The 174561-nt window shown below is 64.8% G+C and carries 122 protein-coding genes, 1 other RNA gene and 17 pseudogenes; 73 read left to right on the top strand and 67 right to left on the bottom strand.

Features of this window, described 5'->3' with window-relative positions; all coding sequences use genetic code 11:
- The 3 genes from XBLMG947_RS08420 to XBLMG947_RS08410 all read right to left on the bottom strand — a co-directional run.
- Positions 1-247, bottom strand: a 247-nt coding sequence (locus tag XBLMG947_RS08420; protein WP_139074380.1) for a transposase, incomplete at its 3' end; no start/stop codon positions are given.
- Positions 248-372: 125 nt separating this feature from the next.
- The gene (locus XBLMG947_RS08415) at positions 373-4218 is read right to left on the bottom strand and encodes a LamG-like jellyroll fold domain-containing protein (RefSeq protein WP_065467670.1); all 3846 of its coding nucleotides are present in this window, start codon (positions 4216-4218) and stop codon (positions 373-375) included.
- A 366-nt stretch (positions 4219-4584) separates the two neighbouring features.
- Complete coding sequence (locus XBLMG947_RS08410; protein ID WP_065467662.1) at positions 4585-7365, bottom strand: TonB-dependent receptor; 2781 nt, start codon at positions 7363-7365, stop codon at positions 4585-4587.
- Between the two features lie 287 nt (positions 7366-7652).
- On the opposite strand from XBLMG947_RS08410, the gene XBLMG947_RS08405 reads away from it, so the two are divergent.
- Positions 7653-8675: a sugar kinase gene (locus XBLMG947_RS08405; RefSeq protein ID WP_065467660.1), complete on the top strand. Its 1023-nt coding sequence runs from the start codon at positions 7653-7655 to the stop codon at positions 8673-8675.
- Between the two features lie 250 nt (positions 8676-8925).
- On the opposite strand, the pseudogene XBLMG947_RS08400 reads toward XBLMG947_RS08405, so the two are convergent.
- The 3 genes and pseudogenes from XBLMG947_RS08400 to XBLMG947_RS23355 form a co-directional block, all read right to left on the bottom strand.
- Positions 8926-9212 (bottom strand): annotated as a pseudogene (locus XBLMG947_RS08400) (hypothetical protein).
- Positions 9213-9767: 555 nt separating this feature from the next.
- The gene (fabV, locus tag XBLMG947_RS08395) at positions 9768-10976 is read right to left on the bottom strand and encodes an enoyl-ACP reductase FabV (RefSeq protein ID WP_065467658.1); all 1209 of its coding nucleotides are present in this window, start codon (positions 10974-10976) and stop codon (positions 9768-9770) included.
- 332 nt (positions 10977-11308) lie between these two features.
- Positions 11309-12058 (bottom strand): hypothetical protein, encoded by a 750-nt coding sequence (locus XBLMG947_RS23355; RefSeq protein WP_209437470.1) that lies wholly within the window; start codon positions 12056-12058, stop codon positions 11309-11311.
- A 534-nt stretch (positions 12059-12592) separates the two neighbouring features.
- On the opposite strand from XBLMG947_RS23355, the pseudogene XBLMG947_RS24130 reads away from it, so the two are divergent.
- The 5 genes and pseudogenes from XBLMG947_RS24130 to lldD all read left to right on the top strand — a co-directional run.
- Positions 12593-13941, top strand: a pseudogene (locus XBLMG947_RS24130) (nSTAND1 domain-containing NTPase); the annotation flags it as partial.
- Positions 13938-14393, top strand: a pseudogene (locus XBLMG947_RS08385) (methyltransferase family protein); the annotation flags it as partial. The pseudogenes XBLMG947_RS24130 and XBLMG947_RS08385, both read left to right, overlap by 4 nt.
- A gap of 214 nt (positions 14394-14607) precedes the next feature.
- Positions 14608-15030: a DUF2141 domain-containing protein gene (locus XBLMG947_RS08380; RefSeq protein WP_065467656.1), complete on the top strand. Its 423-nt coding sequence runs from the start codon at positions 14608-14610 to the stop codon at positions 15028-15030.
- Between the two features lie 25 nt (positions 15031-15055).
- Complete coding sequence (locus tag XBLMG947_RS08375; protein WP_065467655.1) at positions 15056-16573, top strand: carotenoid oxygenase family protein; 1518 nt, start codon at positions 15056-15058, stop codon at positions 16571-16573.
- Positions 16574-17160: 587 nt separating this feature from the next.
- A complete protein-coding gene (lldD, locus tag XBLMG947_RS08370; RefSeq protein WP_065467653.1) occupies positions 17161-18327 on the top strand; it encodes an FMN-dependent L-lactate dehydrogenase LldD in 1167 nt (388 codons plus the stop codon).
- Between the two features lie 200 nt (positions 18328-18527).
- On the opposite strand, the gene ku is transcribed toward lldD, so the two are convergent.
- Both ku and XBLMG947_RS08360 read right to left on the bottom strand, forming a co-directional pair.
- Positions 18528-19487, bottom strand: coding sequence for a non-homologous end joining protein Ku (gene ku / locus XBLMG947_RS08365; RefSeq protein ID WP_065467651.1), 960 nt, complete (start codon positions 19485-19487; stop codon positions 18528-18530).
- Positions 19487-19885 carry a hypothetical protein gene (locus tag XBLMG947_RS08360; protein WP_065467649.1) on the bottom strand — a complete coding sequence of 133 codons (399 nt, stop codon included), beginning with the start codon at positions 19883-19885 and terminating at the stop codon, positions 19487-19489. The genes ku and XBLMG947_RS08360 overlap by 1 nt, the downstream gene beginning before the upstream one ends.
- A gap of 151 nt (positions 19886-20036) precedes the next feature.
- On the opposite strand from XBLMG947_RS08360, the gene XBLMG947_RS08355 reads away from it, so the two are divergent.
- Positions 20037-20216 carry a hypothetical protein gene (locus tag XBLMG947_RS08355; RefSeq protein WP_065467647.1) on the top strand — a complete coding sequence of 60 codons (180 nt, stop codon included), beginning with the start codon at positions 20037-20039 and terminating at the stop codon, positions 20214-20216.
- Between the two features lie 91 nt (positions 20217-20307).
- Here the strand turns inward: XBLMG947_RS08355 and XBLMG947_RS08350 are convergent, their stop codons facing one another.
- Together XBLMG947_RS08350 and XBLMG947_RS08345 are read right to left on the bottom strand one after the other, a co-directional pair.
- Entirely contained in the window at positions 20308-20643 is a 336-nt protein-coding gene (locus tag XBLMG947_RS08350) for a DUF779 domain-containing protein (RefSeq protein WP_065467645.1), read from the bottom strand.
- Between the two features lie 239 nt (positions 20644-20882).
- Positions 20883-22318, bottom strand: a pseudogene (locus XBLMG947_RS08345) (aldehyde dehydrogenase family protein).
- On the opposite strand from XBLMG947_RS08345, the pseudogene XBLMG947_RS24025 reads away from it, so the two are divergent.
- Positions 22290-22763, top strand: a pseudogene (locus XBLMG947_RS24025) (hypothetical protein); the annotation flags it as partial. The pseudogenes XBLMG947_RS08345 and XBLMG947_RS24025 sit on opposite strands and share 29 nt — an antisense overlap.
- Positions 22764-22962: 199 nt before the next feature.
- Here the strand turns inward: XBLMG947_RS24025 and xopAP are convergent.
- Together xopAP and XBLMG947_RS08335 are read right to left on the bottom strand one after the other, a co-directional pair.
- Positions 22963-24249, bottom strand: a pseudogene (gene xopAP / locus XBLMG947_RS08340) (XopAP family type III secretion system effector).
- Between the two features lie 133 nt (positions 24250-24382).
- Positions 24383-26521, bottom strand: coding sequence for a TonB-dependent receptor family protein (locus tag XBLMG947_RS08335; protein ID WP_065467643.1), 2139 nt, complete (start codon positions 26519-26521; stop codon positions 24383-24385).
- Between the two features lie 157 nt (positions 26522-26678).
- Here XBLMG947_RS08335 and XBLMG947_RS08330 point away from each other — a divergent pair, with 157 nt between their 5' ends.
- Positions 26679-27881 carry an amino acid aminotransferase gene (locus XBLMG947_RS08330; RefSeq protein ID WP_065467640.1) on the top strand — a complete coding sequence of 401 codons (1203 nt, stop codon included), beginning with the start codon at positions 26679-26681 and terminating at the stop codon, positions 27879-27881.
- Between the two features lie 424 nt (positions 27882-28305).
- On the top strand, positions 28306-29322 hold the full coding sequence (locus XBLMG947_RS08325) for a class 1 fructose-bisphosphatase (protein ID WP_065467638.1): 1017 nt from the start codon (positions 28306-28308) through the stop codon (positions 29320-29322).
- 311 nt (positions 29323-29633) lie between these two features.
- Here the strand turns inward: XBLMG947_RS08325 and XBLMG947_RS08320 are convergent.
- Positions 29634-30392, bottom strand: a pseudogene (locus XBLMG947_RS08320) (IS5 family transposase).
- A gap of 67 nt (positions 30393-30459) precedes the next feature.
- Between XBLMG947_RS08320 and XBLMG947_RS08310 the strand changes: the two are divergent.
- A protein-coding gene (locus XBLMG947_RS08310; RefSeq protein ID WP_181093145.1) for an IS3 family transposase occupies positions 30460-31558 on the top strand; the annotation gives its coding sequence in 2 pieces (ribosomal slippage) (positions 30460-30710 and positions 30709-31558; 1101 coding nt in all).
- A 62-nt stretch (positions 31559-31620) separates the two neighbouring features.
- Here the strand turns inward: XBLMG947_RS08310 and XBLMG947_RS08305 are convergent.
- Genes XBLMG947_RS08305 through XBLMG947_RS08300 form a run of 3 tightly spaced genes read right to left on the bottom strand, consistent with a single transcriptional unit; the run spans position 31621 to position 33246 of the window.
- Positions 31621-32271, bottom strand: a complete 651-nt coding sequence (locus XBLMG947_RS08305; protein WP_065467633.1) for a DUF938 domain-containing protein — start codon at positions 32269-32271, stop codon at positions 31621-31623.
- A 24-nt stretch (positions 32272-32295) separates the two neighbouring features.
- The gene (locus tag XBLMG947_RS23930; RefSeq protein WP_258077736.1) at positions 32296-32424 is read right to left on the bottom strand and encodes a hypothetical protein; all 129 of its coding nucleotides are present in this window, start codon (positions 32422-32424) and stop codon (positions 32296-32298) included.
- A 27-nt stretch (positions 32425-32451) separates the two neighbouring features.
- Positions 32452-33246 carry an EcsC family protein gene (locus XBLMG947_RS08300; protein WP_065467698.1) on the bottom strand — a complete coding sequence of 265 codons (795 nt, stop codon included), beginning with the start codon at positions 33244-33246 and terminating at the stop codon, positions 32452-32454.
- Positions 33247-33414: 168 nt separating this feature from the next.
- Here XBLMG947_RS08300 and XBLMG947_RS08295 point away from each other — a divergent pair, with 168 nt between their 5' ends.
- On the top strand, positions 33415-33888 hold the full coding sequence (locus XBLMG947_RS08295; RefSeq protein ID WP_065467696.1) for an SRPBCC family protein: 474 nt from the start codon (positions 33415-33417) through the stop codon (positions 33886-33888).
- 260 nt (positions 33889-34148) lie between these two features.
- Here the strand turns inward: XBLMG947_RS08295 and proP are convergent, their stop codons facing one another.
- The 6 genes and pseudogenes from proP to XBLMG947_RS08270 all read right to left on the bottom strand — a co-directional run bounded on the left by proP (position 34149) and on the right by XBLMG947_RS08270 (position 38272).
- Complete coding sequence (gene proP / locus XBLMG947_RS08290; protein ID WP_065467631.1) at positions 34149-35639, bottom strand: glycine betaine/L-proline transporter ProP; 1491 nt, start codon at positions 35637-35639, stop codon at positions 34149-34151.
- A gap of 510 nt (positions 35640-36149) precedes the next feature.
- Positions 36150-36479 carry a thioredoxin family protein gene (locus XBLMG947_RS08285; RefSeq protein ID WP_065467629.1) on the bottom strand — a complete coding sequence of 110 codons (330 nt, stop codon included), beginning with the start codon at positions 36477-36479 and terminating at the stop codon, positions 36150-36152.
- A gap of 20 nt (positions 36480-36499) precedes the next feature.
- Positions 36500-36898, bottom strand: a complete 399-nt coding sequence (locus tag XBLMG947_RS08280; RefSeq protein WP_065467627.1) for a host attachment family protein — start codon at positions 36896-36898, stop codon at positions 36500-36502.
- 103 nt (positions 36899-37001) lie between these two features.
- A pseudogene (locus XBLMG947_RS08275) lies at positions 37002-37250 on the bottom strand (alpha/beta hydrolase); the annotation flags it as partial.
- Positions 37251-37365: 115 nt separating this feature from the next.
- Positions 37366-37740 (bottom strand): annotated as a pseudogene (locus XBLMG947_RS24125) (hypothetical protein); the annotation flags it as partial.
- A 61-nt stretch (positions 37741-37801) separates the two neighbouring features.
- A complete protein-coding gene (locus XBLMG947_RS08270; protein ID WP_065467625.1) occupies positions 37802-38272 on the bottom strand; it encodes an NUDIX domain-containing protein in 471 nt (156 codons plus the stop codon).
- 236 nt (positions 38273-38508) lie between these two features.
- On the opposite strand from XBLMG947_RS08270, the gene XBLMG947_RS08265 reads away from it, so the two are divergent.
- The 8 genes and pseudogenes from XBLMG947_RS08265 to XBLMG947_RS08230 all read left to right on the top strand — a co-directional run bounded on the left by XBLMG947_RS08265 (position 38509) and on the right by XBLMG947_RS08230 (position 46024).
- Positions 38509-39165: an SDR family oxidoreductase gene (locus XBLMG947_RS08265; RefSeq protein WP_065467692.1), complete on the top strand. Its 657-nt coding sequence runs from the start codon at positions 38509-38511 to the stop codon at positions 39163-39165.
- Positions 39166-39277: 112 nt separating this feature from the next.
- A pseudogene (locus XBLMG947_RS08260) lies at positions 39278-39715 on the top strand (M4 family metallopeptidase); the annotation flags it as partial.
- A complete protein-coding gene (locus XBLMG947_RS08255; protein ID WP_065467624.1) occupies positions 39712-40023 on the top strand; it encodes a protealysin inhibitor emfourin in 312 nt (103 codons plus the stop codon). The pseudogene XBLMG947_RS08260 and the gene XBLMG947_RS08255, both read left to right, overlap by 4 nt.
- A 405-nt stretch (positions 40024-40428) precedes the next feature.
- Positions 40429-41589: an HDOD domain-containing protein gene (locus XBLMG947_RS08250; RefSeq protein ID WP_065467622.1), complete on the top strand. Its 1161-nt coding sequence runs from the start codon at positions 40429-40431 to the stop codon at positions 41587-41589.
- 660 nt (positions 41590-42249) lie between these two features.
- Positions 42250-43980 carry a S10 family serine carboxypeptidase-like protein gene (locus tag XBLMG947_RS08245; RefSeq protein WP_065467620.1) on the top strand — a complete coding sequence of 577 codons (1731 nt, stop codon included), beginning with the start codon at positions 42250-42252 and terminating at the stop codon, positions 43978-43980.
- A 35-nt stretch (positions 43981-44015) separates the two neighbouring features.
- The gene (locus XBLMG947_RS08240; protein WP_065467690.1) at positions 44016-44420 is read left to right on the top strand and encodes a hypothetical protein; all 405 of its coding nucleotides are present in this window, start codon (positions 44016-44018) and stop codon (positions 44418-44420) included.
- Between the two features lie 431 nt (positions 44421-44851).
- Positions 44852-45040 carry a CsbD family protein gene (locus XBLMG947_RS08235; protein ID WP_065467618.1) on the top strand — a complete coding sequence of 63 codons (189 nt, stop codon included), beginning with the start codon at positions 44852-44854 and terminating at the stop codon, positions 45038-45040.
- Between the two features lie 366 nt (positions 45041-45406).
- A complete protein-coding gene (locus XBLMG947_RS08230; protein ID WP_065467616.1) occupies positions 45407-46024 on the top strand; it encodes an NAD(P)H-dependent oxidoreductase in 618 nt (205 codons plus the stop codon).
- 180 nt (positions 46025-46204) lie between these two features.
- On the opposite strand, the gene XBLMG947_RS08225 is transcribed toward XBLMG947_RS08230, so the two are convergent.
- Both XBLMG947_RS08225 and trhA read right to left on the bottom strand, forming a co-directional pair.
- Positions 46205-46918: a hypothetical protein gene (locus tag XBLMG947_RS08225; RefSeq protein WP_065467614.1), complete on the bottom strand. Its 714-nt coding sequence runs from the start codon at positions 46916-46918 to the stop codon at positions 46205-46207.
- Between the two features lie 139 nt (positions 46919-47057).
- Positions 47058-47720: a PAQR family membrane homeostasis protein TrhA gene (gene trhA, locus XBLMG947_RS08220; protein WP_065467612.1), complete on the bottom strand. Its 663-nt coding sequence runs from the start codon at positions 47718-47720 to the stop codon at positions 47058-47060.
- A gap of 178 nt (positions 47721-47898) precedes the next feature.
- Between trhA and XBLMG947_RS08215 the strand changes: the two genes are divergently transcribed.
- Positions 47899-50394: a DEAD/DEAH box helicase gene (locus tag XBLMG947_RS08215; RefSeq protein ID WP_065467610.1), complete on the top strand. Its 2496-nt coding sequence runs from the start codon at positions 47899-47901 to the stop codon at positions 50392-50394.
- A complete protein-coding gene (locus XBLMG947_RS08210) occupies positions 50391-52223 on the top strand; it encodes a ribonuclease H-like domain-containing protein (protein ID WP_065467608.1) in 1833 nt (610 codons plus the stop codon). Before XBLMG947_RS08215 ends, XBLMG947_RS08210 begins: the two co-directional genes overlap by 4 nt.
- A gap of 351 nt (positions 52224-52574) precedes the next feature.
- Here the strand turns inward: XBLMG947_RS08210 and avrBs2 are convergent, their stop codons facing one another.
- Positions 52575-54773 carry a type III secretion system effector avirulence protein AvrBs2 gene (avrBs2, locus tag XBLMG947_RS08205; protein WP_065467688.1) on the bottom strand — a complete coding sequence of 733 codons (2199 nt, stop codon included), beginning with the start codon at positions 54771-54773 and terminating at the stop codon, positions 52575-52577.
- 98 nt (positions 54774-54871) lie between these two features.
- Positions 54872-56047, bottom strand: coding sequence for an ROK family protein (locus tag XBLMG947_RS08200; protein WP_065467606.1), 1176 nt, complete (start codon positions 56045-56047; stop codon positions 54872-54874).
- A 74-nt stretch (positions 56048-56121) separates the two neighbouring features.
- Between XBLMG947_RS08200 and XBLMG947_RS08195 the strand changes: the two genes are divergently transcribed.
- Together XBLMG947_RS08195 and XBLMG947_RS08190 are read left to right on the top strand one after the other, a co-directional pair.
- Entirely contained in the window at positions 56122-58794 is a 2673-nt protein-coding gene (locus XBLMG947_RS08195; RefSeq protein ID WP_245228134.1) for a TonB-dependent receptor, read from the top strand.
- A 10-nt stretch (positions 58795-58804) separates the two neighbouring features.
- Entirely contained in the window at positions 58805-59590 is a 786-nt protein-coding gene (locus tag XBLMG947_RS08190; RefSeq protein WP_065467602.1) for a DUF1868 domain-containing protein, read from the top strand.
- A gap of 61 nt (positions 59591-59651) precedes the next feature.
- Here the strand turns inward: XBLMG947_RS08190 and XBLMG947_RS08185 are convergent.
- Together XBLMG947_RS08185 and XBLMG947_RS08180 are read right to left on the bottom strand one after the other, a co-directional pair.
- Positions 59652-60732, bottom strand: a pseudogene (locus XBLMG947_RS08185) (saccharopine dehydrogenase family protein).
- Positions 60733-61002: 270 nt separating this feature from the next.
- A pseudogene (locus XBLMG947_RS08180) lies at positions 61003-61267 on the bottom strand (transposase); the annotation flags it as partial.
- Between the two features lie 31 nt (positions 61268-61298).
- Here XBLMG947_RS08180 and XBLMG947_RS08175 point away from each other — a divergent pair.
- Together XBLMG947_RS08175 and XBLMG947_RS08170 are read left to right on the top strand one after the other, a co-directional pair.
- The gene (locus tag XBLMG947_RS08175) at positions 61299-61643 is read left to right on the top strand and encodes a hypothetical protein (RefSeq protein ID WP_065467600.1); all 345 of its coding nucleotides are present in this window, start codon (positions 61299-61301) and stop codon (positions 61641-61643) included.
- Between the two features lie 1091 nt (positions 61644-62734).
- Complete coding sequence (locus tag XBLMG947_RS08170; protein ID WP_065467598.1) at positions 62735-63313, top strand: class I SAM-dependent methyltransferase; 579 nt, start codon at positions 62735-62737, stop codon at positions 63311-63313.
- Positions 63314-63568: 255 nt separating this feature from the next.
- Here XBLMG947_RS08170 and XBLMG947_RS08165 read toward each other — a convergent pair whose 3' ends face one another.
- Positions 63569-64861 carry a DNA topoisomerase IB gene (locus tag XBLMG947_RS08165; RefSeq protein ID WP_139074378.1) on the bottom strand — a complete coding sequence of 431 codons (1293 nt, stop codon included), beginning with the start codon at positions 64859-64861 and terminating at the stop codon, positions 63569-63571.
- A gap of 55 nt (positions 64862-64916) precedes the next feature.
- Here XBLMG947_RS08165 and XBLMG947_RS08160 point away from each other — a divergent pair, with 55 nt between their 5' ends.
- The 5 genes from XBLMG947_RS08160 to XBLMG947_RS21355 all read left to right on the top strand — a co-directional run bounded on the left by XBLMG947_RS08160 (position 64917) and on the right by XBLMG947_RS21355 (position 72872).
- On the top strand, positions 64917-65297 hold the full coding sequence (locus XBLMG947_RS08160) for an I78 family peptidase inhibitor (RefSeq protein ID WP_065467594.1): 381 nt from the start codon (positions 64917-64919) through the stop codon (positions 65295-65297).
- Positions 65298-65498: 201 nt separating this feature from the next.
- The gene (gene gltB / locus XBLMG947_RS08155; RefSeq protein WP_065467592.1) at positions 65499-69971 is read left to right on the top strand and encodes a glutamate synthase large subunit; all 4473 of its coding nucleotides are present in this window, start codon (positions 65499-65501) and stop codon (positions 69969-69971) included.
- 129 nt (positions 69972-70100) lie between these two features.
- Entirely contained in the window at positions 70101-71582 is a 1482-nt protein-coding gene (locus XBLMG947_RS08150; RefSeq protein WP_065467590.1) for an FAD-dependent oxidoreductase, read from the top strand.
- Between the two features lie 16 nt (positions 71583-71598).
- Positions 71599-72141, top strand: coding sequence for a hypothetical protein (locus XBLMG947_RS21360; RefSeq protein WP_245228133.1), 543 nt, complete (start codon positions 71599-71601; stop codon positions 72139-72141).
- Positions 72142-72170: 29 nt separating this feature from the next.
- On the top strand, positions 72171-72872 hold the full coding sequence (locus XBLMG947_RS21355) for a S1 family peptidase (RefSeq protein ID WP_083992961.1): 702 nt from the start codon (positions 72171-72173) through the stop codon (positions 72870-72872).
- 186 nt (positions 72873-73058) lie between these two features.
- On the opposite strand, the gene XBLMG947_RS08145 is transcribed toward XBLMG947_RS21355, so the two are convergent.
- Entirely contained in the window at positions 73059-74117 is a 1059-nt protein-coding gene (locus XBLMG947_RS08145) for an NAD(P)-dependent alcohol dehydrogenase (RefSeq protein ID WP_065467588.1), read from the bottom strand.
- A gap of 308 nt (positions 74118-74425) precedes the next feature.
- Between XBLMG947_RS08145 and XBLMG947_RS08140 the strand changes: the two genes are divergently transcribed.
- The 4 genes from XBLMG947_RS08140 to XBLMG947_RS08125 all read left to right on the top strand — a co-directional run bounded on the left by XBLMG947_RS08140 (position 74426) and on the right by XBLMG947_RS08125 (position 79825).
- Positions 74426-75499 (top strand): glycoside hydrolase family 5 protein, encoded by a 1074-nt coding sequence (locus tag XBLMG947_RS08140; protein ID WP_065467586.1) that lies wholly within the window; start codon positions 74426-74428, stop codon positions 75497-75499.
- Between the two features lie 791 nt (positions 75500-76290).
- Positions 76291-77343: a glycoside hydrolase family 5 protein gene (locus tag XBLMG947_RS08135; protein WP_065467584.1), complete on the top strand. Its 1053-nt coding sequence runs from the start codon at positions 76291-76293 to the stop codon at positions 77341-77343.
- 631 nt (positions 77344-77974) lie between these two features.
- Positions 77975-79075, top strand: coding sequence for a glycoside hydrolase family 5 protein (locus XBLMG947_RS08130; RefSeq protein WP_065467686.1), 1101 nt, complete (start codon positions 77975-77977; stop codon positions 79073-79075).
- Between the two features lie 303 nt (positions 79076-79378).
- Positions 79379-79825, top strand: a complete 447-nt coding sequence (locus tag XBLMG947_RS08125; RefSeq protein WP_065467582.1) for a PepSY domain-containing protein — start codon at positions 79379-79381, stop codon at positions 79823-79825.
- A gap of 309 nt (positions 79826-80134) precedes the next feature.
- Here the strand turns inward: XBLMG947_RS08125 and XBLMG947_RS08120 are convergent, their stop codons facing one another.
- Together XBLMG947_RS08120 and XBLMG947_RS08115 are read right to left on the bottom strand one after the other, a co-directional pair.
- Positions 80135-81931, bottom strand: a complete 1797-nt coding sequence (locus XBLMG947_RS08120; RefSeq protein ID WP_065467580.1) for a M28 family metallopeptidase — start codon at positions 81929-81931, stop codon at positions 80135-80137.
- 176 nt (positions 81932-82107) lie between these two features.
- On the bottom strand, positions 82108-82707 hold the full coding sequence (locus XBLMG947_RS08115) for a DUF4097 family beta strand repeat-containing protein (RefSeq protein WP_065467578.1): 600 nt from the start codon (positions 82705-82707) through the stop codon (positions 82108-82110).
- 97 nt (positions 82708-82804) lie between these two features.
- Between XBLMG947_RS08115 and XBLMG947_RS08110 the strand changes: the two genes are divergently transcribed.
- On the top strand, positions 82805-84103 hold the full coding sequence (locus XBLMG947_RS08110; RefSeq protein ID WP_181093142.1) for a murein hydrolase activator EnvC family protein: 1299 nt from the start codon (positions 82805-82807) through the stop codon (positions 84101-84103).
- 104 nt (positions 84104-84207) lie between these two features.
- Positions 84208-85764, top strand: a complete 1557-nt coding sequence (locus tag XBLMG947_RS08105) for a S41 family peptidase (RefSeq protein WP_065467574.1) — start codon at positions 84208-84210, stop codon at positions 85762-85764.
- A gap of 586 nt (positions 85765-86350) precedes the next feature.
- Here the strand turns inward: XBLMG947_RS08105 and XBLMG947_RS08100 are convergent.
- From XBLMG947_RS08100 to XBLMG947_RS08090, 3 genes are all read right to left on the bottom strand, one after another.
- The gene (locus XBLMG947_RS08100) at positions 86351-87337 is read right to left on the bottom strand and encodes a D-2-hydroxyacid dehydrogenase family protein (protein ID WP_065467572.1); all 987 of its coding nucleotides are present in this window, start codon (positions 87335-87337) and stop codon (positions 86351-86353) included.
- Complete coding sequence (locus XBLMG947_RS08095; RefSeq protein ID WP_065467570.1) at positions 87337-87657, bottom strand: DUF1820 family protein; 321 nt, start codon at positions 87655-87657, stop codon at positions 87337-87339. Before XBLMG947_RS08095 ends, XBLMG947_RS08100 begins: the two co-directional genes overlap by 1 nt.
- Before the next feature lie 115 nt (positions 87658-87772).
- Positions 87773-88465, bottom strand: coding sequence for a rhomboid family intramembrane serine protease (locus XBLMG947_RS08090; RefSeq protein ID WP_065467569.1), 693 nt, complete (start codon positions 88463-88465; stop codon positions 87773-87775).
- A 217-nt stretch (positions 88466-88682) separates the two neighbouring features.
- Here XBLMG947_RS08090 and XBLMG947_RS08085 point away from each other — a divergent pair, with 217 nt between their 5' ends.
- The 6 genes and pseudogenes from XBLMG947_RS08085 to XBLMG947_RS08060 all read left to right on the top strand — a co-directional run bounded on the left by XBLMG947_RS08085 (position 88683) and on the right by XBLMG947_RS08060 (position 95240).
- Complete coding sequence (locus XBLMG947_RS08085) at positions 88683-90023, top strand: outer membrane protein transport protein (protein ID WP_065467566.1); 1341 nt, start codon at positions 88683-88685, stop codon at positions 90021-90023.
- Positions 90024-90287: 264 nt separating this feature from the next.
- A pseudogene (locus tag XBLMG947_RS08080) lies at positions 90288-90970 on the top strand (2OG-Fe(II) oxygenase).
- Between the two features lie 166 nt (positions 90971-91136).
- Positions 91137-92264 carry a PA0069 family radical SAM protein gene (locus XBLMG947_RS08075; RefSeq protein WP_083992959.1) on the top strand — a complete coding sequence of 376 codons (1128 nt, stop codon included), beginning with the start codon at positions 91137-91139 and terminating at the stop codon, positions 92262-92264.
- Between the two features lie 393 nt (positions 92265-92657).
- Complete coding sequence (gene cls / locus XBLMG947_RS08070) at positions 92658-94118, top strand: cardiolipin synthase (RefSeq protein WP_065467562.1); 1461 nt, start codon at positions 92658-92660, stop codon at positions 94116-94118.
- 74 nt (positions 94119-94192) lie between these two features.
- Positions 94193-94462 carry a hypothetical protein gene (locus XBLMG947_RS08065; RefSeq protein ID WP_065467684.1) on the top strand — a complete coding sequence of 90 codons (270 nt, stop codon included), beginning with the start codon at positions 94193-94195 and terminating at the stop codon, positions 94460-94462.
- Positions 94463-94472: 10 nt separating this feature from the next.
- The gene (locus tag XBLMG947_RS08060) at positions 94473-95240 is read left to right on the top strand and encodes a pyridoxine 5'-phosphate synthase (protein ID WP_065467560.1); all 768 of its coding nucleotides are present in this window, start codon (positions 94473-94475) and stop codon (positions 95238-95240) included.
- Positions 95241-95502: 262 nt separating this feature from the next.
- Here XBLMG947_RS08060 and XBLMG947_RS08055 read toward each other — a convergent pair whose 3' ends face one another.
- From XBLMG947_RS08055 to dnaA, 12 genes are all read right to left on the bottom strand, one after another.
- Positions 95503-95859: an ExbD/TolR family protein gene (locus XBLMG947_RS08055; protein ID WP_065467558.1), complete on the bottom strand. Its 357-nt coding sequence runs from the start codon at positions 95857-95859 to the stop codon at positions 95503-95505.
- 591 nt (positions 95860-96450) lie between these two features.
- Positions 96451-96864: an ExbD/TolR family protein gene (locus XBLMG947_RS08050; protein WP_065467556.1), complete on the bottom strand. Its 414-nt coding sequence runs from the start codon at positions 96862-96864 to the stop codon at positions 96451-96453.
- Positions 96865-96867: 3 nt separating this feature from the next.
- On the bottom strand, positions 96868-97290 hold the full coding sequence (locus XBLMG947_RS08045) for an ExbD/TolR family protein (protein ID WP_010364790.1): 423 nt from the start codon (positions 97288-97290) through the stop codon (positions 96868-96870).
- 46 nt (positions 97291-97336) lie between these two features.
- Positions 97337-98098, bottom strand: a complete 762-nt coding sequence (gene exbB / locus XBLMG947_RS08040) for a TonB-system energizer ExbB (protein ID WP_065467554.1) — start codon at positions 98096-98098, stop codon at positions 97337-97339.
- An 84-nt stretch (positions 98099-98182) separates the two neighbouring features.
- Positions 98183-98854, bottom strand: coding sequence for an energy transducer TonB (locus tag XBLMG947_RS08035; protein WP_065467552.1), 672 nt, complete (start codon positions 98852-98854; stop codon positions 98183-98185).
- A gap of 152 nt (positions 98855-99006) precedes the next feature.
- Complete coding sequence (locus tag XBLMG947_RS08030) at positions 99007-100200, bottom strand: tetratricopeptide repeat protein (RefSeq protein ID WP_065467549.1); 1194 nt, start codon at positions 100198-100200, stop codon at positions 99007-99009.
- Positions 100201-100477: 277 nt separating this feature from the next.
- Positions 100478-101284 carry a M48 family metallopeptidase gene (locus tag XBLMG947_RS08025; RefSeq protein ID WP_065467547.1) on the bottom strand — a complete coding sequence of 269 codons (807 nt, stop codon included), beginning with the start codon at positions 101282-101284 and terminating at the stop codon, positions 100478-100480.
- A gap of 188 nt (positions 101285-101472) precedes the next feature.
- Entirely contained in the window at positions 101473-102309 is an 837-nt protein-coding gene (locus XBLMG947_RS08020; RefSeq protein ID WP_065467545.1) for a CPBP family intramembrane glutamic endopeptidase, read from the bottom strand.
- A 67-nt stretch (positions 102310-102376) separates the two neighbouring features.
- Entirely contained in the window at positions 102377-104821 is a 2445-nt protein-coding gene (gene gyrB / locus XBLMG947_RS08015) for a DNA topoisomerase (ATP-hydrolyzing) subunit B (RefSeq protein WP_065467543.1), read from the bottom strand.
- 113 nt (positions 104822-104934) lie between these two features.
- The gene (recF, locus tag XBLMG947_RS08010; protein WP_065467541.1) at positions 104935-106041 is read right to left on the bottom strand and encodes a DNA replication/repair protein RecF; all 1107 of its coding nucleotides are present in this window, start codon (positions 106039-106041) and stop codon (positions 104935-104937) included.
- A 1083-nt stretch (positions 106042-107124) separates the two neighbouring features.
- Positions 107125-108225: a DNA polymerase III subunit beta gene (dnaN, locus tag XBLMG947_RS08005; protein WP_065467539.1), complete on the bottom strand. Its 1101-nt coding sequence runs from the start codon at positions 108223-108225 to the stop codon at positions 107125-107127.
- Between the two features lie 277 nt (positions 108226-108502).
- A complete protein-coding gene (gene dnaA, locus XBLMG947_RS08000) occupies positions 108503-109831 on the bottom strand; it encodes a chromosomal replication initiator protein DnaA (RefSeq protein ID WP_065467537.1) in 1329 nt (442 codons plus the stop codon).
- Between the two features lie 242 nt (positions 109832-110073).
- Here dnaA and rpmH point away from each other — a divergent pair, with 242 nt between their 5' ends.
- From rpmH to yidC, 3 genes are read left to right on the top strand one after another with little or no spacing between them, the layout of a single operon-like run.
- Complete coding sequence (rpmH, locus tag XBLMG947_RS07995) at positions 110074-110214, top strand: 50S ribosomal protein L34 (protein ID WP_002805908.1); 141 nt, start codon at positions 110074-110076, stop codon at positions 110212-110214.
- Positions 110215-110252: 38 nt separating this feature from the next.
- A complete protein-coding gene (gene rnpA, locus XBLMG947_RS07990) occupies positions 110253-110690 on the top strand; it encodes a ribonuclease P protein component (RefSeq protein ID WP_083992957.1) in 438 nt (145 codons plus the stop codon).
- Between the two features lie 25 nt (positions 110691-110715).
- A complete protein-coding gene (gene yidC, locus XBLMG947_RS07985) occupies positions 110716-112443 on the top strand; it encodes a membrane protein insertase YidC (protein ID WP_065467532.1) in 1728 nt (575 codons plus the stop codon).
- Here yidC and XBLMG947_RS23585 read toward each other — a convergent pair.
- A pseudogene (locus XBLMG947_RS23585) lies at positions 112421-113041 on the bottom strand (hypothetical protein). The gene yidC and the pseudogene XBLMG947_RS23585 overlap by 23 nt on opposite strands.
- Before the next feature lie 132 nt (positions 113042-113173).
- Between XBLMG947_RS23585 and XBLMG947_RS07980 the strand changes: the two are divergent.
- Positions 113174-114496 (top strand): annotated as a pseudogene (locus tag XBLMG947_RS07980) (caspase family protein); the annotation flags it as partial.
- Positions 114497-114658: 162 nt separating this feature from the next.
- Positions 114659-115999 carry a tRNA uridine-5-carboxymethylaminomethyl(34) synthesis GTPase MnmE gene (gene mnmE / locus XBLMG947_RS07975; RefSeq protein ID WP_065467526.1) on the top strand — a complete coding sequence of 447 codons (1341 nt, stop codon included), beginning with the start codon at positions 114659-114661 and terminating at the stop codon, positions 115997-115999.
- 163 nt (positions 116000-116162) lie between these two features.
- Here mnmE and XBLMG947_RS07970 read toward each other — a convergent pair whose 3' ends face one another.
- On the bottom strand, positions 116163-117020 hold the full coding sequence (locus XBLMG947_RS07970; RefSeq protein ID WP_065467524.1) for an acid phosphatase: 858 nt from the start codon (positions 117018-117020) through the stop codon (positions 116163-116165).
- A 194-nt stretch (positions 117021-117214) separates the two neighbouring features.
- Between XBLMG947_RS07970 and XBLMG947_RS07965 the strand changes: the two genes are divergently transcribed.
- Entirely contained in the window at positions 117215-119515 is a 2301-nt protein-coding gene (locus XBLMG947_RS07965) for a TonB-dependent receptor (protein ID WP_065467682.1), read from the top strand.
- A gap of 233 nt (positions 119516-119748) precedes the next feature.
- Positions 119749-120849: a glycerophosphodiester phosphodiesterase gene (locus XBLMG947_RS07960; RefSeq protein WP_065467522.1), complete on the top strand. Its 1101-nt coding sequence runs from the start codon at positions 119749-119751 to the stop codon at positions 120847-120849.
- Positions 120850-120935: 86 nt separating this feature from the next.
- On the opposite strand, the gene XBLMG947_RS07955 is transcribed toward XBLMG947_RS07960, so the two are convergent.
- Together XBLMG947_RS07955 and XBLMG947_RS07950 are read right to left on the bottom strand one after the other, a co-directional pair.
- Positions 120936-121721 carry a rhomboid family intramembrane serine protease gene (locus tag XBLMG947_RS07955; protein WP_065467520.1) on the bottom strand — a complete coding sequence of 262 codons (786 nt, stop codon included), beginning with the start codon at positions 121719-121721 and terminating at the stop codon, positions 120936-120938.
- A gap of 377 nt (positions 121722-122098) precedes the next feature.
- Positions 122099-123055, bottom strand: a complete 957-nt coding sequence (locus tag XBLMG947_RS07950; protein ID WP_065467518.1) for a TerC family protein — start codon at positions 123053-123055, stop codon at positions 122099-122101.
- A 264-nt stretch (positions 123056-123319) separates the two neighbouring features.
- Between XBLMG947_RS07950 and XBLMG947_RS07945 the strand changes: the two genes are divergently transcribed.
- The 9 genes and pseudogenes from XBLMG947_RS07945 (at position 123320) to xopAH (ending at position 134997) form a co-directional block, all read left to right on the top strand.
- A complete protein-coding gene (locus XBLMG947_RS07945) occupies positions 123320-124486 on the top strand; it encodes a class I SAM-dependent rRNA methyltransferase (RefSeq protein ID WP_065467516.1) in 1167 nt (388 codons plus the stop codon).
- A gap of 118 nt (positions 124487-124604) precedes the next feature.
- A complete protein-coding gene (locus XBLMG947_RS07940; protein ID WP_065467514.1) occupies positions 124605-124925 on the top strand; it encodes a hypothetical protein in 321 nt (106 codons plus the stop codon).
- A gap of 283 nt (positions 124926-125208) precedes the next feature.
- Positions 125209-126470 (top strand): annotated as a pseudogene (locus XBLMG947_RS07935) (dipeptidase).
- A gap of 420 nt (positions 126471-126890) precedes the next feature.
- A complete protein-coding gene (locus XBLMG947_RS07930) occupies positions 126891-128201 on the top strand; it encodes an MFS transporter (protein ID WP_065467680.1) in 1311 nt (436 codons plus the stop codon).
- A gap of 25 nt (positions 128202-128226) precedes the next feature.
- On the top strand, positions 128227-129396 hold the full coding sequence (locus XBLMG947_RS07925) for a glycerate kinase (protein WP_065467512.1): 1170 nt from the start codon (positions 128227-128229) through the stop codon (positions 129394-129396).
- A 240-nt stretch (positions 129397-129636) separates the two neighbouring features.
- Positions 129637-130827 carry a sugar diacid recognition domain-containing protein gene (locus tag XBLMG947_RS07920; protein ID WP_065467678.1) on the top strand — a complete coding sequence of 397 codons (1191 nt, stop codon included), beginning with the start codon at positions 129637-129639 and terminating at the stop codon, positions 130825-130827.
- 123 nt (positions 130828-130950) lie between these two features.
- The gene (locus XBLMG947_RS07915; protein ID WP_065467510.1) at positions 130951-132699 is read left to right on the top strand and encodes a sensor domain-containing diguanylate cyclase; all 1749 of its coding nucleotides are present in this window, start codon (positions 130951-130953) and stop codon (positions 132697-132699) included.
- 140 nt (positions 132700-132839) lie between these two features.
- Positions 132840-133232, top strand: a complete 393-nt coding sequence (locus XBLMG947_RS07910) for a DUF2628 domain-containing protein (RefSeq protein ID WP_065467508.1) — start codon at positions 132840-132842, stop codon at positions 133230-133232.
- Positions 133233-133482: 250 nt separating this feature from the next.
- Positions 133483-134997, top strand: a complete 1515-nt coding sequence (xopAH, locus tag XBLMG947_RS07905; RefSeq protein ID WP_083992955.1) for a XopAH/AvrB family type III secretion system effector — start codon at positions 133483-133485, stop codon at positions 134995-134997.
- Between the two features lie 112 nt (positions 134998-135109).
- Here xopAH and XBLMG947_RS07900 read toward each other — a convergent pair.
- Positions 135110-135185, bottom strand: a non-coding RNA gene (locus XBLMG947_RS07900) — sX9 sRNA.
- A 320-nt stretch (positions 135186-135505) separates the two neighbouring features.
- Here XBLMG947_RS07900 and XBLMG947_RS07895 point away from each other — a divergent pair.
- A complete protein-coding gene (locus tag XBLMG947_RS07895) occupies positions 135506-137968 on the top strand; it encodes a GH92 family glycosyl hydrolase (RefSeq protein ID WP_065467504.1) in 2463 nt (820 codons plus the stop codon).
- A gap of 346 nt (positions 137969-138314) precedes the next feature.
- On the opposite strand, the gene XBLMG947_RS07890 is transcribed toward XBLMG947_RS07895, so the two are convergent.
- From XBLMG947_RS07890 to XBLMG947_RS07875, 4 genes and pseudogenes are all read right to left on the bottom strand, one after another.
- Positions 138315-139730 carry an amino acid permease gene (locus tag XBLMG947_RS07890; protein ID WP_065467502.1) on the bottom strand — a complete coding sequence of 472 codons (1416 nt, stop codon included), beginning with the start codon at positions 139728-139730 and terminating at the stop codon, positions 138315-138317.
- A gap of 487 nt (positions 139731-140217) precedes the next feature.
- On the bottom strand, positions 140218-140838 hold the full coding sequence (locus XBLMG947_RS07885; protein ID WP_065467500.1) for a glutathione S-transferase family protein: 621 nt from the start codon (positions 140836-140838) through the stop codon (positions 140218-140220).
- Positions 140839-141062: 224 nt separating this feature from the next.
- The gene (locus tag XBLMG947_RS07880) at positions 141063-141293 is read right to left on the bottom strand and encodes a hypothetical protein (protein ID WP_065467498.1); all 231 of its coding nucleotides are present in this window, start codon (positions 141291-141293) and stop codon (positions 141063-141065) included.
- Positions 141294-141613: 320 nt separating this feature from the next.
- A pseudogene (locus XBLMG947_RS07875) lies at positions 141614-142521 on the bottom strand (LysR family transcriptional regulator).
- Between the two features lie 96 nt (positions 142522-142617).
- Between XBLMG947_RS07875 and XBLMG947_RS07870 the strand changes: the two are divergent.
- From XBLMG947_RS07870 to XBLMG947_RS21335, 5 genes are all read left to right on the top strand, one after another.
- The gene (locus XBLMG947_RS07870) at positions 142618-143679 is read left to right on the top strand and encodes a zinc-binding alcohol dehydrogenase family protein (RefSeq protein ID WP_065467496.1); all 1062 of its coding nucleotides are present in this window, start codon (positions 142618-142620) and stop codon (positions 143677-143679) included.
- A gap of 229 nt (positions 143680-143908) precedes the next feature.
- Positions 143909-145438 carry a DNA recombination protein RmuC gene (locus XBLMG947_RS07865; protein ID WP_181093148.1) on the top strand — a complete coding sequence of 510 codons (1530 nt, stop codon included), beginning with the start codon at positions 143909-143911 and terminating at the stop codon, positions 145436-145438.
- 327 nt (positions 145439-145765) lie between these two features.
- Positions 145766-146143 (top strand): hypothetical protein, encoded by a 378-nt coding sequence (locus XBLMG947_RS07860; RefSeq protein ID WP_065467492.1) that lies wholly within the window; start codon positions 145766-145768, stop codon positions 146141-146143.
- Positions 146144-146523: 380 nt separating this feature from the next.
- Complete coding sequence (locus XBLMG947_RS07855) at positions 146524-147069, top strand: glutathione peroxidase (RefSeq protein ID WP_065467677.1); 546 nt, start codon at positions 146524-146526, stop codon at positions 147067-147069.
- Positions 147070-147096: 27 nt separating this feature from the next.
- Complete coding sequence (locus XBLMG947_RS21335; protein ID WP_181093140.1) at positions 147097-147900, top strand: FRG domain-containing protein; 804 nt, start codon at positions 147097-147099, stop codon at positions 147898-147900.
- A gap of 73 nt (positions 147901-147973) precedes the next feature.
- Here the strand turns inward: XBLMG947_RS21335 and XBLMG947_RS07850 are convergent, their stop codons facing one another.
- From XBLMG947_RS07850 to XBLMG947_RS07805, 10 genes are all read right to left on the bottom strand, one after another.
- A complete protein-coding gene (locus tag XBLMG947_RS07850) occupies positions 147974-149035 on the bottom strand; it encodes an MlaA family lipoprotein (RefSeq protein ID WP_065467490.1) in 1062 nt (353 codons plus the stop codon).
- Positions 149036-149045: 10 nt separating this feature from the next.
- On the bottom strand, positions 149046-149336 hold the full coding sequence (locus XBLMG947_RS07845; protein ID WP_065467489.1) for an STAS domain-containing protein: 291 nt from the start codon (positions 149334-149336) through the stop codon (positions 149046-149048).
- A complete protein-coding gene (locus XBLMG947_RS07840; RefSeq protein ID WP_065467488.1) occupies positions 149326-149988 on the bottom strand; it encodes an MlaC/ttg2D family ABC transporter substrate-binding protein in 663 nt (220 codons plus the stop codon). Before XBLMG947_RS07840 ends, XBLMG947_RS07845 begins: the two co-directional genes overlap by 11 nt.
- A complete protein-coding gene (gene mlaD, locus XBLMG947_RS07835) occupies positions 149985-150530 on the bottom strand; it encodes an outer membrane lipid asymmetry maintenance protein MlaD (RefSeq protein WP_065467487.1) in 546 nt (181 codons plus the stop codon). The genes XBLMG947_RS07840 and mlaD overlap by 4 nt, the downstream gene beginning before the upstream one ends.
- An 11-nt stretch (positions 150531-150541) precedes the next feature.
- Entirely contained in the window at positions 150542-151291 is a 750-nt protein-coding gene (locus tag XBLMG947_RS07830; protein ID WP_065467485.1) for an MlaE family lipid ABC transporter permease subunit, read from the bottom strand.
- Positions 151291-152085, bottom strand: coding sequence for an ABC transporter ATP-binding protein (locus tag XBLMG947_RS07825; protein WP_065467483.1), 795 nt, complete (start codon positions 152083-152085; stop codon positions 151291-151293). Before XBLMG947_RS07825 ends, XBLMG947_RS07830 begins: the two co-directional genes overlap by 1 nt.
- 419 nt (positions 152086-152504) lie before the next feature.
- Positions 152505-153815 (bottom strand): ABC transporter permease, encoded by a 1311-nt coding sequence (locus tag XBLMG947_RS07820; protein ID WP_065467674.1) that lies wholly within the window; start codon positions 153813-153815, stop codon positions 152505-152507.
- A gap of 10 nt (positions 153816-153825) precedes the next feature.
- Positions 153826-154983, bottom strand: coding sequence for an ABC transporter permease (locus XBLMG947_RS07815; RefSeq protein ID WP_065467481.1), 1158 nt, complete (start codon positions 154981-154983; stop codon positions 153826-153828).
- A 12-nt stretch (positions 154984-154995) separates the two neighbouring features.
- Positions 154996-155685: an ABC transporter ATP-binding protein gene (locus tag XBLMG947_RS07810; RefSeq protein WP_065467479.1), complete on the bottom strand. Its 690-nt coding sequence runs from the start codon at positions 155683-155685 to the stop codon at positions 154996-154998.
- 362 nt (positions 155686-156047) lie between these two features.
- A complete protein-coding gene (locus XBLMG947_RS07805) occupies positions 156048-157301 on the bottom strand; it encodes an efflux RND transporter periplasmic adaptor subunit (protein ID WP_065467477.1) in 1254 nt (417 codons plus the stop codon).
- A gap of 194 nt (positions 157302-157495) precedes the next feature.
- On the opposite strand from XBLMG947_RS07805, the gene XBLMG947_RS21330 reads away from it, so the two are divergent.
- The 8 genes from XBLMG947_RS21330 to xopQ all read left to right on the top strand — a co-directional run bounded on the left by XBLMG947_RS21330 (position 157496) and on the right by xopQ (position 173661).
- Positions 157496-158323 carry a HEAT repeat domain-containing protein gene (locus XBLMG947_RS21330; RefSeq protein ID WP_167352016.1) on the top strand — a complete coding sequence of 276 codons (828 nt, stop codon included), beginning with the start codon at positions 157496-157498 and terminating at the stop codon, positions 158321-158323.
- A 3-nt stretch (positions 158324-158326) separates the two neighbouring features.
- Positions 158327-159232, top strand: a complete 906-nt coding sequence (locus tag XBLMG947_RS22550; RefSeq protein ID WP_139074377.1) for a HEAT repeat domain-containing protein — start codon at positions 158327-158329, stop codon at positions 159230-159232.
- 249 nt (positions 159233-159481) lie between these two features.
- Positions 159482-160618 carry a hypothetical protein gene (locus tag XBLMG947_RS07800; protein WP_065467672.1) on the top strand — a complete coding sequence of 379 codons (1137 nt, stop codon included), beginning with the start codon at positions 159482-159484 and terminating at the stop codon, positions 160616-160618.
- Positions 160615-161322, top strand: a complete 708-nt coding sequence (locus tag XBLMG947_RS07795; protein WP_139074376.1) for an ATP-binding cassette domain-containing protein — start codon at positions 160615-160617, stop codon at positions 161320-161322. Before XBLMG947_RS07800 ends, XBLMG947_RS07795 begins: the two co-directional genes overlap by 4 nt.
- Before the next feature lie 337 nt (positions 161323-161659).
- Complete coding sequence (gene recC, locus XBLMG947_RS07790) at positions 161660-165064, top strand: exodeoxyribonuclease V subunit gamma (protein ID WP_065467473.1); 3405 nt, start codon at positions 161660-161662, stop codon at positions 165062-165064.
- Positions 165061-169266 carry an exodeoxyribonuclease V subunit beta gene (gene recB, locus XBLMG947_RS07785; RefSeq protein ID WP_065467471.1) on the top strand — a complete coding sequence of 1402 codons (4206 nt, stop codon included), beginning with the start codon at positions 165061-165063 and terminating at the stop codon, positions 169264-169266. Before recC ends, recB begins: the two co-directional genes overlap by 4 nt.
- Before the next feature lie 178 nt (positions 169267-169444).
- Positions 169445-171736, top strand: coding sequence for an exodeoxyribonuclease V subunit alpha (gene recD, locus XBLMG947_RS07780; RefSeq protein ID WP_065467469.1), 2292 nt, complete (start codon positions 169445-169447; stop codon positions 171734-171736).
- Between the two features lie 530 nt (positions 171737-172266).
- The gene (gene xopQ / locus XBLMG947_RS07775) at positions 172267-173661 is read left to right on the top strand and encodes a type III secretion system effector XopQ (RefSeq protein WP_065467467.1); all 1395 of its coding nucleotides are present in this window, start codon (positions 172267-172269) and stop codon (positions 173659-173661) included.
- 441 nt (positions 173662-174102) lie between these two features.
- On the opposite strand, the gene XBLMG947_RS07770 is transcribed toward xopQ, so the two are convergent.
- Positions 174103-174435: a hypothetical protein gene (locus XBLMG947_RS07770; protein ID WP_065467465.1), complete on the bottom strand. Its 333-nt coding sequence runs from the start codon at positions 174433-174435 to the stop codon at positions 174103-174105.
- Between the last annotated feature and the right edge of the window lie 126 nt (positions 174436-174561).

The following is a 174561-nucleotide window of genomic DNA, read 5'->3' as shown; positions in this document are numbered from 1 at the left end:
AACGATGCCACACCCCGTTGGCTTGCCAATCACGCAGCCGACGCCAGCAGGTCATGCCGCTGCCATAGCCGAGTTCCAAAGGCAGGTCTTCCCACGCAATGCCGGTGCGCAGCACATAGACGATGCCGTTGAGGGCCTGCTGATCACTGAGACGAGGTCGTCCACCTTTGGGGGAAGGCTTGACCTGCGGAATCAGTGGCTCGATGCGCTTCCACAGCGCAATAGGGATCTCTTTGCGACGTGTCATGCCGGCAATGTTGCCGCCGACTCAACAAAATTCAAGGGTTTTGTTAGCCGCTCTTAGTGGCTTTGCCCTCATCCGCCCTTCGGGCATCTTCTCCCGCGTGCGGGAGAAGGGCTTGGTGTGTTGGGTTATTGGCTGTTTTGTGCGGTTGCCGACTTGGCCGGGGTGGGTAGCGCGAGATTATTGTTGAGGTCGGTAATCTCTGGCACGTTGCCTTCGGTCACCACACGCACCTGTGCGGTCTTTAGATTTGCCGCGTTGGTTAGCGGCAGGCGTACCTGGGTGATGATTGGCTGCAGATTGCGTGGTGCCGCGAGTGCCGGAAACCCCACCCGCGCCAGCTCCTTCCCACGCCCATCCTCCAACACCACAAACCCGGCCGGTGCATCGGCGTGGCCGAGGCTGTGCACAGTCACCTCAATGCCGTCTGCGGTCACGCGCACATCGCCGTGGCCGATGCCCAGGTCCGGGCGCAGTTCGACCGGGGTGGTGGCTGCGATGCGTTCAAGCTGCAGGACGGTGGTGCGGCCTGCGGGGAAATCGATGTCGATGGTCACGCCTTTTTCGAAAGCGACCTCTTGCGTCTTGGCGGTGCTGTCGAGCTTGCCGTCATTGGCTTTGCTCACGCCTTGGATGATGCGCCATTGGCCCGGGGCGACGTTCCAGCCGGTCATGCTGGCGCGCTGCGCCTTGTTGGAGGTGTTGTAGGCGATGACGGTGAAACGGTCTTGCCGGGGTGCGGGGATGGCGATGGCCACTTGCGTGGCAGCTTCCGGGTCATTGAAGCGCCAGCTCACGGTGTGGCCGGGGTAGGTTTGATTGCGCTTGAGGGCCACGCCGCCTAGGCGGGCGCGTTGCAGGTTGACCGTGGGGGATTCCACGCGGTCGCTCCACCAGTGGCCTTCGGTGTTCATGTAGAAGTTCTGTAGTTTCTCCCGCGCCTCGCTGCGGTAAATGGCAGCGAGATACTCGAGGTTGCCGGTTTGCTCCCAGGCCACATGGTGCGGGAAGTCCGGAGCGCTGCCGTCGCCCTTGTTGGCGGCGTCGATGAGTTTGCCGCTCCAGTCGCTGCGCTTGCCCATGACATCGAGAAAGTTTTCGTTGAGCAGCGATAATCCATTCGGGCCGCTGTTGGCGACCCGGTAATCGATAGGCTTGAGATAGCGCGCATCGCCGGTGAAGCGGTAGGCGGCCCAGAAGGTGTGCAAGGTGTCGGCACCGCCGCTGCCTTCGAACAGTTCGCCGCCGCGGGTTTTGCCGGTTTGCCAGTTGATCTCGTTGGGCAGGGCCCAGTTGCCCTTGGCGTTGGTGTAGGCGTGGGCGAGATAGCCGTCGGCTAATCCTGTGACGATGCGGCGGCTGTTGGGGTCGGCGTTATAGCCGCCCAGCAGGATGGCCGGGTGCACGATGGGGAAGGAATACGGTTTTTGCCATTGCCAGTTGGGCTCGCGATAGACCTTGCGGCCGCCGAACCAGTTGCTGGCGAATAGCAGGTGGCCTTGCGGGTTGACCTGGATGATGGTGTCGAAGGCCTTGACGGTTTGCATCAGGCGCTCGACGGTGCGCGGATCGCCCCAGTTGAGATATAGCAAGGCACTGTTGAGGTTGATGCCTTCCTCGTAGGAATGCAGCTCGTCGGTTTCGATGGTGGACAGGCCGTTGGTGAACATGCCGTTGCGGTAGTTGGCATCGGACAGCGCCAGCATGGAGGCGTTGAGGATGTCCGGGTCCACGCCCATCAGGGCGACGCCGGGCCATTGCTGCACCAGATCCGAATCGTCGGAAATGCCGCCGCCGAAATCGCCGTAGGCCACCTGGCGCTGCTCGATCCACCAGCGGATGTAGCGGCGGGTGGCGCTGAGGTCTTGCAGCTGCCAGAACGCCCAGGCGGGAATGTCCTTGGGGACGGTTGGCATGTCCACGGGCAACGCGCCCTGGTTGGCGTAGCTGATGTCGTTCCAGTATTCGCGTCCAAGCGCGTTGTCCGGGTCGACGCGCAAGAGATCGGTGATGTCGGCGTCCAGCCGCTTGTAGAGCAGCTGGCGCTTGGAGGTGGTGTGTTCTTCCACCAAAAAACCCCAGTTGTCCTTGACCTGGTTGAAGCGGTCGGCCACGTGTTCCTTGATGGCCTCGGCGCGCGGCTTGAACACCAGCTGCAATTGGGTGCCATCGAGCGCGTTGGCGTCGAAACCTGGGGCGGCAGCAGCGATGCTGAGCATCAGGCTGTCGTTGCTCAAGATTCTGTCGCGCAGATCCAGCCACAGGGTGCGCGCCCGGCCGGGGACGACCGCGACCGAAACGTCGATCATGTCGCGCGCGGGCCAGATGGGGTCCTTGATGCGGATATTGAGCGGGATGCTGCCGTTGTGGGTGGCCGGCAGGTTGAGCGCCGGCAGCGTAATGGCGATGCCATCCAGGCCGTCGTGCATGTTTTCCCAGCCGTAGGACCAGCTGCGCATCAGTGCCTGGTCCGGCGGCGGGTTGCCCAGGCTGGAGGGCACCAGGATGTGCACGATGGGCTGCTGCGCGCGTGCTGCGGCCTTGTCGCTGGGACGCTTGCGTGTCGGCGCCTTGGTGGGCAGCGCGATCACCGTCTGGCGCTCGCTCGCTGGATAGCGGCCAACGATGACAGCGCGCAGCTCAGCGAGGTTGTCGTAGTCGGGCTGGATGTCGCTGCGCACGGTGTAGCTGAGTTGCGCGCTGCCTTCGGGCACCTGGCCGGGCTGCACGTCGTAGGCCCAGATTTCCTGGATGGGAGTTTCCTGCGCGGTGTTGGCAAAGCGCAGCGTGCCGCCGCGGCGCTCGGGGAACTGGTCCACGCTGCGCACCACGCCTTGCTGGCGTGCAAACAAGGGCTGCGGCTGTGCATCAGATGCGGCGTAGGTGGCCTGGCCGTAGGCGGCACCGCGTAGTTCGATGCGGTTGAAGCGCTCGTCCGGCAGGGTGAGGTCGAGTGCCTTGCCGCCTTCGACGTAGGTGTTCCAGTCCGGCAGCTCGAAATAGTCGTCGCGCCCGGGCAGCCGCGAGCGGTTGTAGACGCCCGGCCAGGTGGTTTCGGCGATACCGTCGGTGGCCTTCCACATCCATTGCTTGAGATCGCGCGCGTCGGCGAATTCGACCTTGCGGATGCGGGTGACCGGTGCGCTCAACGTGGGCGGTGCGTGGCCGTTGTCCCAGCCGTAGCGGTGCAGGAAGGCGGCGTATTGGGCGTCCGCCGAGGTGGCTGGTGCGGTGCTGGGTTCCTGCAGGCGCGCGAGTGCGCTGGCACCTGCGCCGTCGAGCATGCGGTCGTAGATGCGGATCTCGTCGAAGTCGCTGCCACGCAGGAAGTTGTAGCGGCTCTGCACCTGGTGCGGCGACATCACGCGGCCGGCCAGGCCGAACTGGTCGAGTGCGGCGTCGAAGTCGAGCGCGCCGCCGTTACTGCAGGCTTGGCCACAGTCCACGCGTGCGGCCTCCTTGCCGTCGACATACAGACGCACGCCGCGGGTTTCGTCCCAGGCAAACGCAATGTGGGTCCACGCGTTGGCAGCGGGGTTCTTGTCGAGCTTGAACGAGACGCGGGTGCGCGCGAGGTTGGCATCGGTGACGAAGGCATCGAAGCCGTGGCCATTCCAGTCGATGCGCAACCAGGACATGTCCCAGCTGGTGTGGTCGGCATAGCCGACGCGGAAGATCACGAACGGCGCCTCGCCGACCGGGTAGCGCGAGCGCCAGAAGAAACTGAGCGTGCCACGCTGGGTGTAGAGGTTGCCGGGCGCATTCCACGACAGCACGCCGTCGTCGGCCCATTCGATGGCATTGCCGCGTTTGCCGGTGGGCACCAGGGTGATCTTGTCGCGGAAGTTGGGCACGCCATCGCCGCGGGCGACATCGGATTGCAGACTGCGATCAGCCGAAACGCGGAACAGCAACTCCGGGGTCTCGGCTGCCGCCGCAGTGACCGGCAGCGCAAGCATTAGCAGGACACCCATCCAACACGTCAACACGCTCACTGCCTTACTCCTCAAAAGCATCGCCGCACGGGGTCAGCGTGCGGCGAATATTCGATACTGCGTGACGTTGGCAGCCCCACGCCGGCAGGGGTCTGCCACCTGTATTGCCCGGCGGAGCGATGGTCTGCATAGACTACGCGGTGCCGGCCTGCCAGTGCATCGCACAGCGATCGCCAACGCATGCACGCTGACGACCAGGACGGCGCGTCGTGCGCGGCGCAGCCGGGTTGCGATGCACACCACTGCATGACGCGTAGCGGTGTGCGGCCAGCGACGCGCCGTACGGATGCATTGAAACGTTGGTATTACGCCCGCGACGCGGTGAGCGCTGCGGGCAGACACCCCTTAGAACTTGTAGCGCAGGCCCAGCAAGTATTGGCGGCCGCTTTCGGTGTACTGCAGCGGCAACTCGCCGGTTTGCGGTGACGACACCCATTCGTCGGACGCTTCGTTGGTGAGGTTGAGGCCCTCCAGGCTCAGCTCCAGCTGCTTGCTGATCTTGTAGCGCAGCGAGGCGTCGATCATGGTGGTGCCGGTCATGCCGTGCACGCCATCCACGTTGAATCCCGCTTCCGTGCCGGGGGCCTGGGTCAGGTAATCGTCGCGATTGGTGGCCGAGATACGGCCGGCGAAGGTCTCGCCCTCGTAGAACAAGGTGGCATTCCACGACGAGCGCGACAGCCCGGTCAGATCGTTCTTCATCACCGGTGCGCCGGTGCTGGACAGATACTGGATCTGCGAATCGACCCAGGTGTAGTTCAGTTGCACGCCCAGGTTTGCCCACTTGCCCGGCAGGAACGTAAATGGCTGGACATAATTGGCTTCCACGCCCTTCAACTCGCCACCGGGTGTGTTCAATGGAATGCTGAAGGTGAAGTCGTCGTTGATGCTGGCGCCGGTGCCATCCAGCAACTCGACCGGCAGGCTACTGCTGGAATACGGGCGGACTTCGCGTGCGGTCTGGATGAAACTTTCGATGTCCTTGTAGAACACACCGACACCCAGCATCGCGCCCTCGTTGAAGTACCACTCCAGGCCAAGATCGACGTTGGTGGCCTTGATCGGTTCCAGATCCGGGTTGCCGCCGGACACCGTGCGTGCACCACCGGCCACGGCCACGGTCACACCGGGCGTCAGACTGCCCAGGCCGGGACGCGACATCACCTTGGCCGCGCCCAGACGCAGCAACAGGTCGGGAGCGAGCTCGGCAACCAGGTTGAATGAGGGCAGCGTGTTGTCGTAGTTGCGGCCAACCGTGGTCAGCGCCGGTGCGTTGTTGATCAACGCATAGCCGGTGGACTCCTGCTCGGTTCGCACGTAACGCACACCGAAATTACCCGACAGCGGGATGGAGCCGAGGTCGGTGGAGAACTCGCCCATCAACCAGACGCCGCGGTCCTTTTCTTCGACACTGCGGGTGTTGTTGACACGCGGCGCCACGGCGAAGGTCCCGGTGTTGCTGTAGACGCCGAGCTGGTCGGCCACCGCATCCAGATGGGGCACGACCCAGTTGGACGGGCTGCCATTGATGCCCTTGAGTCCGGACAGCGCGGTCAGGTCACTCGGCACGATGCGGGAGCCATTGGCAAAGGTCGGCACTGCAACCTCGCTGGCGCGACGCAGTTCGACCGTACTGAACGTGTAGTCCTTGGCCAGCACGCCGCCCTTGAGGCGGAAGCCGGGGCTGATGTTCCAGTTGAAGTCGATCTGCGCCGTATCGAAATCGTTGTCGACTGTCTGCGGACGCAGACGAATCTCGGCCAATTCCCAACCGGCAGGGTCGGTCGGGTCGATGCCGTAGTTCAATACCGGCGCACGGTTGTTGCCACGATAGTCGTAGCTGTACCCGTCGACGTCGTACTTGTCCATGATGATGGTGGTCTGCACCGGGTTCTCGTGCGCCGAGCGCGAGGTACCGATACGACCGGACACGGAGAAGGCATCGCTGAAGCGGTGCTCCAGATCCAGGCTGATCTGCTTGAACTCGGTGTTCCACTCGTCGTGACGGTTTTCCGAGCGGACATCGACGTTGTCGAATTCGCCGTAAACCAGCGCGTTGTTGCGGATTTCGCCGTTGCGCACGATGGTGGCGGGCTTGCCGTCGCGATCGGCACGACGCGGTGTGCCGCTGTCGCGACCGCGGCTGAAGGAGATCGCCTCGAGATAGTGCTCATCGCGCGTGGCGTCGATCTTGGAGGACAGCGCGTCCAGTGAGACGGTGGTGCGGTCGGTGGGCTTCCACTGCAACGAACCGGTGATGCCCAGGCGTTTCTGGTCGTGTTCCATTTGCACATAGCGCGGGAAGCGCGGGTGGTACACGTCCGTCGAGCGCGCAGCGGCGAATGGCGATGCCTCACTGAAGTTACCGTTGCTCGGACCATTGGCCCAGCGGCCGGTGTTGGAGCCTTCCTCTAGGACCTGGCGCTCGGTGTAGGCCACCGACAGCAAGGCGCCAAAGGTGTTGTCGGCCCAGGTATTGGCGATCAACGCGGCCACACGCGGGTTGGCCTTCTCGGCCATGGCGTTGTAGGCGGCCTGGGTGCTGGCGGCGAAGGTGAAGCCGTTGTAGTCGAACGGGCGCGCAGTGCGCAGGTCGACGGTGGCGCCCAGCGAGCCCTCTTCCACATCGGCCGAGGCCGTCTTGCGCGCGATCAGCTGCGAGAACAGGTCCGAGGCGAACACGTTGAAGTCGAAGCCACGGCCGCGGTTGGTGCCGCCACTCTGGTCGCCGGCGCCCACGGTGGTGAGCGCTTCCATGCCATTGATGCGCACGCGGGTGAATTCCGGGCCCAGGCCACGCACCGTGATGGCGCGGCCTTCGCCGGCATCGCGGGTGATCACCACGCCGGGGATGCGCTGCAGCGACTCGGCCAGGTTGAGGTCGGGGAACTTGCCGATGTCCTCGGCGACGATGGCATCCACCACGCCGGCTTCGCCGCGCTTGATGTCCAGGGCCTTCTCAACGCTGGCGCGGTAGCCGGTCACCGTGACAGCGTCCAGGTTCACGGCGGGCTCGGCCGGCGGTTGGGCGGCGTCTTGTGCGGCGGCGTGGCCGCTGAGCGCCAGACAGATCGACAGTGCAAGCAAGGTAACCGGTGTCTTCCGGTTGGTGGTCCGAAATTGCATGTCCTCCCCTCCCAAGGGTCCATGAACAATGTGAAATGGCGGGTTGTGAGCAGCAATGACACCGCTGGTCAAAACGACGTTACCAGCTGAATCGCCCCGTAACATCTTGCAGCGCAGCAGAAAACGCCACCAAACTTCGGAGAAAGGGGGGCTGGCCGTCACTTCAGGTCGCATCATGGCTGTGGCAGCCTGCATTTCACGAAAGCTAGAATGACACCGATGGTCATCACACTGCGTGGTGGTTGCCGCCCTTCCGTCACGCATCACCCAGCCGAGGTAATTGCCCAATGAGCCGTGCCCGTATCCTGTGTTTTGGTGAGTTGTTGCTGCGCCTGGGGGCGCCTGGTCATGAGCTGCTGCTGCAGCAGCCTCGGCTGGACGTGCACTGCGGTGGTGCGGAGGCCAACGTTGGTGTGTCGCTGGCGCATTTCGGTCATGAGGTCGCGGTGGTCAGCACGGTGGCGGACAACCCGTTGGGTGCGGCGGTGCTGGGCGAACTGCGCCGCCATGACGTCGATACCCGCCACGTCCGGCGGGTGGATGGCCGCATGGGCCTGTATTTTTTGACCACGGGTGCCATCCATCGCCCCAGCGAAGTGATCTACGACCGCGCCGATTCGGCGTTTGCACTTGCACCGGCCGATGCGTACGACTGGCCGCGCCTGCTGGAGGGCGTGCAGTGGCTGCATTTGTCCGGGGTCAGCCCGGCGCTGGGTGCGGAGGTGGCGCAGGCCACGTTGGCAGCGGCACGCGCCGCGCGTGCGGCGGGGGTCAAGGTGTCGTTCGACGGCAATTACCGGCCCAAGTTATGGCAGCGCTGGCAGGGCGATGCGCGCGGCATCCTGCATCAGCTGTTTGAATGCGCGGATGTGGTGTTTGCCGATTACCGCGATATCGGCGTGGTGCTGGGCGGCGAGTTTGCACAGGACACGCTGGAAGCACGCGTGGAAGCGGCCGCACAGCAAGCCTTCGCGGCGTTTCCGCAGCTGCAGTTGATGGCCTGCACGCAACGTGTGGCGCATAACGTGGACCATCACAGCCTCGGCGCGATGCTGGTGCCGCGCGAAGGCGCGGTGGCACGTGCACCCAGCGAAGAACTCACCCCCATCATCGACCGCATTGGCGGCGGCGACGCGTTTGCGGCCGGCGTGCTGCATGGCCTGATCGAGGGCTGGTCGCTGGACGACACGGCGCGCTTCGGCCTGGCTGCCGGCTGTTTGAAGCATTCGATTCCGGGCGATTTCAATCCGCTGTCGGTGGCCGATGTGCAGGCGTGCGTTGGCGATGCGCGGTTTGATGTGAAGCGGTGAGGAGCCGGGAATCGGGAATCGGGATTGGGGAATCGTAAAAGCGGTTTTCTGTGCTCTGATTTTTTATATGGTGGTGGGCGCACCTGGAGCGATTTGTTGCGTTGTTGCGCTTGCTTGTGGCTTTTGTTGTGCGGGTACTGCTCGTCTCAGGTTGTGGGGGTGCCGTGGCGTCTTGATTGCGCTGCGGCACTGGGCCGGGCCGGGGTAGTTGCACGGCAGTGCTGCGGTATTGCGCGGGTGAGCAGCCGCTTCAGACCGGACTGCGCGTCCGGCGGCGTCCGGTGATCCACTTGATCGCCGCGCTCAGCGCGACCACGCAAACCGAGGCAGGGATGCTGAAAAACACCGCAATCAGCAGCGCGTCCTGCCAGGGTGGCGCCGAGCCATCCTGCATCACCGCAGCGCACACGACCGCGGTGGTGATCGCAAGATTGGCGATGGCCTTCAGTGCCCATGCACGCGGATAAAGCGCATCAGCACGGCGCAGACAGTGCTGACGAGAAAGGCCAGGACGAGATGGGCGATCAGTGTGTCCATTGGGTGCCGGGATCGGTGAGGTGCCGCTCGGGAGTGGCGCCAGTGTCGCTGAAGTAGCGGCGCGTGTAGTGGGGCAGCGAACAACACGCAAACAGCCCCCTTCTCCCCTCTGGAGAGGGTGCCCGAAGGACGGGTGAGGGCGCGCCCGCCCGCCGCTGCGCAATTCACCACAGTGGCAATAAAGGCATTACCCCGCTCATCGAACAAGAGCGACCAACACATCTACTGCGCAGCCGCCAGACAGGTGCTCGGTGCAAGCATGGACTACATGTGCAATACCGCCATGAATGCGCCGTCCATCCCCACCTGGCGACTACTCGCGACAGTTTTGTTAGCCCCCCTCATTCACCGGGAACCACGGCGCACCACCACTGCAGCGTGCGCTATCAACGCACGTCGATAGCGCGTCGCGCCGCAGAGCCAAGCAACATCACCACCCGCCGCCCCCAATGAAAAACGGCCGGCATCATCCGCCGGCCGTTCTCAAACGCATCGGGTCGGGAACTCAAAGCGCAGAGCAGCCGCTCTTGCGATTTCCCATTCCCGATTCCCGATTTACGCCAACTCGATGCAATCGAAGCTGACGTCCGTGGCCGCATCGGCGTCGTAATCCACATCGGTGCGCTCGAAGCCGAACAGCTTGAGGAATTCGTGCTTGTAGCCGGCGTAGTCGGTAAGGGCGAACAGATTCTCGGTGGTGACCTGCGGCCATAGCGCCTTGCAGGCATCCTGCACGTCGTCGCGCAGTTCCCAATCGTCCAGGCGCAGACGGTTTTCGTCGTCCACCTGCGCCGGCTGGCCGTCTTCGCGGTACAGGCGCTCGCGGAACAGGCGATCCAGCTGCTCGATGGTGCCTTCGTGCAGGCCCTTCTCTTTCATGATCTTGTAGACCATGGAGATGTACAGCGGCATCACCGGAATGGCGGCGCTGGCCTGGGTGACCACCGACTTGAGCACCGCCACATTGGCACCGCCACCAAGCTTGGCCAGGCGCGCGTTCAAGCGCTGCGCGGTGTGGTCCAGATCCACCTTGGCCTTGCCGAGTGCGCCATGCCAGTAGATCGGCCAGGTGATCTCGGTGCCGATATAGCTGAAGGCCACGCTGCGCGCGCCATCGGCGAGCACACCGGCGCCTTCCAGCGCGTCGATCCACAGCTCCCAATCCTGCCCGCCCATCACGGTGATGGTGTCTTCGATCTCCTGCGCGCTGGCCGGCTCGATCGAGGCCTGGATGATGGTGTCCTTGTTGGTGTCGATGGCGGTGGCGGTGTAGGTCTGCCCGATCGGCTTGAGCGCCGAGCGCTTCACTTCGCCGCTGCCCGGCAGCTTGCGCACCGGCGAGGCCAGCGAATACACCACCAGGTCGACCTGGCCGCCCATTTCGGTCTTGATCAGTTCGATCACCTTCGCACGCGCGGCATCGGAAAACGCGTCGCCATTGATCGACTTGCTATACAGCCCGGCGGCCTTGGCCTGGGTGTCGAACGCGGCCGAGTTGTACCAGCCGGCGGTGCCGGCCTTGGTCGCGGTGCCGGGCTTTTCGAAGAACACGCCCAGCGTATCCGCGCCGAACCCGAAGGCGGCGGTGATGCGCGAGGCCAGGCCATAGCCGCTGGACGCGCCGATCACCAGTACTTTCTTGGGGCCGTCAGTGCGGACGCCGCGCGCACGCGTTGCGGAAATTTGCTCGAGCACATTGCGCTCGCAACCAAGCGGATGCGTGGTGGTGCAGATGAAGCCGCGCACTTTGGGATGGATGATCAACGTGGACTCCTGGTCAGCAAGATGCTGGCGGCATCTTAGTGCCTGGGCGCGGCATTGGGGAGACCCTGGTGCTGGCGGACAACAGGCGTGCCGCAGTCGTGGCAGACGCGCATGGGAGCCGTCCACAACAGCGCTCCCCACAGTGCGGCAGGTGTCCCCCTGCCGCACAGCGCCATGCACGGCGCCCCGTTAGCCGCCATCCACCGGCGTGAGGCCCCAGACCCGGCACATGCCATTGCTGACTCAGCCAGCAGGCCGCAGCGCATTGTCGGCTGCGGCGTCTTGCGGTGCCATCCACGCTTGCAGGGACTCGGTGGATGAGTGGCAGGCCATTAGCGCGACACGTGCGCAACAAGTGTTTCGATCAATGCACGGGGATTATCCCTAACCTGATAGGCATTATAGACCGCTGCATGACTCACCGGTTCGTTATTGGCAATATCTTTAAGTAGATTTCCCACCTTCGTCCTCTGCCATTCATTCATTCGTACCGGATTTACCATCGTCTCATAATTGAACAACATACCCATCGCCAGGTTCATCACCTCGCGAGGGATGTGCGCATGGGATCCAGGCAGGGTGCTCTCCCCTGGCGCATAGGATTCTGATGCTGACGCTCGGACAGCCTGATACTGCGTGCTAGTGAAATGTTCGAGTTCTCTCCTGCATTTCTCTAGCATCTCAGCCAACTCATCCCTGGATCTAGTCCTGGTATTACCTGCAAGTCGATCTTGCGCATGCTGCACGCCTTTGGCGGCTCTCCGATACGTGCGCTCGAGTGCGGGATTATTCGCACATTGGTTTCTGACATTAATCAGATTTGGGAGTATCTGATTCTGAATATCACGATTTCCCATATGCTCTTGGTTGGATAGCGCCCGCGGAGGCGACGCGGGGCGGCTGGCAGGCGACGTGGGGCGGCTGGACAATCCCGCAAAGCGCGGATTGACGTCTGAGCCGCGCCGTGACCTGTCAGCATCTCTATCTCTGCGCTGGTCGTTTTCGGCCGCGCGAGAACTTGAAGAAGAACTGCTGGATCCAAACAATCGTCCAATTCGACGCACTTTTTTCTCCTCATTCAAATCATGGGGCGCATATCAAAATACGATTTCGAATCCATGTCCCGGCGAGCAGCGAAAGCATGATGCCTCGACCGAAACGCGTGTCGGCTTGACGAAGAAACGTTCAGCATCGTGACCTTGCAGATGCGGCAACGATCAGCGCGATGAGACTTGGGTATCAGGCGCATGGCGCACGCCGCAGCAGACTGTGGCGCGGCGCCGAACATTCGCTGTGGCCGTTGAACGACCATCGCGGCACCCGTTGGCCACCCGTCTTGCACTCAAGGGCGACCGCCGCCGTCCGTTTCCGATGATCATTTCCGCCGCTTCCGACTCCCGCGCCGCCGCCGAAGCACGCGTGCCGCCCTTCCTGTTCCATTACATCGATGGCGGCGCGCATGCCGAGCACACCTTGCGGCACCGTGACGAACAGCGACCACAATCGCCTTACGCGGCAGCGAGCTGTGCTATTTTTCGGCCCTGCCGTGCCGTGCCTGGTCGCGCCTGTTGGCGATTGTCGAGGCCCCCTCCAGTTGTGCGGCCGGTATCCGAGCGATGTCGCTTCGAAGCGAGCGCGTCACGCAGCTGGGCTCCGTTCCGCGGTTCCGCCTTGGGCCATTGCTGGTCGGGCCGGAGCGGCTGACGCTGATCGACGACGGCCAGACCATCACGCTGGAACCGCACATGATGGAAGTGCCGATCGCGCTGGCCGAGCGCGCCGGCGAGGTCGTCAGCGCCGAGCAGTTGTTGATCGAGGTGTGGCACGGCAGCTTCTATGGCGATAACCCGGTGCACAAGACCATCGCCCAGCTGCGCCGCAAGCTCGGCGACGACAGCCGTCAACCGCGCTTTATCGAAACCATCCGCAAGCGTGGCTACCGGCTGCTACCCAAGGTGGTGTTTCCGGACGATTACCGCGGCGCGGTGATCGGCACGCAGGCGTGGGGGCACGGCAACCCGTACTTGGGGCTGCAGGCATTCGACCCGGCGCATGCGGACGTGTTCTTCGGCCGCAGCCATGCGATTGCGCAGGTCGTGGGCGCGTTGCGCGCGCAGTTGCACAGCCAGCGCGGGCTGGTACTGGTGAGCGGCGCCAGCGGCTGCGGCAAGACCTCGCTGCTGCGCGCCGGCGTGGTGCCGTTGCTGTGCCAGCCCAGTGGACTGGACGGCCTGGAAGCCATCGCGGTGGCGTACTGCAACCTGGCGCAGTGCCGCGGCGGCGACGTACTGGACACGCTCGCACGCGCACTGGGCGAATGGGCACCGGGCGAACGCGCAGTGTTTTCGCCGGCGCAGATGGCACGCCTCACCGAATGGCTGCAGCAGCCTGCCCTGCTGCATGCCGCCATCGACGAGGCCATGCGCCAACGCGCCCAGCGCGCGATAGCACGCAGACCCAACGCCATCTGCTGCTGGTCATCGACCATACCGAAGCGATGGTGGCCACGCCCGGCATCAGCGCCGCCGACCGGGCTGCGCTGGCCGCAGCGTTGCAGGCGCTGTGCGCCAGTGCGCACGTGGCCGTGCTGATGCTGATCCGCAGCGATTTTTATCCGCGCCTGATCGATGCATTGCCGGATATCGTCGAGCTCAAACGCGGCGATGGACATGTGGATCTGCTGCCGCCACGCGATGGCGAGATCGGCCAGATCATCCGCGTGCCGGCGGCGATGGCCGGGCTGCGCTTCGAAGAAGACCGCAGCGGCGCCGGCCGCCTGAACGACGTCCTGCGCGATGCCTTGCCGTTGCTGCAACATCTGCTGCATGCCCTGCATGCGCAACGCCGCGACGACGGCGTGCTGACATTTGCGGCGTATCGCGCCCCGGGTGGGCTGGAGGGCGCGCTGGCGCATCATGCAGACTGGACGTTTCGCGCATTGCCTTCCGATGCGCAGGCCGCGCTAAACGCCTGTGGCGCGCGTTGTTGTCTGCGGCGTTGGCCGTTGCGGTGGCGCTGGCCTACAGCGGCCCGGCGCACTGGCTGCAGGGTTGGGCGGCGTCGCTGCAGTGGGCCGGCTGCGCCGATCAGCAGCGGCCTGGCGTTGCGCGTGTGGGCCATGCAGGTGCTGGCGCGCTGGTTTACGGTGGATGTGGCCATCCAGCCCGATCACCCGTTGGTGCGTCGCGGCCCGTATCGCTGGCTGCGCCATCCGTCGTGCACCGGCGCGCTGCTGACCTTTTACGAGCTGACCTGAGCATGGGCAATACGTTGTCGGTGATGGCGATCGTGGTGCCGGTGACCTGGGCCTTCCTGCACCGCATTCGCATCGAAGAGGCCGCGTTGCAGCGTACCTTCCCGGTGGCTTACCCGGCGTATGCGAAGCAGAGCCGGTACCTGTTGCCGCTGGTGTGGTGATGGCGGAGACAGCAGCGGCGCAGTGCATGCGTGTCAGGTGCTTCGCTTGCTTGCACACAGGCTCGGCACGCACCACGTGCAACCAGGCGTACTGCTGCGCGCTGGTTCAGCTGTGCGCGGGCCGTTCTGCGACGGCCGCCACCGCAGCCGGATGCGCGCGCGGCGTACTATCGGGCCCAGCGCGTGGCTTGCCCACCATTGCCAGGAAAATTGCATGCTTGCCCGTACCTATGTCGTTGTCGCACTCGCAGGCCTGCTCGGCAGCGCCAGCCTACACGCCGCCGATCTGGACGTGGGCGTCAGCGGCTTGCGCTCGCAACAAGGCAAGCTGCGTATCGCGGTGATCGCCTCGGCAGCGCAGTTGGATAGCGCACAGCCGCCAGTGCAGGCGCAAACGCTGCCGATCGCCAGCAACACGCCGCATATCCAGTTCAAGAATCTTCCGCCAGGGCGTTACGCGGTGATGGTCAATCACGACGAAAACGCCAACGGCAAGCTGGACACCAACCTGATCGGGATGCCGGTGGAAGGTTATGGTTTCAGCAACAACCCCACCGGCATGCGCAAGCCCGTGTTCGATGAGATCGTCTTCGACCTGCCTGCAAACGGGAAGCACATCAACGTGCAGATGCGCTGACGCCAACACGCAAAGGAGCAACGCCATGCACCGCCGCCGCTTCCTGCAATCGCTTTTGGCCGCGACCGGCAGCGCCGCGCTTGGCGGCTGGGCGTTGCGCAGCCTGCCTGCGCAGGCCGCAGAAGCGGCATCGTTTCATGCGCAGCTGCAGCGCACGCCCTGGCTGCTGGGCTGGCGCAGCGTGACCAGCCCGACCCTCGGACCGAGCACCGCAACGCTGCAGGGCAAGCTCCCCGCAGGTCTTGTTGGCAGCCTGTATCGCAACGGCCCGGCCTGGACCGAGCGCGCCGGGTTCCGTTACCAACACTGGTTCGATGGCGACGGCATGGTGCATCGCTGGCAACTGGGCGGCACCCAGGTGCGGCATCTCGGGCGCATGGTGGCCACGCATAAATTCACCCAGGAGCAGCAGGCTGGGCGTTTTCTGTATCGCGCCGCCGGCACCTCGGTGCCGGACATGCAGGCGGCGCGCAACAACGACGACGTCAACACCGCCAACACCTCGGTGACGATGCTCAATGGCCGCCTGTTCGCGCTCTGGGAAGCCGGCTCGGCCGTCGAACTGGACCCCGATGCGCTGGACACCATCGGCCCGGTCACCTGGCGCGATGACCTGGCCGCGATGCCGTTTTCCGCGCACCCTCTGATCGACCGCGACGGTAGCGTCTGGAATTTCGGCTCCATCAACGTCGTGGGCTCCACCGGCGTGGTGCTCTGGCATCTGGGCGTGGATGCGACGCTGCGCAACGTGCAGCTGCTGCACACCTCCGCGCCTGCCTACATGCACAGCTTTGCGATGACCGATCGCCATCTGATCCTGGTCATGGCGCCGTATCGGCGGCTGGACGGCGACGGCGCATTCTTCGAGCAACTGCGCTTTACGCCCGAAGCGCCATGCCGGATTGCGGTGGTGCCCAAGGATGCGCTGGACCAGCCACGCTGGTTCGAGGCCGACTTTGCGGTGGCCTACCACGTTGCCGACGCGTATGCGCAGCGCGACCGCATCGTGGTGCGCGCCATCGTGTATGCCGATCCGGACGAAGCACGCTCGCCGATGCGTGCGGCCATGCACGGCGACCCGCACGCCGCACCGTCATCGGTGCAGCTACGCAGCCTGCACCTGAACCTGGCCAGTGGCGGTGCGCACTGGCAGGTACATCCGGTGGACAACCTGGAACTGCCGCTATTCGACGAGCGCACCCCACGCACGCAGGGTGCACGCCTGTACGCGCCGTGCATCGATGGCCCCAACCAATCGCCTTTTCTCAACGCCGTGGCCAGCTACGACCTGGAACGCGACCGCCGCCAGGTGCATCGCTACGGCGCGCACGTGCTGGCCGAAGAACATGTGTTCGTACCCAAGCCCGGCAGCACGCACCCTGACCAGGGCTGGCTGGTGGGAACGGTGCTCGATACCCGGCGCGCACGCACCGGGTTGATGGTACTGGACGCCCAGCACATCGATGCCGGGCCGATTGCGCAGGCATGGCTGCCTTACTCCATTCCGCTGGGGTTTCATGGTCACTTTGTGGCGGCTGCGTAGCGCGGCCGATGAGCTGGCCGCGGTTGCGTCCACGGCAGGCGACAGCGCCGTCCGGCGGGCGACGCATGATGGGTTGCGAACGACAGGGCCATCACCACGCTGACTAACAACGTGGCCGTTTTTTTGCCATCCGCCTTGTGGCCGACCTCCCGGCGCCCCTGTTCGACCCTCTCAAGCATGACCTCCCGTTCGGCCTGGAGCGGCGCGACGGGGCGCTGCGAAACGGCCGGCAGCGATTGCTGCTGCGAGCTTCGCAACGCAGGCCAGCTGCAGGCTCTGTCAGTCGTTGAGGCCAAACACTCGCACGATACGCAGGTGTTTCTGGCTTGCCACTGGCAATTGCTCTCGGGAATCGCGCTTGCGCAAGCAGTCATCAATCGTTTTCTGTCGTGTAGAGCAGCTATGCGACACAGCGCCGCTGCGTGCCTGATGGGCTTAGCGAACCCACCAAGGCAGCACGCGCGGCGGCGCCCGATGCATGCCAAAAGCGACGTCGTGTCACGCCAACCAAAGCACCGCCACTGCCCCCGCGCTACACCGATCGCCTTACACTCGGCGACTCACCCGCCGCCGCCGTCACGTCTTCGATGATCATTTCCGCCGCTTCCGACTACCGCGCCGCTGCCCAAGCACGGTTGCCGCCGTTCCTGTTCCATTACATCGATGGCGGCGCGTATGCCGAGCACACCTTGCGACGCAATGTCTCGGATCTGGCCGATATCGCGCTGCGCCAGCGGGTGTTGCGCAACATGTCGGATCTGAGCCTGAGCACCGAGCTGTTCGGCGAAACACTGGCGATGCCGGTGGCGTTGGCGCCAGTGGGGCTGACCGGTATGTACGCACGCCGCGGCGAAGTGCAGGCCGCGCGTGCGGCAGCGGCGCGCGGTATTCCGTTCACCCTGTCCACGGTGTCGGTGTGCCCGATCGAGGAAGTGGCGCCGGCCATCAGCCGGCCGATGTGGTTCCAGCTCTACGTGCTCAAGGACCGCGGCTTCATGCGCAATGCGCTGGAACGCGCCAAGGCAGCGGGCGTGACCACGCTGGTGTTCACCGTGGACATGCCTACGCCGGGCGCGCGTTACCGCGATGCGCATTCGGGCATGAGTGGGCCCAACGCTTCGCTGCGGCGCATGCTGCAGGCGGTGACGCATCCGCGCTGGGCGTGGGACGTGGGCTTGCTCGGCAAGCCGCACGATCTGGGCAATATCTCGGCCTATCGTGGTAGCCCCACCGGCCTGCAGGATTACATCGGCTGGCTGGGCGCCAACTTCGACCCGTCCATTGCGTGGAAGGACCTGGAGTGGATCCGCGACTTCTGGACCGGGCCGATGGTGATCAAGGGCATCCTGGACCCGGAGGACGCGCGCGATGCAGTGCGCTTCGGCGCCGACGGCATCGTGGTCTCCAACCATGGCGGGCGCCAACTCGACGGCGTGCTGTCCAGCGCGCGCGCCTTGCCGGCGATTGCCGATGCGGTCAAGGGCGATCTGAAGATCCTGGCCGACTCGGGCATCCGCAGCGGGCTGGATGTGGTGCGCATGCTCGCCCTGGGCGCCGATGTGGTGCTGCTGGGCCGCGCTTTCGTCTACGCGTTGGCGGCCGGCGGCCAGGCTGGCGTGGAAAACCTGCTGACCTTGATTGAAAAGGAAATGCGCGTCGCGATGACGCTGACCGGCACGCATTCCATCGCCGAGATCAGCGCCGATGCATTGAGCCGGGTGACGCGTGAGCAGGCCGGGGCGATATCGCCCTAGAGCGTCTAGCGACGACTGCACCCACGCCGGGCGGACACGGCGCGCCTTCGGAAATTGCATGGACACTGTGTGCCCGCCATCTCCGCAGCGCAGGCCACGCCGACCGGATGACTGCTGTCTGTGTGCTGCTTGCCGCCTTTAGCGATAGCGAATCAAGCCGCGGACTGCACATCACAGACAGACCGCTTTTTCGAGATTGCCTACCCCGCCTTGCGCCTCGGCGCAGCAGTCTTGGCGGGGGTCTTCTTGGTCGCCTTGCTCGCGGTTTTCTTGGTGGCTTTCTTCGCAGCCTTCTTGGTTGCCGTCTTTTTCGCAGGTGCGGTTGCCGTTTCGGCCGCGCTGGCCTTCCTGGCCGGCGTGCGCGTATTGGCCTGCAGGCTCTTCTGCAGCAACGACATGAAATCCACCACGTTGGTGGTGGCGTCTTCGTGCTGAGGCGGCTCCACGTCCACCGTGGTGGTACCGCCCTTGTCCTGGATGCGCTTGCGCAGGATCTTTTCCAGCTTGCCGCGGAATTCGTCGTGGTAATCCTCCGGCTGCCAGGTGCCGGACATCGACTCGATCAGTTGCTTGGCCATCTGCTGTTCCTTGGGCGTGATGCGGTAGTCGCCCACCGCGCCGGCTGGCAGCTTGTAGTCCTGCGGGTCCACCACTTCCTGCTGATAGCGCAACAGCAGCAGGATCAACGCATCGCCCTGCGGCATCACCGCCGCCAGATATTCGCGCGTGCGGATGACCACTTTGGCGATGCCCACCTTGCCGGTCTCGCGCAAGGTTTCGCGTAACAAGACATAGCCTTTTTCAGCCTTCTTGCCAGGCACCAGGATGTAGGGCTTTTCGAAATAGCGCGGGTCGATATCGGCCGCATCGACGAAGGTTTCCACCTCCACCGTTTCATGGCTTTCCGGCGAGGCGGAGCGAATGTCCTGTTCTTCGACAATGACGTAGCTGCCCTTGTCGTATTCGAACGCCTTGACGATCTCCTTCCACGGCACCTCGTCGCCGGTGTCGGCATTGACGCGTTCGAAACGGATGGGTTTTTTGTCACGCGAATCGAGCATGCGGAAATGCAGATCCACCTTGCGTTCGCCCGACATCAAGGCCACCGGCACGTTGAGCAAGCCGAAAGAAAGGGTTCCGGTCCAGATCGGTCGTGCCATCAGTGCGCTGCTCCATGGATCGCGGCTTCGGGAATGTGGTCCAACGCCAGCCAGGCGTCCTCGACAATGTCGCGCACATGCGGCCAATCCAGTCGCGATGCGCCACGCATGCTTTCCCATTGCGCGGCCAGTTCTTGCGCGCAATAGACATCGGCGCCCCGCGGCCAATCGGCGGCGTGGGTGATACGCGCAAACGCATCGGCCGGCGACACATCGCGCCTGGTGGGGCCGCCACGCCGACGGCGCTGCTGGTCGTCGGCCAGGCTGTAGCAGCGGAAGTCCTGCGCCACACCAGCTGTGTCCGACACGCGCAATGTCCGGTGCGCGCGCGTGGGTAGCGCGGGCGCGACATGGGCGCTGAACAGGCGACGGTCGGGACGGCGGTCCTGGGGGCGCATGGGCGGCTCCACGGTGCGGCATCGGGGGCTGACATGAGTAACGCCGCTGCTGTGAGCCATGCGTGAGAAATGCGCCTGCAATCCGCGATTTGCGTGCTCTTCACCGCGGGCGCGGTGAACTGCTCTTCCATCTTGCTGCCAGGAGTACGCCATGTCCCGCGACCCATTCCGCGACCAGCCCACCCAACCCGGCGAACAGCACGGCAAGCGCGATGCCGAACATCATGAAGACCGTGGTGCCGGCGATACACCCGAACGCCTGATTCCCGCAGATGAGCACATCCCGGCCAGGACACCCGGAACCGCGCCCTCCACGGCCCCGAACGACTGAGACGCGACGCGCTGACAGCTCCCGCTGAGTGCGTGTTATCGGAGGCCCGACAGGTGCACGCACCCGCCGGCCAGCGCGCCAGGCGCGTCGCTCACGCGCGGCCAGCTTGCTGCAGCCGTGCGAATTGCTCGTCGTCGAACAGCCGCGACCGCGCCAGGAAGCGCACGCCCTCACCATTTTCCAGCGAAAACATGCCGCCGCGACCCGGCACCACATCGATGATCAACTGGGTGTGCTTCCAGTACTCGCATTGCGGCGCGCTGATATAGAACGGCGCGCCGCCAATCTCGCCCAGCAAGTCGTCGCGGTCGCCGACGATGCATTCGCCGACCGCAAAACACATCGGCGACGAGCCATCGCAACAGCCACCGGATTGGTGGAACAGCACATCGCCATGCCGCGCACGCAACGTGTCGATCAACTGCAATGCCGCCGGCGTGGCCGTGACCTGTGCCGGTCATTCAATGCGTGTGCTGCTGTCTTGCGTCGGCAGACTCCCGCGGCCACCTCCGGCTGCCATGTCGAGCACGATACGCTTGCCGTGTGTACCGGCGTGCAGGCGCGCGCAGAGCGCACGCGTGCGCACCTCGATGGTCGAGGTGATCGAGGCGGGCTAGCCTGCGTACGACTACGCACGCCAACCCCTCGATCGACCGCGCAGATGTCTCAGAAAAACCCGAGCGCCTTCGGCGAATAGCTCACCAGCAGGTTCTTGGTCTGCTGGTAATGGTCGAGCATCATCTTGTGGTTCTCGCGCCCGATGCCCGACTGCTTGTAGCCGCCGAACGCCGCATGTGCCGGGTAGGCGTGAGAGCAATCGGTCCACACGCGCCCGGCCTGGATGGCACGGCCCATCCGATACAGGCGCGATGCGTCGCGACTCCAGACGCCGGCACCCAGGCCTTACAGCGTGTCGTTGGCAATCGCCGGCGCGTCGGCTTCGTCCTTGAACGTGGTCACCGACCCCACCGGGCCAAAGATCTCCGCCTGCAACACACGCATCTTGTTGTGGCCCTTGAACACCGTGGGCTTGACGTAAAAGCCTTCCGCCAGTTCGCCTTCGAGCGTATTGCGCTCATTTCCGATCAACACTTCGGCGCCTTCCTGCTTGCCGATATCGAGATACGACAAGATTTCTTCCAACTGCTCGCTGGACGCCTGCGCACCGACCATGGTGTTGGGGTCGAGCGCATTGCCCTGCTTGAGCCCCGTCACGCGCTTGAGCGCCTTTTCCATGAACTTGTCGTAGATCGATTGCTGGATCAGCGCGCGCGACGGGCAGGTGCACACCTCGCCCTGATTGAAGGCGAACAGCACAAAGCCTTGCACCGCCTTGTCGAGAAAATCGTCGTCTTCGGCCATGACATCGGCAAAGAAGACGTGCGGCGATTTACCACCCAGCTCCAGCGTCACCGGAATCAGGTTCTGGCTGGCGTACCGCATGATCAACCGGCTGGTAGTGGTTTCGCCGATGAAGGTGATCTTGGCGATGCGCGGGTTGCTGGCCAGTGGTTTGCCGGCGTCCAGACCAAAACCGTGACCACATTGAGCACGCCGGGCGGTAGCAGACCGCCGATGAGCTCCATCAACACCAGGATGGAAGCCGGCGTCTATTCGGCCGGTTTCATTACCACGCGGTTGCCGGCGGCCAATGCGGGCGCCAGTTTCGAGCACGCCATCAACAGCGGAAAATGCCATGGAATGATTTGCCCCACCACGCCCAAGGGCTCGTGGAAGTGATAGGCGACGGTGTCGCTGTCGATCTCGGAAATGCCGCCTTCCTGCGCGCGGATGGCACCGGCAAAATAGCGGAAGTGGTCTACGCACAGCGGCACATCGGCACATCGGCATTGAGCGTTTCGCGCACAGGCTTGCCGTTGTCCCAGGCTTCGGCATAGGCGAGTAGCTCAAGGTTCTGCTCGTTGCGGTCGGCGATCTTCAGCAGCGCGCTGCTGCGCTCGGTGGCCGAGGTCCTGCGCGTCGGAGCGCGCCACCGAGGTGAACACCTTGCCGGTGATCGGCGTGCTGTTGTCGAAGTAGCGGCCACCCTTGGGTTTTACCCATTGCCCGCCGATGAAATTGCCGTCGCCCGACTTGAAGATGAACTACGGAGCGGTGGCATGCGTCTTGGCGGCGGTGACGGCGTTCATCCGTGTCGCCTGCGGCGGTGGAAGAGGAAGGGAAGCGCCCACCCAGGTCAGCGGTCACCGCAAGAGCGATGGCAGATTTTCGCTGTTGCGTCACGTCATGCCCGTGCGCCGCAGCGGATCCGTCCAGCGGCTGCGCCAGGCCGACGACAGCGTACTTGGCCTGCCCGCACACGCTGAGCGACGCCGGTGCCGTGGTGGATGCCGATGCGCTGCCGGCGTATCTGCCCGGCGCGGCAAGCGGCGTGGCCACGACCGAAGCGACGCGACACCAGAGCAGGGCAGGGCGGATCGCACGGCGAACTGCAAGCGCTGCGCTTGGAGGACCGCCCTGGACAGCCTCGCCCTGGCGGCGATGCGCCAGGCGCTGGAGGCCTGCGGCGGCAACGTCGCCCGCGCCGCGCGCGACGGCGTCAGCCGCAGCACGTTGTACCGTAGCTCGGTCTCGGCATCCGCTGAGCGTCCCCACGCCGACCGCTCAGCGCTGGCAGACGCACGACGTGGGAAGCGTGCCCATCGCGACGCATTTCTTCGCTACGGTCACCGGCCAAGCAAAATCAGGCACGTTGCGCGACGCAGCGGCTACGCACGTCACAGCGTCACTGCGGCCCGGTCTCGATCGGCGACTTACGACGCGGCAGGAACGGAGCGAACAGGTCCCTGCGGGAAAGACGCGAGCCTGCAAATATCGCTGGCTACGCCTGCATGGGAGCGAAGATGCGCTGCAACTCGGCCTGTTGGATCGTGGACAAGAAATAGGGGCGCCACAGCGTCAATTCGTGGTTGTCCGCCAGATTGATCCTGCTCGCCGGTTGGTCGATAGAGGTGACGAACTGCGCGAAGCGATCGCCGCTGGCGCTGCCCGCACGCTCGGCATCGGCATCGGCATCGCTGTCGTGGTCCCAGTGCGGGTGATGCATGAACAAGGGCGTGGACTGGATCGGATCCAGCGCACGGGCGAACTGGCGCAGCGTGAACCGCAATGCGCTGTGCTCCGATTGCAAGGTATCCACATAGAGCCTCTCGATGCCCGCTTGCCCCAGGCGTGGCGGGTTGAAGGCATACACGCTGACATCGCCGCTGACCCCGTCCGCACGCAGGAAGTGGGCGATATCGAAGCCGGCGACCGTGCACGCGGCCGCGCCCAGGCTATGCCCCGTCAATGAGATCGACAGCGCCTTGCCGCTGTCCCGCGCGCGGTCCGCATAGCGTGTCAGCACGTCCTTCATGACGGCTCCGTCGGTGCGCGGCAGCTGCGCTTCGGACTGCCACCATTCCTGCCAGCCGGCTCCCACATTGCCCAGCGTCGGCAAGCGCACGTCCAACATGTTGACGTGCGGCTGGGCGATTTGGCTCTTCATATTGCATAACAGATCGTTTGCATCCAGGCGCGTGCCGGAAAAGCCCAGCACCACGACGATCGCATCGTCCGTCGCGCCCTCCCACAGTTTCAACCGCGGCGTGGACATCGGCGCATCGAGATGGAGCCCACCGATATCGGCTACCGCCGCCAGATCCGCCGTATACGCTTCGCCGGCGCAGGCGCGCATGCATTCGAGCACCACGCGGCAGTGCATCTCCCATTGCGGATCCTGCCCAGGCGACTGCGCCAATGCGCCATATACCTGAGCAATCGCAGCGGCGAGATCGGAGGTTTGCGCATGGATCTGCAGCAGGCGCGCGCTAGATGAAGGTATCGCGCCTGCCGCGACCGGACGTGGCACCGTGCGCACGCGCCTGGCGGGCGCAGCGCCGAGGCCGGCGAATACCGCCGCGCGGTCGCGCTCACGGCAGGTGGAGACGGCAACGCAGACAGGCGCGCTGGCGTCGGCGCCGGGCGACTGTACGGGCGGCAGACTTGGCAAGGACGTCGAAGTCGTTCGCATGGCAGATGCTTCCGAATAGTCCCGCCGGGATCTTAGCCGTGCCCCTGCCTGGCCAGCGGCCCGGAGCGAAATACCGTATCAAAAACGGTAGCCGGCCAGGCGAGGGCGGTTGCGCGTCGCAGGCAGGCTGGGCTCAGTGCGCGAACTCCCATTGCAGTCCGACCGTATAGCCCCGATCAGGCCCCGGCTCGTAATAGCGCCCGTTGCCATCGTTGACGATGACCGAGCCCACGTACTGGCGGTCCAACACATTGTCGATGCGTGCGAAGGTGCGCAGTGTGCCCATCGTGGTGGTCCAGCGCCGGGAGGCTTCCAGGTTGACCAATGCATAGCCCGGCGCACGCTCGGTCGCCAGGTCGTTGACCACCGTGGCGCCGGAGGCCACCGTTTCGGCGGCGAACTGCCACTGCATCGGCTGCCACTGCCAACGCGCGAACAACTGCTGACGCGGCACGCCCGGCAGGCGCGCACCGCTGGCCACCAGTGCGGTGGGCGTGGCGCAGCCGCTGCTGGCACAGGTGAGGTAGCCATCGGGCACGGTGGCGTCGACAAAGGTATAGGCCAGCTGCAACTGCTGCGTCGCGCCGATCGGTTGCTGCCAGCTGAGCTCTGCGCCCTGGCGCCGCGTCGCGCCGATATTGCGGTAGGTGCTGCGCCCATTGGTGTTGCTGGCCACCGCCAGTTCGTCGTCGGTGTCGGCGCGGAATACTGCAACCTCCACCGCCGCACCGCTTTGCGCGCGCCATTTGCTGCCGATCTCATAGCTGCGGCTTGTCGCCGCGCCCAGGTCCAGCGCCAGGCCCGCGCCGCCATCGTTGCGATACCCCAGCTCGTTGAAGGTGGGCGTTTCGAAGCCGCGTCCGACCGAGGCGTAAAACCGCAGATCCTCGCCGGCACGGAACACGATACCGGCCACCGGCGTGGTCGCCGAATAATCGCGCTGGCCGCTGTCGTCGGGATTGCGGCCCACGATGTAGTGGTCGTCCGACGCGAAACGCACGTCGCTATGGCGCATACCCAGCAGCGCCGACCAGCGATCGTTCCACTGCCACCACAGCTGCGCGAACTGGTCTACGTTCTCGACCTGGTCGCGCTGGTTGCGGCGCAGTGCGCCCTTGACGCCCAACGCGTCACCGACGAAGTTTTCGTAGCCGGTGCGGTGCTGGCGCTGGCGATCGACATTTGCGCCGACGGTGAACTGCAACGGCCGGCCCAGCGCCTGCCCCTGCCAGGCCCAGCGCGCATCGGCGCCTTCGTAATTGCTGTCCAGATCGATCACGCCACCTGCGTGCAGCGGGTTGCGCTGCACCACGACCGGCACCGACAGGAACTGCTCCACGCTGCGCTGGCCGCCGTAGGCCATCAAACGCAGCGTCTGATCGTCGAATTGCTGAGTAAAGATGGCGCCGGCCTGCGATTGGCGCACCGACTTGCGGGTATTGAACTGCGTGGCCACGGACGTGGCTTGCGCCGGGTCGGCGTTGAACTGGTCCCGGGTCAGGCCGAGCGGGTCTTGTGCATCGGGCGCGTCGAGATAATTGAGCACCAGATCCAGCCGCCTGCCGGGCGCCAGGTCGAAACCCAGCGTGGCGTTGACCGACTCGCGCTTGGCGCGGCTATGCTCGCGGAAGCCATCGGTTTCGAAATGATTGGCGGCCAGGTTGTAATGCACCGCGCCCTGCTGGCCGAGCAACTGCGCGCCCACATCGACGGTGGCATTACTGCCGTAGGTGGCACGCAGCCGCCACGGGTCGTCCGGCTTGCCGTCGGCGCTCCACAGCTGCAGCACGCCGCCGGAGGAAGTGCCGTACAGCGCAGAGAACGGCCCGCGCAGCACTTCCACCCGCTCGGCGCCCAGCACGTTGAAGTGCGAGAGCTGGCCCTGGCCATCGGGCATGCTGGCCGGAATGCCGTCGACCAGCAGCCGCACGCCGCGCACGCCGAAGGTGGAGCGCGCGCCGAAGCCGCGGATCGACAGCTGGGTGTCCTGCGCATAGTTCTGGCGGTCGCGCGCCACCAGGCCGGGAATGCCGTCCAGCAATTCGGAGACCTGCGCACCGCGGCGGTTGTCGTCGTCGGCCGCCACCACGGTGAACGAGGCCGGCAGATCGAAGTCGTCCACCCTACGCACGCGCGCGGCGTCCACCTGCACGGCGGGCAATCGCTGGATCGTTGAGGATGTGGGCGGCGCCGGATCGGCGGCCAGGACGAGCGGCGCGGCACTCGTCGCGAACAGGCCGCACGCGGCGGCCAACAGGGTGAGTCTGGGCATGGGCCTAGTGTCCCTCATCCGTACTGTGGCCGCATCGTTGCGTACGGAACGAAGCATGCTACGCCCGCCATGGGCTGCTACGATGAACTGGTTTGGCCCTGCAGCGGCCAACGATCCGGAAGTACCCCCACTCTTTCGTCCTTCAGCGAGTCATGCCGTGTCCTTCTTTGCAAACGTAGAACAGGTTCCAGGCGACCCCATCCTGGGCCTGACCGAGGCCTACAACGCCGACAGCCGCCCCAACAAGGTCAACCTGGGCGTGGGCATCTATTACGACGAAAACGGGCGCATCCCGCTGTTGCGCGCTGTGCACAAGATCGAGCAGCAGCTCGCGCAGGAGGCCAAACCGCGCGGCTATCTGCCCATCGATGGTCTGGCTGCCTACGACAAGGCCACCCAGGAGCTGCTGTTCGGTGCCGACTCGGCGCTGGTGGCGGCGGGCCGCGTGGCGACCTCGCAGACCGTCGGCGGCAGCGGTGCGCTGCGCGTGGGCGCGGACCTGCTCAAGAAGCTGCTGCCCACCGCCACCATCGCCATCAGCAACCCCAGTTGGGAAAACCATCGCGCAGTGTTCGGCGCGGCCGGCTTCGAGGTGGTGGATTACACCTACTTCGATGCGATGACCCATGGCCTGAACTTCGACGGCATGCTCGCCGATCTGGCCAAGTTGGAGCCGGGCACCGTGGTGCTGCTGCACGCCTGCTGCCACAACCCCACCGGCGCGGACCTGACCAAGGAGCAGTGGAAGCAGGTGGCCGGGCTATTGAAGGAGCGCAATCTGTTCCCGTTCGTCGACATCGCCTACCAGGGCTTCGACAAGGGCATCGAGGCCGATGCCTATGCGGTGCGCCTGCTGGCTGCCGAAGGCATCGACAGCTACGTGGTTGCCAGTTCGTACTCCAAGTCGTTCTCGCTGTATGGCGAGCGCGTGGGCGCGTTGTCGGTGGTCTCGGCGACTGCCGCCGAAGCCAAGGCCGTGCAGTCGCAGGTCAAGCGCATCATTCGCACCATTTATTCCAGCCCGTCCACGCACGGCGCCGCACTGGTGGCCGGCGTGCTGACCAGCCCGGAACTGCGCGATCTGTGGGAGCAGGAACTGACCGAAATGCGCGAGCGCATCCACGCCCTGCGCGCTGGCCTGGTCGAAAAGCTGGCCACGCTGGGCGCGCCGGAGTTCGAGTTCATCCAGCGCCAGGCCGGCATGTTCTCGTACTCGGGCTTGACCAGGACCCAGGTGGACCGCCTGCGCGACGAGTTCGCGATTTACGCCGTCGGCACCGGCCGCATCTGCGTGGCCGCACTGAGCCAGCGCAACCTGGACTACGTGGCGCAGGCCGTGGCGACTGTCAGCCGGATGTAAGCGCCCGCCGCTGCACGCAGCCGCGGGGATATACCGCAGACCGGGAGCGCGCACGCCTCCCGGTTTCTTTTTGCCCGCCCCACCGCGCGGCTGACGGATCGGTCGCGACACAACGCGCTGTCTCCGCGCCGGGTGGGTGCCAGAAGGCAGGGCATCGGCCGCGCGTCGCTTGCCTGATGTTCTCGCTTGCAAGAGCCCAAGGCCGCAAGCTGCAACGGGCAGCGCCTGCGTACCAGCTCCCTTCCCCCGCCTGCGGGACAAGGTGCCCACAGGGTCGATGAGGATGCACACTGCACTCCTCATCCAAACCGCCCATTCGCACATATTCGATCATCCACGCGGCCAAACGCGCAGCAAGTGATCGAAATCTAACGGCGCAATGGCGACAATGGCGGCCCACTTCCTACACAGACTGCCCGCCCCCATGTCGCGTCCCTCGCTGACCCGCTTCCTGATCGAAGAACAACACGCCGGCCGTATCGATGCGGAATTGCGCCAGCTGATCACCATCGTCTCGCGCGCCTGCAAGCGCATTTCCATCGCGGTGAGTAAGGGCGCACTGGGCGGCGTGCTGGGCGATGCCGGCACCGGCAACGTGCAAGGCGAGGCGCAGAAAAAGCTCGATGTGCTGAGCAACGACATCCTGCTCGAAGCCAACGCCTGGGGCGGCCACCTGGCCGCGTGCGCCTCCGAAGAAATGGATCACAGCCAGCCGGTGCCCGACCAATACCCCAGCGGCGATTTCCTGCTGCTGTTCGACCCGCTCGACGGCAGCTCCAACATCGACGTCAACGTTTCGGTGGGCACCATCTTCTCGGTACTGCGCGCCCCCAAGGGCACCGAAAAGCCGGGCGATGAGCACTTTCTGCAGCCGGGCACCCAACAGGTCGCCGCCGGCTACTGCATCTACGGCCCCAGCACCATGCTGGTACTCACGCTCGGCCACGGCACCCACGCCTTCACCCTGGAGCGCGAGGAAGGCAGCTTCCTGCTGACCCAGGCCAACATGCGCGTGCCCGACGACACCGCCGAATACGCCATCAACATGTCCAACCAGCGCCACTGGGAACCGGCGATGCAGGCCTATGCGGGCGATCTGCTGGCCGGTAAGGACGGCACGCGCGGCAAGGACTTCAACATGCGCTGGATCGCCAGCATGGTGGCCGACGTGCACCGCATCCTCACCCGCGGCGGCATCTTCATCTACCCGTGGGACAAGAAGGATCCGAGCAAGCCCGGCAAGCTGCGCCTGATGTACGAAGCCAACCCGATGAGCATGCTGGTGGAACAAGCCGGCGGCGCCGCCACCACCGGGCGCGAACGCATCCTGGACATCCAACCGACGCAGCTGCACCAGCGCGTGCCGGTGTTTTTGGGCTCGAAGAACGAAGTGCATGAGGCGACGCGGTATCACGTGGAGTTCGACAAGGCGCAGGGCTGAGGCTTGGCCCGTAAGTTCTCTGATACCTGGCACCATGTGCATGACACCCAAATCCCTGGGTGTCATGCCTACAGCAGTGCTGGAGCGAAATAGAAAATCGGTTCACTCGAGGTCATCTCCGCTTCGTCACCGACGATTGACGGATGAAGTATTGCCGGCAGGCAGCGGAATTGGTCCGCAGCCGGGTCGCTTAAGAAGGAGTTGATCCGTGAGTGCGAAAACGTACCGCGTGAACGCAAAAGACTTCGTGGCATTTGCTGGGCAAGATGCGCTCCTGTGGTCAAAACTCTCTGGAGTTGACCTAGGGCCTGTTAACACATCCGAAGTCCATCAACGACAAGAACGAAGCTCAGGAATCCGAGGAACATGACATCCAGCTTGTCGAAGCGCGAGAAAATCCGGCGCTCGCCTTTCAAGCGACGGAACAGCCTCTCCACTTCGTTGCGCCGCTTGTACATTTCGCGGTTGTACTCCCAAGGCTCTACCCGGTTGGCTTTGGGCGGGACCACCGGCACGTAGCCAAGATCGAGCGCCAGTTGGCGTGTCTCGTTGCCCTCGTAAGCACGATCCATCAGCAAATGAATCGGTCGCTCCACAGGCCCCCGATGTTCAAGCAACGTGCGGCCCGCAGGTGCGTCATGCGCATTGCCAGGCGTTAATCCGAACGTGATGGCTGTTCGAGCATCTGCGGCAACCATATGAATCTTGGTGTTCCATCCACCGCGCGACTTACCGATGGCTTGTGGGCCGTTTTTTTTAGGGCGCCAGTCCCATCGGGATGCACCTTGATGCTGGTGGAGTCCAGCGAGACTGCCTCGATTTTGATGCGTACGATCTGGGACTTCTGCAGTTCAGCAAACATCCGGTCCAGCACACCTGCCTTGGCCCAACGGTTCATGCGTGTGTACACCGTATGCCAATTGCCAAAACGCTTGGGCAGGCCGCGCGATTTGCAGCTCGGCAACGTAGAGGATGGCGTTGACCACTTGCAGGTTGGTCATGCCGACATTGCCGCGCTGCGCCGGCAGGCAGTGCTCGATGAGGGAAAATTGTGCTGGTGTGATTTCCACGACGTCCCCCCGAGTTTGAGTAGCACATCTGTTTGGAGTCCAATTCCCTATCCCGAGGAGATTGGACGTGAAGAAGCGTTTTTCCGAAGAGCAGATCATCGGCTTCCTGCGCGAAGCCGAGGCCGGTGTGGCGATCAAGGATCTATGCCGACGGCATGGCTTCAGTGAGGCCTCGTACTACCTGTGGCGCAGCAAGTTCGGCGGCATGAGCGTGCCCGATGCCAAGCGGCTCAAGGACGTGGAGGCCGAGAACACGCGGCTGAAGAAGTTGCTGGCCGAGCAGGTGTTCCAACACGACCTGATCAAGGATGCGCTGCAAAAAAATGGTGAGCGCACCGGCGCGTCGTGCGCTGGTGCGCGAGTGGATCGAAGGTGGCGCCAGCGAGCGCTGCGCCCTGGCGGCGATCGGCATGAGCGCCAGTGCGCTGCGCTATTGTCCGCGCGAGGACCGCAACGTTGCGTTGCGCGAGCGCATCCTTGCGTTGGCGCATCGCCATCGCCGCTATGGCGTGGGGATGATTTATCTCAAGCTGCGGCAGGAAGGTCGTCTCGTGAACTATAAGCGGGTGGAGCGGCTGTATTGCGAGCAGCAGCTGCAGGTCCGCCGCCGCAAGCGTAAAAAGGTGCCGGTAGGCGAGCGTGCGCCGTTGTTGCGGCCTACCAAGGCCGACCAGGTGTGGTTGGACTTCGTGTTCGACCGCACCGCCGAAGGCAGGGCAATCAAGTGTCTGGTGATTGCGGACGACGCCACCCACGAAGTGGTCGCCATCGACGTGGAGCGTGCGATCTCGGGACACGGCGTTGTGCGCGTGCTGGATCGGTTGGCACACAGTCGTGGCCTGCCGCAGATGATCCGCACGGACAACGGCAAGGAGTTCTGTGGCAAGGCCATGGTCGCCTGGGCGCATGCCAATCGTGTGCAGCTACGCCAGATCCAGCCTGGCAAACCGAACCAGAATGCCTACGTCGAATCCTTCAACGGCAGGCTACGCGACGAATGCCTCAACGAACATTGGTTCCCAACGCTGCTGCATGCGCGCACCGACATCGAACGGTGGCGTCGCGAGTACAACCAACACCGTCCCAAGAAAACAATCGGCAGAATGACGCCGGCGGCCTATGCCCAGCAGTTGGCCAATAGCGATATCATCAACCCTGGACTCTAAACCCGACTGCTACTCAGGATGGGGGGACGTCGCGTTGGCAGCAGGAGTGCCGAGCCGGTGATTCAACTCTCAGCCGTTGCCCGCCGCCACACCCGGCAATGATTGTTCGCCGGCAATGCCACATCGTCGATCAACTGTAATCCCACCGATGCCGCCAACGCATCCACCGCTTCGGCATCGCGGATGCCCGCTGCAGGGTCGCGCTCGCGCAACATCGCGTCGAAGGCGCGATTGCTGGCGCTGGTGAACTGCCCGTTGCGGTTGAATGGCCCGTAGATCGCCACCACCGCACCTGCCGCCATCACCGCAGGCAATCCGGCGAACAAGGCGTGCACCTGCGGCCAGCCCATGATGTGCAAGGTGTTGGCGCTGTAGATCGCATCGAAGCCGCGCTGGCCGTCAGCCAGCACCGGCAAGCTGGGCGGCGGTGCAAGCCCGGGCACGGGCGCCAGCACGGCCTGCAATGGAATGGGCGGCGGCGTATTCGGCAGTGCCGCTTCGTCCAGCCATTGCTGCATGCCCGGCAGATGATCGGCGTGGTCGCTGGCCTGCCACTGCAACCACGGCATCGCCGCCGCGAAATGCACTGCGTGCTGCCCGGTGCCCGCGCCGATTTCCAGCACGTGCTGCCGGTCGGCAAAGTGCGTGCGCACTACTTCCAGAATCGGATCGCGGTTGCGTGCGGAGGCTGGCGAAAAAGGTTTGCTCATCATCGTCGTCTGTCGTGGTTGCACCGATTATGGCGCGCGCCAATCCTTCGGCGACACCGGTTCGGCAAACACGATGCCGCTGCCGTTTACCTGCGCCGCATTGCGCACGCCTCGGCCGTCGCCGTGACAGTCGATGCACGATGAGGGCACCGACATGGCGCCGTTCGCCTGCAGTGCTCCGGATCAGCGCGGCGGCGGCAACGCCTCATAGGCGCGCCGCACCGCATCTTCGCCAAAGCGGCGCTCCAGGCGGCGCACGATGAAATGCCCGCGCGCCATCGCCTGGAAGTGACGCATGAATACGGTATTGAGCGTGGCGCCACTGACTGCACCCACCAGCGGCACTGCCTGCACGGCGAGCTTTTCGCCCACATTCACCGAAAACCTCGCCGCCACGCGCGACACCAACGACACCAGTGCCGGTGCACCCTTGCTCGCGAAGCCGTGCGCCGCCACATAACTGGCCGCAGCGCTCAATTGCTGCGCCATCGCCGCACGCACTGCGAAATAGCCCGATTCGGCGCCATCGTCGCTGGCACGGCGTCCTCCATGCGCCAGCACTTCCAGGCAGGCCAGCGCGGTTTCAGGGTCGTGCAGCGATTCGCCTTCGGCACGGGCGATATCGGCGATGGAGCGCAGCATCACTGTGGTGGTCACCGGCAACTCCACCATCAACCCCGGCAGGCCGAAAAACCCGCCTGCGCCGCCAGCAACTGCCACCGCCAATGTGTGCCGCGCGGTGGATGCCGGCTGCTGCGCATTGGTCTTGCCGCGCAGGCTCAACAACGCCGATTTCATCGCCACCTGCAGCGCGCGGCGGGTGATGCCATCGATGCTGCGGGTCACCATCCCGGGGAGCCGCTTGGTGATCAGGCTCTCGATCGGCGCGCCCAGCGCATTGGCCAGTTGCGCTGCCACGCCGGGGTTTTCCAGCAATGCGTGGGCCGTGGCCAGATCGCGCCGCGCGGCAGCGTCCATCATCGGTATCGGAAGCGTTGTCATGCCTGCTCATCATGATTGGGACCTGGCCGATGGTACCCAGCGCGATGTGAGTGCCGCACAAGCGAACCGGAGATGCTGGGCCTGGCATGCAATTGGCTGTTAAAATACGGGATCATCGGCGTCCAAGCAGTGATTGCTCACCAGATGAATCGCGAGATCCGCCACAGTATCGTCATTGCCGCAGCGCCGGAAGTGGTCTCTGCTGCGTTGTCCGAGCCCCGGAAGTTTGCGCATTGGTGGACCCGCGAAGTGAGCCTGGCCGACGATCTGGTGCGCCTGGACTGGAGCCGGCAAGGCTGGCGGGTGGAATTGAGCATCGATGCCGGCGCCGATCATCAGCTGGTGTGCTGGCGCTGCCACGATTCCAACATGCTCGACACCGATGCCTGGAAAGGCACGGTGATGCGCTTCGAACTGCGCTCCACCAGCCAGGGCACGCAGGTGGATTTCGTGCAGTCCGGCTACCGCGACTCGCCGTGCAAAGAGGCCTGCGCGCGCGGCTGGCGTTTCTTCCTGGGCAGCAGCCTCAAACGCTATGTGGAAACCGGCGAGGGCGCGCCCTCGGTCGATATGCGCATGCCCGAATCGCTGGAGCAACACGCGCACGCCCCGCGCTGAAGACCGCAAAGGCAAACGTCAGCGTCGTTCATTGCGCTGCGTAGAACCCTGGCAACAGCGTGCAAGCCTTGCACGCGGCGGGTATTGCCTGCAGCACGTCCGTCACCTGGACGACGCCAGCTTCGATCTGGCTGGCCACCGCTCAATGCGCAAGCCGGTATCAGCGCGCAACGAACGCGATCGCCTGCGTCACGCGCAACCGCATGCGCTGCTGCACTACATGCGCCTGCACCAGAGGCATGCCGTGCAATGCAGCTAGCTCACGCCGTACGCGGCTGGCCCATCGATGACGCCGTATTGACCGGCAACTGCGCATCCACCGTCACCGGGCTGTTGGCCTGCAACAGTGCGCGCGCTTCGGCATCGCTGGCCACCGCCGGCGGCGAGCCGCGTAACGGCAGCCCTGCGGTTTCACGCACGAACAGCATGGTCAGCAAGCCAATCGCCGCCGCCCCCATCAGGTAGTAGGCCGGCACCAGCGGGTCGCCGGTACGCTCTACGAGCCAGGCGGTGACCAACGGCGTGGTGCCGCCGAACAGCGAGACCGAGACGTTGAAGCCGATCGACAACGCGCTGTAGCGCACCGGCGTGTAGAACAGCGCCGGCAAGGTGGACGGCATCGAACTGGTGAAGCACACCAGCGCCAGTCCGAGCAGCATCAGCCCGGCGAAGATCAACCCATCGTGACCGCTGCCGATCAGCAACAGGCACGGGATCGCCAGCGCGAACAGTGCGATGCAGGCACCGATGATCATCGGCCGTCGACCCAGTTTGTCGCTGAACAGGCCACCGACGATGTTGAGCGGCATCATCACCAGCATGACCAGGATGATCAGCAACAAGCCCTTGCTCTCGGCGTAGCCCATGGTGACGCTGAGATAGCTGGGCATATAGGTCAGTAGCATGTAGTCGGTGACGTTGAACACCAGCACCAGCCCCACACACTTGAGCAGTTGCGGCCAATGCAGGCGCAGCAACGTCATCAGGCCTTGCGCAGCGGTCTTTCGTTCGCGCTGTTCGGAGTGTTCGGTGTAGGCGCGAAATGCCGGGGTTTCTTCCAGCTTCATGCGCATGTACAGACCGAGCAGACCGAGCGGGCCGGCGATCAGGAACGGCACGCGCCAACCCCAGTCGAGCATCTGCGCCGGGGTCACGCTCATGTGCAAGGCGGTGACGGTGGCTGCGCCGGCGATGTAACCGCCGAGCGTGCCGAATTCCAGCCAGCTGCCCATCAGGCCGCGATTGCGGTCGGTGGCGTATTCGGCAATGAAGGTGGCCGCGCCACCGTATTCGCCGCCGGTGGAAAACCCCTGCAGCAGACGCGCCAGCAGCAGCAGTGCCGGCGCCCACAGGCCGATGCGCTCGTAGGCCGGAATCAGGCCGATGCTGAAGGTGCCCAAGGCCATCAGGATCATCGTGGCCGCCAGCACTTTCTGGCGCCCGTAACGGTCGCCGAGCGGGCCGAAGACCATGCCGCCGATCGGCCGCACCAGAAAGGCCACGGTGAAGGTGGCAAAGGTGGCGATCAACTGCGCAGTCGGGTTACTGGCCGGGAAGAACACCTGGCCCAGCGTCACCGCGAGATAGCCGTACACGCCGAAGTCGAACCACTCCATCGCATTGCCCAGCGCAGCGGCGCCCACGGCCCTGCGCAGCATGCCGCGGTCCACCACGGTGACATCATCCAGTTGCAGTTGGCGGCGGCGTTTGAACCAGCCGAAGTGCGAACGCATCGCGCGGGCATCGTGCATCTGTGGTCTCCATAAGTCGCGCCTCGGATTTCTCGTCGGACGCAGGCCATCGCTGCCCCCTCGCCCTGGTACTGCACAGGACACGGCACATCACGCAAGCACGACAGCGCATTGCACTGGATGACACCGGAGGCATTCCCGGACGGCCGCATGGAGTCAGCGACGCTGCGGGACAGACGACCAAGGGATGGGCAATGCCCAGGGCTTGATCAGCACGGCATGGTACTACAGCACGCAGAGCGTTGCAGGCGTGACTGCGTAAAGTGCTGAAAATTGCCTGTTTTCAGCGCATGGGTGAAGAGCGAGCGATGTGCAGGACACGCGCGCCACAGGACTCCATGCACAAAATGCTGCGACGGATTCAGGCAAGCCTGGTCTCGAGGCAGCAGCTGCATCAGCAGTAACGCAGCGCGTACCCGCTTCCTACAGTCACCAAGAAAACGACTGCGCAGGCGCCGGGCGACTGCGTGCACTCAAGCGCGCGCCAACGCCGTGCACCGCTGCAGGCGATCAGCCCGCGTCCAGCACCGACAACATGGCGTGCAGATCTTCGCGCGTCTGTGGTCTGACGGCACGCGCCAGTTCTTCGCCATCGCGCAGCAGGATGATCGTGGGCCACAGCGTGACGCGAAAAGAGCGGCCCAACGGCCGCCCTTTTCCATCTTCGATCTTGCGGTAATCGACCGTCTCGTACACACCCAGCAGCTTTTGCAGCAGCGGCTGCGCGGCGATGCAGTGGCCGCACCAGTCGGTGCCGAATTCCAGCACTTGCAGGCCGGTCTGTGCATCCACCGCGCTGCGTTCCGGTGCCTGGGTGGCGTACGCGCGAACGAACCCCATGGTGTGGATGCTCCGCTGCGTTATGACAGGGCGCGCTGGATATCTTCCAGCGGCAGGTTGGTCAGATCCTTGGCCAGGTCGCCCACCAGACGCTGCTGGGTTTCCTTGTGCAGCAACGGGCGCACCCGGCCCAGCGTGGTCGGGTCGGCCACCAGTACCAAATGGGTGTATTCGTGCTTCAGGGCGCCATCGTTCAAGGCGAGCGACAGCTGCTTGGCAAAGGTCATTTCGTCCAGGTCTGCCTCGGTGAGGTCGCGCGGTGCCTTGCCGGCCGGGCCGTCGTCATCGACGTTCTGCACGTCGGTGCGCGCGTGCTGGCGCAGCACGACCTTGGATTCGCTCCCGGTATTGGTAAACCAACGGGCTTCGCCACCGTCGGCCACGACTACCAAGGCGCCCTGAGGAATTTGCAGACTCATCCGATTTCTCCTGGTCGATAGTGACGCTGCAACTGCAGCGCCAGTGCGTCTCAAGCTAGGCGAGAAGACGTAAGCATTGCGCCTAATCGGCGTCAGCATGGCGTTAGTGCGGCGCGTCGAACTGCGGCGGCGGCAGCGCCAGATGCTTGCTGAAACAGCGCGCGATGACGCGTAGCGCCTGCTGGCTTTCCGGCAGCGTGTCGGTCAGGTGGAAGGCATGTCCCAACCCGTCCCAGACATGCAGATCCGATTCGCGGCCCAGGTCCACCAGGCGCGCGTGCGTATACGCCGCCGTGCTCAGCTCGGCAGCGCGCGTGGCGGTGACCAGCAGGATCGGTGGAAACTGGCGCAGCTCGAAGGCAAGCGCAGTCGCCATGAATGCAAGTGCGCGCAGTTCCTTTCGCCAAGCACGTGCCATGTCGTGCCCTCCCAGGCGCGTTGAGCCGGGGAAGATAGCCTGCGTTCTGCAGAAACGCCGCGCCTGCGGCCACCACCCACAACCAGAACGCCTGCTCGCCACCGGAGCTCTGCAGCAAGCCGGCCACCAATCGGTAGGCGGTCCAGCCGAACCACACCAGCAAACCCAGATACACGGCGATGAAGCCGCCCAGCCCGAGCATGGCCAGCCAGGCGTTGCGGCGATAGTTGCTGCTGGGCGCAGTCAGCTGTTCCGGCACCACGGCCGGGCCTTGCGGATAAAGCGATTCCATTCGTTTCCCCTGATGAGTGGCCGGGCACCACGCAGTCGTGCGGCATCCCGGCCGTGCGTTTCGATCCACCGGGCACGCTGTCCCCTCGCTCGGGCGGCGCAGAAAATAGCCGAGCGCGGCGACAACATCCATGTGATGCGCGCGGTGCAGGGCGTGCCCGCAGCGCGATCGCCTCAGCGCCGCTGTAACGCGGTCATTGCCGTGTGGCAGCGCGCTCGGCCTGCACCTGCCGCACCGCCTGCATGGCCGAGCGGGTCAATGGAGTGGGCAAGGCGTCGAGTGCGAACCAACCGAGTTCCAGCAGCACCTGCGGTTCGCACAGCACCGCGTGTTCCGGACCCTGGATGCTGGCCAGATACACCGGCGCCACCCAATGCTGCGGCGGATCCATGTCCGGCTCGAAGTGGCTGACCACGCACAGCACGCGCTGCGGGTGCACCTGCAGGCCGGTTTCTTCGCGCACCTCGCGCACCACGGTGGCTTCCACGGTTTCCATCCAGTCCACCTTGCCGCCGGGCAGCCCCCAATGGCCTTGCTCGGGCGCGCGTCCGCGCAGCACCAGCAGGAGTCGGCCATCGGCCCGCTGGATAAACGCACCACAGCCAACGCGCGGGCGTCGCTCGGAAGACATAGACATCAGCAACACTCGCAGACTCTGGCCCATCAGTGTCCTAGATCTGGCAGCCGCGGGGAATGCTGGCAGGCAGGTTCGCTCGCCACGCGCGTGGGCGTCGCAGGATCGCGATGCATGAGGCACGCGATCTGCGCGGCCTGCAGATGCGGGTGGATGCACACATCGCGTTGTGTCGATGATCCTGCGCGATAACACCGCCTTAGCGCCGCATTGGCGAGCATGACTGCCTTCCGCGCCGGGCTGGCGCGTAGCTGTTGGAATTGGGCATGTCTCGAATTCTCGTCATTGGTGGCCACGGCAAGGTGGCGCGCCTGCTCACGCCGCTGTTGGTGCGCGATGGGCATCAGGTCACCGCGCTGTTCCGCAATCCTGCACACCAAGACGACGTGAGTGCCGATGGCGCCACGCCGATGGTGTTCGATATCGAACACGCCCAGACCGATGCCATTGCCGCGCAACTGGCCGGTCACGATGCCGTGGTGTGGTCGGCCGGTGCGGGCGGCGGCGATGCGGCGCGTACCTATGCGGTGGATCGCGATGCGGCCATCCGCTCGATGCAGGCCGCCGAGCAGGCGCGCGTGCGCCGCTACGTGATGGTGTCGTATCTCGGCGCCGGGCTGGAACACGGCGTCGGGCCGGACGATGCGTTCTTCACCTACGCACAAGCCAAGGGCGCCGCCGATGCGCACCTGCGCAGCACCACGCTGGACTGGACCGTGCTCGGCCCCGGCCGGCTGACGACGGATCCGCCATCGGGCCGAATCGCCCGCGACCCGGGCAGCGATGCCGAAGGCGGCGTCTCGCGCGGCAACGTCGCGCAGGTGATCGCCGCCGTCCTGGCAACGCCGGCCAGCATCGGCAAGACGGTGGGATTTATCGACGGCCAGACACCCATCGAGCAGGCGCTGTCGCCGCTGGAATGAACGCAATACCCCGCGCGACGCGCGCTGCACGCGGTCATCGGCGCCGGCTAACGAATTCCTAAAGCCGGCGCCCGCATAGTCGCCAGCGCAGTCATTGTGAAGATCGTTTATGTACGCATTGCGCGAGAGGGCCGATCGGTCCGACTGGATCGTTGGTGCCGGCTTGCTGATGCCCGGCATCGAGCGCGTGCGGCTGCGCTCGATGCAGGCGCCCGGCAGTGCCTACGACGCCCCCGCCCTGGGCAATGATCAACCGGCCACCGTTACCGGTAATGTCGGCACGCAAGAGGACGATGGCGGCGTGCACGACAACGCCGGCATTCCTGACCACGCGCTCTACCGCGCCGTCGTCGCGATCGGTGGGGCTGCGTGGGAGACAACCGGGCGCATCCGGTATCGCGCGCTCACTGGCAGCGAACCGGCTACCGGCGCGGACTTGCCCACCGTCGCTGCCCTGACCGTCAGCGTGGTCAGCGCCGACGACCGCGCCAACAGTAGCCAAACCACAGCGGTGCATCACGCCTGGCGCGACGCGGGCGTGCGCGGATGAGCCCACAACGGCCGCCGGTGGACACGGGCGTGATCCTGCGGCTGGCGCGCGAAGGCGGCGTGGCGGCGTTTCCTGCCATGCGCCGCGAGCGCCAGCTGGTGATGGATACGCTGGACGCTGCGCAACGGCTGCGGCTTAGCAGCGTGCTGGATCAGTGCATGCAGCACGCGCTGCCCCCACCGCAGGCCGGCGGGCGCGACCGGCGCTATTTCAGCATCGCGTGGGACGGCGCCCGCGAACCGCTGCGCATTCCCGAAGAACATGCGCCGGCTGAAATCGTGCGGTTGTGGAAGCAGGGCACGTTGTAGCGCAGGCGGTGCCGCAACGTCGTCAGGACGCATCGCTTGCGACATCCAGCAGATACCACGCAGCGTATTGACCTCGTCCACAAACGAAGACACCGCGCAGCTGCGCGGTGTCTGTCGGTAAGCGAATGTGGTCCAACTGCGGATGCCTGCACCCTTTAAGCTGCCTAGATGCTCTAGGCCTGCACAGCTGGTGACGCATGATGGTGCCTGCCGTGTTAGTGCCACGTGCAGTACAGCGGTCAGTCTGAAGACAGGCCCTCATCGCTCCCTGCACCACCCGGCGGCGCACTCTGCAGGGCGACCGGCGCATCCGCCGACACATCGCCAGCGCGCGTGGCACGGGCTCACATTGCCGCCGCGACCGGCTTCGCGGATAGTCGCAGCACTGCTCAGACGGTTTTTTCCATGATGCTCGTGACTGTGTTGCTGCTCGCTGCAGGACTGCTGGGTGCCGTTGTGCTCGCTGGGGGCATCTGGTGGTTGCTGGCACGACGCCGCGACGCCAAGGCCAAAGGCATCGCGCGGCCGGTTGCGGTCAGTGCGGCCACCGCACACGCGCCGCCTACGCCGGACCAAGCGCAAGGCGCGCCGCTGCAACCACCCGCCCAGCCGCCGTCTGCACAGCCGTTGCAGATCGACCCGCCGCCGATGCGCCCGCTGTTGCGGCGCATGTATGCGGCGGTGATGGCCACACCCTCGCTGGCCGAGGGCAAGCTGCCGACCGACCCCGCCCAGGCCGAGGTGCTGACCGCTGTCGGCGTTGCGCTCGACCGTGTCGACCTGCGCCCACACTTGCTGCCGCGCCGCCCGCACCTGTTGCCGCAGCTGATGCGTGCGGTGAACGACCCAGATGCTTCCGGCCGTGGCATCGCCGCCATCATCGCGCAGGACCCGGCGCTCGCGGCCAACCTGCTGCGCATCGCCAACAGCGCGCTGTATCGCCCGCAAGGCGGCCCGCTGGAAAGCCTGGAACGCGCGGTGGTGCATATCGGCACCGAAGGCGTGCGCCAGATCGTCGCCGCCGCCGTCATGCAGCCGGTACTGAGCCTGGATGGCGGGCTGTATTCGCGCCTGCCCGCCGTCGTGTGGGATTACGCCCTACGCACCGCCACCGCTGCCGCCGCCTACACGCGCGAACGCGGCGGCGACACCTTGTCCGGGCAACTGTCCGGCCTGCTGCAGGGCCTGGGCGCGGTGGTGATCCTGCGCGTCTTGCGCGACACCTATGCCGAACGCCCGAATGTGCCCTACAACCTCGAGGTGGCCGCTGCCCTGGTCGAACGCCACACCGCCGCAATGGCCAAGACCATTGCCAGCGCCTGGGACCTGCCGCCACAACTCAGCACCGCGCTGGACGAACAGCGCCCCGAACACGACACCACCTTGCTCGCGACCCCGCTCGGCCTGGCCCTGCGCTACGGCCGCCTCGCCGCCGCCCTGGCCATGCTCGCTCGCCACGGCGCCGAGCACGAAGACCACGCGCTCAGCATCCTGGCCACCCTGGAACCCGACAACGCGGCCAACGCCGCACTGTGGCAACGGCTGGTGGCTGCGAGCGTGGAGTGAGTTGCTGAACTACCCTAGCAATTGCTTTGCGGTCGACACCTCGTTTCGGGAGCTGGCCCTCATGGAACAGCGCACGCCTGCCCTACAAGGCCAGCAAGCTGTCACGCAGCAACAGGATGCGCAGGCGAAGGCGGCGCAGCGCGTTTAGCATCGAACGTCCGTTGCGCTGACGCACGCGTTGTCCGTTGTGTCAGCAGTCGCAGGTATTTGGAGTCGATCACTTCAAGCACGCCGTCACGCTGGCAGTCCAGACGCGAAACTACCCAGGTCACGTTCCACAGAGCGAACGAACACGCCGCGTGCTGGCAGCCGCCAGCGCGGAGTGGGCGGCTACTCGCGTCACCGCAATGGCTGAAGCGCCAGGCATGTCGGCGGACCAAATCAAATGGCGAGACAGCCGCGCCATGACGCATCCAGCTGTCGAATCGGTCACAACTCGTTGCAGCGGTGGTGTGCAGTCCACGCGTCGCTTCGCGCGTGCTGCCGCGGTTTCGTGTCTGCGTGGCTGGCGCAGCGGTCCGTTGCACAGAGTCGACGCCGCCGGCCTGAGCCGCGCGCTACGCCACGCTTTCGAGGTGCATGGTGTGCCAGGGCAGGTGTGCCGCAGGCCACGTATCACTGCCCCAGATGCAACAGCCTTACTTCCGACACAGGTGCACCATGTCCCAGCGCAATGCCGGTTCCGCACAACGCACGCTTCTGTTGTTGCTTGGTGTGTTGCTTGGCGTCCCGCCCGGCGCCGGTGCGCAGCAGCGTGTGGCAGCGGTCGCCGGCAACACGACGTACATCGATCGCATTGCATATGCGTCCAAAGCCGATGCCGGGCTGGATGCCGGTGTCGCCAACGAGCGCTCTGCACTCATGCACCACGTCTGGCAGGGCAAAGGCCAGACGCTGCCCTACAGCGTGCGCACAGGCCACCTGATTGCGCGAGACGCCGCTGGGCAACCGCAGGCCACCATGTCGTATGTGGCCTACACCGCAGCTGCGCGTGGTGGCAAGCCGCGACCGCTTACGTTCTTTTACAACGGTGGGCCTGGCGCATCGGCATCGTTGTTGCACCTTGCCTCGTTCGCGCCCAAGCGCCTGGCCACCGCTGCGCCGGCCTTCGGGAATTGGCCCAACTACCCGATGGTCGACAACGCAGAGAGTCTGATCGCCAGCACCGACATGGTGTTTATCGATCCGCCCGGCACCGGCTTGTCGGAGGCGATCTTGCCCAACACCAATGCCAGTTTCTGGAGCAGCGATGCCGACGTGCAGGTGATGCGCGATTTCATCCAACGCTATCTGCAAGCCAATCGACGCAGCGGCGCGCCGTTGTATCTGTACGGCGAGTCGTACGGCACAGCGCGCTCCACCATGCTTGCGCTGGCATTGGAATCGGCCGGCGTGCGGCTCACCGGCATCATCCTGCAATCGTCGATCCTCAACTACTACGCCGACGCGCTGTTTTCCGGTGGACTGTATTACCCGGATTATCCCAAAGGCATGAAATACAGCGGCGACACCATTGGCGGTGAATTCCCCAGCTATGCCGCGGTTGCCGCGTACCACAAGCAAACCGAAGTGACTGCAAGCGATGAGTTCTATGCATTGCAGATGCGCGCCTTCGTCAGTGTGGTGCACGACGAGTTCCAGCGTTACGGGCAGGCCTGGGTACTGAGCCAGTACGGCTTCCCCAACATTCTGGGCAAGCCGGTGGTTCCGGAGGCGCGCGTGCTGACCCGTTGGCGGCCGTTGTCCGGTCTCAGCATGCAGGCGCTGCAAGGCTATTTTTCCTTGCAATCGTTCAACAAGGGCCTGCTGCCCGGTACCACCATCGGCCGCTACGACGGGCGCGTGACCCTGCCCAACGGCGACGCGCGTCTGAAGACCGATAACGACCCTTCCGACATCCTGATCGGCCAACCGTTGAGCAACGCATTGGCGCTGCAGTTTCCACACTATCTGGGCTATAGCGCGCCCAACGCCAGCTACGCCTCATTCAACCAGGACATCGTCAATGTCTGGAATTTCCATCATGCCGGCAGGCTTGCACCGGATACCTTGCCCGACCTGCTCGGCGCACTGCGTCTGAATCCCGCGCTCAAGGTGCTTGCGCTCAGCGGTTATCACGACCTCGCCACACCGTTCTACAGCACCGAAAAACAGCTCGCACGGCTACGCACCATTCGCAACTTCAATCCCGATGTGCTGGTTGCCACCTATGCGGGGGGGCACATGATCTATCTGGATGACGCCTCGCGCGCGAAGATGCAGACCGACCTTACCGGCTATTACGCCAACGGCACGATTCAAGACGCAGTCCCCCTGGCGCTGCTCGACTCGCCCTGGCCAGACCTGCGCAACATCGGCGCAGCGCCCGCCACCACCGCTGCAACACCCTGAGCGTGCGCGCGCCCATCCTTTGCGAGGACCTCCTGATGCGTTTCTTCTCCTTACTTCCGGCTGCCGTGGCCTCGCTCGTGCTGGCGGCCACCGCAGTCGGTGCGCAGTCGCTCCCCATGCAACGCGTCTCCACCGTCAGCAACACTGCACGCCATGCCGGTATCGATGGACCCTTCCTGCCCAAGTCGCAGACCACGACCGAGCCTGAAGCAGCAGCAGACAGTCTTGGCGACACGCTGGAGGACCAGGCCCAGCAGCGCATCAGCAGTACGCTCGGTGCCAACGGCGCGCTGTCGCACCGCAATGCCATCACCAAGCAGCAGGCGCAGGCCCAGGGACTGGGCTTTGTGGCAACGCATTTCGAACAGATCGACCGCAGCCACAGCGGCAGCGTGACATTGGACGATGTGCAGGCGTATGTGAAGCAACAACAGCGCTGAGCTGAGGTGGCGGTCGCGGCGTTGCGGCCGGTCGTCCACATCCAGCGCAGCGTGCAATGCCACGCGTTTCATCCAGCTCGGCCCGACCCTTGGCGGCACGGCGGATCTGTCGACGCAGCAACGCGGGTTGGTGACGCATCGCATGCGCGGCAAAGTGTCCATGGCTCAGATGACGGTGCGCAATCACGGCCATGCTGTCCGCCACGATCGATGTACACCGCCGTGGCCAAGCCATCGTGTGAGCGCACGAACCCGGCTTTGCCGATCGCAGCGCCGAACCGGCCATGCGCGAGGAGTGACAGGATCCGGTGGCGCGAGCGCACCAACGCATCGACTGCATTCGCAACTGGGGCATCCGGCGCCAAACGCACATCATGCTCACACCGGCACGCACAGACTGGCCGACTCACTCACACTACGAGAAACGTCCCATGGATAAGAACCGTATCGAAGGCGCCGCCAAGCAGGTCAAGGGCTCGGTCAAGGAAACCATCGGCCGTGTCACCGGCGACAAGAGCACCGAGCTGGAAGGCGCCGCCGAAAAGAATATCGGCAAGGTGCAGCGCAAGGCCGGCGAAGTCGCCGACGACGTGCGCGACGCTGTCAAATCGACCAAGTAAGTCGACAGCATGACCGGTGGGCGGATACCTGCCGCACTGTAAAACGCTAGCTCACCATGCGTCGCGTGCCATCGCACGCGGGGATGCAATGCGAGCAGCGGATGATCGCCAACGCCCCGGCTTGTTCGGGGCGTTGGCATTTGTGCGAGCTGGAACAGCAGTAAGGCTTGCCGATGTTGTCGCGTTTGCATGCGTACCGACGTTGCCCGACTCACATTCTCCTAGGGCTTACCACGCCAGATGAGGCATTCGGCTAACGCCCAAGCGATACCCACCTTCGCAGCAGCTCAGTCCGCATGACGCGCGTGTACGACAGTCAGCGGGCGCAGGTACGCTATGGCGCTCTTTCGATTGGAGACCCAGGTAATGCATGCCTTGATTGTTGTTGCGCACCCGGAACCGCGCTCGCACACGCACGCAGTGGCCGCGCAGGTACGCGATGCCATCGTGGCGTCGGATTCATCGCATACGGTTGAGGTCGCCGACCTGGCGCAGGAGGGCTTCGACCCGCGCTTCACCCAGGCCGACATTGCGTTGTTCCAGCAGCAGGCTGCACCGCCGCCGGATGTGGCGGCCGAACACGTGCGGCTGGATCGCGCCGATGCGTTGGTGCTGGTGTTTCCGATCTACTGGTGGTCGTTTCCGGCGCTGCTCAAGGGCTGGATCGATCGGGTGTTTACGCTGGGCTGGGCGTTCGGTGAAAGCGCCGACGGCAAGATCGTGAAGCAACTGCAGCACCTGGACATACACATGCTTGCGATTGGCGGTGCGGACGAGCGCACCTACGCGCGGCACGGCTACTTCGGTGCGATGAAGACGCAGATCAACCACGGCATCTTCGACTTCTGCGGCGCACCGGTGCGTACCTCGGAGCTGCTGACGGTGCCGGATGCGGGCTTTCCGCAATCGCACTTCGACGCAGCGCATGCGATCGGTGAGCGGTTGTTCGCAGCAAAAGCATCCGCTGGTAGCGATGCCTCATAGTGTCTGGCAGGCCTGCACTGCTGCGGGCCTGCGCGCCGGAGATGCTTGCATGCTGTGGGTCGCTTGCACGACTGCAGCTCTCGCCCTGGCGTGCTACCGAATCATTTGCTGGTAGCGCATGCGATGTGCGCCGCCCTGCATTTGTGACGAACGCAGGAGTCTCTCACTCACCACCACGCATCATTCAAATGGCCGCGGAGTCGGGAGCGGGGAGTTGGCGAAGGTCTGGTACAGCACGGCAGCACGTTCGTCGGCGGCAAGGTTTTCGGCGTCGCTCAGGCCTCTTTCGGCAATCGCGGCCGATGCCTTGCGATCGCCGAGCAGATAGGCAAGCCGCAGATACGCTGCGCTGTCGGCCAGGTTCTGTTGCGGTGTATCGCCGTTGTAGGCCTCGGACAGTCCGTAGTAGGCGTAGAGGTTTCCGGTGGTGGCGGCTTTGCGCAATATCGCTATGCCACTGTAGAAGCGACCACTGAGCGCGGTCTTGGTGCCATAGAGCACTGTCGCGCTCTGGTTGCCCGCCTGCGATGCGGCCTGCAGCTGCGCCAGATCCATCCTGACCAGGCGCGCGTGCTCGGCAGGCGATGGGTAGCCATGGGCGATCAGCCAGTGCGCTTCTGCCTGCGTGCTAGCCAGCAACGGGCCGCCGGCAACGCAAGCGTCTGCGCCGGGCTGGCAGAGATACGGCGCGATGTCGGCATGCGTCTGCGTTATGCGTGCAACCGGTGGCTGCGGCGCATTGTGAGCTGCGGGGCTGTCGCTGCCGGTACGCGCTTTCGCTGTGGGCACGATGGATGAGGGTGCGTGCTCAGGTGGCGTTGGCGGCGGCACGTTTGTGCAGCGACCGACTACCACTGCAGTGAGTGCGGTCAGCGCGATGCTGGCGAATTTCATAGGGCTGTCCTGTTGGCGTGCAGGATGTGCCGAGACTGCGCATCGCCGCACCTGTGTTGCTCCTTGGAGCCTGCACCTTGCGTGGCGGAGATGGCGCAGTCAAGTCCGCTGCACGGCGCAGCCGCACTTGGCTGCAACCCTACACCTCACCCAACGGCCGCAGGCACAGCCAGATGGCGTACCAATGCGACAACGCGCCGCCCAGCACGTGGGCGTGCCAGATGGCGCGGTTGTACACCAGGGATTTGCGCACGTAGAACGCCACGCCCACAGTGTAGAACGCGCCGCCAGCGGCGATGAGCCAGAGCACCGCGCTGTCCAGCCCGGCGATCATCTGGTTGATCACCACAATGCCCGCCCAGCCAAGCAACAGATAGATCGCCACCCAGAAGCCCTTGGCGATGCCGGGCAGGCACAACTTGGCGAACACGCCGAACAAGGCCACGCACCAGACGCCGACAATCATCGTCCAGCGCCAGGTGCCGTCCAGCGCGACCAGGAAAAACGGTGTGTAGGAGCCGGCGATCATGACGAAGATGCCGGCGTGGTCGAACTTGCGCAGCATCGGTTGGCGCTGCGGCGGGGCGAAGTTGTAGGCGGCCGAACAGGCGAACATCACCAGCAGCCCCAGCGCATAGATGCAGGTGGCCAGCAGCATGGTCTGGTTGGCGTGGGCGCGCCACACCATCCAGGCGCCGCCGACGATGGCCAGGAACAGACCGGCGGCATGTACCGCAATATCGGCGCGGCGAGCGGAGAGGGATTTGTAATGCGGAGCAGTGACGTTGGCAGACACGGGCACGGCGGTTCTTCGATGTGGGGGATCCCACAGCGTGCAAGGCAGCTGTGACGCTGTGGGGGCAGCAAGGATACCCGGCTTGCTGAATCCGCTCAGTGAGGCAGGCTGGGCGCGGGGGCGCCGGTCTCATACCCTGAGACCTCCTTTTCGTTTGATCTCCCTCTTTGGGAGCCCTTGCCGCATGCCTCCGTTTGCCCTCGCTCCCCGCACCGAAACCGCCGAACGCGCACTGGCCACCACCGATGGCCGGCCCAGCCGCGATGGTGCGTTGCTCACCGAACGCCTGGAACGGCGCTACCACGACCGCATCACCGGCAGCTTCACCCTGCCCAGGCGCGAGGGCCGCTACGCGCCGATCCCCGATGATGTGCCCAGCGCGCTGGCCGATGCGCTACATGCGCGCGGCATCAGCCAGCTCTACAGCCACCAGGCACAAGCGTGGGCGGCGACCCAGCGCGGCGAGCATGTGGCGATCGTGACGCCTACCGCGTCGGGCAAATCGCTGTGCTACACGCTGCCGGTGGTGAGCGCGGCGATGACCGCCGGCGCCAAGGCGCTGTACCTGTTCCCCACCAAGGCGCTGGCGCAGGATCAGGTGGCCGAGCTGCTGGAGTTGAACCGCGCCGGCGAGCTGGGGGTGAAGGCCTTCACCTTCGACGGCGACACGCCCGGCGATGCGCGCCAGGCGATCCGCCTGCATGGCGACATCGTGGTGAGCAACCCGGACATGCTGCATCAGGCGATCCTGCCGCATCACACCAAGTGGGCGCAGTTCTTCGAGAACCTGCGCTATGTGGTGATCGACGAGATCCATACCTATCGCGGCGTGTTCGGCAGCCACGTCACCAACGTGCTGCGCCGGCTCAAGCGCATCTGCGCCTTCTACGGCGCCAACCCGCAGTTCATCCTGTGCTCGGCCACCATCGGCAACCCGCATGCGCACGCGCAGGCCTTGATCGAAGAACAGGTGCATGCCATCACCGAATCCGGCGCGCCCACCGGCGACAAGCATGTGCTGTTGTGGAACCCGCCGGTGGTCAATGCCGATCTCGGCCTGCGCGCATCGGCGCGTTCGCAGAGCAACCGCATTGCGCGCATCGCCATCAAGAGCGGGCTGAAGACGCTGGTGTTTGCGCAGACGCGGCTGATGGTGGAGGTGCTGACCAAATACCTCAAAGACATCTTCGACCACGACCCGCGCAAGCCGGCGCGGATTCGTGCCTACCGTGGCGGCTACCTGCCCACCGAGCGGCGCGAGGTAGAGCGCGCGATGCGCGCGGGCACTATCGACGGCATCGTGTCCACCTCTGCGCTGGAACTGGGCGTGGATATCGGCGCGCTGGACGTGGTGATCCTCAATGGCTACCCCGGTAGCGTGGCGGCCACCTGGCAGCGCTTCGGCCGCGCCGGGCGGCGCCAGCAACCGGCGCTGGGCGTGCTGGTGGCCAGTTCGCAGCCGCTGGACCAATACGTGGTGCGGCACCCGGATTTCTTTGCCGATGCCTCGCCCGAGCACGCACGCATTGCGCCCGATCAACCGCTGATCCTGTTCGACCACATCCGCTGCGCGGCGTTCGAATTGCCGTTCATTGCCGACGAATCGTTCGGGCCGATCGACCCGCTGGTGTTTCTGGAGGCATTGGCCGAAAGCGAAGTGATCCATCAGGAAGGCGATCGCTGGGAATGGATCGCCGATAGCTACCCGGCCAATGCGGTGAGCCTGCGCTCGGTGGCCGATGGCAACTTCGTGGTGGTGGACAAGAGCGACGGCAAGCAGCAGATCATCGCCGAGGTGGATTATTCGGCCGCCGCGCTCACCTTGTACGAAGGCGCCATCCACATGGTGCAAAGCACGCCGTATCAAGTGGAGCGACTGGATTGGGAAGGTCGCAAGGCGTACGTGACGCGCACGCATGTGGACTACTACACCGACAGCATCGACTACACCAAGCTGAAAGTGCTGGACCGCTTCGATGGCGGCGTGGCCGGGCGCGGCGACTCGCACCATGGCGAGGTGCATGTGGTGCGGCGTGTCTCCGGCTACAAGAAGATCCGCTACTACACGCATGAAAACATCGGCTACGGGCCGGTGAATCTGCCCGACCAGGAGCTGCACACCACCGCGGTGTGGTGGCAGTTGCCGCAGGCCACCTTGGGCAAGGCGTTCGCGTCCAAGCAGGATGCGCTGGATGGCTTTTTGGGCGCGGCGTATGCGCTCCACGTGGTGGCCACGGTGGCGGTGATGGCCGATGCACGCGACCTGCAAAAAGCGGTCGGCAATGGCGATGGCGCGTGGTTCGCGGTGGCCGACCAGACCGGGCGCGGGCAATTGCGCGGCGTGGAAGAAGGCGAACAAGGCGCGGTGGAATTGCAGCAGGCCTTCGTACCCACGGTGTATCTGTACGACAACTTTCCCGGCGGCGTGGGCTTGAGCGAGCCGCTGTGGCTGCGTCAGGCCGAACTGCTGCAGCGCGCGGACGAGTTGGTGCGGCGTTGCGATTGCAGTGCGGGCTGTCCGGCCTGCGTGGGCCCGGTGCTGGCCGCGCACGAGGAGGGCAAGGGCGAATCGCCGAAGTCATTGGCGCTGACGGTGCTGGCGCTGTTGTTCGATGCCGATGCACCGCTACGCCATGCCACCCAGGTGGACGACGATCTGGCGCTGGACGTACTTGCATGAGTGTGAGTGCGGACCGTCTGCGCTTGCTGCGGCGGCAGGCCGGGCATGCGGATGTGCCTGCGCCCGCAGTGGTTGCTGACAGCGATGCACTGCAAGGTGCAGCAGCGGCGCGTGCGAAAGGTGCCGATCCCGCGCTTGTGCGTGAGATACCGCAAACAGCTGTTGATGCAGCCAGGCCGGGCACATCGTCTTCGCCGATGGCGCCAGCGGCAGCAACGTCTGCTGCGGCCGATGTGCCCGCGTGTGCGCCGGCCTTGCCGTTGTCGAATGAGCCACGTCTGGCGGATGCGGCGCACCGTGTTGAAACCTTGCGCGTCGCTACGCCGACGATCACGCAGAGCGACGTGAACGATGTGGCGCCGGCATGGGCGAGCGCGCGCGCGACCAAGCCGTCTGCGCCACAGACGCAGCCGGCATTGCTCAAGCGAGCAGCCGTTGAGACAACGGCGGTTGGCGCTATCTCAGGCGGTACGCATGCAAGCGGTGCGCACATGGCTACCGACATCGCCCCGCCGGCGGCGACGCCGCCAACGCAGGACCGGGCAACGCCTGCACCTGGAAGCGCCTCCGGCGTCAGCGCGGAACGTCTGCGCCTGCTCCGCCGTCAGGTTGGCGGGTTGACGCCTGCAGCGCGCAAGGACGATGCAGCGCTGCCGACGCGTGCGCAGCGGGCAGCGGTGTCCAGCGCCGTGTCACCTGCTGCACGCGCACCTGCGCGCGCTACAGCGCCTGCACGCGATGGTGGCGTGACCGGCCGCTCGCACGATGTACGCGCACAGGCCGCCGCCCCGACGCTGACGCGCCGCACCTTGCCGTCGCCCTCCGCTGCACCGCCTGCGCGCGACACATCGGTATTTGCGTGGGTAGAGCACGATGTGCGCCACAGACCGGCGGTGCCGTCAGATGTCGATACCGATGCCGATGCAATCGTCGCCGTGGATGCGGAGATCGCAAGCCGTTGGCCAACAGCGCGTAGCACAACGGCACCCTCGGCGGCATCGATGTCGCCGGCACCGGCGGCGCAGCGACGCACCGAGATCGCCGGTTTGCGCAAGATGATCGGCCTGCGCGAGCGCGCGGTGTCGGCGCACGCGCCGCTGCGCGCGCCATCCACCGACCGTTATCTCCCTGGCAACGAGATCGCACCGGGCCTGCAGTTGATCGAAGCGTTCCTGCCGCAGCCGATTCCCGGCGAAGCGCTCTCGCTGGCCTTCGCCAAACGCGAGGATGCGGTCGATCCGCTGGACCTGCTGTTCTTCGACACCGAAACCACCGGCCTTGCCGGCGGTACCGGCACGCGCGCCTTCATGATCGGGGTGGCCGATTGGCACGTCGATGCCGTGCAAGGCAGCGGCCTGCGCGTGCGTCAGTTGATGATGTCCACGATGGCGGCCGAAAGCGCCATGCTCGATCTGTTCCGCAGCTGGCTGTCGCCGCGCACGGTGTTGTCCAGCTACAACGGCCGCTGCTACGACGCGCCACTGTTGAAGACGCGCTACCGGCTGGCGCGCCGCGGCGACCCGATTTCTGCGCTGGACCATGTCGACCTGCTGTTCCCCACACGCCGCCGGTATCGCGGCACCTGGGAGAACTGCAAGCTGTCCACCATCGAACGGCAACTGCTGCGCGTAGTCCGCGAAGACGACCTGCCCGGCTCCGAAGCGCCGGCGGCATGGTTGAGCTATCTGCGCGGCGGCAGCGCGCGCAACCTGCGCCGCGTGGCCGACCACAACCACCAGGATGTGGTGACGCTGTCGCTGCTGATGCAGCGGCTGGTGGCGGTGGAAGCGCAGGACCGAGAGGTAGTTGCGGTGCTGGAAGCGCCGTAGCGCGGCAGGATGCAAAGGGGCAGGCCGGCAGTCGGCGCCGCGGCGAACGCCACGCTCCTCGTGTAAGGGCATGCACATCGGCAGACATGGAGTGCGGCGGCGACTGCCTGAGCGTCTGCGGTCCACTGGACCGCAGACGCACGCGCATCGGCAGTGCGATGCACGTCCGCGCCGGAGCGCTTCGCTGCGGTGCTGGACCCGACAAGAACGAGAATGCGTTACACCGACAGCTGAGCGTTGATGGAGCCGTCTCCGTCGCCACCAGCGCCGCCTTCTCCCTCCGGTTATGCTGCCCAAGCGAAGATCCGGCAACAGGACGGCGCCTGTCAGCAACGAATCATTGCGCCGCCGTCATTCATCCGGCTCGGCGTTCTTGGCCTGCTCGTTGAGGTAATGGCTCACGGGCGCGCCGCGATAGTGTTCGGTGAGTAAGCCGAGCGTTTCAGCACGCTTGTCGATGGCCGCGCGTGCTTCCGGCCTCAGCTGCGCAGCAGCACCGCGATCTAGGCGCGCCCCTTCGCGCACTGCATCGATGCTCGGTTTGTCCAACGACTGCTGCTGCCTCGCGGTGAACTCCTGGCGACGCAAGGTGGCAAGCGCGGCATCGCGCTGCGTGTCGATGACCGTTCCGGGTGGAGTGTTCACCTCCACACCGGTGTGCCCGCGTGGCAGCGTGCGGTTTTCGCGCAGTGCCAGCACCTCTTCGTTAGGCTCATCGGTGAGCACGCTGTCGCCCTGATCGCGAAATGCCCCAGCGGTCCCGCGTTTCGGCTCGAATCCGTCTTCGGCCACCGGATTGATCTCGCCGAATATCCCCCAGGTGAAGTATTGACGCTCTCCATCGGACTTCGCCACCGAAAAGTCCTCGAACCGGTAGGCGGCACTGAACGCGGCGTCCTCATAGCCCGAACCCGGCTGCTGCAGGCGTGCGTTGGTTTCCTGCATGGCCTTGCCGGCTTTGCTATCCGGGTGGGCAACCATGGCCTCTGCGATCACCGGATGCATGCCATTCCAGCTTTGCATCCAGCCGGTTGCGGTATCGGCCAAGCCGCTGACGCTGTCGTCGCCGGGGAAGGCGCTGCGCATCTGCGGGTTTTCAATGTGGGGCTGCGCCAGGATCGGCACGACCTTGATCTTGCTGAGATCGTTCCTGAGCTTGCGACGCCGCGGTTCGTCGCTGGAATGCAGCGGGTTGATCTGCAGGCGCTTGCACAAATTTGAAAACAGTTGATCGAATCCGCCCTTGTAGGCGCTCGAATACACCTTGATGGCCGTGAACGGAAGCATCTGCGGTTGACTCAGCAGCATCAGGGCGACGTCCTCGGGCATGTGCTCCTTGCAGTCCAGCACGATCGACATGCCGGGTTTGGTCCCCATCACATGCCGCAGCACCTGATCGATGCTGACGAGGCGTTGATCGGTCTTGACGAAATTGCCATCCACGGGATTACGAATCACGAGGGGTTGATCGCGCAGTTCGGCGTACGGCATGTCGGCCATCAGGCGGTTATCTGGATGGTCCAGCGTTCGGCCCACGGTGAAGTCGTGGAACAGCATCGGCACGCCGTCCGCGCTCACCCCGACGTCCAGTTCCAGGGTGCGGTAGCCCTGCGCATACGCGTTATCGATTGCAGAGAGCGAATTTTCCGGAATGCCATGGCGAAGGTCGTACAACCCTCGATGGACCATGACGTCCTTGCCGATCGCCTTCGTGCTGTCGGCACGCAGATAGTTCTCGTGCACGATCGTCTTGAGGTGTTCCTGTACTTCCTTGTTCTTGCCTTCAAGCAGACGATGATCGTCGGGCTTGTAAAACCCGGCGCCGCCATCTTGGGTGGGGATCTGATGTCCCCGATACTGCGGGATCTGCACGGTTTTCCGGCGCGCCGCCCGCGACGGCGGCGCGGGCACCAGCCAGTCGGGATTGTTCAGCCCTTGGCCGGGCAGATCCAGCACCTTGCTGAGCGCCGTGAGCGCTGCATCACTGAAGGTGTCGCCAGGCGCAAACGCGCGTTTCAGATCGAAGATGATGCGGCCGTGTTCCGCATCGACCAGCACCGGGCTTGCCGCTGCGCGTGCGCGACCAGGTAGGCCACGCGCCATGGCGGCGAACGCGGCGCTATCCAGGTAGACGGGCTGCAATGTTCCGGCGGCAAAGCGTTCCGCGATGCTATCCCTTTTCCGCGCCGTGCCCGCCTGCGCGAGATGCTTGGAAAGCGTGCTTTGCGCGGCTTGCACGGTGACCTGTCTGGCCTGCACCTCGGCCAGGCGCTGCTCGGAGAATTCTCCGTCGAGCGCCACCAGCGCCTGCTTGCCGGTCATCGCGCTGTCGGGCAACGGCACCAGAGGCGGCAACGTGGCGGCACGGCGACGCGGGCGCGTTCCGGGTGGCTGGTTGCCGCCGGGCAGGTGCGGCACGTTCATCGGCGCGCTTGGAGTGGCGTGCGTGGGCGTTGCCAAGGTGGCGGCGGGCGGGACGGACAGTTGCGAAGGACCAATACGCATGATGCGCTCCGGAGCACTGGTGGCGGCCAGTAGACCCAATGCCATATGACAATTCCCGACCAGGGCGAAATCTGCTACCGCAATGCGAAACGATGCCGCACGTGCAACGCCGGCGGCCTTGCTGGCGTGTGGCATCGCCTGCGCTAGAACAGGGTTTCCTTGAACGGCAGCATGGCTGCGCCCAGCACCGTGGCCTGTGCGTGCACCTGCCCCACCAGCAGGGACGGATATGGCGATGCGACGCCACGCCGCGGCGCCGATTCGAAGGCGATGCGGGCGATCAACCGCTGCGCCAGATCGGCAGGCAGGCGTGCGCCGAAGACGATCGTCGGCGGGTCGATCAACGCGATGATGGCGGCCACCGCCAGGGTCACGGTGGGTTGGACCGCATCCAACCAGGCCTCAATCTGTGGCCATGCCGCATCGTAGTGCCGCAGCATGGCGTGCAGGTCCGGCAATACATGGCCGTCGGCGACCAGCGCCTGACGCAGGCTTTCCAGGGTGGGTCGCGGCATGCCGGTGATGGCGGAAATGCGGCCAAGTTCGCCCGCATTCGCATGCGCGCCGCGGCGCACGCTGCCCGCCGCGATCACGCCTGCGGCAAAGCCGTCGGCGATGTACAGATAGACAAGATCCGGCGATTGCCGGCCCACCCCGTACACCGCTTCGGCCAAGGCGGCGCAGTGGGCATCGTTGTCCATCCAGACCGGCAGCTGCAGGCAGTCGGCGACCAACCGGTCCAACTCGACCTGCATCCATTCCGCTGCCAGCGACAGCGGCGGATTGACCCGGGTGCCGTCGCCGATCCGCGGCCCGGTCATGCTCAGACCGACGCCAAACACGCGCTGCCGGTCCACGCCTGCGCCCTGCAGCACCACCTCTACCAGCGCGGGCAGGTGCGCGCGCACCACCGCCAGGGTCAAAGGGAAAGCGGTGTGCTCGCGTTGGCCACAGACCTGCCCGGCGAAGTCGATCAACACCACGGCAATGCCATCGACCATCAACGACACCCCGATGCTGTAGGCATAACCGGGCACCAGACTCACCTGCGCGCTGGGCTGGCCGCGGCCACGCCGCAGCGACGGCCCTAGCTGCAGCAGGCCATGGGCCACCAGCGGGTCGATGATGCCCTTGGTGCCGGGCACGCTGAGCCCGCTGGCGCGCGGCAGGTCCGCACGTTCGATCTGCCCGGCACGGCGAATCAGATTCAGCAGCAGGCGCTCGCTGGGACCGGCGGCGTGGCCGTCGCTGCGGCGACGGTAGCGCGAACGGATGGCCGCATTTGCGAAGAATAGCGGCGAAAGTTCTGTCGTTGTCATAATCACTTTAATTAACAAGCTTAATTTAATCCGCCTGCGGCCCGCCTCGGAGCCGTCCGACGTCGGATCGTGCCATGCGCCCATTGCGGCCTCATTCCCGCCTCCATTGCAGCCCACCGTCTTGCCCGCAGCCCCGGCATGCGTTGTCGCTGGTCTTGACCGGCTGGCTTCCCGGGCCGGCCAGCGCGGCCGAGACGCCGGTCGATGCTGACGCACCAGCCCCGGACAACGCGCACACCCTGGATGCGGTGCAGGTGCGGACCTCGTTCCAGTCACAGAACACCCGTGCCATCGCCACCAAGCAGGCCGCGCCCACCATCGTGGATTCGGTTGCCTCCGACAGCATCGGGCAGCTGCCGGATTTCAACGTCGGCGATGCGCTGCGCCGCGTCACCGGCGTGAGCACCGTGGAGTACCAGGGCGAACCGCGCTACGTGACCGTGCGCGGCCTCAACGGCAACTACAACTACAACAGCATGCTGATCGACGGCTTTGCATTCGCAAGCAACGACATCGGCAGCCGCCAGGCCTTGATGGATGTGCTACCGGCGAACTTCGTCGACCGCATCGATGTGGTGAAGTCGCTGCTGCCGGAAAACGACGGCGGCGCGATCGGCGGGGTCACCAACCTGGTCACCGCCACCGGCTTCGGTCGCCCGGACGGCCTGCTGACCGCCTCGGCCAAGGGCGGCGCCAACCTGATGGGGAGCCGCTATGGCGGCCGCACGCCGGTGGGCGAAGGCGAGCTCAAATGGGGCAGGCGCTTCGGGCGTGACGGCGAATTTGCATTCCTGGGGGCGGCCAGCTTCTGGCGCCGTGAGATCTCGGTGCCGCAGCAGGAAAACGGCGGCGCCCTGAACTGGTACAACGCCGACGGCGCGCGCGCGCAGGTGCCCTATGGCGGCGTGGGCGACGCGGTGCCCAGCGAACGGCGCTGGTACAACTACGACAATACCCGCGAGCGCCGCGGCCTGACCGCGCGCGTGGATTGGCAGCCGGACGGCCCGCTCAGCGGCCATGTATCCGGATATGCATTCCGCCAGCGCGAAGCCTACGACCGCGATACCCAGGCCGCGCAGGTGCAGAACAGCGCGCGCCTGACCCGCACCGGCCCGGAAAGCGGCACGCTGGACAACCTCAACCAGCTCGTCGAGTTGGGGCAGTTACGCTGGAAGCGCGGCCCGTCCGGCATCAACGGCGAACTGCTGGCCGAGCTGCCGGCACAGTGGCGCGCCGCGCTGCGCGCAAGCGCCTCGCGGGCCACGGTGGACAACCCGCAGACCTGGGATCGCTTCCAGCAAAACCGCTTGGCGTACGGCTTCGACTGGAGCGGCGAACTGGCCGCCTTCACGCCGGTGAATCCGGCCCTGGCCGACGACCCAACCCGGTACGCCAACCTCAACCACCAGCAGGAACGCACGACCCACGCCGAGCGGGTCAGCGACCTGCAACTGGAACTGCGGCGCAACATGGACGAAGACAGCCAGGGACTGGGCTTGGCCTGGGGCCTGCGTCAGGTGCGCACGCACATGCAGACCGCGTTCCAGCGCACCACCTGGAGCGGGTTGCCGTATTCGCTGGCCGATGTACTGGGCAGCCCGACCTGCGCACTGGTGGGCGGCACCACGCCGATGCTGACCATCGCCCCGGCGCTGGCCGATGCCCGCTGGGATGCGGTTGCCGGCCAGGCGCGCGCAGTGGTGGACACCACCGCGCAGAACAGCGGCAGTTACGCCGTCGACGAGCAGGTACGCGCCGGCTTCGCCCAGGCACAGTGGCGCGGCGAAGGCTGGCGCCTGGCCGGTGGCGTGCGCCTGGAACAGACGCGCTTCGGCAGCACCGGTCAGCAGCTGAGCGGTAACGTGTGGACCGCGCTCGGGGCGCAACGGACCTACCGCAACTGGCTGCCGTCGCTATCCGGCCAGTGGCAGACCAGCGCCAACGGCACCTTGCGCGTTGGCGCCTCGCGCTCGATCGGGCGGCCGCGGCTGGACCAGATGGCGCTCAACGGCGGCGTGCTCACGCTGGGCAGCACCCCGCCGACGCTCAACCAGGGCAACCCGGACCTGCAACCACGCCGCTCGCAGAATCTGGACCTTGGCCACGACTGGACCTTCGACGACGGCGGCAGCCTGCTGTCGATCGCCCTGTTCCACAAGACCATCGACAACGAGATCTTCCGCTACGGCCAGCTGCAGGACATCGACGGCCAGCCGGTGCTGGTCACCCAGCCGCGCAACACCGACCGCCCGGTGCGCATGCGCGGCGCCGAACTCGGCGCGATCAAGGAACTCGGCCCGTGGCTGCCCGCGCTTGCCGGGCTGTCGGTCGGGGCCAATGTGACGTTCCTGCACGTGGACTACCCGGTGGTGCTCGGCGATGGCACCCGCACCACGCTGGACGTACTGCCGCAGCAACCCAGGCAGTTGTGGAACCTGACCCTGAATTACGCCCGCGGGCCGCTGCGCAGCACGCTGGCCTGGAGCCGCACCGGCGAGCTGTGGGACGACCGCTACCCCAACTACAGCAGCCAGCAGGAGTTCTATCGCAACCGCGACCAGCAACCGCTGGACCGTCTCGATCTTAAACTGGCCTGGGACGTCTCGCCGGCAATGGCAGTGAGCCTGGATGTGCTCAACCTGGCCGGCCAGGGCTACGAGTACCGCATCGGCCGCCACCAGGAATACGTGCAATCGGCCTGGAAGATGGCCCCCACCGTGATGCTCGGCATCAACGTCAAACTCTGAGGATTTTCCCATGTCGTCGTTTCTGGACACCCGCATCAGCCGCCGCCATCTGATGGCCGCTACCGCCAGCGCCGCGCTGCTGACCAGCGGCCTGCCTGCGTTGGCCAATACACCGCCGCCGGATGTGGGCAGCAAGTTTTTGCGCTCGCGGCGGCCGATGGCATTTGCCGGCAATACCTTCGTTGGTCATCTTGAACAACAGGGCGACGGCTACGACAGCTTCGACCGCGTATTGGACATCTACCGCGAACTGCCCGAGAAGCGCTTCGCGAACAAATTTGCGCTGCTGCCGCCCAGCAGTTATCACGTGACCCTGCTGGGCGGGGTCAACGAGATCGACCGCGCCGGCGGGCCATGGCCAAGCGATCTGACGCGCGATGTGGCGTTGAGCGAGATCAATGCCGATTTTCTTGCGCGGCTGACCCAACGCACTGCGGCGCCGCTGGGTGCGTGCAGCTTTGTGGTGAATCCGGCTGCGGCAAAGACCGGCAACAACGACAATCTGCTCATCCCGCTGCGCCCTGCCGATGCACAGACCGCACAGCGCCTGGAAGCCGCGCGCCAGGGGTTGATGACGCTGACCCGCCTGCAACGCCCGGACTACGTCAATTTCCAGTTTCATATCTCGTTGGCCTACCTGTGCGAAACGCTCGATAGGGCAGAACAGGCCGCCTACCGCGCTGCAGTGGGCGACTGGCTCAAGCGGCTGGCGGCCGCAGGCCCGATCACGATCCCGCGTTTTCATTTTTGCACGTTTGCGGATATGGACGCGTTTCGAACGGTGCGCGAGGTGTGATGCCGGGGATTTGGGAATGGAGATTTGGGAGTGGAGTGAGCTGTGCAACCCGCGGTAGCACTTACGGGCGCGCTTCCACCACTGCTGTCCGCATCTGCCAGGCAGCAAATTCCTGTTCGAACTCGGCCAGGGTCAGCAGCCCCATGCAGGCGTGCGCGCCGCTCGGCATCACCTGCCCTGTCGCAAGTTTGCGCACCAGCAGGATCGCGGCGAAACAGGGGATCTCCGGTCCGTGCAGCATCGCCGCGGTGAGATCCCAGCGCACGGTGAGCGGCTGGCCATCGTGTTCGCCGGCCAACTCCACGCGCATGCCGCCAAGGTCGGTGCCGAAGCGGTCGAACCAGCGCCCGGCGTGCGCAAGGACCGCGGCCAGCCGCGCCATCGGCAGCGGCACGCCGTGCTGGCGCAACCAGGCGATGGCCGCCATGCAACGTTGCAGGAAGGGCACTTCCAGCGCGGCGCGAAACTGCACCGTCCGCACGCCGGGATAACGCTGCGGCAGCAGGTCGTGGTCGGGCACATCGCAGGGCGATGCCAGCCGCGGCGCCAACTGTGCGAACGGCACACGCTGCGGCGCTGCCCAGCCCACCACGGTCTGCCAACGGCCCTCGCTCCAGCACGTAAACGGCGTGCCGCAATACGAGAGCACCGCACGCACGGTGGCCAGCCCCAGCGGCGTGCCCTGCGCAGGCGCGATCACCATGCGGATTTCGTGCAAGGCAGAAAAGCGCGGCAACAGCGCGTCGATCACCGCGCTGGAGAGCGCCGGCAAGGTGCTGGCGCCGCTGATGGCGACGCGCTGTGCCTGACGCGCAGGCGCGGCCATCGGCCAGATCGATGTAATGCATGCCGGCCTGCAGGCAGCTAAGGCCGACCGCATAGGCCTGCCCCTGGAATGGGCCGGCCGTGTGCACCACCGCATTGGCGCCGGTGGCCGCCAGCCGGGTCGTGAAATCGGCGGCATCGCGATCCAGCCGGCACGTCGAAATACGGCCCGGTGCGGCGTCCGGCCAGTGCACGGCGACCTCAGAGGGATGACGGCCGGCCGCAATCACGTGCATCTGCGGGGTGACCGCCAGCGCCCGCACGATGCGCGCACCGAAATGCCCGAAACCGCCCAACACCACAACCCGGTACGTCATCGCCTGCTCGCCGTCTGCCTGCCGCACAGTATCGGCGAGCACGGCGGCATTGGCGCCCTGCAGCGGTGAGTTGGGCTCAGTGCGATTGGCCGACAACCTGCGTGGCCAGCCCGCTCTTCAACGCATCGCGCAGCACCTGCAGCGCCTCGCCTGTCGCGCGCGCCTGCGCGGCGATTTGCTTGCGGGCCAGCGTCGCCTGCCGGTTGGCCAATGCGCGTTGCTGGCCGGCCAATGCCTGCAGCGCCGCCGGTGCCACGCCTGCTGATCCATGCTGCATGCGCTGCGCCCCCGTTTCTCGCGGGCCGCGCCAACCTGATTTTTTTAATGCCCGCTCCAGCAGGCTCACCCCATCGGCGTCCACTTCGCTCCAGATCCGGAAGTACGCATGCACCGTGCGCCATTTGGGGAACGCCTCCGGCAACATCCGCCACTGGCAACCGCTCTTGAGCAACTACAGCACCGCGCAGAACACGTCATAGCGGGTGCAGCGCCCCCGCAGGCGGCCTTCATGCCATACCAACAACGGGTTCTTCACGCTTGCGCCATTCTTCCGCTGGAGATCTCCGATGATCCGCACCCTTGCCCCGCTCGCTGCGGTGTTGTTGCTATCGGCCTGTGCCTCCAACCAAGTGGCGCAGGTGCAACCCATCGATGGCGCGATTTCCGGCCAGTGCCATATCGAAAAGGTCCGCGGCATCGTGGGTCTGGCCGCGGCCGCGCAAACGGTGGAGCGTGCGCGCGTCGATAGCGACAGCCTGCAGGTCAGCGTGCGGCGTGGTGAACGCGCCAGCGGCGGCACTACCGCCAGCGGCCTGGCAGACCCGGCGCAGGGCGCCAGCGAAAGTGGCGGCGATCACCTGAGCATCGAAACTGGCCCGAACAACAACATCACTGCGGTGTATTGCGGCTGACGGCGAGGCGCTTGGCTGTGAAGCGGTTGCTGGCCATCGCAGCCGCCGCGCTTTGCCCATCGCGCGCCAGCGATAGCGTTTAACGGCCACGTGACAGCGGCTGTTGGTGCGCCAATGTCACGCCGCCGCTATGCGCGGATTGCCAGCGCATAGATTCCCGAATACTGGCCGCCGGCCGGTCACTAATCAGCCCACCGTCAGGGGCGGTGATGAAAGCAGCCGGGCCCACGCCACCTCTGGCGTTGCGCGTGAGCAGCCAACGCGATGGCGTTGGCAAGGTCGGCGCCCTGAGCGAGCGACTAGCGCATCTCAAGCGTCAGCGAACGTCGGTTGGGTTGCATCGTTTGAAGCGACCATCAAAGAACTTTTAGTCCGTTGAAGAATTCTTCAAGCGCACTGGGACAGCTGTGCGCTTCGGAACGAACGCCGCCTTCAGGTATCGGGCCGGGCTTGTTAGCACTGCCGTTGGTGGCGTCGGCAAGCTTCGATGGGGGAAGCGCTGCGCAACGCCATCGCTTAGGCATGGGTGAGCGAACCTAGAACGCTTTGCTCGCGTGCCACGTTTGGCTGTCGCTTGCTCTTGCGGAATCCACAGCAGCTGTCGCAGGATTACGGCGGCACGCTGTAGCAGCCGCCCATCCCCCGTAATGCGCTCGAAGAGGCGGTGCTGGGTGACTGTCTCGTGGCCCCGAAGATCGCTCTGCAGCAAGCACGCGCAGCGCATCCCCACGCGTCGCGAGGCAACAGTGTGGCGACACAGGCAGGAACCGGATGCAAGGCTGGCTGGCAAAGTGCTGTATCAATGGCCTGCCTGCTTGGCCGTTGCGCAGTCTATTCCGTCAACGGCAGCCATCGTGGATCGCTTGCGATGTTCGCTTCCGCGCACAGTTGCAAAGTAGATCCGTTATCTTGCTCCCGCGATGGAGTCGATGCTGATGGCGGCTCAACGTTCCATCATGGTCCGGCATTAACGACAGACGGCGGACAGATTGGCATCCTGGCGTCGTGGTGCCGAAGGCGTGTCACCATCTACCGTATGACGATTGCGTCCTGCAGATTGCGCTCAACTCTTTCAACGTTAGTGAGGTCAGATGGCACGTTCGTATATGGCTTCGTTTCTTCGCGAATGGATCGCTGCCCCTTGCTCGGTTGCGGCGATCCTCCCCTCCGGCCGTGCGCTCGCTTCCGTCATCACGTCCGAGCTCTCGGAACGGACCGGGCGTGTGCTTGAACTTGGCCCCGGTACCGGCGCATTTACCCAGGCAATGGTCGACAAGGGTGTGCGCGAAAAGAACCTGATCCTGCTTGAATACAACCACACGTTCTCATCGTTGCTCACGCACCGCTTCCCGCGCGCAACAGTGGTGCAGATGGACGTTTCCGATCTTGAATCGCTCTCCCACTTCGATGGGGCTTGTGTGGATGCGGTCGTGTGCGGCCTTGGCTTCTTGAACATGCCCGCACATCAGGTTGCCGCCATCGTGCGTGGCGCGTTCATGCATCTCAAGCCGGACGGACGCATGTATCTGTTTACCTACGGCTTCCAATGCTCGGTGCCAGCACATATTCTCGATGCGCTGGATCTGGAGGCGGTCAGGATCGGGCGGACATATTGGAACATCCCGCCAGCGACGACCTATCGCCTGCAGCGCCGCACGTACGCGCACTGACTCGCCGATGGCCGCGCACGGATGCTGCCGGATGGATGCGCTGCGACGTGATGCGGTGGACGATTAAGCTTGTTGTGCGATGCCTGGACGCAGCGCTGTCAAAAACAGATTGCAGACGAGTGATCGCTGCCAACACAATGCGTGCGCCGCAACACCAAGCACGCGGTCACGCGCTGGATCTACAGCTAGCCAATCAGCGCCGGCAGCCTGTGGCTGCCGACTATCTCACCCGCGCTATCGGGGCGAAGCACAGCATCACGCCGCACGCTTACGGCCGCCGAGCTTCGGGGTGTCTGCCTTACTGGCCTTGCGTTGCTTGCTACGCGAGGCAGTCAAGAACTTCAACGTGGCCGCTTCCCACTGCCGCTCGCCGCGCACGCCGGTGGCCATTGCCTGCAACTGGCCCGCACGCCAACCTTCGAACACACATGGGTCGATATAGGCCTTGCGACAGACCGAGGGCGTGTTGCCCAAGGCATCGGCAACCTCGCGGATGACATCGTTCTGCAGCTGTTTGAGTGCGCGCTCGCTGCTGCGCTCGGGCAACGGCAGCCGTGCCAGGCGCTGCAACGCGGCCAACGTGCCGCCCCAGGTGCGGAAATCCTTGGCGGTGAAGTCCTCGCCCATCGCCTCGCGCAGATAGTCGTTGACCTGCCCCGAATCCACCGGCTGCAAGGTGCCGTCGTCGTCGCGGTATTGAAACAGCGATTGCCCCGGCAATTGCTGGCATTCGCGAATCAGCTTGACCAGCTGCTTGTCGTCCACTTCGATATCGTGGTCCTGCCCGCTCTTGCCGCGGAATTTCAGCCTGGCGCGGCCGCCCTTGAGAAATTCCATATGCCGGTTGCGCAGCGTGGTGAGTCCATACGAGCGGTTGCTGCGCGCATATTCGGCATTGCCCACGCGCACCAGGGTGTCGGCCAGTAGCGCGACCACAATCGCCAGCACCTTCTCGCGCGGAAAGCCCGGCAAGGCCAGATCGCGTCGCAGACGCCGCCGTAGTTTGGGCAGCGCGGTGCCGAAGGCGATCACGCGTTCGAACTTGCCTTCGCCACGCACCTGCGCCCAATCGATGTGATAGCGATATTGCTTGCGTCGCCGCGCATCTCGACCGGTGGCTTGCAGGTGGCCATTCGGTTTGGCGCAAATCCACACTTCCGTATACGCCGGCGGAATGGCCAGCGAACGGATGCGTTGCAAGGTGTCGGCATCGCCGATGCGTTGCCCATCGGCATCGCGGTAGCTGAAGCTTTTGCCGGCCTTGCGGCGGCTGATACCCGGCTGTTGATCGTTGACATAAGTGAGCCCGGCCGCGCGCGCAGTGGCCTTGGCTTGCGCGACGGCGGCCGCGCTTGCCACAACGGCCGTGGCGACGGCGCCGCCGGTGGTCACCGCGGCGAGCTGGCCGGCGGTGCTGGCAGCGACTACGGCATGACGAGGAACACGTTTGGCTTTCATTGCACACAGATCGAAGGACTGGCCGCGATTGTTCAGCGCCGCAAGACTAGGCCGCGTCAACGTAATGACAACGCCGTGTGCGCAAGCCATGCCCCTCGCACGGCTTTGTGCTTATGCTTGGGCATCCCCTTTGCTGGAGTCATCGATGCGCGCTGTTCTGCCTCTTGCCCGTCTGACTTGCACCCTGGTTGTGCTGATTGCATTGACTGCCTGCAACAAACCGCAACCCGATGAGCAGGAGGCCGTCGCCGCCAAGGCCCAGCATGCGGCCGAACAAGCCACTGCGCCCGCACCGGATGCAGCGCCGGACGCGCCGCCGATCGGCAGCTGCGATGCCACCCAGGTGCAATCGCTGGTGGGCCAGCCGTTGACCGATGCGGTGAGCGAACAGGCACGCAGCGATGCCGGCGCCAAGTCGGTGCGCGTGCTCAAACCCGGCCAGATGACCACGATGGAATTCAACGGCGAACGGCTCAATCTGGAAGTGGACGCCAAGAACGTCGTCACCTCGGTGCGTTGCGGCTGATAGGGCGTTGGCGCCTGTCGCAAGACCGGCGCCAAGCCTGATGGCGCAAGGATTTGCGCAGCTCTCGTTGCAGCTGTAACGGTGTATTGCGGCACCGCATCAACTGTGGTCTAGTCGATCATCCGGTGACCTCTTCGAAACGCTCCACGGATCGAGCGCTGCAACGTCGTCGCCGCTCTCCCAGATCGCTAAGAGGCAGACATGGCCCCCCGCACTCGCCAAGGGCTCAACGACGACGGTCTCTACAACAGCGCGCGCGACGAACGCGACGCCTGTGGTTTTGGCATGGTCGCCCAGCTGGACGACCAGCCTTCCCGTTCGCTGGTCGATACCGCGATTGCGGCGCTCTCGCGCATGACCCACCGCGGCGGCGTGGCTGCCGACGGGCTCACCGGCGATGGCTGCGGCTTATTGATTCGCAAACCCGATGCGTTCCTGCGCGGGCTGGCACGCGATGCCGGCATCACGTTGGGCACGCGCTACGCGGCTGGTGTGGTGTTCCTGCCACTGGACGAGGTCCAAGCGGCGCGCTGTCGCACCGAACTGGAAAGCCAGTTGCTCAGCGCAGGCGTACAGTTTCGCGGCTGGCGCGTGGTGCCCACCGACGACAGCGTGTGCGGCCAGCTGGCGCGCGATACGTTACCCCGCATCGAGCAGGTGTTTGTCGATGCCGGTGCGCAGCAGACCGAAGACGTCTTTACGCTGGCGCTGTTCCTGGCGCGCCGCCGCGCCGAGCAGGCGTTGCGCGAGGTGGCGGAATTCTATGTCACCACGCTCTCTCCCAATGGCATCAGCTACAAGGGCATGGTGCTGCCGGACAAACTGAGCACGTTCTACCCGGACCTGCAGCGCAGCGACCTCTCATCCAGCGCGATTGTCTTCCACCAGCGCTTTTCCACCAACACGCTGCCGCGCTGGCCGCTGGCGCATCCGTTCCGGCTGCTCGCCCACAACGGCGAAATCAACACCATCGAAGGCAACCGCCGCTGGGCGCAGGCGCGCTGCAAGGTGTGGCAGACCCCACGCTTCGATATCGCCGAATTCGATCCAGTGATCTCCATGCACGGCTCCGATTCGCAGAGCCTGGACAACATGCTGGAGCTGCTGATCGCCGGTGGCATGGACCTGCTGCAGGCGTTGCGCATCCTGGTGCCGCCGGCCACCCAATCGCTGGAGTTCAAGGACGCCGATCTGGCCGCGTTCTACGAGTTCTACGGCCTGAACACCGAGCCGTGGGACGGCCCGGCCGGCATCGTGGCCTGCGACAGCCGCTATGCCGCCTGCATGCTCGACCGCAACGGCCTGCGCCCGGCGCGCTGGATGCTGACCTCCGACCGTCATTTCCTGGTGGCCTCCGAGGCTGGCGTGTGGGAACTGCCGGCCGAGCGCATCACCCGTAAGGGCAAGCTGGGCCCGGGCGAGATGATGGCGATCGACCTCAAGCGCGGCGACCTGCTGGACTCGGACGCCATCGACCGCATCAACCGCGCGCGCGCGCCGTACAAGCAATGGCTGCAGCAGGGCGTGACCTATCTGCAGACCGAACTGATCGACCCCTCGCTGGTGGAAGAACCCTTCAGCGAGCAGACCTTGCGCAGCTACCACAAGCTGTTCCAGCTCAGCACCGAGGAAGTGGAGCAGATCCTGCGCCCGCTGGCCGAGACCGAGCAGGAAGCCACCGGCTCGATGGGCGACGACACCCCGATGGCGGTGCTCAGCCGCCAGACCCGGCCGCTGTACGACTACTTCCGCCAGGCGTTCGCGCAGGTCACCAACCCGCCGATCGACCCGCTGCGTGAAGGCATCGCGATGTCGCTCACCACCCAGCTCGGCAAGGAGACCAACATCTTCCATGCCGGTGCGGAGACGGTGAACCACGTCATCCTCAACTCGCCGGTGCTCAGCCAGCGCAAGCTGCGCCAGCTGCTCAAAATGGAGCAGTACGTCGAGCGCAACCGCCTGATCGACCTGTCCTACAGCGTGGAGGAAGGCCTCAAGGCCGGCCTGGAACGCATCTGCCAGGAAGTGGAAGCGGCCGCGCGCGCCGGTGCGGTGATGCTGCTGCTGTCGGACCGTTACCCGGTGCCGGACCGGCCGATGGCGCATGCGCTGCTGGCCACCGGCGCGGTGCATCACCACCTATGCAAGGTGGGCCTGCGCTGCGACGTCAACCTGATCATCGAAACCGGCACCGCGCGCGATGCGCACCACATGGCCTGCCTGCTCGGCTTCGGCGCCACCGCGGTGTATCCGTACCTGGCCTACCAGACCCTGTTCGACCTGGGCCGGCGCGGCATCCTGCAGCTGAGCAAGGGCGGCGAGCAGTCGCAGATCGGCCGCCGCTACCGCAAGGGTATCTACAAGGGCCTGTCCAAGATCATCTCCAAGATGGGCATCTGCACCATCGCCAGCTACCGCGGCGCGCAGTTGTTCGAAATCGTCGGGCTGGACCCGGACGTAGTGGAACTGTGCTTTGCCGACACGCCTGCGCGCATTGGCGGCGTCGGTCTGTCGCGGCTGGATACCGAGGCGCGCGAGCTCACCGCACGCGCCTGGAACGACCAGCTCAAGCCGGAAGTGGGCGGCCTGCTCAAGTACGTGCACGGCGGCGAGTACCACATGTACAACCCGGACGTGGTCATGACGCTGCAGCGCGCCACCCGCACCGGCGATGCGGGCGACTGGCAGAAGTACGTGGATGCGGTGCATGCGCGCCCGGCCTCCACGCTGCGCGATCTGGTGCAGCTCAAGCGTGCCGACATCCCGACCCCGCTGGACGAGGTCGCCCCGGCCAGCGACGTGCTGCGTCGCTTCGATAGCGCTGCGATCAGCCTGGGCGCGTTGTCGCCCGAAGCGCACGAGGCGCTGGCCATCGCAATGAACCGCCTGGGCGGGCGCAGCAACTCCGGCGAAGGCGGCGAAGACCCGGCCCGCTACGGCACCGAGAAGCGCTCCAAGATCAAGCAGGTGGCCTCCGGCCGCTTCGGCGTGACGCCGGAATATCTGGTCAATGCCGAGGTGCTGCAGATCAAGGTCGCCCAGGGCGCCAAGCCCGGCGAAGGCGGCCAGCTACCCGGCCACAAGGTCAACGAGCTGATCGCGCGGCTGCGCTACGCCAAGCCCGGCATCGGCCTGATCTCGCCGCCACCGCATCACGACATCTATTCCATCGAAGACCTCGCCCAGCTGATCTACGACCTCAAGCAGGTCAACCCGACCGCGCTGGTGTCGGTGAAGCTGGTGGCGCATGCCGGTGTCGGCACGATCGCCGCCGGCGTGGTCAAGGCCGGCGCCGACCTGATCACCGTGTCCGGCCATGACGGCGGCACCGGGGCCAGCCCGGTCAGCTCGATCCGCTATGCCGGCGTGCCGTGGGAACTGGGCGTGGCCGAGTCGCACCAGGCCCTGGTGGCCAACGACCTGCGCGCACGCACCATCCTGCAGACCGACGGCGGCCTGAAGACCGGCCTGGACGTGGTCAAGGCCGCGCTGCTCGGTGCCGACAGCTTCGGCTTCGGCACCGCGCCGATGATCGTGCTGGGCTGCAAGTACCTGCGCATCTGCCACCTCAACAACTGCGCCACCGGCGTGGCCACCCAGGACGAGCGCCTGCGTGCCGGCTACTTCACCGGCCTGCCGGAACGCGTGGAGCATTTCTTCCGCCTGCTGGCCGAAGAAGTGCGGCAGTGGCTGTCGTACCTGGGCGTGCGCTCGCTGGACGAGATCGTCGGCCGCACCGACCTGCTGGAGCAGCTGGAAGTCTCGCCGCGTCCGGGCGTCAAGGTCGACCTCTCGCGCCTGCTCACGCATGCGCAGTACGACGGCAGCCATTGCGCCGCCCAGCGCCTGTACGAATCGCCGGACAGCCTGGCGACCCAGATGGATGGCTTGCTGGCCGATGCCATCGCCCACAAGACCGGCGGCGACCATCGCTTCCTGATCCACAACACCGACCGCTCGATCGGTGCGCGCCTGTCCGGTGCCATCGCACGTGCGCATGGCAACCACGGCATGAGCGATGCGCCGTTGAACCTGCGCTTCCGCGGCAGCGCCGGGCAGAGCTTCGGCGCGTTCAATGCCGGCGGCCTGCAACTGGAGCTGGAAGGCGAAGCCAACGACTACGTCGGCAAGGGCATGGCCGGCGGCCGGCTGGTGGTGCGTCCGCCGCGCGGTGCGCGCTTCGAAGCCCGCAGCACGCCGATCGTCGGCAACACCTGCCTGTACGGCGCGACCGGCGGCGAGTTGTTCGCCGCTGGCCGCGCGGGCGAACGCTTTGCGGTGCGCAACTCCGGCGCACTGGCGGTGGTGGAAGGCGCCGGCGATCACTGCTGCGAATACATGACCGACGGCGTGGTGCTGGTGCTGGGCAAGGTCGGCCTGAACTTCGGCGCCGGCTTCACCGGCGGCCTGGCCTACGTGCTGGATATCGAACGCGACTTCGTGGACCGCTACAACCACGAACTGATCGACATCCACCGCGTCTCCGCCGAAGGCTTCGAGAACCATCGCCAGCACCTGCACACCCTGATCAGCCGCCACCGCGAGCTCACCGGCAGCATCTGGGCGCAACAGATCCTGGACGAGTTCCGGGACTACATCGGCAAGTTCTGGCTGGTCAAACCCAAGGCCGCCAGCATCGAGTCGCTCACTGAGTCGCTGCGGCGCGCCGCCTAGTCGTGCTCCCCTCTCCCGCTCGCGGGAGAGGGGTCGGGGGTGAGGACGCTCGCCCGGCTACCCCTCATCCGCCCCTTCGGGGCACCTTCTTCCGCACACGGGAGAAGGGAATCAGCCACGGATTTTCTTATGAGCCGCAAACAAGCCTTCCAATTCCTCGACCTGCCGCGGACCATGCCCACGCGCATTCCGGTGGAACTGCGTACGTCCGGCGACTGGGGCGAGTTGTACGGCAAGTTCGACAAGGCCGATGCGCAGTACCAGTCCGGCCGTTGCCTGGACTGCGGCAATCCGTACTGCAGCTGGAAATGCCCGGTGCACAACGCCATCCCGCAGTGGCTGCAGCTGGTGCAGGAAAACCGCATCGAAGAAGCCGCCGCGCTATGCCATTCCACCAACCCGCTGCCGGAAGTGTGCGGGCGCGTGTGCCCGCAGGACCGCCTGTGCGAAGGCAGCTGCACGCTGGAGGAATTCGGCGCGGTCACCATTGGCGCGGTGGAAAAGTACATCGTCGACACCGCCTTCAAGATGGGCTGGCGCCCGGACCTGGGCAACGTGCAGCCCAGCGGCCACCGCGTGGCGGTGATCGGCGCCGGCCCGGCCGGCTTGTCGTGCGCGGACCGGTTGGCGCGCGCCGGCATCGAAGCGGTGGTCTACGACCGCTACGAGCAGATCGGCGGGCTGCTGCAGTTCGGCATCCCCAGCTTCAAGCTGGACAAGTCGGTGATCGGCAAGCGCCGCGAGATTCTCGAAGGCATGGGCGTGCAGTTCCGCCTGGGCGTGGAGATCGGTAAAGACGTCAGCATCGAGCAGTTGCTGGGCGAATACGACGCGGTGTTCCTGGGCACCGGCGCCTATCGCTACACCGACGGTGGCCTGCCCGGCCAGGACCTGAAGAACGTGCTGCCGGCCCTGCCCTTCCTGGTGCAGAACAGCCGCATCGTCAGTGGCAACGACCCGCACGGCCGGCCGATCGCCGGCTGGGAAGACCAGATGGCCCTGCCCGATCTCAACGGCAAGCGCGTGGTGGTGCTCGGCGGTGGCGACACCGGCATGGACTGCGTGCGCAGCGCGATTCGCCTGGGCGCGGCCAAGGTTACCTGCGCCTACCGCCGCGACGAAGCCAGCATGCCCGGCTCGGCACGCGAGGTCGCCAACGCGCGCGAAGAAGGCGTGCGCTTCTTGTTCAACCGTCAGCCGCTATCGATCGAATCCGGCGCCGACGACGAGGCCATCGGCGTCACCGTGGTGGAAACCAGACTCGGCGAGCCCGACGCCAGCGGCCGCCGCAACGCGGTGCCGGTGGAAGGCAGCGAATCGCTGCTGGAAGCGGACGTGGTGATCATCGCCTTCGGCTTCTCGCCGACGGTGCCGGAGTGGCTGTCATCGCAAGGCGTGGAAGCCGGCAGCAACGGCCGCATCGTCGCCCCGGCAGACGACCATGGCCGCCTGCCCTACCAGACCAGCAATCCCCGCCTGTTCGCCGGCGGCGACTGTGTGCGCGGCGCCGACCTGGTGGTCACTGCCGTGGCTGAAGGCCGCGATGCGGCTGGCAGCATCGTGCAACTGCTGGGTGTGAAAGCGCAGGTCAAGGAGCCGGCTGCGGCGTGAGCTATCAGCCGGGAACATGATTGTCCCTTCAGTGAAGTGCCATGGTGACTCCGGCGCCGAGTCATTTGAGCACTACTACGCTCGTTGGCCGACACGATTAATCAACTTTCCACGGTGTGTCGTCGAAAGTTGGGTACACAGACATTGGCGAGATTTCGAAACCTATTGGTTGGATAGGTCAATCGAGCAGTTCGTCTTTACGCAAGCCAGCCTAAGCAATGCAGAAATCTTGAAGATTGGCCATTTTGACAATTGGCTAGAGACGCTCGATTACTGGGGAGACGAACTATTCAGGGATCAGATGCGTAAAAACACATGGCTAGCAATGCACATGCTCACTAATGGCACATCGCCCAAGCCGATCATAGTGGCTCCTGACTCGTCAGGCTTGAAGCACCCAAAGGGCGCAGCGATGCATCCAAATCAACTGATAGAGGGCCATATGCGTCTCGCCTATCTTCGCGGCATGATTCGGCACAACCATCCAGCCTTGAAAACTTCACATAACGTATGGTTGCTGTCGCTACCTAGCGCTCCATTCAAGCCAAATATTTTTTGAATTTCAAGATAATTCAGGTGTGAGCTTTCATGGTTACTTCCAACATCTTGCTACGCACCTTTTTTATTAAGGCAGAGGCGTACGGCACAGTGTTTACTCTGGAGGTTGACGGAGAAGAATTCTTGGTGACCGCACGCCACCTACTCAACCAAGAAAGTCCAGATTTTAAAATCGCAATTTTTCATGCTGACAAGTGGCAAATCTTAAGTGCTGAGGTCGTTGGACACGGAAGAGGTGAAATCGATATCTCTGTCCTGAAATTGCGTCAGCGACTTAGCTCGGCTGCTTTAACTGTTACTCCAACTATTGCAGGTCTTGTGTGGGGACAAGACGTATACTTCCTAGGTTTTCCGTACAAAATGTGGGGAGACGTTGGAAATTTTATGGGCGGCATGCCTTGCGCGTATGCAAAGAAAGGGACAGTTTCTTCGTTTAAACTCCACGACCCGCAGATTCTCCATATTGATGCAATCAACAATGAAGGGTTTTCTGGAGGTCCATTATTTTTCCATCCTCTCGGCAAGCCTGATGAAGTTTGCGTCGCCGGCGTTGTTTCCAAATTTCGCATTGAGCATGAGTATGTGATCGATGCCGACGGTGAACCTACAAAAATGACAGTACCGTACAACTCTGGGTTCTTAATTGCCTATGGATCCAAATATATTTTGATATCGTCTCAGCATACAGAGAATCTAATAACTCATTCAAGCCAAGTCCGTCGATTTACTTAGCTTGATTTTTATACTAATGGGCGTCAAATAAAATTTACATCGCTTTGAACGAGCGACAAGCAGTGGCCTGATACCCTGAATGTAAATCCAATCGGCGACTCAGCAAATTACATAACTCCTCACATACCACCGCCCGCATCCAAAAAGGATGCAGGCAGTGACATAACACCCTGTCGCAATCCCGACTTAGGCCGCCTTATCCAGCGAGGCCATGTCGATCACGAAGCGGTACTTCACGTCGCTCTTGAGCATGCGCTCGTAGGCGGTGTTGATTTCGTCGGCACGAATGGTTTCGATGTCCGAGACGATGTTGTGCTTGGCGCAGAAATCCAACATTTCCTGAGTCTGACGAATGCCGCCGATCAGCGAACCGGCTAGCGTGCGGCGCTTCATGATCAGATTGAACACGCTCGGCGACGGGTGCGACTCCTCCGGCACGCCGACCAGCACCATCGCGCCATCGCGCTTGAGTGCGTTGAGGAACGGGTCCAGGTTATGCGGGGCGGCCACGGTGTTGAGGATGAAATCCAGCGTGCTGGCCTGCGCCGCCATTTGCGCTTCGTCCTTGGAGATCACCACTTCGCTGGCGCCCAGACGCAACGCGTCGGCGCGCTTGCTTTCGGAGGTGGTGAACAGCACCACGGTAGCGCCCATCGCCTTGGCGATCTTCACTGCCATGTGGCCCAGGCCGCCCAGGCCGACCACGCCCACCTTCTGACCCGGACCCACCTTCCAGTGCGCCAGCGGCGAATAGGTGGTGATGCCGGCGCACAGCAGCGGTGCCACCGCGGCCAGGTTGTCGGTGTGCGAGATGCGCAGCACGTACTTCTGGTCGACCACGATATGGTCGGAGTAGCCGCCATAGGTGTTCTTGCCGCCGCCGAACATCGGCCCGTTGTAGGTACCGGTGAAGCCGGCTTCGCAGTACTGCTCTTCGCCCTCCTGGCAGGAGGCGCAGCTACGGCAGCTGTCGACCATGCAACCGACGCCGGCCAGGTCGCCGACCTTGAAACCGGTCACCGCATTGCCGACGGCGGTCACGCGGCCAACGATTTCGTGGCCCGGGACGGACGGGTATAGCGTGTTGTGCCATTCGTTGCGCGCGGTGTGCAGGTCGGAGTGACAGACACCGCAATAGGCGATATCGATCTGCACATCGTCAGGACCGGGCGCGCGACGTTCGAACACAAACGGGGCAAGTGGTTGATGGGCGGCCTGGGCAGCGTAGGCGTGGGCTGTGCTCATGAGGAAAACTCCGGGGTGATGCGTCATCGGCAAGGTGCGCCAACAACAGACGGAAAGGATCGATAGCTTAAAACGCGCGAAGGTCGCACTCCTGCGACAGTGCGTCTTACCTGGTCTCTTGCGACGCTACCACCGCGGCATGATGCGCCTGGCGCGTGTCCGCAGGCGATCAAATCCGCACGTGGCGCGTGAATGGCGCGCTAACGTGCGAGCTTCTAGGCTCACGCAACAGCTGATCGCCCTGCACCATCTCTACCGGCCGTGCCCTCCCCCTGCGGCCGCCCATGTCGATGCCGAAGGAGACTTCCATGTTCCGCACTCCCCCGCACTTCCCGCGCTTGCGCACCGCCGCGCTCGCGTTGACCTTGCTCGCTGCTAGTCCGTTAATCCAGGCCAAGGAGCCGGCTGGCCCGAAGAAGCAAACCGCCGGCCTGAAATATGTCGGCGTCAATCTATCCGGCGCCGAGTTCAACTCACGCAAAAAGCCTGGCACCTTGTTCAAGGACTACACCTATCCTGCCGCTTCGGATTTCAGCTATTTCGCCGGCAAGGGCATGAATACGGTGCGCCTGCCTTTTTTATGGGAGCGCGTGCAGCCAGAGCTCAACGGCGATCTGGACACGGCCCAGATCGGGCTGATCAAGAAATCGCTGGAGGCGGCGAAGGCCAACAAGCAGTTCCTGATCCTGGATCTGCATAACTACGCCACGTACAACGGCAAGCGCATCGGGACCAATGAAGTCCCCGCCGCCGCACTGGCCGATCTGTGGCGCCGGCTGGCGCTGGAGTTCAAGGACGACAAGGCGGTGATCTTCGGGTTGATGAACGAGCCCAATGGCATCTCCGCACCCGATTGGGCCAATGCCGCGCAGGGAGCGATCAACGCAATCCGCAAGACCGGTGCGAAGAATCTGATCCTGGTGCCGGGCACCGCGTACACAGGCGCACACAGCTGGCGCAGTACCAGCTACGGCGTCTCCAACGCCAAGGCGCTGGCGATCCTCAAGGACCCTGGCAACAATCTGGCCTTCGAAGCGCACCAATACCTGGATAACGACTACAGCGGCACCAAGCCGGTCTGCACCAGCGATTCGGTGGGCCAAGAAAAGCTGCAGGGCTTTACGTCGTGGTTGCGCGAGAACAAGCAGAAGGGCTTCCTGGGCGAATTCGCCACAGCCAACAATCCCGTCTGCGACAAGGCGCTGGAAGGCATGCTGACCTACATGGAGGAGAACAGCGACGTCTGGCTGGGCTGGACCTGGTGGGCGGCTGGTTCCTGGTGGAAGCCGGACTACCCATTCACCGTGCAGCCGGGCAAGGACGGCAGCGACAAGCCGCAGATGGCGATCCTGAGCAAGTACGCACACCGCGCCGGCAAGTAATCTGCGACGCAGGTAGACCGTGGTCGCAACCGGCGTTGCGGCCACTTTTTTTGTGTGCCTCTTGGCGTGTGCCGCATGGCGCAGCCTACTTGGAGGAAAAGCAGAGCGCCGCTGGCTGTATGTGGACAGCGATAGCAGAAGCCGGAGCTGATCGATCGCCAGCCCAACGCTGCGTTTTGCCCACGTGCGCGTTCCGATGATTTGCAACAACCGCCCATTGCGTGTCGGCGATATCTCCGAGGCGCTCGTGCACGTTGCGGTAGAACACTGCCATCTCACATGCGCAGTGGTGTGACACACGCACGCCGATCCGCGTGGACTGCGTGCAAGCGATGTCTCCGTTGCCGCGCCATCGCGTCTGCTGAGCCCGAGATCGTCTACGCACTGTCTCTGCCTGTTGGTATTTGCGCGACACGTGCATTTGCGTTGCCAGTGAAGCAAGGCATCCCGATTGAAGGATGAGCGCTGCGGCGCAGAGGGGTTGCAAAGAGAACGACAGCAATCGCGCGCGATGTGCAACACGCCATCGAGTACATCATGGCGCGCCGCCATTTCGATTGAAGCGTCTGCAAGCAATCGCGTCGCTTTCGGGCCATGCGTGCGCGCTTCGACAGCATAACTGCGCGTCACTGCTCAGCTTGGCGGATTGGTACCTCGTGGCCGTAGTTTGTGCGGGCGGATACGCCTAGTCTGGTGATGGACGCGTTGCTGTTGTACCGAGCGTGCTCACGCCCGCATCAACGCGTCGTCGCTGCACACGTCTCCCGCACACAGAATCTTAGGAGTGCCCCATGCTGTCCCATACCAAGCGTAGGCGCGGGCTGCATTGCCGCGCGCTGTCTTTGCTGTTGCTTGCCGTCATGCCACTTGCGCAGGCGCAAGGCACAGGCGGCCTGAAGTATGCCGGCGTCAATCTCTCCGGCGCCGAAATCAAATCCTCGCAAAAACCGGGCGTGCTCAACATCGACTACCGCTATCCGTCAGCCGATGAGTATGCGTACTTCGCTGGCAAGCATATGAACATCGTGCGCTTGCCGATCCTGTGGGAACGCCTGCAGCCCAAGGCCGGTGGCGAGCTGGATCCTACGCAGCTGGCGTTGATCCGGCAGGCGGTCGCCAATGCCAAGGCGACAAACATGTCCTTGATCGTGGATGTGCATAACTACGCCAAGTACTACGGCCACACCATCGGCAGCACGAACGTGCCGATCAGCACCTTCAACGATCTGTGGCGACGACTGGCAATCGCCTTCAAGAGCGACAACGCGGTGATCTTCGGGCTGATGAATGAGCCTTACGACATCAGCCCGCAGTCGTGGGCAACCGCCGCACAGGCGTCGATCGATACGATTCGCAAAACCGGCGCCAATAATCTGATTCTGGTGCCGGGTGCGTTGTGGACAGGCGCCCACAGCTGGTATTCCACGGTGGCTGGGCAATCCAATGCAGTGGCACTGGCATCCATTCGCGACCCACTTAATCGCTATGCCATCGAGGCGCATCAATACCTGGATACCGATTCCAGCGGCACCAGCGGCGCGTGCGTCAGCGCCACGATAGGGGGCGAGCGGCTGCGCAGCTTCACCGAATGGCTGCGTCTGAACAAAAAACGCGGGTTTCTCGGTGAGTTCGGTACCGGCAAAAGTGTCACCTGCAATCTGGCGCTCAACGGCATGCTGGGCTATCTCGAATCCAACAGCGATGTCTGGCTGGGCTGGTCCTGGTGGGCGGCAGGTGCGTGGTGGGGCGAGGCATATCCGTTCAACGTGCATCCGGATGCGCAAGGTCGCGACAAACCGCAGATGTCGATATTGAGTCCGCGTGCGCGCCGGATTACCAATTAAGCGCGGCCCATCTCACCAGCGAGCAATCGTCGGATGGGCGTGAACGGCGCAGCCACCGGAGCGTACGCGTGATGGCTGCCAGGTCACTGCCGCGACCGGCTGTTGGTTGTAGCGTCGTTTTCAGCCGTGTTACCCGCAACAACACGGCCAGGGACCTCCCAGACCGGCGCTGCGGGGAATCGGCGCAACACCCATCACGGGTATCCCAAGCGCCGAGCGCACGCGTCTTGCCGGACTGACCGTTGCCATGCCGGCCGGCTGTTTCGTCGCATCTGTACGAGAAAGTCGATACAGCCGATCCCGTCTCGTCCTCGGGTTTTTCAACAGCGGCATGGCGTCATGGAGATGACGCCATGCCGCTGACGGCGGACACGTCCATACGACGCAAAATCGACAGCGCCGCGGAGCGCTCGATGCCATTGCGCAAACGCAGCGCGATGGTTTTGTGAGGTCTATCGATCTCAAAAACCCGACTTACAGAGTGTGACTGCGATGCAGTTCGCAGATTGGCGCTCTATTCATCGTGCGCAGCAATTGGGCACAGCAGATGCACCGACTCAAGCGGATGCAACGCATCACGCGACGCGCAAGCACGTACTCGCATCTCCCACCGCCGTCGAAGGAGTTGTTTATGTCTGCCTTGTCTTTCTCGCTGCGCACGCTCGTGCGCTCTACGCTGCTTTTCATCATGTTCGCCAGCCTGCCGCTTGCCCACGCGCAGAAGCGCGCGCTTACCTATGCCGGCGTCAATCTGTCGGGTGCCGAATTCGCATCTTCCAAAAAGCCCGGAGTTCTCAACAAGGACTATATGTACGCGGCGGCCAGCGATTACACCTATTTCGCCGGCGTCGGCATGAACACCATTCGCCTGCCGATCCTGTGGGAACGCCTGCAACCCACCGCGCGCGGCGAGCTGGATCCGGCGCAGCTGGCGCTGGTGCAACAGGCGGTGGCACGTGCCAAGGCAGCCGGCATGTATTTGGTGATCGATCTGCATAACTACGCCAAGTATCAAGGCTACAAGATCGGGAGCCCGCAAGTACCGGTGTCCACGTTTACCGATATATGGCGTCGCCTCGCACTGGCATTCAAAAGCGACAATGCGGTGATGTTCGGGCTGATGAATGAGCCCAACAATATTTCGGCCAGCGAATGGGCCGGCGCAGCGCAGGCCGCCATCGAGGCAATCCGCAGGACCGGCGCCAATAACCTGATTCTGGTACCGGGCGCATTGTGGACCGGCGCGCATAGTTGGTATTCGCCGACCACGGATGGTTACTCCAACGCCACCGCGCTCGCATCCCTCTACGACCCGCTCAATCGCTACGCCTTTGAAGTGCATCAGTATCTGGACGCAGATTCGAGCGGTACCAGTAGCACCTGCGTCAGCAGCACGATTGGTGCCGAGCGTTTGCGCAACTTCACCGGGTGGCTGCGCACCAACCGCAAGCGGGGCTTCCTGGGCGAATTCGGCACCGCCAACAACGCGGTCTGCAACCAGGCGCTGCAAGGCATGCTGGCGTACATGAACACCAACGCCGATGTATGGCTGGGCTGGACCTGGTGGGCGGCCGGTTCATGGTGGAACACCACCTATTCGTACAACGTGCATCCCAACAAGGACGGTACCAACAAGCCGCAAATGGCGATCCTGTCGCCACAGGCTGCCCGAGCGACGCGTGCTCCTGCTGCTGCCGCCGCACGTACCTCTGCTGCACGCACAACACGCTGACCCCAACCACCCAGCCGCCGCAAACAGGCTTTGTTCTTTGGGCGTACGCAGCACGCGTGGAGGGGTGTCATCGGCCACGTGGCGAGCAGGCGTTGCCTGGTCGCCACCCGGCCGTGATGCGCGGTGAAAAGGCGCGCTCGATGGTGATGGCGAATCACAATGTAAATAATCCGTGCAGCGTGGGTGAAGTGGCGCGTTGGCATTTCAGCTAACTGAATTTTTGTTGCGGCTCCCTGCACGTTTTCACCTGATGGCGATTGTGTGCCGTCCAGCATGAGCGCACTTCACTGCAGGAGCAGTCTCATGACACAGCGATTGATGAAGACCGCGCTGATCGGCGCACTTGCCCTGGTCTCGCACGGTGCGTTCGCGCAGGCGGCGGCTGACAAGTCGGCCAAAGCGCTCACCTCCGTTGAGGTCACCAGCATGCTCACCGCAAAGGGCTACACCAAGGTGCATGACGTCAAGTTCAAGCATGGCGTGTGGACCGCAGATGCGCGCAGCGGCGACGGCAAGGATGTGGACGTGCACATCGACCCGGTCACTGGCCGCGTCTACGGCGCCCAGACCACATCCAAGCTCAGCGAAGCCGATGTGCGCGCATCGCTCTCCACTGGCGGCTATGCCGATGTGCACCACCTCAAGTTCAAGGATGGCTTGTGGAAGGCCGATGCCAAGCGCAACGGGCAGAAGGTCGAACTGCATGTGGATCCGGAAGACGGCCACGTGGTGAGCGTGGATAACGATTGAGGCAAGGCGCATCGCGTGCGCGTGCCGAGCCCATAGCGTAGATCCACTCGTTGCAGAGGCGTACACGTCCGCGGCGCGCCGCCCCGCCGCTTTAGATCTTAGGCACGGGTTGGCCTGCAGCAAGCGACCGATAGCGCTGGATCACATCTGAACCCTGGCATCTGGCTTCGCCAGACGCCAGGGACGCAGCAACACAAAGGGCCTCCGCGTGGAGGCCCTTTGTGTGACGGATGGTTGTTCACTGCTGCCGGCGCGAACCATCTGGCTGGTGCATGGCTGCCACCGCGCGGCAGCCATGTCTGCGCAGCCTCAGCGTGGAGATTGGGCCTTCTTCGCCTGCGTCTCCGTGGTGTCAGCGTCGGCCGGCTGCGCCGGCGCGGTGCCCGCACCGGGCTTGTTGGCCCGCATGCGGTCGCGTGCGGCCCTGAACGGGTTGCCGGGGTACCAGTTGGGCCACCGTTCGGTGGCTGCCACTTCCTTGCCTACGCCGTAGACCACCTGCAGGTCTTCGATGGTGCCATCGAGCTTCCAGGTAGCAGCGTCGTATTCGTCGCCAGGTGCGTGGTAGCGGTGGCGCCCGTAGTCCTCGGCCGCGGCACGTCCGGCAGCGGTGCCGCCTTCGCGCAGGTCTTCGCCACCGTCGGCATACAACGCCGGCACGCCGGCCTTGGCGAAATTGAAGTGATCCGAGCGGAAGTACGAGCCATTTTGCGGCGTGGCTTCGGCGTGCAGGGTGCGGCCCTGCATCGCGGCGATCGGCTTGAGGATGTCCTCCAATTCCGAGCTCCCCATGCCCACCACGGTGACATCGCGCGCCCGCCCGGCCACCGACATCGCATCCAGATTGATCACCGCGGCAATCTTGTCCAACGGGAAGCTCGGGTTGGCCACGTAGTACTTGGAACCGAGCAGGCCGGATTCTTCCAGCGTCACTGCCAGGAACACGACCGACCGCGCCGGTTTGGGGTCCTGATGCGCGAACGCATCGGCGATTTCCAGGATGCCGGCCACACCGGTGGCGTTGTCCACCGCGCCGTTGTAGATGTTGTCGCCGCTTTCGCCCGGATGCTTGCCCAGGTGGTCCCAGTGCGCCATGTACAGCACCGCCTCGTCGGCATGGCTGGTGCCCGGCAGCACGCCGACCACGTTGCGCGAGGTCTTCGCCGCGATGGTGCTCTTGAGATCCACCGACCAGCTGGCCTTCAACGGCACCGGCTTGAAGCCGCGCTTGCTGGCGTCCTTGTAGGCCTGTGCCAGGTCCAGCCCGGCATTGGCGAACAACTGCTTGGCGGTCTCGGCGCTGATCCAGCCCTGCACCGGCAGGCGCGGGTCGGGGTCGTCCTTGGCCGGCAGGTCGTATTGCGGGCCGGACCAGGAGTTTTTCACCACGTCCCAGCCGTAGCTGGCACCGGGCGTGTCGTGCACGATCAACGCTGCAGCAGCGCCCTTGCGTGCGGCTTCTTCGAACTTGTAGGTCCAGCGCCCGTAGTAGGTCATGCGTTTGCCGTCGAACAGCTTGGCATCGTCGGTATGGAAGCCCGGGTCGTTGACGAACATCACCACCGTCTTGCCCTTCCAGTCCTGGCCCGCGTAGTCGTTCCACTGCTGCTCGGGCGCATCCACGCCGTAACCGACGAAGACCAGCTCGCTGTTGTCTAGCTTGACCTCGGCCTGGCCGGTGCGCGTGCCGACCACGATGTCGGTGCCGACGACGAGGGCGCGGGTCTTCTCGCCGCTGCGCAGGCTGGGCGCGGTGGCCGGATCGGCAGTGGTTTCCACCATCGGCACCTCCTGGAACCAGCTGTCTCCATTGCCCGGCTGCAGCCCGATGCGCTGCATCTGGTCGCGGATGTAGGTCACGGTCTTTTCTTCACCGGGCGTGCCCGGACCGCGGCCTTCGAAGTCGTCCGACGCCAGCGTCTTGACCAGTTCGGCGAAGTCGCCGGTGGTCAATTCCGGGGAGAAGGCGTGGCGGCTGACCGGCGCGCTGGGTGCGCTATCGGCCGGCGTCTGCGTCGCAGGCGCAGTGGGCGCATCGGCGGGTTCGCGTTTGCAGCCAGCCAGGGCCAGCGTCGCGGCCAGGCACAACAGGATCTTGTGGGGCATCGGAACTCCTCGCGCAGCGGAATTCAGATCTTAGAGCCTGCGACGGATAGTGGGGTGAGCGCGGCTGGGGTGGTGCATCGGTCCCTGCCATACGCATTGTGGCCGGGCGGCCGGGCGGTGCGCCTGCAGCAGACGCCCTCGGTCCGGCACACGCATGCAGGTGCGTGCTGCGTGGGTCAGTCCTTCGGCGCCACGTCGCTATCGAAACTGCGTGCCGTGGCGCCGCTCACCGCGCCGATCTTGGCGCTGCGGTGCACGAACAGATTGACCTCGCGCTCGAAGTGCAGCGGTCCATCGACCACCGCATCCGGGCCGATCACCACACGCGGTTTGCGCGAGGGCTGAAACGAAAAACCGAAGTTCGGCTTGGTCACTTCGATGCCGCCGCGTACATGCGAGCCCACCCCGACGGTGATATCGCCGTTGACCGTCTCGATGCCCTTGCCCAGCTCGGTTCCCACCAGGCCAATGCTGCCGTTCACGGTTTCTGCGCCACCGCTGACCTGGCTGCCGCGCTCGGTGAGGATGCTGCCGTTGACCGTTTCCAGCCCACCGGACACGGTCACTTTCTGGCCCAGCGTGATCGAGCCGTTGACCGTTTCCACGGTCCTGGTTTGCGCACCGACGCCGATCTCGATGGAGCCGTTGACCGTATCCAGGGCGCCATAGGTCTTGCCGGCGTCTGCGCTGATTTTGCCGTTGACCTTGCTGATGTCCTCGGCCCAGGCGCTCGTGCAGACCAGGGACAGTGCCAGGAGAAGAATTCGGAGCTTCATGCTGAACCTCGCACGGCGGCGGTTGTCTGGGGCGTGGCGGCGATCACATCATGCTTGGCTACAATCGCGCACCTGCCTGAAGTCACTGGATCTTTCGTTGCCTCCTTCGCCCGCACCGCTGCCGCGCCTGCCGCTCGCTCCTGCCACCGGACGTGGACGGATGTGGCTGGCAACGTGCGTGCTGGCCTGCACCTTGCTGGGCAGCATGGGCGCAAGCGCGCAGAGCCAACGCGAGACCGAGCGCAAGCTGCAGCAGTTGCGCGACGAGCTCAAGACCATCAGCGCCGATCGGCGCGAACTGGAAGGCAAGCGCGGCACCGCCTCGCAACAATTGCGCCAGGCCGATGAGAAAGTGGCCAAGACCGCACGCGCATTGACCGAGACCGAAGCGGCGATGCGTGCGCAGGAACAACATCTTTCCACCCTGCAGCAGGAGCGCGCGCAGTTGCAGCGTGGCCTGCAGAGCCAGCGCGCGCAGCTGGCGGCCTTGTTGCGCGCCGCCGATCAGGTGGGCCGCAACGCGCCGTTGAAAGTGCTGCTGTCGCAGGACACGGTCGGCGATGCCACGCGCATGCTGGCCGATCACCGCTATGTGCAAAACGCGCGTGCGCAGCGCATCCACGCCTTGACCACGCAGCTGGATGCCCTGGCAAAGGTGGAACAGGACATCGCCACCCGACGCCAGGCGCTGGATGCAGCGCGTGCCCAGCAGAAGGCGCAGGCCGCCACCTTGCAGAAGGATCGTTCGCAACAGGCGGCCACCGTCGCGCAACTGGACGATCGCTACAAACAACGCGCCGACCGCGAAAAGGCGATCGGCCAGGATGCCAAGGCGCTGGAACAGCTGCTCGCCAACCTGCGCGCGGCTGCCGCCAAGGCCGAAGCCGAACGTCGCGCCGCTGCCAAACGCGCCGCCGCCGAAGCCGCCGCACAGGCCAAACGCGGCAAGACCGAGCGCCCCGATCGCCCCGGCAAGACGCCACCGAAGGTGGTCTCCAGCGCACCGGCCCCCAAGGTCGGTGGGCTCAGCTGGCCGGTGTCGGGCAATCTGCTGGCCCGCTTCAATGCCACCTTGCCCGATGGCCACACCAGCAAGGGCGTGCTGATCGGCGCGCCCAAGGGCACCACCGTCACCGCAGTGGCCGATGGCACAGTGGTGTTTTCCGACTGGATGACCGGCTACGGCATGATCCTGATCGTGGATCACGGCAACGGCTACATGAGCCTGTACGCGCACAACGACACCTTGCTGCGCGATGCCGGCGCGGCGATCAAACGCGGCGAGGCGGTGGCCAAGGTCGGCAGTTCGGGCGGGCAGGGCGTGCCGGCGCTGTACTTCGAATTGCGTCGCAACGGACAACCGGTGGATCCATCGAGCTGGCTGCAACGCCGCTGAGCGCGGCGCGGTGCCTGCAATTCAACGCGGATTTACCGCTGCTTCGCGCATAATCCGGTCAGCTCCGCGCTGCGGGGCACCTTATCTCTTTGTCGGAGTGCTTCATGCGCGTAGCCGTCCTGTCCGTTGCCCTGTCGCTGGCCCTGTTCGCGTTGCCCGCTTGGGCGCAAAAGGCCGGCCCCGCCGCCGCCCAGGCCACCGCGGACGATCCGGAAGCCAATGAAGCCGCTGTCTCCAAGGTGCCGCTGGATGAGATCCGCCGCCTCGTGGCGGTGTACAACGCGGTCAAGCAGGCCTACGTCGACCCGGTCGAAGACAAGAAGCTGATGCACGCTGCCGTGCGCGGGCTGCTGTCTGACCTGGACCCGCACAGCACCTATTTCGACAAGGAAGACGCCGAAGCCTTCGACGAACAGGCCACCGGCGCCTACGACGGCATCGGCGTGGAATTGCTGCAACAGCAGGACAACACGCTCAAGGTGATCGCGCCGATCGACGACACGCCGGCGGCACGCGCCGGCCTCCGCGCCGGCGATGTGATCGTGGCCATCGACGGCAAGCCGATCGACGCCAGCAAGGCGATGGAACCGCTGCGCGGCGAATCCGGCAGCAAGGTGGTCCTGACCATCATGCGCGACAAGACGCCCAAGCCGTTCGATGTGACCCTGCAGCGCGAAACCATCCGCGTGGCCAGCGTGCGCAGCAGGATGCTGGAGCCGGGCTACGGCTACATCCGCATCAGCACCTTCCAGGCCGACACCGGCGCCGATTTCCAGAAGAACCTCAAGCAGCTGCAGGCCGGCGGCAAGTTGCGCGGCCTGGTGCTGGATCTGCGCAGCAATCCCGGCGGTTTGCTGACCTCGGCGGTGCAGGTGGCCGACGATCTGCTCGACAAGGGCAACATCGTCAGCACCCGCGGGCGCATCTCCATCAGCGATGCCAAGTTCGACGCCACCCCGGGCGACCTGCTGAGCGGCGCACCGGTGGTGGTACTGGTGGACGCCGGCTCGGCCAGTGCGTCGGAAGTGCTGGCCGGCGCGCTGCGCGACAACAAGCGCGCACGCATCATCGGCAGCCGCACCTTCGGCAAGGGCTCGGTGCAGACCGTGCTGCCGCTGGATAACGGCGATTCGGTCAAGCTCACCACTGCGCGTTATTACACGCCCAGCGGCAAGTCGATCCAGGCCAGCGGCATCGTGCCGGAAGTGCAACTCATGCCCGAACCGCAGCCGGGCGATGCCAATGTGCCGGCCAGCCTGACCGACTACAGCGAAGCCACCTTGCCGGGCCATCTGCGCGGCGACGACGAAGGCGAAGAGGGCTACAGCGCCGGCGACGTGCTGCCCGGCGACGGCCCGATTGCTGCGGCGCTGTCCGAACTCAAGCAGCCCGGCTCGGCCGCCAAGGCGCAGGCGGCGCTCAAGGCAAAAGCCCAGGCCGCGCAGAAGGCGAGGGCAGCCACCAAGGCAGCCACCGAGCCGAAGCCGGCGGCAGCGCGCCCGGCGGCCACCGACAAGGCCAAGCCGGGCGCGCCAAGCGAGAAAACCAAGCCAGCGGCTCCAGCTGAACCCGCCAAGCCGGCAGCACCTGCGGACAAACAGACACCTGCCGAGCCGGCCGCACCGACAGACAAATCGACTCCGGCTGAACCCACTAAGTAAGCGCTACGAACAGATGCGCGTGCGATCAGCTGGCTGCGGATCGCACGCGCGTTAACCGCAGCGTGTGCAGTGCTGCGCGCAGTATGTCCGACCAAGCGGCGTCTGTATTTGCACAACATGCAGTGCGTCCTGCGGTTATCGCGTTGTTGATGCTGCGTGGCTTGCTGACTGCCGTAATGACTGCAGTGCAGCGCACGCGTATTCGGTGTTGCATCCCGGACTGTCCGTCACCGTGGTCCGTGAGTAACAGCACCCGTCGCTTGCAGAACGCCGCCTTTGTGGGACGCGTCATCGCCATCCCGGATGGAATGTCTGTGCACGCTACAGGAGATGTTTGCACGTAAACAGGCGCGTTTGCCTCGTTCAATCGCTCGCTCAGCGTGCATTGATCGCGCGATCATCGCGCGTTACAGATCGACCAGTTGCATGGGTTCCCTGCGGCCTGCAGCACCGTGTCGGACGCCGGTTGAAGTCCTCCCAATCCAACGCGCGTGCAAACCTGTCCATGCGTTTCCGTGCGCATTGCTGCGCCAGCCGCGTGCATGGCTCTTGGCCTCTGCATGTTCGATTCACCACGCAATACGCGCTAGCGCGTTGGTGCCAACACGTCCGGATTGACCAGATTGCGCGGCGTACCGGCTGCGAAGGCCAGCACATTGTCGAAGGCGGCTTCGAAATACAGCGCGTAGCTGTCGCGCTCCACATACCCCAGATGCGGTGTCGCCAGCAGGCGCGGGTGCTGCAGCAGCGCATCGCGCGGGTCCAGTACCGGCTCGCGTTCGAACACATCCACCGCCGCTTGCCCGGGCCGGCCGGCATCCAGCGCGGCCAGCAATGCGCCAGGGGCGAGTAATTCGGCACGGCTGGTGTTGACCAGCAAGGCATCCGGGCGCATGCGGCCCAGATCCTGCGCGGTCACCTGATGGCGCGTCTGCGCAGTGAGCCGGCGATGCAGCGACAGCACATCGCTCCGCTCGAACAGCTCCTGGCGGCTGCCCGCAATTGCGTAGCCATCGCGCGCAGCCTGCGCGCACGACGCGTCGCCGCCCCAGACCAGCACCTGCATGCCGAACGCCCGCCCGAACCCGGCCACGCGTTGGCCGATGCGCCCATAACTCCAGATCCCCAGCGTGCGCCCATGCAGCACGCGGCCCAAGCCCGGATCGCCAAGCGCCTGCCAGCGGCCTTGATGCAGCGCATGCTGATATTCGGTCAGCCGACGGCTGGCCGACAGGATCAGCGCCCAGGTCAGCTCGGCCGGTGCCACCGGCGAACCGACGCCCTCGGCCACCGCCACCCCGAACTCGGTGCACGCTGCCACATCCACATGCGTGCCGACGCGTCCGGTCTGGCTGATCAACTTGAGCCGCGGCAAGCGCCGCAACAGGGCCGCATCCACACGGGTGCGCTCGCGGATCAGCACCAGCGCATCGGCTTCGACCAGGCGCTCGGCCCATTCGTTGGGATCGGTGGCCAACGCGCCGAGCACCTGCACGTCGTGCCCCTCCAGTCGCTGCAGGCAGGGCAGGTGGCGCACCGCCCCCTGGTAGTCGTCGGGCACCAGGATGCGCATCAGCGTGGCTTGATCGGTGAGGGGAACGAGGTGACCACCTTGTCGCCGGTGGTGGCATCGCGGATCACCGACTGGCCTTTCTTTTCCACTTCTTCGATCCGCACGATGCTCTGCATCGGCAGGTGCAAGGTCTTGGTGTTGCCGAATTCTTCGCGCAGGCGCTCTTCGGTGGGGTCCACCACCAGGCCGTCGTGCACGTCGAAGACCAGCTCGCCGATCTGGTTGAAGCCCCACAGATGGCTGCCGGTGACCTCGCGCGCGTAGAGCTCGTAGACCTTGCCGTGATTGAGGAAGGTGACTTTGTACAGAGACTTGGACATGCCGCGATTATAGGCGCGCGCGCCCGGCCGCCGACGTGCGCGCCCTCGCGCGCTGGTGCGCCGGCCGCGCAGCGATCGAAGCCTGCTCAGCTCGCCACCACGCGTGCTGCATGCCTCAGAAGCCGTGGCGCTTGCGCAGCCGCCGCGCGATCGCCGCGCGCACGTACAAGCCGTACACGATGCCGAACACGAAGCCGGCGATATGCGCCGACCACGCCACCATGCCGAAGGCCGGGCCGATGTAGGCGAACACCACCTGCAGCAGTGCCCAGGCACCGATCAGCAGCGGCGCCGGCACACGAATGAATTCCAGAAACACACCCAGTGGCAGCACCACGCCCAGCTTGGCGCCCGGAAACAGCGCCAGATACGTGCCGATCAATGCCGACACCGCGCCCGAAGCGCCGATGATCACCCGGTCCGGCGTGCCGATGGCAAAGATCGCCGCCAGGTTGGAGGCCGCGCCGCCGACCAGAAACAGCAACAACAACCGCCACGGCCCCAGGATGCGCTCGGCCGGCAGCCCGAAGATCAGCAAGAACACCAGGTTGCCCAGAAGATGCGACCAATCGGCGTGCAGAAACAGCGCAGTGAACAGCCGCAGCACGCTGCCGTCGCGCAACGTGGCCAACCAGTCGCCCAGATTGGAGACGCCGCTGGAGAGTGCGCCCCAGTCCAGCCATAGCGTATTGCGCGCCTCGCCCGGCCGGCTGATCGACCACAGATACGCCAGCCACACCGTCGCAAACAGCAGCGGCACCGCCCAGCGGGGCGTGGGTTTCTTGCGGGACGGGAGAGAGACGAACATCGGAGGGGGACAATAGCCGGTCCACGCTGCTGAACCCACCCCTAACCTGACGGCGCGTTCAGCGTGCGATTCGTTATTGTTCGGTTAATCGTCATAGGTATACTGCGTACGGCGTCGTATGTCGGGGGGGGTCTCCGGCGCGGTCCGGGCACTGGGTTGGTGCTGGACGCGGGCGCTGAATCGACCATTGCAGTCCTTATCCGGAGAGCTACAACTTATGTCTACTGCTTCCACTCTCAGCCGCGCCACCCTGTTGGCCGTCGGTATCGCTGGCGTACTGGCCGTTGGTCAGGCGCAGGGCGCCGCATTCCAGCTGAAGGAAAACAGCGCCAAGGGCCTTGGCCGCGCATTCGCAGGTTCGGGCAGCGCCCCGGACGATGCCTCCATCATGGTCAACAACCCGGCCGGCATGCGCCAGTTGGACGGTCGCCTGTTCCAGGCCGACGTCAGCGCCATCAGCTTCTCGGCCAAATTCCAGCCTGAATCGGCCAACTACGCCAACGGCGCCCCGGTCTCCGGCGGCAACGGCGGCGATGCCGGCATGATCGCGCCGGTCCCGGCGATGTACTTCCACGTGCCGTTCGGCGAGAACGACAACATGCACCTGGGCACCTCGCTGACCGTGCCGTTCGGCTTCAAGACCGAATACGACCGCGACTGGGTCGGCCGTTACCACGGCACCAAGACCGAGCTGCAGGCGATCGACTTCAACGTCGCGTTCTCCTATGACGTGAACCCGTACGTGTCCTTCGGTGCCTCGGTGTTCGCCGAGCGTCTGGATATCGACCTGGCCAACGCGGTGGATTTCGGCAGCGTGCTGGCTGCGCGCCGCGTGCCGGGCTTCGCGCCGGGCAGCGCCGATGGCTATTCGCGCATCAAGGGCGACAGCACCGAAGTGGGCTTCACCCTGGGTGGCTTGTTCAGCATCGATGAGAACACCCACATCGGCTTCAGCTACCGCTCGCAGGTGGAACACAAGATCACCGACGGCACCGCCGACTTCACCGTGCCGGGCAGTGCGGCCGCCGTGCTGAACGCGGCCGCACCGGGCACCTTCGTCGACACCAAGGGCCGCGCCACCGTCAAGCTGCCGGCCAGCGCCACCGCCAGCTTCACGCATAACGTGAACGAGCAGTGGTCGATCATGGCCGACGTCACCCGCACCGCCTGGAGCAAGTTCGACCAGGTGACGGTGGACTTCGCCTCCAACCAGCCCGACAGCGTGCTGGACTTCTCCTACCGCGACACCACCTTCGCCTCGATCGGTGCCGACTACCGCATGAGCGACACGCTGACCCTGCGCGGCGGCCTGGCCTACGACCAGACCCCGACCACGGCCGAGCACCGCGACGTGCGCGTGCCGGACGCGAGCCGCAAGTGGGTGTCGCTGGGTATGAGCTGGCGTCCGTCGGCGCAGACCGAATACAACTTCGGTTACACCCACCTATTCACCAGCGACCCGACCAGCGACACCCGCAGCGCCACCGGCGACCGTCTGGCTGGCAGCTACGACGTGAAGGGCGACGTGCTGGCCGCGTCGATCAACTACAAGTTCTGATCGTCGCAGTACGCGTTGTTTGACGAAAAACCCTGCTTCGGCGGGGTTTTTCTTTGCTGCGTTGCATGCCCAACACGCGACACGAGCAACCGGCAACAAACGAAGCGGGCAGGACACCGCCTATCAGCGCCGCGCGTCTCCCATGCGCGGTGTCGCCACGCCGCCAAGCGCGGGTGATGTCGACAACGTCGCGCGCGGATCCAGCCTGTGCGCAGTGCATGGCGAACGCTGCAGCCGGCGCGCCAGATTGCTATGGTCAAGCGCATGAGCCAACCTGATTTCATCCAGATCACCGACGACGCCATCTCGCGCGAAGATTCATGCGCCAGAGCCAGCAGCTGCATCCAGGCCGCATCGGTGGCGGTGTGTTCCCAGACCTCAAACGCAGCCGCGACTTACGCATCAGTGGTATGGCCGAATGGGCGGCAGTGGAAAGCCGCCTGCAACACGCCGTGTTCGACGGCGTGCTCGCTTATCTGCGGCAGTATCCGCAGGCCCTGATCTCACCGTTGATGCTGCAAGTCACCACGGCCGATGGCACCCCGCATCGCCTGGTGGCCGAGGACATCGTGCAGATGAGCGACCAGGCGCTGGGCGATCTGGCGCGTACCTGCCTGCGCCCGGGCGCGATCAATCTGCAGTGGTATATCGCCGACCAGGGCGGCTACCCGTATTGGCATTGCGAGTTGTATCCGCGCGATGCCGGTGCCGACACGCTGCATCGGCATCTGTTGTGGACGCTCTATCTCAATGACGACTTCGAGCAAGGCGAAACCGAATTCCTGTTCCAGCAACGCAAGGCGCGCCCGCGCACCGGCAGCCTGTTGATCGCTCCCACCGCCTTCACCCACACCCACCGCGGCAACCGCCCGGTCGGCGGCGACAAGTTCATCGCCACCAGCTGGATCCTGTTTCAGTCGGCGCAGGCGCTTTACGGCGGGGAATAGGGAATCGGGAATCGCAGCGGCGGCGGTTGCGGTTGCTGATTGCCGATTCCTGCATCTGGACAGCCTCCTTGGCGTGCGCCCTGCGTTGCGCTCTAGCGCTTGTGCTCGCTCGTCACTGCCGTGGGCATTGCTTGCACCACGCATCGTTAGTAAGAATACTAACCGCATGCAAAAGACTTCTTCCCCGAGTACGACCGATGCAGCTGAGCAGGATGTGCGCAGTTCGCGCACGGTCGTCAAGGGGCGCGGCACCAACGCCTACGTGCCTGGTCGCTTCTCGGTCGCCACCGCCGTTGAAATAGACGATGGCTGGGGCACGGTCGATGCCGATGGCGAAACTGCCATTCGCCCCAAGACCGTGGTGGCCGAAGAAGCCGCACGCAGCATCATCAGCCGCAACAACTCGCCCGACATCGGGTTTTCGCAGTCCGTGAATCCTTATCGGGGATGTGAGCACGGGTGCGTGTACTGCTTTGCCAGACCGTCGCACGCGTATCTGGATCTGTCGCCGGGACTGGATTTCGAGACGCGGATCTTCGCCAAGCCGAATGCGGCAGCCCTGCTGCGTGCCGAGATCGCACGCCCTTCCTACCAGTGTTCGCCGATCGCGTTGGGGATCAATACCGACGCTTACCAGCCCGCCGAGCGGCGTTACGGGATTTCCCGGCAATGCCTGGACGTCCTCGCAGAAGCCCGGCACCCTGTCAGCTTCGTGACCAAGGCGGCCTTGATCGAACGCGACATCGATGTGCTTGCCGAGATGGCGCAGCACAACCTGGTGTCGGTGTATTTCTCGGTCACCACGCTCGACAATCGTCTTGCGGCCAAGATGGAGCCACGTGCCGCCGCGCCGCATGCACGGCTACGCGCAATGCAGACGCTGCACGCTGCCGGCGTGCCGGTCGGCGTCCTGGTCGCTCCGGTCATCCCGATGATCAACGACAAGGAACTCGAGCGCATCCTGGAAGCGGCCAAGGCTCATGGCGCGCGCGCGGCCGGGTACGTGCTGCTGCGTTTGCCGCATGAGCTCACCCAGTTATGGCGCGAGTGGCTTGCGCTGCATTATCCCGATCGCGCCAAGCATGTCATGAGCCTGATCCAGCAAATGCGCGGCGGCAAGGACTACGACAGCCGCTTCGGTCAGCGCATGGTCGGCGAAGGCCCGTTTGCTGAGCTGATCGCGCAACGTTTTTCCATCGCGTATCGACGCCTTGGATTCGGGCGATTGCCAAAGCTCGATACCACGCAGTTCCGGCCACCCAAACCGGACACACCGCAACTGGACTTGTTTTGATCGTTCTGCACTGTCTGCTTCGGCGTTGGTTCCCGAGCGGTGCACGACCTCCAGCAAGTGGTTACAACCTGATGGCGTGAAAGGGTTGCAGCACGAGGTCGGCACGTGCCGAACGTCCAACCTCGAACGCACGTTGATACTGCGCAAGCGCATTGCTCAATCCTCGCTGCAGCGCGGTCTAGCGATGGCTGGCGCGTGTCATGCAGGTTGAGATGGGCATGGGCAAGATGCCGACATTGGCAGAGCAGGGGGGACGTCGCGCCGGCTTGATGGGCAGCAGGGCGAGCAAGGCGGCAGTGGCAGCGTTGGAGTAGCACTTCTGAAGTCGCCGCATCGGTCACTCAGGCAGCCTACGGTCATCGCAACACCGCGTGCGCCCCGTAGAATCCGCGCATGCTCGCACTTGCACAGGGCGCGTGGGATTGGCTGGCCAACATTCCCCACCTCGAAGCGCTCCTTCTCGCCGCCTACCTGCTCTATCTGCTGTGGATCGCCAGCTGGATCGTGTTGCAAAAGCGCGAGCCGGTGGCCACGCTGAGCTGGGTACTGTCGCTGGCGGCGCTGCCGTACCTGGGACTGTTGATCTACTACTGGCTGGGCCCGCAAAAAGTGAAGCGGCAGCGGTTGCGGCGCGGACGCTCGCGCTCGGGCATGGAGAGCTACAGCACCGTCTGCCCCCCGGATGCCGACTGCACGGAGCTGGCCAAGATCGCTCAGTCCACCACCGGGCTGGCGCCCAGCAGCGCCACCGAAGTGCATTGGCTGGTGGATGGCGCTGCGACGTACGCCGCCATCATCGACGCGATCGGTCATGCGCGCGACCACATCCATCTGGAGTACTACATCTTCCAGCCCGACCACAGCGGCACCGCGATCTGCGCTGCGCTGATGGAGCGCGCCCGCGCCGGGGTCAAGGTGCGCCTGCTGATGGATGCGGTGGGCTCGTCGGCGATGACCCGGCGCGTGTTGCGCACGCTGCGGCAGGCCGGGGTGGAAACCGCCTGGTTCCACCCATCGCAGCTGCTCAAGCCCTTCAAGCGGCCGTGGCTGAACCTGCGCACCCACCGCAAGGTGATCGTCATCGATGGCCGGATCGGCTTCACCGGCGGCATCAACGTTACCGACGACGAAAACGAGCAGGTGCGCAAGGATGCGTATCGCGATCTGCACGTGCGCCTGCAAGGCCATGTGGTGCGCAGTCTGCAGCTGGTGTTCCTGGAGGATTGGCTCTATGCCACCGGCCAGGGCCGCGCCGCCTTCCACGGCCAGCAGCTGTGGCCGGACGATGTGCCCACCCGCGCGCAGGGCAGCGTAGATGCGCAGGTGCTGGTGTCCGGACCGGATTCGTCGTGGGAAGCGATCCACCGCCTGATGGTTGCAGCCATCCATGAGGCCAAGCACCGGGTGTGGCTGGTCACCCCGTATTTCGTCCCCGGCGAAGCCGCCCGCATGGCGCTGACCTCGGCCGCGCTCGGCGGGCTGGACGTGCGCCTGCTGGTGCCGCGGGTGAGCGATTCGCGCCTGGTCACCTACGCGGCACGGTCGTATTTCGACGAGCTGCTCGAGGCAGGCGTGCGTATCTACGAATACGGCCCGCGCATGCTGCACACCAAGGCGCTACTGACCGACGACGATGTGTGCATCGTCGGCAGCGCCAATTTCGACAGCCGCAGCTTCCGTCTCAATTTCGAACTGTCGATGCTGTTCCGCGATCAGGCGGTCGCGGCGGAGGTGGCCGGGCTGATCGGCACCGACATGGAACAGGCGCAGGAAGTGCGCTTCGTGCCGCATCGGCCGTTATGGCGTTCACGCCTGCCGGAGGCGGGCGCACGGCTGCTGTCGCCGCTGCTCTGACCAGCAACGGCGCGCCCACGTGGAACCGCGCCGTGCCCGGCGCTACACTGCCGCCACTCAACGGGGAGCTTGTCATGCACTGGCTGTTTCTGCTTATGGCACTGGGTGCGCTGGTGCTGGCCTTCAGCACGCCGCATGTGTGGTTGCTGGTGGTCTCGCTGCTGGTGGCGTTGGTGCTGCTGCTGTTGTGGACGCGCGGCTGGTTCGCCTCGCGCATGGGCGACACCCAACGCGATACCAGCAGCATGATCGACCCGGCCGAGTTGCGCCGCCTGCGCGAACTGGCCGACGCGCGCAAGTCGGCCGCCGCTGCCGCAGCACGCGACAGCACGCCGCAGGCCTGACGGCGATCGTATGACCACCCAGCTCAGCGTCAACGTCAACAAGATCGCGGTCCTGCGCAATTCGCGCGGTGGCACCGGCCCGGATGTGGTGCAGGCCGCACGCACCTGCATCGCGGCCGGTGCGCACGGCATCACCGTGCACCCGCGCCCGGACCAGCGCCATATCCGTGCCGACGACGTGTTGGCGCTCAGTGCGCTGACGCGCGAGCACGCTGTCGAATTCAATATCGAAGGCAACCCGTTCGCGCCGCCACGGACAGGCTATCCGGGGCTGCTGGCGTTGTGCCGCGCCACACGCCCCGAACAAATCACGCTGGTGCCGGACGGCGACGGGCAACTGACGTCCGACCACGGGTTCGATTTTGCGCAGGACACCACGCAACTCGCCGAGTTGATCGCCGCGTTCAAGGCGCTGGGCAGCCGTGTCAGCCTGTTCGTCGATGCCGGTAACCCGGACATCGCCAGCGCGGCCCTGCTCGGTGCAGACCGTATCGAGTTGTACACCGGCCCGTATGCGCACGCGCATGCCAGCGGGCAGGCGGATACCGCATTGACGCTGTTCGCCGATGCCGCGCAGCGCGCCCATGCCGCTGGCCTGGGCATCAATGCAGGGCATGATTTATCGCAGGCCAACCTGGGCGATTTTCTCGCCGCTGTCCCGGGCGTGCGCGAAGTGTCCATCGGCCACGCCTTGATCAGCGAAGCCCTGTATCAAGGGTTGGATGCGAGCGTGCGTGCGTATGTCGGCATTCTGCACGGCGGCCACGTCACCGCCTGAGTCCGTGCGGTAACGGCGGCGTCCGATGACCAATCACTGTGTTGGCAATAACGCGTGCGTGTGAGCTGCGTGCTGCGTGCTGCGCAGTCACTTTACGAGGTGGTGTTTGATCCGTCACTTCAACCTGCTGGCGGCAAGTAACCACCTTGATCCCTCACCATTCCGTTGGGCGTACAAAGACGCGATGCGGCGACTGGGCCCCGCATCGCCTGTTGTTGTTTTCATTGCACTTGGCCAAGAGCAAAGCGCTCTTGGAAAACATTTACTGTACGAACGCAATGCGCTGCACCTGTGCATTCTTTGCTGCCGCCAGCACGCTCGCCATCACTGCGTACTCGGCGTCGGCACTTGCGGCGATGCGCTGTTCCGGCTGATTTCCCGCGGTTTCCTGCATCTGCCCGATCAGCATGGACTGGAATTGCTGCAGCTTCATCGGGCTGGCATTCCAGAACAGTTGGCCGTCCGCATCCACACGCAAGGCGATGGGTGCAGGCGGCTCCAGTCGTGTCTCGGCTTGCGAACTGTGCCGCGGCAGAGCCACCGTGATGGTTCGCGTCACCAGCGGCGTGACATTGATCTCCGCCAGCAGTCCCCGATTCCCGATCGTGCTGAAAGCCATGACTGCCTCCTGGGGTGGGATCGTAGGCGCTGCACAGCCGGGCGGCATACACCTGCCACTAACGTCGGCAACGCGACGCATGTGCGTGCGCGCCTGAGCGGAGCGGGGTGCCCTCGCAGAGCAGGGCATCGGCTTGGCGCGCATGCCTGGGCGTTGACACGCGCCCAAGCGCGGAGAGCAACGCGTGCGGGATCCAGGAAGTCGGCAATCGAGCGCCAACAAGCGTTGGCCGCCTTGCGGACAGTCGAGTCAATGTATGACGCGCCTTCTGCGCGTCATACGCGCAAAAGGCAGGCCGCAACGCTCATGACCAGTGCGCACCTGGTGCATAGCCGGGCAGTGGGCGCAACAATCCCATCGACATGTATCACTCCGTTGCGTGCCATCTGGCAGTAAACGAAGGGCGTGACCGGCAACTTTCCTGCAGCAACAACCGCGCAACTGCTTCGGTGCAAAGCGATCGAGATCGCTGCGACACAGGTGTAGTTTTAGATGCCGCGATGCAGACAGCAGACACAAAAAAAAACGCCACCGTTTCCGGTGGCGTCGCAGTCGCGTCATGACTGTTGTGTTGCGGTCTTGCAGAACCGTTTACTGCTGCATGAAGCCGATTTTCTTCATCTGCGAGTTCTTCGCAGCGGCCAGTACCTTGGCCATCACCTCGTACTCCGCATCCGGATTTGCATCGATGCGCAGTTCCGGCTGATTGGTCGGATCGGCCTGCACCACTTCTTCCATCTTCTGTTGCAACGCATCGACCGGGGTCGGGCTGTTGTTCCAGAACACCTGGTTGCTGGCGTCGATGCGCAATTCGATCGGCGGCGGCGGTTCGGTCGTCTGCGGTGGCGGGTTGAGCACCCGCTGCGGCAGATCCACGGCGATCGGGTAGGTCATGATCGGCGCGGTCACGATGAAGATGATCAGCAGCACCAGCATCACGTCCACCAGCGGCGTGACGTTGATGTCGGCCATCGGGCCACGGCCACCACCTGTACTAAATGCCATGGCTTACTGCCCCTTCACTTTGGTTGCAACGAAACCGACGTCCAGCATGCCCTGACCCTGCGCGATCTTGGTGATCTCGTTGATCGTACGCATTTTGGTCGTGCGGTCGCCACGCAGGTTGAGCGGCGGCTGCGGGGTCTGCTGTGCGGCGGTGGACAGGCGCGATTCCAAGGCTTCCTTGGAGATCGGCTCGTCGTTCCAGTACAGCGACCCATCTTCCTTGACCGCCAGAGTGATCGGCGCGGCGCGTTTCTCCGCATCTTCCTTCTGGATCAAGTTGGCCTGTGGCAGCTCCACCTTGACCTTGTGGGACATCAGCGGTGCCGTAATGATGAAGATGATCAGCAGCACCAGCATGACGTCCACCAGGGGCGTCACATTGATGTCGGCCATCGGGCCACCGCTGTTTCCACTACTGAAGGCCATAACGGGCTCCGTCTAAATCGTTGCGAAGGCGTTCTTTACGACCGGATTAGCGGACGCGCGAACCGGTGGCGAAGAAGTCGTGCAGGTCGTGGGCGAAGGTGTCGAACTTGGCGATCACCGAGCTGTTGACCTTGGAGAAGAAGTTGAACGCGAACACGGCCGGGATGGCGACGAACAGACCGATCGCGGTCATGATCAGCGCTTCGCCCACCGGGCCGGCAACGGCGTCGATGGAGGCCGAACCGGTTGCACCGATCTTGATCAGCGCGCCATAGATGCCCCACACGGTACCGAGCAGACCGACGAACGGCGCGGTCGCACCGACGGTCGCCAGCAGGGTCATGCCCGACTGCAGCTTGGTGCTTTCGCGGGTCACGGCCTGACGCAGGGCACGGTCGACGAACTCCGAACGGCTCAGGCTCTCGCCCATGCCACCGGTGCTGCCTTCTGCGCGCTGGTGGTGCGCTGCAGCCTGAGCTGCGTCAAGCGCGATCTTGGAGAACGGCTCGGACGCCGGCTGCGCTTCCATGGCGCGGATGGCGTCCTGTGCATTCGGGGCATCCCAGAACGCGGTGGTGACGCGGTCAGCCGCGCTCTTCAGACGGGTGGCGCGGAAGATATTGATGACAGTCCAGTACCAGGAGGCAGCGGACATGGCGATCAGGGTGATCAACACGACCCAAGACACGGCGAAGTCGCCTGGGCTGGAGGTCATTTCGGTGATCAAGTGCTCGAAGCCCATCTGCGACAGAGCGGCCGACGGATTGGAGCCCCCTGCAGCGGCGGCGATAAAGAATTCCTGCAGCATGACGCTTACCTTTGTTGTGTGTGGTGATGAAGGGTGGAGCGAAAGGAAGACAGGATCCTGGGCCGACCACAGCCGGCCCGTGGATCAGTTCAGAGCAAAGTTGACCGGGACGCGGACGCGTCCGGCGGCTTTCTGCCCGTTGACAGTGGAGGCGTTGAACTTCCACTTGCGTGCTGCGTCCATCGCGGCACGGTCAAGGTCGCGGTTGCGGCTGGACTTTTCGACCGACACGTTGGTCACGTTGCCGCTTGCATCCACATCCACGATCAGGATGACCTCGCCTTGGACGCCGGCACGGAATGCAGCAGGCGGATACTTCGGCGGGTTCATGTTCTTGGACGAGATATCGACGCTGGCGCCAATGTCGCTCGGCTGAGCCGGAGGGCTCGGCGGGCTCGGCGGCGTGACGATATCGCTCGGACGCGGTTCGGGAACGTCGACCACCGGAGCTTCCGGCGGCGGCGGAACCGGTGACGGCTTCGGCGGCGACAGATTCTTGACCGGCGGCGGCGGCTTGTCTTCCGGCGGCGGCGGCGGCGGCGGCGGCGGGGGAGGCGGCGGTGCATCCACCAACGTCACCGTGGTGGTGCGCTCCTTCTCTGCCGGAGCCTTCGGCGCCACTGCAGGGATCAGCAACATCATCAGTGCAGTGAGGTGCAAAGCAATTACAAAAGCAATGCCGATAATGCGGGCCCAGCTCAGGCCCTGGTTCCCGGCATCGTAGTCATGCCTGTGGATAACGAGTTGTTCCGTCATGCGCCAATGGCTCTTTCAGTGGGGGCCCGGATCACTGTGATGATCCCCAGGTTTTCGGACGGCTCTGACACCGCAGGAACTCCCAAGCTTATACCAATCCCGAGTCCTGCAACCACTAAAAACACAGGGATTTCGGGGGTTTATTTTCTTCTTTACTTCAGGTTGATGATCTTCTTGGCGTCTTCGGGTTTTTTAACGCCCTTGGCGATCGCCTGCTGTGCGGCCTGCTTGGCCTCCGGGATGCGACCTTCCGAGTGCAGTGCCTTGGCCAGATTCAAATAGGTCTCGCCGTCCTTGGAAAGCGGTGCGGCCTTCTGCCAGTTTTCGATCGCCTTCGGCACATCGTCGCTGTAGTAATACGACTGCGCCAGCGCAAGGTATGTCTGATAATCAGGCTTGAGGATGCCCTTTTGCATACCTTCATTGATGACAGCGATGACGTCCTTTTCCTTGTTCTCGGTGTTGGCGTAGATGGAATACAACTGCTTGTATTCCTTTTCTTCGGTCAACTGCCCGGAGGCACGCAGCTTGTCCATCACGCCTGCGGCCTTGTCCATCTGGTCGGCCTGCATGTACATGCTGGCCAGGTTGAGCTGGGCTTTCTTGTCGTTCGGCGTCTTGGCAGCAAGCGCCTCGGCAGCAGCGATCGCCTCACCGGTCTGGCCGGCTTCGGCGTATGAGGCCATCAGCAACTGGTTCCAGGTGTCCTTGGGCTCGGGCGACGCAGCAATTGCCTGCTTCAACACCGGAATCGCCTCCTTATAGCGCTCGGCCTGGTACAGCGCCTGGCCCTTGAGGATCAGATCCTCCGGACGCTGCGACTTGCTCTCTTCGAGGTACTTATCAAGCGTGGCCAGACCTTCGGCCTGCTGGTTGTCCTGCATCTGCAACTGCGCCAGCATCAGCATCGACTGGAACTGGCCGTTGTTGTCCAGCGCGTTCAGACCGATCGCCTGCTGCAGATATTTCTTGGCAGCGGCGGCGTCGTTCAGGTTGTAGGCAGCCTGCGCGGCCAGCTGAGCGGCCAGCGCCTTGTCGGCGTCGTTGGCAGCGCTGTTGGCCAGGATCTCATCGGCCTGGGTCCGCACGCCCGGGTAGTCTTCGCCCTTGTTGAAGGTTTCGATCAGCTTCTGCAGCTTGCTGCTCAACTTCGACGACGGCTTGATCGTCGGTGCCTGACGGGGCGACTGCGGGTACAGCTCCTCGGCCTTGCCGCTTTTGGATTTGCGGCTGGCGCGTTCCGAGGAACGATCCGACTGTGCGACCGCATCGGTGACGACAGCCCCACCCAGCGACGCGGCAATGAACAGGGACAACAGGGCTTGCTTGCGGTTGAGCAGTTTCATGTTTGACCTCGGACGATCCGCCGTCGGGCGGTACGAAAAAGCGGAATAGGCGCTGTACGGAAAATCTGAGCCGGCAAACTTAGCAGAAAGTCTCAGTTCCCGAAAACGGTTTCCATGTTGTGGTGCGGCAAGCGGGAACGTGGAACGAAAATCTTAGCGCAGCTAACAGCCACTCACCGGTCGCGGCACCTGCGCCCGCAGTGTAATGCGGCAGTCGTTGAATCCAGGTCAGTGCCCGCATGGATTGGCGGAAGCCAGGCAGATCCTGTTAGTGGTTCTAGCCACACCGCGGCACGCGCCCGGCCTGCTTGGCCTGCTGGTACACCGGCTCGAGCTGACCAACGTCGGCCTGCAGTTCGCGGATGCGGTTGGCAGGGTCGGGGTGGGTCGATAACCACTGCGGTTGGCGATTGCCGCTGGCGGCCATCATGTTCTGCCACAGCGTCACTGCCTGGGCCGGATCGAACCCGGCCTGGGCCATCAGACGTTGGCCGACCACATCGGCTTCGCTTTCCTGGGTGCGCGAACCAGGCAGCAGGAACACTGTTTGGGCGGTCATACCGCCCACCTGATTGACCGCGCTGGCCGCCCCGTCGCCATAGGCGGCGCCGGCGAGCGCGCCGATGATGCCCAGGCCCGTCTGTGCGCCGAGCTGACGGGTGATGCGCTCTTCGTGGTGGCGCGAAATGACATGGCCGATCTCGTGTCCGAGCACGGCGGCGAGCTGGTCCTGGCTTTTGGCGACGGTGAAGATACCGGTGTTCACGCCGACCTTGCCGCCGGGCAGGGCGAACGCATTGGCTTCGTCATCCACGAACAGCGCGGTTTCCCATTGGGTTTCGCGCCATTGCGGCGGCAACTGCCCAACCAGCGCGTTGACCACGCACTGCACGTAGGCGTTCTGCTTGCCGTCGGTACTGACTTTTTCCTTGGCCTTGGTCTGCGCGAAGGACTGCGCACCCAACTGGTCCAATTGCTGTTGCGATACGCCACCTACCACCTGTCGGCGGCCGGTTGGCGAAGTTGTGGTGGCACACGCCGTCAGTGCAAGGACGGCAACAACGATCAACAGCCTGACTTTCATGCGATCTCCCTAGGACTCTGGAGGCATTTTGGCAGGCCCGGCTTAACGTTTCGTCAAACGGCCCCATGCGGCCGACAAAGGGCGGGTATCCGGTGGCGATCGGGCTTTAAAGAGTGCGGATCGATTCGGTCGTCAGGTACCGTCTCGCGCTGCTGCGGCAGGGCAGTCGCGTCTAGCCGCCATTCGGCTCAGCCAAGCCCGAAGAAGTACAACGCCACCAGCGCGGTGGCGTTATTGATGCCATGCGCGGCGATCGGTGCCCAGAGCGTGCCGGTACGCCAATACAGCCACGCGAACGCTGCGCCCATGCTGCCGTACACCAGCCACAGCTGGGCGATAGCCGCTGGGCCATTGCCGCTGATGCCGGGGACCTCGTGCACCAGGGCGAAAATCGCACCGCTCAGCACGATGCCCAGCCATGGGCGACCCGCATTGAGCAGGCGCCCGAACAGCACGCGCCGGAACAGCAGTTCTTCGTAGGCCGGCGCGATGACCACCGCAAACAGCGTCAATGCCAACGGCCATTGCTGGAGCGCTTCTTCCATCAACGGCAGGTTGGTCGGCACCGGTTTGATGCCCAACGCCGAGGCCGCCGCGCTGACCAGATTGCTGAGCAGGAACACGGCGGCGGCAATCAGGGCCGTCCAGCCCCAGGTGGACGCACGGCGCGCGGCAGCCCGCGAGGCGGTCTGTTCGGCAGCGGTGGCGCGGCGACGCCAGTAGTACAACAGCAGCGCCGGTGTGGCCGTGCTGACCAGCGCAGTCAGTAGCTGCACCAGCACGCCGGGTTGGCCGATGGCGGCCATGATCTCGGTCGACGACGGCGTCAGGCCCTGTGCCTTGGCCGCCTGCACCTGGCTGAAGGCACGCACCGCGCCCCACAACGCGAAGCCGGCCACGCTCAAGCTCAGCAACAGGCCGGCGGCGATGAGCACATCGACCCAAAACCCCACGAGTACGGGTAGCAGCGGCGCCTTGCCGGCAACCGTGCGTGGTGCCGGGGGCGGTGGAAGATCTGTGCGCATCGTCGTCCTGCGAACACCGCACGGACCGGCACGCCGCGGTTGCGACGTGCCGGTCGGCGCTGGCGGCTCAGATATCCAGGTTGGACACCTTCAGCGCGTTGTCCTCGATGAAGTCGCGGCGTGGTTCGACCACATCGCCCATCAGGGTGCTGAAGATCTGGTCGGCGGCCACCGCGTCCTCGATCCGCACCTGCAACAGGCGACGGGTGTCGGGGTTGACCGTGGTTTCCCACAGCTGCTCGGCGTTCATTTCGCCCAGGCCCTTGAAACGCTGCACCTGGCGGCCCTTCTTGGCTTCGTCCAGCAACCAGGCGTGCGCCTGCGCGAAGCTGGTGATCGGGTGGCTCTTGTTGCCGCGCACGATCTGCGCGCCTTCGCGCACCAGGTCATGCAGGGCCAGCGACACCTCGCGCAGCGGACGCAGTTCGCCGCTGTCGAACGCGCCCATCGGCAGCACCTGGGTGAACTCTTCGCCCATGTGACGGCGGATGGCCACCAGCGTGGCGGGCACGTTCTCGGTGCCCGGATCGAAGCGCAGCTGGTAGCGCGCGGTCCCCAGGGTGCCGCGATTGAGCACGGCCTGCAGGGCATCCAGGGTCGGGTGCTGGTCGCCTTCGGCCTGCAGTTTTTGCGCGTCCAGCGGCGGCAGGTCGATCAGTGCGGTGAGCAGGGCCGGGTCGTAGCGGTGGGCGTTGCGGGCGATCGCTTCGTTGGCGCTGGTAAACAGCATCAGCAGTTTTTCCAGCGCTTCGCCGGTGATCGGCGGCTCGTCGGTCGCCGGGATCAGCGCCGCGCCTTCGACCGCATTGCTGGCCAGATAGGCGTTGAGCGCCGCATCGTCTTTCAGATACAGCTCGCTCTTGCCCTGCTTGAGCTTGTACAGCGGCGGCAGGCCGATGTAGATGTAGCCGCGCTCGATCAGCTCCGGCATCTGCCGGTAGAAGAACGTCAGCAGCAGGGTGCGGATGTGCGAGCCATCGACGTCGGCGTCGGTCATCAGGATGATGCGGTGGTAGCGCAGCTTGTCCGGGTTGTACTCGTCGCGGCCGATACCGGTGCCCAGCGCGGTGATCAGCGTGCCGACCTGGTCGGACGCCAGCATGCGGTCGAAACGCGCACGCTCGACGTTGAGGATCTTGCCGCGCAACGGCAGCACCGCCTGATTCTTGCGGTTGCGGCCCTGCTTGGCCGAGCCACCTGCCGAGTCACCCTCGACGATAAACAGTTCCGACAGCGCCGGGTCTTTTTCCTGGCAGTCGGCCAGCTTGCCCGGCAGGCCGGCGATGTCCAGCGCGCCCTTGCGGCGGGTCAGATCGCGCGCCTTGCGGGCGGCCTCGCGCGCGCGCGCGGCATCGACGATCTTGCCGGTGATGGCCTTGGCTTCGTTCGGATTCTCCTGCAGGAACTCCTGCAGGCGCGCACCGAAGGCGTTTTCCACCGCCGGGCGCACATCCGAACTGACCAGCTTTTCCTTGGTCTGCGAGGAAAAGCTGGGGTCGGGCACCTTCACCGACAGTACCGCGATCATGCCTTCGCGCATGTCGTCGCCGGTCAGCGCGACCTTGGCCTGCTTGGCGATGCCGTTCTGTTCGATGTAGCTGCTGAGCACACGCGTCAGCGCCGCACGGAAGCCGGCCAGATGCGTGCCGCCATCCTTCTGCGGGATGTTGTTGGTGAAGCAGTACATGGTTTCCTGGTAGGCGTCGGTCCATTGCAGGGCCACGTCCACCACGATGCCGTTGTGTTCGCCGGTCACCGAGATCACGTTCGGGTGCAGCGGCGATTTCAGCTGGGCCAGATGCTCCACGAAGCTGCGGATGCCGCCTTCGTAGTGGAAATCGTCGCGACGGCCTTCGCCGCGCTCGTCGATCAGCGCGATCTTGACCCCGGAATTGAGGAACGACAGCTCGCGCAGGCGCCGCGCCAGGATGTCGTAATGGAACTCGACATCGCTGAAAATGGCCACGGCCGGCTTGAAGCGCAACGTGGTGCCGCGCTTGGTCGAGGCTTCGAGTTGCTTGAGCGGGTACTGCGGCTCGCCCAGCGCGTATTCCTGCTGGTAGTGGAAGCCGTCGCGCCAGATGTCCAGCCACAGGTGCTCGGACAGCGCGTTGACCACCGACACGCCCACGCCGTGCAGGCCGCCGGATACTTTGTAGCTGTTGTCGTCGAACTTGCCGCCGGCATGCAGCACGGTGAGGATCACCTCGGCTGCCGAGACGCCTTCTTCCTTGTGGATGTCGACCGGCACACCGCGCCCGTTGTCGGACACCGCCACCGAGCCATCGACCAGGATTTTCACCACGATGTCGTCGGCATGTCCGGCCAAAGCTTCGTCGACCGAGTTATCGACGACTTCGAACACCATGTGATGCAGGCCGGTGCCGTCGTGGACGTCGCCGATGTACATGCCGGGGCGCTTGCGGACGGCTTCCAGGCCGCGCAGCACGGTGATCTTGCTGGAGTCGTAAGTGCCGTTGGGTGTTGGCGGGGTGTTTTGTTCGTCGGTCATGCGCGTGCCGTTAACTCCACAACACGGGCTTAGGCGGCAGGAGCCGCATCGCACCGTGGGAAAAGGGGGATAGCGCGCAAATTATACCAGTCGGCCCACCCCGGCCGTTGCGCTCAGTCCGAGGAGGCTTGCAGCGCGACCTCGCCGTGTTCCACGTGGAACCGGTGCAATAGCGCCCCGGCGTCTGCGAGTCCAGGTGGGGTTTCGGTTGCGGTGATCAGCACTTGCGCTGGCGCGGAGACAAGCCGCCGCAAGACGCGCGCCTGGTGGTGCCGATCCAGCTCCGACCCCAGATCATCCAACGCGATCACCGGCCATTCGCCGCGCTCAAGCGCAAAGTCTTCGGCCTGCGCAAGTAAGCAGGCGAGGGCCGTAAGCTTGGCCTGGCCGCGAGACAGTGCGTCTTTGCCAGGAAGCACGTCGAAGCTGGGCACCCAGTCCGCGCGGTGCGGGCCTTGTGAGGTGTAGCCATTTTGGCGGTCGCGCTCGCGGGCCAACAAAAGTGCGTCTGCAAGCGAGATCTCGTGGCGCTTCCAGCCTGGGGCGAACGTCAGTGCCGACAAGCCGAGCGATGGCGCGATCGTGTTTGCCACCGGGATCAGCCGATCCTGTAGACGCTCCAGGTAGCGCATGCGCCGGGACGTCAAGGTTTCGCCTGCTTCGGCTAGTTCATGATCCCAGGCATCCAGCATGCGTGGCTGCGCCCCTTGCTTCAATAGCGCATTGCGCTGCTTGAGCGCCCGCGCGTAGCGTCGCCACAGCGCCAGGAAATCGGGTTCCACGTGGAACAGCCCCCAATCCAGGAAGCGCCGGCGCGGCTCGCCACTTCCACTGATCAACACATGGCTGCCGGGCTCGAAGGTCACCACGGCCAGCGCCGCACATAACGTGCCCAGCTGTGCCACGTCCTCGCCGTCCAGACGACCCGTCCATTCCTGCCCGCTATGACGCAAGCCAGCTCGACGTGTCCGTTCGCCTGCAGCACCGCCGCCTTCCTTCCATTCCACGAAGACTTCAAGGTCGTTCGCGCCTTGCTGGATCAGGCCGTCCCTGACCCTGGCACGGAAGCTGCGGCCGTATGCCATCAGGTGCAAGGCCTCAAGCACGCTGGTCTTACCCGCGCCGTTGTCGCCGGTCAGCAGATTCAATGCACGGGCGGGATGCAGCTCCACGGTTTGGAACCGACGAAGCCGATGAATGGACAACCGCACTACATGCATCGATCGGTGTGCTCTGGGATGTAATCCGGCGTGCCGGTCGAATCGAAGGATACGTGATCGGCACGCAACCCGTGCAGGGACGCGCATAGGTGGGCGAGAGATAAGCAGGGGATAACGTGTGGATAAAAGCAAGGTCGTCAGGCCGCTTTGGCCTTATCCACAACTTATAGAGCTGCAAACAGGGTGATAAGCACAGGGTTTCAACCCCATAAAAAGCTTTAAAAACAACGCTTTGATATGGTTTTAAGCGAAATCTGCCCCTACCACCACCACTAAGCTCTTAAATTATTTCTAGATTTAAAAGCAAAGGGCGATGTGCATAAGTCAAAAAAGGGCGTCAATGGGCCATACACTTTGGTCAGGGAACCCAGCGGAACGCAGACAGGAGTGAACCAGCTTGTGCGCTGAACTCGTTCAGACAGGTTAAGTGCACGCTAGTTTTCAAGTCAGTTTGTTTTGCCGGGGGATCGGGCCCCGGATGATTTCGCGCTACGTTGGTATCCTGAGACAAGGCATGCCTTGTTTGATAACGGCGTGAGAGGACTGGAAACTCGAACCGGCCCCGCTGAGATTGACTTGCGTGTTGCGATCTTCTTGTCGGTTCATGCCAGCCCCACGTCACTTGGGACCAGCGCACACCACGGCTGTCGTGTCTCTGCCAGTAGATCGCGTGGATCACGGCGGGCTTCACGACGGCCTCATTGATGACCTTGGCAGGCCCTGAGCACTTTCAGGCAGCCCGACGAAGCCGAGGCTACGTACCTGGACAGCATCGCAGACCACTTTGACAGAGGTTGGGTCCTCTCATCGCTGCTTGTGGAGGCGCTGCGCGAAAGCAAAACCGCCCACAGCGAATGTCAGCATCTGGTCCATGCAACACCGTCGTGCTGAACGTGGCCCTTGCTTCAATGACTGTTTTTTGCCTTGTTTGCTGGAAGTCTTCGCAGCGCTGTAGCCAATCATGCGCGATGGCCGGCACAGGCGGTTGAGTCAACGAAGCCAGGCACAGCAAAGGCGCCCGGACATCCCAGATAAAAAGCCCGGCATTCGCCGGGCTTCTCGTGTTCCACGTGGAACGAAGCGTCAGAGACGCAGCGGCATCACCACGTGACGCGACTTCTCGCTGCTTGCCTCACGCACCAGTGCGGACGAATTCGCATCGCGCAGCTGGATCACCACGTGCTCATCGCGCAACGCCGACAGCGCGTCGAGCAGATAGTTGACGTTGAAGCCGATCGCCAAATCGTCGACCTTGGTGTCCGCCTCGATCTCTTCCTGCGCTTCTTCCTGCTCAGGGTTATGCGCGCTGATCTTCAACTGACCCGGAGATACTTCCACACGCACGCCTCGGTACTTTTCATTGGACAGAATGGCGGCACGCTGCAGCGATGCACGCAGGGCTTCACGATCCACCTTGACCTCACGGTCAGCACCGATCGGAATCACCGCCTCGTAGTCCGGGAAGCGGCCGTCGATCAGCTTCGAGGTAAAGGTCACATCACCGCGCTTGACACGGATATGGCTGCGACCCACTTCCAGCTCCACCTCACGATCAGCCCCCTCCAGCAAGCGTTGCAGCTCAGTCACGCCCTTGCGAGGCACGATGATCTGACGCTTGGCGCCGCCTGCCTTTTCCAATTCCATCTCGCACAGCGCCAAACGGTGACCGTCGGTAGCCACGCAGCGCAGCAAGCCATCGCGCAGGTCGAACAACAGGCCGTTAAGGTAATAACGGACGTCCTGCTGCGCCATCGCAAATGCAGTGCGCTCAATCAGCTCTTTCAGACCGGCTTCGGGCACCGCCACGCGTTCGGTCGCCTCCACTTCGTCCACGGACGGGAAGTCGTTGGCCGGCAGTGTCGCCAACGTGAAGCGGCTACGTCCCGCCTGCACCGTGACCTTGTCCCCAGTCTGCGAAATGGTCACGCGGCTACCGTCGGGGAGGGCACGCAGGATGTCGAACAGCTTGCGGGCAGGAATCGTGGTTTCGCCGTCCTGCGCATCCTCCACCATCGTGCGCGAGATCATTTCAACTTCCAGGTCTGTGCCCGTCAACGACACCTGTCCGTCCTTGACCTGCACCAGCAGATTGGCCAGCACAGGCAGGGTTTGACGGCGTTCGACCACATTGACCACCTGGGCCAACGGTTTGAGGAAGGCTTCGCGCTGCAGTGTAAAACGCATGTGGTTCCGTGCCCCTATGCTTTAAAAGATATGGAATAAATCAAAAGCTTGGTGGTGATGGTAGGGCCGTTTTCAGCGGATAACCACCGTAACTACTTGTTTCCAAAGACAATTCAGCGCCTGAAAGTCGTTGGATTAGCGCGCCTGGCCTTGCGGTAAAACCTGTGGATAGTTTTCTGCTCGAACCACGGCGCAACGTTATCCACAGATTCTCCCGCATTTGACCCCAACGTTTCCATGCATTTCTTCCATGCATGCCGTCAGCAAGGCGGCCGACTCACTCGCTGAGCTTGCGAATCAGCTTTTCCCAGTCCTCGCGCAGCTTGCCGTCGGCTTCCATCAGCGTGCGGATCTGCCGGCAGGCATGCAGCACGGTGGTGTGGTCACGACCGGCAAACGCATCGCCAATCTCGGGCAGGCTGTGTTCGGTCAATTCCTTGGCCAACGCCATCGCGACCTGGCGCGGACGCGCCAGCGACCGGGTGCGGCGCTTGGAGAGCAGATCCTTCATCTGCAGGCCGTAGTAGTCCGCCACGGTCTTCTGGATGTTGGGGATGCCGATCGCCTGCTGCTGGGCGCGCAGCAGGTCGCGCAGCGTCTCCTGGGCGAATTCCACGGTGATCGAGCGCCCGGTGAAGTTGGCGCGAGCCACCAGCGTGTTGAGCGCACCTTCCAGATCGCGCACGTTCGAGCGCATCTTCTTGGCGATTAAAAACGCCACGTCGTCGGGAATGTCGGCGCCGCGCTCGCGCGCCTTGGCCAGCACGATCGCCGCGCGGGTTTCGAAATCCGGCGGGTCGATCGCCACCGACAGGCCCCAGGCCAGGCGCGACTTGAGCCGCGGCTCAAGGCCCTCGACTTCGCGCGGGTAGCGGTCGCAGGTCAGGATGATCTGCTGGCGGCCGTCGAACAGCGCGTTGAAGGTGTGGAAGAACTCTTCCTGCGTGCGGTCCTTGCCGGCGAAAAACTGGATATCGTCGATCAACAGCGCGTCGATCTGCTGGAACTGGCGCTTGAACTGGTCCATCGCCTTGTCCTGCAACGCCCGGATCATCGCGCTGAAGAACTGCTCCGAGCGCAGGTACATGACCTTGGCGGCCGGATTGGCCTGACGCAGCGCGTTACCGGCAGCAAACATCAGGTGAGTCTTGCCCAGGCCGGTGCTGCCGTACAGCAGCAGCGGGTTGTGCGCGCGGTCGCCGGGCTTCTGCGCAGCCTGGATGGCGGCGGCCAGCCCGAGCTGGTTGCTGCGACCTTCGACGAAATTGGCGAAGGTGTAGTGCGAATCCAGGTTGCCGGCGAACGGCACGATCGGCGCGGCGACCGGCGCACTGGGCGCAGCCATCGGTGCCGGAGCAGGTTCCGGTGCACGCGGACGTGACCCCACCGCCAACGCGACCTCGCCATTGGCTGCAAAGTATGTCAGCAGCTCGCGGATGCGTGGCAGGTAACGTTCGCGGACCTGGTCGACGATGAAGGCATTCGGGGCATACAGCACGATGCTGTCGCCGCGGTCTTCGGCTTGCAGGGGTTTCAACCAAGTGTGGACATCTTCGGGCGGGAATTCGGCTTCGAGACGTTCCAGACAGCGGGGCCAAGCATCCATCAAAGTGTGATCATCTGTTGCTGGCTGCGGCGCGCAGCAAGGCGCCGTGCACGCAGCCCGGTAGTGAAAAGAGGATGGACCAGACTAGCACTGGGGGCAGGGTTTTCCCAGAGTTATTCACAGGTCCATCCACAGGCGGCGGTCATCATCACCTGCGGTAAAGCCTGCGGGGTGTTGACCCTGGCTGTCGCGGGCCTATAGAATTGCCGGTTCTATTCGTCTCCATTCATGCAGAGGGCCCCATGGCCACCAAGCGTACTTTCCAACCCAGCAACCTCAAGCGAGCACGCGACCATGGCTTCCGGGCACGTATGGCAACCGCCGACGGTCGCAAGATCCTGGCTCGCCGCCGCGCCAAGGGCCGCAAGCGCCTGAGCGCTTGATTGCCGCGCCGCTCCCTGCGGCCGAGGCAGCCTTTACAGTGAACGCATCGAACCCGTGCAGGCGATTTCCTCGCTCTGCGCGGGTTCGTACGCGTGCGCAATATACAGTCGTTTTCGATAACGCACGTCGCACCTCGGATCCGCTGCTGAGCCTGCACTGGCGCTCTGGCGATACGCCGCCGCGTCTGGGCATGGCGGTGTCGCGCAAGGTCGATCCGCGCGCGGTCGGCCGTAACCGCATCAAGCGTGTGTTGCGCGATGCCATGCGGCATCTATTGCCCGAGTTGGCCGGTGGCGATTACGTCATCGTGGTGCGCTCGGCAGCGGCAAAAGCGACCAATCCACAGATCCGCGACGCCTTCCTGCGTCTGCTGCGCCGTGCCGGCGCATTGCCCCTACCTGCTGCGCCCGGCACAATGCCGCCCGCCAGGACGATGCACCCATCCTCCCTTTCCCCGACAGAGCCGGAACTGTAGTTCCGACTGAGCGAGTTGCTGCCCGATGAACCAGACCCGTGTTTTCCTGATTTTTGCCTGGCTGATGGTCGCGGCGCTGCTGTGGATGGAGTGGGGCAAGGAAAAGGCCGCAGCCAATGCGCCCGTGGCGGCTGCAACGCAGTCGGTCCCGACGGCACGTGATCTGGATGCGGCAACACCGAGCGCCGCCAACGTGCCCGCTGCCCAGGCCGTTCCGCAGGCCGGCGTGCCGGGTGCGGTTCCGGCGACCAGCAGCACCACTGCGACACCGGCAGCGGCCGGTGCCGCGCCGGTGGTCACCCTGACCTCGGACGTGTTGCGCCTGAAGCTGGATGGCCGCAGCGTGCTCGACGCCGAACTGCTGCAGTTCCCGCAGACCAAGGACGGCACGGCGCCGGTCAGCTTGCTGACCGAAGATCCGGTGCACCCGTACAACGCCACCAGCGGCTGGGCCAGCGACAATCATTCGCCAGTACCGGGCGTGGGCGGCTTCCGTGCCGAACAGCCGGGCACCAGCTTCGAACTGGCCAAGGGCCAGAACACCCTGGTGGTGCCGTTTATCTGGAATGGCCCCAACGGCGTGTCGATCCGACGTACCTTCACCCTGGAGCGCGGCCGCTATGCGATCTCGATCAAGGATGAAGTGATCAACAAGAGCGACGCCGCATGGAACGGCTATGTATTCCGCAAGCTGAGCCGGGTGCCGACCATCCTCAGCCGCGGCATGACCAACCCGGATTCCTTCAGCTTCAACGGGGCGACGTGGTACAGCCCGCAGGAAGGCTACGAGCGCCGTGCGTTCAAGGACTATATGGACGACGGTGGCCTGAATCGCCAGATCACCGGTGGTTGGGTGGCGCTGCTGCAGCATCACTTTTTCACCGCGTGGATTCCGCAGAAGGATCAGGCCTCGCTGTATGTGCTGGCCCAGGACGGCCCGCGTGATGTCGTCGAGCTGCGCGGCCCGGCCTTCACGGTGGCGCCGAATCAAAGCGCGACCACCGAAGCGCGCCTGTGGGTGGGCCCGAAGCTGGTCAGCCTGATCGCCAAGGAAGACGTGAAGGGCTTGGACCGTGTGGTCGATTACAGCCGCTTTTCGATCATGGCCATCATCGGCCAGGGCCTGTTTTGGGTGCTGAGCCATCTGCACAGCTTCCTGCACAACTGGGGCTGGGCCATCATCGGCCTGGTGTTGCTGCTGCGCCTGGCGCTGTATCCGCTGTCGGCCGCCCAGTACAAATCCGGTGCCAAGATGCGCCGCTTCCAGCCGCGCCTGGCGCAGCTGAAGGAGCGCTACGGCGACGATCGCGTCAAGTACCAGCAAGCGACGATGGAGCTGTTCAAGAAAGAAAAGATCAACCCGATGGGCGGATGCCTGCCGCTGCTGATCCAGATGCCGATCTTCTTCGCGCTGTACTGGGTGCTGGTGGAGTCGGTGGAACTGCGTCAGGCGCCGTGGCTGGGCTGGATCCAGGATCTGACCGCACGCGACCCGTACTTCATCCTGCCGATTTTGAACATTTCGATCATGTGGGCGACGCAGAAGCTGACCCCGACTCCGGGCATGGATCCGATGCAGGCCAAGATGATGCAATTCATGCCGCTGGTGTTCGGCGTCATGATGGCCTTCATGCCGGCCGGTCTGGTGCTGTACTGGGTCGTCAACGGCGGTCTGGGTTTGTTGATCCAGTGGTGGATGATCCGCCAGCACGGCGAGAAGCCGAGCAAGATCATCCAGGCCAACGCCAAGTAAGTTCAAGAAGGCCCGCCGCAAGGCGGGCTTTCTGCATGTCAGCCCGCAGCTGTTGCCTGTTGTCTTCCTCGCCAAGTACGCCGTCGTGACCGCACCGCCGTTGCACCGCCTTGTTGCTGCGCGCAAGTTGCATGGGAGTGCTGGCGCTGGCCGGTTGCGGCAAGCATGGCGCGGGCGATGTCGCATCTGCTGCGAACCCCTCTGCTGCAACCACTGCAAGCACGCAGACAGACAAGACCGGCGACGCTGCGCGTGCAGTGATCGTGCAACTGCGCGAACAACTGGACCGGCACCGTCGCATCACCGTGCTGCTGGCCGATGAGGACACACAGACCCCACGCGACGCGCTACCTCCAGCAGCGTGGGGCAGCAGCTGTTCCATGAACATCTCGAACAGCGCGAACGCATCGCGGCGTCGTTCGACACGGTCCTGGCGTCCAGGGAGGCAAGCCGATTCGCGACCATTGCCGCAGTGCTGGACGCGGTGGAATCGACGCCGGATCTGTACGATGCCGACCGCCTCGCATTTCGCGAGGTGTTGCGCGATCTGCATCCACGCATCGGCCGCGACTCTGCATTGCCGGCAGTGAACTTGCATCAGCGCATCGGCGAGGATCTGGAGGCGCTGGACGAGATCGAGCGCAGCTGCAACACCGAGCTGACGCAGATCTTCAGCCGCTTCGATCGCAGCCGCGCCATCGTGCCCAAGCGCGAGAAATGGGACGACTACGTGGCGCGCGCCCCCAGCGCTGTGGCCGATGCGACGGTGACGACCGGGTATGCCAAATCATGGGTGATCGTGATCGATATCGACGTTTACGCACATTGGCACAAGCTCGAATATGCGGCCAACGATGCGCAGGCGATTGCCAGTATCTTGACCGGGCCGCTGGGGTTTCCGTCCTCGCAGGTGATCGTGCAGAAGAACGGCGAAGCCACGCGCAATTATAGTCTCGCTACCTTCCATGACCGGCTTGGCGAGGGACGTGCGCAGACCAGCGACCGCGTGTTCGTCTTCTTCGCCGGGCACGGCGCCACGCGTCGACTCGCCTCCGGCCGCGACCTGGGCTACATCATTCCGGTCGATTCGGATCCGGAGCATCTGGCCAGCGATGCCATCGCGATGAGCGACCTGCAGAACATCGCCGAAAGCCTGCAGGCCAAGCACGTGTTGTTCGTGATGGATGCCTGTTACAGCGGCTTGGGAGTGACGCGCGGCGGGCCGACGTCAAGCGCCTATCTGCGCGAAAACGCACGGCGTATCACGCGCCAGGTGCTGAATTACCGGTGGCGCCGATCAACAGGTGGCCGACAGCGGGCCGAACGGGCAGTCGGTGTTCACCTGGGTGCTGTTGCAGGCGCTGACCGGCAAGTACGATCTCAATGGCGATGGCTTGATCACCGGCACCGAGCTGGCCGCGTATGTGGCGCCTGCGGTGTCGGCGCAGACACCGGCGTTCGGCAGCCTGCCGGGGTCGCAAGGTGGCGAATTCGTCTTTACAGATCCCCAGCGGCGAAGAATTTCTCACTGCCGATACCGCACAGTTGTCGGCCGATGCGATTGCGCTCAACGGGCGGGTGGATGCCGCGCGGCCTGCCGCAGCCACGACCGGTGCAGCGGCGGCGGTCACGGTTATGACCTTGCAAGGTGGCGAGGCCACGCTGGTCTTACCCACCGCAGTGAAGAGCAGCGATCGCCAACATGCGCAACTGGCCAACGAGCGTGGTCTGCAGTTGTACAAGGAAAAACGCTACGCCGATGCGGCCGAGCAATTTGCCGACGCACTGAAGCTGCGCCCGGATTTCGCACTGGCGGCCAATAAGCTGGGCTTTGTGTATTACCGTCAGGGGCGCTTGGCCGAATCGGCGCGCTGGCTGGAAAATACCTTGAAGATCGACCCATCGCGCGCAGTGGCTTATCTCAACCTTGGGGATGCGTACGCAAAAGCCGGCGATTCGCGACAAGGCGCGCAAGGCCTATTCGACATCTCTGGAATTGCAGCCACAAGGTAGTGGTGCGGCGCAGGCGCGCGCGCAACTGCAATCGCTGTGAGTCGATGTGGCTGACAACCACGTTGGATGCGGGAGCCGGCACAACGCGATTGTCCGAACGGGTAGGTGATCCCCCCACACCTGCGAACAAGTATGGCCGCGCGGGTGGCTGCGCTGGTTAAAATCCACGTTTTTCTCCTCACTCCACGTTAGAGCAGTGCCTATGTCGTCTTCCAGCTCCACCATCGTTGCCATCGCCAGTGCTGCCGGAATCGGTGGCGTGGGTATCGTGCGCTTGTCCGGGCCGCAGTCGGTGCAGATCGCAGCGCACTTAGGCATCACGCGTCTGCAGCCGCGGCATGCGCACTACGCGCGCTTTCGCGATGCGCAGGGCGCGGTGATCGATGATGGCATTGCGCTCTGGTTCAACGCACCGCACAGCTTTACCGGCGAAGACGTTGTCGAGCTGCAAGGCCATGGCAGCCCGGTGTTGTTGCGGCAACTGGTTGCCCGTTGCATCGAATTGGGTGCGCGTCAGGCACGTGCCGGCGAATTCAGCGAGCGTGCGTTTCTCAACGGCAAACTCGATCTTGCGCAGGCCGAAGCCATCGCCGATTTGATCGCAGCCGGCGATCTGCGTGCTGCACGTGCCGCGCGGCGTGCCTTGGACGGTGTGTTTTCGCGGCGTGTCGATGCGGTGGCCGACAACCTGACCCGCTTGCGTATCCATGTGGAAGCGGCCATCGACTTTGCCGATGAGCCGCTCGATACGCTGGGCGGTACCCAGGTACGCGACGGCCTGACCGAAGCTCGCAAGTTGCTCGCACAGTTGCTGCGCGATGCCGAACGCGGGCGCAAGTTGCGCGACGGCCTGCATGCGGTGTTGATCGGCCCGCCCAACGCCGGCAAGAGTTCGTTGCTCAATGCGCTGGCCGGTAGCGATCGGGCGATCGTCACCGACGTGGCCGGCACCACCCGCGACACCTTGCACGAAGCCATCCAGCTCGACGGCTTCGAGTTGACCCTGGTCGATACCGCCGGCCTGCGCGATGGCGGCGATGCGATCGAACGCGAAGGCATGCGTCGCGCGCGCGCCGAACTGGAGCGCGCCGATCTGGCGCTGGTGGTGCTGGATGCACGCGACCCGCAGGTGGCACGCGAGGCGATCGGTGATGCCATCGATGCCGTGCCGCGTCAGCTGTGGATCCATAACAAGTGCGATTTGCTCACCGACGCCGCGCCACTGGATGCCAATGCGATCGCAGTCTCGGCCGTGACCGGACAAGGACTTGAGGCATTGCATATCCGCCTGCGTGAGCTTGCGCTCGGCGATGGCGTGGAAAGCGTGGATGGCGAATTCTCTGCGCGCACGCGGCACGTCGAGGCGTTGCGTCGCGCCGAACGGCATGTGGATGCCGCCGATCTGGAACTGGGGTTCGAACAACTCGAACTGGCCGCCGAAGAACTGCGCCTGGCACACGAAGCGCTCGGCGAGATCACCGGAAAAATCAGCGCCGATGACTTGCTTGGCAAGATCTTTTCGAGCTTTTGTATCGGGAAGTGATGCGGTGGTACCCAGCGCGATGATGCGCGCTGGGGTCGTTAGAACCAGCCCGTGATCCACGCGCACCCGCTTGGCTCAGCAGCTGCGGGCAGCGATTCGGGTGCGAGCTGGTGCACCGCATCTGGGCACAGTGCGGGCGCACCGGGCGCGCGCTTGCTCTGAACTACAGCACGCCGGGCAACACTGTCTGCAGCGTCGTGGTCTCTGCATTGCACGCGGCTGCTGAGGATGCCGTCGGCTGCTTCGCCTGCGCCTTCTCGATCTCGCGGCGTGCAGCGGCCAGGTCTTTTTCGAATGCAGGATTGCCGTGCAAGGCGGCGACGGTAGCGGCGCCCAGCATGCGACCCTGGGTGACATCGCTCTGCCAGTGCACGTTGCAGACCATGCGGCTATCGCCGAAGGCGCGGCCGCGCGCGAGCAAGGCGTCGCGGTGGGCGGGGGCAATTTCTGACAGGATCAGGCCCCAGGTCCAGCCGATGGCGGTGTGGCCGGAGGGGTAGGAGCCGTTCTTGCGCAGGGCCGCGTCGTCGTCGGGGGTGCACATCGGTTGCGCGTTGCGCATGAACGGGCGTGGGCGTTGATAGCGTGCCTTGGCGGCGCTGGTGCTGGTGCTGGCATCGCGCATGCTGCGTTCGAGCAGGCGCATCAGGTGCGGGGTGCTGGTCTGATCGATCTGGATGCCGAGCGCGCAGCTGAAATGCGTGGCCGCCGCCGGAAAGCGCAGTACTGCATCCTGCGCGGCCAGATCCCAGCGCGGGGTGCCGCGCAGGGCGAGCATCGCCTTGGAAACTGCTTCGTCGTTGGCGAGTGCGGCGCTGCCATCCTGCGGTGGCGGTGGCACCAGCTGCACGCTGTCGGGCAGTTCGCTCTTTTCCAGGTATCCACGTGCGTCGGTCGCGATCACCGAGCCTGCCGGTGCCGCGGTCTGCCGCGCGCCGGCAACGCCGCTGCCGACCAACAAGGCGGCGATGGCGATGCCAGCCAGTGTTCCACGAGAAAGACCTGCACAGCGCTGCGACATGACACCCTCAACCAACACGAATGGAAGAGCTCGCAGATTACGACGCATAGATGACACATGCATGCCAATGCAACGCAGCAACGGCGAGGGATGCGAACCGATTGTCGCTGCACTGTCATGTGACGGTCGTATCGACGCAAGACACCTGTCGCACGCTTGCCGCCATCTTTTTTGACTCGTCCCTAATGCCGCTCATGCCCAAGACCCATCAGTTAAGCGCCGCCGTGTTTGCTGCGCTCGTGCTCGCGCCTGTCGCCTACGCTGCCGACCTCGACGTGTCTGCCGATACCGGTGCGACCGTGCAGCAACTCGATACGGTGTCGGTGATCGGCCAGGGCGAAACGCGCCAGGTGCAGCGCATCACCCAGCAGGACATTCCGGTGTTACCGCCGGGCACCAGCATCCAGAAGCTGCTCAATCGCATGCCGGGCGTGAACGTGCAATCCAACGATGCGTTCGGTGCCAACGAAGAGTCGCAGACGATCAGCCTGCGCGGTTTCAACGGCACGCGTTTGGGTTACACGCTCGACGGTCTGCCGCTGGGCGATAACGCTTACGGTAACTACAACGGCCTCAACATCAGCCGCGCATTGATCGCAGAAAACTTCGGCGGCGTGGAGCTGGCCTCGGGCATCGGGGCACTTGGCACTGCGTCCACCAGCAACCTGGGCGGCACCATCCAGTACTACTCGGCCGATCCGTCCAGTGTGTTCGGTGGGCAGGTGTCGCAGACCGTGGGGTCGGACGCCAATCGCCGCACGTTCCTGCGTGTGGATACCGGCGATTACAACGGGTTTTCGGCGTATCTGTCGGGCATCAACGCCGAAGCCGACATGTGGGCGCGCCCCGAATCGCCGACCACCACGCGGCAGTTCAACGCCAAGGGTGTGTACCAGTTCGACGGTGGCAAGCTGACCGCATTCGCCGATACCTCGCGCACCTCGCAGGCGGACTATGCGTACCTGTCCAAGAGCGGCATGGCGCGCGGCCTGGGCTGGGACTGGAATCTGTACGCGCCGGACTGGAACCGCGCATTGGCCGCAGCGTATTGCGCGCCGGCCACACGCAATGCGGCGCGTTGCGGTTTCAGCGGCGGCGTCGACAACATCGACGATGCGTATTACCAGAGCCGTGCGCTGCGTGACGACGACCTGTTCTATGTGGCCGGCGACTTCCAGCCCAACGATGCGATCAGCCTGCATACGCAGGTCTATCACCACGAAAACAAGGGCCAGGGCCACTGGTGGTCGCCGGGGCAGGCGTCCAACCCCGGCACGCCGCAGGCACTGCCGATCTCCATTCGCAGCACCAATTACTGGATCGACCGCACCGGTGGTATTGCCTCGCTGGGTTGGAATCTGGGCCCGCATCACCTCGAAGCCGGGCTGTGGTACGAGCGCAATCACCACGACGTGGAACGCAATTTCTACTGGATCGATGGCCCGGTCAGCGACGACAAGTTCCTGCAGAATCCCAACCGTCGCTTGTTCTCGCAGAACTACGTCATCACCACGCGCCAGTTTTATGTGCAGGGCAACTTCAAGTTCCTCGACGAGCGCCTGAGCCTGGATCTGGGCATCAAGAGCCCGAGTACCGAAATGACCGCACGCGAAACGCCGGGCGTGGCAGTGGAAGCGCCGGTGGCGAGCGGCTCGCTCAAGGCCAGCGAATCGGTGTTGCCGCAGATCGGGTTGGGGTATCGCCTCGCCGAAGGCCAGGAAGTGTTTGCTTCCTACGCGGAAAATATCGCCGCGTTCCAGGGTGGCGGCGCCGGTGGCCCGTTGCTGGTGACGCAGGCATCGTTCGACGCCAGCGTCGGCGCATTGGAGCCGGAAAAATCGCGCACGCTGGAAGCAGGCTATCGCTTCGTGCGCGACCGCTTCGAAGCGTCGCTGGTCGGTTACGACGTCACCTTCGACAACCGCCTGCTCTCGCTCAACCCCTGCGCCAGCATCCAGCAGGGCACCACGCCGGCGTGCACCACGCGCTTCTTCAACGTCGGTTCGGTGAGCAGCCGCGGTGGTGAACTGACGGTGATCTGGAAGCCGACCAGCTACCTGCAGTGGTACAACTCGGCGTCGATCAATCGCTCCACTTACGATGATAACTACGTGCAGAACGGCGTGACCATCCCCACCGCCGGCAAATACACGGTGGATACGCCCAAGCGCATGCTCGCCAGCGAAATCGCCTTCAACTACGCCAACTGGAACGTCAACCTGCGCGGCAAGTACACCGGCCAGCGGTACTACACCTACACCAACGATGATGGCTTTGGCGGCTACACCTCGTTCGATGCGGGCGCCGGGTACGAGTTTGGCCAGGTCGGCGTGCTGCAGGCGCTCAAGCTCTCGCTCAACGTCACCAACCTCACCGACAAGCGTTACGCCTCCAACCTCACCGCCTTCTCCAATACCGACCCGAACGGGCGTCAGCTGGCGTTCCATGCAAGTGCGCCACGGCAGGTGTTTTTGACCTTGGACGCGAAGTTCTGAGGACGGGAATCGGGAATCGCAAAAGCAGATCTTACTCTTGCTTGCCGACGTCCGATGTCGATCGACGTAGACCGTTCTAGCGTAGTCAACAAGACGTCAGGCGTGATTTTCCGGCGCATGCGGACGATGCAGTGCACGCGGGATGTACAGTCGTACCTCCCGCCTCGCTCATCGGCCAAGCTCGCATGGCGATCATGCGTGGATTCGGTAGCTGTTTTTCGTTGGAGACGTGCATGATGCAGTTCGGTCGTCTGTGGTTGGTGGGAGCGATGATGGTTGGCATGAGCGGCCCGGCGGTTGCCGAGGCACCGTTGGCCAAGACGGTGCAGATCTTTGCCCACCGAGGCGCCAGTGCGTTGCGCCCGGAACACACCTTGGCCTCGTATGCCAAAGCCATTGTCGATGGCGCCGATTTTGTCGAGCCGGATCTGGTGTCGACCAAAGACGGCGTGCTGATCGCTCGGCATGAGAACGAGATCGGCGGCACCACCGATGTGGCCAGCCACCCCGAGTTCGCCGCGCGCAAGACGCGCAAGACCATCGACGGTCAGGCGATGGAAGGCTGGTTTACCGAGGATTTCAGCCTGGCCGAGTTGAAGACGCTGCGTGCGCGTGAGCGGTTGCCGCAGCTGCGGGGCACGCGCTGGGATGGGCAATTTCAGATCGTCACCTTCGACGAGATCATCGATTTCGTTGCCGCAGAATCGGCAGCGACCGGGCACACTATCGGGCTGATTCCGGAGATCAAGCACCCGAGTTATTTCAAGGCACTCGGCTTGCCGATGGAAGACAAGGTGCTGACCACCTTGCGTGCGCATGCCTACACCCAGACCGCGCCGGTGATCGTCCAATCGTTCGAGACCGGCAATCTGCGCTATCTGCGCAGCAAGATCGGGCGCACCGGCAACATCCGTCTGCTGCAGTTGCTGGGCGGTGCGCAGATGGCGCTGCCCGATGCCGGTACGGACGATGCGCCAAAGACCTACGGGCAGATGATCACGTCCGACGGCCTGAAGCAGGTCGCCACCTATGCCGATGCGATCGGCCCCGATATCCGCAGCATCATCCCGCTGGATGCGCAGCAACGCCTGGGTACACCGACCAGCCTGGTACGCGACGCGCATGCGGCGGGGCTGCAGGTGCAGCCGTATACCTTCCGTCCGGAGAATTATTTTCTGGCCGCCAACCACCGCAGCAGCGGCGCGATGACCGAGCGCAACGATGCCGGCGCGCTGGCCGAGTTGAAGGCGTATCTGGATGCCGGAATCGACGCGTTCTTCGCCGACGACCCCGGTTTGGCGCGGCGTGCGTTGAGTGGGCGTGCGACGCGTTAAACCTTAAACGCATCTGCGGTCTATGGGAGCGCGCTTGTGCGCGATGCAGCGTTCCCGATGACGCCCCATCGCGCGCAAGCGCGCTCCTACGTTCCCGGCGGCCGCTCGCGCGGCGGGAAATGCAGCACCACGCCCTGCGAGCCATCGTCCTGGCGCTGCCACAGCACGGGCACCTGACGCGGCGGCGGCGGTTCCAGCACGTCCTGTTCGGCGTTGCTCACTTCCCAGGCAGCGTCTTCGTCCTCGTCTTCCCAGCTGTAGCGCGGCTTGGCTTCTTGCGGATCGCGCAGGCGCAGCAGCAGGGCCGCGATCAGCCCGGCCACCGCGCCGCCCAGATGCGATTGCCAGGACACGCCGGCTTCGTGCGGCAGGATGGTCACCAACATGCCGCCGTAGAACAGGAAGGCGATCATGCTGGTGGCGATCGCCGGGCGGTCGCGCCGCAGCAGGCCCAACACGAACACCAGAAACATCAGGCCGTGGGTCACGCCGCTGGCACCCAGATGCCGGCTGCCGGGCTCACCCAACAGCCACGCGCCCAGCCCCGAGCCCAGCCACAACAGCGGCAGCGCCATGACGGTGGCGCGCGGATACACGCTGCCGGCCAACGTGCCCAGGATCAACAACGCGGCGGCGTTGGCGCCCAGATGCGCGAGCGAGCCGTGCAACAGCGGTGCGGTGAGGATGCCGAGCAGGCCGTCGGCCTGCAGCGGCGCCACGGCCCAGGCGCGCCAGTCGAACATACCCTGTGCGGTGAACACCGCCACCAGCAACAGCACGGCGGCCAGGCTGATGTTGAAGGCACGCAGCACCCGGGAACGATCCAGGCGATTCTGGGTGGCGGTATCGGGGGCGGGAGAATGCAGTGTCATGCAGTCCCGGATGGCGGCGTGGTTTTGCCTTTGCAAGCCCGGCTAGCGCGGGATAAACGGATCCGGCGGTGGGACAATCCGTAGATCAGCGGCGTAACCGTTCGCCCAGCGCCAAAGCGCGCAGATGGGGGAGTGTCCCGCACACGTGGCAGCCTCCTTCGGTCGCCACGTTCGACGCCTAGCCGCGCGCGGTTACCGGTTGCTCCGCACGTGGGCGAAGCAACCGAGACGGTGGTTAGGATGAAACGTAGCAAGGCCTCTACGGTCGCCCGAGAACGCAGCAGGCAGGCGTTCCATCCAGGAATCGCGGCAAGCACCACCATCTACGCGCCGCGACCAACCCCAATCCCGAATCCCGACTGCCCAATCCCGGCCCCTCAGTGCCCTGCAGGCTTGGGTGGCCGCAGCAGGCTCAGCACGATGGTGGCGACCAGGATGGTCACCACGACGGCCAGCGAGACCAGCACCGGAATCTTGTACAGATCGATGATCATCATCTTGGTGCCGATGAACACCAGGATCACCGCCAGCCCGTACGGCAGCAGGTGGAAGCGGTCGGCCATGCCGGCCAGCAGGAAGAACATCGCGCGCAGACCCAGCACCGCGAACACGTTGGAAGTGAGCACGATGAACGGGTCGGTGGTGATCGCAAAGATCGCCGGGATGCTGTCCACCGCAAAGATCACATCGATCACCGCGATCAGGATCAACACCACGAACAACGGGGTAAACCAGCGCTTGCCGTCCTTGATCACGCTGAGCAGGTTGCCGTGGTATTGCGGGCTCAAACGCAGGTGGCTGCGCATCCAGCGCAACACCGGGTTGGTTTCCAGGTCCGGCTCCTTGCCGGCGGAGAACCACATCTTGATGCCGGTCAGCAGCAGGAACGCGCCGAACACGTAGAGCAGCCAATGGAACTTGGCCAGCAGCATCGAGCCGGCGAAGATCATGATCGCGCGCAGCACGATGGCACCAAGCACGCCGATGATCAGCACGCGCTGGCGCTGCTCTTCGGGCACGCCGAAATAGGTCATCACCATCAGGAACACGAAGATGTTGTCGACCGCCAGCGATTTCTCCACCAGGTAGCCGGTGAGGAACTGCAGCCCGATCTGGTCGGCCTGCGCGTCGCCCACGCTGCCTTGCAGGTACCACCACAGCCCGGCATTGAAGGCCAGCGCCAGCAGCACCCAGCCGATGCTCCACCAGGTGGCTTCCTTGAAGGTGACCTTGTGGGCGCCACCGTGGCGCATCAGTACCAGATCGATCATCAGCGCCGCGATCACCACGACCCCGAAACCGCCCCACAACCAGACATTGCCAATGGTTTGCATAAAGAATCCCGAAAAGTGAAACGACCTGGACAGCCGGTTGGGCTGAGGCCTTGTGACACGGACATCGTGGATTCCGGGTAACGGACCTTCGCCTGCGCGGCGAAGGTCTCGCTCACAACCGGCGCGGACCGGTTGCCGTTGCACCGGAGCGCTGCACATGGCGGGCTCGTAATGACGGCGACAACGCTGGGAGCTACTCCCCTTCCGGTCCCGATTCTGCGGGCCCGGCGCAGGCACGTCAATCCAGCCGGATACAATAGGTGAATGAATACTCCTGTCCCCGTCGTCCGTCTCAAGAATGCCTGGCGCTCCAGCCACCCGTGGATCTTCCAGAAACTGGTGGAAAAGCCCGCCGCCAAGCCCAAGCCCGGCACCATCGTCGATGTGGTCGGTGTGGATGGCGAATGGATCGGCCGTGGCTTCTACAACGGCCACTCGCGCATTGCCGTGCGCATTCTGGAAACCGACCAGTCGGTGCCGGTGGATGCGGGCTGGTTCTTGCGCAAGATCGCCGCGGCGGTGAGCCTGCGACGCGACTGGCTCAAGCTCGACGGTGTGTCCGACGCCTGGCGCGTGGTGCACAGCGAAGGCGACGGCTTGTCCGGCCTGGTGGTGGACCGTTATGGCGACCTGGTGGTGGTGGAGTTCTTCGCCGCCGGCATGTTCCGCCATCGCGAATGGATCTACGAGGCGCTGCGCGAGCAGTTCCCGGGCTGCCGCTTCCACAGCTTTGCCGACGAACACGTGCAGAAGCAGGAAAGCTTCGACTTCCACAGCAACACCACCACCGAAGCGGCCGTCATCACCGAGCACGGCATCAAGTTCCGCGCCGACCCGGCCGGTGCGCACAAGACCGGCTTCTTCGCCGACCAGCGCGACAACCGCCAGTGGCTGAGCGAGCAGGTGGACGGCAAGACCGTGCTGGACCTGTGCTGCAACACCGGCGGGTTTGCGGTGTACGCGGCCGCGCGCGGTGCCGCCGAGGTGCTGGGCGTGGATATCGACGAAGACGTGATCGCCATCGCCAAGGGCAACGCCAAGCTCAACAACGTGCGACCCAGGTTCGTGCAGGCCGACATCTTTCCGTGGCTGCGCGATGCGTCCAATCGCGGCGATCAGTTCGATGTGGTGATCCTGGACCCGGCCAAGATGACCCGCGACCGCGAACAGGTGATCCCGGCGCTGAAGAAGTACCTGGACATGAATAAATTGGCGCTGGGCGTGGTCAAGCCGGGCGGCCTGTTCGCCACCTTCTCGTGCACCGGTCTGGTGGCCGAGCAGGAGTTCCTGGACATGCTGCGGCGCGCGTCGTATTTCTCCGGGCGCACCATCCAGATCCTGAAGGTGGCCGGCGCCGGCCCGGACCATCCGTTCATGGCGCACGTACAGGAATCGCGCTATCTCAAGGCGGTGTTCTGCCGCGTGGTGTGATCGCGTTTCGTGGCGTCGGATGCGGTCTGTCGCGTTGCAGGCAGCGTCTTCCGCGTCGCGACGCCATCGCCGGCAGGCACGGATTCAACGCAGACATCCAACCAGGAGCCGGCAGCCGATGAGGTCCAGCGACGAAGACGAACGCAAGGCCCTGCGCCGTTTGCTGCGCGAGATCGAGCGGCCCCATGCCAGCCTGCTGGCCAGCAATTGGCCGGCGTTCGGCGTGTGGCTGCTGTTTTCCGGCGCCTTCATGTATTTGTTCCAGACCGGCGACGGCTCGCCCCTGCATCCGCTGCTGCTGGCGCTGGGATCGACCTGTCTGGGCGTCTTCGGTGCGTGGATTGTGTTCCGCTCGGTGTGGGCGCGGCAGTGGCCGCATGTGCGCGAGCACATCGATGTGGACAGCGTGCGCGCGCGTCTTGCAGAACTGGACGACTGACGGCACAGCGCGCGTGCGGTCACGCGATGCGCTCGCCGGCATGTCCCACCACCGCGCAAGAGCCAATCTACCGGTCGGGCGGTAGTTGCTGGTATTGCAGGGCGCAGCGCGACGCCGTTGCGCGTGGTCGCGCCATCGGCATCGCCGTCGAACCGGCCTTGCAACGCGCATCGCGCGCACTGGTGCGGGAGTGGATGGCAGTGCTGCAGCGTCCCACCTGTGGCCGCAGCGCGCGGACGGCAAGCCGCTATGATCGGCTGACCCCCACTGCCTGTGAGATCGCATGTCCCTGCGCTGGCTTTCGCTGTCTGTCTCGGTGCTGCTGGCGTCCGCGCTGCCCGCGCACGCGCTGGAGTTTTCCAAGGCCGAACTGGCGCGCGCCACCGCGCTGCAGAAACGCCTGGTCACGCTGGATTCGCATCTGGACACGCCAGCCAACCTGGAGCGCGCCGACTTGGATGTGCTGCAGGCGCATGCCGGCAATCGCTTGTCGCAAGTGGATTACCCGCGCATGGTCGAAGGTGCGCTCGATGGCGGTTTTTGGGCGGTCTACACCGGGCAAGGCAATCGCAGTACAGCCGCGCACCTGGACGACCGCGATACCGGCCTGCAGCGGTTGATGAAGATCCACACGCTGGTGGCCGCGCGGCCGCAGCGCTTTGCCTTGGCCACTACGCCTGCCGACGCTGCACGCATCGAGGCCGCCGGCAAGCGCGTGGTGTTCATCAGCATGGAAAACGCCAGTCCGCTGGCGGCTGATCCCACGCTACTGCGCTTCTATTACGCGCAGGGGCTGCGCTTGATGAGCACCGTGCATTTCCTCAACAACGAGTTCGCCGACTCGGCCACCGACCCCAAGGGGCCGGAGTGGAAGGGCCTGAGCCCGGCCGGCAAACAGCTGGTGCAGCAGGCGCAGGCGCTGGGCATCGTGATCGATCAATCGCATGCCTCCGATGCGGTGTTCGATCAATTGATTGCGCTGTCGCCGGTGCCGATCGTGCTGTCACACAGCGGCGCGCGCGCGGTCTACAACCACCCGCGCAACATCGACGATGCACGCCTGAAGGTGCTGGCCGCGCATGGCGGGGTGATCCAGGTCAATTCCTACGGCGGTTATCTGGTGGACAGCGGCGCCAGCCCCGAGCGCAAGGCTGCCGAGAAGGCGCTTACCGATCAGTACGGCGGCTGGGAACACGTCAAGATCGCCGATGGCACCAAGCTCAGTGCCGCGCTGAAGGACCTGGATGCGCGCTACCCGATCAAGTGGGCGACCGAAGCCGATTTCTTCGCGCATCTGGAGCACGTGCTGGGGGTGGTCGGGCCCGAGCACGTGGCATCGGGATGGACTGGGACGGCGGTGGCGGGGTGGCGGGTCTGGAAGACGTTTCCGATCTGCCGCGGATCACCGCGTGGCTGCTGCGCAAGGGCTACACCGAACCGCAGATCGCCGGCATCTGGGGCGGCAACCTGCTGCGCGTGATGAGTCAGGCGCAGGCCTATGCGGCGGGGAATCGGAATCGTGACTCGGGAGTGGGGAATCGGTAGCGCGTTAGGTCTGGGATTCGGGGATCGTTGAAGCGAGTATTGGTACGGGAGGGCAGGGCGTTGAGCAGTAAGCGCTGCGTGCCTGCATGGCTGTGCTGGCGGGAGTGGCTGATTGGCGGCGCTGTGATCGTCGAGGATTCGGCAGCGTCCGTGCCTGCTGAGGGAGCGGTGCATCGCCATGGGATGCTGTGTGTCCCGCAGATGTCCGGGTTGGCGGCGCCTCTGGAACGGGTTCCGTCATGTGCTGATGTTTTCGGCGACGCCAGGCGTTCCGATTGGGCATTTGCACAAAAACCAGGGTTCGCCGAGCCGGGATGGGCAACGCCCTGCCGAAGCTTTTAGGAAAAAGCGCCAACTAGAATGCGTCCACCCCTTGCGGTGCGGGCGCCTGCCTGGCCGACCGACCTGTTGGAGCGTGCAATGATCCCAGCCTCCCGGCTTCTGCCGTCCCCCGACGGAATGGACGCGACCTACCGCAAGATCCTATGGCGGCTGATCCCGTTCCTGTTCGTCTGCTATCTGTTCAATTACCTGGACCGGGTCAACGTCGGCTTCGCCAAGCTGCAGATGCTGGGCGACCTGGGCATGAGCGAGACGGTCTACGGGCTGGGCGCGGGCATCTTCTTCATCGGTTACCTGGTGTGCGGGGTGCCCAGTAATCTGATCCTGCAGCGCCTCGGCGCGCGGCGCTGGGTGGCGATCATGATGGTCAGCTGGGGCCTGCTCTCCACCTGCCTGCTGTTGGTGCGCACGCCGGCCGGGTTCTACACCCTGCGCCTGCTCACCGGCGCTGCGGAGGCGGGCTTCTTCCCCGGCATCGTGTTGTACCTGACGCGTTGGTTCCCGCGCGCCCGGCATGGCCGGGTCATGACCGTCTTCATGTCGGCCATCCCGATCTCCGGGGTGCTGGGCGGGCCGTTGTCCGGCTGGATCCTGGGCCACTTCTCGGCCGGGCAGGGCGGGCTGGCCGGCTGGCAATGGATGTTCCTGCTGCAGGGGCTGCCGACCGTGCTGCTGGGCATCGGGATGTGGTTTTCGCTCAGCGACGGCGTGCAACAGGCGCGCTGGCTGGACCCGCAGGAAAAACAGGCCGTGGCCCGCGCGCTGGCAGACGACGAAGCGGGCAAGCCGGCCGGCGCCTCCACCTCGCTGGGCGCGGTGCTGCGCAACCCGGCGGTATGGCTGCTGGGCACGCTGTACTTCTGCATCCAGAGCGGGGTGTATGCGATCAACTTCTGGCTACCCTCGATCATCCAGGGTAGCGGCGTCACCGACCCGATCCGCATCGGCCTGATGAGCGCCATCCCGTACCTGGCCGCAGCGGTGTTCATGGTGCTGATGGGCCGCTCGGCCGACCGCCGCGGCGAGCGTCGCTGGCACCTGGTGATTCCGTTGCTGATGGGCGCGGCGGGCCTGTGTCTCGCGGCCAGCATGACCGACAACCTGGGTTTGGCCTTGTTCGGCATGACCCTGGCCACGATGGGGGCGGTCAGCGGCTTGCCGCTGTTCTGGCCGCTGACCAACGGCTTTCTCACTGCCGCCGCCGCGGCCGGTGGACTGGCGTTGATCAATTCCACCGGCCAGGTCGCCGGCTTTGTCAGCCCGTATCTGGTGGGCTGGATCAAGGACACCACCCACAGCACCGAAGTGGCGCTGTACGTGCTGGCCGGCGCCATGCTGCTGGGCGTCGTGCTGGTGCTGCGGGTGCCCGCGCACGCGGTGAACCAGTGATGCCTCCGTTCAAGCGAGTGTCCCCATGAAGATCGTCATTGCCCCCGATTCGTACAAGGAAAGCCTCTCTGCGATGGAAGTGGCGACGCAGATCGAGGCGGGCTTCCGCGAGGTATTTCCCGATTGGCATTACCGCAAGGTGCCGGTCGCCGACGGTGGCGAAGGCACGGTCGAGGCCCTGGTTGCCGCCACCGGCGGGCGGGTGATCGCCTGTACTGTCAGCGGTCCCCTCGGCACGCCGGTGCAGGCGTTCTTCGGCCTGACCGGCGACGGCCGTACCGCGGTGATCGAAATGGCCGCCGCCAGCGGGCTGGCGCTGCTGCCGCCGGCCGAGCGTGCGCCGCTGCACGCCAGCACCGTCGGCGTGGGTGAGTTGATCCTGGCCGCATTGGACGCCGGCGCACGGCGTTTCATCATCGGTATCGGCGGCAGCGCCACCAACGACGGCGGCGCCGGCTTGGCGCAAGCCTTGGGCGTGCGGCTGCTGGATGGGCGAGGCGAGGCGATCGGTCCGGGCGGCGGCGCGCTGGCCGCGCTGGCGTGCATCGACACCGAAGGCATGGATGTGCGGCTGCAGGACTGCCAGTTCGAAGTGGCCTGCGATGTGGACAACCCGTTGATCGGGCCAACCGGCGCCTCGGCGGTGTTCGGCCCGCAGAAAGGCGCCACTCCCGAGATGGTGCGCCAGCTCGATGCCAACCTGCAGCACTACGCCGACCTGCTGGAGCGCGACCTGGGCGTGCGGTTGCACGCGTTGCCCGGTGGCGGTGCGGCCGGTGGCCTGGGCGCGGCGTTGGTGGCGTATCTGGGCGCGCAGTTGCGGCCCGGCGTGGAGATCGTCGCCCACGCGCTCGGGCTGGATGCGCTGATCGCCCAGGCCGATCTGGTCATCACCGGCGAAGGCCGTCTCGACAGCCAGAGCCTGCACGGCAAGACCCCGGTTGGCGTGGCGCGGGTGGCGCAACGGCATGCCAAACCGGTGATCGCCATTGCCGGTTGCCTGGGCGGCGGCGCCGCGCTGCTGCACGGCCACGGCATCGATGCCATGTTCGCGGTGGTGCATCGCGCCTGCACGCTGGAACAGGCACTGGCCGAGGCCGCCAGCAATGTGCGCATCGCCGCGCGCAATGTGGCGGCGACGCTGCAGGTGGGCCGGGCGTTGGCGCAGGTGCCGACGGGTCTCGACCGGCGCTGACGGCAGCACCCGGGGACGTCGTACGGGCCGGGCGCAGGCGCTCGGTTCTGCTGCGGCCTGCTGGACAAGCTGCGTGCCGAAGGCATCTCCACTCAAAACCACGTGGCTGTCAGCGCGGTGCGCGCAGACGCTGAGACATCGGCCGCAGCGCGCCCCACGCCCGGTCACACACATGCCGCCCATGTGCGTACCGAACATGGCACCGTGACCTTCATCGATCGCGTCAACAGACCGCAGTCCATGCTCACGCTCGACCGCACCCTGGCGCAGTCCATCGTCGACCGCGCGGTGGCCATCATCGACGGCAACGTCAATGTGATGGACCACTCCGGCGTCATCATCGCCAGCGGCGAGTCGGCGCGTATCGGCCAATTGCACGAAGGCGCCTTGCTGGTGCTGTCCAGGCAGGGGCGGGTGGCGGTCGACGCCGCCCTGGCGCAGCAGCTGGATGCGGTACGCCCCGGCGTCAACCTGCCGCTGATTGTCGAGGGTCGCATCGTCGGTTGCGTCGGGCTGACCGGCGACCCGCCGCGGATCGGGCAACAGGCCGGGCTGGTGCGCATGGCCGCCGAAGCGATGCTGGAACAGGCCGGTCTGCTGCGCCTGCAGGCCCGCGACGCGCGCCTGCGCGAAGAAGTCACGCTGGGCCTGATCCCTCCCGACGGGCCGACCCCGGCGTTGGCCGGCTGGGCCGAGCGGCTCGGCATCGCGCTGGACCTGCCGCGTGTGGCGGCGGTGATCGAAGTGGAAAGCGACACCCTGGATCTGGACGTGATGCTGGTGGAACTGCAGCGCCTGCACACCCTGCTGTCCACGCCCGAGCGCGGCAACCTGATCGCCGCCACCGCGCTCAACGAGCTGGTGGTGCTCACGCCCGCACTGGACCGCCGTGGTCACTGGGACGTGGAGGAGCAACGCCGTCGCGCGCACAGTCTGCTCGAGCGCATGCGCGCCAGCAGCCGGTTGCGGATCCGGCTGGCGCTGGACCAGTATTTTCCGCAGTCCAACGGGTTGGCGTTGTCGCACCAGATCGCGCGCACCACCATGCGCATCGGCAAGGCCCGCCACCCGCACGCCGACGCATTCTTCTACGACGATTACCGCTTGCCGGTGCTGGCGGACGACCTGCGCCGGGCCTGGCAGGCCGAGGAATTGCGCAAGCCGCTGCAGGCACTGCTGGCGCAGGAACGGCGCGGCCAGTTGTTGAAGACCCTGTCGGCCTGGTTCGGTGCCGGCATGCGCATGGCCCCCACCGCCAAGGTGCTGGGCATCCACCGCAACACCCTGGATTACCGCATGCAGCGCATCCAGGCACTGTGCGCGGTGGACTTGGGCAACACCGACGACTGCATGCGCCTGTACCTGGCGCTACAGATGCACGACGACCGCACCGCCACCGCGGCGAACACGGAGGCGACCACCACCGACTGAGGGGCGCGACAGCCGGCCGTCGTCGCGCGCACCGCCGCGGTGTGCAGTGGCGCACGCAATGCCGTGTTGGCTCGTATGCGCAGTCCGCTAGACTGGACCAATTGCCCGGGCTCGAGCGTTCCGTTGAATCAGTGCGATACAGACGTGTCATCCACTCCCAGCGAGGCCCAGCGCCTGGCGCGCCTGGCGCTGTTGCAGGTGGTGGACACCGATGCCGAGCCGTTCTTCGACGCGCTGGCCGCCGCCGCCCAGGCGATCGCCGGCACGCCCATCGCGCTGGTTTCGCTGGTGGACGAACGTCGGCAATGGTGGAAGGCCAACATCGGCCTGCCCGGGGTTTCCGAAACCCCACGCGAACTGGCGTTCTGCGCCTACACCATCCAGGGCGATGCGGTGATGGAAGTGCGCGACGCACCGGCCGACCCGCGCTTCCACGACAACGTCCTGGTCACCGATGCGCCGGGTATCCGCTATTACGCCGGCGCCCCCATCGTGCTGCCGGACGGGTTACGCATGGGCACCGTGTGCGTGATCGACCAGCAACCGCGCGCGTTGGAGCCGGCGCAATTGCAGGCCTTGCAGCAGCTGGCCAAGGTGGCCGCCGAAGGCCTGGAGCAGCGCCGCGTGATGCTGGAGCGCCAGGCCGCAAACGAGCAGCTGCAGCAACGCCTGCGCGAGAGCGAAGCGTTTCTGGAACGCACCGGCCGCGTGGCCGGGGTGGGCGGCTGGGAAGTGGACGTGGCCAGCGGCACGCTGACCTGGTCCGACCAGACCTGCCGCCTGCACGACCTACCACCCGGTTACCGGCCCAGCCTGACCGAGGCAATCGGCTTCTATCCGCTGGAAGCGCGCGCGGTGATCACCGAGGCGGTCGAGGCCTGCGTGCGGGACGGCACGCCCTGGGATCTGGAGCTGCCGCTGACCAGCGCCACCGGGCGACGGCTATGGGTGCACAGCGCCGGTTCGGTGGAACGTGTGGACGGGCGCGTGCGCCTGATCGGCGCGATCCAGGACGTGACCGACCGGCACCAGGCGGTGGATGCGCTGGCTGCCAGCGAGCGCAAGTTCCGCAAGATGTTCCAGTACAGCCTGGGCCTGATCTGCACCCACGACATGCACGGCCGGCTGGTCAGCATCAACCCGGCCGCAGCGCGCTCGCTTGGTCGTAGCGTCGAGCAGATGGAAGGCCGTTCGCTGGTGGAATTCGTGCGCCCCGAGCGCCACGCCGCCTTGCACGGCTATCTCTCGCGCATGGTGCTCGATGGCCAGGATTCGGGGGTGATCGAACTGGTGGCCGGCGATGGCAGCCTGCGCCATTGGCAGTACCACAACGTGCTGGATGTGGAGTCCGACGCCACGGTGGTGCTGGCCCACGCCCAGGACATCACCAATCAGTACCGGCAGGAAAAACAGCTGCTGGAATGGTCGTTCACCGACCCGCTCACCAATTGCTACAACCGCCGCTTCCTGGACGAACTGGACAAGCGCGACCCCAGCGTGCGCTGGGGCTGCATCGTGGTGGATCTGGACAAGTTCAAATTGGTCAACGACACCCATGGCCACCAACGTGGCGACGAGGTGCTGGTGCAGATGGCCTGGTTCCTCAACCAGCCGCTGCGTACCCAGGACCGTCTGGTGCGCCTGGGTGGCGACGAGTTTCTGGTGCTGCTGCATCAAGCCAGCCAGGCACAGCTGGACGCCTTGACGCGCGACTACATGGGCGCCATCGACGACGCGCCGATCCGCTTCACCCTCGGCACGGCCTTGCGCCAGGACGGCGAAGCGCTGGCGGTGGTGGTCGATCGCGCCGACCACTCGCTGTACTCGCTGCGCCGCGCCCGCCGCGGCACCGGCATCAGCGACCAGCGCTGACCCTGCGCGCGAGCTTGGCGCAGCCCCGCAGCCCCCGCATCGTCCGACAAGCCACAACCCGTGTAACCGGCGAAAGAAGGAACGTGCCGATGCATACGCGATCGCTTATCATGTAACCGTTTACAACTACATGGATTGGAATGGATACCCTCGACCGCACCCAGCTCAGCCCCAAGTGGCAATTCCGCTTCGACTTTTTCGACCGTCATGGCGGACCCAAGGAACCTGCTTACAAAGACGCCTTAAAAACGCTGAGCTTCGGTAACAAGGTCAAGATCGGCATGAATTTCTATGCCTTCTTCTTCGGCTTCATTTATTTCTTCATCATCGGCCTGTGGCGCAAGGCGTTGAGCCTGATCGGCATCAGCCTGGTGCTGGGCATCGTGGCCTCGTTCCTGCCGACCGCGTTCCAGAACGTGCTGTGGCTGCCCATGTCATTGTTGACCGGCATGATCGCCAACTACGCCTATTACCTGCACACGGTGAAGGGCAGCACCAGCTGGAACCCGTTCGAAGGCATGCGCTGGATCTGAAGCACCGCAACACGGCAGCGCCGGCCCCTCCCGCCGCTGCCGACGGATGACCAAGCCCGGTCTCAGACCGGGCTTTTTTGATTTCTGAGCCGGGTCCGGGGGACACCGCCGGAACTGCTGCACGTTTGGTTGGAAGACGCCGAGCGCTTCGCTTGAGGAGCCACCACGTTCCCAGCCTATCGTCCGAAGGCCAGGGGTTGTGCACTATGTTTGACAGGACAAACAGCGTAGTCCTGCACGAGCGGATCGTATGAGGATCAACAAAGCGCCATCGCACAGCGGCATTGCCTCGGGCGATACACCGCAGTCACCGGAACGCAGGGATGCGCCGCAGGCGCCGCCGACCGCAGGCGCCGCCGGCCCCCTGAGCGGCCTCAAACGACACGTGAGAAAAGCGCTTCCCGGCCTGTGTTGTTCCGGCGCGAAAGAAACCGCGAACACTTCCGAGGGTGCGAGTCATCGGGCACCGGCAATGCAGCCGGCAAATGCGGCCTTGGCAGGTCTCGAGATGGCGCTGTCCAGACCGGGCGAAACGGTGACCGTGGGCCTACAGCGCCGCCGTCCCTCACATGCGCTGACTCCAGAGCAACGGACCAGTTCGGATGCGCAATTGCAGTTGCTCTACGCCAAAGAGCAAGGCGCACGCAGGCTGCACATCGAGAGCAGTCTCTTCCATGAGCCAGGAGCGCAGTCCGTCACCACGCACGGATCCAAAACGTTGCTAAAAGCGGCCGCATCGGCGGCGCTGGCGCCTGGTATGCAGGGGCTGGACCACATGTTCACCTCCGTATCGCCACCCATCCGTCACGCACTGCCAGGCCCTGGCGCGGAGAGCAAACTTTCGCCCACACAGGTTGCGTTGACCGGCGTGGCACGCTGGCCAGACCCGCGCGTCAATCAGGAGTCGACACCAGCAAATCAACGGTATGGTCGCCGCTTTCATTCCACGGCCCGGGAAGGCGGCGCACGCCTGGCAAGCGGGCAGATCCAGACCTTCCGGCAACTGTGGGATTTTGCGGGCGCGGCGCGCCACAGCTGGGCTACCCAGCAGACAGCGCAGACAGCTGGTCCAGGCAATCCAAAACTAGGGAATGCGCAGCCATTTGCGGCGGGTTACCCACGGCAAACGGACGTCGGCACACCCCTCACAAAGCACTATGCGTATATGAGACCACGCGTGCGCCAGCTTCCGCTGGTGCGGAAAGCAAATGACCTGGTTGCCGACACTGGGCAACCGATGCCCGACGGGTTCATGGCGCATGACGTCTTCGAGATGGTGGGCGAATTGAATGGGGAGAAGATTGGGCTCACTCAGCTAGGGCTGGCAGTGAATCCGGACGACTTTCACCATCCGCGCGCCCGACAGGGGCGGGAAAGACACGATGGACGGATTGAAACCAGCGCTTTCCCATTTTTTATCCAGCACACCTCTTGCGAACTGGTGCAGCCGATCATGAACCATGTCGAACACCTGTTTGGCGACCTGGTTGCGCGGCCCCACGATCCCGCCGAGCTGATGCCGGCGCTCGGTAACTTGCACTGGTGGATGGCACATGCGATGCCTGACCCGCGAGGAAGCGCCGCAAAGACCGAATTGGCCATCCGTGCGTTGGCAAACGCGCACGGGGTCGAGCTACCGCCATTCGCGCGTGGAAATGTGCCAGACCTCGAAGCCTTCGTCACCGACCGAGAAAGCTTCAGTGCGCGCTACGCAGATCTGTTCGAACGGCCGGATCACGAGACGGCTGCATCCCCGCGCGACTGATGCACCGCCACGAGCCGGTTGGCGTGGGAGCCGGTCGAAGAGAAGCGTCCTGTCGGAGGCCAGCGAGCGCGTCGTGCCACACCGTCGTGCCGCCCTAACGACGCGTTGAAAGCGCTGACAGAACGTAGCGAGCAGTCGTCAGCTGGGTGTGGAAGGCGCGCTTGGAACGGGGTGTGCGCGTGAGCCATGCCGCACCGAGCACCGGCCGCGCCGATAACTGCGCAGTCGTCCTGTTCGCCGCTCTTAGTCTGTTTTGCTGAATTGGAGGGCAATCGGCACGTGGCACTCCCCGGCTGCGTTGCCATCGGCGCATGTTCTCTAAGGAGCGAGTGCGGCCTAGAGCGGTGCGTCCAGGCAAGGTCATTGCTGCGCCCGACGCCATCCGGGGTTGTGGCATGCGTCGGTCTTCGCGCACGCTCGTCCTGCGCCGGTCGCCGCGTCTTGGGGCGAACGGGACGCGCGATCTCAGCTGCGGCCCCGGCCGCTCTCTTCCCCCGAGGGGTCTTGCATGCTTTCTGCCGCTTCGTCGCGTCTTTCATCCATGCCGCTGTGGCGCCGCGCCGCCGCCAGCCTGTGTCTGCTTGGCATGGCAATTGCGCCACCGTTGGCCGCGCAGGACCCGGCGCAGGTCAACACCTTCATCGGCAGCAAGGACGACGGCAATACCTTCCCCGGTGCGGCGGCGCCGTTCGGCCTGATCCAGGTCAGCCCGATCGGTGCGCACTACGCCGGCTGGCGCTATGACGATCCCAGCATCCGCGGCTTCGGGCATTCGTTTCTGTCCGGCGCCGGGTGCTGGGAGCAGGGCGGGCAGGTGTCGATCCTGCCGGTGACCGGCCGCATCGGCCCCGGCGGCGACTTCGACACCGGCGATGCCAAGGCCTTCGACCAGAAACGCTATGCGGCGCGTTACACGCACGACGGCGAAGTGGGGCAGGCCGGCTACTACAAGGTGCGGCTCACCGATTACGGCGGCATCGACGCCGAAGCCAGTGCGCTCACCCGCGCCGCGGTCGAGCGCTATACCTTCGCACCGGGCGCCGACACCGGCCATGTGCTGATCAACGTGGCCCAGGCCAACGACCGCCATGTGGTGATCGGCAGCCAGGTGCAGCTGGTCGGCGACCGCGTGGTGGAGGGCAAGCTGGTCACGCAGAGTTTTTGCGGCGGCCACGAATACACCACCTGGTTCCGGCTGGAATTCGACCGCCCGTTTACGGCGCACGGCATCTGGGGCGAAGACGGCGGCGTGCCCGACGCGCGTCACGGCATGGGCGGCGAACTCAAACCCAATGGCGCCTGGCTCAGCTTTCCACTGGGCACCGGCAAGGACGCGCGCGCGGTGACCGTGGTCAGCGCCATTTCGCATGTGGATGCCGAAGGCGCTCGCACCAATCTGCGTGCCGATGGCATGCAGGGCGGCAAATTGCTGAGCCTGGAGCAGATGCGCCGGCGCGCGCAGCAGGTCTGGCGCAGCGAGCTGGCCAGCCTGCAGCTGGAGGGCGCCAGCAGCGATGACCGCAGCGTGGCCTATACCGCGCTTTACCACGCGCTGCTGCAACCACTCACCGGCAGCGATGCCGATGGCCGCTACCGCGGCTACGACGATGCCATCCACCGCGCCGAGGGCTGGACCTACTACGAATACTTTTCGTTGTGGGATACCTATCGCTCGCAGAACCAGTTACTGGCCTTGCTGCGCCCGCAGCGCGCGCGCGATATCGGCCGCTCGCTGCTGGCCATCCATCAACAGGGCGGCTGGCTGCCGCGCTGGGGCTACGCCAACTTCGACACCAACGTCATGACCGGCGATCCGGTCACCCCGTTTCTGGTCGATCTGTGGCGCTTTGGCGCGCTGCAGGGCAACGAAGCCGAGGCCTACGCCGCGCTCCGCCAGAACGCCTTCGGCCAACCGCCGATCAACTCGCGGCATTCCGGGCGCTCGGGCAATGCGAGGTATCTCGTCAGTGGCTTCGTCCAATACGACCGCGCGTTTCCGTCCAAGGGGAGGGACGTGGACCCGCACCACGGCGGCTCTGCCACGCTGGAATACGCGCTGGCCGATTGCGCGCTGGCACAGATGGCCCAGGCTCTGGGCCATGCCGACGACAGCACGCAGCTCCGCGCGCGCGGCGGCAACTGGCATCACGTCTGGGACGCCACCGTGCGCGATGCCGACACCGGCTTTGCCGGCTTCCCGCGTCCGCGTCTGGAAGATGGCAGCTGGTACGCGCCGTCCAACGACCAGTACAGCCCACGCTCGCAACACGGCTTCCATGAAGGTACTGCCTGGCAATACCAGTGGCTGGTGCAGCAGGACATCCCCGGCATGCTGCAGGCCATGCACGGCAGCGAACAGGCAGGCAAACGCCTGGATACCTTCTTCGCCTACGACGACCTGCTCAAGGACCCGCGCAACGGCGCGCGCACGCACTGGGTGGTCGGCCCGTACAGCTACTACAACCAGTACCGCTACAACCCCAACAACGAACCCGACCTGCACGCACCGTGGATGTACACGCTGATCGGCCAGCCGTGGAAGACCGCCACCGTGGTGCGTGCCGCGCAGCAGTTGTTCACCAATGCGCCCAATGGCGTCACCGGCAACGACGACCTCGGCACGATGTCGGCCTGGTACTTGTTCAGTGCGCTCGGCCTGTATCCGGCGGTGCCGGGCAGCGGCCAATTCCTGCTGCACACCCCGCGCTTCAAACGCGCCACGCTGGACCTGGGCAACGGCAGGCGCCTGCGCATCAATGCGCCCGGCGCCGACGGCCGCGCGCTGCAGTACGTGGAAGGCGTGCGCTTGAACGGAAAACCGCAGACCAAGGTCTTCCTGGACTGGGCGCAGTTGCAGCAGGGCGGCACGGTGTCGTTTGCGCTCACCAAGCAGGCGCCGACGCAAGGCTGGGGCACGCAGGCGGATGCACTTCCAACCTCGTTCTGCGCCACACCTGTAGCAGCGCAGTGACCAGCGCATGCCCCTGATCTGCCAGATGCTCCTGACGCCCCAGACCGGCGATGAAGGCCCCTCTCCCATCGGGGCGAAGAGGCACAGCTTGCGCGCCACTGGCGCGCGTGCCCTGGAGCGCCCGCGCCGCAAGGGCGGGCTGGGGCGCGGAGCGGGGGTTGGGGTGAGGGTACGGGGCGGAGCCACTGACCAAGGTGGATGACACGAGGCTTCGCCCGTCCCCTCATCCGGCGCTACGCGCCACCTTCTCCCCCATGAAGGGGGACAATGTCCCAGCGGGAGAAGGGAGTGCTGGGCCGCGGTGTTCTGCAAGCCTCTCTCCCGCGGGCGAGAAGGACGTCGCGCCTCACCCCGCTTGGTTCAACCGGCTATTGCGCCGCCCATAGGCCAGGTAGACCACCACGCCCAGCGCGTTCCAGAGCAGGAACCAGCCCTGCGTGGTGCTCGGCAGGCTCCAGAACAGATACAGGCAGCCCAGGATCGCCACCGGTCCCACCACCCAGGCCAGCGGCGTGCGGAATGCCCGCGCACGGGTGGGTTCGCGCACGCGCAGCACCAACAGGCATGCGGCCACCGCCGTAAACGCCGCCAACGTGCCGGCATTGGCCAGTGCGGCAATCTCGTCCAGCCGCGCCACACCGGCCAACGCTGCGACCAGCACCGCGGTGAACAAGGTGATCGCCACCGGCGTGCCGGTGCGTGCGTTGACCTTGGACAGGCCGCGCGGCAACAGCCCGTCGCGCGACATCACAAAGAAGATCCGGCTCTGCCCGTACAGGAACGCCAGCAACACCGTCGGCAGCGCGATGATCGCCACCGCACCGATCACCAACGCCGCCTTGCCATGGCCCAGTTCGCGCAGGATCAAGGCCAACGGCTCCGGGCTCTTGCCGAACACGGTGAAGCTCATCGCACCCACCGCCGACAACGCCACCAGCACGTAGATCAACGTGCAGCCGATCATCGAACCGACGATGCCGATCGACAGATCGCGCCCCGGGTTCTTGGTCTCCTCGGCCGCGGTGGAAATCGCATCGAACCCGTAGAACGCGAAGAAGATGATCGCCGCCGCCGCCATCACCCCGCGCTCCACGCCATCCGGGCCCATCGCCTTGGAGAAGCCGTACGGCATGAACGGCTGCAGGTTGGCGCTGTCGAACGCCGGCAAGGCGATCGCCACGAACACGCCCAGCGCAATGATCTTCAGCACCACCAGCACCGCGTTGAGCGTGGCGCTTTCCTTGGTGCCGGCCATCAACATGCCGGCCACCAGGAAGGTGATCACCACCGCCGGCAGGTTCACGATGCCGCCGGCGTGCGGCCCGGCAATCAATGCATGCGGCAGATTGACCCCCAGCCACTGCAGGAACCCGACGAAATAGCCCGACCAGCCCACCGCGACGGTGCTGACCACCAGTGAATATTCCAGCACCAGGCTCCAGCCCACCACCCAGGCGATGCTCTCGCCCAGCGCGGTGTAGCTGTAGGTGTACGCGCTGCCGGCGGCCGGCATCATCGTGGCCATCTCTGCATACGCCAGCGCCGCGCAGGCGCAGACGACGCCGGCGGCCACGAACGACAGCAGCACCGCCGGGCCGGCCTTGTCCGCGCCCACGCCGATCAGCGTGTAGATGCCGGTGCCGACGATGGCGCCGATACCAAGTGCGATCAGATGCGGCCAACTCAGGCTGCGCACCAGTTGCCGGCCGGCTTCGTGCACGGTGACCTGATCGATGGATTTGCGCCGGAGCCAAGACGACATGTGGACCTCGAAGGAACCAAAAGAATCCCCGAGTGTCGCCCAACGCGCTGCAGCAAAGCTATCTGTCCAACGTCATGCAGCCGACCCGGGCAGAGCGTGCACGCCGCCTGGCAGCAGAATGACCAGTCGCCCCATCCATGTCGCGATCACCGCAACGAGCGCGCCGTCGCCTGAATCGACACAGCCGGAGCAGATCTTGTGGCGCTGGGTCTGGCTCGGACTGACGGGATGCAGGCATGCGTAAGGGTCTTGCAGGACGTGACCCCGGTGCCGATCACGGGCGGAACGGCGGCCGGCGCTGCTTACCGGGTGTGTGCCTGTATCGGCACGCTCGGTCAGGCGCCGCGCTGCCTGGCCAGGCAGCGCGGCCGTTCAGCCCAATGCTGCCACTGGAAAGCGCGCGCCACGTCGATGAGCGCTCAATCCGCTGCATGTCCTGCGCACGCGCAGCGCCTGGCATGCGCCGTGCGACCCGTGCACGCCGCACTCAGGGCGCCGAGCAGCCATGGCGCTGAAAACCTGCCCGTGTCTTCAACCGCGCGTAATACGCCGCAGCCGCCGGCAGCGGCGCACGCTCGATGGGACTGGCGAACCAGCGCTGCGTCGACACGCCCAGCACGATATCGGCCAAGGTGAAGTCCGCGCCCAGCACGTAAGGCCCCGCGCGCTGCAGTTGCGCGTCCAGGATGGTCATGTGCCGGTTCCACTCGGACACGCTGGCCGCAATGCTGTGCAGATCGGTATGCGCCGCGCTCCCCCGCACGGTGGCCATGAACGCGTAGCGCCAGGCGGTGTTGAGTTCGGTGGCCTGCCAGTCCATCCACTGTTCGACCAAGGCACGCGCTGCCGGCGGATGCGGCAGCAGATCGTCGCGCTGGCTGCGTGCGGCCAGATAGCGGCAGATGGTGTTCGACTCCCACAGCACCAGCGCGCCATCCCTGATCACCGGCACCAGGCCGTTCTGGTTGAGCGCCAGAAACTCGGGTGTGTCGACCGGGGCAAACCCGCTGCCATAGGCGTGCAAGCGGTAGTCCAGCGCCAATTCGTCGCACAGCCACAACACCTTGCGCACGTTGATCGATGTCGGCTTTCCGTAGAGGTCCAGCATATGCGCCCGGGGATGGATGTGGTGACGACGCAGAGACCACTGCGCGAGTGCACTGCGCTGCGTCTTGCGCGTGCGTCGATGCATCATCGCAGCAGCACCGCTGCCGCGTCTGCGTTCAACGCAGCGTATGCTGGAATATGCATGTGTATCTTCGTGCAGCCGTGCAGCCGTGCAGCCGTGCAGCCATGCAGATCGACACGTGCACCCAACCCGTCGCCGCTGGCTTATAACTCAATCTTGCCCGCGTAAGTGTCGCGCACGTTCTGGCTGATATACGTGCTCAAGCCGCGCCCTGCCTTGGCCAGGCGCTGCATGGTCGCCACCGCGTCGGCGCCGGCACTGTCGGCGGTGTACACGTAGGTTTCGCCGCTACGAAAGCGCACCGCAATCGCGTCGTCTGCCAACACGTAGGCCACCACGCCCGAATGGCCTTCACGATTGCCATAGCGCTGCATCGACGGTAAGCGTCGGTTTGTCATGCAGCCAAGCTAGAAGCCTCGCAGTGACGGGCACCTCAACGAGCGCGGCAGTCGCGTAGGCCTGCGCAGCGTTGCGAGTGCATCTTCATGGCAACCCAGGCTTCGTCTTCCACCCGACATTGGCTCTGGCCGACGCCGACGCGGATGCACCTGGCACCAGCGACGTCGCAGTGCCGATACATTGCACGCGCGCGCCATGCGCCGTGCAAGCACCCGGCCCGTAGCCATGACACTGGGCTTATCGAAGCGAACGCGTCCACCCAACGCACCGATCTTCCAGCGCACAGTGCAGCAGATCAACGCGCCTCGGACGCCAGCGGGTACAGCGCCGTCATCGCCTGGCAGCGCTGCGCAAACAGCGCGTGCAGCTGCCGCACCGCCGGCGAAAACTGCTTGTGATGCGGGCACACCAGATGCAGCGGCAGGCGGTCGCCGCAATCGGGAAACACCACCTCCAGCCGCCCGGCCTGCACGTCGGCGCACACATCCAGCCACGACTTGTAGGCGATGCCTTCGCCGGCCACCGCCCAGCGCCGCACGATATCGGCGTCGTCGCACAGCATCGCCCCGCGCACCGGCACCACGTGGCGGCGGCCCTCCAGCTCGAATTGCCAGCGGTCGTAGGCGCGCCCGGCCAGTTCATACAGCAGGCAGGCGTGCTCGCGCAGCGCATCCAGCGTGGCGGGCCGCCCGTGGCGCTGTAGGTACGCAGGCGCGGCCACCAGCACGCGGCGGTTGTGCGCTGCCAGCGGCAGCGCCACATGGTCCACATCGTCGATACGCCCCAGCCGGAACGCCACATCCACCGGCGCGCTGTACAGGTCCGCTACCTGGTCGGACAGATGCAGGCGCAGGCGCGGATGCGCGGCGCGGAACTCGGTCAGCCACGGCAGCAGCACATTGCGGCCCAGATCCGACGGTGGCGGTCACCTGCAGCACGCCTTGCAGTTCGGTGTCGCGCCCGCGTACCTGCTCGCGCCCATCGCGCAGCAGCTCCAGCACCTGGCGTGCGTAGGGCAGGTACTGCTCTCCCTCCGCGGTCAGCCGCAGGCTGCGCGTGGAGCGCGCAAACAGGCGCAGGTCCAGCGCCCGCTCCAGCCGCGCTGACCTGGCCGGGCAGCAGGTCGGCCTCGCGCGCGGCATTGGAAAAACTGACCAGCGCCGCCGTGCGCACGAACAGCGCCAGGTCGTCGAAGCGGACCATCTTCACTCCAATCATGAAAGTGCTTGCGCAGTTTGCCGGTTTTTCTCTTAATCCCGGCGACCGACCATGCAGTTCCCTCCCCGCACGACGCCCGTCATGAAAGCCATCGCCGACCCGCAACACGGTCTGCCCATCGACGACCCGCGCGCGCTGGTCGCGCTCGACCTGCCGCTGCCCGCGCCCGGCCCGCGCGATCTGCGCGTGCGCATCCATGCCATCTCGGTCAATCCGGTCGATACCAAGGTGCGCGCCAATGCCGCCGTCGACGCACCGCGCGTGCTCGGCTGGGACGCCAGCGGCGTGGTCGATGCGATGGGCAGCGCTGTCAGCCTGTTCCAGCCCGGCGATGCGGTGTACTACGCCGGCACCTTGAATCGCCCGGGCACCAATGCCGAATACCACCTGGTGGACGAACGCCTGGTCGGGCGCAAGCCGGCCACGTTCGATGACGCCTCGGCCGCATACCACCTGGTGGACGAACGCCTGGTCGGGCGCAAGCCGGCCACGTTCGATGACGCCTCGGCCGCCGCGTTGCCACTGACCGCGATCACCGCCTGGGAATTGCTGTTCGACCGCCTTCGCATCGCCGAAGACGGCGGGCAGGGCCAGACATTGCTGGTGGTCGGCGCCGCCGGGGGCGTCGGCTCGATCCTGGTGCAGCTGGCGCGCACGCTGACCAAGCTGACCGTGATCGGCACCGCCTCGCGCCCGCAGACGCAGGATTGGGTGCATGTGCTCGGTGCCCACCATGTCATCGACCACACCCAGCCGCTGAGCGAGGGCCTGCAGCGCATCGGCATCGCCCAGGTCGAGCATGTCGCCAGCCTGACCCACACCGATCAGCACTTCGCCCAGCTGGTCGACGTGCTCGCGCCGCAGGGCCAGTTGGCCCTGATCGACGACCCGGCCACGCTCGATGCGCTGCCGCTCAAGCGCAAGAGCGCGTCGCTGCACTGGGAATTCATGTTCACCCGCTCGCTGTTCGACACCGACGACATGATTGCCCAGCGCCACCTGCTCAACCGCGTCGCCGCGCTGGTGGACAGCGGCACGCTGGGCGAGCACTACGGCCGCATCACCGTCGACAACCTGCGCCGCGCCCACGCCGCACTGGAATCGCATCGCACCCGCGGCAAGCTGGTGCTGGAAGGCTTCTGAGCGCAGACGCCGCAGGCAAGACAGCGGCCTGGCATGGCCGCTGTCTTGTTGCCGCATCCCGCAGCGCTGGTGCGCGTTGCCGCAGGCGCAACGTCCCACGCGCCTGCGCTGATGATCACCGACCACCCAACCGGCATCGCACTGACGCAGCCGCTGCGACCGACCCCGCTACACTGCACGCATGTCATCCGAATCCCTGATCCTTCTCGGACTGCTCGTGGTAGTCCTCGTGTTGCAGCTGCTCGCGCTGTTGCGACGTCCATCCACGACCGCGCTGGAGCATGCGCTGCGCGCCGAACAACGCGACGGCCGCGGCGAACTGCGCGAGCAACTCGAAGGCCTGGCGCGGCAGCAGGACGCGCGTCTGGAAACCTTCGCACGCAATCTCACCGAACTGTCCACCCGCACCGATCAACGTCTGGACCTGCTGCGCGATGCGCTTGGCGAAGATGCCCGCAAGGCGCGCGAAGAAAGTGGCCTGGCCCAGCAGCGCACCGGCGAATTGCTGACCCTGCGGCTCACCGAACTGCGTACCCAGCTCGAAGGCTTCGGCCAGCAGCAGGAAACCCGCATCCAGGTGTTCGGCCAGCAACTGACCGACCTGATCGCACGCACCGACACCCATATGGCCGCCTTGCGCGAAGCGCTGGCCGAGGATGCCCGCAAGGGCCGCGCCGAAGCCGGGGAGTCGCAGCAACGCTTCACCGAAGCGCTCGGCCAGCGCCTGAGCGAACTCACCCAGCGCAACGAACTGCGCATCGGCGAGATGCGCGCCACGCTGGAACAGCAACTGGCCAGCCTGCAAAGCGACAACGCCAGCAAGCTCGAACTGATGCGCGCCACCGTCGACGAAAAACTGCAGACCACGCTCAACACGCGCCTGGATGCGTCTTTCAAACTCGTCTCCGAGCGCCTGGAACAGGTGCAGCGCGGCCTGGGCGAAATGCAGCAACTGGCCACCGGCGTGGGCGATCTCAAGCGCGTGCTCAGCAACGTCAAGGACCGCGGCGGCTGGGGCGAAGTGCAGCTGGAGAACATCCTAGAGCAGACGCTGACGATGGAGCAGTACGCCCGCGGCGTGCGGGTCAGGCCCGACAGCGCCGAAGCGGTGGATTTTGCGATCCGCCTGCCCGGGCGAGGCGACGACACCGTGGTGTGGCTGCCGGTGGATGCCAAGTTCCCGCGCGAGGACTACGAACGTCTGATCGACGCGCAGGAAAAAGGCGACCTGGACGCGATCAAGCAGTCGACCGCGCAGCTGGAGCGCGCCATCCGCGTGCAGGCCAAATCCATCAGCGACAAGTACGTTTGCCCGCCGCAGACCACCGATTTCGCGGTGATGTTCCTGCCCACCGAAGGCCTGTACGCAGAAGTCATCCGCCGCGCCGGTCTGGTCGATCTGCTGCAGCGCGAACATCGCGTGGTGCTGGCCGGCCCGACCACGTTCACCGCACTGCTCAACAGCCTGCAGATGGGCTTCCGCACGCTGGCGATCGAAAAACGCTCCAGCGAGGTCTGGCAGGTGCTGGGCGCGGTGAAGAGCGAGTTCGGCAAGTTCGCCGGCATTCTGGAGAAGGCCGAGCGGCAGATCAGCACCGTCGGCAAGAGCCTGGGCGAAGCCAGCCGCAAGACCCGCACCATCGAACGTCGCCTGCGCGGTGTGGAAACCCTGGCCGGCGAGCAATCGCAGGCGCTGCTGGACGACGCTAGCGACGAAGGGAGTGCGAGTTCACAAGACGACGGCGACGAGCAGGAATAGGGCAGCAGACAGAGATCGGATAACCCGCATGGCTGCAGTCGAAGACGGACACACGTGTAGCAGCGCCCTAGGGCGCGATGGGATGTGCCGGTAGGCGTCGCGCAGAAGTCCGCGCTTGCGAAAGACAATGCGCTGCGCGGCTAGCGGCATCCCCCAGCGCGAGAATGACTGCCGCCACGATAGGGCACCCCTGGGTGCGATGGGCATGACCCAGCGTCCATCTCGCACCTGCATTCCAAGCGCAGCCGTCCAAGGTACCAGCCCCGCGCACGCCACGCAGACACGCATGTCGCGATGCTTGCCATCACTTTCCGAGGGAGCCTTCGCATGCCGAGCGGTTGGATCTACACCTCTTTCTGCGCGCTGCTGCTGGCCGCCTGCAGCAATGCGCCAATCGCCTCTTCGGCCTCGCCGGCCGCTCAGGCGCCTGCCACGCAAACGAGCGCCGATGCTGCTGCCTGCACGGCAAAGGGCGGCCAACTGCATCCGGTCGGGCGTATGCAGATTCCGCGCTGCATCGTGCCGTATGCCGATGCCGGCAAGACCTGCACCGACAACGCGGACTGCAGCGGCGACTGCCTGGCCACCAACATCGTGCCGACCGGCGCTACGACCACCGGCACCTGCCAGCGCGACAGCGATCGCTTCGGCTGCCGCCAGGAGGTAGTCGGCGGCAAGGGCCAGGCGGCGTTGTGCATCGACTGATGTTGGCATGAGGCGGGCGATTTGATCCGGCGTTTCGAACACTTGGTCCGCCAGCACCAGCGCCAGCCAGTGTGGAATGACATCGACATCGCAGACCCCGGCGATGTCGATTCGTCGTCCTGTCTCACCGCGTCGACGTCTTCGACCATGGGGCGCAGCCACTAGGCATCCAGACGCGAAGCGTCGAGCAGGCCGTCGAGCACTTTTTCGACACGCAGCGACGTATCCACGCGTTTGCCCAGGTGCGGGGGCGTTGGCCCACGCCGTGCATGCACACATCGCCGCCATAACGGCGACCATGCTCGACGCAGCCATCGGTATCGCACTCGCCTGTGCGCGGGCTTATGCTCGACGTTCCCTACGGATATCAGGATGCACGCATGAGCCAGACGCTGTACGACATTCCCGTGACCCGCATCGAAGGCGAGCCGACCACCTTGGCCGATTACCGCGGCAAGGTGCTGCTGGTGGTCAACGTCGCCTCCAAGTGCGGCCTGACCCCGCAGTACGAAGGACTGGAAGCGCTGTATCGCGACAAACATGCGCAGGGTCTGGAAGTGCTGGCGTTTCCGGCCAACGACTTCAACGGCCAGGAGCCGGGGAGCGAAGCGGAGATCGCGCAGTTCTGCCAGCTCACCTATGACGTCACCTTCCCGATGTTTGCCAAGATCGCCGTCACCGGCGACCAGGCGCACCCGCTGTATCAGGCACTGACCCGCACGCATCCGCACACCACCGGCGACGGCCCGATGCGCGAAAAACTCGCTGGCTACGGCATCGCCCCCAACCCCGCGCCCGGCGTGGTGTGGAACTTCGAAAAATTCCTGATCGGCCGCGACGGCAAGATCATCGACCGCTTCGCCCCGGACATTCCCGCCGACGATGTACGCCTGCGCGCAGCCGTGGATGCCGCATTGGCCGCTTAAACCTAGCCATTTTTTGAGAGAAACTTCATGGAAGAACGAAAAGTATCAAGTCTGCATGATCTGGAACAGTGTGCAGAAGCGCTTAAAACCGAGTGTAGCTTAAGGTCTTCGGACGGCGATCGCTATGTTTCCCCAGTTTTGTTCCGTGGCCAGTCACGAGCGGAATGGAAGTTAGAGACGACATTGGAACGATTTGGAAAAAAAGATCTTTCTCTTGAAGAATATGCTCGCTACCTAGCCAGAGTTAAGCCTGGAATCGAAGCTTATACAGATAGATTATTCGAGTTCAATCTGGGAAACCAAAGAGTTCCTGGGAGCACGTTTCCCTTATCTCAGATTAGTCTATTGGCGGGGCAGTATGAGTTCATGGTTTACCTAAGGCATCACGGATTTCCTACTCCTTTACTTGACTGGAGTCGATCACTCTATGTTGCTTTGTTCTTCGCTTGCAGTGGGCAAGATCATCAGGATGATTCGGCGCTTTACATGTATGTCGAGAACTTAGGATTCGGAAAAGGTGGTATGGTTGGTTCTCCCGAGATTGCCACTCTGGGTCAATACGTAACTGCACACAAAAGACATTTTATTCAGCAGTCTGAGTACACCGCATGCATCGGAAAGTTTGATGGTGAGTGGTGTTTTTCGCAGCATGAATCTGCTATGGGAGGAGTAGCAGGCAGGCAAGATAGGTTGGAGAAGTTTGTTATACCTGCAGAACTTAGACGAAGTATTCTGCGCCAGCTCGATGCAATGAATATCAACCCTTTTTCTCTGTTTGGTACAGAAGAATCCCTTATGCAAATGCTGGCTTTTCGCGAGATAAGTGATTGAGATTTAGTACAGCAAAAAAGCCCGGGATCGCTCCCGGGCTTTTGCATTCATCACGCACCAAAAACCCGCCCGGTTAACGCACCCAGCTCGGAATCGGCATCGCGTTCCCCGGCACGGTAGTGTCCTTGCCGTCGCGCAGGTATTCCGGCAGCTCGTTGTTCTCTTCGCGGTGGCTGCGCAAATCGCGGGTGATCTGGTAGTTACGCCGCTGCATCCATGCATCGCGGGTCAGCGCGTATTCGTCCGGCGCCTGGTCGCGCAGCGAATCCAGTGACATCAGCTGCGCGCGTGTGTCCACCAGCTGCAGTCCCTGCAGTGCGAAGCGCGCACCGCTGTCGTCCACCTGGCGAATCCACGACAGCGGAATATCGCCTGCCAGCCCAAGGGTGTCGCGCACGGTGCGCGGCCCGAACAGCGGCAGTTCGAAGTAGCGCGAGTTACGCCAGCCCCACGCGCCCAGTGTCTGGCCGAAGTCTTCGCTACGCCGCGGGATGCCGGCCGCGGAGGCGGGATCGAACAGCCCGGCCACACCCAGCGTGGAATTCATCACGAAGCGGCCCAGCGACTGCACTGCATAGACTGGGTGGCCCTGCAGCAGCTGGTTGACCACGGTCAGCGGCGTGCCGAGATTGTCGAAGAAGTTGGTCACGCCCAGACGGGCCGGGCTCGGCACCACCTTGGTGTAGGCCGTCGCCAACGGACGCGCTACGCCACGGTCCACCGCCATGTTGAAGCGGTGCATGCCGCGGTTATAGCGCTCCCACGGGTCGTACGCCGGCGCCGCGCCCGGGAGTGCAGGCGCCCCGTCGGGACCCGCCTGCGGGGTGGTCGAACCATATAACGCGTCGAAGTCGCTTTCGGCATCGGTCGGCGCGCCTGCGGTGGCGGTGGCGGTGGCGGTGCCCGCAGCGGCCTGCTGATCGGCAGGCGCCGCGGCGCTGGCCGGCAGCGCGTCCGGGGCGGCAACGCCTGCGGCGGCCGGTTGCGCGGTCACCCCGGCGTCGTCGCGTACCGGTGCGTCGGCCGCAGGCGCGATGGCGGTACCGCCGGAAGGCGGTGCGGATTTCGGTGCCTGGCTGGCGCACGCACCAAGCAGCAGGCAGGCCAACAACGGAAGAGAACGGAACTGTGTCATGGCGTGGCGCTCAGGCCTGAAAATCGAGAGTGGGGGACAACCGGTAGGCAGCGCGCAATTCGTCCAGACCGGACGCCTCGCCCACTACCGCGCCGTTGCCGGCTTGGCGCAACCGGGCAGCCAGTTCGGCCAGCATCGCCACACCGGCACTGTCCAGACGTTGTACACCGGCCAGGTCCAGCGTGCGCGCGCCATCCAGCTGTGCGATCGCCTGCGGCCAGGCCGCGGTGACTGCGGCACGGTCGAGCACGCCGGTGATGACCAGCGCCTCGCCCGTGCGTTGCACGGTATTACTTGCCATTGGCCGGTGCCGTACCGACCTGCAGGTTGCCGTTACGCAGGTCGGTCGCCACCTGGGCGATGCCCTTCTCGCGCAGCGGGCCGTCGAACTGGGTCTTGAAGGTCTGCACGTAGGAGATGCCTTCGATCATCACGTCGAAGATCTTCCACTGGCCACCGGTATTGCGCATCAGGTAATCGACCGGGGTCGGGTCGTTGCCGGCACGCATCAGGTCGGTGGAGACCTTGACGCCACGATTGCCCGGCAGTGCGCTTTCGGATTTGGCGCGGAAGCTCGGCTTGCCTTCGAAATTCAACAGCGCCGTGCCGTAACGCTGCATCAGGTTTTCGGCCAGCGCGTCGGCAAACAGCTTGACGTCGGCGTCGGACGCGCCGCGGCCGTGCACGCCCAGCACCAGACGGGCCGAATAGTCGCGGTCGAAGGCTTTGTTCAATTCGCCATTGATGAACTGACGCAGTGCCGCCGGGTTGCTACGGAACTCCGCACGGCGTTGGTCCAGCGTGCTCAGGATGCGGGTGCTGCTGTCTAGGACGGTCTTGGTCGCCGCGCCTTGCGTCGGCGCGCTGGCAGCCGCTGGTTGCGCCAGCACGGTCGCCGGTGCGCACACCAGCAGGGTCGAGGCCAGGACGGCAGAAAGCAGGGTGGTTTTCATTGGCGGGGTTCCGTAGAGGGAGGAGCGGTCTGGGCAGGCGCAGGAGTCTGGCCATTGGTGGCGGCCGGGGCATTGCTGCCGCCACCGCCACCACTGAACATATATTTGCCGACCAGCTGCAGCAGATCCACCGCCGGTTGGGTGAAGCCGATTTCGTCGCCCGGCTTGAGGGTGTCCGGATCGCCGCCCGGCTGCAGCCCGATATAACTCTCACCGAGCAAGCCGCTGGTGAAGATGCCGGCCGAGGTGTCGGCGGGCAGATCCTTGTACTTGGTGTCCAGCGACAGCGTCACGATCGAATCGAACTTGGTCGGATCCAGGCTGATGTCCGAGACCTTGCCGATGGTCACGCCGCCGATCTTCACCGGCGCTTGCGCACGCAGCTGGCCGATCTGGCTGAAGCGGGCGGTCAGCGTGTACTGGCTGGCGCCGAAGCCCCAGCGCTGGTTGGTCGAGGCCACCGCCAGCACCAGCAGCGAGGCCAGGGTCAGCAGCAAAAAGGCGCCGACGGCGAATTCGAGTCGTGGTCCACGCATGGCCATAGTTATTCCACTCACCTAAACAACATTGCAGAAAGGACGAAGTTGAACATCAGCACCAGCAACGAGGCGTTCACCACCGCGCGGGTGGTGGCGATCGAGGTGCCTTCGATGGTCGGTTCGGCATGGAAGCCCACATAGGCGGCGACCAGTGCAGCGGTGCCGCCGAAGATCGCCGACTTGAGCATCGCCACGCCGAAATCGTCCCAGAAGTCCACGCTATTGCTCAGGCCCGACCAGAATGTGCCGTTGTCGATGCCCAGCACGTGCACGGCTTCGAAATAGCCGCCGGTGATCGCCAGCGAGCAGAACACGCCGGTCAGCAGCGGCACCGTCAGCACTGCCGCCCAGAAGCGCGGTGCCACGGCCTTGGCCACCGGGTCGATGGCCATCAGCTCCAGCGCCTTGATCTGGTCGGTGGCGCGCATCAAGCCGAGCTCGGCCGCGATCGAGCTGCCGGCACGGCCGATGAACAACAAGGCAGTCAGTACCGGCGCCAGTTCGCGGTACAGCGACAGGCCGAGCAGGGTGGACAGCGCATCGGAGGCACCGTACGTGGTGAGCGTGCGGTAACCCTGCAGCGTCAGCACCAGGCCGACGAAGGCGCCGCCCACGGCGATGATCGGCAACGAACGTGCGCCGACCTTGTAGATCTCGCGCACCAGCTCGGCACCGAAATCGCGCGTGGGCAGCGAGCCGCGCAGCACCGTGAGCGAGAACAGGCCGGCGCGACCGAAGGCGCGAATGGAATCGACAAAGGCCATCAGGCAGCACTCCGGTCGCGGCGCGGCGCGGCATCGAAGGCGATCGGGCCGTCCGGCTGGCCATGCAGGAACTGCTGCACCAGCGGGTCGGTGCTGTCCTGCAGTTGTTCGGGCGTGCCGGCGAACACGATGCCGCCATTGGCGATCACCACCGCCTGGTCGCAGATCGGCAGCGTCTCGTGCACATGGTGGCTGACGATGATGCTGGTCAGGCCCAGGCTGTCGTTGAGGCGCTGGATCAGGCTCATGATCACGCCCGAGGCGATCGGGTCCAGCCCGGTCAGCGGCTCGTCGTAGATCATCAGCGGCGGGTCCAGCGCCAGCGCGCGCGCCAGTGCCACACGTCGCGCCATGCCGCCGGACAACTCGCGCGGCCAGGCATCGGCCGCGGCCAGCAGGCCGACTGCATGCAACTTCATCTGTACCAGGCGCTGCACCACCGGTGCCGGCAGACGGGTGTGGGTGCGCAGCGGCAGCGCGACGTTGTCCGCGACGCTGAGGTCGGTGAGCAAGCCATTGCCCTGCAGCAGCACCCCGACGTTGCGGCGCATCTCCAGCAGTGCGCGGTTGCCGGTAGGAATTGCCTTGCCGAACAACGTGACCGTGCCGGCGACCGGGCGCAGTTCGCCGGTTAGTGCGGCGAGCATGGTGGATTTGCCACTACCAGACGGACCGAGTACGGCCGTGATGCTGCCGTGCGGCACCTGCAGCGACACATCGCGCAGGATCGTGCGCCCGCCGCGATCGATGCGCACGCCCGACAACTGCACCAGGTTGGGTTCGGAAGACGACATCGCGACCTTTAACGAAAATACAACGTAGGATTGATCCGCTCGGCTGAACTTAACCGAACTGGCCCGTGCAGTATTGTTGCTGCATCGCTCACTTCAGTGTGTGCCCGGCGCAGTGGGCCTGTACATGTGCCAGCAGGAATTGGCTTGAGTGCGGTCGCGATGCCGCCACGTGCCCCGTCGCCACCGGCGTTGCAGCAACGCATCCGGCACAATGCCGGACGCGCTTCGGCCTGCACGACATCCTCGACCTGATCGCAAGCGCACTGATCGCCGAGGCCGCCGGGCTGGACGCCATCGGAATTGGAATCTCCTATTCCTCGCGTGCACGAGAATTGAGACCAAGATAAAGTTGAATCGTAGAGGCACTCAAGAACTATCCGCAGCGCAATGAGGGTCCGAATGGCGGATTGAGGGCTACCTCATACCTCGCGCAGCGCGGTGGTGATCGGCAGCCGTGCCGCGCGCAGGGCGGGGAACAGGCCGCCGACCAACCCGATTCCCAGCGCCCACTTCAGCCCGCTCCACAACAGCTCCGGCGAGACCTTGAACTGGAACACCACCTGGCTGAAGTTGCTGCCCAGTGTGGACACGCTGTAGCCGTTGAACACCACCCAGGCGATCGCGCCACCCAGCACGCCGCCGAGCAGCGCCAGCAGCATTGTCTCCAGCATCACCGCCATCACCACCGGCGCACTGCGGAAGCCAAGCGCGCGCATCGTGGCAATCTCCCGTGCACGCGTGGCCACTGCCGCGTACATGGTGTTGAGTGCGCCGAACACCGCACCGACTGCCATGATCGCGCCGATCACCGTGCCGAGGATGCCGATCAGCTTGCTCAGCCCGCCGCCCTGCTTGCTGTAGTAGCTGCGCGTGGTGTCGACGTCGAGCTTGAGCCGTGGGTCGGCGGCCATCGCGGCCTTGAACCGGTCGAAGCCGGCCTTGCCCTCGGTGCGCGCGCTGATCGACTGCCAGGCGCTGCGCTGGTAGGTGCTGGCCAGGGTCTGCGCATCGGTCCACAGCTCCGAATCGTGTGCATCGCCGGAGGCGAACACGCCGACCACGGTCCAGGTCTGGTTGCCCAGGCGCAGCGTGCTGCCGACCTCCAGTCCGCGGAACTGGTTCTGCGCGCCCTTGCCGACCACGATCTCGCGCAGGCCGGTGCCGAAGCGTCGGCCATCGACGATCTTGACCTTGTCGTGCACGGCCCAGCCCTGCGCGCCGACGCCGCGGAACTGCGCGTTCACGTCGGTGCCGTCGGACTTGGAGACCAGGTTGACTACCTGCGACAGCTCCGGCGAGATCATCGCGCGCCCCTGCGCGTCCTTGGCGATGCCGGGTAGCGCGCCGACCAGCGGCACCAGGTCGCGGGTGATCACTGAGTTGGTCTCCGCCTGCGAACCGCCGCGCAGCACGATCGCCGTGGTGTCGTCGCCGGTGCTGTTGAGCGTGGCCTCAAAACCGCGTCCCATCGCCAGCATCGCCACCAGCACGCCGACCACACCGGCGATGCCGACCACGATCACCGAACTCGCGCCCCAGCGCTGCGGAAGGCTGGCAATGCCGATGCGCGCGGCGGCCAGCGATAGCCGGCCGCTGCGGGTCAGCAGCAGCCACAGCGTCAGCGCCACAGCCGCAACCAGCACGCCGATCCATGGCAGCGCGATCCACACGCCCAGGCCCACCGCCAGCAGCAGGATCGACAGCGCGCTGCCCAACCAATGCTTCTTCATGTCGATCTCCTCAGCGCCCAGCCAGGGCATCGACGATCTTCAGACGCTTCGCGCGTAGCGCCGGCAGCACGCCGACCACCACGCCGATCACCACGATCAGCCCGGCACCGACCAGCCAGGTTTGCAGTGGCACGTTCGGAGGCAGCATGCCCATTGCCTTGGACGCCAGCCCCGGCAGGATCAGCGCCGCAAGACCCAGGCCGATCGCACCACCGAGCCCGATCAGTAGCACCGATTCGACCATCACCAGAGTCAACATCGTGCCGTCCCTGAAGCCGAGCGTCTTCAGCGTTGCCAGTTCCGGGATGCGCTCGCGTACCGCCTGGGCCATGGTGTTGCCGGTCAGCAGCAGCAGTGTGAAAAACACCGCGCCCATGATCGAGGTGACGATCATGCCGATGTCGGCGAACTGCTTGACGAAGGCCTGCTGGAACGCCGACTCGGTCTGGCTCTTGGTCTCGTGATCGGAGTTGGCCGAGATCGCATCGATCGCCTGCGCCACGCGCGAGGCATGGTCGGGGTTGTCCAGCGTCACCGTGTACCAGCTGACCCGGTTCTTGATGTAGTCGTTGGATTTGTCGAAGTACTTCCAGTTCATCATCAACTGGCGTTCCTCGTTGGCGGCCAGCGTGCGGTCCTTGGAGCGAAAGATGCCGACCAGTTGCAGCGGCCAGGCGTTGCTACCGCCGCGGGGGAAGAGCGTCGCCTGCAGTGGGATGGTGTCGCCGAGTTTCCAGCCGAACTCTTCGGCCAGCGATTCGCCGACGATCGCGCCGGTGCGCGTAGCATGGAACACCTTCAGCTGTTCCGGAGGAATCTGCAGTTCACGGTAAACGTCGAAGTAGTTCGGAGCCACCGAGGAGTTGGCGAAAAAGTTCTTCGGATCTTTATAGATGCCGCCGAACCACATCGCCGAAGTCACATCGCGTACCCCGGCCACCTCGCGGATCTGCGTGCCCAGGCGGATCGGCAGCGACTGGGTGATCGACAGGCGCGAGGTCACCACCAGGCGGTTGACGCCTTCAATGCTGCCGCCGGAATTGAACGCCACGCGCACCGAATCGAGCATTCCGAACAGCAGGAATGCAGCGACCACCGACAGCAGGGTCAGCAGCGTCCGCGTCTTGCTGCGGAACAACTGCGCCCATACGAGCGAGAAGTATTTCATCGTCGTCTCCGGTCAGTACGCGACCAGCGCGTCGGCCAGCTCGCCCTTGTCCAGATGCACGGTATGCGAGGCGTACTCGGCGGCCTTGGGATCGTGGGTGACCATGATGATGGTCTTGCCGTGTTCGCGGTTGAGCTGCTGCAGCAGCTTGAGGATCTCCTCGGCGTTGTGGCGGTCGAGGTCGCCGGTGGGCTCGTCGCAGATCAGGAAGGTGGGGTCGGAGACGATGGCCCGCGCGATCGCCACGCGCTGCTGCTGGCCGCCGGACAATTCGCTGGGCTTGTGGCTGCGGCGCTCATCGAGGCCGACCAGCGTCAGCGCGATTTCGGCATGGCGCCTGCGCCGCGCCGCGCCGAGGTTGGTCAGCAGCAGTGGCAGCTCGACGTTCTTCTGCGCGTTGAGCATCGGCATCAGGTTGTAGAACTGGAACACGAAGCCGACGTGATGGCTGCGCCAGGTGGCCAACTGACCGCCGCTCATGCGGTCGATGCGCTTGCCTTCGATCTCGATCTCGCCGCCGGACGGCGTGTCGAGTCCACCGATCAGGTTCAGCAGTGTGGTCTTGCCCGAACCGGACGGGCCCATCAGCGCGACGAAGTCGCCGCGCTCGATCTCCAGATCGATGCCATGCAGTACCTGCACCTTCTCGGGGCCGCGCTGGTAGGTCTTGGTGACGTTGCGGAGGGTAACGAGGGCGGTCATTGCGTGGGATCCTCTGCGTTTCGATGCGGGGTGAACGAGATCAATGATGGGTGGGCTGGTATTGCGATGCGATCGGTGTCGATATTTATCCATGTCATGCATGTCGCCACGCGTGCGGCGATCAACGTCGGCGACTCCACTGTCTTTGCAGGTTCAAGTGCAGCAGGTGTGGTTGTTGCTGTCGCTTTGGATTTCCCCGGCTCCGGTACGAAGCGGCATTCCCCGGTCACCGCCGCAGACCGGGACTCGGTAGGGCGCTCGACAGCAACAACAGCGATGCCGCTCACGACATGGAACCACTCAAACTGGAACCAATCCAAGCAACATTACAAACGAAGACCACACTTGCGCGCGCGGCGCATTCACTCCTGTGCGTCGCTGGACAATGTCACCGCATCGCCATCCTTCAGCGCCTGCGGTGGCTCGACGACCACCGTGTCGCCTACGGATACGCCCGATACCACCTGCTTGTCGCTGCCCATGTCGATGCCGGTCTTCACCTCGCGCAGCGCGACGTGGTTGTCGTTGCCGAGGACGAAGACGCGGCTTGTGCCGTCACGCTGTAGCAGTGACGCAGCCGGCATCCGCACGCCCTTCTGGTTGTTCTGCTGCTGCGCCGTGGCCTTTTCCAGGAAGCTCACCCGCACGCCCATGTCCGGCACGATGCGTGCGTCCTTGACCTTCAGCGCCACGCGCACCTTGACCGTGGCCTTGCCGCGGTCGGCAGCCGGGATGATCGCGATCACCTCGGCCGGGATGCGCCAGTCTGGATAGGCGTCGAGGATCACGTCGGCCGGCATCTTCGGCTGCACGCGGCCGATGTAGGCCTCGCCGACCTCCACTTCCACTTCCAGCGAATCCATGTCGACGATGGTGCCGATGCCGGTGCGGGTGAAACCGCCGGTGGCCAGCGGCGAGACGATCTCGCCCGGCTGCGCGGCCTTGGCAGTGACCACACCGGCGAACGGCGCGCGCACCACGGTGAAGTCGACATGGATGTCTGACAGCGACAACTGGTGCATGGCGACCGCGACATTGCGCTTGGCCACCTGCAGCTGCGCGCGCAGCGCATCGCGCTGCGACACCGCCTGATCGTACTGCGAACGCGATACCAACTGCTCGCCCACCAGCGACTGCAGCCGCGTCGCATCGGCCTCGGCCACGACCAGCTGCGCCTGCACGTTCTGCAACTGACTGCGCGCCGCCGCGAGCTGCGCAGCACCGACCTCGCGCTGCGCATTGGTCTCGATCGGATCGAGCGTGGCCATCACCTGACCTTCCTCCACGCGCATGCCTTCCTCGATCATCACCTGCAGCACCTTGCCGGTGACCTGCGCCGACACCGTAGCCATACGTCGCGCCACCACGTAGCCGCTGGCATCGAGGACCGACGACGACGCGCTGCCGGCGCTGATCGCCACCACCGGCGCGGTGCGCACCTGCAGCGGCTTCGCCCGGCCCAGCCACCACCACGCTGCGGCGGCAACGAGCAGCAGCACGATAACGACGACGAGCGTGGCGATGGCGATCCACCCTCCGCGCCCCGAGGGCGATTCGCGGGACGGGGCCTTGCGGTCGATGCGCAGTTCCTTCAGCAGATCGGCAGAGTTGTTCATTGAGGCCTGTTAACGTGATCGTTTCACGCTCTAGTCAAGTCATTAAGTTGGAGGCGAATCCAGGGACGCGACTCTACAGCATCATGATGCGTATCGTAGGGGCAGAGGGGGTGCCACGGGGCTAACATGGTACGAGCTTGCTTTTAAAAGCGATCTATGGTTAGGATGCAATGGATATGCACAGGGAGCGTGATATGAAAATGCCTTCAGAACTTGTCGAGTTCGCCAAGGAAGCTGACGAGCAAATGGCTCGTGATTATCACGAGGGCTTCTTTCGCATGAGCGAGAAGCTGAGGTCACTGGTATGTGGCACGGATGTATTATCACGGGTGGCTGCTGATGAGTTGCGGAATATAGCCGGAAATCCCGGCTACGAATCCCCTCGGTGGGAACCTGATTATATTGTTATGGCTAACGGTCCGAAGTGGCAATTGAGAGTTGGGTTTTACTCTCGCTCTTCGGAGTTCGTCTACACAATGCCTCAGCACATGGTTGTCGTTGTGGCGGGGCAGCAAGCACTTGTGGCTGATCACTATACCTTGCCGCAAGGGATTGATATCGGGACATTCGACCCAGCTTTGCGGCTTCAGCCAGCCGTGCGGCGAGTTCATGCGCCGGGCGATCTTATTACAATAGATAGTCGACATGATCTGTTTGATGTCATGGTAGACGCGAAAGTCTTGGTTGTGAAATTTTTTTCGACCGCACATCATCCATTGCAATGGGCATTTCATCGCGATACGGGGCAGGCTTTACAGGCAATCGCAGCCGACCCTATTGATTCAGAGCTTGTATCGATGTCGCGAACACTCGGTGCTATGATGAATCGGGCTGCTGTTCCAGCATTGTCGCAGCTTTGCGATCATCACCAATATTTTGTTCGCTGGGCTGCAATGCAGGCGCTTGGATATGTAGCGCCTGAATTGCTGGTGCCAAGATTAAAGGTTGCAGCAGAGGATCCGCATCCGCATGTACGTGCGGCCGCACATAAAGCTTTGAGTCGAATTTTGCCACAGGGATGAGTCATGCCAATTACGATTGATCCAGTTTCCACAGAAAAGTTGCGAATAGACGAATTCATCGAACATGTGGAGCAACATGTGGATCTTGGTTGTGCGGAAGGTTTGGCGGAGTCAGCGCCTCATTTCCGTAAGTTAGCGAACGATGCGGACCTGATTCCATCTTATTTCAACGGCGCCATTAAGAAATTTTTAGATCATAGTCCGCTTGCGGCATATACGCCGCAGTCAGTGTTTTTGGGGGCGGGGCGCGGATTTTTCTTGCGGGCAAATATTTGGACGCCGCTGAAATTGTCTGAGAAATTTCGTTCCCAGGAGGAGCGGGTTTTTAGCTATCGAAATACGCACGATCATAATTTCCAGTTTATGACGGTCGGCTATCACGGCCCGGGATACGAAACGAATCTTTATCAGTATGATCCTTCTCGGGTGCGCGGATATATTGGCGAAGTTGTTGAACTAGAGTCGCTGGGACGCACAATGCTGCCGGTAGGTCGTGTCATGGTCTATCGCGAGAAAATGGATGTGCATACTCAGTTTCCGCCGGAGCAATTGTCAGTATCGCTTAATCTAATGGTGACGAAGAAACGTGAGTGCGAACCAGATCAGTATTTTTTTGATCCATCCGACGGTCGCATCGTTGAAATGCCACAAATAGCATTGGTGCACAAGCGTGCATCTATTGTGGTGCTGGCCGGGCAGCTGGCAAACAGCGACACTGCTGATGTCATTGAGTCGCTAATTATTGATGCGCCTTGTCGGCGTGTACGTGAGGCTGCATTGGTTGCTGCTTCTACTCTCAGAGAATTGTCTGCAGGCGAGCGTCTGCGAATGATTGAGCTAGGCGCTGATGATCGCGATGAAGTTGTTCGCTTTCGTGCGCGCTCAATGGTGGCTGAAAGGACGGTATGAAGTTCGTGTAGTAACGTCGTGGCAGATGGCACTCGTCTGTTAAGGCGTCCATTGAGGGTGCAATTCAAGGAGGTCTCATGCAAGCCATTGTTCTGGATGATCTGGAAGTGAACGTTGCACCGACGGGGGCGTCGGATGCAGTGGGCGGTCCGTTGTGTGTTGGTGTCTTTGTTGTACTGATGCTGGTTCCAATGTAATAAAGCTGCGCTGGGCGGGCTCCATGAGCCCGCCTTTATGAGAGGCATTTTAATGACTTCGTTCTTGACGCCGCTGGAGCGCAGGCTGGCTACAGTGCTTCCTTGTACCGCGGCAGGAGTTGTTGTTTGGTATTCACGCTGGTGGCGCTTACGCGAATATCGAATTGAAGCGATCGCCAATGCGGCGATGCTGCTAGGGATCATACTGGCGCTTGTTTGGGTCTCGTCGTTGCCGATGCATACAGTTCAGCCTCATGTTCTGTCCGCTGGCGGAAAGCTTGGGCTGGTGGGAGGGATGTTGCTCAGTGGCGGTGTGTCAGGATGGCGATCGTCGCGCAGGACTTCGTTCTACCTTCATGGGCATTGGCTGGCGTGGTGCATGCAGCATCGACACTACTCTAACGAGCGAAAATTACGGTGTCTGTGGGGCGGATTACGTGGTGCTGTGAGCATGGCTTGTATCGGCGTCGTCGCCTCCCATTGGTTTGTCATATCTGGATTGGCTGTGGCCACAGCGGTTGCCGTATTTTTTACTGGATTCGTATTTGCCTTCTTTGCAAATAGAGAGCGTCTGAATGTTTCGATTTCCACGTCTGCTGGAAGCGGTCGTGGATTCGTACGTATCATGCCGGCAGCCCCCATGCTGCAGATGCCGCGCCCGAGAACGGTTGGATTTTTCTTTATCGTCGCAATGCTTGCCATCTCTATCGCTGCGGTATGTGCGGTACGTATTGAGCATCCCGGTATGCTGGGTATGGCAGTGGCGATATCGGCTATCGCATTCATCTTTCTTCAGACCTTGCTGGTCGCAGGGGCAACGGAACTGCACAGGTTGCTGGCTTGGACAGGCGTGGCGCCGTGGCGTGCGGTATCACGTCTGCTGTGGTTTCCTGTAGCGATTGCTGCAGGCATGGCGGCTCCGATTGCAATTGCTGCGGTTGTCCTACATCAACCGATTTGGATACTGGTTGTTTTAGTGGGGTTAGTGATCGCGTGTTATGTTGGAGTGATATGGGTGGTGAGTGACCTTGTAGGAATGGGAGGCGGCCGTCGTTCAATTTTTCGTATGGTAAATACGATATTTCCACTCGTAGCTCTAGTCGCTGGCCCGATCGCCGTGTTGATATTGCCGCTCCATTTGGGCTGGTTGATTCGAAGAGGGCATCATGCCTGGATGGAGAAAGTGTGACATTACTTAATATGAATGCGGTGTGCGCAGGTTATGCTGCTCACCGCGTTTTGTTTGACTTTACTGCAAGGATTGCTGCTGGTGAAGTGGTAGTTCTGATCGGCGCGAATGCTTCGGGAAAATCCACGTTGGTGCGGGTGCTTTCCGGATTACATGAGATAAGCGGTGGCGCCGTGGTTTATACGGATCTGGAGCTTGGAAGCCGTCCACCCGTCGGGCTCGCGGTGGCACCGAACATGCTGCCGGAGCGCTTGACTGGATTTCATGCGCTCGATCTTGTAGCGGCTGCATTGCGCACGAATGCCATCAAGGTGGCGATTGATTATGCCACTGTGGTGGATTTATATCCTTACATGCATGCTCCCATCGCATCATACTCGCTTGGAACTCGGCAGAAACTAGCGATCTCATTGGCGATGGTTGGCACGCCGCGGTTGCTGCTTTTAGACGAATCACTTAACGGGTTGGACTTGCCCAGTGTCGGCCGTACGCTGAAGTTCTTGCGTAAATTGACGCAGGTGAGTGGTCAAAGCGTGTTGTTAGTCACGCACAACATCGACCTTGCTCAATCGTATGCGCAGCGAGTCTGGATGCTTGAGAACGGGCGTCTGGCAAGGGAGTGGAAGCAAGATGAGCTGAGCCGGATGCAGTGCGAAGGTCAGCTCATTTCACGTCAGGTAATGGAGCACTTGAATGGTGCATAGGCGGAGTCGAGGTTTGATCATTCGCCACGGGGTGCCGACATTGCCATTGCATCGCCCAGGATTTCTGTCATCGAAGCCAGCAGCATTGAAATTGCAAGACACCGCCGTTCACCATAGCGGAAATCGGCAAACACCGCACGCCTGATGGTGCTTACAAACCCTGCTCTGTAAAGGGCCGCGTGGTTTTCAGGGGCGACGCATTACACCATCACCCAGCCCGCGCCTTGCGTGCCACGGATGACTTGACGCCGCAGGTGTCACCATCATCGGCGTGGGCGGCTCACCGATGCGGTAAAACGTACTGTTGCCGCAACGCATCCGGCACAATAGCGGGAATATGTCTGTTACGCCCCCACCCGATTTCCGGCTGTATCCTTCCAACGCGCTGGATACCCTGGCCGCCCTGCTCGCCGAAGCGCTGCGCCGGCCGATGCCCGGGCAACCGTTGCTGCAGCCGGAGGTGGTGCTGATTCCGCAGGTGGCGATGCGGCGCTGGCTGCAGTCCACGTTGGCGGCCGAGCACGGCGTGGCGGCCAATCTGGAATTTCTCACGCCCGGCGAATTCGTCGCGCGCGCGCTGGAGCGCAATCTCGGTCCGGCCGACGACGATCTGGACATGGCGACCACGCAGTGGCGCCTGTACGCCGCGTTGCAGGCCGACCTGGGCAGCGATGCGGCGTTGGCGCCATTGGCCGGGTATCTGGCCGATGGCGATGCGCTCAAGCCGTGGGCGCTGGCCGGCGAGTTGGGCAGCGTGTTCGAAAAATATCAGGCATGGCGACGCGACTGGCTGCTGCGTTGGGAAGGCGGCGCCGATCCGGACGACCCGCAAGCCCGGCTGTGGCGCAGCATCGCCATCGGCCGCCAATACCGCGCGCGTCGCATCGGCCAGTATCTGGATCGCTACGCGCGCCCGGATGGTCCGCTGCCGCAGGGCTTGCCCAAGCGCCTGTTCGCGTTCGCCATCTTGAATATCTCGCCGGACGTCTTGCGCGTGCTGGCCACGCAAGCGCGCGTGGGCACGCTGCATTTCTACCTGCCCACGCCCACGCAAGGGTACTGGGGCGATCTGCAAACCTTGTGGCAACGCCGGCGCGAAGATGGCGCGGTGCAACTGTTCGCCGAGCAGGTGCAGGAAAACCCGCTATTGCAGGCATGGGGTGCGGCCGGGCGCGATTTCATGGCGTTGGTCGGCGATTACGAGGTCGTGCATCCACTGGCCGAAATTGCGGCCTATGCCGACCCGCTCGACTCGGGCCGTCGCACGCTGGCCGATGGCGGGCTGGGCGACAGCCTGTTGCGGCGCATGCAGAGCGATCTGTTCCATCGCCGCGCACCTGCAGTTCCCGCGTTATTGCCTGCGGTGAATCTGCACGACCCCAGCCTGCAGGTGCACGCCTGCCACACGCGGCTGCGCGAGTTGCAGGTGTTGCACGACCAGCTGCGCGCACTCCTCGACGACACGCGCTTCGATCCGCCACTGCAGCCGCGCGAGATTGCGGTGTTGTCGCCCAACATCGACCCGTACGTGCCGTATCTGGATGCGGTGTTCGGCAGCCATGGCAACGACGACGCGCTGCCGTATGCGCTGGCCGATGCCAGCCCGCTGGCGAGCGAGCCGTTGGCCGAGGTGTTCCTCAGCCTGCTCGGCTTGCCGATTGCGCGTTTCGGTCTGCATGAAATTCTCGACCTGCTGGCCAGCGCGCCGATCGCCGAAGCGGCCGGGCTGGACGAAGCCGGGCTGGAACGGCTGCGCAGCTGGCTGCATGCGGCCGGCGCGCGCTGGGGCCTGGATGCCGCGCATCGGCGTCAGCACCAGGCACCGGGCGACGATGCCTACACCTGGCGCTTCGCGTTGGACCGCCTGCTGCTCGGCCATGCCAGCGGCGCCGAGGACGATATCGAGGGCGTGGCGCCGTGGCCGCAGCTGGAAGGCAGCGCATTGGCCGCGCTGGATACGCTGTTGCACTTGCTGGGCGTGCTCGAACGCCACCAGTTTGTCATGGCCAAAGCGATGACGCCGGTCGAATGGCGCGAGCGTCTGCTCGGCCTGCTGGAGGCGCTGATTCCAAAAGCGCCTTCGGCACCGCGTGCACAGCGCGCGCTGGATCGCTTGCGCACGCTGATCGACCAATTCGCCCGCGATGCAGTGCGTGCCGACTACGCCGGCAAGGTGCCGGCCGAGGTGGTGCGTGCGCATTTCGCCGCGGTGCTGGGCGAGTCGGACACGCGCGCACCGCTGCTCACCGGCGGCATCAGTTTTGGCCGCATGGTGCCGATGCGCTTGCTGCCGTTCCGCGTGATCTGCCTGCTCGGCATGAACGATGGCGACTTCCCGCGCCGCGACCCGGCGGCCGGGCTCAATCGCCTCACTGCCGAGTTGGGCACCGAGCGTCGCCGGCATGGCGACCGTTCCACGCGCGAGGACGACCGCTTCCTGTTCCTGCAGTTGTTCGCTTCTGCACAAGACGTGTTTTACCTCAGCTATCTCGGCGCCGATGCGCGCGATGGCAGCGCGCGCGAGCCGTCGGTGCTGGTCAGCGAATTGCTGGCCAGCGCGGCGCACTACCACGCCGCCAGCAATGCGCTCGACACGTTGGTGGTGCGACACCCGTTGCAGCCATTCGCCGCCGCCGCGTTCGGTGCGCTGGGCGACGCCGGTGCCGACCCGCGCCGTTTCAGTTATCGCCGGCAATGGCGGCCAGCGGTGGACAGCCTGGTCGGCCAGCGCCAGCCGCTGGCGCCGTGGGTGGCCGGTGCATTGCCGGCCGACGACATCGCGTTGCCTGCCAGCGTGTCCATCGATGAACTGCGCCGGCTGTTCGCCGACCCGGCCGGGCAGTTCCTGCGCCATCGCCTGGGCATGCGCTTGCCCGATCCGGCCAGCGAAGACAGCGATCTGGAACCGTTGCTCGCCCCCACGCGCGGGCTGGAGCAATACGGCTTGCAGCAGCAGGTGTTCGAGGCCGCATTGGCCGGCGACACCGAGCGCCTGTATGAGCGCCTGCGCGCCCGTGCGCTGTTGCCGTCCGGGCCGTTGGGACGGCGCCAGCTCGACGAGCGCGTGGCGCAATTGCGCCCGTATGCCGAGGCATTCCGACAATGGCGTGGCGAGGCGCCGGCCGAATCGCGCCGGCTGCAGGTGCAGATCGGTGATATCGAACTGCACGGCCGTGTGCCGGGCTGGTATGCGAGCGGCGTCGGGCGGGTGCAGGTCGGCGCGCTCAGCGGCCGCAGCGCCATTCGTCATGGCCTGGAATGGCTGCTGCTGCGCGCCGCCGGCGAGCACGCGCCGTACGTGCGTTTCTTCGAACACGACGATGGCCTGGGCCCGCATCCCATCGATGCGCAGCCGCTGTCGCAGACGCAGGCGCACACCGCATTGGCCGAGCTACTGCAGCTGTATCGCCACGGCTTGCAGACGCCGCTGGCGTTTGCGCCGTACAGCAGTTGGAAATACCACCAGGCTGCGCGCGGCGATGACTTGGACAAGGCCATCAAGGACGCGGCCGTGCAGTGGCAATCCAGCTTCGGTTGGAGCGAATCGCACAGCCCGGAACTGCGTCTGGTCAACTGCGGTCGCGACCCGTTTGCCGATGCGCAACGCTTCGCCGATTTCGCCGCCACCAGCCATCGCGTGTACGCACTGCTCGAACAGGGCAGCACCGGCGCGCCGCTCGATGCCGAGCGCTTGATCGACAGCTGGCGGCATTGGCACGGCGCGCAGGAAGACGCCGAATGAGCGCCAGCCCCGTCACCGACCCGTACCTGCACCTGCCATTGCATGGCGTGCGCCTGATCGAGGCCAGCGCCGGCACCGGCAAAACCTTCACCCTGGCCACGCTGTTCACCCGGCTGGTGGTCGAACGCGGCCTGCGCATCGGCCAGATCCTCGCCGTCACCTTCACCGAGGCCGCCACCCAGGAACTGCGCCGCCGCATCCGCGAGCGCTTGGTGCTGGCCGCAACGCTGGTTCCCGATGCTCCATCGCCTTGCGTGGGAGCGACCCAGGCCGCGACCGAACCGATGCCAACGCTGGCGACCGACGCTGCACCGTCTTCCGTCGGCACGGCTTCGGCCGCAAATGCGCCGACGCCAACGCATGTACGCGATGCGCCACCGCCTTCTGCAGGAGCGGCCCTGGCCGCGACCGCTCTCGCCGGCGACCCGTCGCAGTCGCGCGCCCAAGGCGACCCGGCGCCGCATGCGCAGGACGCGCCCGACGCGCTGCTCACCCGCGCCATCCTCCTCACGTATCTAGCCGCCGGCACCGAGACCCCCGCCGCCCTGCGCCGTCGCCTGCAGCAGGCGGTGGAAGAAATCGACCTGGCCGCCGTGTTCACCATCCACGGCTTCTGCGCGCGCGTGCTGCGCGAACACGCGCTGGAAAGCGGCCAGGCCTTCGCCGCACCGGAACTGCTCGCCAACGATCGCGAATTGCTGGGCGAAGTGGCCGCCGATCTGTGGCGCCAGCGCGCCGCCGATGCGGCCATGGCCGAAGACCTGATCGCGCTGTGGTCGGGCGGCCCCGAGGCATTGGCCAGCGATTTGCGCGCCTTGGTGCGGCATTCGACGATCCTGCCGGCCGCCTCCGATGCCGGCAGCGACGATGCCGCCGCCTTGCTGCAAGCCGTGCACGATGCGCGCCATGCGCTGGCAACCGCGTTCCAGGCGCATGGCACGGCGTTTTTCGAATCCATCATGTCCGCCATCGATGGCGGCATCTTGAGCAAGGTCAGCTACAAACCGGAGTGGCTCACCGCGCTGTGGCACTGGTTCGACAGCTTTGCCGCCGTGCCATCGCACGACAGCGCCCCGCATCCCAAGCTGCTCAAGTTGACCGCTGCCGAACTGGCGTCGGGTACCAACAAGAAGTTCGTCGATCGCACGCCGGCCTCGCCGCTGAGCCACGAGATCGATGGCTATCTCACTGCGCTGGCGCGCATCGAGCAATGGCGCACACGCCGCCGCATCCGCCTGCTGCATGCACTGCGCGAGGACGCCATCGCACGGCTCGCGCTGCTCAAGCGCCAGCGCCGCGTGCAGACCTACGACGACCTGGTCGATGGCGTCGCGCACGCGCTGGAAGGCCCGCAAGCCGATGCCTTGGTGCAGCGCCTGCGCGCCCAATACGCCATCGCGCTGGTGGACGAATTCCAGGACACCGACGACCGCCAATGGGCGATCTTCTCCAACGTGTTCGGCGAAGGCCCGCTCGCACGCGCTACCGGACTGGAGCCGGCGCTGTTTCTGATCGGCGACCCCAAGCAGGCCATCTACGGGTTTCGTGGCGGCGACGTGCGCACTTATCTGGCTGCGGCGGTTACCGCCGAATTGGCGCCGCCGCTGAGCCACAACTTCCGCTCGCGCCCCGGCGTGCTGGCGGCGATCGACGCGTTGTACGCGCAGGCCGGCTACGGTGAGGCCTTCCTCACCGACGGCATCGCCTTCCACCCGGTGCAGCCCGGTACCAAGCGGGTGGATGCCGACCTGCAACGCGATGGCGCCACCGCTCCGGCGCTGACGCTGTGGCGCGCGCCGGAACCGCCGCCGCCTGCGAAAGGCAAGCCCAAACCCTGGAGCGCCGGTCGCGCGCGCGAGCTGGCCACCGCCGCCTGCGTCGCCGCGATCCGCGGCTGGCTGGCCGGTGGCCGCGACGGCACCGCCACCATCAACGCGCGCCCGGTGCAGGCCGGCGATATCGCCGTGCTGGTGCGCAGCCATGGCGAGGCCACGCGCATCCAGCAGGCGCTGGGCGCGGTGGGCATTCCGGCGGTCGCCGCAGGCAAACAGAGCCTGTTCGCCACCGACGAAGCGCTGGAACTGCTCGCCTTGCTGCAGGCCTTGCTCGACCCGGGCGACGACAGCCGCCTGCGCGCCGCGCTGGCCACCGTGCTGATCGGCGCAGACGCCGCTGCCATCGCCGCGCTCGCACACGATGGCGAACGTCACCGCCGCTGGCAGCAACAGGCGCTGGACTGGCGCGAACGCTGGCAGCGCGGCGGCCCGCTCGCCTTGATTGGCGAGCTCGGCGCCACGCACGGGCAACGCCTGCTCGCATTGGTCGATGGCGAACGCCGCCTCACCAATTACCTGCAACTGGCCGAACTGCTGCAGGAAGCCGACGCCCGCGCGCTCGGCCCGCATGGTTTGGTCGACTGGCTGTCGCGCCGTATCGCCAATGCCGACGACAACGACGAAGCCCAGCAGCTGCGGCTGGAATCGGACGCGCGCCGCGTGCAGATCGTCACCTTGCACAAGAGCAAGGGCCTGGAATATCCGCTGGTGTTCCTGCCGTACATCGGCATCGGCCGCAGCGACAAGGGCGCCGGCCGCCATTGCGTGGTGCATGCGCCGGAGCTTGGCCGCCAACTTCACTGGAAGACGGATAAAGACGACCCAACCTGGAGCACCGCCGAAGCCGCCTGGAAGCAGGAACAACGCGCCGAAGACGCGCGCCTGCTGTATGTCGGCCTGACCCGCGCCGAGCACGCGCTGTGGATCGCCAGCGGCCCGTTCCACCAGCATGAGCGCACCGCACTGTCCAGCATGCTGCGCGCGCTGGACGCATTGCAAGGCGCGGCCGGCGAGGGCGCGGTAGTGGTCGACACGTCCACGCCGCCGGCCACCCTGCCACGCCTGCCGCCACCGATCGAAGCGCAGGTGCCGCTGGCGCGCACCGCGCAGCGGCATATCGCACCGGAGTGGTGGGTCTACAGCTTCACCCAGCTGGCCAATGCCGATGCCGGCGCGGCCACCGACCCGATGGCCAGCGCTACGGTGGTCGGCAGTGGCGGCAGCGACGAACCGTCCGGCAGCGAGGCGATGGCGGTTGCCGCAGCCACCGAGGCCGAACCGTTCGATCCGCGCTTTGCCGGCAACCGCTTCGGCGTAGTGATGCACGATGTGTTCGAACGCTGCGACTTCGCCGCCTGGCACGCCTGGCGGCCGGGCCTGCCCGCACCCGACGGCCAGGCCGCACCGATCCTCGAGGCCCTGCAACGCGGCGGCTATGCCCAGGACGAACTCGACGACGGCCTGACCATGCTCACCGCACTGATCGGCCACACCCTCACCGTGGCATTGCCCGAAGGCACCCGCCTGGCCGACGTGCCCGAACCGCAGCGCCGCAACGAAATGGAATTCCACTTCGCCATGCGACCCACCCGGGTCGATGCGCTGCTCGCCTTGCTGCATCGGTTTGGCGTGGTCGGCGACCGCCAGGCCTTCGGCGCGCGCCAGCGGCTGGAAGGCCTGATGACCGGCCTGATCGACCTCACCTACACCGTCGACGGCCGCTGGTACGTGCTCGACTACAAATCCAACCGCCTGCCCAGCTACGACGCCGACGCCCTGGCCCGCGCCATGGCGCACAGCGAGTACGAATTGCAGGCGCTGATCTACACCGTCGCCCTGCACCGCTGGCTGCGCTTCCGCCTGGGCGAGGCCTACGACTACGCCCGCGACTTCGGCGGCGTGCGCTACCTGTTCTGCCGCGGCCTGGATGCCACCCGCAACCCCGCATCAGACCCCGGCTTCCACCCTGCTCGCAGCGCCGAGGCCAACCCCGGCTCCGGCCACGCCCGCAATGCCGCGACCGACCCTGGCAGCGATCCTGCCCGCAATGCCGCAGCCAACCCCGGCTCCGGCCCCGCCCGCAACGCCGCAATCGACCCTGGCGCCGACCCCGCCAGCGACGCCTTATCCGAGAGGTCCGCACCCGGCATCCAGGCGGCATCCGTCTCCGTTGCACCCGGCATCCACGCCTGGCGCTTCGATCCGGCCCTGGTCCAGGCCCTGGATGCCTTGTTCGCCGGCAATCCCACCGAGCCCCTGTCCAGCAACGCAGCAACGCCCCATGTCCCCGACGGGCAAGCGCCCCTCTCCCCCCGGGAGAGGGGTTGGGGTGAGGGTACGTCCGCCGCCGAAGCATCCAAGCCATGACCCAACAGACCGCACTTCCGATCAGCGCGGTGCGCAAGCCGCGCTCCCCTCGGGGTAGCCAGACACCGCTTGCGCGCAACGGCGCGCGTGCCTGGCAGTGCCTGCGCCGCCCCGCGCGTGCCGGGACGCGGAGTAGAGCTCGGGGCGAGGGCGCCTCCGCCCACCTGGCGTCCACCCCATGAACCAGCCAACCCTCTTCAACGCGCTGATCAAGGCCGACGCGCTACGCCCGCTGGATCTGGCCTTCGCGCAGAGCCTGCAACGCTTGGCCCCGGACACCGACCCCCAGGTGCTGGCCGGCGCCGCACTCGCGTCGCTGGCCGTCACCAGCGGCCACGCAGGGCTGGACCCCACCCGCGCCGCCATGCTGCTGGACCAACGCGATGGCCCGGCGCCCACCCTGCCGGACCCGGCCGACTGGCAACGCGCGTTCGCCGCCTCGCGCTGGGTCGACCAACCGCAGCCAGAAGACCCCGCCGCCGCCGACTGCCCGTTGGTCCTCGAACACGGCCTGCTCTACCTGCGCCGCTACCGCGAATACGAACGCCGTCTGGCGCTGGGCCTGCAACGCATCGCCGCCCAATCGCCGCCGCCCTTCGACGCCACCACGCTGGCGCCGCTGTTCGCGCAGTTGTTCCCACACGCCGCCGCCTCATCCCCTCTCCCCCCGGGAGAGGGTGCCCGAAGGGCGGGTGAGGGTACGCGCCTGCCCAAGCCATCCCTCCAGCAAGAGGGCACAAATCCGACTGAGCCATCCATCAAAGGGTCGAACCAAACAGCCCTATCCCACGCCACCGACCGCCAGGCCCAAGCCGCCGCCCTGGCCTTGCGCCGCACCTTGTTGCTGATCACTGGCGGCCCCGGCACCGGCAAGACCACCACCATCGCCCGCCTGCTAGTGCTGCGCATCGCCCAGGCACATGCAGCCAACACCGCGGCCCCGCGCATCGCCCTGGCTGCGCCTACCGGACGCGCCGCCGAGCGCATGGCCGAAAGCCTGCGTACCGCCGTCGCGCGCGCCATCGCCGACGGTATCGACCCCACCCTGGCCGCCGGCCTGCCCATCGGCGCCAGCACCCTGCATCGCCTGCTCGGCGTCATCCCCGATTCGCCGCAGTTCCGCCACACCGCCGACAACCCGCTGCCGTTCGACCTGATCGTCGTCGACGAAGCCTCCATGATCGACCTGCCGCTGATGTGCAAGCTGGTCGAAGCCGTCGCCGATGGCACCCAGCTGATCCTGCTCGGCGATGCCGACCAACTGCCCTCGGTGGAAGCCGGCGACGTGCTCGCCGCCATCCTGCAGGCCGCCGGCCCTGGCGATGCCCTGCAGCCGCACGACGCGCAAGCGCTGCAACCACTGCTGGGCAATGCGCCAAGTTCTGGCACGCCTGCCAGCCTCCAGAGCGGCGGCCAACCCGTCAGCCACACCCACAGCGGCGGCCTGGCCGGCCATCGCGTGCACCTGCTGCGCGGTTACCGCCAGGCGCACGGCTTCGCACTCGCCCCGCTGGCCGATGCCATCCGCACCGGCGACGCCGACACCGCCTTGGCGCTGTTACGCAGTGGCGAGCTGGCCGGTGTGCACTTCCACGAAGATCGCGAAGACCCGCTCAGCGACGGCCGCGACGCACTGCTCGCCCACTGGCGCGCGCTGGCCACTGCCCAGGACCCCGCTGTCGCGCTGCGCGATGCCGCGCGCCTGCGCCTACTCACCGCCGTACGCGCCGGCCCGCAAGGCGCGCGCGGCCTCAACGCCCGTATCGAACAACTGCTGGCCGACACCGGCTCCGGCGCCCGCCGCCTCGGCAGCGCCTCGCCCTGGTTCCAGGGCCGCCTGCTGCTGATCACCGAAAACAGCTACCGCCACGGCCTGTTCAATGGCGATGTCGGGATCTGCCTGCGCAGCGAGGCGAGTCCTTTTTCGGGACGCAGCGACACAAGCGCTTCCTCGCAGCGCAGCGATGCGAGCACCGTGACAGCACGTAGCGACGCCGCTGCATCGTCCGGCCCAAACCCCATCGGCGCCACCGCCAACCGCCACGACCCGGCCACAGACAGCCGTGCCCAAGGCCCCTTGGTCGCCTGGTTCGAAGGCGACGGCGACGGCCAGGTGCGCGGCTTCCACCCCGCCGCACTGCCCGCGCACGAAAGCGCCTTCGCCATGACCGTGCACAAGGCCCAGGGCAGCGAATTCGACACCGTCTGGCTGCAACTGCCCACCCGCGACGCCCGTGTGCTCAGCCGCGAACTGCTCTACACCGGCATCACCCGCGCCCGCCGCGCCCTGCACCTGGCCGGCAGCGAAGCGGTCATCCGCGCCGCACTCGCAAGGCACGCCGCGCGGATCTCCGGGTTGGCGTGGCGGTTGGGTGGGGAGCAGATGCAATCCGCTGCTGGTGCTGCATCCCCTTTGCGGGCAACAACGCCAACCGCGTCGGGCAATCCCATCCAGGGCTCTTTATTTTGATGTGGAAAACGTATGCACAGATGCCGAGATAGCCCAGGAAAAGCGGGCCTCTGCGTCAGCAATCTGAGAAGGCAATCGTGCCCAGCAAAGCCAGCGCTTCTGAGGACAGTCGGAATGAGCACCGCATCGCGCAGGCGCCGCGCCATTCCATTGCAATCGTTCAGCGCCGGCCTGTGCCGAGCCAAGCGCGCGAGTACGACGGCGTCGGCGCAGCGTGTGCGCTGCTCGCCAACACCGGCGTCGGGTTGGGTTGATGCGGCGGCGTGCCTGCCGGGTGTCTCTTCGTTGCCGCACACAGGAATTCACCACGCTGCCATGGCGCTGCGCTGGACGTGGGTAACGTTGCGCGCCTGGTCGTCCGCTCGACCGCGGGATTGCGCCGCACGCATTGCCGCTGCCCACTGATGCACGCGTGAGCGCTCACACGCGACGGTTGCGTGCAGCGTTGTGCACGCGTGACCGTGAGCGCCGGTCTGTCGTGTTGCCAACGAGGGCTGCCAGCACCGCCGTTCACTGCCAGAGGTCTTCCCATGCAGCCCACCGGAATCCGTTCCACCGCTGGCTTGCCCAGCGCAGACATGACGGCTGACCTGCGCGACGCGCCACCCGTCGCCGTGCCGGCACATGCCGCCGCAGACGCCGCCGCGCCGCCGCCGGATGCCTTGCAGACCATCATTGGCCGTCCTCCCCGCCCTGACGCGCCACGGCACCGACGCACGCAGAGCTTGCCCGCGCGATTGACGCCTGCCCAGCGCAGCATGCTGGCCGAGCTCGGCGCCGCCGACACGCCCGTGCTGACGCCCACCGAGGCAGCCGTCCTGCGGGAGCTGGGTCTGCACCGGCCGCAGTTGCCGCTGGACACGCTGCTGTTTACCGACCCGAACAAAGACCCCGACGATGTCGTGACCTACACCATCGCCAAGCAGCTGCAGGTCGAAGGCTTTTTGCGTCTGACCGACGTCGTCGTCACCCTGGGCGATGCCGACATGCGATCGCAACGGGCGCAGCTGGCAAAAGGTGTCTTCGATCGCCTGGCATTGCCGGATGTTCGCGTCGCGCGTGGTCAGGACTACCCCATGACGCCCACGCAGGCCCGGGAGCATTCCAAGTTCCTCGCCGAGGGAACCGCGCTGCGTGCGGCGCCGGACGCCGTCCACACCGATGGCGTCCTTGCGATGCGCGAGCGCCTGGCGGCCTCGCCCCACAAGCTCGGCATGGTGGTCATCGCCGGAATGACCGATGCCAGCGCCCTGCTTGCCGAGGCGGGCGATCTGGTGCGGGAAAAGGTCGCGTCCATCACCATCATGGGAGGCATCGACCCGGCCAGGGACGCCGATGGCTTCGTTCAACCGGATACGCGCGCCTACAACAACGCCACCGACATCCACGCCGCCCGTGCGCTCTACCGGCGCGCGCAGCAACTCGGCATTCCCCTGCGCATCCTGACCAAGGAGGCTGCCTACAGGGCCGCCGTGCCGCCAGCGTTCTACGAAGGCATCGCACGCAATGGCCATCCCGTGGGCGAGTACCTGCGCGATGTCCAGAAAAATGCCTTGAAAGGCCTGTGGGAAGGCATCCAGGCCAACCTGATCCCCGGTCTGGATACGGCGTGGTTCTTCCGTACGTTCGTTGCAGCACAACCGCAAGATCCAGCGGCACCGGGTCAGCAAGGTGACATGACCTTCGACGCCATCTGGCCGCAGGTGACCAAGCTCAATCTCTACGATCCGCTGACCCTGCTGGCGGCGCTGCCCGGCACCGCGCGACTGCTGTTCCAGCCAACGCCCATGCACCGTGAGGGAGCCAGCCCGGTGGAACACGTGGGCCACGCCGAGGTTGTGCGTCCGGAAAAAGCCAGGCTGTTGCTGTCGGCGCTGGCCAAGGCCGCGCTCGCCCGGGAGGACGAGGGGCAACACGCGCACTGAGCGGTTCGCAGCATTCGCGGAGTGGCGCCGTGTGGCGTCATCCGCGAAGCGCGAGGTTGGACATCCCCTCCAGTTCGTCCGCCTGCGAACAGGTAGGGCGGCTTACTTGCCCTTCTTTTCCTGCTTGGCCGCGCGCTTTTCCTTCAGCGTCTTGGTCGGCTCTTTCTTCTGGCTCTTCTTCTGGTCCATCCCCTTGCTCATGACACCCTCGTAGTTGCTGGATTGATCGGTCGGGCAGCGCCATGACCCTGGCGTGCCTGCGCACTGTAAGGCGGTGCGAGACGGAATGGCAGGGGGGACGCGAGGCCGAACGACGGGCGGCGTGTCCGGCCCGGAAGTTCCTCGAACAAGCGAGCGCCTCGCCCCCATCGCTACCGCCGGCAGGCCTGTAAACGGTAACGCCCGCGTGCGACCGTCAAGGTCTGCACGCGGGCTGCGGCCTTACTTGGCCGGCACCCGCTCGTACTGCTCGCCACCGGTGTTGAGGTGGCCGTTGCTCTCGTCGATAGCGAAGTTCACCGTCTCGCCATCGTTGGTGACCTGCAGCGCCCCGTCCTTGTACACCGCCGGGTAGCTCTCGGTCTTGGGCTGACGGCTGAAGAACTTCGGCGTGGTGCTGCGAACCATGAAGGTCTCGCCATTACGCTCGATGTCCATCGTCTCGTCCTGCGACTGCACATTCACCCAATGCCCAACGAACTTCTCGCCCTCCACCTTGGCGCAACCACTTACCAACAGTGCCGCGGCCAGCGCGGTGCCCATCCACTTCATCATCGTACGTTCTCCAGTTGAGGCTGCAGCGAGGATGGCGGGTGGGGGATGTATGGGAGGTCAAGGCTGCGCACAAGGGCAGCCCGAATATGAGCGCTTCTCATACCAATAAAAAACAAAACCTGACCC

The sequence above is a fragment of the Xanthomonas bromi genome (assembly GCF_900092025.1).
Classification (GTDB): Bacteria; Pseudomonadota; Gammaproteobacteria; order Xanthomonadales; family Xanthomonadaceae; genus Xanthomonas; species Xanthomonas bromi.
The sequence above is the reverse complement of the archived record's forward strand: the minus strand, read 5'-3'. Positions and strand labels throughout refer to the sequence as shown.

Excerpts from the sequence above, each read along its gene's own strand:
- XBLMG947_RS08195 (WP_245228134.1), top strand. The coding sequence starts at position 56,122 with ATGCGCCCATTGCGGCCTCATTCCCGCCTCCATTGCAGCCCACCGTCT.
- XBLMG947_RS08075 (WP_083992959.1), top strand. The coding sequence starts at position 91,137 with ATGCAAAAGACTTCTTCCCCGAGTACGACCGATGCAGCTGAGCAGGAT.
- XBLMG947_RS07955 (WP_065467520.1), bottom strand. The coding sequence starts at position 121,721 with ATGACACTGCATTCTCCCGCCCCCGATACCGCCACCCAGAATCGCCTG.
- XBLMG947_RS07895 (WP_065467504.1), top strand. The coding sequence starts at position 135,506 with ATGCTTTCTGCCGCTTCGTCGCGTCTTTCATCCATGCCGCTGTGGCGC.
- XBLMG947_RS08280 (WP_065467627.1), bottom strand. The coding sequence starts at position 36,898 with ATGAGTCTGCAAATTCCTCAGGGCGCCTTGGTAGTCGTGGCCGACGGT.
- XBLMG947_RS08100 (WP_065467572.1), bottom strand. The coding sequence starts at position 87,337 with ATGCGCATCCTGGTGCCCGACGACTACCAGGGGGCGGTGCGCCACCTG.
- recD (WP_065467469.1), top strand. The coding sequence starts at position 169,445 with ATGAACCAGCCAACCCTCTTCAACGCGCTGATCAAGGCCGACGCGCTA.
- XBLMG947_RS08265 (WP_065467692.1), top strand. The coding sequence starts at position 38,509 with ATGTCTCGAATTCTCGTCATTGGTGGCCACGGCAAGGTGGCGCGCCTG.
- XBLMG947_RS08165 (WP_139074378.1), bottom strand. The coding sequence starts at position 64,861 with ATGGCTTGCGCACACGGCGTTGTCATTACGTTGACGCGGCCTAGTCTT.
- XBLMG947_RS07945 (WP_065467516.1), top strand. The coding sequence starts at position 123,320 with ATGAATACTCCTGTCCCCGTCGTCCGTCTCAAGAATGCCTGGCGCTCC.
- XBLMG947_RS07845 (WP_065467489.1), bottom strand. The coding sequence starts at position 149,336 with ATGGCAAGTAATACCGTGCAACGCACGGGCGAGGCGCTGGTCATCACC.
- recB (WP_065467471.1), top strand. The coding sequence starts at position 165,061 with ATGAGCGCCAGCCCCGTCACCGACCCGTACCTGCACCTGCCATTGCAT.
- XBLMG947_RS08115 (WP_065467578.1), bottom strand. The coding sequence starts at position 82,707 with ATGAAGCTCCGAATTCTTCTCCTGGCACTGTCCCTGGTCTGCACGAGC.
- XBLMG947_RS07810 (WP_065467479.1), bottom strand. The coding sequence starts at position 155,685 with ATGACCGCCCTCGTTACCCTCCGCAACGTCACCAAGACCTACCAGCGC.
- XBLMG947_RS07960 (WP_065467522.1), top strand. The coding sequence starts at position 119,749 with ATGATGCAGTTCGGTCGTCTGTGGTTGGTGGGAGCGATGATGGTTGGC.
- gyrB (WP_065467543.1), bottom strand. The coding sequence starts at position 104,821 with ATGACCGACGAACAAAACACCCCGCCAACACCCAACGGCACTTACGAC.
- XBLMG947_RS08140 (WP_065467586.1), top strand. The coding sequence starts at position 74,426 with ATGTTCCGCACTCCCCCGCACTTCCCGCGCTTGCGCACCGCCGCGCTC.
- XBLMG947_RS21335 (WP_181093140.1), top strand. The coding sequence starts at position 147,097 with ATGGAAGAACGAAAAGTATCAAGTCTGCATGATCTGGAACAGTGTGCA.
- XBLMG947_RS08375 (WP_065467655.1), top strand. The coding sequence starts at position 15,056 with ATGCACCGCCGCCGCTTCCTGCAATCGCTTTTGGCCGCGACCGGCAGC.
- XBLMG947_RS08285 (WP_065467629.1), bottom strand. The coding sequence starts at position 36,479 with ATGGGGTTCGTTCGCGCGTACGCCACCCAGGCACCGGAACGCAGCGCG.
- exbB (WP_065467554.1), bottom strand. The coding sequence starts at position 98,098 with ATGCTGCAGGAATTCTTTATCGCCGCCGCTGCAGGGGGCTCCAATCCG.
- XBLMG947_RS08095 (WP_065467570.1), bottom strand. The coding sequence starts at position 87,657 with ATGTCCAAGTCTCTGTACAAAGTCACCTTCCTCAATCACGGCAAGGTC.
- dnaN (WP_065467539.1), bottom strand. The coding sequence starts at position 108,225 with ATGCGTTTTACACTGCAGCGCGAAGCCTTCCTCAAACCGTTGGCCCAG.
- XBLMG947_RS07970 (WP_065467524.1), bottom strand. The coding sequence starts at position 117,020 with ATGTCGCAGCGCTGTGCAGGTCTTTCTCGTGGAACACTGGCTGGCATC.
- XBLMG947_RS07950 (WP_065467518.1), bottom strand. The coding sequence starts at position 123,055 with ATGCAAACCATTGGCAATGTCTGGTTGTGGGGCGGTTTCGGGGTCGTG.
- XBLMG947_RS08105 (WP_065467574.1), top strand. The coding sequence starts at position 84,208 with ATGCGCGTAGCCGTCCTGTCCGTTGCCCTGTCGCTGGCCCTGTTCGCG.
- XBLMG947_RS08305 (WP_065467633.1), bottom strand. The coding sequence starts at position 32,271 with ATGATGAGCAAACCTTTTTCGCCAGCCTCCGCACGCAACCGCGATCCG.
- yidC (WP_065467532.1), top strand. The coding sequence starts at position 110,716 with ATGAACCAGACCCGTGTTTTCCTGATTTTTGCCTGGCTGATGGTCGCG.
- XBLMG947_RS08120 (WP_065467580.1), bottom strand. The coding sequence starts at position 81,931 with ATGCCCCACAAGATCCTGTTGTGCCTGGCCGCGACGCTGGCCCTGGCT.
- XBLMG947_RS08325 (WP_065467638.1), top strand. The coding sequence starts at position 28,306 with ATGTCGCGTCCCTCGCTGACCCGCTTCCTGATCGAAGAACAACACGCC.
- XBLMG947_RS08130 (WP_065467686.1), top strand. The coding sequence starts at position 77,975 with ATGTCTGCCTTGTCTTTCTCGCTGCGCACGCTCGTGCGCTCTACGCTG.
- XBLMG947_RS07815 (WP_065467481.1), bottom strand. The coding sequence starts at position 154,983 with ATGAAATACTTCTCGCTCGTATGGGCGCAGTTGTTCCGCAGCAAGACG.
- XBLMG947_RS21360 (WP_245228133.1), top strand. The coding sequence starts at position 71,599 with ATGATTGTCCCTTCAGTGAAGTGCCATGGTGACTCCGGCGCCGAGTCA.
- XBLMG947_RS08360 (WP_065467649.1), bottom strand. The coding sequence starts at position 19,885 with ATGCGCCCCCAGGACCGCCGTCCCGACCGTCGCCTGTTCAGCGCCCAT.
- XBLMG947_RS07965 (WP_065467682.1), top strand. The coding sequence starts at position 117,215 with ATGCCCAAGACCCATCAGTTAAGCGCCGCCGTGTTTGCTGCGCTCGTG.
- XBLMG947_RS07910 (WP_065467508.1), top strand. The coding sequence starts at position 132,840 with ATGGATACCCTCGACCGCACCCAGCTCAGCCCCAAGTGGCAATTCCGC.
- XBLMG947_RS23930 (WP_258077736.1), bottom strand. The coding sequence starts at position 32,424 with ATGTCGGTGCCCTCATCGTGCATCGACTGTCACGGCGACGGCCGAGGC.
- XBLMG947_RS08175 (WP_065467600.1), top strand. The coding sequence starts at position 61,299 with ATGATCCGCACCCTTGCCCCGCTCGCTGCGGTGTTGTTGCTATCGGCC.
- XBLMG947_RS08200 (WP_065467606.1), bottom strand. The coding sequence starts at position 56,047 with ATGACAACGACAGAACTTTCGCCGCTATTCTTCGCAAATGCGGCCATC.
- gltB (WP_065467592.1), top strand. The coding sequence starts at position 65,499 with ATGGCCCCCCGCACTCGCCAAGGGCTCAACGACGACGGTCTCTACAAC.
- XBLMG947_RS08065 (WP_065467684.1), top strand. The coding sequence starts at position 94,193 with ATGCACTGGCTGTTTCTGCTTATGGCACTGGGTGCGCTGGTGCTGGCC.
- XBLMG947_RS07840 (WP_065467488.1), bottom strand. The coding sequence starts at position 149,988 with ATGAAAACCACCCTGCTTTCTGCCGTCCTGGCCTCGACCCTGCTGGTG.
- XBLMG947_RS07885 (WP_065467500.1), bottom strand. The coding sequence starts at position 140,838 with ATGCTGGACCTCTACGGAAAGCCGACATCGATCAACGTGCGCAAGGTG.
- XBLMG947_RS08255 (WP_065467624.1), top strand. The coding sequence starts at position 39,712 with ATGAGCCCACAACGGCCGCCGGTGGACACGGGCGTGATCCTGCGGCTG.
- XBLMG947_RS07860 (WP_065467492.1), top strand. The coding sequence starts at position 145,766 with ATGCCGAGCGGTTGGATCTACACCTCTTTCTGCGCGCTGCTGCTGGCC.
- XBLMG947_RS08335 (WP_065467643.1), bottom strand. The coding sequence starts at position 26,521 with ATGCCCAGACTCACCCTGTTGGCCGCCGCGTGCGGCCTGTTCGCGACG.
- XBLMG947_RS08160 (WP_065467594.1), top strand. The coding sequence starts at position 64,917 with ATGCGCGCTGTTCTGCCTCTTGCCCGTCTGACTTGCACCCTGGTTGTG.
- XBLMG947_RS07890 (WP_065467502.1), bottom strand. The coding sequence starts at position 139,730 with ATGTCGTCTTGGCTCCGGCGCAAATCCATCGATCAGGTCACCGTGCAC.
- XBLMG947_RS07800 (WP_065467672.1), top strand. The coding sequence starts at position 159,482 with ATGACTTCGTTCTTGACGCCGCTGGAGCGCAGGCTGGCTACAGTGCTT.
- XBLMG947_RS08405 (WP_065467660.1), top strand. The coding sequence starts at position 7,653 with ATGAGCCGTGCCCGTATCCTGTGTTTTGGTGAGTTGTTGCTGCGCCTG.
- XBLMG947_RS08025 (WP_065467547.1), bottom strand. The coding sequence starts at position 101,284 with ATGAAAGTCAGGCTGTTGATCGTTGTTGCCGTCCTTGCACTGACGGCG.
- XBLMG947_RS07825 (WP_065467483.1), bottom strand. The coding sequence starts at position 152,085 with ATGTCGTCTTCCGAACCCAACCTGGTGCAGTTGTCGGGCGTGCGCATC.
- recC (WP_065467473.1), top strand. The coding sequence starts at position 161,660 with ATGTCTGTTACGCCCCCACCCGATTTCCGGCTGTATCCTTCCAACGCG.
- cls (WP_065467562.1), top strand. The coding sequence starts at position 92,658 with ATGCTCGCACTTGCACAGGGCGCGTGGGATTGGCTGGCCAACATTCCC.
- XBLMG947_RS08270 (WP_065467625.1), bottom strand. The coding sequence starts at position 38,272 with ATGGGCCAGAGTCTGCGAGTGTTGCTGATGTCTATGTCTTCCGAGCGA.
- XBLMG947_RS22550 (WP_139074377.1), top strand. The coding sequence starts at position 158,327 with ATGCCAATTACGATTGATCCAGTTTCCACAGAAAAGTTGCGAATAGAC.
- XBLMG947_RS08240 (WP_065467690.1), top strand. The coding sequence starts at position 44,016 with ATGCGTTTCTTCTCCTTACTTCCGGCTGCCGTGGCCTCGCTCGTGCTG.
- xopQ (WP_065467467.1), top strand. The coding sequence starts at position 172,267 with ATGCAGCCCACCGGAATCCGTTCCACCGCTGGCTTGCCCAGCGCAGAC.
- XBLMG947_RS08030 (WP_065467549.1), bottom strand. The coding sequence starts at position 100,200 with ATGAAACTGCTCAACCGCAAGCAAGCCCTGTTGTCCCTGTTCATTGCC.
- XBLMG947_RS08090 (WP_065467569.1), bottom strand. The coding sequence starts at position 88,465 with ATGTTCGTCTCTCTCCCGTCCCGCAAGAAACCCACGCCCCGCTGGGCG.
- proP (WP_065467631.1), bottom strand. The coding sequence starts at position 35,639 with ATGCACGATGCCCGCGCGATGCGTTCGCACTTCGGCTGGTTCAAACGC.
- XBLMG947_RS08135 (WP_065467584.1), top strand. The coding sequence starts at position 76,291 with ATGCTGTCCCATACCAAGCGTAGGCGCGGGCTGCATTGCCGCGCGCTG.
- xopAH (WP_083992955.1), top strand. The coding sequence starts at position 133,483 with ATGAGGATCAACAAAGCGCCATCGCACAGCGGCATTGCCTCGGGCGAT.
- XBLMG947_RS08060 (WP_065467560.1), top strand. The coding sequence starts at position 94,473 with ATGACCACCCAGCTCAGCGTCAACGTCAACAAGATCGCGGTCCTGCGC.
- XBLMG947_RS08125 (WP_065467582.1), top strand. The coding sequence starts at position 79,379 with ATGACACAGCGATTGATGAAGACCGCGCTGATCGGCGCACTTGCCCTG.
- XBLMG947_RS08295 (WP_065467696.1), top strand. The coding sequence starts at position 33,415 with ATGAATCGCGAGATCCGCCACAGTATCGTCATTGCCGCAGCGCCGGAA.
- mlaD (WP_065467487.1), bottom strand. The coding sequence starts at position 150,530 with ATGGCCATGCGTGGACCACGACTCGAATTCGCCGTCGGCGCCTTTTTG.
- XBLMG947_RS21355 (WP_083992961.1), top strand. The coding sequence starts at position 72,171 with ATGGTTACTTCCAACATCTTGCTACGCACCTTTTTTATTAAGGCAGAG.
- XBLMG947_RS08190 (WP_065467602.1), top strand. The coding sequence starts at position 58,805 with ATGTCGTCGTTTCTGGACACCCGCATCAGCCGCCGCCATCTGATGGCC.
- XBLMG947_RS08150 (WP_065467590.1), top strand. The coding sequence starts at position 70,101 with ATGAGCCGCAAACAAGCCTTCCAATTCCTCGACCTGCCGCGGACCATG.
- avrBs2 (WP_065467688.1), bottom strand. The coding sequence starts at position 54,773 with ATGGCATTGGGTCTACTGGCCGCCACCAGTGCTCCGGAGCGCATCATG.
- XBLMG947_RS08210 (WP_065467608.1), top strand. The coding sequence starts at position 50,391 with ATGAGTGTGAGTGCGGACCGTCTGCGCTTGCTGCGGCGGCAGGCCGGG.
- XBLMG947_RS08250 (WP_065467622.1), top strand. The coding sequence starts at position 40,429 with ATGATGCTCGTGACTGTGTTGCTGCTCGCTGCAGGACTGCTGGGTGCC.
- XBLMG947_RS08225 (WP_065467614.1), bottom strand. The coding sequence starts at position 46,918 with ATGAAATTCGCCAGCATCGCGCTGACCGCACTCACTGCAGTGGTAGTC.
- XBLMG947_RS08085 (WP_065467566.1), top strand. The coding sequence starts at position 88,683 with ATGTCTACTGCTTCCACTCTCAGCCGCGCCACCCTGTTGGCCGTCGGT.
- XBLMG947_RS07925 (WP_065467512.1), top strand. The coding sequence starts at position 128,227 with ATGAAGATCGTCATTGCCCCCGATTCGTACAAGGAAAGCCTCTCTGCG.
- XBLMG947_RS07930 (WP_065467680.1), top strand. The coding sequence starts at position 126,891 with ATGATCCCAGCCTCCCGGCTTCTGCCGTCCCCCGACGGAATGGACGCG.
- XBLMG947_RS08380 (WP_065467656.1), top strand. The coding sequence starts at position 14,608 with ATGCTTGCCCGTACCTATGTCGTTGTCGCACTCGCAGGCCTGCTCGGC.
- XBLMG947_RS08145 (WP_065467588.1), bottom strand. The coding sequence starts at position 74,117 with ATGAGCACAGCCCACGCCTACGCTGCCCAGGCCGCCCATCAACCACTT.
- ku (WP_065467651.1), bottom strand. The coding sequence starts at position 19,487 with ATGGCACGACCGATCTGGACCGGAACCCTTTCTTTCGGCTTGCTCAAC.
- XBLMG947_RS08245 (WP_065467620.1), top strand. The coding sequence starts at position 42,250 with ATGTCCCAGCGCAATGCCGGTTCCGCACAACGCACGCTTCTGTTGTTG.
- XBLMG947_RS08170 (WP_065467598.1), top strand. The coding sequence starts at position 62,735 with ATGGCACGTTCGTATATGGCTTCGTTTCTTCGCGAATGGATCGCTGCC.
- XBLMG947_RS21330 (WP_167352016.1), top strand. The coding sequence starts at position 157,496 with ATGAAAATGCCTTCAGAACTTGTCGAGTTCGCCAAGGAAGCTGACGAG.
- XBLMG947_RS08410 (WP_065467662.1), bottom strand. The coding sequence starts at position 7,365 with ATGCAATTTCGGACCACCAACCGGAAGACACCGGTTACCTTGCTTGCA.
- XBLMG947_RS08355 (WP_065467647.1), top strand. The coding sequence starts at position 20,037 with ATGTCCCGCGACCCATTCCGCGACCAGCCCACCCAACCCGGCGAACAG.
- dnaA (WP_065467537.1), bottom strand. The coding sequence starts at position 109,831 with ATGGATGCTTGGCCCCGCTGTCTGGAACGTCTCGAAGCCGAATTCCCG.
- XBLMG947_RS08055 (WP_065467558.1), bottom strand. The coding sequence starts at position 95,859 with ATGGCTTTCAGCACGATCGGGAATCGGGGACTGCTGGCGGAGATCAAT.
- XBLMG947_RS08215 (WP_065467610.1), top strand. The coding sequence starts at position 47,899 with ATGCCTCCGTTTGCCCTCGCTCCCCGCACCGAAACCGCCGAACGCGCA.
- XBLMG947_RS07770 (WP_065467465.1), bottom strand. The coding sequence starts at position 174,435 with ATGATGAAGTGGATGGGCACCGCGCTGGCCGCGGCACTGTTGGTAAGT.
- XBLMG947_RS07805 (WP_065467477.1), bottom strand. The coding sequence starts at position 157,301 with ATGAACAACTCTGCCGATCTGCTGAAGGAACTGCGCATCGACCGCAAG.
- XBLMG947_RS08415 (WP_065467670.1), bottom strand. The coding sequence starts at position 4,218 with ATGGGTGTCCTGCTAATGCTTGCGCTGCCGGTCACTGCGGCGGCAGCC.
- lldD (WP_065467653.1), top strand. The coding sequence starts at position 17,161 with ATGATCATTTCCGCCGCTTCCGACTACCGCGCCGCTGCCCAAGCACGG.
- XBLMG947_RS08020 (WP_065467545.1), bottom strand. The coding sequence starts at position 102,309 with ATGCGCACAGATCTTCCACCGCCCCCGGCACCACGCACGGTTGCCGGC.
- XBLMG947_RS08235 (WP_065467618.1), top strand. The coding sequence starts at position 44,852 with ATGGATAAGAACCGTATCGAAGGCGCCGCCAAGCAGGTCAAGGGCTCG.
- XBLMG947_RS07850 (WP_065467490.1), bottom strand. The coding sequence starts at position 149,035 with ATGACACAGTTCCGTTCTCTTCCGTTGTTGGCCTGCCTGCTGCTTGGT.
- rpmH (WP_002805908.1), top strand. The coding sequence starts at position 110,074 with ATGGCCACCAAGCGTACTTTCCAACCCAGCAACCTCAAGCGAGCACGC.
- XBLMG947_RS07855 (WP_065467677.1), top strand. The coding sequence starts at position 146,524 with ATGAGCCAGACGCTGTACGACATTCCCGTGACCCGCATCGAAGGCGAG.
- XBLMG947_RS07830 (WP_065467485.1), bottom strand. The coding sequence starts at position 151,291 with ATGGCCTTTGTCGATTCCATTCGCGCCTTCGGTCGCGCCGGCCTGTTC.
- XBLMG947_RS08230 (WP_065467616.1), top strand. The coding sequence starts at position 45,407 with ATGCATGCCTTGATTGTTGTTGCGCACCCGGAACCGCGCTCGCACACG.
- XBLMG947_RS07870 (WP_065467496.1), top strand. The coding sequence starts at position 142,618 with ATGAAAGCCATCGCCGACCCGCAACACGGTCTGCCCATCGACGACCCG.
- XBLMG947_RS08035 (WP_065467552.1), bottom strand. The coding sequence starts at position 98,854 with ATGACGGAACAACTCGTTATCCACAGGCATGACTACGATGCCGGGAAC.
- XBLMG947_RS07880 (WP_065467498.1), bottom strand. The coding sequence starts at position 141,293 with ATGCAGCGCTATGGCAATCGTGAAGGCCATTCGGGCGTGGTGGCCTAC.
- XBLMG947_RS07820 (WP_065467674.1), bottom strand. The coding sequence starts at position 153,815 with ATGAAGAAGCATTGGTTGGGCAGCGCGCTGTCGATCCTGCTGCTGGCG.
- recF (WP_065467541.1), bottom strand. The coding sequence starts at position 106,041 with ATGCATGTAGTGCGGTTGTCCATTCATCGGCTTCGTCGGTTCCAAACC.
- XBLMG947_RS08045 (WP_010364790.1), bottom strand. The coding sequence starts at position 97,290 with ATGGCCTTCAGTAGTGGAAACAGCGGTGGCCCGATGGCCGACATCAAT.
- XBLMG947_RS07940 (WP_065467514.1), top strand. The coding sequence starts at position 124,605 with ATGAGGTCCAGCGACGAAGACGAACGCAAGGCCCTGCGCCGTTTGCTG.
- XBLMG947_RS08050 (WP_065467556.1), bottom strand. The coding sequence starts at position 96,864 with ATGGCATTTAGTACAGGTGGTGGCCGTGGCCCGATGGCCGACATCAAC.
- XBLMG947_RS08300 (WP_065467698.1), bottom strand. The coding sequence starts at position 33,246 with ATGGACGCTGCCGCGCGGCGCGATCTGGCCACGGCCCACGCATTGCTG.
- mnmE (WP_065467526.1), top strand. The coding sequence starts at position 114,659 with ATGTCGTCTTCCAGCTCCACCATCGTTGCCATCGCCAGTGCTGCCGGA.
- XBLMG947_RS07920 (WP_065467678.1), top strand. The coding sequence starts at position 129,637 with ATGCTCACGCTCGACCGCACCCTGGCGCAGTCCATCGTCGACCGCGCG.